Raw genomic sequence first — 170399 nt, 5'->3', positions numbered from 1 at the left:
GATCGGGATGCTCAGTCCCGACAACTTCGAGCAGTCACTCCAAGCGGCTGCCTGAACCCTCGTAAGCCCCTGTCCACCATTCGGGGTGAACCTCATTGCGCGGCCAGCCACGCATCGGTGCGGGTTTCCCGGAACATCGTGATGACAATCGGGAGGTGGTTGCCGCTGCGGGCCAGTCGGCGTTGCCGGAGAGCGGACACCCAAGAAATGACGATGGCGAGCAGGGACAGCGTCAAGGTCGCGAGGTTCAGCCACGGAGAACCGCTCACCCCGCCGATGCTACGAGGCCGCCACCCGGATCGGGTAGACCACGATACCGGCCGACCCATGACCGCCCCGCTATCCACACGACGGTCTGGGCGTAGCGGTCGGAGTCCGGGCTTCGCGGCCGGAACCGTGGCCACGTCGCTTAGGTGCCCGACGCAGATGCAGAATGTTCTCGACAGGGTCGCCGTGAGTAGCAATGTTGCGCCGAAGGCAAGGAACGCGATGGTCAGCAGTCAGACCTTGTCGACGAGGAGGCCGCCGCCGCGGTGGTGGTGGTGGTGGAAGACGAGCTCGGGGTAGGTCAGCTTCTCTGGGCGGCGGCCGGCGTCGTCGGTCGCTACTGTCCGCGCCCGGCGCAGCTGGGTTACGCGATCAGACCTCATCCGGTGGCGCCCAGCGTCTTCCGGGTGCCGGATGTGTCGCCGCTCAGCCTCCGCGTGTAGCGGGCCATCTCCGCCGGTGTGGACGAGATGCTTCACGGTAGCTGGGTGTCTGCGGGGGCGAGGAAGAACAGTTCGGGGTCTCCGTCGTCGAGGCCGTAGACGATTCCGGCCGATTGCCAGCCAAGGCGGGTGAGGAGCCTTTGCATGGGCTGGTTGGACAGGTTCGTGGAGGTGAACAGCTTGGGGGTGTTCCGGCGTTGTTGTGCGTCCAGCAGCAGGCGGGCGCCGACTCCGAGGCCGCGTGTGTTCTCGGCGACCATGAGCATCGTGACGAAGGCCTGGCCGAAGAAGGTGTACTCGGTGACGCAGTAGCCGGTCACCTGGCCCCGGGAGTGCGCGATCCGGGTGTCGGCGGTGGTCACCCAGTGCTGGATCTCGGCGTGCCTGCCGGAGTGCCCGGCCGCGGCCGCCGAGTCCGCCTGAGCCAGCAGGGGCACGTCTGCGGGGAGTGCATCCCGGATAGTGATACCCGGGACGGAGACGTGGTCGCTTTCCATGGCTGCGCTCATTTCCACCTCCGCGGGGGGCATCGCCCGCCGCTAATGATCATCGGTTCGACGGTAGCGGACGGCCCGGCGTTGGCAGTTTCCGCGACGTCGATGGTCATGACCGGCGACGCGCGGCCCTCAGGTCGCAACTCAGCCTGCCAGCATGTGGTTGCCGTGGGCGAGCATCCACGGACGACCTGGTCGTAGCCGTGGTGTGCGGGGTTTCGCGGCCAGATCCGGAGCCGCGCCGCTTAGGTGCCCGACGCAGACCGCGATGAGACCGTGATCGGTCGTCGGGCTACTACAGGTCCGGCGGTGGTCTTTCGAGAGACGCTGCGGCGCCCACTACGAGACCTGCAAGAGACCATGCGCACGGCGAGACCTACCGGAGCCCCGGAGAGGTCCTGACACAGCGCTGTCGTTGCTGCTGAAATCACACTGCACGCGAGGATTCAGTGTTGCGAACGCAGTGCCTTCGAGTACCGTGAAGATCAAGGCAGCGCACGGATTGCGCGGCCGATCCAGGCAGATGCCAGACCGCTTGAAGACCTTTTAGGTCTCGCGGGACGAGGGACGGACTCGGACGGGGCTCGCCGCGCTGGGCGCGGGAGGAACGAGACAACTCATCGACACGTGAGAGGTCTCCGATGTCCCTCCTGTCATCCCTCGTTCACGCGGCCGTGGTCGGCGCTGTCCTCCGTCAGTCCCTTCGGCGTCGCACTGTGGCGCTCCTGGTCGACTCCGATCGAACCTCGGCTGAGGTTCCCGGCTTCGTGTTCAGTGCGGTACCTCGTCCAGTGCCACGCTTCATCGTGCCTCCGCTGATCTTGCCTCGTCATCGGGCGCGCCCAGCCTTCGGAGCCCACGCGGCAGCGTCCGGGAGCTTCGGCGCCCCGTCGCGCGGCGGGGCGGGGCAGTCGTGACGGAGCTGCGGCTGGTGGACGGGAAGTGGCTCTCGACGGAGGCCGTGGCGGCGCTGTTGCATGTGGATCCGTCGACGGTGCGGCGGTGGCGGACGGCGAGGCCCTCTTTTGCTCCAGTCAAGTGCGCTTCGGGCGCCTGAAGATCAACTTGGTCCCCACGTGGTCCCCAAGCAAGCGCTTCGGTGTGCGCCGAAAAATTATCTTCGGTGCAACGAAAAAACCGCTTGACCAGGACCCTAGTCCCAAATCAAGCGGCTTTCGTTCCGGTCGGGCTGACAGGATTCGAACCTGCGACCCCTTGACCCCCAGTCAAGTGCGCTACCAAACTGCGCCACAGCCCGGACCCGCGCTCCGTGGAGTGCGATGTGAGTACTTTAGCGGGTCCCGAAGAGGGACTTGCAACCAGGGGTCACTGTGTGTCTGACCTGGGAAAACGGACCGTGAGGGCCGCCCTGCCGCAATCAGGCGGCCCTCACGGAGTCACTGTGGGTTGTCGGAGTGTGTGAGGGTCTGCCAGGAGACGAACAGGGCGTTGGTGCCCGCCGGGCGCTGGCGCAGGGTGAGTGCCTCGGTGTTGCCCATGGTGAGCCCGAGGCGGGTGTGGAGGTGGTTGTAGCCGACCTCGGTGACCGGGCCGAGGCCGAGCTTCAGGCTGCCGTCGCACAGCCACGACGGGACGGCCGCGCCCATCTGGTATTTCGCGTGGAAGCCGAGGCCTTCGCGGAGGCGGTCGGCGATCTCGGGGTAGAGGTCCTGGCCCTGAATGCGGGTCGTCTCGGCGAAGTTCGCGATGGCGGCGAGGCCGTAGCCGGTGTGGGTGAAGTCGCGGCAGGTCTCCTGTGAGAGGCCGTTGACGAACGTCGTCTGACCTTGCCAGTACTTCACGATCTTGTCGCGGGTGTCCAGGCCGCTGCCGGGCGCGGTCTTCGGGAGCGCGCCGTCGCTGGTCAGGTAGAGGTAGGCGGGGACGCGGGTGCGGAACTTCGTGACGGCCTTGTCGTAGCTCGCCTTGTCGTCGAGGAAGACGGCGATGCCGATCGCGGCCTCGGTCATGCTGAGTTCCCAGTTTCCGTTGCTGTGACTGCCGTTGATCACCTTGGGCAGGTACACGTTCCGGAGCATGGTGCCGAAGCGGCCGGAATTCGGCCAGCTCGTGTAGGTGTGCTTGATGATTTCCGCCGCGCGCGGCCATGAGGAGGCCGACCATGCCGATTGCAGGGGAGCGTTGCTGTTCGTGTGATCTTTCAGTACCGCGGACCAGGCGTCCATGATCTCGATCGCCTTGGTCGCGTATTTCGCGTCGCGGGTGATGTACCACGCGAGAGAAAGTGAGTACGCGGCGATCGCGTCTTGCCGTTCATCGGTACAGCCGATATTCGGTTTCGAATAGGGGCCGCATTCGACGACGGCGCGTGGTTTCGGTGATCGGGACAGTGAGGCGTACGGAGTCGACATCATCGCGTCGTAAGCCTGTTTCCAGGGTTGCGCGCCGGCCTGGACCTTGGTGCGCACGAAGTCCAGTTGCGGGCGGCTGACCAGCACGCCCGGGTGGGTGAAGGTGGAGGGCGCGGCCTGGGCGGGGACAAGGAAAAGGCCTAGTGCCAACGGAACGAGCGTGGTCAGGGTGAGCAGTTTCCTCGGTAGGGACATGGTTCTCCTCGGACGGGTGTGAGCCAGGTCACCGGCGGTGTGCGATTCAGTGTCATGGTCTGAACCAGTTGCGTCAAGACCTTAATTCGCCTCGAAAATAAAGAAATCCGTCTTTGTTCAGCCCGCTGAACGAATCACCGTCGCCAAGGGGCGACGAAGGCCGGGCTCCCGACCGGATAACTGCCGATCAGGCGCCAGGACGCGAGTTCGTAGGCTTGGATCATGTCATCGCTCTGCGACGCGACATAACAATGCTCGCCGACGACGGAGAAATGCCGCGGCCACCTGCCGGTCCCGTGGTCGGCGACGGCCTTCGGAAGGCCGCCGTCGAAAGTGAACTCCGTGATCGCCTCGGGGCCCCTGCTGGAGAGGTACAGCCGATCGTCGCGCAGCACCAGCTGACCTGGGAGGTTCTCGCCGCCGGGTGCGAGCGTGGCGGGGACGGAGTTCTCCACGGTGAACGTGCCCGGCGGCTCCTCGCGCACGGTCACCAGCGACGCGGCCAGTTCGCCGACGACGTACGCGTGGTTCGTTCCCGGTCGCCGGACCAGCTGGCGGGGGCCGGTCCCGGCGGGCAGCGCCGACACCGCCACGGGTATCAGTTCGCCTTCCTCGCCGAGGCGGTAGCTGCGGATCTCGTCGGCGCCGAGGTCGACCGCGCTGACCAGCGTGGCGGTCTCGTCGACCACGGCCATGTGCACGTGCGCCGCTTCCTGCCGCTCGGTGACAGGACCGGTGCCTTCGTGCTGGACGAGCGCCGTACGCACGGTGGGTACCCCGTCCGGGCCCAGTGCGAACGCCGCCAAACTGCCGCCGCTGTAGTTGGCGCACAGCAGGAACCGGCCGTCGGGGGTGACCGCCAGATGACACGGATCCGCCCCGCCGGTCGGGATCGAGTTCAAGGTCTCCAGGGTGCCGTCTTCGCCGACCGCCACGGCGGTGATCGCGCCTTCGGCCGTCTCGTTCACGGCGTAGAGCACGGGCAGCGTGGGGTGCGGGGTCAGCCAGCTCGGCGAGTCCAGTTCGAGCGAGCCCGCCGGGGTCAGCTCCCCGGTCCGCTCGTCGCGCCAGAAGGTGCCGATACCTTCGCCGTTGCCGTCGCTCGCGGCGGTGTAGGAGCCGACGATGAGCAGAGTCCGGTCGTCGTTCGCAGAAGTCACGAGGCACACTGTGCAGCAAGCCGAGGTGGAGGAGAATCCCTTTTGACCACATCCTGCGCGATCGTTTCGGGAGCGGCGACCGTCACCCGCCTCGCCGCGGCCGGGCACACTGTCGTCGGCGTGGACCTCACCGGGCAACCCGGACTGCGGCACAACGTCGTCGGTGACGTGTCCGATGAAGACACCTGGCGGCAGGCCGTCGCACTCGCCGAGAAGCTCTGTGGCAGGGGCGATGTCACCGGGACGCAGCCGTTGGTGGACGGCGGCTGGTCCGTGACCAAGGACTCGGTCCAGAAAGTCGTGAGTGGTAAGGACGGTTCTAACCGTCCTTACCACTCACGAGCATTTACTTCAGCGAGTTGTCCACTGTGGTCATGAGGGTTCCGGTGTCACCCGACATCTCCCATGCCATGACTCCGAGCAGTCCTCGGGTCTTGAGCCAGGCGACCTTCTGCTGGATGGACCAGGCGTCGTCGAAGGTCCACCATTGCCCGCCATTGCCCGTGTAGCACGCCGTGGCCACGGCCGCGGTGTCGTGCTGGACGGTGCAGTTCGGGACACTGGCCAAGAGATTCGCGTAGCCACGAGTACCTGCTTCCTCGGCGAACTGGCCTGGCGCGGCGCCGGTCGCGCTCTGCCATTCACCCTTCTTGCCGCCGTCCGCGACCCCTTGCCAGCCTCGCCCGTAGAAGGCGAGCCCGAGGGTCAGTTTCCGTGGATTGGCCCCGGCGTTGGTATAGGCGTTGATCGCCGCCTCCACGCTGAACTTGAACTTGTACGGATCGTCCGCGTCGGCGTAGAGGTTCCCTTGATGGCCGGTCATGTTCGGCTCCCACGAGTTGTCGCTGCCCGAGCCGTGGAAGTCGTAGCCCTGCACGTTGGCGACGTCGAGGTAGTCGAAGATCTTCGGGATCTCCCAGCCACCGCTCACCTTCGCCGGGTCGGCGGGGGTGAACGCCTGCAGTTCGTACCGCTTGCCGGTGGTCGCGCCGTAGGCGTCCATCTGCGTGCGGAACTCGGCCAGCAGGGCGGTCAGGTTCGTCTTGTCGTTGGCGCTCCAGTGGTTCCCGGGGTGCCCGTCGGGGCTGCCCGGCCACTCCCAGTCGATGTCGATGCCGTCGAAGATGCCCGCGGCCGTGCCCGGCCCGCCGGCTCCGCCGTATGCCTTGATGTTCCCCTTCAGGTAGGTGTCGATGCACGACGCGACGAACTTCTGCCGCGACGCGGCGGTGGCCGCGACGTCGGAGAAGTACTTCGAGTAGGTCCAGCCGCCCAAGGAGATGAGAACCTTCAGGTTCGGGTTCTTGACCTTGAGTTTCTTCAGCTGGTTGAAGTTGCCGCGCAACGTTTCCCAGCCGGTGTCGCCGACGCCGTCGACGGACTGGGAAGCGGACATCGGCCGTGAGTAGTCGGCTTCCGCGTCGCCCGCGCCGTCGCCCTGGCTCGGGTCCTGGGGATTGGACGTCGTTCCCTTGGTGACACCCGAAAGGCAGGTGTGGTTGACCGGGTCGATGTTCCCGAAGGCGTACAGCAGATGCGTCAGCTTGCTCGCGGAACCGTTGGTCACCAGGTTCTTGACGAAGAACTGGCGGCCGTAGATGCCCCACTGGACGAAGTAGCCGACCCGGGCGTACCCGTTCACGATGTCGCCGGTCCGAGCGCTGACGGCGGCGCTCGCCGCGGAGACGTTGTCGTACCCGTCACGGGCTTTGACCGTGAAGGTGTACGAAGTGGACGGTGAAAGCCCGGACACCGTCGCGGTCGTCCCCGTCACCGTGGTGGCGAGGTCCGTGCCGCGGTAGACGTCATAGGAGACGACGCCGGTGTTGTCCGTGGACGCGTTCCACGCCAGGGACACGGAACCCGAGGTGACCGCGGTCGAGCGGAGGTTCGACGGCGCGGTCGGCGCCTGGGTGTCGTCGCCCGGGTTGTTGGTGGTCACCGCCAGTGCCGCGGTGGGCGGGGACTTGGCGTCCTTCCGGTCCTTGGCGACGACGGTGAAGCTGTAGGCCGTGTTCGGCGTCAGCCCGGTGATCCGCGCTTCGGTGCCGGTGACCGAGGTCGCCAGTGTGGTGCCCTGGTAGACGTCGTAGCCGGTGACGGGCAGGGAACCCGGTGCCGAGGCGTTCCAGGCCAGCGCGGCGGTCGTGGTCGTCTTCGCCACGAGGCGCAGGTTGGCCGGGGTCGACGGCGGCATGTCGCCCGTGCCGTCACAGTTGGCGTCGTCGATCCGGCAGGTGGTCGGCGTGACCCCGGAACTGAGCTGGAACGACGGACTGTACGGATAGGTCGAACGGCCCGGCGCGAGCGATTTGATGTAGAACGCCGGGGTGAGGGTGACCTGGTTGCCCGCTTGGGACACCGTGGCGTGAGAGCCGCTGGTGGCGGTCACGCCGGCGGGGACGGTGAAGGTGATGGACCAGTCGGCGACGGTTTCGCTGCTGGGGTTGGTGACGGTGTACTCACCGGTGTTCCCGGCCAAGGTGAAGGCGGCGCGGAGGCGGCCCGCCGCCAGCGCCGGAGTACCTGCGGCTACGAGGAGCCCGGCGGCGAGGAGTGTCACGGTGAGTGCGCTGAGTAGTCGTTTTCTGGTGCGTCTCATGGCGGTTCTCTCCAAAAGAGGCGGCGAGACTGACCTGCTCGGAAATTGGCACGTGTGGTCTAGACCACAGATGAATGTAGCGCGGCACGCATAAAAGGTCTAGACCGATTCGTCGGTCGTGAACCCATTCGAGGCCGAATGCGGACAACAGGTGACACTGACGAATGGCGAAGGGCGGTTCATGAGCTCATCCGTAGCGGATCCCGGCGATCTGGAGGACGCGGAGTTGATCGAGAGGTCGATGACCAGCCCGGACTGGTTCTCCGCGATCTTCGACCGGCATGCCGCGCACATCCACCGCTACCTGGTCAGACGCATCGGGCCGGCCGCCGCCGAGGACGCGCTGGGGGAGGCGTTCCTGGTGGCCTTCCGCAAACGCGAGCGATACGACACCGAGCGCCGTGATGCCCGGCCGTGGCTCTACGGCATCGCGACGAATCTGGTGGCACAGCGGCGCCGTGACGAGGTCAAGGAGCTGAAACTACGCGAAGCCCTCGGCCCACCGCCCGACGAAGAAGGCCACGCCGAACGCGTCGCCGACCAGGTGACCGCGGAGGCGATGGGGAAACTGCTGGACTCCGCGCTGGCGGAATTGACCGACGGCGACCGGGACACGCTCACGCTGTTCGCGGGGGAATGCCTGAGCTACGAGGAGGTGGCCGCGGCGCTGGACATTCCGGTCGGCACTGTCCGCTCGCGGCTCAACCGAGCCCGCCGCAAAGTCCGCGAAGCGTTGGGGCGCCCGGACATCACTACTTCGAAGGAGATCGTCAACCATGGATGAGCTTCAGCTGATCGCCGAGCGGACCGGAACGGTGTCTCTCGCGGATTCCGGCGCGCTGGGCGGAGCCCGCGCACGATTGATGGCCGAAATCGCCGCCGCCGGAACGGAAAACGTGGCACCGCTGAGGAACCGGCGGCGCTGGGTCTGGACCGGAGTGGGCGCGGCGGGCCTGGCCGCGGCCATCACCGCCGTCGTGGCGCTCGCCCCGGCGGGCCTGGAACCGCCCACGGCCGCCGCGGATCCCGTGGCCGTGCTGCGTGGCGCCGCCGCGGCCGCGCTGAAGACGACGGACAAGCCACCGAAACCGGACCAGTTCGTCTACACGAAGACCAACCAGTCCGACGGCGTGCGGGAATCGTGGCTTTCGGCGGACGGCACCCACGACGGGTTGATCAAGATGGCGGACGGAAGTTTCTTCCCGCTTCCAGGCTGCCGGAACGGGCGCGCGCAGGCGTACAAGGGCGAAGAGCCGCTCAAGGGCGTCATGGAGCCGTGCACGCCGCGGCCCGGTTACCGGCCGGATCTCCCCTCCGACGTGGACGCGATGTTCGCCCACCTTAACGGCGACAACGCCGACCACAGCGGTGAAAAGGGCGATTACAACGCGATGGGCAAGGACGTCGTCGCGCTGGCGAACGAAAACTACCTTCCGCCCGCCGTCCGTGCGGCCCTGTACGGCGCGGCGGCCAAGGTGCCCGGCCTCCGCGCCGTCGACCACGTCAAGGACGCGGCGGGCAGGCCCGGGGTGGGCATCACCTGGCCGCTCAGGCCGGAGGACGACCCCAAGGTGGCGAAACCGACCATGATCGTCTTCGCCGCTGACACGTTCCTGTACCTGGGCGGGAATGGGACGGCGGTGACCGCGTCCGGGGTGGTGGACGCGGTCGGTCAGCGCCCGTAGCGGATCAGCGGCCGGTGAAGGTCGCCTTGCCGGGACCGTCGGCGAGGAACGACTTCACCGCGCCGCGCAGGTCCTCGGTGTCGAAGAGCCCGGCGGCGATCGTCGTGATGTGCTCGTTCGCCTCGGCGACGCCGCCGTGCTCGTAGTGTTCGAGGACCTTCTTGGTGGCCGCGTGCGCCCGGGTCGGCCCCTGCGCGAGGTCGTTCGTGAAAGCGCGGACGGCCTCGTCGAAGCCGTCCACCGGGAGCACGCGGTTCACCACGTTCCAGCGTTCGAGGGTCGCGGCGTCGTAGGTCGCGCCGGTCATCACGAACTCCTTCGCGCGGCCGACACCGGCCCGGGCGGCGAGCCGCTGCGTGCCGCCCATCGTCGGGGTCAGGCCGACGACCCGTTCGACCAGGCCGAACTTGGCCTTCTCGCTGGCGAGGATGAGGTCGCAGGCGACCGCGACCTCGAACGCCCAAGTCAGGCACAGGCCGTGCGCGGCGAACACGGTGGGGAACGGGAGAGCGGCGATCCGGTCGGGGATCGCCAGCATCTCGTCGAAGAGCACCTTGGCCTCAGCGGCGTTGGTCTGGGCGTCGAACAGGGAAACGTCGACGCCACCACTGACGATCTTTCCCTCGGCCCGGATCAGGGCCGCGCGCGGCGGCGCGGCCTCCAGCTCGCCGATCGCCTCGCCCAGTTCGTCCTGGAGTTCCGCCGTGTAGAGGTTCAGGGGCGGCGAAGCGATGGTCAGGATGGCGAGGCCGTCTTCACGGTCGAGGCGGATCGAGGTGGCCAAGGCGGGTTACCTCCCGGTAGATCGGTTTCCCGTGACCCTAGCCGGAGGTCGCCGAGAGTTCGTCCCATTGCGCCTGTGCTTCTGGTCGCCATTCGACGTGCTTGCGGTGGAAAAGGTCCGCCGCGCGCACGCCGCTCCAACCGTCGGGGAGAAGTTTCAGCGGAAGGCGAGGATCCAGGAACGGGAAGCTGCGCCATTCGTGGACGAGTTCGGTCTGCGCGCGCAGGACGCCGCGTTCGCCGGACGGGTGGGAACCGGTGAAGCGGTCGATGAAATCCTCGTAGCGGTCCTTGAGATCGGTGAGATCCCAGGACCGGGCGACCATCGTCTCCTGATCGCCGACATCACCATAAGCAGCGGAGAACGACATCGCCTGCGCGTCGAGGCCGAGTTCCTGCACTATCTGCTGCGCTTCCCGCTGGCGGCTGAGATCCGGGCTGACCCAGACGCCGGCGACAGGGGAGCCGAACCCCGCCCACGTCAGGCGCGTGCGCAGCCGGTGCCGGAGATCCCGCTTCGCTTCGGGGACCGACACGATCAACATCAGCCAGCGGCCGTCCCAGGCCTTTTCCTCGTTGCCGAAGGCGTATATCCGTTCAGCGCCTTCGGTCAGAAGCCGTCTGCCTGGTGGGGTGAGCGACCAGCGCACTCTTCGTCCGACGCGTTCGGAGACGACCCAGCCTTCCGCGGAGGACCGGGCCAGGGCCTGCCGTGCGGACTTCTCCTCGATGTCCAGCACTCGCAGCGCTTCGACCAGCGTCGACGTCCAGATCGATTGATCACGGGGCAGGACGTACTCGCCGAGGATCGTCATCAACAGCGACCGCGCGCTGGCATGACTGACTTCGCGCCGCCTGCTCAACGTCGGCCTACGGGTACCGCCTTTCTGCTGGTGGACGACGGGGACCGGGGTGGCGGAGTCCGCCATTTGCTGTCACCGACCTCAATACTCGGGGGGATTCGTTCGGGTCCAGAAGAACATCCAGGCTACCCACGTTCCGTGATCGCTTGGATACTTGCCACTCTTCCGAGGGACCACGAGCTGTTCAATCGGTCCCCGTAGACTTACCGATCTCATGAGCGCCACACTCGTTGCCAAAGATCTCGCCGCCGGCCACGGCGACCGTGTCCTGTTCTCCGGTCTCGACCTGGTCGTCGCCCCGGGCGAAGTGATCGGTCTCGTCGGCGTGAACGGGGCGGGCAAGTCGACCCTGCTGAAGACCCTCGGCGGCCTCGTGCCGCCGGAAGAGGGCAGCGTCCGGCTGAGCCCGCCGACGGCCACTGTCGGTCACCTCCCGCAGGAGCCGGAACGCCGGGAGGGCGAGTCCGTCCGTGCGTTCCTCTCGCGCCGCACCGGCGTCACCGCGGCCCAGGCCGCGCTCGACGCGGCCACCGAGGCGCTCACGGCGGGTGAACCCGGCTCGGACGACGCCTACGGTGTGGCGCTCGACCGCTGGCTCGCGCTCGGCGGGGCGGACCTGGACGACCGGGCGGGCGAGGTCGTCGCGGACCTCGGGCTCACGGTCAACCTCGACCAGCCGATGCTGTCACTGTCCGGCGGGCAGGCGGCCCGGGCGGGGATGGCCTCGCTGCTGCTGAGCCGGTACGACATCTTCCTGCTCGACGAGCCGACCAACGACCTCGACCTCGACGGCCTGGAGCGGCTCGAGCGGTTCGTGACCGGGCTGCGCGCCGGGACCGTGCTGGTCAGCCACGACAGGGAGTTCCTGGCCCGCACCGTGGACCGCGTCGTCGAACTCGACTACGCCCAGCAGCAGGTGCGGACCTACGGCGGCGGTTACGAGTCTTATCTGGAGGAGCGTGCCGTCGCACGGCGGCACGCCCGCGAGGAGTACGACGAGTACGCGAACACCAAGGCCTCTCTCGAATCCCGTGGCGCGATGCAGCGTTCGTGGATGGAGAAGGGCGTCAAGAACGCCCGGCGCAAGGTCACCGACAACGACAAGGTGGGCCGCAAGTTCCGGAGTGAGGCGACGGAGAAGCAGGCGTCCAAGGCCCGCCAGACCGACCGCATGATCGAACGGCTCGACGTCGTCGAGGAACCGCGCAAGGAATGGGAACTGCGGATGGAGATCGCCGCGGCGCCCCGGGCGGGAGCGGTCGTGGCGACCCTGCGTGGCGCGGTGGTGCGGCGGGGCGGGTTCACCCTCGGCCCGGTCGACCTGCAGATCGACTGGGCGGACAAGGTCGCGATCACCGGGGCCAACGGCGCCGGGAAGTCGACCCTGCTCGCCGCTCTGCTCGGCAGGGTCCCTGTCGACGAGGGCGCCGCGTCGCTCGGCTCCGGCGTCGTGGTCGGCGAGGTCGACCAGGCGCGGAAACTGTTCCTCGGCGACCTTCCGCTCGTCGAGGCCTTCGCCCGCGAGGTCCCGGAACTCGCCGACGCCGACGTGCGGACGCTGCTGGCCAAGTACGGCTTGAAGGCCGCGCACGTCCTGCGGTCGGCGGCCACGCTTTCGCCGGGGGAGCGGACCCGGTCGGCGCTGGCGCTGCTGCAGGCGCGCGGGGTGAACCTGCTGGTGCTCGACGAGCCGACGAACCACCTCGACCTGCCCGCGATCGAGCAGCTGGAGTCGGCGCTGTCGGAGTATCCGGGGACGCTGCTGCTGGTGACGCACGACCGGCGGATGCTGGACGCGGTGGCGACGACGCGGCGGCTGGAAGTGGCCGAAGGCAAGGTCACCGAGCTCTGAGCATTTCGTCCTCTGAATGCGGAGCCGCATTCAGAGGACGAAACGCGCCGGGTCAGCCCTTGGTGGCCCCGCCGGTCAGCCCCTTCACGAACTGCTTCTGCAACGCCAGGTAGAAGATCAGCACCGGCAGCGTCGCCAGGAACATCAGCGCGAACACGCTGCCGAGATCCGCCTGGTACTGGCCGATCGAGCGGTAGATGCCGGTGGTGATCGTGGTCCCCTGGCTCGGGCCGAGGATGATCAGCGGGTCGATGAAGTCGTTCCAGATCCACACGCCGAGGAAGATCAGCACGCTCGCCGTGGCCGGGCGCAGCAGCGGGAACACGATCCGCCAGAACACCTGCGCCCTGCTCGCTCCGTCGAGCAGGGCGGCCTCTTCGAGTTCCACCGGCACCCCGCGGATGAACCCGGTGAACACGAAGACACCGAACGGCACGTAATACCCGACGTTGAACAACACGAGGCCCTGCAGCGTCGCCATCAGCCCGGTCAGCCGCAGCACCTCGGTGACCGGGATCAGGATCACCTGCGGCGGGATCATCAAGCCCGCCAGCAGGATCAGCGCGAGCACCTTGGTCCATCGCTTGTCCGAGCGCGCCAGGTAGTGCCCGAGCATGGCCGAAAGCACCGTCAGCACGATGATCGACAGCAGCGTGACGAGCATGCTGTTGGCCAGGCTCACCCAGAACAGGTCGTCGGGGCGGGTGAGCACGGCGTGGATGTTGGTCAGCGTCGGGGGCAGCGGGATCGACGCCGGGTCCTGGGCGATCCGGTCGCCGGGTTTGAAGACGTTGACGAGCACGTAGTACAGCGGCACGAAGAAGATCGCGCTCACCAGGATCGCCGCGGCCGGGCGAAGCCACGAACCCCGCGGACTGTCCTTTGTGGTCACAGGTCGACCTCCCGCCGCCGCAGGAACCGCAGTACGATCGTGGTCAGCGTCGCCACGATCACCAGCATCACCACGGCCATCGCGGAGGCGTAGCCGACGTGGTTCGCGTCGAGGCCGGTGGCGAGGACGTCGAACGCGATGGTGGCGGTGGTTCCCGAACCCGGTCCGCCGTTGGTGACGACCTTGACGTGGTCGTAGGTCTTGAAAGCCGAGATCAGCAGGACGACGGTGTTGATCGTCAGCGACGGTGCGAGCAGCGGCCAGGTCACCGCGCGGAACCGCCGGACCGGTCCCGCACCGTCGATCTCCGCCGCCTCCAGCAGTTCGGCCGGGATCCCCTGCAGGCCCGCGAGGTACACGACCACGCAGAACCCCAGCATCTGCCAGCACACGATCGACGCGACCGAGTACAGCGCGAGGTCCGGGTCCGAAAGCCAGCCCGGCGGATGCTCGACGCCGAGCGCGCGGAGGACTTCGTTGATCGGGCCCCGGTCGTCGAGCAGTTTCGTCCAGATGATGCTGACCACGACCGAGCTGAGGATCACGGGCGTGAAGAACACGCTCCGCAAAGTGTTGTACAGCCAGCCCTTCCGGTCGAGCAGCAGCGCGACCCCGAGCCCGAGCACGTTCGGCACGACCACCACGATCACGGTCAGGATCGTCGTGACCCGGAGCGCGGTGAGGAACTGCTCGTCCTGGAAGAGGAGCTTGTAGTTCTCGAGACCCACGAACTCCGAGGGCGGGTTGAACGGGTTGTGGTTCGTCAGGCTGTAGCCGAAGCTGATGAGGATCGGCGCCATGACGAAGCAGAGATAGATGACGACGCCGGGTGCGCCGAACGAGGCGAAATGCCACACCCGCGGCAGGATCGGTTTTCTCGCCATCGTGGGGTCAGCGCGCCTTCGCCCACTCGGAGTCCAGGAACGCGCCCGCGTCGGCCACCGTTTTGCGGCCGGTGATGACGTCCTGCGCGGACTGGTAGACCTTGTCCTTCATCCCCGGCAGGAGCCCGTCGTCCGCGGTTTCCCAGCTGAAGGCGTTCACGACGGCGTTCTTCGCCACGGCTTCCTTGTAGAGTTCGTAGCCCGCCTTGAAGACCGGGCCGGCGTCGGACGGCGGCGTGTAGCCCTTGATCGCGGGGAACAGGCCGTCGGCCTTGACCGAGGCGTCGATCTGCTCCTTGTCGAGCTGGAACGCGAGCGCGAACTTCCTCGCCGCGTCGAGGTTCGGGGACTTGGCGTTCACGACGATGCCGCCGCCGGTGTAGGCGGGCACGACGAGTTTCCCGTCCTCGGAGGGGAAGTTGAAGACGCCGATCTCGAACGAAGGCTTCTTCGCGTCGGCGCTGGCGGCGAACCAGTTGCCCATCGGGTACATCGCGCCTTCGCCGTTGAGGAAGGCCGCTTCGGTCGCCGAGTAGTCCCGCGAGACCTGCGTCTTGTCGAGGTAGCCCTTGGCGACCAGATCGGCGAACTTGCCGAACGCCTGCTGGAACGCCGGGTCGGCGAACTTGACCTTGTCGGCCCGGCGCTGGGAGAGCCAGTCCGGGGTCTTGCCGTAGACCTCGACACTGACCAGGCCGTCCAGCAGCATCGCGGACGGGAACCCTTCCTTGCCACCGCCGATGGTGAACGGCGTGATGCCCTTCGCCTTCAGTTTCTCCGACGCGGCGAGGAGTTCGTTCCAGGTCGACGGCGCCGGCGCGATCCCGGCGTCGGCGAAGAGTTTCTTGTTGTAGTAGATCGGCGGGATGGTCTGGGTGTTGGCGGGCAGCTGGTGGTGCCCGCCCTTGATCGGGTTGGCGCCGGGGAACTGGAAGTCCTTGAGCTCCTCGGGCGTCCACGCGTAGAGGTTGCCCGATTCGGCGAACCCGGCCGAGTCGACGGCGATCGCGACGTCGGGGAACTGGCCGGACTGCAGGAGCTGCTTGGCGTAGCCGGTGCGGTCGGTCGAGGGGGCGACGAGCTTCTTCACGCTCAGGCCGGGATTCCGGTCCGTGACGCGTTTGATGGCGGAGTCCCAATAGGACGGTGGCAGGTTCGGCGTCTCGAACGTCAGGAAAGTGATCTCGTTGCCCGAGGCACTCGTCCCGCCGCCGACCGTGCAGCCGGTGAGGCTCGCGGCGACGAGTAGCGCCGCCCCCAACGCGAAGGACCTTCTCATGCCCCAGTCACCCTTCTCGCGGCGTCTCATAGACGACGGCATTCGATCGGATGTCTAGGGTGATGTCAAGCGGCCCGATCGCTCTTTGGTGGCCCGAGATGGGCAATACATCTGATCTATCGCCGCCGTCAGAGCTTGGTCAACCGGATCAGCGCGCTGGCGAAATCGCCGTCCGGCAGACCCGGGAACAGGCCGTGTGCCAGCAGCGCGGCGCCGTGCCACACCTTCCCGGTGCCCTCCTCGCGGTAGCGGGCGGCGGGATCGAGACCGTCGAGCCGGACCGGTCGTTCGTGGGTGTGGAAATGTGCCGCTTGCCGGAACACGAACACGACCGCGCGCCCGCCGTCGTCCGCCACGTACTGCAGCGCGGAGACGCCGTCGGTGGCAGGCGGCACCAGCCGGTGGAGCCTGCCGTGCTGGACGATCGGCCGGATCTCCTTGTACAGCGCGATCTGCTCGCTCGCGTAGCGGATGTCCTCCTCGGACCACTTGACGATGTCGCCGCCGATGCCGAGCACCCCCGCCATCGCGACGTGGAACCGGAAGCGCAGTGGGATGGACCGGCGGGTGACGAAATTGGGATCGTCGGTGACCCACGCCGCCATCGCGCGCGCCGGGTACACCTGGCCGTAGCCGTGCTGGATGACGAGCCTGTCGAGCGCGTCGGTGTTGTCGGAGGTCCAAACCTGGTCGGTCCTGGCCATGATCCCGAGGTCGATCCGCCCGCCCCCGCCGCTGCACGCCTCGATCCGCAACCCGGGGTGACCCGCGCGCAGGCGGTCCATGATCGCGTAGACCGCGTGGGTGTGCTCCACCCAAAGCCGGTCCGGGTCGCTGTCGGCGGGCCAGCCCGCTTCGCTGAACGGGCGGTTCATGTCCCATTTCAGGAAGTCGATCCCGTGCTCGCCGACGAGGGAGTCGAGCGTGTCGAACGCCCAGCGGGCGACGTCCGGGCGGGCGAAATTGAGCACCAGCTGCCGCCGCAACTCCGAGCGTGTCCGATGTGGATGGTGCAGGACCCAGTCCGGGTGGGCGCGGTAGAGGTCGCTGTCCGGATTGACCATCTCGGGCTCGACCCAGAGCCCGAACTTCATGCCGAGCCCGTGCACCTCGTCGACCAGCGGTTGGAGGCCGTCGGGGAACTTGTCACGGTTGACGTGCCAGTCCCCGAGTCCGGCGTGGTCGCCGTTGCGGGCGCCGAACCAGCCGTCGTCCATCACGAACAGTTCGACACCGAGCGCCGCCGCCTTTTCCGCCAGCTCGCGCTGCCCGGCCTCGGTGACGTCGAAACCCGTTGCCTCCCAAGAGTTGTAGAGCACCGGCCGGAGTTCGCCGGGATGGGGGAGGACGTGGGCGAGCGTGTACGCGTGCCAGGCGCGGCTCGCGGTGCCGAACCCGCCCTCGGTGTACAACCCGGCGAAGACCGGCGTGGTGAGCGTTTCGCCGGGGGCGAGCCGGGGGACGACACCGTCCTGGCCGAAGCCGCCGGTCACGGTGACACGGCCGGTGGACGAGCGGGTGGTGGTGATCCGCCACGAACCGCTCCACGCGAGTGCGGCGCTGTAGACCTCACCGTGCCGCTCGGTCGCTTCGCCGTCGTCGAGCATCACCCACGGATTGGCGTGATGGCCGGTGATGCCGCGCCTGCTGCCGAAGGTGGTTTCGCCGTGGGGGACAGGCTCACGGAGCAGTTGACTCTCGGCGGCCCAACGTCCCGTGACGTGGCTGACGCGGTAGTCGGGCCGGACCGGGACGACCCAGGTCGCCGAATCGGCGCGGATCACCTCGATCGGGTCGTCCGTCCCGTCGTGGGTGAGTTCGGTCCAGCGTTCGATGACGTCGGTGCCCGGTGGGACGCGGTAGCCGAGCGTGATCCGCAGGGGGTAGTGGCGATCGCGGAAGTGGACGCGCAGCTCGCCGCCGTCGGTGCCGTCTACGTCGTGGTCCAGGTACCGCCATTCGAGGGCGCGGGTCCCGTCGGCGAACCGGATCTGCAGCGCGGGGGTCCAGTGGCGGGTGCCGCCGTCGGCGGCGAGCTCGTCCAGGCCCTCGTTGGGATCGTTGAAGGCGTCCCAGCGTTCCTTGGTCCGGGGGAGGACGTCGGCGAGCTGGTCCGGGGTGAGCGCCGGGCCCCAGTAGACGTGGGAAGGCGTGTCGTCCTCGGCCAGCCTGAACGCGTAGCTCGTGGCTACCGTGCGGATGAGCCAGGAACGGGTGCTCTCGTCGAAAACGATCTCTGCCACGCCGCCATCCTGGCCCCGGACGGTGGCCGGTGCCAGGTGCCTCCCGCTCGGCGGTACATCCGTAACTCGCGTGTCTGAACCCGGAACTCGCGTGATTGGACCCGGAACTCGCGTGATTGGACCCGGAACTCGTGTGTGCGGCACCCAATCACGCGAGATCCGGGCCTGATCACGCGAGTCACGGGGACCGGTCAGCCGCCGACCTTCGCGATCGCCACGATGTTCTCCGGCCGCACTCGCACGATTACCTTCCCCGGCGACGTGGCGTAGGCCAGCCAGCCCTCCATCGCCTCCGGCCCGGCCTCCCCGAGGTATCGCTGCGCGATCAACGACGAACCCGCGCGGACCCCGTCGGGATCCGAAACGATCTCCGCGACACCCTCGACACTCACGAACGAGAACGGCGGACGCGGGTCGTCGGCGACCACCGAAACCCGGGGATTCTCCTTGAGCGCCTTGCCTTTGACGGTGTCGGCGCCCAGGTTGACCAGGATGTAGTCGCCATCGACGGCGAACCAGACCGGGACGGCGTGCGGCCTGCCGTCCGGGCGGACCGTCGCGAATACGGCGGTGCGGGTGCCTTCGGCGAGAAACGCGCGGCGCTGCTCGTCGGTCATCTTCTCCGGCATTACTTTCCCTCCAGGACGGCGTCCAGGCCGAAGGCCGGGAACAGGTGGCTGTCGAACGTGGTGAACTCTGCGGCCTTGCCGTCGACGACGCGGACGAGGTCGAGTTTGAAGGCGCGGAAGACGGTGTCGCCGGGGCGGCGCAGGTACGAGGCGAACGCGGGCATCCGGTTGGCGTCGACGGCGACGGCACGCCATTCGCCCATCTCCTCGGCGATCCGGCCGTGGCGGGCGAGGTGTTCGAGTCCGATGTAGCAGTTCGGCTCCGGCGGCATGGTGTGGCGGACGTCGTCGCGGACCAGGCTGCTCATGGTGCTGAAGTCACCGCTGTCGTGGGCCTCGATGAGTCGCCGCACCAGCGCGCGTTCCTCTTCGGACGGTGTCGCCGCAGACCACTCGCCGCGCTGCTGCGGGAGGCGTTCGCGCAGGGTCGCGCGGCCGCGCTGCAGGGCGCTGTTCGCGGCGGGGACCGAGAGGTCGAGCAGGGAGGCGGTTTCGGCGGCCTGCCAGCCGAGCACGTCGCGCAGGATCAGCACCGCGCGCTGCTGTGGCGGCAGCATCTGCAGGACCGCGAGGAAGGCGAGTTCGATGGTCTCCCTGGCGACGGCTAGCGCGTCCGGCTCGGCTTCGGACGGCGCGATCTCGTCCAGCAAGCGGTCCGGATACGGCTGGATCCAGGGGACTTCGGCGAACGAGCGCAGCGACGGCACCCGCCGCTCGTTCTTGCGGATCGCGTCGAGGCAGGCGTTGGTGGCGATCCGGTACAGCCAGGCGCGGAAGTTCCCACCGTCGAAGGTGTCCAGCCCGCGCCAGGCGTTGAGCAGCGCCTCCTGGACGACGTCTTCCGCCTCGTCGAACGAGCCGAGCATCCGGTAGCAGTGGACGTGCAGTTCCCGTCGGTGCCGTCCGGTGAGCGCGGCGAAGGCGGTTTCGTCTCCCGCCTTCGCCGCGGCGATCGTGTCTGTCATGGCGCCTCCCATCGAGTGTTCTTACCCGATGTAACGGCGCCCTTCGGCCGAACTCATCGGTCCCGCGATGACTTTTTTCGCGGGACGGTGAAACGGCAGGTCAGGGGCGGGTGGTGAGGTAGCCGCCCATGGTGCGGAAGTACTCCGTCGCGGCGAGTTCGGTGCCGTCCTCGGTCCGGACCCGCTCGATGACGAGCCCGTGCGAACGCCCTCGGCGCGCTTCGGGGCCGGCGACGATCACGACACCCTCGCCCTCACGGATGAAGATCCGGCCGGGGGTGCCCCCGTAGAGGCCCGTCGACACCGAGGAGCGGACGACGCGCAGCTGCTTCCCGCGGTGGTGGGTGAAGGCGTTGGGGTACGGGTCGGACTGCGCGCGCACCAGCCGCTCGATCTCCTCAGCCGGCCACGACCAGTCGATGAGGCTGTCCTCGAGGGCGCGCTTGTGGAAGAAGCTGGCCTTCGACCTGTCCTGTTTGACCGGCGTGAAGTTCCCCTTCGCGATCAGCTCGATGGCGTCGGTGGTGATCGGCGCGATGAGGTCGACCGTCCGGTGGAAGAGGTCGGTCGTCGTGTCTTTTGGTCCGACAGGGACGGACCGCTGCAGCACGACGTCGCCCGCGTCGAGGTCGGCGTCCATCATGTGGGCGGTGAGCCCCACTTCCGGCTCGCCGTTGATGAGCGCCCAGATCAGCGGCGAGAAACCGGCGTAGGCGGGCAGCAGCGAGTCGTGGACGTTCAGCGTGCCGTGGCGCGGCATCTCGAAGATCTCGGGCGGCAGCCAGGTGCGCCAGTTGTTGGCGACGATCAGGTCGAGATCGGCTTCCTTCAGCTCCGCCAGCAGTTCCGCGTCGTCGGGACGCTGACGCAGCAGGGTGCGGATCCCGTTGGCCTCGGCGAGATCCGCGACCGAGTCGGCCCAGATCTTCTCGTAGGCGTGGTCACTCTTCGGGTGGGTGACGACGAGGGCGACGTCGTGGCCCGCGTCGATCAAGGCCCGCAGGGTGCGGTGTCCCCAGGTCTGGTATCCGAACATGGCGACCCGCATGGGACCGGCCTCCTCCTGGTCGAGGGATGAACATCACCACTGAAAGTACTAGTTGAGCCTCACCTAACTTAGGTTAGGGTTCCCTGGTCTTTGTAACGAAGTACCGAGATGCGGCTGAGCCGCGCAAGGGGTTCAAGATGGCACGAGCAGTGGTCGGTGAACGGGTTCCGGTCTACGACGTGGTCGGGGTCGGGTTCGGTCCCTCGAACCTGGCGCTCGCCATCGCGGTCACCGAGCACAACGCCTCGCCCGGAGCCGAGACCGTCACCGCCCACTTCCTCGAGCGTCAGCCCCGTTTCGGCTGGCATCGCGGGATGCTGATCGACAGCGCCACCATGCAGGTGTCCTTCCTCAAGGACCTGGCGACGATGCGGAACCCGACGAGTTCGTTCAGCTTCCTGTCGTATCTGCACAGCAAGGACCGGCTGGTCGATTTCATCAACCACAAGAACCTGTTCCCGTTGCGGATCGAGTTCCACGACTACTTCGAATGGGCGGCGGAAAAGGTCGACGACCTGGTTTCCTATGGCACGGAAGTGCTTTCGGTCACGCCGGTCTTCGATGGCGACGAGATCGTGTTCTTCGACGTCCACGCTCGCACCGACGGCGAGCTGGTGAACCTGCGTGCCCGCAATCTGGTGATGGGCACCGGGTTGCGGCCGAACCTCCCCGAAGGTGTGACGCCGGGCACTCGGATCTGGCACAACAGCGAACTCCTGCACCGGGTCGAGGGCATGGCGGCCGAGGAACCGCGCCGGTTCGTCGTCGTCGGCGCCGGCCAAAGCGCGGCGGAGGTCAGCGCGCTGCTGCACGACCGCTTCCCCCGTGCCGAGGTGTGCGCGGTGTTCGCGCGGTACGGCTACAGCCCGGCCGACGACAGCGCGTTCGCCAACCGGATCTTCGACCCCGAGGCGGTCGGCCGGTTCTACGAGGCGCCGGAAGCGGTCAAGGACCGGCTGATGCGCTACCACGGCGCGACCAACTACTCGGCCGTCGACGTCGAGCTGATCGACGAGCTGTACCGGCGCATCTACCGCGAGAAGGTGCAGGGGATCGAGCGGCTGAAGCTGATCAACGTCTCCCGTCCCACCGAAGTCGTCGACACCGGTTCCGAGGTGCGGGTCACCATCGAGGCGCTGGAGACCGGGGAACGGACCCGGCTCGACGCCGATTTCGTCGTGTACGCCACCGGGTACAGCCCGGCGGACCCGACGCCGTTGCTCGGCGAGCTCGCCTCCGCCTGCACACGCGACGAAGAGGGCAGGCTCCGTGTCGAACGCGACTACCGGATCGTCACCGAACCGCCTCTGGACGGCGGGATCTACCTGCAGGGCGGCACCGAGCACACCCACGGCATCACGTCGTCGCTGCTGTCCAACACCGCCGTGCGGGTCGGCGAAATCCTCCAGTCCATTGTGGACCGGCGTGCGGCCGACGCGTCCCGGCCCGAGTACGCGGTGAGCGGCACCGGCCCCGCTTGACCCGCATACGACGTTTCGCGCTTTTGAACGGTGGAGGCAGATCCCGATGAACCGCGGCTTTCCCCTGACCCCGGCACAGAAGGGAATCTGGCTCGCTCAGCAGCTCGACCCGGCCGATCCGGTCTACACGATCGGCTGGGTCGCCGAGCTCCGCGGTGACCTCGACATCGCCCGGCTGGGTGACGCCGTTCGGAGGGCGGTCGCGGAGGCGGAGTGCCTGCACGTCACGGTCGGGCTGGAGGGCGAAACGCCGGTCCAGCGCCCGGTCACCCCGGGCGAGGTCGCCGTTCTCGACTTCACCGGCGAGCCGGATCCGGAGCGGGTGGCCGACGAGTGGGCGCGGGCCGAACTGGCCGTGGTGGCCGATCCCGCCCGTGGCCCGCTCACCGGGCACACCCTGCTGATCCTGGCCGGGGACCGGGTCCGCTGGTTCCAGCGCTACCACCACCTGGTGATGGACGCGCACGGGCAGGCCGTCCTGACCCGGCGTGCGGCGGCGCTCTATTCGGGCACTGCCGAGGAGGTCGCCTGGCCGCTTTCGGGGCTGGTCGAGGCCTCGGAGGACGGGCAAGCCGACCGCGACTACTGGCTGGGCGAGCTCGCGAGCAGGCCGAACCCGGTGCGGCTGCTCGGCCGCGCGTCGGCCGGCCCGATCCGGCTGCGGCGGCACTCGTGGGAACTGCCCGCGGCGGACGCCGGCCGCCTGCGGAAGTTCGCGTTCGACGCGGGAACGAGGCTGTCCCGCGTCGCGATCGCCGCCGTGGCGGCCTACGCGCACCGGGTGACCGGTGCCGAAGACCTCGTCCTCGGCCTGCCGGTCACCGCGCGCACCACCCGCGCCCTGCGCGAGCAGCCGGGCATGGTGTCCAACGTCCTGCCTGTGCGGCTGGAGGTCCGCCCCGAGACGACGCCGGCGCGGCTCGTCGCCCAGGTCGCGGAGAAGGTCTCCGCGCTGCTGGAACACAGCCGGTACCGCGGTGAGGACCTCGCGCGTGAACTCGGCGCGAGCGGCGGGGTGCACGAACTCGTCGGGCTGAGCGTGAACTACATGGCCGTGGACGGCGAACTCGCGTTCGGCGACGCGACCGCCACAGTGCACAACCTGGAACTCGGGCCGATCAGCGACGTCGCCATCGCCGTGTACGACGCCGGTGAGGGCCGGGGCCTCCGTTTCGACTTCGACGCGGACGCGGCTGTCTCCACCGACGACGAACTCGCCGAACACCGCCGCCGGTTCGCCGCGGTGCTGGACGCCCTGGTGAAGGGACCGGACCTGCCGCTGGCAGCGATCGACCTGCTCTCGGGCGAGGAACGGGCCCGGATACTGGCGCTCGGGACCGCGGTGGCGGATTCGCCCGAGGTGTCCTGGCCCGAGGCGTTCGACCGGATCGTGGCACGGAAACCGGACGCCGAGGCCGTCGTCTGCGAGGACGTCCGCCTGACCTACGCCGAGCTGGACGCCGCCGCCAACCGGCTCGCTCGTCTGCTGAAGCGGCGAGGCGTCGGTGACGAGGACGTCGTCGCCGTGGCGATGCCGCGCTCGGCCGATCTCGTGGTCGCGCTCCTCGGTGTCATGAAGGCCGGGGCCGCCTATCTGCCGCTCGACCTCGACCACCCCGAGGATCGTCTCGCGTACATGCTTTCCCACGCGGGCGCGGGAATCGTGGTGTCCACAAGGGAGGAATCGGCGCAGCTGCCGCCCGGGGTGGACGTCGAACGGGTTCTTCTGGACGATCCGGCCCTCGTCGCCGAACTCGCGGAACTCGACGCGTCCACTGTGGACGTCAGCGGGGTCGCGCTGAGCCAGGCCGCGTACGTCATCTACACGTCGGGTTCGACGGGCAAGCCGAAGGGCGTTGTCCTGTCCCACGACGGGATCGGCAGCCTGATCAGCACCGCGACCGAACGGATCGGCATCGCCGAGGACAGCCGGGTGGTCCAGTTCGCCTCGACCGGGTTCGACGTGACGGTCTGGGATCTGGTCATGTCACTGTGCGTCGGCGGAACGCTGATCGTGGTGCCGTCGCACCGCCGCGTCGCGGGTGTCGAACTGACCGGCTACATCGCCGACAACGCGGCGACGCACATGATCCTGCCGCCGTCGCTGGTCGCGGCGCTGCCGCCGGACTGTGAACTGCCGAAGGGCGCGGTGCTGATCGTCGGCACCGAGACCGTCCCGCCGGAACTGATCGCGCGCTGGGCCGAGGACCTGAAGGTCGTCGCCGCGTACGGGCTGACCGAGGCGACGGTGAACTCTACGCTGTGGGCGGCCGAGCCCGGCTGGACCGGGCCCATCCCGATCGGCAGGCCGGATCCGAACACGCGTTGCTACGTCCTCGACACGGCGCTGCGGCCGGTCCCGGTCGGCGTCGAAGGGGAGTTGTACGTCGGCGGCCGCGGTCTCGCGCGGGGCTACGCCGGACGTCCGGGGCTGTCAGCGGAACGTTTCGTCGCCGACCCCTTCACCGGCGGCGGCGAGCGGATGTACCGCACCGGTGACAGGGTCCGCTGGCGCGCGGACGGGAACCTCGACTTTCTCGGCCGCACCGATCACCAGGTGAAGATCCGCGGCTTCCGGATCGAACCGGGGGAGATCGAGTCCGCGCTCGCCGCGTACGCCGGGGTCGAGCGGATCGCCGTCGTCCCGCGCGAGGTCAAGCCGGGGGACCGGCGCCTGGTGGCGTACGTCGTCCTGGAGGCGGACGGATCGCCGTCGCTGCTGAAGGAGTTGCGCGCCCACGCGGAATCGGCGCTGCCGCACTACATGGTGCCGTCGGCGTTCGTGGCGCTCGACCGGCTGCCGATCATGCCGAACGGCAAACTGGACCGCACCTCCTTGCCCCTGCCCGATTTCGGCGCCGCCGCCACCGGCCACGCGCCGCGCACCGAGCGGGAACGGATCCTGTGCGACGTCGTCGCGGCCGTCCTCGGGCTGGCCTCGGCCGGTGCCGATGACGACTTCTTCACCCTCGGCGGCGACAGCATCCTCTCCATCCGGCTGGTACTCGGCGCGGCCGAACGGGGCCTCGCCATCACGCCACGCCAGGTGTTCCAGCATCGGACTCCCGAGGCTCTAGCCGCGTGCGCGGAGACCATCACCGCCAAGTCCACTGTGGACCAGCGGCCGCTGCTGGAGCTGACCGACGCCGAGCGTGCGTCGCTCGCCGAGTTCGCCGACGTCCTGCCCGTGACGCCGTTGCAGGAAGGGTTCTTCTTCCACGCGGAGTTCGAAGGTGGCCAGGCGGCGGACATCTACACCGTCCAGGAAGTGCTGGACCTCGAAGGCGAGGTCGACGCCGACGCGCTGCGCCGGTCCGCGCAGGCGCTGTTGGACCGGTACTCGTCGCTGCGGTCCGGTTTCCGGCAGCTCGACGGCGGACAGGTCGTCCAGACGGTGACCCGGCACGCCGAACTGCCCTGGCGTGAAGTGCCCGCCGAAGACGCCGCGGAAGCCTTCGAGGCCGATCGCGCGCGCCGGTTCGACTTCGCCCGGCCGCCCTTGCTGCGCGCGACTTTCGCCCGGCTCGGTGAGGATCGCGCCAAGCTGGCGCTCACGTTCCACCACATCATCGCCGACGGCTGGTCGGTCGTGGTGCTGCTCCGCGAACTGCTGGCGGGATACGCGGGAACGGACGCCCCGCTCCCGGAACCGGGCACTCGCGAGGACCACCTGCGACGGCTCGCGTCGCGTGATCACGAGGCTGCGCGGGAAGCTTGGCGGACCGCACTGTCCGGAGTGGACGAACCCACGCGGCTGATCGAGGGGCAGTCCACGGCGGGGAGGCGGCCGTCGCGAGTGCACCTGAACCTCGGCGAACGGGCCACGGCGGCGCTGTCCGCCATGGCCCGCGCACACGGTCTCACCCTCGGAACCGTTCTGCACGGCGCCTGGGGGCTACTCCTCGGCGGGCTCACCGGCCGTGACGACGTGCTGTTCGGCAGCACCGTCTCCGGCCGCGACACCGGTGCCGACGGCCTCGAATCGGCTGTCGGCCTGTACATCAACACGGTGCCTGTCCGGCTGCGCTGGTCCCCGTCCGAAACCGTCGCCGCCGTGCTGCGCCGCCTGCAGGACGAGCAGGCGGCCTTGCTGGACCACCAGCATCTCGGCCTCGGCGAACTGCAGCGCGTCGCCGGTGCCGGGCAGGAAGAACTGTTCGACACCCTTGTGGTCGTCGAGAACTTCCCGCGTGACGCGGAGCCGTCCGGGATCCTGCGGCTCACCGGCGTCGAGGTCACCGACGCGGTGCACTTCCCGGTCGCGATGATCGCGACCCCGGGCACGGACCTGGCGTTCAGCCTCAAGTTCGACGCCGCCCGGATCGACGCGGTCACGGCCGGGCACCTCGCGGAACGGTTCGCGCGGCTGCTGGAGACGCTGACCGCGAACCCCGGCCTGCCGGTCACCGCTGTCGACCTACTCTCGCCCGCCGAACGCGGCCGGCTGGCCGAACTCAACGCGACCGCGCATCCGGTGCCCGAGCGGACGCTGGCCGAGGCCTTCGCCGAGCAGGTCGCCAAGACCCCGTCCGCGACTGCGGTGGTGTTCAAGGACACCGAACTGTCCTATGTGGATCTCGACACCCGCGCGGAGCAGCTGGCCCGCAGGCTGCGTTCCCTGGGTGCCGGTCCTGACGAGATCGTGGCCGTCGCCGTGCCGAGGTCGGCCGAACTGATGGTCGCGCTCCTCGGTGTGCTCAAGGCCGGGGCCGCCTACCTGCCGATCGACCTCGACTATCCGGCCGAGCGGCTCGAATACATGCTCGCCGACTCCAGTGCGCGTCTCGTGGTCTCCGAACCCGGGACGGCGTCGCGGATCCCGGTTGTCGCCGGGCTGACCCAGGTCTCCGTGTCCGGCGAGTCCGTCGTCGAGGACGTCCAGGGCGCGGCCGCCGGGGCCGACAACACCGCTTACCTGATCTACACCTCCGGATCGACCGGGCGGCCGAAGGGCGTGGCCGTCACGCATCGCGCGATCGTCAACCGGCTCGCGTGGATGCAGCACGAGTATCGGCTCACCGAGTCGGATCGGGTGCTGCAGAAGACGCCGTCGAGCTTCGACGTGTCCGTGTGGGAGTTCTTCTGGGCGCTGTGCGAGGGTGCCGCGGTGGTGCTGGCCGAACCGGACGGCCACCGCGATCCGGCTTATCTCGCGCGGCTGATCCGGGAACGTGAGATCACCACCCTGCACTTCGTCCCGTCCATGCTCGCCGCGTTCCTCGGCAGCGAGGACGTCACCGAAGACCTGCGCTGGGCCCGGTCCCTGCGTCGGGTCTTCTCCAGTGGGGAGGCGCTGACCGGCGAGAACGCCGCGCGCTGGCGCTCGCTCACCGGTGTCCCGCTGCACAACCTCTACGGCCCCACCGAGGCGGCCGTGGACGTGACCTACTTCGCCGTCGATGGGACCGAAGGCGCAGCAGTCCCCATTGGACGTCCGGTGTGGAACACGCGGGTGCACGTCCTCGACGGCTGCCTCCGCCCGGTGCCCGACGGCGTGGCGGGAGAGCTGTATCTCGCGGGTGTCCAGCTTGCCCGTGGCTACCACGGACGGCCGGGCTTGACCGCCGAGCGCTTCGTCGCCGACCCGTTCGGCGAACCGGGACAGCGGCTGTACCGCACCGGCGACCTCGTCCGGCGCCGCGCCGACGGCGAGATCGAGTACCTCGGCCGCACCGACCGCCAGGTGAAGATCCGCGGCAACCGGATCGAACTCGGCGAGATCGAAGCCGTTCTCGCCGCACAGCCGGAGGTCACCGCCGCCACGGTCGTGGCGAAGGATGGCGTGCTCGTCGGCTATGTGGCCGGCGGCGCGGATCCGGAGCTGCTGCGAGCCGCGGTGAGTGAAGTGCTTCCGGCTCCGATGGTCCCGTCTTCGTTCGTCGTCCTCGACGAGTTCCCGTTGACGCCCAGCGGAAAGCTCGACGTCCGGGCACTGCCCGCGCCTGAAATCGGCCAGTATGTCGCTACGCCTGAGAATGACCAGGAACGCGCCCTCGCGCGGATCTTCGCGGACGTCCTCGGCCTGGACACGGTCGGCGCCCACGGCGATTTCTTCCTGCTGGGCGGCGACAGCATCTCGTCTATCGCCGTGTCGAGCCGTGCTCGGCGGGCGGGGTTCGAACTGAGCCCCAAGGACGTCTTCGAACTCCGGACCCCGGCCGCGCTCGCCGCCTCCGCGACGCCCGCCGAACCGGTGGCCGATACCGACGGCGTCGGCGCCCTCCCGCTCCTGCCCGAAGTGCTGCGGCTGCGGGAACTGGGCGACGCGATGCGCCCGGAGTCCGTGCTGCTGACCGTGCCTTCCGGGGCCGACGTCGAGACGCTCGCCGCGGCCCTGCAACTCGTGCTCGACCACCACGACGGCCTGCGGCTCGAACTGTCGCGGATCGCGTCGGTGCTGTGGTCGCTCGAAATCCGTCCACAAGGGAATCTGCAAGCTGCTGACCTGCTCCGTCACGCAACTGGATCTGTCGAAGACGAGTACCGGGACGCGGCAAACCGGTTGTCGGAGAACTTGCTGCAGGCTGTCTGGTTCGACGAACCGGGCCGCTTGCTCCTGGTCGCCCATCCGATCCTGCTGGACGCGCGGAGCTTGACGATCCTCTCCGCAGACCTCGCGATCGCCTGGGAAGCCGTGACCAGCGGCCACCCGCTGGTGTTCACGCCGGTGCGGACCTCATTGCGGACCATCGCGCGCCGGATCACCGAAACGGCGCAGGACCCCGCACTGCTCGGCGAAATCGAGCACTGGGCCGAGACCTTGGCACCCGGTGCTTTCGAGATCGCCGCTGATGGGGACGTCGCCGAACGCCGGATCACCCTGTCCATCGAGGACACCCGGAAGCTCGTCGCACTCCACGGCGATGTGACCGACGTCCTCCTGACGGCGCTGAAAACCGCCGTCGACGGCGAACTTCTCGTCGATCTCCATGGCCGGGTGGACGTTTCGGACACCATCGGCGCCCTGACGTCGGTCCGCCCGGTGCGGATCACCGCGACAGGCGAACCGCTCGCGATGCTCAAGGCCGTCAAAGAGACCGTCCGGAAGACGCCTGAGAGTTACGGCCCGCTGCGCTATCTCAACGCCCAGACCGGTCCGCTGCTCGCCGGGCTCGCGAAGCCGCGGATCGCTCTGCGCTACGACGGCCTGATCCCGGCAGCGCCGGGGGAGTGGCAGGTCGCCGGGCACGCGGCGACGCCGCCGTCCGGAGACCACGTCCTGCGGATCGGGGTCGCCTGCGAGGACACCGAGGACGGGCCGAGGCTGACGGCGACGTTCGCGGGCCCGGCAGGAGCGCTCGCCGAACGCTGGGCCGCGGCCTTACGCGAACTCGCTGCCGCGGACACGGGCGTGCCGCTGGGGCTCACGCCGTCCGACCTCGAACTCGTCTCCCTGACGCAGGAGGAGATCGCCCGCGTCGAGCGGTTCAGCCGGGCGCCGGTCGCCGACGTCTGGCCGCTGTCGCCACTGCAGGAAGGCCTGTTCTTCCACTCCAGCTACAACTCCGACCGGGTCGACATCTACACGATCCAGGAGGCGATCGACTTCGACCACCGCCTGGACGCCGGCCGGTTGCGGTCGGCGGTGTCCGCGCTGGTCCGCCGGATCCCCAGCCTCGGCGCCGGTTTCACCAGCGAGGGCCTGCGGGGGCCGGTCCAGTTCGTGGCGGCCGACGTCGAACCTCCGCTGTCCGAAGTGGATCTTTCGACGCTGCCCGAAGACGAGCAGCGGGCACGGCTCGACGAACTGATGGCCGAAGACCGCGCGACGCGGTTCGACCTCGGTGCCCCGCCGCTGTTCCGGCTGAAACTGGTCCGGCTCGGGCACGGGCGCGACCGTGTCGTGCTGAACCGGCACCTGCTGCTGTGGGACGGCTGGTCCGCCTGGCTGTTCATCGAGCAGCTGTTCGCGCTGTACGACCTCGGCGGGGACGACCGGACACTGCCCGCCGCTGGGTCCTATGTGGACTTCCTGCGCTGGCTGGACCGGCAGGATATCGAGGCCGCCACCGAAGCCTGGCGCGAGGCGCTGTCCGGGCTCGCGGAGCCGACCGTCATCGGGCCGGAAGGCAGGGATCTGGTCCCGGCCACCCCGGTCAACCTGGACACCGTCCTGCCCGGCGACCTCAGCGGCGCGCTGCGGGAACAGGCCCGGCGCCACGGCCTGACCGTCAACTCCGTGCTCAACGCCGCCTGGGGCCTGGTCCTCTCGACCATGACCGGACGGCACGACGTCGTGTTCGGCGCCGCTGTCGCGGGCAGGCCCGCCGCCGTGCCCGAGATCGAGAACACCATCGGCCTGTTCCTCAACACCGTGCCCACGCGGGTGCGGCTCGACGCGGCCGAGTCCGTCCTGGACCTGGTGCGGCGCCTGCAGTCCGAGCGGATGGACCTGACCCCGTACGAGTTCATGAGCCTCGGCGTCCTGCAACGGGAGGCCGGGCACCGGGTCCTGTTCGACACGCTCTTCGTGCTGCGCAACGCGGACGGTGACGAGCGCCGTGACGGCCTCCGCCACCGGCACGGCATCACCGACCTGCTCAACATCGACGCGACGCACTATCCGCTGACGCTGGTGGTGACGCCGGGCGAGGAAATCCGGGTCACGCTGTCCTACCGGGACGACGTGATCGACGCGGGCGAGGCCGGGTCGGTGCTGGGTCTGTTCACGTCGCTGGTCGGCCAGATCGTCGACGACCCGGCGAAACCGGTCGCCGCGCTCGCGACGGTGTCCACTGAGGACCGAGCCGCGCTGGAGGCGGGCTGGGCCGAGGCCGAGAACCCGGTCATCGAGGACACGATCGCGGACCTGCTCGCCGTCCAGGCGGAGCGGACCCCCGACGCGACGGCCTTGGTGTTCGGTGACGAACAGCTGACCTACGCCGAACTCGACGCGCGCATCAACCGGATGGCCCGGCTCCTGCTGGCGAAGGGGGCCGCGCCGGAACAGGTGATCGCGCTCGGCCTGCCGCGGTCGATCGACATGGTCGTCGCGCTGTTCGCCGTCCTGCGGACCGGCGCGGCGTATCTGCCGCTGGAACTCGACTACCCGGCCGACCGGCTCGCGGTGATGCTGGAAGACGCCGGGCCGTTGTGCTTGGTGTCCACAAAGGACGTCTCGGCGACGCTGCCCGACGCCACGCCGCGGGTGCTCGTCGACAACCATGAAGACAGGGCGTTCGACGACGGCCCGATCTCCGACGCCGAACGCCCGTTGTTCGCGCGAGGCCGCGCGGACCGCCTGGAGCACCCGGCGTACGTCATCTACACGTCGGGCTCGACGGGCAAGCCCAAGGGTGTCGTCACGCCGTACCGCGGCCTGACGAACATGCAGCTCAACCACCAGGGCGCGATCTTCGCCCCGGCCATCGCGGCGGCGGGCGGACGGCGGCTGCGGATCGCGCACACCGTGTCGTTCGCCTTCGACATGTCCTGGGAAGAGCTGCTGTGGCTCGTCGAGGGGCACGAGGTCCACGTCTGCGACGAGGAACTGCGCCGGGACGCGCGGGCGCTCGTGGCGTACTGCGACGAGCACGAGGTCGACGTCGTCAACGTGACGCCGACGTACGCCCACCTGTTGATCGAGGAAGGCCTGCTGGAGGGGCACCGGCCCGCGCTCGTCCTGCTCGGCGGCGAGGCGGTGTCGGAGTCGGTGTGGAACAGGCTGCGGGACACCGACGGCACCTACGGCTACAACCTGTACGGCCCCACCGAATACACGATCAACACCCTCGGCGGCGGCACGACCGACAGCGACACCCCGACCGTCGGCAAACCGATCTGGAACACCCGTGCCTACATCGTGGACGCCTGGCTCCGGCCGGTCCGCGACGGCGTCGCGGGTGAGCTCTACATCGCCGGTGAGGGGCTGGCCCGCGGCTACCTCGGCCGTCCCGGGCTGACCGCCGAACGGTTCGTCGCCGACCCGTTCGTCCCTGGGCATGGAAGCCGCATGTACCGCACCGGTGACCTGGTGCGCCGCCGCGCGGACGGGAACCTCGACTTCCTCGGCCGGACCGACGACCAGGTCAAGATCCGCGGCTACCGCGTCGAACTCGGCGAGATCGAGACCGCGCTCAGCCGGTACCCGGAGGTCGCGCAGGCCGCCGTCATCGCCCGGCCCGACCCGTCGGCACCCGGGCTGAAACGGCTCATCGGGTACGTCGTCCCGGCCGAACTGAGCGGGGACGCGCGGGCCGAGGCGGAAGCCGACCAGGTCGGCGAGTGGCAGCAGATCTACTCCGACGAGTACACCGAGATCCCGACGGCGTTGTTCACCGAGGACTTCGCGGGCTGGGACTCCAGCTACGACGGCGACCCGATCCCGCTGGAGCACATGCGGGAATGGCGGCAGGCGACCGTCGACAGGATCGCCGAACTGAAGCCGGAACGAGTGCTGGAGATCGGCGTCGGCACCGGTCTGCTGCTGGGGCAGATCGCGCCGCTGGCTCAGGAGTACTGGGGCACCGACCTCGCCGCCCCGGTGATCGCGAAGCTGAACCGCGAGCTGGAACGGGATCCGGCGCTGGCGGCCAAGGTGAACCTGCGTGCCCAGCCGGCGCACGTGTTCGACGGCCTGCCCGACGGCCGGTTCGACACCATCGTGATCAACTCCGTCATCCAGTACTTCCCGAGCGTCGACTACCTGACCGACGTCATCACGAAGGCGATCGGCCTGCTCGCGCCCGGCGGCGCGCTGTTCGTCGGCGACGTCCGGAACCTGCGGCTCGCCCGCGCCTTCCACACCGCGATCCAGCTCACCCGCGCCGACGCGACCTCCGACGTCGCCCAGGTACGGCGGGCGATCGAACGCGGGGCCGCGCTGGAGAAGGAACTCCTGATCGACCCGGACTACTTCACCGCGCTCGCGCGGCAGCTTCCGGAGGTCGCCGCGCAGGTCCGGATCAAACGGGCCCGGCTGCACAACGAGCTGAGCCGGTACCGCTACGACGCCGTCCTGGTGAAGGAGGCGGCCGACACCTTGTCGGTCGCGCAGGCGGCACGCTTCTCGTGGGACGAGGTCGGATCCCTCGCCGCGCTGGAGGAGCGGCTCACCGGGGCGGAAACGCTGCGCGTGAGCCGGATCCCGGACGCGCGGCAGACGCCGGAGGTCGAGGCGACACGAGCGCTGGACGCCGGTGCACCGCTGATCGACGTCCTGGACCTGTTCCGCGCCCCTGGCGGGATCGAGCCCGAGGACGTGCACGAACTCGGGGACCGGCTCGGCTTCCGGGTGTACTGCACCTGGTCGGCCGAGGGCGCTTTCGAGGCGCTGTTCGTCCACAAGGGACAGCCGGACGCGCTGATCACCGGGGTACACCAGCCGGTTTCGCTCGGCACCAACCTGGCCAAGTACGCCACGAGCCCGACGGCGGCCCGCGGCGGCGGCGAACTGGTGCAGCGCCTACGCGACAGGCTCAAGACGGAACTGCCGGACTACATGGTCCCGGCCGCGTTCGTCACGCTGGGCGCGCTGCCGCTGACCGACAACGGCAAGCTCAACACGCGGGCGCTGCCGGAGGCCGATCAGGCGGTGCGGCTCGCCGAAAGCCGTCCGGCCGAGACCGCCGCGGAGGAGACGCTGTGCGCGCTCTTCGCCGAGGTCCTCGGGGTGGACGGGGTCGGCGTCGAGGACAACTTCTTCGACCTCGGCGGCCATTCGCTGCTGGCCACCCGGCTCATCAGCCGGGCCCGGACCGAACTCGGCGCCGAACTGGCCATCCGTGACCTGTTCGAGGCGCCGACGGTCGCCGAGCTGGCTGCCCGCGCGGGCGGTGGCGAACCGGCGCGGCCCGCGGTGGTCCGCGTCGAGCGTCCTGAACGGATCCCGCTGTCGTCCGCCCAGCGCAGCCTCTGGCTCGTCGACCGGATGGAAGCGAACGCGGTCGCCTACAACTTCCCGCTGACCTTCCGGCTGCGGGGCGGCCTTGATCTCGGCTCTCTCCGACTGGCGCTCGGTGACGTCCTCGGCAGGCACGAGGTCCTGCGGACCGTCATCGCCGAGCACGACGGGGAGCCCTGTCAGCGCGTCCTCGACGCGCCGGAGATCCCGTTCATCGTCGAGGAGTGCGACGAGACGGGGCTGGACGCCCGGATCGCTGCGCTTTCCAGGACACCGTTCGACCTGGCGCGGGAGATTCCGGTCCGGCTGCGGGTGCTGCGGCTCGGCGACGACGACCAGGTGATCTCGCTGGTCCTGCACCACAGCGCGACCGACGAATGGTCCGACCGCCCGTTCCTGGGCGATCTGACCTCGGCGTATCAAGCGCGGCTCGCCGGTGAGAGTCCCGTGTGGACGGACTTGCCGGTGCAGTACGCCGACTTCGCTCTCTGGCAGAAAGACTTCCTCGACCAGCGCGGCGCCGCTCAGGTCGCGTTCTGGGCCGAGGCCTTGCGGGGCGCGCCGGACGAGCTGACGTTGCCGCTGGATCGCCCGCGTCCGCTCCGGCCGACCGGCAAGGGCGGGAAGGTGAAGTCCCGCCTCTCCGGCGAGCTGTCGTCCGCCGTCCGTGAACTGGCGGCGAGGGCGGGAGCGAGCCCGTTCATGGTGCTGCAGGCGGCGGTGGCCGCACTGCTGCACCGGACCGGGGCAGGCGACGACATCGCGCTGGGTGCCCCGATCGCGGGGCGCACCGACGCGGCGCTCGACGACCTCGTCGGGTTCTTCGTGAACACGCTGGTGCTGCGGACCGATCTCTCCGGCGACCCGACGTTCGCCGCGCTGCTCGACAGGGTGCGCGAGGCGGATCTCGCCGCCTTCTCACATGGTGACCTGCCGTTCGAACGCGTCGTCGAGGAGCTGAACCCGCCCCGCGTGCCGGGGCGCAACCCGCTGTTCCAGGTGATGGTGGGCTACCACCGGCAGAGCGGTGCCCACGACGTGCTCGGCCTGCCCGCCGAGTGGTTCGAGATGGACACCGGAATGGCGAAGTTCGACCTGCACTTCACGATGGTCGATGACGAGAACACCGCCACGCTGATGCTGGAGTACGCCGAGGATCTCGCTGACGAAGCGACGGCAGAGCGGTTGCTCAACCGGCTCACGGCCCTGCTGGAACAGGTCACCGCCGAACCCGACCGGCCGGCCGGCCTGCTCGACGTCCTCGTCGGTGACGAACTCGCGCGAGTGGCCGAGTGGAACCGCACGGCTCGTGAAGTCCCGGCCGGGACGTTGCCGGAGTTGTTCGAGGCTCAGGTCGCGCGGACGCCGGATGCTTCCGCTGTGGTGTTCGAGGGTTCCGAGCTTTCGTATGCCGAGTTCAACGTGCGGACGAATCAGCTGGCACGGTGGTTGGTCGGTCAAGGAGTGGGCGCGGAGTCCGTGGTGGCGGTGTCGCTGCCGCGATCGCTCGATCTGGTCGTCGCGCTCTACGCCGTCCACAAGGCAGGTGGCGCTTACCTGCCTGTCGACCGCGACTATCCGGCGGATCGCGTCGCTTTCATGCTCGAAGACGCCGCCCCTGCGGTCGTCCTCGACGAGTTGCCTGTTCTGGACGGCTTTTCCGGCGAGAATCTGGGCCGGGTGGTGGACTCGTCTTCTCCGGCGTACGTGATTTACACGTCCGGTTCGACTGGGCGTCCCAAGGGTGTCGTGGTGCCGCATGAGGGCATCGTGAACCGGTTGCTGTGGATGCAGGGCGAGTACGGTCTGACGGCCGATGATCGTGTTCTGCAGAAGACGCCGTCGAGTTTCGATGTGTCGGTGTGGGAGTTCTTCTGGCCGTTGATCACCGGTGCGACGCTGGTCGTCGCCAAGCCCGAGGGCCACAAGGATCCGGCGTACCTCGCCGAGCTGATCCGCACCGCCGGGATCACGACCGTCCACTTCGTCCCGTCGATGCTCGCGGCGTTCCTCCTCGAAGAGCCGCGATGGCACGCCGTCCGCCGGGTCCTGTGCAGTGGCGAGGCGCTGCCTTCGGAGCTGGCCGCCCGCGTGGACGTCCCGCTGTTCAACCTCTACGGCCCGACCGAAGCGTCCGTCGACGTGACGGCGTGGCAGGCCGGTGCCGAAACGACGCCGACTGTCCCGATCGGGCGCCCGGTGTGGAACACGCGGACCTACGTGCTGGACGCGCGGTTGAACCCGGTTCCGCCGGGTGTCCCCGGCGAGCTTTACCTTGCCGGTGCGCAGCTCGCCCGCGGATATTTGGCCCGGCCGGGGCTGACCGCCGAGCGCTTCGTCGCCGACCCGTTCGGTGAGGCGGGGGAGCGGATGTACCGGACCGGGGACCTAGCGCGCTGGTCGGACGACGGTGTCCTGGAGTTCCTCGGCCGTGTCGACGACCAGGTCAAGATCCGCGGGTTTCGGGTCGAACTCGGCGAGGTCGAAGCGGCCTTGGCGGCGTCGGCGTCCGTCACCCGTGCCGTGGTCGTCGCTCGTGAAGACCGGCTGGTGGCCTATGTCGTCGGTTCCGATGACGGACTGCGGGACGCGGTGGCCGCGAGGTTGCCCGAGCACATGGTGCCGTCCGCGATCGTCGTACTCGACGAGATCCCGCTGACCCCGAACGGCAAACTCGACCGGAAGTCCTTGCCCGCGCCCGAGTTCGCGACTGCCGAAGGCCGCGAGCCCCGGAACGCGCGGGAAGAAGCTCTGTGTGCGTTGTTCGCCGACGTGCTCGGCGTGGAGCGGGTCGGGATCGACGACGGCTTCTTCACCCTCGGCGGCCATTCGCTGCTGGTGATGCGCCTGGTCAGCCGGATCTCGGCGAGCCTGGACGCCACGGTGTCGGTCCGCGACGTCTTCGACGCCCCCACCGTCGCGGCGCTGGCGGAACGGCTCGCCGGACCGTCGGCCCACCCGGTCCCGATCGCCGGGAACCGGCCGGACGTGCTGCCGCTTTCGCCCGCGCAGCAACGCTTGTGGTTCCTCTACCGGCTCGAAGGCGTCACGCCCACCTACAACATCCCGCTCGCCTGGCGCCTGCACGGCGAGCTGGACGCGGACGCGTTGCGTGCGGCGGTCGGCGACGTCGTCGAGCGGCACGAAACGCTCCGGACCGTGTTCGCCGAGGAAGACGGCGTCGTCGCGCAGCGGATCCTCGCCGACGTGCGACCTGACGTCGTGTTCGCCGAGGCCGTGGATCTGCCGGCGCAGCTGTCCGCCGAGGCCGGTCGCGGGTTCGCCCTCGACGAGGAACTTCCGATCCGGGTCACGGTCTTCGCCGTGTCGCCGCGGGAACACGTCCTGCTGCTGGTGCTGCATCACGTGGCGACGGACGAGGGCTCACAGGGGCCGCTGATGGCCGACCTCGCCACAGCGTACGAGTCCCGCTTGTCAGGCATCGCTCCACAGTGGACTGAGTTGCCGGTCCAGTACGCGGACTACGCCTTGTGGCAACGGGAACTGCTCGGTTCGACGGCCTCCGGGCACCTCGAGTTCTGGCAGGAAGCGCTGGCGGGCCTGCCGGAGGAACTGGCACTGCCCTCGGACCGGCCGCGTCCGGCCGAGTCGAGTCACCGCGGTGGCCTCGTCACCTTCCCGATCGACGCCGCCCTCACCGAACGCCTGCGCGACGTCGCCCGCGAGCACGACGTCAGCATGTTCATGCTGGCCCAGGCCGCGGTCGCGGCGCTGCTGCACCGGCTCGGCGCCGGGGACGACATCCCGCTCGGCGCGCCGAGTTCCGGCCGCACCGACGAACGGCTGGAGCCGCTGGTCGGCTTCTTCGTGAACTCGCTCGTGCTGCGCACCGACCTGTCCGGCGACCCGGCGTTCGGTGACCTGCTCTCGCGGGTGCGCGCGACGGATCTGGCCGCCTTCGAACACCAGGACCTGCCGTTCGAGCGCCTGGTCGACGCGGTCAACCCGGAGCGCTCGCTGGCCCGGCACCCGTTGTTCCAGGTGATGGTGGTCTACCTGCCCGAATCCGGCGACGGGCTGACACTGCCCGGCCTTCGCGCGAATCGGGAGGACTTCGCGCAGGGCATCGCCAAGTTCGATCTCGAATTCGGGTTCCTGGAGAACACCGACGGCATCTCGGCCGCGATCGAATACAGCGCCGACCTGTTCGACCACACCACGGCCGAAGCGTTCGCGCGGCGCCTGGCCGCCGTCCTGGCGCAGGTGGCCGCTGATCCCACGATCCCGGTCGGCGCGCTCGACGTCCTCGACGAAGACGAGCGCTCGCTGCTCCGGCAGTGGAACGACACCGCGCACGACGTCCCGGCGGTGACGTTGCCGGAGTTGTTCGAGGCGCAGGTGGCGTGGACGCCGGATGCTCCTGCTGTGGTGTTCGAGGGCTTCGAGCTGTCGTATGCCGAGTTCAATGCGCGGGCGAATCAGGTGGCGCGGTGGCTGGTGGAGCAGGGGGTGGGTGCGGAGTCGGTGGTGGCGGTGTCGCTGCCGCGATCGCTCGATCTGGTCGTCGCGTTGTACGCGGTCCACAAGGTGGGCGCGGCGTATCTGCCGCTCGACACGGACTATCCGGCCGACAGGCTGGCTTTCATGCTCGAAGACGCCGCTCCTGTGGTCGTTCTCGACGAGTTGCCTGTTCTGGATGGTTACTCGGGCGAGAATCTGGGCCGGGTGGTAGATCCTTCTGCTCGGGCGTATGTGATCTACACGTCGGGTTCCACTGGGCGCCCCAAAGGTGTTGTGGTGCCGCATGAGGGCATCGTGAACCGGTTGCTGTGGATGCAGGGCGAGTACGGTCTGACGGCCGATGATCGTGTTCTGCAGAAGACGCCGTCGAGTTTCGATGTGTCGGTGTGGGAGTTCTTCTGGCCGCTGATCACCGGTGCGACGCTGGTGGTCGCGAAACCGGACGGTCACCGCGATCCCCGATACCTCGCGGAGCTGATCCGCGAGCAGCGGATCACGACGCTGCACTTCGTCCCGTCGATGCTGGAGGCGTTCCTCGCCGAAGAGCCGCGGTGGCACGATGTCCGCCGGGTTCTGTGCAGTGGCGAGGCGCTGCCGCCCGAGCTCGCCGCTCGTGTGGACGTCCCGCTGCACAACCTCTACGGGCCGACCGAGGCGTCGGTGGACGTGACCTCCTGGGCGGTCGTCGACGACACCGTCCCCATCGGACGTCCGGTGTGGAACACCCGCGTCCACGTGCTGGACGCCCGGCTCCGCCCGGTCCCGCCGGGTGTGGCGGGCGAGCTGTACCTGGCGGGAGCGCAACTCGCGCGCGGCTACCTCGGCCGGGCCGGGCTGACCGCCGAGCGGTTCGTGGCGAACCCGTTCGCCGCGGGGGAGCGGATGTACCGCACGGGCGACCTCGCGCGGTGGCGTGCCGACGGCGCGCTCGACTACCTCGGCCGCGCCGACGACCAGGTCAAACTGCGCGGGTTCCGGATCGAGCTGGGTGAGATCGAGTCCGTGCTGTCCGCGCGTGTGGTCTTGAGAGAAGGCAGGCTCGTCGCCTACCTGACCGGGGAGGTCGACGTCGAGGAAGCCCGGCGGCTGGCCGAAGCGGCTTTGCCGGAGTATATGGTGCCCTCGGCGTTCGTCGTACTGGACGCTTTCCCGTTGACACCCAACGGGAAGCTTGACCGCAAGGCGCTGCCCGCCCCGGACTTCGCCGTCGAGGTCTCCGGCGACGCCCCGCGGACACCGCGAGAAGAACTGCTCGCGTCACTCGTCGCCGATGTCCTCGGGCTGGAGAAGGTCGGCGTCCACGACGACTTCTTCCGCCTCGGCGGGGACAGCATCGTCGCGATGCAGTTGGTCGGCCGAGTGCGGAGCGCCGGGCTGCTGCTCAGCCCGCGCGACGTCTTCCGGCACCGGACCGTCGCGGCGCTGGCCGAGGTCAGCTCGGTGCGGCTCGACGCGCCCGCGCCGGCGAGCGGGAAGCCGTTGGTGGACCTCGACCCGGCCGAACGCGCGGAGATCCTCGACGTCGCACCGGACACGGCCGAAGTGTGGCCGCTGACGCCGTTGCAGGCGGGGTTGCTCTTCCACGCGACGATGGACGGCGACGGGCCCGACGTCTACACCGTCCAGGTGTCCTTCGATCTCGAAGGGTCGCTCGATCCGGCTCGCCTGCGCGATGCCGCTCAGGCACTCGTCGACCGGCATGCCGTCCTGCGCACCGGTTACCGCTACCTCGCTTCCGGCCGTCCGGTCGCGCTGGTGGCGCGTTCGGTCACGGTTCCCTGGCGCTTGGTGGCCTCGGCGGACGTCGTCGAGGCGGAGATGGCCCATGACCGGCGCCGGTTCGATCCGGCGGTCGCCCCGATGCTGCGTTTCCTGCTGGTGCCCCTGCCGGACGGACGGCACCGGCTGGTGTTCACCCACCAGCACGTCCTGCTCGACGGCTGGTCGGTGCCGCAGCTGTTCGCGGAGCTGTCCCAGCTGTACGCGGGCGCAGACCTGGCACCGGCGCGGCAGTACCGCGACCATCTCGGGTGGCTCGGTGCCCAGGATCGGGAGGCGGCGGACGCCGCTTGGCGGCAGGCGCTCGACGGGCTGACCGAGCCGACCCATCTCGTCCCACACGACCCGCAGCGGGTCCCGGCGCTGCCGGAGCGGTTGTCCCTGGAGCTGCCGGAGCAGGCGACGAGTGCGCTGGCCGCACTCGCGCGCTCGCGGGGGTTGACGCTGAACACCCTCGTCCAGACCGCGTGGAGCATCGTGCTCGGCAGGCTGACCGGCCGGTCGGACGTCGTGTTCGGCGCGACGGTCGCCGGGCGCCCGCCGGAGCTGGCCGGGGTCGAGCGGATGATCGGCCTGTTCATCAACACGATCCCGGTGCGGATCACGGTCGACCCCGCCGCGAAGCTGGGAGACCTGCTAGACCGGGTCCAGGACGAGCAGTCCGGCCTGCTCGTGCACCAGCACTTCGGGCTCGCCGACATCCAGCGCGGCGCCGGGCTGGGGGAGCTGTTCGACACGCTGATGGTGTTCGAGAGCTACCCGGGCGCGGACGAAGACGAGAACGGCGCCGGGCTGCGCGGGGAGATCGTGCGCCATGAGGACTCCACGCACTATCCGCTCACCTGGGCGGTGGAACCCGGCGCCCGGCTGAAGCTCACCGCCGAGTACCGGTCCGACCTGTTCGACGCGGGTCTGCCGGAACGGCTTCTTCCCGCGATGGAGCGGGTGCTCGCCGCGATGGTGTCCGATGTGGACATACTCGTCGGCAGAGTCGACATCCTGGCGGAAGCCGACCTCGACCTGATCGTGCGCGAGTGGAACGGGACGGTACTCACCGTCGAACCGTCCACTGTGGCCGGTCTGTTCGAGGATCAGGTCCGGCGTTCGCCCGGCGCGACGGCGGTGGTGTCCGGCGAGGTCACCTGGTCGTTCACCGAGCTGAACGAGCGCGCCAACCGGCTCGCCAGGGCGCTGGTCGCCCACGGCGTGGGTCCCGAGGACTTCGTCGCCTTGGCACTGCCGCGTTCGGCGGACGTGCTGCTGGCGATCCTCGCGGTCCACAAGGCGGGGGCGGCGTATCTGCCGCTCGACCCGGACTACCCGGCCGAGCGGCTGGCCGCGATGCTCGCCGACGCGCGGCCCAAGGTGCTCCTGACCGAGCCGGAACTGCTGGAATCGCTGCCCAGGACGGACATCGAGACGCTGGCGCTCTGCGCGCTGGTCACCGAGGACCGGCAGGCGCACGACCTCACCGATCGGGACCGGGTCCGCCCGCTCGGCCCGGAACATCCGGCGTATGTGATCTACACGTCGGGTTCGACGGGGACTCCGAAGGGGGTCGTCGTCCCGCATCGCGGTGTGGTGAACCTGTTCCACAGCCACCGTGCCACGTTGCACCGGCCCGCGGTCGAGGCCGCCGGCAAACCGCATCTGCGGGTGGGGCACGCGTGGTCGTTCTCCTTCGACGCCTCCTGGCAGCCGCAACTGTGGCTGCTCGACGGACACGCCGTGCACGTCGTGGACGAGCAGACCCGGCGCGATCCCGAACTCCTCGCCGCGATGATCGAACGGGACGGCTTCGACTTCATCGAGGTCACGCCGTCGTTCTTCGCGCAGATGGCCGAAGCGGGCCTGCTCGACGGCGACCGGTGCCCCCTGGCCGTGATCGGCGTCGGCGGCGAGGCGGTGCCCGAGAGTCTGTGGCACCGGCTGGCCACTTTGGACGGAACCGAAGCCTTCAACCTATACGGACCGACGGAATCCACAGTGGACGCCTTGGTCGCGCGGATCGGTGACAGCGAGAAGCCGCTGGTCGGCCGCCCGGTCGCGAACACCCGCGCCTACGTGCTGGACGCGGCGCTGCGGCCGGTGCCGCCCGGGGTCACCGGCGAGCTGTACCTCGCCGGTTCCGGCCTCGCCCGGGGCTACCTCGGGCGGGCCGCGCTGACGTCGGAGCGGTTCGTGGCGGATCCGTTCGGCCCGGCGGGAGCGCGGATGTACCGCACCGGCGACCTCGCCCGCTGGACCTCGGACGGACGGCTGGACTTCGGCGGGCGCGCCGACGACCAGGCGAAGATCCGCGGGTTCCGGGTCGAACCGGGGGAGGTCGAGGCCGTGCTCGAAAGGCACGGCGAGGTCGCGCAGGCCGTCGTCCTGGTGCGTGAGGACCGTCCGCGGGTCAAGCAGCTGGTGGCCTATGTGGTGTCCACTGTGGATCGGGCGGAACTGCGGCGGTTCGCGGCCGAGGCGCTGCCGGAGTACATGGTCCCGGCGGCCTTCGTCACACTCGACGCGCTTCCGGTGTTGTCCAACGGGAAGCTGGACCGCAAGGCGTTGCCCGCACCGGATTACGCCGAGCTGGTCAGTGGCCGGGCACCCGAGACGGAACGGGAAAAGGCGTTGTGCGCGCTCTTCGCGGAGGTGCTCGACGTGCCGGAACTCGGTGCCGACGACGACTTCTTCGCGCTCGGAGGGGACAGTATCGTCGCGATGCGGCTGGTCAGCCGGGCCCGCGCGGCCGGGCTGAAGATCACGCCGCACGAGGTGTTCGCGCGGCGTACGGTCGCGGGTCTGGCCGAGGTCGCCGAGAGCCTGGAGGACGACGGCACTGTCGCGCTCACACCGATCATGCACGCGCTCCGCGAACTCGGCGGGCCGATCGCCGGCTACCACCAGGCTGCGCTGGTGCAGACGCCGTCCGGGATGACCGGCGAGCAGCTGACGGCCGTGCTCGGCGCCGTCGTCGCCCGGCACGACATGCTTCGCGCGCGGCTCGACCGGTCGGTGGACGGCTGGGCGCTGCAGGTGCCCGGATCCGTCGACATCTACGTCGAACGTGTCGAGGCCGACGGCGATCTGCCAGCGCTGATCGCTCGGCACGCGGAGCCGACGCGGTCCCGCCTGGACCCGGACGCCGGTGTGATGCTGAGCGCGACCTGGTTCGACGCGGGAACGGCCGGCCCCGGCCGGTTACTGCTGATGATCCATCACCTGGCCGTCGACGGTGTCTCGTGGCGGATCCTGTTGCCGGATCTGGCTTCCGCGTGGGAGTCGGTCGCTCGCGACGAGGCGCCGGAACTGCCCCCGGTGCCGACCTCGTTCCGGCGGTGGTCGCGGAGCCTGTCCACTCAGGACCGTGGGGGTGAACTGGACCGGTGGAAGTCGGTGCTGGGCGGCGGCGATCCGATCCCGCTGGACCGGCCACTCGACCCGGCTCGCGACGTTCTGGGGACCGTGAGGAAGGTGTCGCTGACGCTGCCCGCCGAGCGGACGGCCCCGCTGCTGTCCCGCGTTCCGTCGGCGTTCCGGGCGACGGTCAACGACGTCCTGCTCACCGGCCTCGCGCTCGCCGTCGCCCGCTGGCGCCGGGACGAGGGACAAGCGGTGCTCGTCGACGTCGAGGGACACGGCCGCGAGGAGGAACTGGCCGGTGGCGCGGACCTTTCGCGGACGGTCGGCTGGTTCACCAGTGTCGTCCCGGTGTGCCTGGACCTGGGCGACCTCGATCTGGACGACGCGTTCGCGGGCGGAGCCGCCGCCGGTGCCGCGCTCGAGCGGGTCCGGACGCATCTCGGCGGGCTGCCGGACGGCGGGATCGGGCACGGTCTGCTCCGGTACCTCGATCCTCGGACCGGTCCTGAGCTGGCGAAGTTCGCGAAGCCGCAGATCGAGTTCAACTACCTCGGCCGGATCGGTGTCCCCGAAGCGACCGACTGGTCGTACGCGGCGGAAGCCGAAGCGGCCGAAATCGGGGCGGACGAGCGCATGCCGGCCTCGCACGCACTGACGATCAACGCGCTGACCGAGGACCACCCCGGTGGCCCCGAACTGGGCGCGGAGTGGTCCTGGCCGGAGGCCGTGCTGACCGAAGAGTCGGTGCGGGAACTGGCGGAAGGCTGGTTCGCCGCGCTCGACGCGCTCACCCGACGTGCTGAATCATCGGATACACCAAAGGAGAACAAGACATGACGAACCCGTTCGAGAACCCTGACGGTACGTACCTGGTGCTGGTCAACGACGAGGGTCAGCACAGCCTGTGGCCCGAGTTCGTCGAGGTCCCGGCGGGTTGGGCGAGGAAGTTCGGCCCGGCCTCGCGTCCGGAGTGCCTCGAGTACGTCGAGACCCACTGGACGGACCTGCGGCCCGCTTCGCTCGTCAAGGCCATGGAGTCCTGACCGGGTTTGGTCGGTCAAGTCCGTGAAGGCCTCTGGATCTCTCAAGGAAGCCTTCACGGACTTGCGCTGTTCAGATGCGCGACCGAATTCGGCCATAGAACGTGAGTAGCGTTCACGTTATGGATCGAAGAGCATTTATGGTGACCGCCGGTGGCGCGGCGGCAGGGGCGGCGATGCTGCCGGGGCAAGCGGAGGCACAGCCCCAGGCGCAGGCGAAGTGGGGTCCGCAGTGGCCGGTCGTCCGGTTCAACATCCTGAGCGACATCCAGGGTGACCTCACCGATTTCGGCAGCGCGCTCGACGATCTGCACGCGATCAACCCGGGCAGCGCGGGACTCGGTATCGCGGGTGACCTCACCCCGCGTGGCTACGACTTCGAGTACGCCCAGCTTCGCGAGACCTTCGACAAGCACCGGCATCCGCGCGAGATCGCCTGGGCCATCGGCAACCACGAGTTCTACGTCCCGAAATGGCGGGATCCCGACACACTCGCGCAGGAGACCTGGCCCAACAACACGACCGAGGATTCGCTCTTCCGGAGTTTCTACCGGTTCGCGGGCCGCAACACCGTCTACAACGAGACGTCGTTCGGCGGGGTTCCGGTGCTGTGCCTCGGAACCGAGCGCTACGCCAAGTATCACGACCCCAAGCTGTGGGACGAGGTCTGGATGAGCGACCGGCAGTTCACCTGGCTCGAACAGCGTCTCCGGTACTGGTCGATCCGGCGCAGCCCGGTGATGGTGCTGACCCACCACCCGCTGCCCAACACCGTTTCCGGGACGCACAACAAGCTCTACCGGTCCGACTACCTTCAGCCCGACAGGCTGCTCTCGATCCTCGGCCGCTACCGGGACGTGTTCCTGTTCTCCGGGCACACGCACTGGGACCTGAACCTGTCGGACTGGGTGGTCCGCCGGGTCGTCCCGGGCACCGGCAACCTCGAAGGGTTCACCGTGGTGAACACCGCCGCCGTCCAGGTCGGCTGGACCGACGACGGCAAGGGCGGGGAAGTGTCGCTCGGCGGCGCGTTCAACCAGGGGCTGCAGGTCGAGGTCTCGCCCGGTTCGGTGGTCATCAAGGCCCGCGACTTCACCACGAAGACGTGGCTCAAGCAGATCACCGTTCCGCTGCACGATTCCTGGGGATTCCCGCACTGAGATCGCGACGGCGGCGGTGAGGCGTCGGTACAGCGGGTCGTGAGTGGTAAGTGTCGTTCTAACGTCACTTGCCACTCACGACCCCCTCGACCGACGCCTCACCGCCGCGCCTCTCTCCTGCTGCGCGTGGCTCAGCCGGCCGGTTTGACCTCGGTCTTCGGGTCGCCGTCGACAGCGGCGGTCAGCTGCGGGACGATCCGGTCGAGCACGTACGGCAGGCTCAGCACGGTCACGAAGGAGACCGCACTGCCATAGGTGCCTTCGTTCTCGATGAAGACCTCGCGCTTTTCCTTCGCCACCTTCAGTCCGGTGTAGAGCGCGTCCTTGCCGAGGATCTCCGCCGCCTTGGCCGGGGTGTCGATCAGCCACACGAGCGCGTCGCGGTCGAGCAGGTCGGTGCGTTCCGCGCTGAGGCTCTTGCCGAACTTGTCGCCGATGGCGGCGTCGAGGTCGGCCGGCAGCTTGAAGCCGAGCGATTCGAGGATCCGCGAACGCGGGTCCTGGCTGCCGTAGACGAAGTAGCCCTCGTAGGTCGACGCCATCAGCGCCGACTTGCCCTCGAACTCCGGGTGCTCCTTGCGGACCTGGGCGAACTTGTCCTCGACGCCCTTGACCAGTTCGTTGGCCTTGGTCGCGCGCCCGACGGCCTGGCCGACCTTCTTGGTCGCCTCCTGCCACGGGATGCCGTAGTCGTTGTACTCCTTGGGCTGCGCGACGACCGGGACGCCGATCTGGGCCAGTTTGTCGTACTGCTCCTTGGTGAGCCCGGAGTACAGCGCGATGATCAGGTCCGGCTTCAGCGCGGCGATCTTCTCGTACTGCGGCCCGTCGACGTCCTTGAGGACCTCGGGCAGCGCGGCGCCGCCGAGCTTGTCGGTCGCCCACGGGGCGATGGTGCCGGGGAACTTGCCGAGCCACTCGGTGACCCCGACCGGGATCACGCCGAGGGCGAGCAGCGCGTCCTGCTCGGTCAGGCCGACCGTGACGACGCGCTTGGGCTCCTGGGTGATGGTGGTGCTGCCGTACTTGTGCTCGATCGTCGTCGGGAACGCGTTCGCGTCGACCGCCGAGCCCGCGGAGTTCTGCGCGGCCGGGGTGGCCGACTCGCCGCCTCCTCCGCACGCGGTGAGCGAGGCGGCCAGCACCAGGGTGGACGCCAGCACGCCGGCGGTCTTCAGGCGCCCTCGCACGGCGGAGAAAGTGGGGATTCGGGCCATCGTCCGTCCTTCTTGATCGGCGGTCCGGCACGCTGCCGGATTAATCGAGATTCAGGTTTGCCTAACCTAAGACGCCGAACGGCCGATTGCAACCGGCGCCGCTGCGTCCCGGATCACGTCCGTGAGCGGTTGTCCGACCAGGCCGCCCAAAGGGTGGCGTACCGGCCACCGGAGGCGACGAGTTCGTCGTGCGTCCCGCTCTCGACGACCACGCCCGCGTCGAGCACGACGACGCGATCCGAGGCCGCCGCCTGCGTCAGCCGGTGCGCGACGACGAGACCGGTCCGGCCTTCCAGCGCTGCGGCCGCGGCGGCTTCGAGGGTCTTCGCGCCCGCGCTCCCGGCTTCGGCGGTGGCCTCGTCGAGGATCGCGATCGGGGGATCCGCGAGGACCAGCCTGGCCAGCGCCAGCTGCTGGGACTGGGTGACCGTCAGCTGATGCCCGCCTTCGCCGACCACGGTCGCGAGCCCCTCGCCCAGCGCTTCCGCCCAGCCGCGCGCGCCGACCTTTTCCAGCGCCGCCAGCAGTTCCGTGTCGGACGCGCCGGGCCGGGCGAGCCGCAGGTCGTCCGACAGCGAACCGGCGAAGACGTGCACCTCCTGGCTGATCAGCGCGACAGCCTGCCGGGTCGCGGACGGCCCGAGTTCGTCGAGCGGCACCCCGCCGACGGAGATCGTTCCGGAGCCCGGCGCATGGATGCCGGCGATCAGCTTGGCCAGCGTCGTCTTCCCGGCGCCGCTCGCGCCGACCAGCGCGACCCGTTCGCCCGGGGAGAGGCTCAGGTCGACGTCGCGCAGTACCGGATGTCCGTCCACATAGGAGTGGGAGACCCCTGCCGCCTTCACCGAGGCGTCGACGGGTTTCGCGGGCCGCTCGGGCTCGTGCGGTGCGGGCAGGTCGGCGACCCCGATCAGCCGGGCGAGGCTGGCGGCGGCCGCCTGCGCGTCGTCCACCAGCGCCAGCGCGGTGTTGATCGGGCCGAACAGGCTGTGGAAGTACAGCGCCGCCGCCGTCGCCACGCCGACGGTCACCGCGTTGGCGCCCACCAGCAGGAACCCGGCCGCCAGCACGGCCGAGAGGCCGACGAACTCGGCGAGGTTGAGCCGGGCGAAGAACTTCGTCATCAGCCGGACACCGCGCAGCATCAGGTCCATCGCGCCCTCGGACCGCTGCCGGACCCGCTCCACGTGGGCGTCGGCGAGGCGGAAGGCGCGGACGGTCTTCGCGCCGCCGATCGTGTCGAGCAGTTGCTGCTGCTGCGAACCCGTCGCGATCCGCTGCTTCGCGTACAACGGGACGGCGTTGCGGACGTACCAGCGCACGGTGTGCAGCTGGATCGGTGTCGCCAGCAGCGCGGCCAGCAGGAACCGCCAGTCGAGGACGGCGAGGGCGACGAGGGTCAGCACGATGGTGAGCACCGAGCGGCCCAGTTCGGGCAAGGCGTCGCGGACCGCCCTCGCGACCACCGTGACGTCGTTGGTGACCCGGGCGGTCAGGTCGCCGGATCCCGCGCGTTCGACCTGGTCCAGCGGGAGGCTCAGCGCCCTGTCGACGAACCGTTCGCGCAGTTCCGCGAGCAGGGTTTCGCCGAGCCTCGCGGTCATCGAGACACCCAGCGCCGTCGCGATCGCCTGCGCGACGGCGACCAGGACCAGCCCTGCCACCGGGGTGGCCAGTTCGGTCGCGGGCCGTTTCTCGATGACGAGATCGACGATGTGGCCGAGCAGGCGGACGGTGAGCAGCCCGATCGCGGTCGCGCCGACGAGCGTCAGGAGCGCGCCCGCGGCACGGGCTTTCGACGTGCGGAGCAGTTCGCCGAGGACGGCGCGGATCCGCTTGCCGTCGGCGGTGGGGAGGAGTTCGCGGGTCATGACAGCACCGCCGCGCGGTAGTCGGCGCGATCGCGGGCGAGTTCGGCGTGGCCGCCCTCGCCGGTGACCCGGCCGCCGTCGAGGACGACGACGCGGTCGGTCACGGCGAGCAGGGCGGGACTCGTGGTCACCAGGATCGTGGTCCGTCCTTGTCGTAGCCGGGCGAGCCCGGTGGCGATCTTCGCCTCGGTCACCGTGTCCACCGCCGTCGTGGGGTCGTGGACGACGAGCACCGGCGCGTCCGCGGCGAGCGCGCGGGCGAGGGCGACGCGCTGCCGCTGGCCGCCGGAGAGGGAACGGCCGCGTTCGGTGACCACGGTCCCGGTGCCGTCCGGCAGTGCCGCCGCGACCTCGTCCGCCGCCGACGCGGCCAGCGCCTCGTCCAGGGCGGTACCCACGTTCTCGGCCAGCGTTCCTTCGAACAGATCCGCGTCGTGCGCGGCGACCAGGACGACTTCCCGCACCCGCTCGGGGTCCACAGTGGACAGATCGACGCCGTCGACGTGGACCTCGCCCTCGACGGGATCGCCCGCGCGGCCGAGGCAGTCGAGCAGGTCGGTCGCGGCGGCCGGATCGGCGGCGACGACGCCGACCAGCTGCCCGGCCGGGATGTCGAGGTCGACCCCGCGGAGGCTGCCGTACGAGACCCCGGTGAACCGGACGTTCCCGGTGGCGGGCGAGGGGAGTTCGCCGTCTCCCGGCTCGACCGCCGGCGGCGTGGTCAGCAGGCCGGCGACACGGGACGCCGACGCGCGGCCCTGCGCCAGCTCGCCGTTGACCCACGAGAAGATCAGGAACGGGGTGAGCAGGAACTGGGCGAGCCCCACGGCCGCGACGAGGTCGCCGACGCTGATCGAGCCCGAAGACGCGAGGTTTCCGCCGACGAGGGCGACGATCGCGATGAAGATCCCGGTCAGCGCGAGCACCGCGCCGTCGTGCCAGGCCTTGGCCCGCGCGGCGCGCAAGGTCGCCTTGAGCGAGTTCTGACTGGTGTCGCGATACCGGGCGACCGCGGCCGGTTCGGCGCCGATGCCCTTGAGCACCCGCAGGCCGGAGACCAGATCCGTGGCGACCCCCGAAGCGTGCGCGGAACGCTCCTGCTCGGCTTCGCTGCGGCGCTCCAGCGGCTTGCCGATGAGATGTGCGAGGTACAGCAGCGGCGGTGTGCCCAGGAGGACGAGGAGACCCAGCGGCATCGAGATGCGCAGCAGGGCGACGGCGCTGACCAGCACACCGGCGAGCGCGGCGATCCCGAACGGCAGCGCCGCGTTCACGACCCCGACCCGCTGCGCGTCACTGGTGCCGATGTTGACCAGCTCACCGGCCAACTTGCCGTTTTCGGCGCCGCCGCCGGGATGCAGGACGCGCCTGCTGATCGCGAGACGGAGGTCGTGCGCCGCCCGGAGCGAGGCGCCCTCGGCCGCCCGCGCGGCGAACCGGTAGCTGTAGGACAGTCCCGCGAAGACCACGCCGAGCACGGCGAGCCAGAGCACGAGCGTGCCGACCGAGCCGCCGCCGACGGCCTGGTCGATCACCACGCCGATGATCACCGGGACGAGTGCTTCACCGCCCTGATGCGCGGCGGCGAGGACGGAAGCGAGCGTGACCTGGCGTCGCTGTCCGGAAATCGCCTGGCGCAGGACGCTCCGGCTGGTGGTGGCCGTTGCGGGCACCGGCGCCTCCGATCGTTCGGGGTAGGTAAGGCTAGTCTAAGTTGATAGCTCGTTGAGGTGAACTCCGGCGCCTCATTCACAAGGAGGGCCCCGTGGTCGTCACCGAACGCGCGCCCGCCGCGGCGTCCCCGGCCGGCGCGGCGGCACGGACGTTCCGTGCCGGGGGCCTGGTGCTCGGCCTCGCCCTGCTGGCGCTCGTGTTCCTGCTCAGCATCTGGGTGGGGTCGAAGAGCATCCCGTTCACCTCCACCTGGTCGGTGCTGTGGCACAACGACGGCTCGACCGAAGCGGTGATCATCCACGACCTCCGCATCCCGCGGACCCTGCTGGGAGTCGTCGTCGGCGCGGCGCTCGGCCTCGCGGGCGCGGTGATGCAGGCACTCACCCGGAACCCGCTCGCCGATCCCGGTCTGCTCGGGGTCAACACCGGCGCCGCGGCCGCGGTCGTTTCGGGTATCGCGTTCGTCGGTGTCACCGGAGTGCTCGGCTACATCTGGTTCGCCTTCGCCGGGGCGGCGGTCGCCTCGGTCCTGGTGTACGTCCTCGGCTCGGCGGGTCGCAGCGCCACACCGGACCGGCTCGTGCTCGCCGGTTCGGCCGTCATGGCCGTGCTCCAGGCGTACATCGTCGGGGTGCTGCTGCTGATGCCCGAGACGTTCAACCAGTTCCGGTTCTGGAACGTCGGCTCGCTCAGCGGCCGGAAATGGGACGTGTTCTGGCAGATCTCGCCGTTCGTCGTGATCGGCATGATCATCGCGCTGCTGCTGGCCCGGCCGCTCAACGTGCTCGCGCTCGGCGACCAGACCGGCAAGGCGCTCGGCGCCCACGTGGGCCGCACCCGGGTGCTGGGCGCGATCGTGGTGACCCTGCTCTGCGGCGCGGGCACTGCGGCGATCGGCCCGGTCCTGTTCCTCGGGCTCGCCGTGCCGCACGCCGCGCGCCTGCTGGTCGGCCCGGATCAGCGCTGGGTCCTGCCGTACTCGATGCTGCTCGCGCCGATCGCGCTGATCGGCGCCGACGTCGTCGGCCGCGTGCTGAACCCGCCGGAGGAACTACAGGCGGGCATCGTCGTCGCGTTCCTCGGGGCACCGGTGTTCATCGCGCTGTGCCGCCGCAGGAAGCTGGCCCGGCTGTGACACCAGGCAAGGGGACCGCGATCAAGGAGCGCCCACCGATGAGCACCCGTGTCCTGCGCACCCCGGGCGGCGTGCTGTCCCTGCGTGTCACCCCGCGGGCGGCGATCGTCGTCGCGGTGCTGGCCGTCGCCGTGTTCTTCCTCGGCGCTGTCAGCATGACCACCGGCGACTACCCACTGAGCGTCGGCGAAGTCATCCAGACGTTGTTCGGTTTCGGAGACCGGAGCACCGAGTTCATCGTGACCACGCTGCGCCTGCCACGGCTGCTGACCGCGCTGCTGGTCGGCGGCGCGCTCGCGGTCAGCGGCGCGATCCTGCAGAGCCTGTCCGGGAACCCCTTGGGCAGCCCCGACTTCATCGGGTTCACCGAGGGCGCGGCCGCCGGCGCGCTGCTGACGATCATCGTCGTGCACGGCGGGATGCTCCAGGTCTCGTTCGGCGCGCTCGTCGGCGGCATCGTGACAGCGGCGCTGATCGCACTGCTCGCGTTCAAGGGCGGAGTGCACACCTTCCGGCTGATCCTCGTCGGGATCGGCGTCAACGCGATGCTCATCGCGTTCAACTCGTACCTGATCACCCGGGCCGCCCAGCAGGACGGCCTGGCGGCGCAGGCCTGGCTGGTCGGCGGTCTCAACGGGCGCGGCTGGGAGCACGTCGTCCCGGTCGCGATCGCCATCGCCGTCCTGGTTCCGCCCGCCTTCGTCTACGGCAGGAGGCTTTCCCTGCTGGAGATGGGCGACGACTCGGCCATGGGGCTCGGCGTGCCGGTCCAGCGGAGCCGGATCGTGCTCCTCGGCGTCAGCGTCGGGCTGTGTTCGATCGCGACGGCGGCCGCCGGGCCGATCGCGTTCCTCGCCCTCGCCGCGCCTCAGCTGGCGAAACGGCTCACCCGGTCTTCGGGACCCGGACTCGCCGCTGCCGCGCTGATGGGCATGCTCTTGCTGGTGGTGAGCGATCTGGTCACCCAGCAGTTCTTGGCCGGTCTGCCGGTCGGTCTCGTGACCGGGGCCATCGGCGGGCTGTACCTGGCCTGGCTGCTGGTGTCCCGGCGCGGGGTCAGCCGGGCTGCGCGCTGACCGGCTCGATCGGGGTGGGCTCGCCGAAGCGGGCCAGCGCCAGCGCCGCCGAAACCGCGAGCGCGAAACCGACCACCGCCACGGCCGCGAACCCTGGCCGCGTGGTGTCGCCCAGCACGACGACCCCGATCAGGGAGGGGAAGACGGTCTCGCCGATCACCATCATCGCGGTCGAGGTGGTGACACTGCCGCGCTGCAGCGCGGTGGCGTAGAACAACATCGCCAGCGCGCCCGCCACGCCGAGGGTGTACGTGGCCGGGTCGGTCAGCAGGTCCAGCGGGGCGAGGCTGGTGAGCACGCGGCCGGAAAGGGCGACCACACCGAAGCACAGGCCGGCGATCAAGCCCAGCGCCGGTGTCCGGATGCGCCGCGACGCGCGGCCGGCGAACATCCCGGCCGTGCCGAGCACGACGACCGCGCCGATCAGCACGAGCCGGAAACCCAGTCCGGTCGCGTCCGAGCCCTCGCTCTCCGCCGACATCCCGAGCAGCGCGAGCCCGGCGCAGACGACCGCGACCGCCGTCCACTCGCGACGTCCCAGCCGGACGCCGAGCACCCGCGCCGCGACCGCGGTCACGGCGAGGCTCGCCGCCAGCGCTGCCTGGACCACGAACAGCGGAAGTACGCGCAGAGCGGCGAGCTGGGCGACGAACCCGACGACGTCCAGCGCCAGGCCCGCGACGAACTTCCACTGCCGCAGCACCCGTACGAGGAGCCGGGGATCGACGCGGTCTTCGGCGCCTGAAGTCGCCTTCGCCGCGATTGCTTGCATCACCGAAGCGACGCCGTACGAACAGGCCGCGAAGAGCGCGCAAATCAGTCCCCACCACATGAAGCGGCAGCCTAGTCCTGTCCGATGTGTAGAGTAGCCGCATGTCGAACACGAGTTCGAGTGCCGTCGAGTCGGTGGCCCGGACCTGGCCGGACGGGATCGCCGAGGACGAAGCCGGGATCCAGTGGGACTTCCTGCGCTTCCTTCGCGCCACCGCGGTGAACAAGGTCGCCGGGCTGACCAGGGATCAGGCGGCCGCGACACCGCTGCCTGCGTCCCCGCGGATGAGCGCGCTGGGGGTGCTCAAACATCTGACCGCGGTCGAGCGCTGGTGGCTCTCGATCGAAGCGGGCGGCGCCGAGCTGCCGTCGCTGTGGGAAGGCTCACCGGATCCGAGCTGGGATCTGGCCGAGGACGACGACCCGCGCTCGGTCGTCGAGGCCTACCGCGCGGAGTGGGCGCTCGCGGAGTCGTCGCTGGCCGGGGTCTCGCCGGACGATCGCGCGCGCCGGTCGGGGAAGTTCACCGTCCGATGGGTCCTCGCGCACGTGCTCCAGGAGACCGCGCGGCACGCCGGGCACCTGGACATCCTTCGGGAGCTGGCCGACGGAACCACGGGCGAATAGGGCCGTAAGGTGTCCGCATGGCTGACAGGCTGTACTTCCGGCAGTTGCTCGCGGGCCGTGACTTCGCGGTGGGGGATCCCGTCGCGACGCAGATGGTCAACTTCGCCTATCTGATCGGCGACAGGGAGACGAACGAGGCGGTCATCGTGGACCCGGCGTACGCCGTCGGCGATCTGCTCGACCTCCTGGAAGCGGACGGCATGCGGCTCACCGGTGTCCTCGCCACGCACCACCACCCCGACCACGTCGGCGGCGAGATGATGGGCTTCTCGCTGCCGGGGATCGCGGAACTGCTGGAACGCGAGCAGGTGCCGATCCACGTCAACAGCGCCGAGGCCGAGTGGGTCCGCCGGATCACCGGCGTCTCCGAAACCGACCTGCGCTCGCACGAGCACGACGACGTCCTCGAGGTCGGCGCGGTGCCGATCCGGCTGCTGCACACGCCTGGCCACACTCCGGGCAGTCAGTGCTTCCTGGTCGACGGACGCCTCGTCTCGGGCGACACGCTGTTCCTCGAAGGCTGCGGCCGGACCGATTTCCCCGGCGGCGACGTGGAAGCGATCTACCGGAGCCTGCAGTGGCTGGCCGGGCTGGACGGGGATCCGGTCGTCTACCCGGGACACCAGTACTCGGCCGAGCCGTCGGCGAACCTCTCGCGGGTGAAGGACACGAACTTCGTGTTCCAGCCGAAGTCTCTGGACGAATGGCGGCTGATGTTCGGCGGCTGATGTTCGGCGGCTGGGCCCCGCTTTTGGTCTCGTGAGTGGCAAGGACGGTTCTAACCGTCGTTACCGCTCACGAGGCTTTCGCTCGCCTGCGTCCCCGCGACCCCGACGCGCTCGCATTCAGTCGACCAAATGCTGCGGGTGCCTCGTGAGTGGCACGACCTTCACCGTCGATCTGGGCGCTCACCAGGGTCGTCAGCCTCGCGCAGGTCGGCGGCAGGTAGGCAAAGACCCTTACCAGCGTCCAGATCGCGGGACGCGAAGCCAGCCGATTGACCGGACCCGCCGAGAAGCCGAAGCTCGGACCCGTGACGCTCAAGCTGCATTGGTTCCTGCCCACCACCGGCGACGGCCGGACGATCGTCGAGCACTTCCACGCCAGCCGCGCCGCCGGAGCGTCCGCCGCGCGCGAGCCGAGCCTCGACTACCTCGCCCAGGTCGCCCGCGCCGCCGAGGCCAACGGCTTCGAAGGGGTCCTGACGCCGACCGGGACCTGGTGTGAGGACGCCTGGCTGACGACAGCGGCACTGATCCGGGAGACGCGAAGCCTCAAGTTCCTGGTCGCGTTCCGGCCAGGGACGGTCTCGCCGACGCTGGCCGCGCAGATGGCCGGAACGTTCCAGCGCCTCTCGCAGGGGCGTGTCCTGCTCAACGTCGTCACCGGCGGCGACGCGGTCGAGCAGCGCCGGTTCGGCGACTGGCACGATCACGACCAGCGCTACGCCCGCACCGGTGAATTCCTCGAGATCGTGCGCGGGGTGTGGAGCGGCAAGCCGTTCGACTACGACGGCGAACATCTCAAGGTCGAGGGCGCGACCACCCGCGCGGCGCCCGATCCGGTGCCGCCGATCTACTTCGGCGGCTCGTCTCCGGCGGCGTTGCCGATCGCGGCGAAGCACGCCGACGTCTACCTGACCTGGGGTGAGCCGCCCGCGCAGGTCGCCGAGAAAATCGCCAAGGTTCGCGAGCTCGCCGAGGAACAGGGCCGGAAGATCCGCTTCGGGATCCGGCTGCACACCCTTTCCCGTGACACGTCGGCGGAAGCCTGGGCGGAGGCGGGAAAACTGCTGGACGCGGTCGATCCCGAGCGGATCGCGCACACCCAGAAACAGTTGTCCGCCAGTGAATCCGTGGGTCAGCAGCGGATGGCGGCGCTGCACGGCGGGAAGACCGACGGCGGCGTCCGCGGACTGGAGATCCATCCGAACCTGTGGGCAGGCATCGGCCTGGTGCGTGGCGGCGCGGGCACGGCGCTGGTCGGCAGTCACCGCGAGGTCGCCGACCTCATCGAGGAGTACCACTCGCACGGCATCGACGAGTTCGTCCTCTCCGGATACCCGCATCTGGAGGAGGCGTACTGGTTCGGCGAAGGTGTCCGGCCGGAGCTGATCCGCCGAGGACTGCTGGCCTAGCAGGTCTTTCGCCGCCTACGAAGGCGAAACGCCGAAGCACTCGCCCGACGCACCAGGAGACTCTGGGCTTGACTTTGCCAGTGATTTCAGTCAAGACTGAAATCACTGGCAAAGTTCTACTGGGAGGGTGACGACGATGGATCGGTCTCCAGAAAAGGTGATGTTCAGCAGCCTCGGCACCTCGTGTGCCGGCGACCTCTACTTGCCGGAGACGGACGGCCCGGTGCCCGGCTTGGTGCTGGGGCACAGCGGGGTGATGGTCAAGGAGGCGTTGGCCGTGTTCGCGGGCTACTTCGTGCGCGCCGGGTTCGCCGTGCTGGCGATCGACTACCGCACTGTCGGTGCCAGCGAAGGGGAACCGCGAGGTCAGGACCATCCGCTACGGCAGGCGGAGGACTTCCGCAGCGCTGTTTCGTACCTGAGCAGCCGTCCGGAGGTGGACGCGGCGCGGATCGGCTTGTGGGGTGTGAGCGTCGGGGGATCGGTCGCGGTGCAGGCCGCTGTGCTCGACAGGCGCGTGAACTGCGTCGTGGTGCAGAGCCCCAGCGTGTGGAACGGGTGGCGGTATCTGGAGCGCCTGGTCGGACACGCCGGTGTGCACGCGCTGCGCGCACGGCTGGACGAAGATTGGCAGCGCCGGTACGAGGGCGAGCCCAGCGCCCGGGTGCCGCACCTGAGCCTGGACGGGGAGTCCGTCCGGGACGCGCCGGATCTGGCCGCGAAGATGTTTCCCTCCTACCGCAACGAAAAGACGCTCGACTCCACCGAGCATCTGCTCACTTTCGCCCCGGAAGACCTCATCCACCGGTTGGCTCCGACTCCGCTGTTGATGATCGCCAACGGCGGCTGGGACCCGTACCACCTGCTCGAGGAGGCGCAGAGCGCGTACGCCAAGGCGGGTGAACCGAAGCGGCTGGAGGTGCTGCCCTACGACGTCCTCGGGCTCTACACCGGCCCGGGTCTCGACGAGGCGATGGCGCTGGCCGTGGACTGGTTCGACCGCTACCTGCGCGAGGCCCCGGCCGTCGCCGTCACCCCGACACCCACCGCGGAGTCGGTGGCCGCCATGACACAGTGACAGCCCCGAGAAGTCAGCCGAGGAGGACGGGCGATGTCCGAAAAGGACAAGCAGGACGAGGTGCTGAAGTGGGTCGAGCGAGTGGCCACGTTCTGCGTGGAGGAATGGGCGCTCCCGCCGATCACCGGGCGCATCCTCGGCCTGCTGATGATCTGTGACCCGCCCGAGCGCTCCGCCGGCCAGATCGCCGAGACGATCCAGGCCAGTCGCGCCTCGCTGACCTCGAACATGCGCTTCCTCACCACCATCGGCCTGGTCCGCAAGGTTCGCGTTCCGGGTGACCGCACCACGTACTACCGCGTCGAGGACGACGCCTGGCACAAGGTGATCCAGCGCAAACTCGACAGCCTCGGCGCCTTCGGTGACATCGCCGACGAGGGGATGAAACTCGCCGGCGGCCGGGGGCCGCACACCGAACGCATCCACGCCGCGCAGGAGGCCTTGACCTGGCTTCGCGACATCGCGGCTCGCAATCCACCCAAAACTTAGGGACTTCTCGTGCACCGTCTGCGACTCGACCTGGATCCGCTCCGGGAAACGCTGCTGCTCACTCTCCAGGCGAAGGCCCTGGACGCCAAGCTGCCCGACCCGATCCTCGGCGACACCCACTCCGTCGACATCGCCGAGGAGATCGACTACGACTTCGCCAAACTCAAACTCAAGCCCAGTCTTGTCTGCGGCACAGCCTTGCGCGCCAAGAAGCTCGACGAGGCTGTCCGGGCGTTCGTCGCCGACCATCCCGACGCCGTCGTGCTCGACCTCGGCTGCGGACTCGACACTCGTGTCCTCCGCTGTGACCCACCCGCCGGTGTCGACTGGTACGACGTCGACTTCCCCGACATCGTCGACCTGCGGCCCCGGTTCGTTCCCGGCCGGTCCCGGTGCATCGGCGCCGATCTGACCGAAGGAGGCTGGCTCGACCCGCTGCCGCGCGACCGGCCGGCCATGATCGTCGCCGAGGGCCTGCTGCCGTTCTTGCCCGGTGACACCTTCCAGCGGATGATCCGGGACCTGACCGCGCATTTCGCCACCGGCGAGCTCGCCATCAACGGCTACACGCGTTTCGCCGCCTGGTCGATGAAATACCATCCGACGATCAAGGCGATCGGCATCAGCGCCGCCCAGGGTTTCGACGACCCGCATGTCCCCGAGACCTGGAACGCCGGTTTGGTCATGGTGGAGGAGCAACTGATCGTGGGTGCGCCGGAAGTCGCTCACTTTCCTCAGCCGCTGCGTGCGGTGACCCGGCTCATGAGCCACAGCACGGCTTTGTCCCGGCAGGGCACCCGGGTACTCCGCTACCGATTTTCTTGATGGGCGTGGAATCCGCCGTCTAGGCCGGATCCTGGCCCACGTGTGCCAGCCGCCTGACGACGTCGACCTGTGCGGGGTTGTAGAGGTCGTTGATCGCGGCCGCGATCGTGTGCGTGGCGAAGCGTTCGCTTTCGGCGGTGCCGGCTTTGAGGTCGGCGATCCCCGGATTCGCCGCGCGGACCTCGCGGACGTGGGGAGTCATCCGCCGGGCCAGGTCTTCGCACGTGGCTTCGTCGGCGTCCGGAGGGAGGTTGTCGAACTCGGCGAGGGTGGGGTCCGAAAGGTGATTCTCCAGGACTTCCTTGTACGCCTTGAGCCCCTCGGGACTGAGCACCCGGCTCATGACCAGGATGAAGGAGCGGTCGGCGTCGGTGAGGTTCGCGTCGGCGGCCGCTTCGGCCAGTTGGGGCGGCAGCTCGGTCGGGGCGGACCGCCGCAGGATCAGGCCCAGTTCGACGCGCACCCGCTGCAGCCGCTCGATGGTCGCGGCCACCTCGGCGTCCAAGCGCCGCAGCGCCTCCTCGGGATGCTCGTCGGTGTCGCCCATCTCCGAGATCTGCGTCAGGGAGAAGCCGAGCTCGGTCAACCGCTTGATCTTCAGCAGGCGCACCAGATGGGCGACGCCGTACTGCTTGTAGCCGTTGGCCCGGCGCTCGGGTTCGGCCAGCAGCCCGATCTCGTGATAGTGCCGTACCGTCCGCAGGCTCGTGCCCGCGAGGTCGGCGAGCTGACGGGTGCTCCAGGCCACGGCTGACCCCCTCCTCGGTCTCTTGGTCCTGTTCAGGACAAACCATGCCGTAGCGGCATGGTCAAGTGCTGTGGCGCCGGTCACACGCCCCTTGAGTGTGCCGTTACGGCCGAGTGTCCGCTGGTCCCACGCCGACAGAGGGGACGATCATGGCCTTGCCCGAGACCATCACCGTGGAGGAGTTCTTCGAACCGCCACGACGTACCCGCGCGACCATCTCACCGGACGGAACCAGGATCGCCTGCCTCGCGCCCTGGAAGGACCGGCTGAACCTCTGGGTCCGTGCCGCCGAAGTGTTCCTCGCGCGGCACCTGGCCGAGGGGAGCGCGGCATGAGCGGGGAACGGAAGCCGACCGCGCTGGAGCAGATGGGCGGTCCGGTCGGGCTGGCCTACACCGGTGTGCCCATCGTGGTCTTCGTCGTGGTCAACAGCGTTTTCGGTCTCGCGGCGGGGATCTGGAGCGCGATCGGGGTGGCCGTGGCGATCAGTGTGCTGCGGCTGGTGCGCAAGGAACCGGTCATGCCCGCCATCTCGGGTCTGTCCGGGGTCGGGGTCGCGGCGTTCATCGCCTATCGCACCGGCTCCGCCAAGGGTTTCTTCCTGATCGGCATCTGGTCGAGCCTGGTCATCGGCGGAGTACTGCTCCTGTCGGTCCTCGTCCGCCGGCCACTGGTCGGGGTCGTGGTGAACCTGGCGAGCGGCAAGGGGAACGCCTGGCACGAAGACCGGAAGTCGGTGCACGCCTACGACATCGCCACTCTCACCCTGGTGGCCGTCTTCGCCGCCCGGTTCGTCGTGCAGCGCTGGCTCTACGACGAGGACAACACGGGCTGGCTCGCCTTCGCGAAGCTGGCCATGGGGTACCCGCTGCTCGCACTGGCGCTCCTGGTGGTCCTCTGGGCGGTCCGCCGGTCGACGAAAAGGCTCAAGGCCCTAGTCCCAGCGTTGTGAGGCGTACACGACGACGTTGTCCCGATAGGACCGTTTCGCCGAGTCGAAGCTTCCGCCGCAGGTGATCAACCGGAGCGCGCTTCCCGGCGCCGGCCCGTAGACGGCTCCCGTCGGGAACTCGTTCTTCGGGTAGCGCTGGACGGAGTCGACCCGGAACACGACGTCGACGCCATCGGACCGCGCGACCCGCACCTCGTCGCCGGACCGCAGTTCGCGCAGCCGGTAGAACGGCGCGGGTCCGGAACGAGAGTCGACGTGCGCGGCCAGGACGGCGGGGCCGGGATCGCCCGGCACCGGACCGCCCTGGTACCAGCCGACGTCGGAGAACCGCTCGGGCGCCCGGAGTTCACCCGCCGCGCCGAGCGCGAGCGGAATCAGGCCCGCCTGGTCGAAACCGATCGCCGGGATGGTCAGCCGGACAGGCGACACTTCGGGTTTGGCGGGGAGCGGGACCGGGCCCGACACGGTCGGTGCGACCGCTCCCGCCGGGACAGGAGGAGCCGGGACGGGAGCACAAGCGGCAAGTGCGATAAGTCCTAAAAGGACAAAAGTGGCACGCTCAGCGATCATGCGCCGGACGTCGCCTGCTCACCAGGACCGCGATCAGGACCAGCACGGGCAGAGCGGCGAAAGGCCACCACGGCACCGAATCCGGGCCGGTCCCACCGCCACCGGTCTCGACGCCGAGCTTCGGCGGGTCCGGCAGGGTGGCGCCGTCGGCGATCGCCTCGGTCTTCAATCCGGTGCCGTTCTCGGTCACCAGCAGGCTGGTCGTCGACCCGGCTTTGATGTCGACCGCGGACTCGGCGGTCGTGCTGCCGGAGGTCAGCTTCAGCGACCAGCGTCCTTCGGGAAGGTCGGTGTACGGCGTCGTGGAGCCGTACGCGGCGCCGTTCACCACCGACTTGCCGTCCTGTCCGGTGACGCTCACGGGCGTCAGCGCGGCCGACCCCTGGACGACGCGCACCCGTCCGCTGCCCGCCGCGGGCGCGGTCAGGTCGTCCTGCACCAGATTGCCCTGCAAACCTCCACCGGGCGCGTTCGCGAACACCAGCAGGGAGTACGCGCTCGCCTCCTTGATCTCGATCGTCGCGCTCAGCGCGGGTGGCGAGGACGAGGCCGCGTCGGCGGGCCGCATCGAAACCGTGTACGCGCCGGGAGCCACCGAGGAGTACTGCGTCACCGCGCCGTAGCCCGCCTTGCGGATGACGACCTTCTCGGGTTTGCCGAAGGCCGCGAAGTAGACGTCGACCGGCGGGACCTTGGGGGAGAGGTGCCCGACGCGGATCCATCCGACGCCGGGACCGGGAGCGGCGTGGGCCGGGAGCGACGAACCGCAGAGCAGCACCAGGGCAGCGGCGAGCACGCCGGCGGGTCTCAGCAAGGCCTTGAGAGGACGCATGGCGGGGCCCTTTCTTGCCGGGGGATCAGGGTGACGAGAACGGCGTGAGCAGTCCGGACGGTGGGAACAACGGGTACGTCACGAGCACCCCGCCCGGCACGTGCGTGACGGACGCGGGCTGGAACGTGGCGCGCTGGCCGGTGTAGAAGTCGGCGATGGCGGCTTCGTCGTTACCGGAGACGACCAGTCGGCGTAATGGCTGATCCGCGGCGGCTTCGCTTGGCGCGGAAGGAAAATCGACCAGCCGGACCGGATGGAGGGTGGCGAGCGCGGCGAGGGTGGCGATCAGCCGGGGATCGACGTCGCCCGCGTTCAGAGCCTCACGGGTGCGCCCTTCGCACTGAATTTGCGACGACGCCGCCAATGCCGCACCGGCGCGTGAGCGCGCTCCGGATTCCTCGGTCTCGGCGGGCGGGTCCTCGGTTTCACCGAAACGGGAGATGGTGACGGTGCCGAAAACGGCGACCTTCGTGGCACCGGTGAGCCTCGCCGAGGCGGCGGGGAAACGCGTCTGGGCACGCTGCCCGGACGCGGTCAGCACGGCCCAGTCCGGGGCGGCGCAGGAGACCGCACAGGAGCCGATCGGGATCAGGGAACCGGTCGGCCAGCCGTCCGCGGCGAGCTCGGTCCAGCTCGCGTCGTCGACCAGGACGACAGCACCGGAAGCGTTGTCCTGCAACCATTTCCGCGCTTGGGTGAGCGTGGCCTCGGTGGTGGAACCAGGTCCCAGCCTGCCGAAGCCGTGCACCCAGCCCGCCGCGGAGACGAAGGTCAGCACCGTGGCCAGCACGAGGGCCGACGTGGGGTGCCGCGTCGGGACCAGGCGATGGCCCGCGGGTGGTCTGCCCGCCACGACCGTGGCCGCGACCTCGGCGACGAGCAGCGGTGTCAGCGGGATCAGGAGCGCGAGGGGGAGCTCGACGGGGATCGCGGGGACGGCGAGGACCGCGGCGATCAGCAGCGCGGACACGGCCAGCGGCCGCGTGCGGGGCAGGATCATCCCGGCGACGATCGCGACCATCGACAGTACGACGAGTACCGGGTCCAGCGAGACCCAGGTGGCGATGCCCGGTGGCCCCGGTTCGGGCAGTTCCGGGCGTAGCGCGGGGCCCGCCGGGCCGAAGGCGATCCCGAGACCGAGCGTGACCACCACGGCGGCGAACGCGACGCGAGATGCCTCCCGGCGCCGGACGAGCAGCCAGCCCGCCGCGGGCAGCGCCAGCAAGGCCAGCGGTGAGGTGAGGACAGCCGCGAGAAGGCACACCGCGGCGAGGACGTCGTGCCACGGCCGCGCTCGTGCGCGAGGGGTGGCGACGAGGACCAGCGCCGCCAGGACCCAGGCGACCGCGAGGTGCTCGACGATCGCCACCCGCTGCAGCCCGATCGCGAGCGGCGAGACAGCCATCAGCACGACGGCCGTGGTCGCCGCCCAGAACGGCAGGCCCAGCCGCCGCGCGAGGAGCCACAACAGGACCGCGCACACCACCGCGGCGAGCACCATCGTCTCGCGGACCGCCGTGACCGGCACGGTGTTGCGGTCGAACGCCCGCGAGATCAGCGCGTACCCGGCGAGCTGCGCCCAGCCGAACGGCGACGTCCCGGTGTCACCGGTGTCGGTGAAGGAAGTGAGGTGGCTCAGGGCGAAGACGTGCGCGACGGTCGCCGGCTCGGTGCTGGGAGACGGCGTCTGCGAGAGCAGGTTGAGCACCCGCGCGCCGCCGGTGAGCACGAGGAGCGTGAGGACGACGTCGATCGACAACAGGCGGACCACGGCCGTCCCGATCAGGCGACGGCCGTCGTCGCTGAGGGGGACCCTGCCCGGTGGCGCGTCCCCCCAGTGCTGGGCCACTCGCGAAGCGTAGCCCCGAAAATTCGGCGTGACCACGGCCGAAATGACGAAAGTCTTTTGATCTTCCGAAATCGCGTCCCGAATTCGCCGGGAATTTCTTACAGGGTACGAGAGAGCGCCAAGGCGGCCGTCCGGACGGCGGGCGCGACACGGTTGGTGTGCATGCGATTCGCCCAGCCGGAGATCGACAAAGCCGCGACCGCGACACCTTGCGAGTCGAGCAGCGGGCTCGCGGCGCAGACGACGCCGACGCCGGATTCTTCCCGCTCCAGCGCGATTCCTTCGTCGCGGACCTTGGCGAGCTGACGGCGCAACAGGCCGGCGGCGGTGATCGTCCGGACGCTGACCCTGGGCAATCCGGCGTCGATCACTTGGGTCACTACGGATTCCGGGGAAAACGCGAGAATGGCTTTCCCGACTCCGGTGGCGTGCGCGGGAAAACGCCCGCCGATCCGGGACGGGAGTGACGGCGCGTCGGGTCCTCGCAGGATGTCGAGATAGACGACCTCGGTGCCTTCCAATACCGCGAGATGGACGGTGTTCCGGGTCGCCTCGCGGAGATCGGCGAGATACGGACGCGCCGCCTCGACCAGTCCGCGGCGCCGCACCGCCAGTTGGCCGATCTCGAACAACTTCAGCCCGAGCCGGAGCGTCGCGCCCTCGCGTTCGAGCAGTCCGGTGGCGACCAGGTGCCCGGTGAGCCGGTGGACGGTCGACTTCGCCAGCCCGGTCCGCCGCGCCAGTTCGGAAACGCCGAGCGCGTCGTCGCCGGGACGGAAGGCGGAGAGCAGCGCCGAGATCCGGGCGGCGACGAGGCCGTCCGCTCCGGTTCGTTCCGGGTCGTCGTTCCGCCCAGCGGCACGCATGGGTTGAGTGTGCCCTATCCGAACGGGGAGCGTCACCTGACATGGCGCAACGGAAAGCGGTGGCCGCGATCGTCGGTCCCGGGAACATCGGAACCGACCTGCTCGCGAAGCTGAGGCGCAGCGAGCACGTCGAGGTGCGGTACATGGTCGGCGTGGACCCGGACTCGGACGGTTTGGCCAAGGCGGCCGAACTGGGCCTGGAGACCTCCGCCGGCGGGGTCGACTGGCTGTTGTCCCACGACGAGCTGCCGGACCTGGTCTTCGAGGCGACCTCGGCGAAGGCGCATCTGGCGAACGCACCGCGCTACGCCGCCGCCGGGATCCGCGCGATCGATCTGACCCCGGCCGCGGTCGGCCCGTTCACCTGCCCCGCGGTCGGCCTGCCGGAGCGGCTGGACGTGCCGAACGTCAACCTCATCACCTGCGGCGGCCAGGCCACGATCCCGATCGTGCACTCGGTGTCCCGCGTGACGCCTGTGCCGTACGCCGAGATCGTCGCGTCGGTCTCGTCGCGCTCGGCCGGGCCCGGCACCCGGGCGAACATCGACGAGTTCACCGCGACGACGGCGCGCGGGATCGAACTCGTCGGGGGAGCGAGCCGCGGCAAGGCGATCATCATCATCAACCCCGTCGAGCCGCCGATGATCATGCGCGACACGGTGTTCTGCGCGATCGACCCGGACGCGGACTTCGACGCGGTGAGCGAATCCGTCCACCGGATGGTCGAGACCGTCCAGGGCTACGTGCCGGGCTACCGGCTCAAAGCGGATCCGCAGTACGACCCGCCCCGGCCGGGCTGGAGCGGGCAGGCGCGGGTCGCGGTGTTCCTGGAGGTCGCCGGGAACGGGGACTTCCTGCCGAAGTACGCCGGGAACCTCGACATCATGACGGCCGCGGCCGCCCGCGTCGGCGACCTGCTGGCGACCCAGGAGGTGGCGGCGTGAAGTGGGACGAGATCGACCGTGAGGTCCGGCTGGTCGACACCAGCCTGCGCGACGGCAGCCACGCCATGGCGCACCAGTTCACCGAGCAGAACGTGCGCGACACCGTCCGGGCGCTCGACGACGGCGGCGTCTCGCTGATCGAGGTCAGCCACGGAGACGGGCTCGGCGGCTCGACGTTCAACTACGGGTTCTCCCTGGTCGACGAGCGGAAACTGATCACCGCGGCGGTCGACGAGGCACGCCGCGCGAAGATCGCGGTGCTGCTCCTGCCGGGCCTCGGCACGGTCGGCGACCTGCGGGTGGCGGCCGATCTCGGCGCGGGCGCGGTCCGGATCGCGACCCACTGCACCGAGGCCGACGTCTCCGTCCAGCACTTCGGCGCGGCGCGGGAGCTCGGGCTGGAGACGGTCGGTTTCCTGATGCTGTCCCATATGTCCACGCCAGAGGCGCTGGCGAAGCAGGGCCGGATCATGGTCGACGCCGGATGCCAGTGCGTGTACGTCGTCGACTCGGCCGGAGCGTTGATCCTGGAGGACGCGGGTGACCGCGTCGCCGCGCTGGTGGCGGAATTCGGTGACGAGGCGCAGGTCGGCTACCACGGGCACCAGAACCTGAGCTTCGGCGTCGCGAACTCGGTGGTCGCCTACCGGGCCGGTGCCCGGCAGATCGACGGTTCGCTCGTGGCGCTCGGCGCCGGCGCGGGCAACTCGCCGACCGAGGTCCTCGCGGCGACGTTCGAACGGCTCGGGATCCGCACCGGCGTCGACAAGGACGTGCTGATGGACGCGGCCGAGAACGTCGTGAAGCCCTACATCACGCGGCTGCCGGTGATGGACCGGTCGTCGATCGTGCAGGGCTTCGCGGGGGTGTACTCGAGCTTCCTGCTGCACGCGGAGCGCGCCGCCGAGCGATACGACGTCCCGGCGCACGAAATCCTCTACCGCGTCGGCGCCGCGAAATACGTGGGCGGGCAGGAGGACATGATCATCGACATCGCGCTGCAGCTGGTCGCCGAGCGGGCTCAGGCCTGACGGTCCGCGCCGAGGACGAGGCGGACGCAGTGGTCGATCAGGCGCTCGCGGCTCACCTTGAGCGAGCCGTCGAGGTAGGCGATGAACACGTTGCTCAGCGCGCCGACCAGTCCGATCGAGGTCATCTGCCGTTCCGCCGCGTCGCCGTGGGACAACTGCCCGCTGACCAGTTCGGCGAAGGAGGGGAGGAGCGCGATCCCGCGGGTGGTCAGCGCGGGATCGGTGATCGGCGCGAGCAGGAGCACACGGCCTTTGCGCGGGTCGTCGAGCATCAATCCGACGAAGGCGCGGACGGCGGCCTTCGCCCGCTCGGCGGGTTCGGCCGTGTCGCTGACGGCGTCGACCAGAGCTTGGCGGGCCTGCTCGCCGATGTGCTCGTAGACCGCGACGACCAGTTCCTCGCGGTCGGTGAAACTCTCGTAGAAGTACCGCTCGGTCAGCTTGGCGTGACGGCACACCGCGCGGACGCTCACCCCGGCGCTGCCCTGGGTGCCGAGCAGGTCGAGTCCCGCCTCGACGAGCTGTTCCCGTCGCGCGGCCTTGCGGTCGTCCAGGGTCGTGCCTGCCCAGCTCCGGCCGGCCATGATCGGCTCCTCGTCCTGAATGCGACAGTTGACTACGGTTGTTGTCAACTTTAACCTGACAACAGTTGTGGTCAATTTAACCAGCTCAGTGAGGAGACCGGGGATGACACAGCCGCGGCCGCTCGGACCGGATTCGCTGACCTGGAAGTACTTCGGCGACTGGCGTGGGCTGCTCATCGCGCTCTGGGCCGGCTCCATGCAGAACATGCACCCTGAACTGGGTGCGGGCGTCGAGGAACACTCGCGGTTCTTCGAGGAGCGCTGGCAGCGGCTGTTCCGCTCGCTGTACCCGATCGGGGGAGTCATCTACGACGGCCCGCGCGCCCAGCAGACAGCGCTCGAAGTGCGCGGCTACCACGATCGGATCAAGGGCATCGACAAACACGGGCGGCGCTATCACGCGCTCAACCCGGACACCTTCTACTGGGCGCACTCGACGTTCTTCATGAGCGCCATCCTCATCGCCGACAACTTCGTCGGCGGGATCGGCGAGGCCGAGAAGCGGAAACTGTTCGACGAGCACGTGCAGTGGTACGAGATGTACGGCATGAGCATGCGCCCGGTGCCGGAGTCGTGGGAGGACTTCCAGCTGTACTGGAAGCGCATGTGCGAGGACGTCTTGGAGGACAACAAGGCCACGCGCGACGTCCTCGACATCAAGGATCTCCCGAAGCCTCATTTCCTGCCGTGGCTGCCGGACTTCGCTTGGAAGCTCGTGCGCGGGCAGGTGGCGCGGAACTTCGTCTGGCTGACCGTCGGGTTGTACGACCCGCCGATCCGCGAACGGCTCGGCTACACCTGGACCGAACGTGACGAGCGGCGGCACCGGCGGACCGGGAAACTGATCAACGCGGCGTTCAGCCTGGTCCCGCGAGACCGTCGCTACCATCCTCGCGCCAGGGCGGGCTGGCGTCGTGAGCGTGGCGAACTGGCCGCGGACGCGCCGTTGGTCGAGACTCCGGCGAGGAACCTTCCGCCGCTTTCGGAGCGGGGCAAACCCGAGCACTACTCACCGAACGTCTGACGAGGAGCCTCGATGAAGCTTGGTTACCACCTCGGTTACTGGTCGGCCGGTCCGCCCGAGGGCGCGCTGGACGCGGTCTTGCGCGCCGAAGAACTCGGCTTCGATTCCGTGTGGACCGCCGAGGGCTACGGTTCGGACGCGTTCACCCCGCTCGCCTGGTGGGGCGCGTCGACGAGCCGGATCAAGCTCGGCACCAACATCGTCCAGATGTCGGCGCGGACCCCGACCGCGACAGCCATGCACGCGCTGACCCTGGACCACCTGTCCGGCGGCCGCTTCGTGCTCGGGCTCGGCGCGTCCGGGCCGCAGGTGGTCGAGGGCTGGTACGGGCAGCCGTATCCGAAGCCGCTGGCCCGCACCCGCGAGTACGTCGACATCGTGCGGAAGGTCGTCGCGCGTGAGGCGCCGGTGACCCACGACGGGCAGCATTTCCAGCTGCCGCTGCAAGGCGGGACGGGACTGGGGAAGGCGCTGAAGTCCACAGTGCACCCGTTCCGCAAGGAGATCCCGATCTTCCTCGCCGCCGAGGGGCCGAAGAACGTGGCGCTGTCGGCGGAGATCTGCGACGGCTGGCTGCCGCTGTTCTTCTCGCCCAAGAGCGACGCTTTCTATCGGACGGCGCTACAAGAGGGCTTCTCGCGCCCCGGCGCCAGGCGCGGCTTCGGCGACTTCGAGGTCGCCGCGTCCGTCCCGGTGCTCGTCCACGACGACGTCGAGGAGGCCGCGAGCTGGATCAAACCGTCGCTGGCGCTCTACATCGGCGGCATGGGCGCGAAATCGGTCAACTTCCACCACGACGTCTTCGCCCGGATGGGGTACGAGGACGTCGCCGACAAGGTCCAGGAGCTGTACCTGGCCGGCCGCAAGGACGAGGCGACCGCCGCGATCCCGACGTCGCTGGTCGAGGACACCTCGCTGATCGGGCCGGCGGAGAAGATCCGCGACGAACTCGACGCGTGGGACGAGACCGTCGTGACCACGCTGCTCCTGCGGGGCGACGCCGCGACGCTCACGAAGGTCGCGGAGACGCTTTCGTAGCTGGAGCAGCCGAGAGCCCGCCGGTGTCATGAAAGGGTCGTTCAGGACATATTTCGTCCTGAACGACCCTTTCATGACATTTCCGGCTCGTGCGGCCCGAGCCTTTCGCGGGTTGCGAGGGTGAGGCCCATCACGTAGCGTCCCGGCCACGAACATGAAGTCGGTTCATGTTCGTGGCCGGGAGGTGCGACTCATGACGGTGAGCCGGAGGCGGGTTCTCGCAGGTGCGGCGGCTTTGCCGGTCGTGGCAGGCGTGCTCGGCGCCCAGCACGCGCAGGCGGAAACCGGCTCGCAGCAGGGTTTCCGGGTCGGCGCGGGTATCTCCGACGTCACCGGCCCGGCCGCCGAGAACGGCATGATGGGCTACTCCATGCCGCAGCAGCAGACCGCCGGCATCCACCTCCGCACCCGGGCACGGGCCTTCGTGGTCGACGACGGCGTCAAGCGGATCGCCTTCGTCACCGCCGACCTCGGCGCCCTGTTCCAGTCCGTCCACCAGGGCGTCCTGCGCAAGCTCCAAGCCGCGTACGGCGATCTCTACACCGAGCAGAACGTGCTCCTCAACGCCACGCACACCCACTCCGCGTGCGGCGGCGATTCCCACTACGCCGCCTACGATCTGGCGATCCTCGGGTTTCAGCAGGAGGTCTACGACGCCGTCGTCGGCGGGATCTTCGAGGCCATCAGCCGGGCGCACGCGAACCTCGCGCCCGGGTCGATCCGGCTCGGCCGTGCGGAGCTGACCAAGGCGAGCGTCAACCGTTCTCGCAAGGCTTTCGACCTGAACCCGCAGGCCGACAAGGACCATTTCCCGCAGGCGATCGACCCGGCCGTCACGGTGCTTCGGTTCAGCCAGAACGGCGTCGACGTCGGCGCGATCAGCTGGTTCGCCACGCACGGGACGTCGATGAGCAACGGCAACCACCTGATCAGCGGCGACAACAAGGGTTACGCCGCCTACGAGTGGGAGCACGACCACGCCGGCGTGCGCTACCTCGACGGGAATCCGCGGTTCGTCGCCGCATTCCCGCAGACCAACACCGGCGACATGAGCCCGAACCTGAATCTCTCGCCGGGAACGCCGGAGACGGAGTTCGAGAACACCCGCACCATCGGCGACCTCCAGTTCCGCGCGGCGAAGAGCGCCTTCGACGCGGCCGCCGAAGCCGTGACAGGCGGCGTCGACCACCGGATGTGTTACGTGGACATGTCCGACGTCGCGGTCGACGCGAAGTACACGCCGAACGGACGGCCGCAGCACACCTGCACCGCCGCGATCGGGGTGTCGATGCTGGCGGGCAGCCGCGAGGACGGCCCCGGCTTGCCGCTCCCGGAAGGCGTGAAGAACCCGTTCATCGACTGGCTCGGCGGCATCGACGCGCCGATCCCGCAGGCGCTCGCCGACGCGCAGGCGCCGAAGGTGGTCGCCGTCCCGTTCGGAGCGATGAAGCCGTACCCGTGGACACCTGAGGTCCTGCCGCTTCAGATCGTCCGGATCGGACAGCTGCACCTCGTGGCCGTACCCGCCGAGCTGACGATCGTCTCCGGGCTGCGCCTGCGCCGGACCGTCGCCGCCGAACTCGGCGTGCCGCTGGAGAACGTGCTCGTCCAGGGCTACTCCAACGCCTACAGCCAGTACGTCACCACGCCCGAGGAGTACGACTCGCAGCAGTACGAAGGCGCGTCGACGCTGTACGGCCGGTACACGCTTCCGGCCTACCAGCAGGAATTCGCCAAACTCGCGGCCGCGATGAAGGCAGGCCGGACTGTCCCGCACGGTCCGACGCCACGGGACCTGCGCGGCAAGCTGATCAACTTCCAGCCCGGGGTCGTCTTCGACAGCGCGCCCGCGTTCAAGAACTTCGGCGACGTCTTGGCCGACGCGAAGAGCACCTACGCGCGCGGCGAACAGGTCGCGGTCGAGTTCGTCACCGGGCATCCGAAGAACGACCTCCGCCGCGGCGGCACGTTCCTGGAGATCCAGCGGCTCGTCGACGGCAAGTGGGTACGCCACGCCGACGACGGCGACTGGGACACCAAGTACCACTGGGCACGGACCTTCGTCGCCGAATCGAAAGCCGTCGTCCACTGGAAGGTCCCCGCGAACGCCCCCATCGGCAAATACCGCGTGGTCCACTTCGGCAACTGGAAGAACGGCTGGAACGGGGCGATCTCCGCCTTCAGCGGTACCTCGCGGACGTTCGTCGTCTCCTGACACCGGAAGGGTCTTTCGTGCGGAAACTCGCCGTGCTCGCCATCGCCGCCGCGATGTTCGCCGGAACCGCCGTCCCCGCCCAGGCCGCGGTCTCGGTGAAGGTCATGGCGTTCAACATCTGGCAGCTGCCCTGGATCGCCAGCCCGAACACCTCGGACAAGCAGGCCAGGGCCCGTGCCGCGGAGGACGTCATCCGCGCGAACGACGCCGACGTCGTCGTCCTGGACGAGGCTTTCAGCGCCCAGGCGGAGGAAATGCGGACCCGGCTGAAAGACGTCTGGCCGTACCAGACGCCGCTCGTCGGCCAGTACTGCAAGACGTCACCGGGCTGGACCACGGTGAACGGGAACTGCTCGAATTCGCCGATCGTGGTCAACGGCGGGGTCACCGTGCTGAGCAAGGCGCCGGTGACCGAGCAGCACCAACTGGTCTTCCGCAACTCCTACTCGGGCACCGCGGACTACCTGTCCAACAAGGGCGCCGCGCTCGCCCGGCTGGTCGTGAACGGGAAACCGCTCTGGATCGCGGGCACCCACATGCAGGCCGACGAGGGGCCGGAGACGCTGCCGAAGGCGCACGACATCCGGATGGCGCAGCTCGGCGAGATCCGTGACCTGGTCACGAAATACGCGCCGCCCGCCGAGCCGGTCGTCATCGCCGGTGACCTGAACATCGAGTACTGGGCCGGGCAAGCGCGCAAGGACTCCCTCGGCCGGACCCAGGTTCAGCAGGGCGAAGCCTTCCTCGGCGGCGTCCTCCGCACGACCGGCGAAGGCGCGTACACCTTCGACGCGGCGACGAACCCGAACGCCGCGAAGTCCGTTCCGGCGACCTATCGTGACTCGCTGGACTACGTCGGAGCCGTGCGCGCGGGCGGGCGTCCACTCGCCGCTGTCGGCCCGGTACAGCTCGTGCGTTACGACGGTGGCACGATTCCTTCCGACCACTACCCGGTGGTGGCCAAGATCCAATACTGAGGCCTTCATCGGGAGAATCGCCTCGAGGAGGATCATGGCATCGCTGCCAGCACGGACGAGGTACCGCTACTCGCTCGGCTCGTTCGTCACCGGCCCCTTCGGCACGGTCCCCGGCCTGCTCCTCCTGAAGTACCTCACCGACACGATGGGCGTCGCGGCGGGCGTGGCCGGCTTGATCGTGTTCGTTCCCAAGGCATGGGACGTGCTGTTCAACCCGATCGCGGGCAGGCTGTCGGACGCGGACATGGTCCGCACCGGCAGCCGGCGCCGGTTCCTGCTCTTCGGCGGCATCGGTGTCTCGATCCTCTTCGCGGCCCTGTTCGCGCACCCGGGCTTCGGCGGCCCGGTGCCCGACGCGATCTACGTCGTCGTCATCTTCCTGTTGTGCGCCACCGCGTACGCGTTCTTCCAGGTGCCGTTCAACGCGCTGCCCGCCGAGCTGACCGACTCCGCCGACGAACGCACGAAGCTGACCAGCATCCGGATCGGCTTCCTCGCGGTCGCCATCCTGATCTGCGGCGGCGGGGCCCCGGCGATCACCGAATTCGTCGGCGGGATCGCGGGCTACCGCGTCATGGGCGTGTTCATCGCCGTGATCATCCTGCTGGCGACACTCGGTGTGTACTTCGGCCTGAAGGACGCTCCGGTCGGCGCACTGCGGCCGAACACGGTGAGCCCGCGCGAACTGCTTCGGACGCTCGCCCAATGGCGGCCGTTCCGTTGGCTGCTCGGGGTCTACTTCGTGCAGGCGCTCGGCATCGGCACGGTGCTCGCCGCGATCCCGTTCTTCGCCGAACGGATCCTCGGCAGCTCCGGCTACTCGACGCTCCTGTTCGTCGGCTTCGTCGGCCCGGCGCTGCTGACCATGCCGCTGTGGCCCAAACTCGGTGCGAGTGTGGGGAAGCTGGTCGGGTTCCGGCTCGCCACCGCCGCGTTCGGCATCGGCCTGTTCGGCCTGCTGGGCGCCAAAGTGTTCTCGCTCCCCGTCACGATGGTGTTCGTCGCCTTCTGCGGCGTCGGCTACGCGGGGATCTCGGTGTTCCCGCTGGCGATCCTGCCGGATCTGATCAGCGACGAGGAGGAGCGGACCGGCGAGACCAGGGCCGGTGTCGCCGCCGGTGTCTGGACGGCGTCGGAGACGCTGGGCCTCGCGCTCGGCCCGGGGATCTGGGGTCTGGTGCTGCAGTTCGGTGGCTACCAGTCCAGTCTCGGCCCGGGCGCCGCGCAGCCGGACAGCGCGCTCACGGCGATCCTGCTCGGCGCGTCGATCCTCCCGGCGGTGCTGATCCTGTTCGGGATCCCGCTGCTGCGGAAGTCGGTACTGGAGCGCCGGTCATGACCGCCGAGGACGTCCTGGCGGAGCTGCGGGAACTGCGCGCGGGGGACCTGCCGACGCACGGCGGCCGGACGCTCGCCTACGTCTACGACAGCGGTCTGTCCGAAGTGGACGAACTGGGCGCGGCCGCGCACGCGCTGGCGTCGTCGGCCAACGGCCTCGACCCGACGGCGTTCCCCAGCCTGCTGAGGATGGAGAACGATCTCGTCGGCACCGCCGCGCGCCTGCTGGGCGGGACAGCGGAGACGGTCGGTTCGGTGACCTCGGGCGGCACGGAGTCGTGCATGCTCGCCGTCCTGGCCGCCCGCGACGCGCGTCCCGAAGTGGCTTCGCCGAACATCGTGCTGCCCACGACCGCGCACGCCGCGTTCCACAAGGCGGCGCATTTCTTCGGTGTCCGCGCGGTCGCGGTGCCGGTCGACCCGGTGACCTTCCGCGCCGTTCCCGAGGCGATGGCCGCCGCAGTCGACGACAGCACTGTGCTCGTCGTGGCGAGCGCGCCGTCGTACGCCCACGGCGTCCTCGACCCGATCGCGGAGATCGCGGCGCTGCTGGACGGGGTCCGGTTCCATGTGGACGCCTGCATCGGCGGCTGGGTGCTGCCGTACCTGGGGCTCGGCCCGTTCGGCTTCGACGTTCCCGGCGTCACCAGTGTCTCGGTGGATCTGCACAAGTACGCCTACTGCCCGAAAGGCGTGTCGGTTCTCCTGCACGCCGACGCGGGGTTGCGGCGCTCGCAGTACTTCGCCAGCGCGGACTGGCCCGGCTACACGATGCTGAACACCACGCTGCAGAGCACGCGGTCCGGCGGCCCGCTCGCCGCGGCGTGGGCGGTCGTGCGTCATGTCGGCGACGAAGGCTACGTGAAGCTGGCCGCGGCCGCCCGCGAGGCGGCGGTGGCGATCCGCGCCGGTGTCGAGGCGATCGACGGACTGCGCGTCCTCGGCGACCCGGTGTCGACCCTGCTCGCGTTCACTGTGGACGCCGACGCCGGATTCGACCTGTTCACCGTCGCGGACGAGATGCGTGAACGCGGGTGGTACGTCCAGCCGCAGTTCGCCCACGAGTCGTCGCCCGCGAACCTGCACCTGACCGTGACGGCCGCGAATCGGGGGAGTGAGAAGGAGTTCCTGACCGATCTCGCGGCTTCCGTCGTCGCCGCCCGCGAGTCCGGCCCGGTCGTCATCGATCCGCAGGTGGCGGAGTTCGTCGCCGCGCTGGATCCGGCGACCTTGACGCCGGAGCAGTTCGCGGGGCTGCTGGCGGCCGCCGGTCTCGGTGGCGACACCGGCCTGCCCACCCGGATGGCGGAGATCAACGCCCTGCTGGCCACCGCGCCGGGCCCGTTGCGGGAGCGGCTCCTGCTGGAGTTCCTGGGCGCGCTGTACACGGCTTCCTGACCCGGCCTTGACGCAATCAGTCGGTTGCTATACAAAGTTATAGCAACCGATTGATTGCTACTTGAGGAGCATGTCATGGGATTCCCCGACCGCATCGAACGCACCGTCGAGATCGCCCATCCGCCCGCGAAGGTCTGGTCCGCGCTGACCACCGCAGAGGGGCTCGGCGCCTGGTTCGGGAACGAGGCGAGCATCGACCTGCGGCCCGGCGGGGCCGCCGAGATGAGCTGGGAAGGGCACAAGGCGAACATGCGCGTCGAGCGCATCGAGGAGCCGGAGATCTTCGGGTTCACCTGGCAGATCTACGGCCTGCCCGAGGACGACCCTCGCCGCACCTACGTCGAGTTCACGCTCGCGGCGGCCGGCGCGGGAACGCGGCTCACTGTCGTCGAGACGGGCTTCTCGCAGCTTCCGGACGACGCCCACAGTGTCGCGTTCGAAGGGAACACGAAGGGGTGGGCGGCCGAGCTGGGCGAACTGATCGAATACCTCGATGCCGCCTGACATCGAAGCGATCGCCGAACAGGTCTTCGTCGCACTGGCCGACCCGAGCAGGCGGAGCATCCTCGCCTCCCTGGCCTCGGGCGGCCCCGCCACGGCGACCGATCTGGCCGACCGGCTGCCCATCACGCGGCAGGCCATCGCCAAACATCTCGCGCTGCTCACCGACGCCGGGCTGGTGACCCCGGAGCAGGGGGAGCGGCGCCGCGTCCGCTACGCGCTGAGCTCGGCCCCGATGCGGGTCGCCCAGCAGTTCCTCGCCGCGCTCGCCCGCGATTGGGACGGGCCGCTCGCGGCTCTGAAAGACCATCTGGAGGGATCAGCATGAGCTTCACGACGAGTTTCACCGTGGACCAGAAGCCGCAACAGGTCTTCGACGCCTTCACCGACGTCCGGAGGTGGTGGTCGGAGGAGATCGAGCACACCGGCGACGAGTTCGAGTACCACAACGAGGAGATCCATCGCTGCCGGATGCGGATCACGGAGTCGGTGCCGGGCCGCAAGGTCTCATGGCTGGTCCTCGAGAACCACTTCGACTTCATCAGCGACGAGACCGAATGGGTCGGCACCACGATCACGTTCGAGATCGGCGAGAAGGACGGCAAGACCGAAGCGCACTTCACCCACCACGGACTGGTCCCGGAGTACGAATGTTTCGAGGTCTGCCGCAAGGCGTGGACCTTCTACGTCGGCACCAGCCTCCGGGACCTGATCACCACCGGTGAGGGGCAGCCGAATCGGCGAAGCGTCCTGCCCTCGGAGGCCGCGTGATGAACACGGTCTCCCCGGCCGAATGGGAAGAGGCGCGGCTTCGCCTGCTGGTGAAGGAAAAGGAGCTCACCCGTGCCCGTGACGCCCTCGCGGCCGAGCGGCGGCGGATGCCTTGGGTCGAGGTCAACAAGCCCTACGAGTTCGATGGCCCGTCCGGGACGATGAGCCTGCTCGACCTGTTCGAGGGGCGCCGCCAGCTGATCGTCTACCGGGCCTTCTTCGATCCCGGCGTCGAAGGCTTTCCCGACCACGCCTGTAAAGGCTGCTCGCTGGTGGCCGATCAGGTCGCGCACGTCGCGCATCTGAACGCTCGCGACACCACGTTGGCCTTCGCCTCGCGAGGCACGCAACCGGACATCGCGCGGATGAAGGCGCGGATGGGCTGGACGATGCCGTGGTACACGATCACCGGCGATTTCGACGTCGACCACGGTGTCGGTGAATGGCACGGCACCAACGCCTTCATCCGCGAAGGTGACCAGGTGTTCCGGACGTACTTCATCAAGGATCGCGGCGACGAGGTCATGGGCGGCACGTGGAGCTACCTCGACATCACCGCGCTGGGGCGGCAGGAGGAGTGGGAAGACTCGCCGGAGGGGTATCCGCAGAGCCCGCCTTACGAGTGGTGGAACTGGCACGACTCGTACGAGGATTCCGCTTCGTCGGGCGGAGGGTGCTGCTCGGGATCGTGAGCCTGGGTTAGGGTCCGGCCGGTGGAGAGTTTGTTTCTGACCCGGGTGCTGGACGCGCTGCGTTCGGGCGGCGAAGAGGTGCTGTTCGTCCAGGACGGTGTTGAGACTGGTTACGGGCAGGCGTTCGAACTGCTACGCCGGCTGTACGCGGGACTGCCGGAAGGCGGGGTGGTCGCCATCGACGCCGGTAACCGGCCTGAAACCATCCTCCTGCAGATTGCCGCCCAACTACGGGGTTCGACGGTTCTGCTCGTCGCCGCGTCGGCGAGTTCGCCGGATCGCCTCGCCGCGGTCGAGATGGCCGGTGTCACCACCCTGGTGGCAGAGAACCCGGAGGACTGGCCTGACGGCGACGCGAGGGTGACCACGCTCGGCGAACTGGTGGACCGCGACGGTACCGACCCGGCGGGGCTGCCGGGGTCGGTCGCCGTCGTCTTTCCCTCCGGTGGCACCACCGGAACGCCGAAACTCATCCGGCACAGCGGGATCTACGACGGGATGGCCCATATCTTCGCGCCGGATCCGGCGGGGCCGGGACGCACCCTGCTGATCGCGCCGATGACCCATATGACCGGCAACGCCACCGTGCTGGGGGCGATCCTGCGGCGGGAAAGCGTGGTGCTGTCGCGGGGCTTCGACGCGGGCGCCGTGCTGGACGCGATCGCGGAACACCGGATCACCACGTTGTCGCTCACGCCGGCGCGGCTGGCCGCGGTGCTCGATCATCCGGCCATGACATCGTGCGACGTCAGCAGTGTGCGCGGGCTTTCGCTGGGTGCCGCCCCGCTTTCGCCGCGGCGGCTGGCGCAGGCGCTCGACGTGTTCGGGCCCGTGGTCGGGCAGGGATACGGGCTCACGGAGGCGCCGATGATCGCGAGCATCTCCGCGGCGGAACTCGACGGCCGGCCGGAGCGGCTCGAGTCCGTGGGCCGGATCGTCCCGGGTATGGAGGCGCGGATCGACGACGGGGAGGTCCTGGTGCGCGGACTGTCCATGATGGACGGCTACCACGGGGCGGAGCCGATCGGGGACGGCTGGCTGCGGACCGGTGATCTCGGTCGGTTCGACCACGAAGGCTATCTCTACCTCCTGGACCGGGCGAACGACGTCATCATCACCGGCGAGCACGGCACCAAGGTGCACTCGACCGTGGTCGAGAACGCGCTCGCCCGGCATCCGCTGATCCGTGCCGTGGCCGTGTTCGGTGTGCCGGGCGACGACGGCGAGCTGGTCCACGCCGTGGTGGTCCCGGTCGCGTCAGGAGCGCTGTCGGCCGACGAAGTCCGGGCACACGTCAGGGAGTTCTTCGGGCGGGAGCATTTCGTACCGTCCGATGTGGACTTCACCGAGGCGCTGCCCCTGACGGCGATCGGCAAGGTCGACAAGCGGGCGCTCCGGGCGCCGTTCTGGGCCGGGCACCGTCGCCACATCGCCTGAACCAGTACGTGAAGTCAGTGAGCGTGCACCGCTTCCCACTCCGGAAACGGATCCGCACCGGCGAAACCGCTCGCCAGACAAGCCCGAAGCGAGTCCACCAGCGCGTCCTTCTCCAGTCCCACCCCGATGAACACGAGTTCCTGCCGCGGCGCCTCCTCGACACCCTGCGGCTCGAACCGCGCGACCGACCCGGCCTGCGACCACAGCCCGGTCACCCCAGGCCGCGAAGTCAGCGAGAAGAACCCCTTCGACCGCAGCACCGTCCCGAACTCCCCGGAATCGAGCCTGCCGAGGAAGTCCCACAGCCGCTCCGGATCGAAAGCGAGCGACGCGCGGAAGACCACGCTGGAGATCCCGTACTCCTCCGTCTCCGGCACGTGATCGCCGTTGAGCTCGGCCACCCACCCGGGTGCCTCTTGCGCCCGTTCGACGTCGTAGCGCCCGGTGCCGAGCAGCCGGTCGAGAGGAGCTTGACCGTGTGTCGAGACGAGTACCTCCGCGGCCGGGTTGAGCCGCCGCAGCACCGCCGTCAGGCGTTCAAGGGAGCTGGCCGGGACCAGGTCCGTCTTGTTCAGCAAGAGGACGTCCGCGAATTCGATCTGGTCCATCAGCAGGTCGCTGACCGTCCGCTCGTCGCCGTCGTACTGGTCCAGCCCGCGTTCGGTCAGCGCGTCCCCGGCCGCGAGTTCCCGCTCGAAGTTCACCGCGTCGACCACGGTCACCATCGTGTCGAGCCGCGCGGAGTCCAGGAAAGAGAACGTCGCCGCGACGGGCATCGGCTCGGAGATCCCGCTCGATTCGATGAGCAGGTAGTCGAACCGGCCGTCCGCGCAGAGCCGCGACACCTCTTCCAGCAGGTCGTCGCGCAGGGTGCAGCAGATGCATCCGTTGGTCATCTCGACGAGCCGCTCCTCGGTGCGGGACAGGCTGTTCCCGTCCCGCACCAGCGCGGCGTCGATGTTGACCTCGCTCATGTCGTTCACGATCACCGCCACCCGCAGCCCGTCGCGGTTGGCGAGGACGTGGTTGAGCACGGTCGTCTTACCCGCGCCGAGGAACCCGGACAGCACCGTGACCGGCGTCGTCACTCTCCACCCTGATGGCCGTGCTCATTAAAGAAGTGCTTCATCAGCCTGCGCGGCACGAGTTTCGTCTCGCCGTTCACCTTGATCGGCACCAGATCCGGCACGGCCGCCTTCCACTGCGACCGCCGGGACCGGGTGTTGCTGCGCGACATCTTCCGCTTCGGGACGGCCATTACTTCGAACCTCCCCGGCGGCCGTAGCGGCGGTGGAACTTCTCGACCTGGCCCGCGCTGTCCATGATCCGCTGGTTGCCGGTCCAGAACGGGTGCGACCACGAGCTGATCTCGACGTTCACCACCGGATAGGTGTTGCCGTCGCTCCACTCGATGGTCTGCTCCGACGTCGCGGTGGACCGCGTCAGGAAGGCGTCCCCGGTGGAGAGGTCCTTGAACACCACGGGGTGGTAGTCGGGGTGGATTCCGGGTTTCACTGGGTTTCGTCCTTTCGGTTCGACGCGTTCGCGTCGTGCTTCTCGGGGTCGGTTTCCGTGTCTTCACACGGTTCTTCGTGCCACTCGCCGAACGGATCCGGGTAGCGGAGCCATTCCTGTTCACCGGCGGCGAGTTCCTCCTCGGTCAGCAGGGCCCCGTTCAGGGCGGCCTCGATCTCGTCGGGCGTGGCCTGATCGGTGACGACGACCAGTTCTTGCGCGCGGTCGCCGAACAACGGGTCCCAGCGCAGGGAGGCGAGCGTGCGGCGCTCGGGGGAGACGTCGGCCCAGTCCGGCCCGTCGGGGGCGGCGAGCCACGCCCCGGCGTGCCCGACACCGAGACCGCCACCCGCGGACTCGATCCACAGAGCCATGTCCGGCTGGCTCGCCACCCACAGCCGTCCCCGGGTGCGGACGACACCGTCGAGCAGGACGTCGATCGCGTCGTGGAGCCGCTCGGGGTGGAACGGGCGCTGCGAGGTGAAGGTGAGCAGCCCGATGCCGCAATCGGTGTGCAACGGCGGTTGGCCGCGCAGCAGCGGTCCGTGCATGTCGGTGACCTCGCCGCGCCGGGCGTCGGCCGGGACTGTGTCGAGGACGGTCGTCCCGTCCACCGCGGACAGTTCGACGCGGGGGATCGAGGGCGCGACCCGGTCGAGCACCGCGGACGCCTTCGCCGCGGACCAGGCATCCGTCGCCGAGCCGGCGAGGACGAGCAGGTCGGCGAACTCGACCTGGGACAACGCGACCTGGGCGACCGTGCGCTCGTCCTCGGGGCTGGCCCGCAGGTCCCGTTCGGCGAGGGTGTCGTCGCCGGTGCTGTGGGCCAGCCAGTTCGCGCAGTCGACGACGGTCATCACGGCCTGCAGGTCGACGTCCTCGATCACCGGCCGCTCGCTGACGAGGACGTGGTGCAGCGCCCAGCTGACCGGCTCGGGCTCCATGGCCTCGTCGAGCCGCACCACGATGCGCCGCACCTGCGGCATCTGGGAGAGCTTGCGCAGCAGCGGCAGGAGGTCTTCGCGCAGCGTGCAGGAGACACAGCCGTGCGCGAGTTCGAGGACCGTCAGCTGGTCGCGGTCGCCGAGCCGGATCCGTCGCCTGACCACGCCGGAGTGAATCTCCCGCAGGTCGTGGTGCACGACGACGGTGCCGGCCTCGGCCGTGCGCAGCCGCTCGGCGAGGTCGGCGTTCGGTCCCGGTGCGAGGCCACTGATCAGGACGAGGGGCACGCGCGGGTTTTCGGTCACTGAAGCTCCGGGGCGTCGATTTCGGGCTGGTTCGGCTGTGTACAGTAAATGAAAACGACAACCAATATCAACTCGGGAGGGTGTATGTCCGCCGTGTGCCAGGTCACCGGCCGCAAACCGGGCTACGGGAAGCAGGTGTCGCATTCGCATCGGCGCACGTCCCGGCGCTGGGAGCCGAACCTGCAGGCCAAGCGGTACTTCGTGCCGAGCGAAGGGCGCTGGGTCCGGCTGCGGGTCTCGGTGAAGGGCATGAAGACCATCGACAAGCGGGGGATCGAGGCCGTCGTGGCCGAACTCCGCGCGAAAGGGGTGAAGCTCTGATGGCCAGGAGCACCGACATCCGGCCGGTCATCAAGCTCCGCTCGACGGCGGGCACCGGCTACACCTACGTCACGAAGAAGAACCGCCGGAACGACCCGGACCGCATGGTGCTGCGCAAGTACGACCCGGTCGCGCGCAAGCACGTCGAGTTCAAGGAGGAGCGCTGATGGCCAAGAAGTCCAAGATCGCCAAGAACGACCAGCGCAAGGTGGTCGCCGCCCGCTACGTCGAACGACGGCGTGCGCTGAAGGCCGTCATCGCCTCGCCGTCCGCGTCGCCCGAGGAGAAGGGGGCGGCTGTTTCGGCCCTGCAGGCGATGCCGCGGGACGCCAGCGCGACCCGGATCCGCAACCGTGACACCGCCGACGGCCGCCCGCGCGGCTACCTGCGGAAATTCGGACTCTCCCGGGTCCGGATGCGGCAGCTGGCGCACAACGGCGAACTGCCCGGCGTCACGAAGTCGAGTTGGTGAGCGCGATGGCCAAGCCGAGCCGGGACCGCCCCGTCAAGCGCAAGACGAACCTGTTGCACGCCAACAAGATCACCGAGGTCGACTGGAAGGACGCGGACCTGCTGCGGAAGTTCATCTCCGACCGCGGCAAGATCCGCGCCCGCCGGGTCACCGGGCTGACGCCCCAGCAGCAGAAGCAGGTCGCCACGGCGATCAAGAACGCCCGTGAGATGGCGTTGCTGCCCTATCCCCACGCGGGCCGCTGACACCGCCGGTCCGGGCGGTGCGACACGCCGCCCGGACCGCGGTCCCTGTGGAAGAATCGGTCCCATGACGGAGAACCCCGGACAGGCCGAGGAATTCGATCCCGAACTGCTGGAGCTGTGGGCGAAGGTGTTCGGCTTCGCCCGATCGGGGTCGACGGCGGAGATCATCGCCTACGTCGACGCTGGTGTTTCGGCGAACCTGACCAACGACAGGGGCGACACGCTGGTCATGCTCGCGGCCTACCACGGTCACGCGGAGACCGTCACGGCGCTGCTCGAACGCGGCGCCGATCCGAACCGCGAGAACGACCGTGGTCAGAGCCCCCTCGCGGGCGCTGTCTTCAAGAACGAGCCCGACGTCGTGAAGGCGCTCCTCAAGGGCGGCGCGGACGCGACGGCGGGGGAGCCGTCGGCGATCGACGCGGCCAGGATGTTCGGCAACACCGAACTGCTGGCGTTGCTCCAGGGCTGAGGTAGTTCTCACTCGGATCGCGGTCCGGGCCACTGAATCCTTACACTGCCCCGCATGGATGACCCGCATTACCTCTCCGGCCTCGACCTGGCCGGCCGTCGTGTCGTGATGATCGGTGGCGGGTCGGTCGCCCAGCGCCGCCTGCCGCGGCTGATCGGCGCCGGCGCGCGGGTCGAACTGGTCTCGCCGCACACCACGCCGTCGGTGAGCGCCATGGCCGACGCCGGGGAGATCGTCTGGCACGAACGCCGCTACGCCGAGGGCGACCTCACCGACGCCTGGTACGCGCTGGCGTGCTCGAACGATCCCGAAGTCAACGCCGCCGTCTGCGCCGAGGCCGAGCGCGCTCGGGTGTTCTGCGTCCGCGCCGACGACGGAGACCTCGGCAGCGCCGTCACCCCGGCCTCCGGCAGGCACGGCGGACTGCTGGTCGGTGTCCTCTCCGGCGGCGAGCCGCTGCGTTCGGCCACCGTCCGGGACAGCATCCTCGACGGCCTCCGCGCCGGGACAGTCGCCGACGGCCGCGTCCCGGACGCCCGCGACGAACTGCCCGGCGTCGCCCTGGTGGGCGGTGGCCCCGGTGACCCGGAACTGATCACCGTCCGCGGCCGCCGTCTCCTCGCCAGGGCCGACGTCGTCGTCGCCGACAGGCTGGCCCCGCGCGAACTGCTCGACGAACTCTCGCCCCACGTCGAGATCGTCGACGCCGCGAAGATCCCGTACGGCCGCGCCGCCAGCCAGGAAGTGATCAACTCCACCCTGATCGACCGGGCCAAGGCGGGCAAGTTCGTCGTGCGGCTCAAGGGTGGCGACCCGTACCTCTTCGGCAGGGGCTTCGAGGAGGTCCTGGCCTGCGCCGAAGCCGGCATCCCGGTGACGATGGTCCCCGGCATCACGAGCGCGTTCTCCGTGCCCGCCGCCGCGGACGTCCCGGTGACCCATCGAGGTGTCGCCCACGAGGTAGTGGTGGTGTCCGGCCACGTCGCGCCGGACGACGAGAAGTCGCTGGTGGACTGGGATCTGCTGGCGAAGATGCGCGGCACGATCGTGCTGATGATGGGCGTCGAGCGCCTTCCGCTGTTCACCAAGGCGCTTCTGTCGGGGCGGCCGGGGGACACGCCGGTGGCGATCGTCGAGGACGGCACCATGCGCACGCAGCGGGTTCTTCGCTCTACTTTGGACAGTGTGGTCGAGGACGCCGCCGCGGCCGGGGTGCGCCCTCCCGCGGTGATCGTCTTCGGCCCGGTGGCGGGGCTGGCTCAGCCCTCGTGGTCACTGTCCGAGACGTAGCACCCGGGCGCGCGCCGGGTCAGCGGTCGTGACAGCGCGCCGCGAAGCCGGCGATGGCGTCGGTCAGGCGGCTCGGGTCGAAGCGCAGTTCGACCGGGCTGCGGGCCTGGACGAACTCGGCCGCCGGCATGTCCGCGGCCAGGGTGTCGGCGTCGCCGAAGGGGTGGATCGGGTCGCCCTCGTGCCCGATGACCAGGGCCGGGGTCTCGATCTTCCGCCGGATCGACTTGGGCGGCGCGATCCGGCCGAAGAGCACGCCGTGCAGGAGCGCCGCCATCGGCGCGGGCTGCTGGGACAGCGTGTCGGTGACGACGTCGACCCACTGGTTGCCGTGCGGGACGAGCTTCGCCGCCAGCGCCACCCCCTGCACGGTCACCGGCAGGAACCGGGCGGCCATGAGCAGCGGCGCGAAGGTGATCAGCCCGGCGACGATCGCGTTGTCCAGCACCGGCATCTCGACGACCAGGCCGAGCGCGCGTTCCGGCGCGGAGACGCCCACTTCGAGCGCGACGTTGGCGCCCAGCGACGTCCCGCCGATGACGGCGGCGTCGACGTCCAGATGGTCGAGCAGCGCGACTGTCTGCTCCGCGAACGCGGGCATCGAGTACAGCCACGAGTCGGTGGGCCGGTCGGAGTCGCCGTGCCCGAGCAGGTCGAGGGTCACGGCCCGGAAGCCTGCCCGGGCCAGCCTGCGGGCGAGCGGGGCGTGCATCCGCCTGGTCAGCATGATGCCGTGGGTGAGTACGACCACCCGGTCGCCGGAGCCGAACTCGGTGTAGGCGAGCCGGTGACCCTCATGGGTGAAGGACCCCGAAAGCTCGATCGGCCGGGAGGATCGCTCCCGCCGCCGCCCCGGGATGAGTGCGGGCAGGTCGGCGACCGCGATGGCACTGCTGGCCGGGCTCATATCCCACCGTCCTTCGTCGATCGTCGGTACTCGCCGGTAGTACTCGCTGGTACCAGGAAAGCATCTCAGGTGTGGCCGGGCACAGTGGCCGTTGGCAGCCTGTCAATCACATGAGTCAAGATGACCTCATGACCGCTACAGCTGACAGTCTTCCCGATCTCGTTTCGCTCAAGGTGGAGGTCGACGGGCACGTCGCCGAAGTGACGCTGCTCGGTCCGTCCAAGGGCAACGCGATGGGCCCCGATTTCTGGCGTGAGCTGCCGATCGTCTTCCGTGCGCTCGACGCGGACCCGCAGGTCAGGGCGGTCGTGCTGACCGGGAGCGGCAAGCACTTCTCCTACGGGCTGGATCTGCCCGCGATGATGCCCAGCTGGGGCGAAATGCTCGGCGGCGACGCGCTCGCGGGCCCGCGGACGAAGTTCCTCGACGAGCTCAAGACCCTCCAGGCGAGCGTGTCCTCGGTCGCGGAATGCCGCAAACCGGTCATCGCGGCGATTTCCGGCTGGTGCATCGGCGGTGGCGTCGACGTGATCGCGGCCGCGGACATCCGCCTCGCGAGCGCCGACGCGAAGTTCAGCGTCCGCGAGGTCAAGGTCGCGATCGTGGCCGACCTCGGCAGCCTGCAGCGGCTCGCGCCGATCATCGGCGAAGGGCACCTGCGGGAGCTGGCCTACACCGGCAAGGACATCGACGCCGCCCGCGCGGAGAAGATCGGCCTGGTCAACGACGTCTACGCGGATCAGGACACCGTCCTCGCCGAGGCGCGCAAGATGGCGGGGGAGATCGCCACCAACCCGCCGCTGGTCGTGCACGGCACCAAGAACGTCCTGTCGGCCAACACCGAACGCCAGGTCGCGGAGGGCCTGCGCTACGTCTCGGCCTGGAACGCGGCGTTCCTGCCCAGCAAGGACCTCGGCGAGGCCGTGCAGTCCTTCCTCGAGCGGCGCGCGCCCGAGTTCAAGGGAGAGTAGAAAGAACCGGCGGCCAACCAGCGGACCAGGAGGACGATCGTGAGCGCTTCGGAGGCATACCGCACGTTCCGCGAGGCACGGGACTATCTGCAGGCCCATCGCGAGGACTACGAGACCGCCTATCGGGACTTCACCTGGCCGCGGCCCACCGAGTTCAACTGGGCCCTGGACTGGTTCGACGTCGTCGCCGCCGACCCGGCCAATCAGGACCGGTACGCGCTGTGGATCGTCGAAGAGGACGGCATCGAGAACCGCTGGACCTATCCGGAGATGGCGCGCCGGTCCGATCAGGTCGCGAACTGGCTGCGCTCGCTCGGTGTCGCGAGGGGCGACAGGCTGATCCTGATGCTGGGGAACCAGGGCGAGCTGTGGCAGACGATCCTCGCCGCGATCAAACTGGGCGCGGTCATCATCCCGGCCTCGACCCTGCTCGGCCCGGCGGACCTCACCGACCGGGTCGAGCGGGGCGCGGCGAAACACGTGGTGATCCGCTCCGTCGACGCGCACAAGTTCGAGAACGTCGAGGGTGACTACACCCGGATCGCCGTGGGTGAACAGGTCGAAGGCTGGCGGTCCTTCGTGGACGCCTACGAGGAAGCGGACACTTTCACGCCCGACGGCCCGACGCCGTCGGAAGACCCGCTCTTGCTGTACTTCACCTCGGGCACCACCGCGAAGCCGAAACTGGTGCAGCACACGCAGGTCTCGTACCCCGTCGGCCATCTGTCCACGATGTACTGGATCGGCCTCGAACCGGGCGATGTCCACCTCAACATCTCCTCGCCGGGCTGGGCGAAACACGCGTGGAGCAACGTTTTCGCGCCGTGGAACGCCGAAGCGACAGTGTTCCTCTTCAACTACGCGCGTTTCGACGCGGTTTCCTTGATGGCGCAGATGGAACGGTGCGGCATCACCAGTTTCTGCGCTCCGCCGACGGTGTGGCGGATGCTCATCCAGGCGGATCTGACCGTGCTGAAGACGCCGCCGTCCAAGGTGGTCGGCGCGGGCGAACCGCTCAACCCCGAAGTGATCGACCAGGTCGAAAAGGCTTGGGGCGTCACGATTCGCGACGGTTTCGGGCAGACCGAGAGCAGCGTCCAGATCGCCAACACTCCCGGACAGGACGTCGTGCCGGGCTCGATGGGCCGTCCGCTGCCCGGCTTCACCGTCGCGCTCGTGGACCCCGTCACCGGCGAGCGCGCGCAGGAGGGCGAGATCTGCCTCGACCTCGACAAACGACCGGTCGGGCTGATGACCGGGTACGCGGACGACGACGAGCGTTCCGCGGCAGCCTTCGCGAACGGTTTCTACCACACCGGGGACGTCGGCTCGATCGACGAACGCGGCTACATCACCTACGTGGGCCGGACGGACGACGTCTTCAAGGCGTCGGACTACCGGATCTCGCCCTTCGAACTGGAAAGTGTCCTGCTGGAACACGACGCCGTCGCAGAAGCGGCCGTCGTTCCCGCGCCCGATCCGATCCGGCTCGCCGTGCCGAAGGCGTACGTCGTCCTCACGAACGGGCATGAGCCCACGGCCGACACCGCGGTGTCCATTCTGGCCTTCTGCCGGGAGCATTTGGCGCCGTACAAGCGAATCCGGCGGCTGGAGTTCACGGAACTGCCGAAGACGATCTCCGGCAAGATCCGGCGCGTCGAACTGCGAGGACGCGAGAACGACGCCGCGGAGCGGCCGGCAGGGGAGTTCCGCGAGGAGGACTTCCCGCAACTGAAGGCCTGACACCCTGTCCTGCCACGCCGCACTCACGTGATCAGAGCCGGAACTCGCGTGCTTGAACACGGAACTCGCGTGATCAGAGCCGTAACTCACGAGATCCGTCCCTGATCACGCGAGTTACGTCTCCAATCACGCGAGATCGCCGTCTGATCACGCGTGACGGCATAGCCGAAGCAGACCTGTGGGTCGAACGACCCACAGTGCGGTAGCAGGAACCGGGTTAGCATCTCGGGCAGTGAATCGTTGACAACCCGTGGGGGTCACGGGTCTCACCTTCCCTGCTTTGAAAGGTGTTCCTGTCATGCGCATTCGTTTCCTCCTGCCGATGCTCGCCCTCGTGGCCGGGCTCGGTACCGCGGTGGCCACCCCGGCCGCCGCCGATCCGGGCCCGGTGACGGCGGGCGACATGTCCGTCGCCGACGCCTGTTACTCCTGGGGACGCACGTTGTCCGAGGGCGCGTCCGGTGAGGACGTCCGGCAACTACAGATCCGGGTCGCCGGTTATCCCGGTTACGGTGGCGTGCTCGCCATCGACGGCCAGTTCGGCGCGGGCACCAAGGCCGCGGTCACCCGCTTCCAGCAGGCGTACGGGCTGGGCGCGGACGGCGTCGCCGGATCGGCCACGTTCACGAAGATCTACGCGTTGCAGGACAACGACTGCTCGCCGGTCAACTTCACCTTCGCCGAACTGAACCGGTGCAACTCCGACTGGTCGGGCGGCAACGTCTCACCCGCGACGGCGAAGGCCAACGCGCTGGTGTCGATGTGGAAGCTGCAGGCGATGCGGCACGCCATGGGTGACCGGCCGATCACCGTGAACGGCGGCTTCCGCAGCGTCGCCTGCAACAACGCGGTCGGCGGAGCGGCCGCCAGCCGTCACCTCTACGGCGACGCGGTCGACCTCGGGGCGGGCTCGCAGGGTTTCTGCGGGCTGGCGCAGCAGGCCCGTAACCACGGGTTCAGTGAGATCCTCGGGCCGGGCTACCCCGGCCACAGCGATCACACGCACGTCGCCCACCGGGCCAACCGGTTCTGGTCGGCGTCCTCCTGCGGGATCTGACCGGCGTCATTCCCAGCGCCACAACGACGGCGGCCGTCCTCCCTTGGGGAGGGCGGCCGCGTGTTCGGTGGTGCGCCGCAACCCGGGGACCCGCTCCATGGTCCGGCCCAGATTGGCCGGATAGGGGCGGTCCCCGGTCAGCGCTTCGGTCGCGTCCAAGGCCTGTGCCGTGGTGAAGATCGGGCCCAGCAGCCCGGCGGTGAAGGCGACGTCCCGCCACAGTTTGTCGGCCAGCAGCGGACGGCAGTCCGCGACGATCCGGTCGTGGTCGAAAGCCAGCGGAGGAACCTCGGCCAACGGCGTCCACACCACGTTCCCCGGATCGTCGAGCGCGGGGGACGTGGTGGCCCACAAGGCGACCGACAGCGTCGGGCCCCGGGGATCACGGTTCGGCTCGTCGAAGGTGGCGAGCTGTCCCGTCGCCGAGAGCGCGTCCGGCGGGAGCCCGAGTTTGGCGACCGCCGCCCGCCCGGCCGCGTCCCGCAGCCGCTCCCCGAGCCCGAGCAGCACCCCGGGCAGGGCGAGTTCCCCCGCGAACGGCTCGGCGGCTCGCGGCGCGATTCCCAGCAGCACTGTCCTGGTGTCAGGGTCGAACCGCACCACGAGCACGTCCACGGACACCGGCGTCGACTCGATCACGCGTTGATTGTCGACCTTGCCTCAGCGACCCGGTAACCGGCCCTGTCCGGGCCGTACCCGGCGACGGCCACTGGCAGCCGTGCGCTGAACCACGCCAGCGGATCCGAGAGTTCGACGGCGGGGGAGCCGTCGCCGGGCACGACCTTCAGCCCGGTCGCGTCGAGGTGGGTCACCGCGAGCGCGTCCACGCCGTCGCAGGCCGCGATCGCGTAGTCCAGCAGTGCCGCGTCGAGATGGCCCGCCCGCCACGCGCCTTGGAACTCGCCGGTTCCGTTGTGCGCCTCGGGAAAGCGGGCGAGCACGGCGGCGGACTCGGTGGGCAGCGGCCCCGCGCCGTGCCGGGTGAGATAGGTCCGCGTGACACCCACGACCGTGTGCGGGCGCCCGCCCAGCAGCTCGCGGGCGTTGTGCGGGGTGGTGGTGGACCAGGTCGTGTGCGGATGGAACCCGTGGTGTTGGTCGAGGAGAACCCCCTGCGCTCCCTCGAAAACCAGCCTTCCGGCATCCGCGAGCCGTCCCGTTTCGGCCCCGTCGGTGATCCGCACCGCGTCCGCGAAATCGCGGTACAGCGCCACCAGTTCGTCCACGCTGTGCGACGGCGTGGCGAGCGGCGCGTAGAACCGCGCGAGCGCGTCCAGTTTGCGCCGCAGCACCGACGGCCGGGCGCAGTCGGCGACCGTGGGCGCTTCCCCCGGCGTCCCGATCACCTCCTGGTTCTCCACCACCTCGCCCGGCACGGCCCCGGGCAGCAGCGAATACCAGACGGTCTCGCCGATGCCCTTCCCGCAGGAGCCGTGCCGGTTCGCGCCGCGGGCCTCCTCCCTCGCCCGGTTGGCGTGGATATGGAACGGGGTCGTGAGGAGGGCTTGACCGTCCACACTCAGCAGCGACAGCGGATTCCGGACGCCGACGGCTTCGAGCCGCCGGGCTTCCGAGGCCAGCGCGAACGGCTCGACCAGTACGAACCGTGAAAGGTGGGTGGGCACGCCGGCGAACGTGCCCGCCCCGAACTGGCTGAAGGTGTGGTGCCGCCCGTCCGCGACGACGTTGTGCGCGGCCTGCGCGCCCCCGTTGAAGCGGACGACGGCGGTGGTGGGCCCGGCGGCGCAGAGCGCGTCGACCACGGCTCCCTTGCCTTCGTCGCCGAAGCCGAGCCCGACCACCACCACGTGCCCGGCAAGCGGACTCATCGCAGCACCACGTCGCTCGGGCCGCCTGGCTCCGGGATCGCCGAGGTGACGACAGACTTGGTGCCCAGTTTCGCCAGCGCCTTGCCGACAGCCTTGCTCTCGGCGACCGAGCCGACGTCCGCGAGATCGGCGAGCGCCCGGTCGACGTCGACGACCCGTTCCTCCAGCCCGATCGTGGCCGCGATCAGTTCGCACACCGCGCCGGGGTCGTCGAGTTTGAGGAAGTTCTGGCCGAGCAGGCCGCTCCAGTGCTCGCCGATCTCCGGGTCGTTGTAGTACGAAGACTGGTTCGGCAGCACGAAGTAGACGTGCCACTTGCGGGCCAGCTCCCGGTACACCGACGCGGGATCGATGTCTTCCCGGACGTCGTCGCCGAGCACCCGGCGGATGTGGCGGGCCTCCAGCGCCGGCTTGTTCAGCTCGTCACCGATGAGGAACAGATAGCCCTTGCGGCCGCGGTTCCGCCACGCGTCGGTGACCACGTGCCGGGCCATGAAGTAGGCGGCCAGCTCGTAGGACTCGCTCTTCTGCCCGCCGCCACCGCCTTCGAGGAAGATCGTGCGCAGCTGCTCGTCCATCCGGTTGTCCGACTCGAACTGCCCGATCTGCAACGGGACCCGGTCGCTGTCGGCGTCGCCGATCGCGCCGAACAGCACCTGTGGGTCGGCGAGATAGCCCCGGCGCTTCAGCAGGCCGTGCAGTTTTCCGAGCTTGCCCTGCATGATCCGCGGTACCCGGCGCATCGAGCCGGTGACGTCGAACAGCACCGCGATCGGCGTCGAATCGGTGTGGTCGGCCGAATCCCGGCATTCCCGGACGGCGTTCTTCGGATCGAGCGCGGCCGCGGCCTTCCAATCCTTCGCGGGTTTGGCGCGTAGGTCGGCGCTGTAGCCGAAATCGTCCTCGCCCTTGGCCGCGCGGAAGGTCTTCGCGGCGGCGTAGGCGTTGTCGTCCCAGTGTCCGTGTCCCATGGTCAGGCTCCTGTCTCGGGGATGGTGAAGGGGCGGAAGGTGCGGGGTCCGTACAGCTCGCCGAGCAGGTCGTCGTACTCGTCGAGCAGATCGACTGCGTCGGGTCGCTGTGCCGGGTCTTCTTGCGTGCACCACGTGGCGAACGCGCGTTGGCGGGTTTCCGCGGGCGACAGCAGGGAAAGCATCAGTTCGTGAAGCATGTGGACGTCGGTGGCCGTGGTCATCGGCTGTCCTTTGCGTACTTCGGGCGGGTATCGGAGGGAGTTGTCCGCCGCCAGCGGAAGCGCCCCGTCTTCGACCGCGAAGGACCAGCCGATCAGGACGATCCCGTGCCGTCCGGGGTGGACGAGCACGTTGTCCGCGGTGAGATGGCCGTGGACGACGCCCGCGCGGTGCGCGCCCGCCACGGCGCGCAGCAGGCGCCGGTGCATCCAGGCGTAGTCGCGGCCGTCGAGCCCGCCCGGGAAGGCCTTCGCGATGTCGGCGAGGGTGACGAACCCGTCGACGAGCGGATCGAGGACGCTGAACGCCCGGTCGCCCCGCGCCACCGGACCCGAAGTGTCGAGCAGCCGCGGGTAGTAGGGACGCAGCCAGCGGTGCCGTTCGGTGAACCCGTCGAGCGTGCGCAACGCCGCCCACTCGGCGTGGATCAGCGGGTTGAGCGCCGGGTCGCGGACGAGTTTGACCAGGTGAGGGCCGGTGGTGCGGTAGGTCGTCGCGACACTGCCCACCGCGTGCGGGGCGGTGAGGGTGTAGGCCGACGTCGCCGTCGTGACGGTCTGGCGCTGCGCGCGTTTCCAGTCGGAGTGAAGACGGTTGAGGGTGGCGGCCGCCCGGTGGGCGCGGGGGTCGCCGGGGTTGCGGTCGGGATGGAGCGCGGCCGCCAGATCGCGGTAACGGTGGTGGGCGAACAGAGTGGCCGCATCGATCGAACTCTCGATCATCGTCACGGCGTCGTCCCTGGTGAGCATAGTTTGAGTCTAGAGGACTCTTACCTTGGCCCGCAAGGGGGCCCCTGGTGGTCGAGGAGGACGAAATGACCGCGGAAATGGTGGGCGTAGGTACAAATCCCGTGCCGTCGGACCCGTCGAAGAATAGACTGGATCGGTCGGACAAGGGGGTGTCGATGACTTTTCAGGAAGTGTCTCGAAAAGGCAGGACGCGGCCGGAAACGGTGGCCGTTCTGGTCGTGCTCGGAATCGTCCTGGGATTCATCGCGGCTTTCGCCGGACGGTGGGCCGCCGAGGGGCTGGCCGATTCTTACGACGTGCGCGCGGTGGTTTCCGTGTCGGACTCCACGACAACCGAAGGGCAGAACGGTCCGCACACCACCTACGAGACCCTGGCGATCACCGAGGACGGCCGCGCGATCGAACTGCCGACGGATCGGACGTTCGGCCTCGCGGAGCCTGTGGTCGCGAAGCTCTCCTCGGTGACGGACCGGGTGTTGTCCGTGCGCGGGGCCACCGCGGTCGTGGAGGCCCATCACCCGTGGGAGAAGACCACGGCGATGTCGATCGGCGGAGCGCTCTTGATCGCCGGGGCCGTCCTGGCGTTCTCGGTCGTGAGGCCGGTGACCGCGCGGAAGGCACTGTCGTTCCTGGCAGGCTTCGTCTTCGCCGCGTATGTCGTGCTGGCGCCACTCGGTTTCGGCGGGACGGCGTACCGCGACGCGGCCGATCCCGTCCCGAACCTGTGGGAACACCGCCGCGAGGCGTGGGGGCCGCCGCCGGTGATCGGCAAGGGGCAGACCGCCGTGTCCGGCGAGTCGGCCGTGCGTGTCGTCGACAGCCTGCCGAAACCGCCCGAAGGGGCCGAGGCGTGGCTGAGCGGGTTCCACGTCCTCACCTTGCGAGTCGAGGCGTCCCGCCTGGGTGACACGGCGCTGGAGCTGTCGGCCGACGAGCACGGCTCTCCGCGACGGGCCGAGGGCTGCGCGGGCGCTCCTGGCGCTTTCGACGGAACCGCGGGTCTCGTCTGTTTCGTGGTCCCGGCCGGATATCTGCCGAAGTACCTGGTTGTCGGAAAACTCGATCGGGAAGCCTTGCTGACGCTTCAGTGATCCGAGGAAAGGAACTCAGTGCCGGACGAACCGCGGAATTCCAGAATTCTTTTCCGAGTGCTGTTGGCCGGGATCCCGTACGTCTTCCTGGTGTGTGTCACCTGGGGAGATTTCGGTGATTACGTGAGTGAACTGAACACCGGCGAGGAAGTCACCGTCACCGAGATCTCGGGGTGCGCCGAGGGAGGAGCGCCGATGAGCGGGGTGATTCCCTACTGCTCGGGGGAGTGGCGGTTCGACGACGGGCGCACCGGTCGCGGGAGCATCAAGGGTGACAAGGCCGAGGAGGGCGACAAGATCTTCGCCGGCGATGGATTCGTCTATCGGTCGAGGTCGTCACTGATCTGGAGCGTGTCGGTGGTCGGGTTCTTCGGCCTTGCCCTGCTGGGGATGGCGATCGGCCTCGGCGTCCTGTACCGGCTGGACACGGTCCGGCGGCGTCGGAAGAAGTGACGCCGCCGGGTGCCCGTCAGAGCCGGGTCGCTTCGATCTGCCGCTCGTCCTCGGTGGAACAGCTCGTCACCGGATCGTTCGGCCCGCTCCCGCAGGTCCAGGAACCGATCACCACCGGCCCGGGGCCCTGCGGCGAAGCGGCTTCGGCGGGCGTCAGCTTGGTGAAGTAGTCCGTGAGCACCTGGGTCGCTTCGGCGCACTCGGTCTTTCCGTGCGCGACGACCTTGTTCTTCGAACCCTGGGGCCCGGCCACCTCGCCACAGGGTGTTCCGGCGGCGGCGGCCGGCGCGGCCGCGGGGGAGGACGGCGGCGGCGCGGCCGCGGGAGCGGGATCGGCGCCACAGCCGCTCAGCAGGACGACGGCGAGCGCGGCGGGAACTACGGCGAGGCTCTTCATGGGCCCTTCTTCTCGGGGATGGTTCATTCGACGGGGACGACGGCGGCGAACACGTTCTGCTCGCCCTTGCTGCAACTGGTGCCGCCTTGCGCGGCGGGGGCGCCGGAGACGCACAGCCAGCCGTCGACGGTCTCGCTGACCGGCTCGTCCGAGCCCGCGGACTGGCGTCCGGCGATCCTCTTGTGGAACGAGCCGACGATGCCGGTCGCGTCCGCACAGGAGACCCCGGGCCCGTTGAGCACCTGAAGGGTCAGCCCGCTCGCCGCGGTGACCGTGCCGCATGAACCCTGTACCGGTTCAGCCGGCTTCGGCTTGGGGGCGGGATTCGGGGCGACGGACGAACTCGGCGCGGTCTGGGACGGGATCGGCGGTAGCGACGGGCTGGTCACGACCGAAGAGGGAACAGGCGGCGAGGACGGCGTCGAGGTGACAGGCGGTGGCGGAGCTTCGCCCGAACAGGCGGCGAGCGTTCCGGCGACGGCGCAGGCCGCGAAGAGGCGCCGCCAGGTTCCCGTGGTCGTCGAGACGGGCAAGGCGATCCTTTCGTCGGCCGGTCGTGGCCGGCCCATTCTGACCCGGCCGGGCCCGATGCCGTGGCATTGAGCCACGTTCGATTCGCGGGAGGTTATCGCGCCGACGACGCGGCGGTACGCGAGGACCGCCCAAGTACTGTCCATTGTGGACAATTAACATGCCGTTCACGGCGTGACAACACCCTGCTGTCGTCGCGAACCGATCGGACGAATCCGGCCCGGAACCGTTAACACGCGGGCCCGTTCTGCCGAAAACAAAGGTAGCGCTCCGGCGTGTCCCAGTCCCCGTCACCGAAACCGTGAGAGCGATGAAGACCGACGAACAGACCGATCCCGCGTCACCCCAGGCCACCGCACCGGCGAACACGGAGCTGCCACCGACGGCACCGTGCACCGTCGTCTGGTGCGGCGGCCGCCCGTACGTCCTCGAGAGCTCCGCCGGCCACACCCGCTGGATGGGCACCGACCACCGAGGCAGGCCCGTGGCGCTGACCAGCGCGGACCTGCAACGCCGCGGCTGGACCCACACCCGGGCCAGCTGACGCGGGAGGACCTGCCGCCGCTGGATAGGCTGAGCGGGTGAGTACGCCCCCCGAACCGAGCGTGACCAGCGAAGAGCCTTCTTTGCTGCGGCAGGCCCTGAACGTCCCCAACATGCTTTCGATCCTCCGGCTCGCCGGGGTGCCGGTCTTCCTCTGGCTGCTGCTCGGCCCGAAGGAGGACGGCTGGGCGCTCGCGCTGCTCGTGTTCAGCGCGCTCACCGACTGGCTCGACGGCAAACTCGCCCGCTGGCTCAACCAGATGTCGCGGCTCGGCCAGCTGCTCGACCCCGCCGCCGACCGGCTCTACATCCTCGCGACGCTCATCGCGTTCCTCATCCGCGACATCGTCCCGTGGTGGGTGGTGGTCCCGCTGGTCGTGCGCGAGGCCGTACTGGGCGTCTGCGTGCTGGTGCTCCGCCACCGCGGGTTCGCCCCGCCGGAGGTCACCTACATCGGCAAGGGCGCAACCTTCGTGCTGATGTACGCCTTCCCGTTCCTGCTGGTCACCCAGGGCGGCTCCGACATCGCGGCCATCGCCCGGCCGATCGGGTACGCGTTCACGGCGTGGGGCGCCGTCCTGTACGTCTATTCGGGCGTGCTGTACGTCGTCCAGACGACCCGGGCACTGCGAACGGCCGATCCGGCGGGCTCACGGGAGGCGCCGGGCGCGTGACCCGGCGGGATGCGAAACTGCGCGCGTCGGTTTCGAGCGAGAGCATCGGAAAGGGGAGCGGCGTTGTCCACTCCAGAAGAACTGCGCTACACCGAGGAACACGAGTGGGTCTCCGTCCGTGACGGAGGGCTCGTGCGCGTGGGCATCACGGAGTACGCCCAGGACCAGCTCGGTGACGTGGTGTTCGTCGAACTGCCCGAGGTCGGCAAGCAGGTCGGCTCGGGCGACGCGTTCGGCGAGGTCGAGTCGACCAAGAGCGTTTCGGAGCTGTTCGCCCCGCTCGACGGCGAGGTGGTCGCGGTCAACGACGCGGTGACCGACTCACCCGAGCTGATCAACAGCGACCCCTACGGCGAGGGCTGGCTGATCGAACTCCGTCTCGACGACGCGAGCTCGGTCGAATCCCTGCTCGAGGCGGAGGCGTACCAGGCGCTGATCAAGGAATAGCCGCAGGCCGCGGCCCTCCGGGAAGAGTAGGGGGAGCCGCGGGCCGGAGTTTCGATCAGGCACGGTACGTTTGACCTCCACACGTTCTTGAGTAGTGGCAACACACATGCGTTAGGAGAGCTCAGGTGAGCACGAACGACGGGCCCGGCGTTCCCCCGGAGCAGTCTCCGGAGCGGACTTCTGTCTTCCGGGCCGACTTCCTGGCCGACGTCGAAGGCACTGAGGCTCCTCCGGCTGCCGAGGCCCCCGTCCAGGGTGTGGACGCGCTTCCCGCGGGTTCCGCGCTGCTGGTCGTCAAGCGCGGCCCGAACGCGGGTTCGCGCTTCCTGCTGGACCGCGACACCACCAGTGCGGGACGGCACCCGGACAGCGACATCTTCCTCGACGACGTCACGGTTTCCCGGCGGCACGCCGAGTTCCGCCGTGAGGGTGGCGAGTTCGTCGTCATCGACGTCGGCAGCCTCAACGGCACCTACGTCAACCGCGAGCCGGTCGACCAGGCCGTCCTCGCCGGTGGCGACGAGGTGCAGATCGGCAAGTTCCGCCTGGTCTTCCTGACCGGCCCGGGTTCCGGGGGCCAGGGGGCACGGTGACGGCGGCCGGGCGGCCTGATCGGGATGCGTCGCAGCGCGATGGGTTGAGCATCGGGGCCGTGCTGGCACAGCTGCGCGGCGACTTTCCCGATGTCACCATCTCCAAGATCCGGTTCCTCGAGGCGGAGGGTCTGGTCCAACCGGGCCGGACCCCGTCCGGGTACCGGCAGTTCGCTCCGGCGGACGTGGAGCGGTTGCGGTTCGTCCTGTCCGCCCAGCGGGATCACTACCTTCCGTTGAAGGTCATCAAGGAACAGCTGGACGCGGCGGATCAGGGCGCCGCGCCTTCGGCGGAACTGCCCAAGCCGCCGCGGAAACTCGTTTCGCTCGAAGCTCCCGGGGAAAACGGCGGACTGCCGTCCCCCGGGGACTTCGAGACCGATCGCGAGATCAGGCTGACCGAGGAAGATCTGCTCCGCCAGGCCGGCATCGACGCCGCCACCCTGGCTGAGCTGCGGCAATACGGTCTCGTCCGCCCAGGAGCGGCGGGTTTCTTCGATCCCGACGCGGTCCTCGTGGCGAAGACCGTGAAAGCGATGACCGAATTCGGTATAGAGCCGAGACATCTGCGTGCCTTCCGGGCCGCGGCCGACCGCGAGGTCGGCCTGCTGGAGCAGATCGTGACCCCGGTGTATCGGCATCGTGACGAGGACGCCCAGGCGAGGGGCGACGAGGTCGTCCGAGAGCTAGCCGCACTGACCGTGGCGTTACATACGCTCTTGGTGAAGGCCGGAATACGGGCTGTCACGGGCGGTTGAGTGGTTCCGGGGACGGGGAACCGTCGTGAGGCCACTTGTCAATGACTGAATGTTCGGCATCCAATGCCGTACCGTGGAGTTGGGTTTGCCGCGGGCGAACCGAGAATGTCGGAGACAGCGAGCACAGCGCTCGGAAGACGGGTAGCGTCGGGACTGCCGTCGCTTGGTCGTCGAGACAAGCGTTGCGGCCCGTGCGCACGAGAGGGAGGCGAAGCCCGATGAGCGAGATGCGCGTCGTCGGCGTGCGGGTGGAGCTACCCGCGAATCAGCCGATCTTGTTGCTGCGGGAAACCGAAGGCGAGCGTTACCTGCCGATCTGGATCGGCTCGGTCGAGGCCACCGCCATCGCCTTGGAGCAGCAGGGAGTCCGCCCGGCCCGTCCGCTCACCCATGACCTGCTCAAGGAGGTCATCGGGGCGCTGGGCCGCGAGCTGGAACAGGTCGTCATCACCGATCTGAAGGAAGGCACGTTCTTCGCGGAGCTGGTCTTCGACGGGGACATCCGGGTTTCGGCACGGCCGAGCGATTCGGTGGCGCTGGCGCTGCGGGTGGGGGTGCCGATCCACGCCGTCGACGCGGTGCTGGAGGAAGCGGGCCTCATCATCCCCGACGAGCAGGAGGACGAGGTCGAGAAGTTCCGCGAGTTCCTCGACTCCGTCTCGCCCGAGGACTTCCGCGGCGCGGACACCTGATCACATCCTGAGATCTTGAACGAAGGGGCGGCGCCGGTGGCGCCGCCCCTTCTTCTTGCGTGTGGTGATGCTTCGGCCGGGTGCGCGGCGAGGGTGTCTTGGGTGCCTGCCGGGTTCTGGCTGCGGCTGCTCGCCGGTCCGGTCCGTGAAGGCCTCCTTCCCTCGGCTGAGCCGAGGAAACTCGACCTTCACACCTTCCCTAAGTACGTGAAGGACCCCTTCATTGCGCCTAGCGCAATGAAGGGGTCCTTCACGTATCTCAAGCGGGGCAAGGGCTCGGAACCGAGGCGGTCCAGGTGGTCGTGAGTGTCTTGGGTCGTTAGAACGACACAAAACACTCACGACTGCCCCCAGCGAATCCGGGCCCTCAGGCCGCGGTCGCCTTGACGAACAGATCCGCCAGTTCCCGCCCGTACCGCTCCAAGTCCACCTTCGGGTCCGCCGCGAACCTCGCGGCGACACCGTCGACGGCCTGCGCGATCGACAGCGCCATCACGTCGGCCGCGAAGCCGCCGAAAGAGCCGTCCTGCTGCCCCTGCCGGAGCTGGCGTTCGAGCCGCCCGGTCCGGAACTCCTCGACCATCGGCGCCGACATGAACCAGCCCTCGGCGTCCGAGCCGCTCGAGCCCATCTCGACCATGACCCGCACCAGTTCCGGGTACGAGCCGAGGAACGCGATCTCCGACTCGATGTAGCCGCGCAGGAGCCCGGCCCGGTCGGTCGTGCCCTGGATCCGCTCCTCGAGGAACTTGTCCTTCATCCCGGTCGCGGTGGTGACCACGGCCTGCATCAGGCCGGCCTTGTTGGTGAAGTGGTACGAGATGATCCGGGTGCTGGACAGTCCGGCCCGCTCCTTGATCTTCGCGAACGACGTCTTGTGGTAGCCGAGGTCGGAGATCGTCGCGATCGTGGCGCCGACGATCTGGGCCCGCCGTGCGGCTTCGGTGACCGACAGCCCCAGCTCCGCCTGGACCTCTTGCATGGCACTTTGGGTGGAGGGATTTACTTGCATGAGTAAAAAATAACACGACCGAGTAAAAGCGGCAAGCGCGCGGCCGAACGGGGGACTGGCCCTGGTAAGCCTCAAGAAGAGCTTGAGGTCGACCGCGCGTCGCGTTGACCGCTTTGCCGGACGCGCTTACCGTCAATGGAGGTAAATCGCCAAGGTGTGATTCGGATGTCTGGGGCATTCGTCTTGACGGTTGACTCCGGTGCGGACTCACGTGGGTCCGCGCGGCTTTGTTCGCCGGCCGCCAGGTCGGGCGAGGGGAGGCATGGCGTGGTCGAGGCTGGTAGCCCTCAAGAGCCGCTCGTTCCGGTCGCTGACGGCGAGCAGGGCGAGCTGTTCCCAGACTCTTCCCTCCCGGACGAACTCGTCGGCTACCGCGGTCCCGCCGCCTGTCAGATCGCCGGGATCACCTACCGGCAGCTCGACTACTGGGCCCGGACGAAGCTGGTCGCGCCGAGCATCCGCACGGCGCACGGTTCCGGTTCGCAGCGGCTCTACTCGTTCAAGGACATCCTCGTCCTGAAAGTCGTCAAGCGCCTGCTGGACACTGGCGTCTCCCTGCAGAACATCCGCGTCGCCGTCGACCATCTGCGGCTGCGCGGAGTCCGCGATCTCGCCAGGGTCACCCTGTTCTCCGACGGCACCACCGTCTACGAGTGCACCTCGCCCGAAGAGATCGTCGATTTACTCCAGGGCGGACAGGGCGTTTTCGGCATCGCGGTCAGCGGGGCGATGCAGGAGATCAGCGGCACCATCCACGAGTTCCAGGCCGAGCGGGCCGACGGCGGAGTGATCGAGACCGTCACGCCGGACGAGCTCACGCAGCGCCGTAACGCACGTCGCACCGGCTGATCATGAAGCCGCGTGAGCGGCAGGGTAGGCTCACTTCCGCGGTCGACGAATCCGCGCGGGAGAGACCGAGTCGATAACCGTTGAGCTCGGCGCCGAAGGAGCAAGTCCTCCCCGGAACCTCTCAGGCACCCTGGACCGCGCGGACGAGACGCCTCTGGAAAGTGGTTCGCCAGGTCACAGCCTGGCGGCCCCGCCGACGGTGCAAGCCCGGCTCAACACTCGGGCGAAACTCTCAGGCGCCCCTTCGGGGGTACGGACAGAGTGGGGAGGGCCAGGACAAGCCGTCCCGGCCCCACCCCCGCGTCTTGGGAGGTCCCCGATGGAGCCCGTGTCACTGGCCGCTCTCGAAACCGGAACTCCCTTCGCGGACCGGCATATCGGCCCCGGTGCCGAAGAGCTCGCGCGCATCCTCGACGTCGTCGGCGTCGCCTCTCTCGACGAGCTCGCCGAGCGGGCCGTCCCCGCGTCGCTGCGGGAATCGGCGACACCGCCGGAGCTGCCGCCGCCCGCCACCGAGACGGGCGCGCTCGCCGAACTCCGCGCCCTGGCCGCGCGCAACCGGCCGATGGTCCAGATGATCGGCCTCGGCTACCACGACACCGTGACCCCGCCGGTGATCCGCCGCAACGTGCTGGAGAGCCCGGCCTGGTACACCGCGTACACGCCGTATCAGCCGGAGATCTCGCAAGGCCGGCTCGAAGCGCTGCTCAACTTCCAGACCATGGTCGCCGACCTGACCGGCCTGCCGATCGCCAACGCGTCGATGCTGGACGAGGCGACCGCGGCGGCGGAGGCGATGACGCTGGTCCGCCGCGCGGGCAAGGCGAAATCGAACCGGTTCGTCGTCGACGAGGACACCCTGCCCCAGACGATCGAGGTCCTGCGCACCCGCGCCGAGCCGCTCGGGATCGAGCTGGTGACCGCGGACCTTTCCCAGGGCATCACCGGCCTCGGCCTCGGCGGCGACTTCTTCGGGGTGCTGCTGTCGTATCCGGGCGCTTCGGGTGCCGTCCGCGAGTGGGACCACACCATCGCCGAGGCCAAGACACTGGGCGCGGCCGTGGTGATGGCCGCGGACCCGCTGGCCCTGACGCTGCTGCGGTCGCCGGGCGAGCTCGGTGCCGACGTCGCGATCGGGTCGACGCAGCGGTTCGGTGTCCCGATGGGCTTCGGTGGCCCGCACGCGGCATATCTCGCCGTCCGGCAGGGCCTCGAACGGCAGCTGCCGGGGCGGCTGGTGGGCGTGTCGAAGGACGCCGACGGCGCGCCCGCGTACCGGCTCGCGCTCCAGACCCGCGAGCAGCACATCCGCCGCGAGAAGGCGACGAGCAACATCTGCACCGCTCAGGTGCTCTTGGCGGTGATCGCGTCGATGTACGCGGTGTACCACGGTCCTGAAGGCTTGCGCGCGATCGCGAACCGCGCGCACCGGATGGCGACCGTGCTCGCGGCGGGGCTCGCCGAAAGCGGTGTCGACGTCGTGCACTGCGAGTTCTTCGACACCGTCATGGTTTCCGTCCCCGGCCGGGCGGCAGGGGTCGTCGGCACGGCTCGGGAACTCGGGGTCAACCTCCGGCTCGTGGACGCCGACCACGTCGCCGTCGCCTGTGACGAGACGACGACCCGCGAGCATCTTTCCCTGGTGTGGAAGGCGTTCGGGGTCGCGGTGTCCGATGTGGACTCCCTCGACGCGGACACCGCCGACGGCTTCCCGCCGGATCTGCGCCGCACCAGCGACTACCTGACGCATCCCGTGTTCCACGCGCACCGTTCGGAGACGGCGTTGCTGCGGTATCTGAGGGCGTTGTCCGACAAGGACGTCGCACTCGACAGGAGCATGATCCCGCTGGGCTCGTGCACGATGAAACTCAACGCCACGGCCGAAATGGAGCCGATCACCTGGCCCGAGTTCGCCGGTCTGCATCCGTTCGCACCCGCCGAAGACGCGGCCGGACTGCTCACCATCGTGAAGGACCTGGAGCGGTGGCTCGCCGGCATCACCGGCTACGACGCGGTTTCCCTGCAACCGAACGCCGGAAGCCAGGGCGAGTTCGCGGGCCTGCTGGCGATCCGGGCCTACCATCGCGAACGCGGGAACGCGGCGCGTGACGTCTGCCTGATCCCGTCGAGCGCGCACGGGACGAACGCGGCCAGCGCGGTCATGGCGGGTATGCGGGTGGTCGTCGTGAAATGCGACGACGAGGGCAACATCGACCTCGGCCATCTCAAGTCCACTGTGGACGAGCACGCGGCCGATCTGGCCGCGATCATGATCACCTATCCCTCGACGCACGGCGTCTACGAGGACACCGTCCGCGAGGTCTGCGCGCTGGTGCACGACGCGGGCGGCCAGGTGTACGTCGACGGGGCCAATCTGAACGCCCTGATCGGCGTGGCGCAGTACGGCAGGTTCGGTGCCGACGTCTCCCATCTCAACCTGCACAAGACCTTCTGCATTCCGCACGGCGGCGGTGGACCCGGCATCGGGCCGATCGGCGTCCGCGCGCACCTGGCGCCGTACCTGCCGAACCACCCGCTGCAGCCGGACGCCGGCCCGGCCACCGGCGTGGGCCCGATCAGCGCCGCGCCGTGGGGGAGCGCGTCGATCCTGCCGATCTCCTGGGCCTACGTCCGGATGATGGGCGCAGAGGGCCTGAGGCGCGCGACGCTGACCGCGGTCGCGAACGCCAACTACGTCGCCAAGCGGCTCGCGGAGCACTACCCGGTGCTGTACTCCGGGCACGACGGCCTGGTCGCGCACGAGTGCATCCTCGACCTCCGCGCGCTCACCAAACGGACCGGTGTCACCGTCGACGACGTCGCCAAGCGGTTGGCCGACTACGGCCTCCACGCGCCGACGATGTCCTTCCCGGTCGCGGGAACCCTCATGGTCGAGCCCACTGAGAGCGAGGACCTCGGCGAACTCGACCGGTTCTGCGACGCGATGATCGCGATCCGCGGCGAGATCGAGAAGGTCGCCGTGGGGGAGTGGCCGGTGGAGACAAGCCCGCTGCGGAACTCGCCGCATACCGCCCGCTGCCTCGTGGGTGAGTGGGATCGCCCGTACAGCAGGGAGATCGCGGTCTTCCCCGCCGGTATCGGGGCGGCGAAGATCTGGCCTCCGGTGCGGCGGATCGACGGGGCCGCGGGTGACCGCAACCTCGTCTGCTCCTGCCCGCCGCCGGAGGCCTTCGCCTGAGCCTCAGCCGGGCATCTTGTCGAGAAAGCCCAGCACCTGCTTGATCCGCCCGTCCTCGACGGTGATGACGTCGAAGCCGATCGCCATCGGCTCTTCCATGCCCTCCGGGCCGAAGTGCCACTGGAACCGCGCGATGTCGTGGTGCGCGTCGGGGGCCGCGGGGAGGCTGAACTTCAGCCCTCCGAGCTGGGCCTGTGCTCCGGCGACCATGCCGTCGACACCGTCGTGGCCGGTGACGGCGTTGAGCGGGTCGGTGTAAGTGGCGTCCTCGGTGAACACTTCGGTGATGAGCGCGCGGCGCTTGTCTGCGTCGGTCTCGTTCCACACGGCGATGTACTGCTCGGCGACGCGCTGGATGTCCGACATGGTGTCTCCTCGTTCTGGTGGTGGGTAACCGATGCCGCAACTCTGTCGGGCGGAGGTGAGGCTCGTCGATTACGCGTGAGGTAATGGCGGCGCGACGGACGTGGCCGTAGGTTCGTGATCGTGACAACCACAGTGACCGCGAGCCGCGCGGGCCGACCTGTCGGCGAACTCCTGCGGGAATGGCGCGATCGCCGCCGGATCAGCCAGCTCGACCTCGCCATCTCCGCGGAGATCTCCACCCGGCACCTGAGCTTCGTGGAGACCGGCCGGTCCAAGCCCAGCCGCGACATGGTGCTGCGGCTCGGCGAACACCTGGAGGTGCCCTTGCGGGAACGCAATCAACTGCTCCTGGCGGCGGGCTACGCGCCCGCGTACGCCGAAAGCGGCCTCGGCGCCCCAGAGATGGCGGCGGTCCGCCAGGCGGTCCGCCAACTGCTGACCAGTCACGAGCCGTACCCGGCCGCCGTCGTCGATCGCTCGTGGAATCTGGTCGACGCCAACGAGAGCGTCTTGATCATGACCCACCTGGTCTCGCCCGCCCTCATGACACCGCCGGTCAATGTCCTGAAGCTGACACTGCATCCCGAGGGAATGGCGCCGCATGTGCTGAACCTGGGGGAGTGGCGCGCCCATCTGCTCGGCAGGCTGCGGCGGCAGGTGGCCCAGACCGCCGATCCGGTGCTGACCGAACTGCTTGAGGAGCTGGTCACCTACCCGTGCGCGGATCCCGTCCCCGAGGTGGAGGTCCCCGGACCGGGCGACATCTTCGTTCCGTTGCGGTTGCGGCACAAGGGCGTCGATCTCACGTTCTTCAGCACGGTCTCCACGTTCGGGACGCCGTTGGACATCACGGTCGCCGAGCTGGTGATCGAGTCGTTCTTCCCGGCCGACACGGCCACGGCGGAGTACTTGCGCGCCTACGCGGCGCGCGGGGTGGAATGATGCGGGGCAAGAAGCCCTGCCGCAGACCCCAGTGAGGATTCCGCTTCCATGGCCGTGCCTTCCGTCGTCCTGAACAACGAGGTAGCCATCCCCCAACTCGGTTTCGGCGTCTGGCAGGTGCCCGCGGGCGACACGGCCAAGGTCGTCCGGACAGCCATCGAGGCCGGGTACCGCAGCATCGACACCGCCGCGTCGTACCGGAACGAAGCCGGTGTCGGCGAGGCGATCCGCTCGGCGGGTGTGCCCCGCGACGAGCTGTTCATCACCACGAAGCTGCCGAATCCGGGCCACGGGTACGACGAGGCGCTCCGTGCGTTCGATGCGAGTCTCGCGGCGCTCGGCCTGGACCGCGTCGACCTTTACCTGATCCACTGGCCGATGCCGACACGCGGCAAATATGTCGAAACCTGGCGGGCACTGGAAAAGCTCTACGCGGACGGCCGGGTGCGGGCCATCGGGGTGTCGAACTTCCATGTCCCGCATCTGCGGCGGCTGTTCGGCGAAACCGGGATCGTGCCCGCGGTCAACCAGGTCGAGCTGCACCCTCGGCTCCAGCAGAAGGCGCTGCGGGAGTTCCACGCCGCGCACGGCATCGTCACCGAGGCGTGGAGCCCGCTGGCGCAGGGTTCCCTGCTCTCGGACGCGACGTTGACCGCGCTCGCGGCCAAGTACGGCAAGAGTCCCGCTCAGCTGGTGCTGCGCTGGCATCTGCAGCTCGGCACGGTGGCCATCCCGAAATCCGTGACCCCGTCCCGGATCCGCGAGAACTTCGACGTCTTCGACTTCGAGCTGGCCGACGACGATCTCGCGGCCCTCGCCGATTTCGACGACGGGACCCGCACCGGCCCCGACCCGGACACCTTCGACCTGGTCTGAGCCGGATGTCATGAAAGGGCCCCTCCCCGCGACGGGAAGGGGCCCTTCAGGCGAAACTCAGGTGGCCTTGATGCCCGCGGCGGCGAAGTCGGCCTGCTGGGCGGGCTGCTGCAGGAACTGCCGGAACGTCTGCGAGGCACGCATCTGGACTTCGTCGATGCTCTTGCCTGCGAGCCCGACGAGCGGGTAGTCGGCCGAACGCGCCGTCGCGACCGACTGGGCGGGCGAACCGACCAGTTCGGGCTTGGCGGTGTTCAGCTCGGTCACCCAGTAGGAGGACTCGGGGATCCAGGCGGCGGGAAGGCCGCCGATGGAATCCAGGTTCGTCCTGCCGACGAGACCGTCGAGCACGGCCGCGGAGGGCAGGGCGTCGATCTGGATGACCACGCAGTGATCGCGGACCACGGTCGCGGCGTTGTTCCACCGCTCGGCCGCCGCCCGGACCGGCTTCTCGATGCTGGGGGTGACGACTACTCGCATCGGGGTGTCGCCGGCGACGCAGGCCTTGGCCTGGGCCTCGGCGCGGGTGCTCAGCTCCCCGTCCGCCCAGTTCCAGCCGAAGACGCCGATGGCGATCAGCGCGACCAGGACCACAGCGGCGATGGGCCACACGGCGACCTTGCGCCGCGGTGCCTTCTTCCCGACGATCCGGTGCGAACCGGTCGCCTCACCGCGCCCCTCGAGCCGCTTCGGCGGGTCGAGGGGATGCGGCACCGGCTCCTCGGCCACGCTGTGTCGCCCCATCGTTGTCCTTTCGAAACGTGCGCGCTCGCGCTGCGTATGCAATCAAACCGTTATCACTCTAACAGGGGAAGATGTTACGGGGAATGCGACGACTCACAGTTGTTTTCTGCGTGTCGCGGGAACTTTCCTTAACCCGCCCAGGAGCCGTTGGCAATGCGCTATCAGGTGCTCACGCAGCGGCGCGGCCCGGTGGGCGAAACCAGCCTGCGCGCGAGCGTACTCGGCCCTGCCTTCCGGGCTCTCGATCCGCACGGGCGAGTACCCGAACGAGGCGAGGTCGTACGGGCTGGCCCGCATGTCGAGCTCCCGGATGTCCGCCGCCAGCTCGAAGCAGTCCCCGACCAGCTCGGCGGGGACGAACGGGTCGAGTTTGTACGCCCACTTGAACAAGTCCATGTTGGCGTGGAGGCAGCCCGGCTGCTCGAACTCGATCTGGTTCTCCCGCTCCGGTCGCAGCGTGTTGCGCGGCCGGGCGGGCTCGGTGAAGAACCGAAAAGCGTCGAAATGTCCGCACCGGATCTCCAGCGACTCGACGACGCCGTCCGTTCCGGTCGAACCGAGCCGGAGCGGAAGTTGTGAGTGACGTACCTCATTCGCGGATTCCCGGTAAACCATTGCCCATTCGTGAAGCCCGAAACAACTGAGCCTCGGCGCGCGGGACGCTGTCGCGGAAAGCAGCCCGAGGACGAATTCGGCGGTCCTGGCCCGGCCCTCGGTGAAGCCCGCCGGATCCAGCATGACTCCGTCCGGCGTGTCGAGGTAGCCCTTCCGCTCCAGGAACCGGCGTGCGGACGGGCCTTCGAGCGCGACGTCCGGCCCCGGCTGCCAGCGTTCGACGTGCCCGGGCCGGTGCGAGTAGTAGGAGAAGAGGAAATCGAGCACCGGATGCTTCTCGCCCCGCGAGCGGCGCCGCTGGTGCGGCGTTGTCCAGCGCCGCATCCTCGTCACGTGGTCGTCCTCCCGAGCCCGCCAGGCGGACTCGGGAAGGACGATCAGGCCGGTCATGACATGACGTGGGTACCGTCGCGGACAGTTCCCACGTATTCCTCGACGAGGTCCTCCAGCGCGACGACGCCGACGGCGGTCCCCGCCGGGCTGAGCGCCCGCGCCAGGTGACTGCCTTCCTTGCGCATCGCCGACAACGCCTCGTCCAGCCGGGCGTCGGCGTGCAGTTCGGTCAGCGCCCGGGTCTTGTCCGACGGCACCACGGTCGTCGGATCCTCGCCCACGAGGTCGAGGATGTCCTTGACGTGGATGTAGCCGGTCAGTGTCCCGTCGTCGGTGCACACCGGGAAGCGGGAGAACCCGGTCGAGGACACCGCGCGCTCGACGTCGCCCAGTGTGGGCGAGCAGGGCAGCGTGGTCAGCTGCGCCGTCGGGACCAGGACGTCGGCCACCGTCTTCTCCACCGACGACAGCGTCTTGCTCAGCCGCTGGTGTTCGGAGTGCTCCAGCAGCCCCTCGCGCCGCGACTCGCTGAGCAGTTCGGCGAGCTCCTCGGAGGTGTAGGCGGTTTCGAGCTCGTCCTTCGGCTCGACCTTGAACACCCGCAGCAGCGAGTTCGCCACGAAGTTCAGCAGCCAGATGAACGGGTTGGCGACCTTCACCCAGGCCACGTGCACCGGGACCAGCCACAGGGCCAGCCGCTCCGGCTCGGCGATCGCGAGGTTCTTCGGCACCATCTCGCCGATGAGGACGTGCAGGATGGTGATGAAGGCCAGCGCGATCGCGAACGAGATCGGATGCAGCAGGACTTCGGGAATCCCGAACAGCTCGAAGAAACCGGCCAGCCGATGCGCGATGGCGGGCTCACCCAGCCGTCCGAGCAGCAGTGAACAGATGGTGATGCCGAGCTGCGCGCCCGCGAGCATCAGCGAGACGTTCCTGCTCGCGTTGATCACGATCTTGGCGCGGGTCTTTCCCTGCTCCAGCAAGGCTTCCAGCCTGTCGCGCCGGGAAGAGATCAGCGCGAACTCCGCGCCGACGAAGAACGCGTTGGCCAGCAGCAGGACCACGACGAGGAAGATGTTGAACCAGTCGCTCATCGGGCGGGCTCCTGCTCGGCGGGTGCGGGGCTTTCCTCGACCCGGTGCACTTCGACCTCGGAGATCCTCAGCCGGTCCATGGTGGTCACCGTGAGCCGCCAGCCGTCGAGGTCGGTGGCGTCACCGGGGGAGGGGATCCGGCCGAGCCGCTCGAGGATCAGCCCGGCGATGGTCTCGTAGTCGCCGTCGGGCATCCGGAACCCGGTCTCGTCGGTCACCTCGTCGGCGCGAAGCTGCCCGGACACGAGCCAGTTTTCGGCGCCGACCTGCTGGGAGGAGGGCGCTTCCCGCCCGTCGTGCTCGTCGCGGACGTCGCCGATGATCTCCTCGACGACGTCCTCCAGGGTCACCAGTCCCGCGGTGCCGCCGTATTCGTCGACGACGATCGCGAGCTGGAACCGGGAGTCGCGCAGCCGGTTGAGCAGTGAGTCGCCCGGCAGCGATTCGGGCACGGTCGGGATCGGCCGCATGACCGAGCCGATCCGCACCGTGGCGCGCTGCGCGGACGGGACGGTGAACGCCTGCTTGATGTGCACCGCGCCCTGCACGTCGTCGAGGTCCTCGGTGTAGACCGGGAAACGCGAAAAGCCGGTGCGGCGCGAGATCTCGATGAGGTCGTTGATCGTGTCGTCCACGGTCAGCGATTCGAGCTGGACGCGCGGGGTCATCAGCTCTTCGGCCGTCCGCTCGCCGAAGCGCAGCGACTTGTCCAGCAGTTCGGCCGTCGACGTGTCGAGGGTGCCGCTTTCGGCACTGGAGCGCACGATCGAGCCGAGTTCCTGCGGCGACCGGGCGGACCGCAGCTCTTCCTGCGGTTCGACGCCGAACTTGCGGACCAGGAAGTTGGCGCTGTTGTTCATCAGGGTGATGAGCCAGCGGAACAGTGACGAGAACCGCGAGTGGTATCCCGCCACGGCGCGCGCGGTCTGCAGCGGCCGGGCGATCGCGAGGTTCTTCGGCATCATCTCGCCGAGGATCATCGACAGCGACGTCGCCAGGATCAGCGCGACAGCCAGTGACACGCCGTTCGCGACGCCTTCGGAGAATCCGACGGCGGTGAACAGCGGGTGCAGCAGGTCGCCGATCACCGGTTCCGCGAGGTAACCGGTGATCAGGGTGGTGATGGTGATCGCCACCTGGGCGCCGGAGAGCTGGAACGAGAGGGTGCGGTGCGCCTTCTGCACGGTGTGCGCGCGACGGTCGCCGACCTGGCGGACGTTCGCGTCGACCGTGCTGCGCTCGAGCGCGGTGAGGGAGAACTCAGCGGCTACGGCGAGGCCGGTACCCACGGTCAGCAGGAGGAACAGGAGAATGCCGAGAACGGCGAGCAGGATTTCCATCATTTCCTGCCGGCGGGGACGGGATCGGCAAGAAGGTCCGCGGAACAGCCGGGTTTGCCACCCGGCTCGATACTGTCACCAGGTGACTGCGCGTCGCGCACGAAAAGAGTCACTCCTCAATCGGGATCAACAGACACCGCCGCTGTACTGCGGCGATAGGACAATCTTAACGTGTTCCCCCGGCCGCGTGGGCGCGGTGCCGCCGCACGCTCTCCTCGACCAGGTCGAGGACGGGACCGAGATCGTCACCGGGCTGGCCCATCGCGAGGTGGGAGACGAGTCCTTCGAGGACCAGTTCGAGGTACGCGGTCAGGACGTCCACGTCGACGTCGTCACGCAGGATCCCGGCGTCGCGCTGCCGCAGCAGACGGCGGCGGGTCGCGGCGGTCAGCTGGTGGGATCGCTCGGCCCAGCGGGCGCGGAACTCGGGGTCGGTGCGCAGCCGCCGGGAGACCTCCAGCCGCGTGCCGAGCCAGTCGGCGGGGTGCTCGCTGCGGTTCGACAGCAGTTCGCGCATCACCTGGACGAGACCCTGCTCGGCGACGATGTCGGCCATGCGGACCGCGTCGTCCTCTGCCAACGCCAGGAAAAGGGACTCCTTGTCGCGGAAATGGTGGAAGATCGCGCCGCGGGAAAGGCCGGTGGCTTCCTCCAGCCGCCTGACGGTGGCACCCTCGTAGCCATAGCGTGCGAAGCACACGCGGGAGCCGTCGAGGATCTGGCGCCGGCGTGCGTCGAGGTGATCCTGGCTGACCCGTGGCATCCTGGAATCCTGTCACCGAAGACCGGGTTAATGCAATCCGTACGTACGTACTGTGATCAGTTCGCGGGATGATTGGTCCATCCGGGAACCGGAAGGTTCCGAAACACGTCCGATCACTCGGCCGGATCGGCTGACACGCAGTCCGCCGCTTGGCTACTCTTTGTCCATCACGGTGAGTGAGTGCTGAGGGGAAGGTGCGGGCGTGAACATCATCGACGACGCCGCGAGCGCGATCAAGGCCGTCTGGGGCGACCTGACCACGCCGAAGGAACCGACCGTTTACGGCGGTGGGGGCGGCGGTGGTGGCGGGTTCGAGATGAGTCCAGAGGAGCTGAAGACCGTCATCGGGCTCTGGGAAGACGAACTGAAGAAGGTCGCCAAAGACGGTGACAAGATCGAGCTCATCATGCAGGACCTGATGCCGCCGGGTCAGGACGAAGCCAGCTCCAGCTACGTGAACTCCGGTATCGACTCGCTGCTGTCCCTGCAGAAGCAGAACGACTCGATGAAGGCCTACATCGAGGGCTACATCGCCAAGCTCGAAGTCGCCCGTTCGAAGACCATGGCGACCGACGCGGCCAACACCATGCGCACGACCTGAGGATGCCGAACGTGTTGAGGAATCGCGCCGCGGTGGCGGCGCTCATGCTCGTTTCCGTCGCGGTCGCCGGTTGCACGGGGGAGAACCCTGGCACGCCGACGCCGACCCCGGGAACGTCGGCATCGTCGGGTTCGTCCGCCGCGCCGGAGGACCCGAACGTCCCGAAGGTGGCGGTTCCGCTGGACGCCTCGGCGTACGTCGGTGATGTGTGCAAGCTGCTTCCCGCGGCCATGACCGCGGAATTGGGGCTCGAGCCTGGCGAGTCGAGCGGCGACAACGACACCAGCAACCCTGACTGCAGTTGGCGGATGCCAGGCAAGGCCGACGAACTGCATCTCATCCTCGGCAGCGGTAACCGTGAAAAGGGCATGGGCGGTCTGGCAGGTCTGCACAAGGCGAAGAAATCCGGGCAGTTGCGGTTCCTGGAGCCCGGCCCCGAGGTCGACGGCTATCCGACCGTCTATTTCGGACTGCAGGACCGGCGGGCGAGCGGAAACTGCGACCTCGCGGTCGGCGTCGCCGACGATCTGTCGGTCAGTGTGCATGCCGGGAGCTGGGACAACGAACAACAAGCCTGCGGGAACGCGAAGAAGGCCGTGTCGGCCATAATCAAGACACTCAAGGGGGCATGAGGGTGGACGGCAAACAGATCTACGAGAACTTCACCCAGGGCGACACCCGCAACCTGCGCAGCGCGGCCGAGCGCGTCGCGGAACTCTCGGACGCCTACGTCGAGCGCGGTATGGCGATCAAGGGTCTGCAGTCGCGGATGACGGCGTCCTGGACCGGGTCCGCGGCCGACGCGGCGAACGCCGGCGCGGGCCCACTGGAGCAGGCCTTCAAGGAGACTGCGGATCCGCTGTTCACCACGAGGGACTCTGTCTCCGTGCAGGCCGACAGCTTCGACGATTCGGGGTCGTCCGTCGTCCCCGTGCCGCCGAAGCCGGACAAGCCCAACCCCTGGAGCACCGGCCTGAAGGGCGCGATCCCGATCGCCGGGCCGTTCATGGTCAACAACGACATCAAGAACTACCAAGAAGGCGTCGCGAAGCACGAGGCGGCGAACCAGAACAACGTCCGCGTGATGGACCAGTACGACTCGGTCACCACCAGCACGAGTTCCAGCCTGCCGACCGACTACGGCGTGCTGAAGAACGACGGTGCGAACGTCAGCGTCAAGGTCGGTGGCGGTCCGCCGCCGATCCACCCGCCGATCCTGCCGCCGGTCATCCCGGTGAAGCCGGGCCGGAACGGTGGCGGGGACGACAACGACGGCACCGACACCAGCGGTACGGACGACAACGGCACCGACCGGAACCAGAACAAGCCGGGCGGCGACCACAACCAGACCAAGCCGGGCTCGACCGATGATCGTCCGGTCAACCCGAAGGACCGGCCGAATCCCCCGGACATCACCACGCCCACGAGGAAACCGGGCCCGGGGGACACGACGCTCCCGTCCGGCGGCGGACGCGGCAGGACCGGCGGGGGGACCACGGAGATCCCGGGCCGGACCCCCGGACGCGGCACCGGCGACCTGGACAACGTCATCGGCCTGCCGAACAGCACCGGTCAGAACTACGGCCCCGGTGGCGGCGGGCCCAACCAGCCCGGCGGTGGCGGGGGACGCAACGTTCCCGGGCCCAACACCGCCGCGGGCAGGCTTCTCGGCGGCGAAGGCGGTCCCGGTGGTCGCGCGGGCGGTCCCGGTGGAACCGGTTCCGGCGGTCTTGGCGGCGGCAGGGGCTCCGGCATGGGTGGCCTCGGCGGCGGCATGGGCGGTGCCGACCATCTGGCCGGTGGCCGTGGCGCGGGAGGTCGCGGCGGCGGCCAGATGGGCCCGATGGGTGCGGGCGGCAGGCGCGCCGAGGGTGACGAGGACGACGAGCATCAGCGTCCCGACTACCTCATCGAGGCCGACCCTGACGCGATCTTCGGCACCGACCAGCGGACCAGCCCGCCGGTCATCGGCGAGTAGCGGATGACCGTCAGAACAGGCCGGGTGGACGTCCCGGTCGAAGCCTTGGCGGTGCTCGCCGAACGCGAACGCGTCGGCGACCTGCACATCACGCTGCGTCCCGAACCGCGCTGGCTGTCCAGGACGGCCCGCGCGGAGGCGGACAAGCGAGTGGAAGCCGCGTTGGCGCAAGCCGGGCTGCTGGACTCGAGCGGCCGCGCGTCGGTCGACTTCCTCGACTGGCTCCCGGTGCTCACGAAACCGGCCATCGAGTACTACGGCTGGGTGAACACCGGGGGTGAGACGTACGGCCTTCTCGCCGCCTCCCTGGGGCTGCAGGCGGTGCTCGCGGTGTCGTCCGGCGACTGGGTCGGGCTGCAGGAGATCGACCGCCGGCGGCTGCCCGAGACACTGATCGAGCAACTGCCGCCCGTTCCCGCGGGCGGTGGCAGGCTGCGCACGATCCGCGCGTACGAACTCGAAGAGGCGGCTCGGCGCGGCCCGGACACGCATTCGTTACCGCCGGTGATCGCCGACATCGTCAGCCTCGTGCAGCGGCCGGTCGAGGGTAGCGGTGAGCTCTACGTCGGCAAGCGGGACGAAGTCGGCAGGCACGTGGCCGTCGAGGATCCGCTCCACTTCGCCGACACCGACTGGGGCCGGTACCTCAGCTACACGACCGGGCAAGGTCACGACGCGGTGGTCCACATCGGACCCGCCGGGCAGGGGGAGCTGGCAGACGCGCTTCGGCACGTGTCCAGCACCTTGGGCAGCTAGGTCGTCACCACGGGAAGTCCGCCTGGACGGCGGCCGAGATCGGCCTGAGGTCGGTGACCAGACGGTCGAGATCGCCGGCGTCCAGGGCGCCGTACGGCGCTTCCGCGAGCCTGTCGGTCATCGCCTCGACGCGTTCCTTCGCGGCCCGTCCGGCGGCGGTGAGCCAGCCGTCGCTCCCGATGAGGCCGCGGTCGCGCATGCCGTCGATGACGGAGGTCAGCTGCGCGGCGGGAAGATGGCTGACCCTGCCGAACTCGTGCGCGGGCATGTCGATGGACAGGGCGTGGAGGACGTGGGCCTCGGTCCCGCCGATGCCCTCGGCCAGCAAAGCGACGATGTGGCCGTCGCCGCGGTGCTCGCGGAGCAGGGTGGCGGCGTGCCACAGCCGGGCCAGGGGCTCCTGCGGTACCGGGAGCGTGCGGAGGGCGGCGTAGAGAGCGCGTCCCTCCACCGGTGCGCTGATGCCTGCCTTCAGCAGGAGATCGGCGGCGTGCTCGACACCGGGGGCGTCGGCGAGGTCACCGAGGATCCGCCGTAGCCCCGCGACGCATCCCCGTTCGCGGGCGGCCAGCGCCGCCTCTGGCGTGGTCAGCTCCCAGACCTTCGGGATGTGCCGGGCCACCTCGCCCGGGGCGAAGTTGTAGAAGACCGCGTGGACCACCTCGGCAGGCACCGACCGGCCGAACGGCGCGGCCCGTCCGGCGAAGTAGGCGTCCCACTGGTTGCGCAGCCCGAGCGCGATCAGGGCCTGGTCCGACTCGTCGGCGAGGTAGGGCACCAGACCGATGGGCTCGATCAGTTCGTACATGCGGCGGGCGACGGGTTCCTGGTGAGACATCTGATCCCCTGTGGCTCTTGGCGGCGCCCTTCGTGGCGGCCGCTCACCCCCTCCACGAACGGCTCAGGCCGGATCCGACACTCGAGCCTCAAGATCTTTTCGAGAGGTCCAGGTCGTGAGCGGCGATTCGTGGTCTAACGGGGTAGGGCCAACGTGGCGTGCCGTCGAGGTGTGCGCCGAATGTGGCGTTGGGGACGGTGAGTGTCCCCAATGCCACATCGGGGGCATCTGGGGTTCGGTGACTCGATGTCGTGTCGTGAAGGGAACCTTCCCCGCTAGTGAGGCGACGAAAGTCCCGAATCGCCACTCACGACCAACCCGGCCTGCCGCACGAGAAAATCCTGCGCGACGAGGCACCCTCCGGGGCTATTGTGACAGCGCTGTTGTATTTCTGGCGGGTCTGGGAGGACGAGAACGTGACACGGCTGTATCCGGAAATCGAACCGCACGACCACGGGATGCTCGACGTCGGCGACGGGCACCTCGTGTACTGGGAGGTCTGCGGGAACCCCGACGGCAAACCCGCCGTCACGCTGCACGGCGGCCCGGGCACCGGCTGCAGCACGGGCCTGCGCCGCTACTTCGACCCGGCCAAGTACCGGGTGGTGCTGTTCGACCAGCGAGGCTGCGGCCGGAGCACGCCGCACGCGGGGGAGCCCGAGGCCGACCTCTCGGCCAACACCACCGACCACCTGATCGCCGACATGGAGCGGCTTCGCGAGCATCTGGGCATCGAGAAGTGGCTGCTCTTCGGCGGCTCCTGGGGCTCGGCGCTCGCGCTGGTCTATGCCGAGCGGCATCCGGACCGGGTCTCGGAGATGGTCCTGATGGGCTTGGCCACCGGCCGACGGAGCGAGACGGACCTGCTCACCCGCGGTCTCGGCGGTGTTTTCCCCGAGGCCTGGGCCAAGTTCCGCGAAGGCGTTCCCGAAGAGGATCGCGACGGCGATCTGGCGGCGGCGTATCTCAAGCTGCTCATGGATCCGGACCCGGCGGTGCACGAGAAAGCGGCCGCGGACTGGTGTGCCTGGGAGGACGCGATCATCCCGACTTCACCGCCGTACAAGAGCTTCGAGACGGCGAAGTTCCGGCTCGCCTTCGCCAGGCTCGTCACGCACTACTGGAGCCAGGGGTCCTTTTTGGACGAAGGCGTCGTCCTGCGGGAGGCCAAGACGCTGGCCCATATCCCGGCCGTACTCGCCGAAGGCTGCCTCGACCTGAATCATCTGATCGGTACCCCGTGGGAGCTGGCGCACGCCTGGCCGGGCAGCGAACTGGTCATCATCGACGAGGTCGGCCACAGCACCCAGGACGAGCCGATGCGCGAAGTTCTCATCGGCGCTACGGACCGCTTCGCCTCCTGACGCACCGAACGCCCGTGGAAGGTGTGACAAGGGAAGATTTCGGACGTTGAACGTCCGAAATCTTCCCCGCTCGGCTGTCACGCGCGAACTGTCAGGGAATCACCAGCACGGGGGCGGTTTCCGGGGTAGTGGCCGCGTCCGAACGGGTGGTTTCGGCGAGCCGCAGGCCCGTGGTGCGGGGTGCGATTCGGTCGAGGTTCCACGAGCTCAGCAGCAGCGCCACCTTCGCCCGCATCTCGGTCCGCAGCCGCAGGAACGAGTCGGCGGGATCGGCGCCGACCTCGCCGAGCAGGAGCCACCAGGCCCACGCGGCCGCGCCGGCGTTGGCGACGAAGTCCGGGATCACCGGGATGCCACGTGCGGCCAGGCCCGCTTCGGCGTCCGGGGTGGTCGCCGCGTTGGCCGCCTCGATGACGACCTTCGCCTTGACCACGCCCTGGTTCCCGGCGCGTAGCGCGTAGGAGATCGCCGCCGGGACGAAGATGTCGGCGTCCGTCGCGACGATCTCGTCGCGGGGGAGCAACTGGACATCCGACGGCAGCCTGCTCCGGTCGATTTCGCCGTACTCGTCGCGCAGGTCCAGCAGCGCGGGGATGTCGAGGCCTTCCGGCCGGTACAGCGTCCCGGCGGCGTCGGCGACCGCGACGACGGTCATTCCGGCTTCGTGCAGGTACCAGGCCGCGCCGCCGCCCATCGTGCCGATGCCCTGGATGGCGACCGTGGTCTTCTCGACCGGCCATTCCCACGCGTCGGCGACGCCGAGACAGGCTTGTGCGACGCCGTAGCCGCCGACGACGTCGCCGAGCAGGAGCCCGCCGGGGACCGGGGTGCTCAACCCTGCCTGAACGCGGCGAAGGGTGTGTGCCGGATCGGCCGAACGGCGGATGGCGGCGTGGTACGACTGATCGAGCCCCAGTTTCGCGAACACCTCGTCGATCAGGTGCTGCGGCACACCGAGATCCTCGGCGGTCACCCAGTGGTTGTCGATCCACGGTCGCAGGAACGCGCAGAACCGTTCCAGCACACCGAAAGCGCGTTCGTCCTTCGGGTCGAAGTCGATGCCGCCCTTGGCCCCGCCGACAGGCAGGCCGAAGGTCGCGGTCTTGTTCGCCATCCCCCTCGCCAGGTCCTCGACCTCCGTCATCGTGCAGCCCGCGCGCATCCGGGTCCCGCCTGTCGCGATGCCGGAAACCAGGCTGTGCACTACGAGAAAGCCGGTGGCACCGGTGACGGCGTCGGTCCAGATGAGCCTCATCAGCGGTTCGGCGTTCCTCGCGGCCATGTGGCCACCTCCTTCGGGATCCGGGGTCGTGCTGCGCCACTTCCGAGGGTGCGCCCGGGCGGGTGCGGACGTCCATTTACCGAATCTGAACGATGATGTGCAGAAAAACTGGTGTAACGCCGCCCGACGCGTCGTCCGGCACCCGCCACCTCGCCCGATTACGTTGGGGGCATGGAGCTTTCGTTGCACCGCCTGCGGATGCTCCGCGAGCTGAGCAGGCGCGGCACCGTCACGGCGGCCGCGGCATCGCTGCATTACACCGCTTCGGCGGTTTCGCAGCAGCTGGCTCAGTTGGAGCGGGACGTGGGTGCGAAGCTGTTCGAACGGTTCGGAAGACGGGTACAGCTGACCGAACTGGGGCTGCTGCTCACCGAGCACGCCGAGGAGATCCTGGGGTCGGTCGAGCGGGCGACACTGGCACTGGAGGAGGCGCAGGAGACCGTCTCGGTCCGGCTCATGGCCGGGGTGTGGGCGTCGGTCGCTTCGGGGCTGCTGCCGCCCGCGCTGGCCGCGCTGGCTGGCGCGCATCCGGGGATCCAGGTCCGGACCCGCGAGCTGGCACCCGAGGACACCGCCGACGCCGTCCGTGACGGCGAACTGGACCTGTCGTTCGTGATCGACTATTCCGACGCGCCGATGCCGTGGGACGCCGGGCTGGAGCGCGCGGTGATCGCGGTCGAACGGCTGCACGCCGCGGTGCCCGCCGGTGCCGTTCCCTCGGGCAGCGCGTCCCTGCCCGAACTGGCCGAGCATCCCTGGATCCTCGCCAGCCCGAAGAGTCACTTCGGCCGCGCGGTGCGCACGGCGTGTCACCGGCACGGGTTCGAGCCCAAGATCAACCACGAGGTCGAGGAGCAGTCGACGGCGATGGCGATGGTCCGGGCCGGGCTCGGGGTGACCCTCGTCTCGGATCTCGGACTGGGTCTCCGGCCGCCGGGGATCGACGTCGTCGCGTTGACCACACCGTTGCTTCGAACGGTTTCGATCGCCTATCGCAGGACCACGTCGCGGCGGCCGGCCCTGCAGCTGGTGATCGGGGCGGTCCGTGACGCGGCCGCGGCGCTGGGCCTGGGCACCGAGCCCGCTTTGCCCTGATTCGTCCCGTCCTAAAAGGTGGTCCGCGAATCCTGCCCGGCAAGAACGCACCTGAATTTGTCGGACCCCGCGTGTAGCGTCCGAAGTCAAGGTTTCTCAGTTATCGGACAACCTACTGGACGGCGGAAAGATGACTACTGTTCATGATTTCCCCGAGAAGTCCGGGAGCGCGTCGAACGCGACGGCGAAGGTCCTCTCGGACCGCGCCGAGGGCGAGGCGTATGTGGCTTCCGTGTGCTTCAAGCACGGGCCACCGAGACTCCTCGGCGTAGAGCTGGAATTCACCGTGCACTACGCCGACGAGCCCGCCCGGCCTCTCGACCCCGACGATCTCGCCACCGCGCTCGGCCCGCACACCCCGCGGACACTGCGCCCCGACAGCCCCGCCCTCCCGCTTCCGGCAGGTTCACCACTGAGCCTCGAGCCCGGATGTCAGGTGGAGATCTCCGCTCAACCACAGACCACGCTGCGCCACCTGGACACCGTCGTCTCGGCCGATCTGGCCCACCTCGAAACCCTTCTCACCGCCCGAGGCCTGTACCTGGGTGACACCGGGATAGACAGGCATCGTGCTCCCGCCCGCAAACTGGGCACACCTCGTTACGCCGCGATGGAGCGCCGCTTCGCCCCGATGGGCGACGGCGGCGCGACGATGATGTGCAGTACCGCGGGCCTGCAGGTCTGTGTGGACACCGGCGAGGCCGATGATCTCGCCGACCGCTGGGCCGCGGTCCACGCGCTCGGTCCGCCCCTGCTGGCCACCTTCGCCAACTCCCGGGTCCACGCCGGACGGGACACCGGCCACGCGTCCGCGCGCTGGCTGGCCGTGATGGACACCGAAAGGGTCCGCACCCGGTCGGCGGAACCGTCCGGCGATCCGGCGGGGGAGTGGGCGCGCAGGATCCTGGACACCCCGCTGATGGTCCTTCCCGGCCGCGACGGCCGCTGGGACGCGCCCGATTCCCTGACCTTCGCCGACTGGATCGACGGACGGGGAGAGAGCGCCGGACTCGGCAAGCCGACCGAGGACGATCTGGCCTATCACCTGACGACCTTCTTCACCCCGGTCCGTCCACAGGGGTACCTGGAGATCCGGTACCTGGACGCCCAGCCCGCGGCCAGGTGGCTGCACCCGGTGGCCCTGCTGGCCGCGCTGCTCGCACGCCCGTCCACAGTGGACAAGGTGCTCGAACTGTGCGAGCCGGTCCTGGGCAGATGGGAGTGCGCGGCCCGGTTCGGCCTGGCCGACAGGGCGATCGCCACCGTCGCGAGCGAGGTGGTGGACCTCGGCTGTGCCGAACTCGGCATGACCGGTCTGCCGCCGGAGACCATCACCGAGATCAGCGAGGGCGTGCAGTCCCTCGTGCGCGGTTCGAGGAGCACCCAGTCATGAGCGTGGAAAGCACCGAGATCAACCCGCTTCGCGCGCTGAGCCCGCAAGACCTGCGGGCTCACGCGGCCGAGGCGCTCACCAGGGCCCGCGAGCGCAGTGTCGCGCTCACCGCCGTCGACGACGAAGAGCTGGTCCGCCAGCACTCGAAACTGATGTCGCCGCTGGTCTGGGACCTCGCGCACATCGGCAGCCAGGAGGAGCTCTGGCTGGTGCGCGACGTCGGCGGACGCGAGGCGCTCCGGCCGGACATCGACGACATCTACGACGCGTTCCAGCACGCCCGCGCGGACCGTCCGGAGCTGCCGTTGCTCGGCCCGGAGGAGACGCGCAAGTACGTCCGCGAGGTCCGGGAGAAGTCCTTCGACATCCTGGAAAACGTTCCGCTGCAAGGCAGGCGGCTCACCGAGGACGCCTTCGCCTTCGGCATGATCACCCAGCACGAGCAGCAGCACGACGAGACCATGCTGGCCACCCACCAGCTCCGCAGGGGCGATCCGGTGCTGCACGCGCCCGCCCCGCCGCCGCGATCCGGGCGGCTGCCCGCGGAGGTGTTCGTGCCCGGCGGTGCCTTCACCATGGGTACCTCCGCCGAGCCGTGGGCGCTCGACAACGAGCGGCCTGCGCACGAGGTCGCGGTGGAGGCGTTCTTCATCGACACCACACCGGTCACCTGCGGGGCCTATGCCGAGTTCCTCGACTCCGGGGGTTACGAAGACCCGAAGTGGTGGAGTGAGCGCGGCTGGGCGTACCGCAGCGAGCACGGCATCCACGCGCCGCGCTTCTGGAAACGGGAGCAGGACGGCTGGTGGCGGACGCGGTTCGGCGTCTACGAAAAGGTGCCCGCCCTGGAGCCGGTGGTCCACGTTTCCTTTCACGAAGCGGAGGCGTACGCCGCATGGGCAGGCCGGCGCTTGCCGACCGAACGTGAGTGGGAGAAGGCCGCCCGCTTCGACCCGGCGACCGGCCGTTCGCGACGGTTCCCCTGGGGCGACGAGGAACCCGCCCCCGAGCACGCCAACCTCGGGCAGCGGCACCTGCGGCCCGCGGAGGTCGGCGCGTACCCGGCGGGCGCCTCACCACTGGGTGTGCACCAGCTGATCGGCGACGTCTGGGAGTGGACCAGCAGCGGATTCGAGGCGTATCCGGGGTTCGCCGCGTTCCCGTACAAGGAGTACTCGGAGGTGTTCTTCGGCGGGGACTACCGGATCCTGCGCGGTGGCTCGTTCGGCACGGACGCGGCGGCCATCCGTGGCACGTTCCGCAACTGGGACCATCCGATCCGACGGCAGATCTTCTCCGGGTTCCGCTGTGCCCGGGACGTGCGACCGAGCGAGGTGGCCTGAGCGGCATGTGCCGTCACCTCGCGTATCTCGGCGAGCCGCGTTCACCCGCCGAGACGGTTTTTCACGCCCCTCATTCGCTGCTCGTGCAGTCCTACGCCCCGGCAGACATGCGGGGCGGCGGTTCGGTCAACGCGGACGGGTACGGCCTCGGCTGGTACACCGAGGCCCCCGATCCGCTGCGGCTGCGCCGGTCCGCTCCTTTGTGGACGGACGGGGACCTGCCCGCGCTCGCCGGGTCGGTGCGGTCGCACGCCTTCATGGCGGCGGTCCGGAACGGCACGACGGGGATGCCGGTGGTCGAGGCGGCGAACGCGCCGTTCACCGGCGGCGGCTACCTCTTCAGCCACAATGGAGTGGTGAAGGGCTGGCCGGATTCGATGGCCGAACTCGCCGCGAAACTGCCGATCACCCGCCTTCTGACGCTGGAGGCGACCACGGACTCGGCGCTGCTGTGGGCTTTGCTGCGTGAGCGGCTCGAAGCGGGCGAAGACCCGCTCGCGGCCGTCACATGGCTGACCGGAGTGGTCGAGGAGGCGGGGCCGGGTTCACGGCTCAACCTCCTGCTGACCGACGGCCGGACGCTCATCGGCACGGCGTGGACGCATTCCCTGTCCTATCGGGACACCGGCGGAGGTGTGCTCGTCGCGTCGGAACCGTGCGACGACAACCCCGGCTGGATCCCTGTTCCCGACCACCACGCCGTCCGGGTCACCGGCGAAGGCGTGCGAATCCTTCCCCTCGAAGCCGATCGGAGCCCTGAGGCACGATGACCGAAGTGGACCTCGACGTACATCACAGCGAGTCGGACATCACCGAGCAACTGCGCTCGGACGTCCGCGCCGGCCTGGAAGCGGACCAGAAGTGGTTGTCGCCCAAATGGTTCTACGACGCGCGCGGCAGCGAACTGTTCGAGAAGATCACCGCACTTCCCGAGTACTACCCGACCCGCAGCGAACGGGAGGTGCTCGCCGAGCGCGGCGGCGAGATAGCGGAAAGCTCCGGCGCGCACACCCTGGTCGAGCTCGGCTCCGGGTCCAGTGAGAAGACCCGCCTCCTCCTCGACGCGCTGACGAAACACGGCACGTTGAAGGAGTTCGTGCCGCTCGACGTCTCCGAAACCGCGCTGGCCGAAGCCGCCGAAGCCATCACGGCCGACTACCCGTCACTCGAAGTCCGCGGTGTGGTCGGCGACTTCACCCGGCATCTCGACCTCCTCCCGGGCGACCGGCCGCGGCTGGTGGTCTTCCTCGGTGGCACGATCGGCAACTTCCTCCCCGCCGACCGTGCCACCTTCCTGCGCTCGGTCCGCGATGTGCTCGACGAGGGGGAGTGGCTTCTCCTCGGGACGGACCTGGTGAAGGACCGGGAAACGCTGGAGCGTGCCTATGACGACGCGGACGGGGTCACCGCCGAGTTCAACCGCAACATGCTCCACGTGATCAACAACGGCCTCGGCGCGAACTTCGATCCGGCCGCCTTCGACCATGTCTCGTATTGGGACGAGGAGAACGAATGGATCGAAATGCGTCTGCGCGCGCGTGAGGCTTTGACCGTCGACATCCCGGGCGCCGATCTGCGGGTGAAGTTCGCCGAGGGCGAATACGTGCGCACCGAGATCTCCGCGAAGTTCCGGCGGGAGGGAATCGCCGCCGAACTGGCCGATGCCGGATTCGCGGTGGAGAAATGGTGGACGGACTCGGAATCACGCTTCGGGGTGAGCCTGGCAAGATCTGTCCGTGACTAACCCTCTCACCTTGCTCGCTCGCGCGCTCGGCACGAAACCGTGGCTCATGGGGCTCGCGGGCGGGATCATCTGGGCGGACAAGAAACTCCACCGCCTGTTCAAGGGGAAGGTGAGCCTGGTCGCGCTGGCCGGGCTCCCTTCCCTGCGGCTGACCACGACAGGCCGTAAGAGCGGTCTGCCCCGTAGTACCAACCTTTTGTACTTCCCGCACGATGGGGACTTCGTGCTCGTCGGCTCCAATTGGGGGAGGCCGAACGATCCCGCGTGGACACACAACCTGCGTTCGCAGCCCGACGCGGTCGTCGCGCTGGCGGGCAAGGAGATCCCGGTCAGGGCCAGGGAACTCCTCGGCGAAGAGTACGAAGCGATGTGGAAACTGCTGCTGGACTTCTGGCCCGGCTACTCCATGGAGGAGCAAGCCGCTCGCCGTGTGTTACCGATCTTCGAGTTAAAGACAACCACTCGATAGGTTCGTACCATCCTTTCGGCCGGTGACTGGGTTACCGGCTTGTGCGAGGCTCGCTTGGTGTTACGCGCCGTGACGTCGACGGCGCACCGTGCGACGTGGTCCGACACGTCGCAAGCCGAGGGAGGAGTCGTTTTGCCGAGATCCACAAGGAGGCCGGTGCGCGGTTTCGCACTGGTAGGGGCACTCGTGGCCGGCGCCGCGTTGACCGGCGCGTCCGGGACGGCCGTCGCCGCCCAGGACGCCGGGACGTCCGCCGCCCAGGTCGGCGTGACCGCGCCGGTGACCTGGGGTGCCTGCACGGCGGACCAGGTCCGCGGTGTTCCAGCAGATCAGGTCAAGTTCTACAGCTGCGCGCGGTACCGCGTACCGATCGACCACGACAACGCGGCGCTCGGCACCATCGACATCGCGATGCTGAAGCGGGCGGCGAAGACGCCCGACAAGAAGGTCGGTTCGCTGTTCCTCAACCCGGGCGGCCCCGGCGGCTCCGGATTCCGGATGCCGATCGGTGCGGCGAACTACTTCCAGCCGCAGGTGCTGGACCGCTTCGACCTGATCGGGTTCGACCCGCGCGGGGTCGGTGCCAGCAACCCGCTCAAATGCTTCACCACGCAGGAGGACGCGAACGACGTCTTCGCCGCGCAGATCCCCGTGCCGCTGTCGCGGCAGGAGATCTCCGGCACGCTGGCGTCGTACCGCGACTACGGCCAGTTCTGCAAGAACAACGCCGGTGGCCTGCTGAACCACATGTCCACCAAGGACGTCGTGCGTGACCTCGACAAGATGCGGGCGGCCGTCGGCGACCAGAAGCTGACCTTCGTCGGCTTCTCGTACGGGACCCTGATCGGGTCGACGTACACGTCGATGTTCCCGAAGCAGAGCCGGGCCATCGTCATCGACGGCAACGTCGACCCGGCGCTGCGCACCAGCGACGGCGTGCAGTACGACCGTGAGCGGGCACGCGGGTTCGAGATCTCGCTGGACGGTTTCCTGCGCAAGTGCGCGCAGGTCGGGCCGAAGTGCTCCTTCAGTTCGGGCACGCCGCGAGAGAAGTTCGACGAGATCCGCGAGTACCTGCGCCAGCAGCCGATCAAGCTGCCGGACGGGAGCAGCTACGACATCAACGCGTTCACCAGCACGGTCTCGGGTGTGCTGTACTCGCCGACGTCGTTCCCGCCGCTGGCCGACGACCTGCAGGCGCTGTACAACGTCGTCCACCCGCCGTCGGCGCAGACGCAGACGGCCCAGGCCGTCGAGCTGAAGGTGCTGCGGTCGGGAGCGAACGGGCGCGCGGACGCGGACCCGGACAGCCCGTACACCGGTGACGACTCCTACTTCGCCGTGAACTGCTCGGACAAGAAGATCACGGTCAAGCAGGAGAAGGTGCCGGAGATCGCCGCGAAGTGGGAGAAGGAATCGCCCACTTTCGGTCGCTACCAGGCATTCTCGGACGTGGCGGGCTGCCCCGTGTGGCCCGCGAAGAAGCCGGACGTCTACCGCGGCCCGTGGCAGGCCAAGACCGACACCCCGGTGCTGGTCGTCGGCAACTACTACGACCCGGCGACCCAGTACCTGTTCGCGAAGCGGATGGCCGACGAGCTGGGCAACGCCCGGCTGCTCTCGGTCGACGCCTTCGGGCACTGCATCCTGGGTGACTCGCTCGGGGTGGACAAGGTGACGGCCGACTACCTGATCGACCTGAAGATCCCGGCCAACGGCCAGGTGTTCCAGCCGAACGTCCAGCCGTTCGAAACCACTGCCTGAAACCTGGGCTCGTGAACACGAAGGCCACCGTCGCGACGGTGGCCTTCGTGGCCTTCGTGGCGTTCGGGGACCGGTCCCGGGCGCCCTGCCCTAGGTTTCCGGGCGGGGAGGCTGGATGAAGCGGGGCGAGCTTCTCGCTCCGGTTGTCCGGGTGGGTAACCAGGGCACCGGCCGAGACCGTCGGTGCCCTGGCCCCGCCGATCTCAGACGTTGACGCTCGCGTGGGCGTCCAAGCCGTAGTTCGTGGCGTACGCGTTTTCGACACCGACCAGCAGGTCGACGATCTCGAAGTACCGGTCCCAGAACGGCGTCTCGCGCAGTGCCTCGATGAGCAGCTGGTACGAGTGGTGGTCCTCGGCCTCCCAGACCCACACGTCGGTCACGCGCGCGGAGTAGAACTCGGTGTCGAAGAACCGGGACCGGACTCCCTTCACCTTGCTCTCGATCGCCGGGAGGACTTCGGTGGTGAAGGCCTCCACCCGCTGCTCGACGGTGAGGCCGAGCCATTCGGGTGTGGTCTTCACCAGGATGAAAGCGGTCACTTCGGACATGGTGTTCCTTCCTTTCAGGCGTAGGCGCCGGCTTCGATGTCCTCGGCCAGGGTCGGTCCGAAGGGGGCCCACTTGAGGAGTTCGCGGGTGTGCTCACTCGACGCGGACATGTCCAGCCCGAAGAACCGGCCGACGAAGCCGAAGTGCTCGGCGCCGTTCTCCGGCGCGACAGACACCACGGGGACGTCGAGCATCCGTCCGACGGCTTCGGCGATTTCCTTTGTCGTGACGGCTTCTTCGGCGACAGCGTGGAGCAGCGAGCCGGTGGGCGCGCCCTCCAGCCCCAGCCGGACGAGCCGGGCCGCGTCGGTGCGGTGCACCGCGGCCCAGGCGTTGGTGCCGTCGCCGAGGTAGCCGGAGACGCCGTGCTTGCGGGCGGCCGCGACGAGCCCCGAGACGAAGCCGTGGTCGCCGACGCCGTGGACAGAGGGCGCGAACCGGGCACTGATCACCCGCATGCCCTTCTCGGCGTACTCGAGGGCGAGGTTCTCGGCGCCACCGCGATGAGAGTCGGGGCCGACAGCGGGGGAGAGGTCGGTTTCGACGGCGGGACGCCCGGTGACGAGGGTCGAAAGCCCCGCGGCGAGAACGAAGGCCCGGCCCGTCCCGGTCAGCGCGTCGGCGAAGGTCTGGACGGCGGCTCGCTCGGCACGGTTGGACTCGGCGGGGTTGCCCCAGTCGTGCTTGTTCGCCAGGTGGATGACGGCTTCGGCCTCGTCGGCGCCCGCGCGGAGACCGTCGAGGTCGTCCAGGTCGCCGCGGCGGACCCGGGCCCCCTTCCGCTCCAGCGTGGCGGCGGAGGCGTCCGAGCGGGCGAGGCCGGTGACCTCGTGGCCGGCGTCGAGCAACTCGTCCACGACGGCCGAGCCGATCCAGCCGGTCGCTCCGGTGACGAATACGTGCATGGGATTGCTCCTTCTACTTGGTGTTGCGGGAAAGGCGTGATTGCAGGACGACGAGCGCCCCGAGGACGAGCACACTCACGCCGATCACCCGCAGGGCCGTGCTCGTACTGGTGACGAACGCGGAAATCACTTCGGGGGCGCGGCCCGGCGCGGTGGCGAGGGCCTGCGCCACGGTGTGCGGATCGTGCTCCGCACGGAGGTCGGGCGGCAGCGCGGCGACGAACTGTCCGGTGAGGACGGTGCCGATGACCGCGACGCCGAGCGCGCTGCCGAACTCGCGGGTGGTGGCTTGCAGCCCGGCGCCGACACCGGCCTGAGCAGGCGGCAGCGAACCGGAGATCGCGGCGGACAGCGTCGGAAGGGCCAGCGTGACACCGATGCCGGTCACCACGAGCCAGGCCGCGTAGACGGGGTACGGCGTCGAGGCGTCGTTTGTGGACAGTCCGACGAGGCCGCAGCCGCAGAAGACGAACGCGATGGCGACGGTGGCGTCGACGCCGATGCGCTGGACGAGCTTGCCCACCTTCCGCGCGCCGAGGATGACCGGCACGGTCAGCGGGATGATCCCCAGCCCGGTCAGCAGCACACTGAATCCCTTGCCGTACTGCAGGAAGGACGCGTTGACGTAGAACAGCGCGAACATCCCGAAGAAGATCGCGGTCATGCCGAGACAGGCACTGCGCAGCGCGGGCACGCGGAACAACCGGGGATCGAGCAGCGGATGCTCGGCCTTCAGTTCCACGAACGTCCACAGGGCGAACAGCACGACCGAACCGGCGAACCCGGTCAGGACGATGGGGCTGCCCCAACCCTTTTCGGGGCCTTCGACGATGCCGACCAGCAACGCGACCGACGCGCCGACGAGCAGGACGGCGCCGAGCGGGCCGATCGGCCGGTCGTGCCGCGGGGACACCGGCGCGATCCGGGCGACGAGCGCGGCGAGCACCAGGGAGAGCGGGACAGCGGCCGCGAACAGCCAGCGCCACGACCCGCCGGACAGCACCGCGCCGCCGCCGACGTTCCCGACGACACCGCCGATCCCGGTCATAGACGCCCAGGTCGCGATGGTCATGCCCTTGCGTTCGGCGGGCACTGCGTGCAGCAGGACGGCGAGCGTGTTGGGTAGCACGGCGGCGGCGCCGACCCCGGTGATCGCCCGGCCCGCCAGCAGGACCGGCACGTTCGGCGCGACCGTCGACAGCAGCGCGCCGGCCGCGAACAACGCCAGGCCGGCGAGCAGGACACCCTTGCGGCCGAAGCGATCGCCCGCGGCGCCGCCGGGGATCACGAGACAGGCGAAGAAGACGACGTAGGTGTCGACGATCCAGATCAGCGCCGACGCGGACGGGTGGAGGTCGCTCGCGGCCAGCATCGGGACAGCGAGGTTGATCGCGGCGACCATCCCGACCACGAGCACGACACAGGCGCACATGACGGCCAGCAGGCCGGTTCGCGAGGCCGGACGGCTCGCCGCGGCTGCGGCGTCGTCACGGATGTGAAGTCGGAGTGGCATGTCCGCAAAGCTATTGACCAGCATGGTCTTCGTGCCACGCAACTTTGGCAAAGAGTAGTTGCGTACCATGCAACTATGGCCGATCAGCTGGACCTGAACCTTCTACGGGTGTTCGACGCGTTGCTGCGGGAGGGCAGCGTGACGGCGGCCGCCGAGCGACTGCACCTGTCGATCCCGGCGGCGAGCCGGGCGCTGGGCAGGCTGCGGCGGGCGATGGGGGACCCGATCCTGGTGCGTGCCGGCCGCGGGATGGTGCCGACGCCGTTCGCGCTCCGGACCGTGCCGCGCGTGCGGTCGCTGCTGGACGAGGCGTCCGCCCTGATCAGCGCCGACCGTGACCTGGCGATCGGCGACCTCGAACGCACCTTCACCATCCGCATCAACGACGGTGTCGCCGCGACACTCACGACCGCGGCCGTCGAGGCGACCGCCGCCGTCGCGCCGGGTGTGGTCCTGCGTTTCGTGGCCGAAGGCAGCGAGAGCACCGAAGCGCTACGGGACGGCTCGGTGGATCTGGACATCGGCGCCGGTGACGTCACCGCGCCCGACATCCGTGCGATGCCGCTGTACCGCGAACGAGTGGTCGGGATCGCCAGGGCGGACGGCCCGCTCGGCGGCACACGGCACCCGACGCTGGCTCAGCTTTGCCGGTATCCGCACGTTTCCGCCTCCCGGCGCGGCAGGGGAAGGGGACCGCTCGACGACGTGCTCGAAGCGGCCGGTCTCCAGCGCCGGGTCGCGGCGGTCGTCCCCACGTCCGCCGTCGCCGCGTTCCTCGTGTCGTCGAGCGACTACGTCGGACTCGTGCCGTCTCGGCTCGCCGAGCAGTACGGCCGGTCGCTCGGCCTTCGCTGGTTCCCGATCCCCGCGGACCTCCCGGAGATCGAAGTCTGCCTGCTCTGGCACGCGCGTCTCGACGCCGATCCGGCCCAGCGCTGGCTGCGCGAAACGATCCGCGACGCGCTCGGGTCCCTGTGAGCCCGTCCACGCGAGGGGTGGCCGGACGGCGGTCCGGTGGTACAGTCCCGAAGGTTGATCAGCACCGATCGAGCAAGAAAGCGAGGTGAGCGGCACATGCCGGAAGACAGTTCTGGATCGACCGGAAGCGGTCGCCGTTCACCCGTGTGCGCGGTGCGCTGACCCTTTCCGGTCTCCTTCCCCTGTCTGGCTTTGTGTACGCACGCCAGAAAAGAGCCGGAATCATGAACACCTTCGAAATGCTGCTCAGGGTCGGCACCGGCGTCGGCCTCGGCGCCGTCATCGGCATCGAGCGCCAGTACCGCGCCCGGATGGCCGGACTCCGCACCAACGCCCTCGTCGCCGTCGGCGCCACCCTCTTCGTCCTGTTGTCCGCCCACGGTTTCGGCGGGCTGAACACCAGTGGCGACGCCGACCCGACGCGGGTCGCCGCCCAGATCGTCTCCGGCATCGGCTTCCTCGGCGCCGGGGTGATCCTGCGGGACGGGCTGAACGTCCGCGGGCTCAACACCGCCGCCACGCTGTGGTGCTCGGCGGCCGTCGGATCCCTTGCGGGAGCGGGACTTTACGTCGTCGCGCTCGCCGGGACCGTGGTCATCGTCGGGGTCAACGTGCTGTTGCGCCCGCTCGGCCGCGTCGTCGACCGCCGCCCGGAGAACCGGGAAGAGTGCTCGGAGCAGGAAGAGCCCGAGGGGGCTTAGCAGTCCAGGAAGTCCAGCAATATCCGCGAAAACATGCCGGGCTGCTCCAGGTTGACCATGTGCGCGACCCCGGGAACGACGAGTTTTCGGGCGTCGCGTGCCTCGGTTTCGATCCGGTCGGCGATGGCGAGGATGTCCGAGGAATCCAGATCGCCCACCAGCGTCAAGGTGCGCGGCGTCAGCTCGCCGACGCGTTCGATGGCCCGCAGTTCGTCCATCAGCATGAAGCCGCTGCCGCGGTGCCGGGTGATCGTCTGCGTGTACATCTCCTGGCACCGCCGCCGGACGTCCTGGTCGACGACTCCCGGGGCACGGTGCGGACCGTCCACCCACATCCGCAGGATGCATTCGATGGCGGCGGGGAGATCGCCCCTGGCGCCCGCTTCTTCGAGCTTCTTGTTCTGCTCCAGGACAAAGGGATCCTTGGTCACCATGGCGCTGAGCCCGGTGGCCACGAGGACGAGGTTCTCGACCAGGTCCGGGTGGGTCAGCGCGAAGTCGGCCGCGATCCGCCCGCCGCCGGACAGCCCGACCAGCGAGGCGCGGGGGAGTGACAGCGCGCTCATCAGCTCGCGGAGATCGTCGTAGTGCCTGAACCGCTCTGTCGGCGTGGACGAGTCGCCGTGCCCGCGCGCGTCGTACCGGATGGCGGTGTGACGCTGTTCGAGCGCCGTCATCTCGGCGTCCCACATCCGCGAGTCGAGCATCCCGCCGTGTAGCAGGACGACGGGGTCACCCTCGCCCCGGATCTCGTACGCGAGCTCGCCGTTCTCGACCTGAATCCGACCGTGGGCCATATGTCCACGCTACCGAAAACGCACGAAGGCCCCTTTCCCCAAAGTGCGGGGAAAGGGGCCGACTTGGGCGTTATCTACGCCTGGGTCATCTTCCGCAGGACGTACTGCAGGATGCCGCCGTTGCGGTAGTAGTCCGCCTCACCCGGGGTGTCGATGCGGACGTCCGCGTCGAACTCCACCTTGGTGCCGTCGGTCTTCGTCGCGGTGACGTGGACCGTGCGCGGGGTTTCGCCGTCGTTCAGCTTCGTGATGCCCGAGATGTCGAACGTCTCGGTGCCGTCGAGGCCGAGCGACGAGGCCGACTCGCCCGCCGGGAACTGCAGCGGGATGACACCCATGCCGATCAGGTTCGACCGGTGGATGCGCTCGAACGACTCGGTGATCACCGCGCGCACGCCCAGGAGCGAGGTGCCCTTGGCCGCCCAGTCACGCGACGAACCGGAGCCGTACTCCTTGCCGCCCAGGACGACCAGCGGGATGTCCTGCGCCGCGTAGTTCTGCGCCGCGTCGTAGATGAACGACTGCGGGGCGTCGTCCTGGGTGAAGTCGCGGGTGTAGCCGCCCTGCACGTCGTCCAGCAGCTGGTTGCGCAGCCGGATGTTCGCGAAGGTGCCGCGGATCATGACCTCGTGGTTACCGCGACGCGAGCCGTAGGAGTTGAAGTCCTTCTTCTCCACACCGTGCTCGGTCAGGTACTGCGCGGCCGGGGTACCCGGCTTGATCGCGCCGGCGGGGGAGATGTGGTCGGTGGTGACCGAGTCGCCCAGCTTCGCCAGCACGCGCGCTCCGGCGATGTCGGTGACCGCCGACGGCTCCGCCTTCATGCCCTCGAAGTACGGGGGCTTCCGGACGTAGGTGGACTTCGCGTCCCAGTCGAAGGTCTTGCCCTCGGGGGTCGGCAGCGACTTCCACCGCTCGCCACCGTCGAAGACGTCGGCGTAGTCCTTGGTGAACATCTCCTGCGTGATCGCGTAGTCGATGGTCTCCTGGATTTCCGTGGCCGAGGGCCAGATGTCCTTCAGGAAGACGTCGTTGCCTTCGGTGTCCTGGCCGAGTGGCTGGTTCTCGAAGTCGAAGTCCATCGTGCCGGCGAGCGCGTACGCGATGACCAGCGGCGGCGACGCGAGGTAGTTCATCTTCACGTCGGGGTTGATGCGGCCTTCGAAGTTCCGGTTGCCCGAGAGCACCGAAACCGCGGTGAGGTCGTTCTCCTGAATCGCCGCGGAGATCTCGTCCGACAGCGGGCCCGAGTTACCGATGCAGGTGGTGCAGCCGTAGCCGACCAGGTGGTAGCCCAGCTTCTCCAGGTACGGCCACAGGTTGGCCTTGGTGTAGTAGTCCGTGACGACCTGCGAACCCGGCGCCATCGAGGTCTTGACCCACGGCTTGACCGCGAGACCCTTGTCGACCGCGTTCCGCGCGAGCAGCGCCGCGCCGAGCATGACCGACGGGTTGGAGGTGTTGGTGCAGGAGGTGATCGAGGCGATCACCACGGCGCCGTGGTCGAGGATGAACTCGCCGCGGTCGGACGTGCTGACCTTGACCGGGTTGGTCGGGCGGCCGCTGTGGCCGTTCGCCGCCGACTGGACCTCGACCGCGTCCTCGTCCTTGAAAGAGAGGGCGGCGGGGTCGCTGGCCGGGAAGGTCTCCTCGACGCTCTCGTCCACGTTGGTGTGCGGGACCTGCTCGCCACCGACGTAGTCGTGGATCGACTTGCGGAACGAGTTCTTCGCGTCGGTGAGCTCGATGCGGTCCTGCGGGCGCTTCGGGCCGGCGATCGACGGGACGACCGTCGAGAGGTCCAGCTCGATGTACTCGGAGAACTCCGGCTCGTGCGACGGGTCGTGCCAGAGGCCCTGCTCCTTGGCGTACGCCTCGACGAGCGCGACCTGCTCCTCGGAGCGGCCGGTGAGCTTGAGGTAGCGGACGGTCTCCTCGTCGATCGGGAAGATCGCCGCGGTGGAGCCGAACTCCGGGCTCATGTTGCCGATGGTGGCGCGGTTGGCCAGCGGCACCGCGCCGACGCTCTCGCCGTAGAACTCGACGAACTTGCTGACCACACCGTGCTTGCGCAGCATCTCGGTGATGGTGAGCACGACGTCGGTGGCGGTGACGCCGGTCGGGATCTCGCCGGTGAGCTTGAAGCCCACGACGCGCGGGATGAGCATGGAGACGGGCTGGCCCAGCATGGCCGCCTCGGCCTCGATGCCGCCGACGCCCCAGCCCAGCACGCCAAGGCCGTTGACCATGGTGGTGTGCGAGTCGGTGCCGACGCAGGAGTCGGGGTACGCCTGGCCGTTGCGGGACATGACCGTGCGCGCGAGGTGCTCGATGTTGACCTGGTGCACGATGCCGGTGCCCGGCGGGACGACCTTGAACTCGTCGAAGGCGCCCTGGCCCCAGCGCAGGAACTGGTAGCGCTCGCGGTTGCGCTCGTACTCGATCTCGACGTTGCGCTCGAAGGCGTCGGCGCGGCCGAAGACGTCGATGATGACCGAGTGGTCGATGACCAGCTCGGCGGGCGCCAGCGGGTTGACCTTGTCCGGGTCACCGCCGAGGTCGGTGACGGCCTCGCGCATGGTGGCGAGGTCGACGACGCAGGGCACGCCGGTGAAGTCCTGCATGATCACGCGGGCCGGCGTGAACTGGATCTCGATCGACGGGTCCGCACTGGCGTCCCAGTTGCCGAGCGCGCGGATGTGGTCGGCGGTGATGTTCGCGCCGTCTTCGGTCCGCAGCAGGTTCTCGAGCAGGATCTTCAGGCTGTAGGGAAGGCGCTGGGAGCCCTCGACCTTGTTCAGGCGGAAGACCTCGTAGGAGGCGTCGCCGACCTTCAGCGTGTCTTTGGCGCCGAAGCTGTCCTTGCTGGCAGGTGCTGTCACTTCTTACTCCAGTGGCGGGTCAGTTCGGTGTGTTCTCCTGGCCGTTCGGGTCGGCCCGGAGCGAGTGTTGCGCACCCCCACCGTAAGTCCGGACCCGGGATGGCACACCTCGTTCGTCCTCTCAAACAGTACGCCTGTACTTTTTGGCTGGCAAGCCGACACGCGGGTAGGGAACATCTCACCGACCTGCGTCCATTCGAGTGACGAAACGTTCGTCTGTTCGTCCCCCGTTGAGGGGAAATGGTGCCTACGGTGTGTAAGTTCCTGGTGGTGCTTCTGGTAATGCTGTGACAGCAGTGGCACAGTGAGGCCGTTGTTTCAAGATCAGGAGGTGGGTGGATCGTGCGTGGTGAAACCGGGTCTGGGGCCGGTGCCCGCCGTGGCACGACCATCGGCGCGCTGGGGATCGCCCTGTTGCTCGGGGTGACTGGTACCGCCATCGCGGTACCGCCGCCCCCGCCGAACCCCAGCGACTCCGAAATCAACTCCAGCAAGGCCGACGCCAACGCCAAGGCGGGCGACGTCGGCAAGCTCACGAACCAGCTGGCCCAGGCCGAGTCGAAGCTCGCCCAGCTCAACGACGACGTCGAGCTGAAGATGGAAGAGGCCAACAAGGCGAGGGTCGACGCCGACACCGCGCAGGACGAAGCCGCGCAGGCGGACCGCGAAGCGCAGTCCGCGCGCACCGAATCCGACGCCGCGCAGGCGACCATCGACAAGGCCCGCGCCGACCTCGACAAGTTCGCCGCCGCCAGTTTCCAGCAGGGCAGCACCATCGGTTCGGTGTCGGCGTACATCACCGCAGACAGTCCCAAGGAGCTGCTCGGCCGCGCCCAGCTGCTCGACGCGGTCGGCGGCAGCAGGCTGAACGCGCTCGACACGATGAAGCGCGCGCAGACGGAGAAGTCCAACAAGGACGCGACGGCGCGCAAGAAGCTGGAGATCGCGCAGGAGCGCAAGCGCGCGGCCGAAGCGGCCAAACACGAGGCCGACAACGCACAGAGCGCCGCGCAGCACGCGCAGGACACGCAGTCGACGCAGAACGAGAAGCTCGAAGCCGACAAGACGAGCGTCGAGAAGCAGCTCTTCGAAGCGCAGCAGAAGGTCAGCGGGCTGCAGGGGCAGCGGCAGCGCTACGAGGACTGGAAGGCGCAGAAGGCCCGCGAGGACGAGGAGCGTGCTCGTCAGGCCGCTCTCGCCGCGTCGAGGCCCAGCCAAGGCGGCGGTGGCCGTCCGTCGAGTGGCAGGCCGGTCCAGTCGGCTCCCGCCGGGGCGAGTGTCGAAGCGGCCGTCCAGCGGGCGTTGTCGCAGCTGGGACTCCCGTACGCGTGGGGCGGCGGCAACACCTCCGGTCCGACGCGCGGTATCCGGGACGGCGGCACGGCCGACCGGTACGGCGACTACATGAAGATCGGCTTCGACTGCTCGGGCCTGATGATCTACGCGTTCGCCGGGGTGCGGGCGCTTCCGCACTACAGCGGATACCAGTACAACGCCGGGCGAAGGGTGCCGCTTTCGCAGATGCGCCGCGGCGACATGCTCTTCTGGGGCGGCGGCGGAGGCATCCACCACGTCGCGATGTACCTCGGGAACGGGCAGATGGTCGAAGCGCCGCAGTCGGGCCTGCGGGTCCGGGTCGCGCCGGTGCGCTACGGCGGCATCATGCCGTACGCGGCCCGCTTGATCGGCTAGGCGTGGCGTACGCGGGGATCGTGCTGGCGGGCGGTGCCGCGCGCCGCCTGTCCGGTGTGGACAAACCCGCGCTCCCCGTTGGCGGGAAGCCGTTGCTGACCAGGGCTCTGGCCGCCCTGGTGGACGCCGACCCGGTGATCGTGGTCGGCCCTGGACGGCCCGGTTTCGGCGACGTGCTGTGGACACGGGAGTCTTCGCCCGGAGCGGGTCCGGTGGCCGCGCTGGCGGCCGGTCTCGCGTTGGTGCGCACGGAGATCGTCGTCGTGCTGGCCGGGGATCTCGCCGGAGTCCGGTCGTCCACTGTGGATCGGTTGGTGACTTCGCTCGGCGCCGCTTCGGGGGCAGTGCTGCTCGACGCCTCAGGGGAGCGGCAGTGGCTCCTCGGTGCCTGGCGGGTGGAAGCGCTGCGCGCGGCCTTGCCGGAGACGGTCGAGAACGCCTCGCTGCGGCGGACCTTGGGCGGGCTGGAGATCGTCGATGTACCCGAAGAGCCAGGGGAGAGCGACGACATCGACACGCCGGAGGACCTCGACCGCTGGTCGTGAGAGCCCCTTCACAGCCGTCATACCGCTGATCGGGTTGGCTACCTTCACGAACGGCTGTGCCACCGACCACTACGGTCACATCCGGACGGAACAACGCAAGCGGGGAACACAGGAGGCACGAGTGACCGAGCCCGGCTACGCCGACGGCGCGCAGCAGCAGCCCGGAACGCCGGCGCGGGACGCCCAGTTGCTGGAGCGGACCGTGTTCGAGGTCAAACGGATCATCGTCGGCCAGGACAGGCTGGTCGAGCGGATGCTGGTCGGCCTGCTGGCCAGGGGACACCTCCTGCTCGAAGGCGTGCCCGGCGTCGCGAAGACCCTCGCCGTCGAGACCTTCGCGCGAGTGGTCGGCGGCTCGTTCTCGCGCGTGCAGTTCACCCCGGACCTGGTCCCCGCCGACATCCTCGGCACCCGGATCTACCGCCAGGGCGCCGAGCGGTTCGACGTCGAACTCGGCCCGGTCGTGGCGAACTTCGTGCTCGCCGACGAGATCAACCGCGCGCCCGCGAAGGTGCAGTCGGCGATGCTCGAGGTGATGGCCGAGCGGCACGTGTCGATCGGCGGCCAGACCTTCTCGATGCCCGACCCGTTCCTCGTGCTCGCCACGCAGAACCCGATCGAGAACGAGGGCGTGTACCCGCTGCCCGAGGCGCAGCGCGACCGGTTCCTGTTCAAGATCGTCGTCGAGTACCCGACCGCCGAGGAAGAGCGGGAGATCATCTACCGGATGGGCGTCACCCCGCCCACCCCGCAAGAGGTGCTGAGCCCGAGCGAGCTGGTCCGGCTGCAGAACGTCGCTTCGCAGGTCTTCGTGCACCACGCGCTGGTCGACTACGTCGTCCGCCTCGTGCTCACCACCCGTACGCCGAACGACCACGGCCTCGCCGACGTCGCGGGCTGGGTGTCCTACGGTGCCTCTCCGCGTGCCAGCCTCGGCATCATCGCCGCTTCGCGGGCGCTGGCGCTGGTCCGCGGCCGGGACTACGTGCTGCCGCAGGACGTCGTCGACGTCGTCCCCGACGTGCTGCGCCACCGGCTCGTGCTGTCCTACGACGCGCTGGCCGACGGCGTCCCCATCGACCACATCATCACGCGGGTGCTGCAGACCGTGCCCCTGCCGCAGGTCTCGGCCCGTCCTCAGGGCGGCGCCGCGCAGGGTGTCCCGGCCGGTGCGCCGGTCAGGTAGGGAATCCGCGTGAAGAACGAGAAGGGCGAACGTCCTTCCTGGGCACCGCCGGTACTGCGCGGGGAGCGGATGGAGGCGGGCCTGCGCACGCTCGAACTCGACGTGCGCCGCCGCCTCGACGGTCTGCTGCAGGGAAACCATCTCGGCCTCGTGCCGGGGCCGGGTTCGGAGCCAGGGGAGGCCCGGCCGTACCAGCCCGGTGACGACGTCCGCCGGATGGACTGGGCGGTCACCGCGCGGACGACCAGTCCGCACATCCGGGAGACCGTCGCCGACCGTGAGCTGGAGACGTGGCTGGTGGCGGACGTGTCCGCGAGCCTCGACTTCGGCACGGCGCTATGCGAGAAGCGTGACCTGGTCGTCTGCGCGACAGCCGCGGTCGCCCATCTGACCGGCGGCGGTGGCAACCGGATCGGCGCGCTCGTCTCCAACGGGGCGGGCAGCATCACGCGGATTCCGGCGCGTGGCGGGCTCCCGCACGCGCGAGGGCTGGTCCGCAAGCTCGCCGAGACCCCGCGTGCCGAGGAAGGTGTCCGCGGGGACCTCGCCGCGGCGCTGGAAAAACTGCGCCGTCCGCCCCGCCGTCGCGGGCTCGCCGTCGTGATCTCCGACTTCCTCGGTGACACCGAATGGCAGCGCCCGTTGCGCGCGCTCGGCGGGCACCACGACCTCATCGCCATCGAAGTCCTCGACCCGCGCGACATCGACCTGCCCGACGTGGGCACCGTCGTGCTGGCCGACCCGGAGACAGGGAAACAGCGCGAAGTGCACGCTTCGGCCTTGCTGCGCAAGGAATTCGGCGCCGCGGCGCACGCTCACCGGCAGGAGGTCGCGGCCGCGCTGCGCCGGGCCGGTGCCGCGCATCTGGTGCTGCGCACCGATTCGGACTGGATCGCGGACATGGTCCGGTTCGTGGTGGCCCGCAAGCGCCGCTGGTCCGGTGGTGTCGCGTGAGCCTCACCGGATTCGCCTCGCCGTGGTGGTTCCTGCTGCTGCTGGCGGTCGCCGCGGTGGCCGTGGGCTACGTGCTTTCCCAGCGTGCGCGGCGCAAGCGCACCCTGCGGTTCGCCAACCTGGAACTGCTGGAGAAGGTCGCGCCGAAGAGCCAGGGATGGGTGCGGCACGTGCCCGCCATCCTGATCGTGCTCTCGCTTCTGGTGCTCACCGTCGCGCTCGCCGGGCCGACGGCCGAGCAGAAGGTGCCGCGCAACCGGGCCACCGTGATGCTGGTGATCGACACCTCGCTGTCGATGGAGGCGACCGACGTCGCCCCGACCCGGCTGAAAGCGGCTCAGGAGTCGGCGCGTTCGTTCGCGCAGAACATGACGCCGGGGGTCAACCTCGGGCTGATCTCCTTCGCGGGGACGGCGACCGTGCTGGTCGCGCCGACCACCGATCGCGGCGGTGTGGTGAAGGCGATCGACAACCTGAAGCTGGCGCAGTCGACGGCTACCGGCGAAGGGATCTTCGCCGCGTTGCAGTCGATCGAGAGCTTCTCGGCGATCGTCGGCGGCGCGGAAGGCCCGCCCCCCGCACGGATCGTCCTGATGAGCGACGGCAAGCAGACCGTCCCGGACGACCTGTACGCACCGCGAGGCGGCTACACGGCAGCGCAGGCGGCGAAGCAGGCCCAGGTGCCGATCTCGTCGATCTCGTTCGGGACCACGCACGGCTCGGTCGACATCGACGGCAAGCCCCAGGACGTGAAGGTCGACGACGAATCGCTGGAGGAGATCGCCCGGCTTTCCGGTGGCGACTTCTACAAGGCGGCCAGCGCGGACGAGCTGAAACGCGTGTACGACGACCTCGGCGAGCAGATCGGATATGAGCTGAAGGACGCCGACGCGAGCCGTCCCTGGGTCATCCTCGGGACTCTGGTGCTGATGATCGGCGCCGCCGCTTCGCTCTTCCTGGGGCAACGCCTGCCGTAGCGGGTTCGGCTACCGGATGAGCACCGCGCTCCCGGTGGCCGGCCAGCGCACCGCGTGCACCTGCCCGGCGCTGTTGTCGGACGAGCCGACGATGTCACCGAGGGCGTTGATGCCGTTGGCCTTGGTCCGGTGTCCGCCGGGCAGCGAAGGCAGTTCGGTCACCGTTCCGTCCGGGGTCCAGCGCAGCGCCTGTCCCGGGGCTCCGGCGACGCCGAATTCGTACGAGCCCGACACGACCCCGGCGTCGCTGATCCCGGTCGCCTCGCCACGCGAGGTGCCTTCGGGGAGGGACAGCTTGCTGATCCGGCCGTCGGGGCTCCACCGGACCGGGTGCTCCCCGGAATAGCCGACGACGTCGCCACGATCGTTGAGCGCGACGGCACGGGTGTGCTCCTCGCCGGGCAAGCCCGGCAGTTCGGTCACCGTTCCGTCCGGATCCCAGCGGACCACGTGGTCGGTGGTCTCGTTGCGGATTCCGGAACTTCCGATGATCACCCCGCGGTTGTTGATCGCCTTCGCGGCGCCACCGACGTGGCCGGGCAGGAGGGGCAAGAGGCTCGGCGTCCCGTCCGCGGCCCACCGCGTCGGCTGTGAGCTGCCGCGCCGGGAGCTCGCGCTGCCGACGATCACACCGCTGTCGTTGATCCCCGAAGCGCGTGAGCGGTGCGTGTGGAACTCCGGCTCCTTGAGGGCCGTCATGGTTCCGTCCCGGTCCCAGCGGATCGCGCGGTCCTTGTTCAGCTTCTTGTTGTCGGTACCCACGATGACGCCGTGAGCGTTGATGGCGTCGGCCTCCAGGGTGTTCGAGCCGGGGGAGAGGTCGGTGAGGACACCGCCCGGTGTCCAGGTGACGGGGTGCGTCATGCCCTCCGGCGGGAGGGACTGGCCGATGGCCTGTCCGTGGACGTTGATCGCGAAGGCCTCCGCGCGGTCGCCCCCGGGGAACGAACGGCTCAGATCGATGGCCTTGTCCGGTGCCGTCCACTGCGCGGCGTGCCGCCCACGCGCGGAGGTTCGTTCGGATTCGCCGACCACGATGCCGCGGGCGTTGATCGCCGCACCTGTGCTCTGGTCGTGTCCTGGCAGGCTGCCGAGGTCGGTGACGGTGCCTCGGGCGTCCCACACGACGGCGGTGTGGTGACCACTTCCGATGCTGGAGTGACCGGTGACGACGCCGGAGTCGTTGATCGCCTCGGCGCTGCCCCCTGGGTGCTCGGGGTGGAGGTAGGGCAGGGGCGTGGCGGTGCCGTTCACGGCCCAGCGCACGGGGTGGGCGCCGGAGCTTCCGACGACGACACCGGCGTTGTTGACGCCTTCGGCCGAACCGCGGTCGTCACCAGGCAGCGGGGCCAGCTTGACCACCGTGCCGTCGGGGTTCCAGCGCACGGCCTGGGTCCCGGAGGTCCCGACGACCACGCCCGCGTCGTTGATCGCCGCGGCCGAGGATCGGGAGTCCCCTGGCGCCAGTGCGAGCAACGTCATGACGCCTTTCGCGTCCCACCGCGCCGCGCGCTCGACAGGCGGGCTGCCGATCGCGACGGTGCCGGCCACGACTCCGCCGGTGTTGACTGCGGTGGCCTCCGAGTGCCCGTAGCGATCGGGAGTGCTCAACTCGGTGAAGGAACCGTCCGGATGCCAGAGCACGGGCCGCCGGACGGACAGGTCGTCATAGGCCGAACCGGCGATGAACCCCTTCGCGTTGATCGCCCGCGCTTCCGTCATGCGGTGCGTGCTCGGCACCGCGAGCGGGACCACCGCGCCGTCGGCGTTCCAGCGTGTGGCGATCGCCCCGCCGGCGGCGGTGCTGTGGACGCCGGCCATGGTGCCGGTGTCGTTGATCCCGGTGACGCGGCTGTCGCTGTCGACGGGGAACGTGCCGAGATCGACGACCGGCACCGGGTCACCCGCCGCCTCCTGCGCGCCGCCGAGTAAAAGGACCGAGATCAACCCGCACAGCAAGAACTTTCCCCGCGCCACGTGAACCCCTCCCGATTCGCCCGAGTCGGAGTATGGCGAAACGCGGGCAGTGCCGGGAACCGCTGATCGGACGCGGGCACACTCGTCCGCCCGTACTTCGTTCGAGTTCTCACAAATCCTTTGTGGAGATAGGAAACCGTCGATCCACAAAGGATCAGGGAGCGGCGAAACCGTTCTGCCGCCAAGCCTCGTAGACGCTGATCGCCGCGGTGTTCGACAGGTTCAGCGAACGGCTCGACGGCAGCATCGGCAGCCGCACCCGATCGGTCACCTGCGGGGACTCCTGGATCTCACGAGGCAACCCCGCCGACTCCGGTCCGAACATCAGCACGTCCCCGGGCTCGTACGCGACGTCGGTGTGCAGCCGCGTCGCCGAGGCGCTGAACGCGAAGACCCGGGCGGGCAGCAGGGCCGTCCACGCCGCGTCGAGATCCGCGTGGACGTGGACGCGCGCGAGGTCGTGGTAGTCGAGCCCGGCACGCCGCAGCTGCTTGTCCTCCAGTGTGAAACCGAGCGGTTCCACCAGATGGAGTTCACAGCCGGTGTTCGCGGTCAAGCGGATCGCGTTACCCGTGTTGGGCGGGATTTCGGGGCGGTAGAACAGGATGCGGAACACGAGGGTTGATCGTCTTTCGTTCACGGGCGGTTCGCCTGAGCGCGGCCGGGCGGCCATCAAGCCGGACAAGCATGAGGCCCGCCCGTGACCATCCCACCACAGGAGGGCTTCATGCCTTCGCTCCCTCACCCCCTGTCGCGGCGTCGCTTCCTCGGATACGGCTCCGCCGGCGCGGCCGCCGTCCTGCTGGGGACCGGTGCCTGGAACGCCGCCGGTGCGATGCCGCTCGCTAGCGGTGCCGGAAACCCGTTCACCCTCGGCGTCGCGTCGGGTGACCCGCTGCCCGGCGGCGTCGTGCTCTGGACCAGGCTCGCGCCGAAGCCCTACGAGGCCGACGGCTTCGGCGGCATGCCGCCGAAGCCGGTCCGCGTCGAGTACGAAGTCTCGCTCGACGAGCGTTTCCGCGCCGTGATCCGCCGCGGCTCCGCGGTCGCCACGCCCGAACTCGGCCACACCGTGCACCCCGAGATCCACGGGCTCGCGCCGGACCACGAGTACTTCTACCGCTTCCGCACCGGCGGCGTGATCTCGCCGGTCGGCCGCACCCGGACGGCGCCCGTCGCGTGGTCTTCGCCGCGTGAGCTGAACTTCGCGTTCGCGTCCTGCCAGAACTGGGAGGCGGGGCACTTCACCGCGTACGACCACATGGCGGCCGAGGACCTCGACCTGGTCGTGCACCTGGGCGACTACCTCTACGAAAGCGGCGTCACGGGCGTCGGCCGCGGGACACCGGTGGGGCCGCAGTTCAAGGGCGAGACCTTCGACCTGGCCCGCTACCGGCTGCAGTACGCGCTCTACAAGTCCGAGGCGCCGCTGATGGCCGCGCACGCCGCCTTCCCGTGGATCCACGTCAACGACGACCACGAGGTGGAGAACAACTGGGCGGGCGACCACTCCCAGGCCGACAACGAGCCCGACCAGGACCCGGTGGTGTTCCGCCAGCGCCGTGCCCAGGCCTTCCAGGCGATGTACGAGCACCTGCCGTACCGCATCGCCCAGCTGCCGAAGGGGCCGGACGCGCGGCTTCACCGCCGCCTGAGCTACGGCACTCTCGCCGACTTCACCATGCTCGACACCCGCCAGTACCGCGACGACCAGCCCTGTGGCGACGGTCAGTCGGCGAACTGCACCGAGCGGTTCGACGAGGAGCGCACCCTGCTCGGCTCGGAACAGCGGAAGTGGCTGCTCGACGGCTTCTCCCGGTCCCACGCGCGGTGGCAGATCCTGGGCAACCAGGCACCGATGGGCCAGACCGACACCGACGCGGGCGAACCGACGAACGTGTACCTCGACCCGTGGGACGGCTACGTCGCCGACCGCGACCGGGTGCTCGCCGCGGCGCAGGACCGGGGCGTGCGGAACCTGGTGGTCATCACCGGCGACAGGCACCAGAACTACGCCTGGGACCTCAAACGGAACTTCGGCGACCCGGGTTCGCCCACCGTCGCGAGCGAGTTCGTCGGGACGTCGATCACCAGCGGCGGCAACGGCGCCGACATGACACCCGCGGGGGAGAACCTGCTGAAGGCCAACCCGCACATGAAGTTCTTCAACAACCAGCGCGGGTACGTCCGGGTCAACGTCAACCGGCACCGCTGGCGGAGCGACTTCCGGGTGGTCCCGTTTGTGAACACCCCCGGCGCGCCGATCAGCACGCGGGCCAGCTACGTCGTCGAAGACCGGCGCCCCGGCGTTCAGTCCGCCTGAGCGGGCAGGAAGGCGGCGTACTCCTCGCGTACCGACGCGGGCGGCGCCGCCTTCTTGAGCGTCGCCGGATCGACGAAGACGTAGCGGGTCTTCACTTCCGTGCACACGTCGCCGTCACGGATGATCTCGAAGTCGACGATGAGCGACGTGGTGCCGAGGTGGTTCAGGAACACGGCCACGACCAGTTCGTCGTCGTAGCGGCAAGGCGCACGGTAGCGGAGGTTCGACTCGGCGACGACGACGTCCACCCCGCGGGCCAGCGCCGCCTCATGGGAACCGAAGAGCGCTCTCTCCACCTCGAACATGGCCATGTCGACGTAGGCGAGGTAGTTCGCGTTGAACACGATGCCCTGTCCGTCGCACTCGTGGTAGCGCACGCGCAGCGGCATCTCGACGATCGGTTTCCGTGGCTCGGTCACGTTTTCCAACCTACTTGAGGGGCCCTTCCCCGGGCTGGGGAAGGGCCCCTCACCAGGCTCAGTCGATGAAGTCGATGTTCGGATAGCGCGGCGACTCACCGTCGAACAGCCGCCGGTCACGGCCCTTCAGGTGCAGATCGAAGAACGCCCCGATGTAGTCCCGTTGTGCGGTCAGCGACCGCTTCGGGTCGATGGTGCCGATGGCCGCCTTCCGCTTCTCCGGTGTCACCAGCGCGCCGAGCTGCGGCACGACGATCTGCAGATCGCTGTAGGCCATATGCGTGGTGCCGCCGCTCAGGAGCAGGTCCCGCTTCCAGCCTCGCTGGTTGGCCCAGAAGTCCGCCCAGCTGCGGTCGAATTCGGGCTGACGGTGCGTGTGCGCGAGCGGCTTCCCGTCCGGGCCGATACCCTCGGCGCCCATCAGCATGAACGGCCGGTCCAGGCCGCGTTTCGTGACTTCGCCCGGGATGTAGGCACTGCCAGGGGGAAAGCCGAACGCCGTCGCCATCGAGCCGTCCAGATTGATCCCGGCGTCGACCCGCCGGTCGTGGACCATCGTCTCGCCGGCGGTGAACCCGCCGTAGGAATGTCCGTAAGCACCGACCTTGGACAGATCGAGCGACCAGCCGAGCCCACGGGGCAGCCGTCGCTTCTCCGCGTCGGGGTTCTCGCCCCGGGTGATCCTGGTGAGCTGGTCGAGGACGAACCGGCTGTCGCCGACCCGCACGTCGAGCGCCTTCTTCATGAACTCGGGACCCTCGCCCGGCGGAAGCGCCTTTTCGAGCCGGCCGCCGGGGAACTCGACGGCCATGCTCTCGAAGGTGTGCGAGAGCGAGACCACCACGTAGCCGCGGCTCGCCAGGTCGTCGACGATCGCCGAGTACGTCTCCCGAGGTGCACCGAAGCCGGGAGAGAAGAGCACGACCGGCTTCGGTGCGCCCGGCGCGACCGGGACGCCGATCTCGGCCCGTCGCTTCGCCGAGGCCCAGTCGATGGAACCGACCGGGATATCGAGGTCGTTCTTGTCCGCCATGGACTGGTCGACGACGGCGCTCATGCCGGGCGTGAGCCACGGTGCCCGCGGCCCGTCGGCGAACCGGTCCGCCGGATAGGTGACGGTGACCATGACCTCCCGGCGCTGCTCCGGCTTCCACGGATCCGGGCGGGAGCTGTCGACGAGGTGGAGGTCGGTGGTGCCGAGGTCGTAGTGGCCGGTGAGGGCCGGTGCGGTGAGCTTGGCCTGGTCGGCCGCGGCGGCGGGGGCCGCCGTGGCGAGGCCGCCCGCGAGCGCGAGGCCCGCGAGCAGCGCCGAACCCCGCACCACCCTGGTGTGTCTGGATGACACTGCTGGAGTCCTTCCGGATCGGGGCGGCCGGGTGGGCCGCCTGTTTCCGACCTTGGCAGCGCTTCCGCGCTACGCGCATCAATCTGAAGATTGAGCCGGGCTCACCCGTGAAGGGCACGGTAGGCGGACGCGGCTCCGGGATGCAGCGGTACCTGTCCGGTCCCGATCAGTGTCCGGACGTCGAGGAACTGCGTCCCGACGGCGGGGGCCGGGACGAGATCGGCGGCGTGCCCGGCCAGTACCCGTGCGACGGCGGCCGCGGCGTCGTCAGGCAGGGAGGGCGCCGCCAGCAGCAGGTTCGCGACGCCGATCGTCCGCAGTTCGCCGACTCCCTGATAGGCCTGGGCCGGGACGTGGACCTGGTCGTACACCGGGCCGTAGCCCGCGCGCAGGGCGGGAAGGTGGGTGTCGAGGGGGAGGAGCGTGATCGGGGTGGTCCGGTTCAGTTCGGTGAGCGCGGGCGTGGGGATCCCGCCGGACCAGAACAGCGCGTCGACCTCGTGCGCCACCAGCGCGTTGATCGCCTCCCCGAGCAGGAGGTTCTTCGCGTGCACCGGGATTTCCGCGCGGGCGAACAGCCGGGTGCTGAACACCGCGACGCCGGATCCGTTCGCGCCCATCGCCACCGGCCGCCCGGCCAGGTCGGCGAGCGACCGCACGCGGCCGTCCGCGCGGACCACGGCCTGGTGGTAGTTCTCGTAGACGCGGCCGATGGCCGAGAACGAGATCGGCACGGAGAACGGCTCGGCCCCGGTGAAGGCGGACTCGGCGACGTCGCCGAGGACGAGCCCGAGATCGGCTCGGCCGTCCCGCAGCCGCCGCAGGTTCTCGACACTGGCCTCGGTCGCGACGGCCGTCGCGCGCAGCCGCGGTTCCATCCGGTTCAGCTGCTGGGCCAGCAGCTCCGCGAAGGCGAGATAGAAACCGCCGCTCTCGCCCGCCGCGATGACGATCTCACGTTCGGGGCCCTGGTAGCCCGCCGTCGAACAGCCCGCGAGCGTGGCGAGCCCGGCGAGTAGCGCGGTACGCCTGGTGACGGTCATGGTGTGTCCCCTGACGCGAGCGGGAGTTCGACGCGGACTTCGAGTCCGTGCGGTGCAGCCTCGCGCAGTTCGAGCTTCCCGCCCCGGGCGAGTACGTGCTGGCTCGCGATCGCGAGCCCGAGTCCCGTCCCGCGCGGCGCGCCGTCGCCTCCGGCACGCCAGAACCGTTCGGTCGCGCGTTCCCGGTCCTCTGTGGACAGACCAGGACCGTTGTCTGCCACGAAGACCGTGGCTGTCGTGCCGCCGGTTTCGTAGCCGGTGGTGATGGTGGCGCCCTGACCGGCGTAGTGCACCGCGTTGTCCAGCAGGACATCGAGCACTTGGGCCAGCTCGCTTTCCGAGCACCGCACGGGCACCGGTTCGTCGTGGCCCTCCGACGCCGCGAGGTGGACTCCCGCGTCGTCGGCCGAGGGACGCCACGCGTCGACCCGTTCGGCCAGCACCGCCGGGAGGTCGCAGGGTTCGTCGCCGGATTCGCCCGCGGCGAGCCGGGTCGCGGCGCTTTCGGCGAGTGCCAGTGCGAGCAACCCGTCGAGCAGGGACTCCAGGCGTTCGACCTCCGCTACTGCCGCCCGGTACGCCCGCTGGCCGTCGCCGTCGACCTGCGCGGCCAGGGAATCCACCCGCAACCGCAAGGCCGCCATGGGATTGCGCAGCTGGTGCGACGCGTCGCCGACGAGCCGGCGCTGCTGTTCGGACGCCTCGACGACGGCGTCGGACATCCGGTTGAAGGACGTCGCGAGCGAGCGCAGCTCGCGGGGCCCAGCCCGGTCCGGAACTTGCGCGCGATGTCCCTCGGTCACCGCCTGCACGCCGGTCTCCAGTTCGTGCAGCGGCCGCACCATCCAGCGCGCCAGCAGGACCGCGAGCAGCACGAACACCGCCGCGACCAGCACCGCGCCCGCCACGATCGCCGCCCAGCGGGCGGTGACGTCGGCCGCCGCCGTCGTGACCGAAGCCCGCAGCACGACGACCCCGGCCACCCGGGTGCCGGTGCCGACAGGACGGGCGAAGTAGACCGGATCCGTCGACCACGGGCTCAGCTGTTCGGGTCCTTTGGCGGGCTGGTTGCGCAGCGCGGACTCGACGAGCGAACGCACGACGGGCTCCGCGGCCGTCATTCCGCCGGTTTCGACCAATGGCATCCCGCGTGCGTCGACCACCACGACGGCTTCGCTGTATAACGACGAATACCGCGCGGCGTCGACGGTCAACGTGGTCGGGTCATCGGCGTCGACGGCCTGCTGGGCGAGGACGACGAACCGGTCGACGTCGGCGTTGCGGGCGATGACCAGCTGCTGGGTCCGCTGCGCGGCGGTCGATCCGAACAGTGGGATCGCGAACGCGGCGACCACGGTCAGCGCGAGCGCGACGAGGACGACCAGCAGCCGGGTGCGCACCGGTCAGTCCCGGCCGAGGCGGTAGCCGAAACCCCGGATCGTGGTCAGCAGCCCCGGCCTGTCGAGTTTCGCGCGCAGCTGGGTCAGGTGCACGTCGAGCGAACGGGAGACGGCGAGATACGCGTCGCCCCAGACCTCGTCCATCAGCTGCTGGCGGCTCACCGCGGTGCCCGGGCGGGTGGCGAGCACGGCCAGCACGGCGAATTCCTTCGCGGTGAGCCCGATGTCGGTCCCGGCCACGAGCACCCGCCGTGCGCCGAGGTCGATCTCGACGTCGTCGACGCGGACGACGCCGTCCTGAGGCGCCGCGGAGACGGCGGCGCGCCGGACGACCGCGTCCATCCTGGCCAGCAGTTCGGCGAGGCGGACCGGTTTGGTCAGGTAGTCGTCCGCGCCCAGCCGCAGCCCGCGGACCACGGTGCGCTCGTCCCCGCTCGCGGTGAGGACGAGCACCGGCACCGGTGACACCTGGCGAACCTTCCTGAGCACGTCGAGCCCGTGCATGTCGGGCAGGTTCAGATCCAGCAGGATCACGTCGGCCTCGCGATGCCTGTGCAGCCCGTCGCTGCCCCGGAGCACATGGGAGACGGTGTGGCCGCGCGTTTGCAGCGCTTCGGCGATCGCGTCGGCGACACCGGTGTCGTCCTCGACGAGCAGCACCCGCACGGCCACACCTTCCCGCCTAGCCTTCGCGGCCGGACACCGGCTCGGACTGCTTCTTCTTGTCGAGCTCGGAGGTCTTCGACGTTTCCCGCATTGTGCCGTACACGATGAGCGACACCAGGACACAGCCCGCGACGTAGTAGAAGAACACCGATTCGTGGCCCGCTCCCTTCAGCGCCTGCGCGATCAGCTCGGCGGTGCCGCCGAAGATCGCCACGGTCAGCGCGTAGGGGAGACCGACACCGATCGCGCGGATCTTCGTCGGGAACAGCTCGGCCTTCACGATCGCGTTGATCGAGGTGTATCCGGTGACGATCACCAGCCCGGCCAGCATCAGCAGGAACGCGAGCACGGGCTCCTTCGTCCCGCCCATCAGCGTCATGATCGGGACGGTCAGCAGCGTGCCGGCGATCCCGAAGACCATCAGCAGCGGACGGCGGCCGATGCGGTCGGACAGTTTGCCCGCGAACGGCTGCAGGATCGCGGCGACGAGGATCGCGCAGAACAGGATCAGCGTGACCGTCCGGCGCGGGATGCCCGCGGTGTTCTCCATGAACTTCTGGCTGTAGGTGGCGAAGGTGTAGAACGACACCGTGCCGCCGAGGGTGAGGCCGACGACCAGCGCGATCTCCTTGGGGTACTTGGCCAGCGCGCGCAGCGTGCCCTTGTCGCCCGCGTCCTTGCCGGTGCCGGACGTCTTGGCCTCCTCGAAGCTGGCCGACTCGTCCATCCCGCGGCGCAGGATCATCACCACGACCGCGGCGAGCGCGCCGACGACGAACGCGATCCGCCAGCCCCACGAGGTCAGCTGCTGCTCGGTGAGGATGGCCTGCAGCAGTAGCTGGAGGCCGAGCGCCAGCAGCTGGCCGCCGTACAGCGTCACGTACTGGAAGCTGGAGTAGAACCCGCGTTTGCCGGGGGTGGCGACCTCGGACAGGTAGGTCGCGGAGGTCGAATACTCGCCACCGACCGACAGGCCCTGGATGAGCCGGGCCACCAGCAGCAGGATCGGCGCGGCGATCCCGATCGTGGCGTAGGTCGGGGTCAGCGCGATCATCAGCGACCCGGCCGCCATCAACGTGACGGAAAGCACGAGTGCGCTTCGTCGCCCGAACCGGTCGGCGAACCGGCCCAGCATCCAGCCGCCGAGTGGCCGCATGAGGAATCCGACGGCGAACACCGCCGCCGTGCCGAGGAAGGCCGCCGTCGTGTCCTTGGTGGGGAAGAAGGACTTGGCGAAGTACGTGGTGAAGGCGGCGTAGGCGTACCAGTCGTACCACTCGACCAGGTTGCCGATGGAGCCGCGCAGCACGTTGCCGACGACTCGCCTCTCGCTTACGGGCGGCGACGCTTCACCGATCCGGGTTGTCATCTTTGACCTCCTGTGTTCCGGCTCACGGTGAACAATCCGTGACGGCAGGGCAAGGTTTCGGCCCGGTTCCTAACATCCGCTTAGGACGGTCGCGGTTACCCGGAGGTAGGGGTGGCGCGGCTCCGGCGGGTCCCGGGTGAGCCGATAGCCTCAGTGCGGTCACGGACGAAGACGAGGCGAGGAGAGCTGAAGTGGGACGGTCGGTACTGGTCACCGGCGGCAACCGCGGCATCGGTTTGGCGATCGCGAAGGACCTCGCGGCGCAGGGACACAAGGTCGCGATCACGCACCGCGGTTCCGGAGCGCCCGAAGGCCTCTTCGGGGTGGAGGCCGACGTCACCGACGCCGAGCAGATCGACGCCGCCTTCAAGCTCGTCGAGGAGCACCAGGGCCCTGTCGAGGTCCTCGTCGCGAACGCCGGCATGACCGATGACACCCTGCTCATGCGCATGAGCGAGGAGCAGTTCACCCGCGTGGTGGACGCCAACCTCACCGGCGCCTACCGGGTCGCCAAGCGCGCCTCCCGCGGCATGCTCCGCGGCAAGTGGGGCCGCTACATCTTCATCTCGTCCGTCGTCGGGCTCACCGGGTCGGCCGGTCAGGTCAACTACGCGGCGAGCAAGGCCGGTCTCGTCGGTCTCGCCCGTTCGCTCGCGCGTGAGCTGGGCTCCCGCAACATCACCTCGAACGTCATCGCGCCGGGCTTCGTCGCCACGGACATGACCGACGAACTCGGCGAGGACCGCAAGAAGGAGATCCTCGCCCAGGTCCCCTCCGGCCGGTACGCCGAGCCGTCGGAGATCGCCGCCGCCGTCCGCTACCTCGCCTCCGAAGAGGCCGGCTACGTCAACGGCGCGGTGCTGCCTGTCGACGGCGGCCTCGGCATGGGCCACTGACTTCCCCGTTTTCCCGTACTGATCGAAACCACTCCGGACTGGAGGTCCCGTGCCAGGACTGCTCGAAGGCAAGCGCCTGCTGATCACCGGCGTCATCACCGACGCCTCGCTCGCGTTCCACGCGGCCAAGATCGCGCAGCAGGAGGGCGCGAAGGTCGTGCTCACCGGCTTCGGCAGGCTGTCGCTCGTCGAGCGCATCGCCAAGCGTCTCCCCGAAGAGGCGCCGGTGCTGGAGCTGGACGTCACCAACCAGGAACACCTCGACTCGCTCGCCGACCGCGTCCGTGAGCACGTCGACGGGCTCGACGGCGTGCTGCACTCGATCGGGTTCGCCCCGCAGTCCTGCCTCGGCGCGCCGTTCCTGGACGCGCCCAGCGAGGACGTGAAGGTGGCCGTCGACGTCTCGGCGTACTCCTTCAAGTCCCTTGCCGTCGCGACCCTGCCGCTGCTCTCACCCGGCTCGTCGATCGTCGGCATGGACTTCGACGCGCGCGTCGCGTGGCCCGTCTACAACTGGATGGGCGTGGCGAAGGCCGCGCTGGAGTCGGTGAACCGCTACCTGGCGCGCGACCTCGGCCCGAAGGGCATCCGGGTCAACCTGGTCAGCGCCGGTCCGATGAAGACCATGGCGGCGAAGTCGATCCCCGGTTTCTCCGAGCTGGAAGAGGGCTGGGGCGACCGCGCGCCGCTCGGCTGGGACAGCTCCGACCCGGACCCGACGGCGAAGTCCGTCTGCGCCGTGCTGTCGGACTGGCTGCCCGCCACGACCGGCTCGATGATCATGGTCGACGGCGGAGTGCACGCCCTCGGCATCTAGTTTCGTAAGCACGTGAAGGCCCTTCTTCCCTCGGCCCAGCCGAAGGAAGGGGGCCTCACGCGTGTCAGGCGGGCAGGCGGCGGTGAGCGGTGGGCTGGGTTGGTCGTGAGTGGCAAGTGTCGTTCTAACCCCACTTACCACTCACGACCACCTGGACCGAACGGCCATCGCCGCGCGGACACGCGGCCTAGCCGACCTCTCGACGCGTCAGGGGAGGACGGCGTTGGCGACGTTCCAGGAGTCCTCGAGCAGCAGGTACTTGGTGATCAGGCCGTCGTCGTTCACCTCGAACTCGATGGTGAACGCGGTCTCGATGACCTTGCCGGTGCTGCGGATGGTCGAACGGAGACGGCCGATCGCGACCGCGTGCGGCCCGTCGGCGAGCACGCGTTCGACGTCGAACCGGTCCTTGATGAGGCCCTTGTCGAGCAAGTCGTAGAACTCGCGGATCTCCGCCGGGTTGCGGCGCGGGCCGATCCACGGGACCAGCTCCGTCGCGCCGGGGATGTCCCAGGCGACGTTGTCGGCGAAGAGTTCCGAGGCGCCGTCAGTATCCCCTGTGGACATTCGACGGAAGAACTCGTCGAGAGTCGTTCGGGTTCGGTCGGACATGATTCTCCTTACTGGGTAACAGGTTCACGAAGCAAGCGGGTGTCGTCGGTGCGCTGGACACCGGCGGCGAAGGTGAGCGCGAGCACGGTGGCGGCCCCGAGTCCGACGCTCACCCACGCGACGCTGGGATAGCCGAGACCGGCGTCGATCGACTCGCCGCCGAGCCAGGGACCGACGGTGTTGCCGACGTTGAAGGCGGCGGTCGTGCTCGCGCCGACGAGCGTGGGCGCGTTGCCCGCCACGGCGAAGGCGCGGACGTTCAGGGCCGGATTGATCCCGAATCCGGCGACGCCGAACAGGAACACGGCGAAGATCGCGACCGGCGTCGCCGGGCCGGAGAGCGCGAGCAGCACCAGGGCGAGCAAGGCGACGGCGAGGCCTCCGTAGAGGGTGGCGAAGGGCTTCGCGTCGGCGAGCCGCCCGCCGACCGTGATACCGACCAGTGCGCCGAGCCCGAACAGCGACAGCACTCCGGGCACCCAGCTTTCCGGCAGCCCGGCGACTTCGGTCAGCAACGGGGCGAGGTAGCTGAAGGTCGCGAAGATCATCGCCTGCGCGAGCGCGATCACGCCCAGCGCCAGCCAGAACCGGCCCCCGCGGTAGAGCCGCAGTTCGGTCGCGACATCCGTTTTCGCGCTGCCGTCCTGGGTTTCCGGGACGAAGGCGAAGACACCGACCAACGCGATGACGGTCAGCACCGTGACCGCCCAGAAGGCCGCCCGCCAGCCCGCGTGCTGGCCGAGGAAGGTCCCGGCGGGCACCCCGGCGATGTTCGCGACGGTGAGCCCGCCGACCAGGATGGCCATCGCGCGGCCACGGCGTTCCACCGGGACCAGTGCGACGGCGGTGGCCGCCGAGACCGCCCAGAACCCGGCGCAGGCGACGGCACTGACGACGCGGGTCGCGAAGAGCAGGGCGTACCCGGACCCCAGCGCGCCGACGACGTGCGAGATCCCGAAAACGACGAGCAGGGTCATCAGGGTGGCGCGCCTTGGCACCCTCAGCGTCGCGATCGCGAGCAGGGGAGCGCCGACCACCATGCCGATCGCGAAGGCCGAGATGAGCAGCCCGGCCTCCGGGATGCCGACGTTCAGGTCGGCCGCCATCCCCGGCAGCAGGCCGGTGATCATGAACTCGGACGTGCCGAGCGCGAACACGCTCAGTCCGAGTACGCAGACTGCCAAAGGCACGGGGCTTCCTTCCGGTTTTGTATTGATCGGTCCAAAATGTGGGCAGCGTTGCGCACAGGGCTTTCTTCGGTCTACTTCGCGGCGATCGCGTTCAACGCGATGTCGGCGACGGCCGTCATGGCCGCTTGCCGGGCGCCGCGGCGGGACATCAGCCGGAGGCCGGCGACGGTGCTGTGCGCGAACTCGGCGATGTCGCCGGGCTCGCGGGCGCTGTCGATCGTCCCGTCGAGCTGTCCTTCCCTGGCGCAGGCCGCGAGAAGGGTGAGGTGCCGTGCGGTGTCGGCACCGATCCGTGCCTTGATCTCGGGGTCGCGGCCGCCGAATTCGGCGACGGTGTTGACCACGAGGCAGCCCCGGCCGCGGTGGGCGACTTCCTCGTCGATCGTGTACGAGAACAGGGCGCCGAACCGCTCGAGCCCGGTTCCGGAATCCTCCAGCAAGGCCGTTCTGGCCACGATTCCGCGCTCGGCGTAGTGGTCGAGCGCGCGCATGAACAGTTCGTGCTTGCTGGTGAAGGTGTTGTAGATGCTGCTGCGGCCCAGGCCGGTGGCTTCGCAAAGAGCCTGTGTCGATGTGCCCTCGTAGCCGCGATCCCAGAACGCGTCCATGGCGCGCCCGACCGCGGCGCGCTCGTCGAATTCCTTCGGCCTGGCCATGGAAGTGACCGTACCAGGTTTTGGATCGGTCGGTTCAAAACGGGCCGGGTCAGCGTGCGGGGCGCCACAACGGCAAGATGACAGGGTGGGTTACGACGCGCTGCTTTGGCTTTCGTTCGGTGGTCCCGAGGGACCCGACGAGGTGATGCCGTTCCTGGAGAACGTCACGCGGGGACGAGGGGTCCCACGGGAACGGCTGCTCGAGGTCTCGGAGCACTACCAGCACTTCGGCGGGGTCTCCCCGATCAACCGCCTGAACCGGGACGCGATCTCCGCGGTGGAGAAGCAACTCGCGTCCGCCGGGATCGACCTGCCCGTCCACTTCGGCAACCGCAACTGGCGGCCGATGGTCGAAGACACCCTCGCCGAGATCACCAAGGCGGGTGCTCGGCGCGTCCTGGTCTTCCCGACGAGCGCGTACGGCGGCTACTCGGCCTGCCGTCAGTACGACGAGGACATCGAGCGCGCCCGCGCGGCCGTCGGCGACAGTGCGCCGGAACTGGTGAAGCTGCGGCAGTTCTTCGACCACCCGCTGTTCGTCGCGGCCGTCGCCGACGCCGTCCGTGCCGCGCACGCGGAACTCGGGAACGCCCCCGGAACCCGGACGGTCTTCTGCGCCCACTCGGTGCCCGAGTCCGCCGACACCGCCTCCGGGCCGCCCTCGGAAGGCGGCCGCCGCTACTCGCGCCAGATCGCCGAAGCCGCCCGCCTCGTCGCGGCCGAAGCGGGGATCGAGACCTACGACGTCGTCTGGCAGTCGCGCTCCGGCCCGCCCCAGGTGCCGTGGCTGGAACCGGACATCGTCGACCACATCGACGCGCTGCACGCGGAAGGCGTCACCTCGGTGGTCGTCTGCCCGGTGGGTTTCGTGTCCGACCACCTCGAGGTGATCTGGGACCTCGACAACGAGGCCGCCGAGCGGGCCGCGGAGCACGGCATGGGCTTCGCGCGGGCCGCGACGCCGGACACCGACCCGCGGTTCGCCGAACTCGTCGTCGAGCTGATCCGGGAGCACACCGAAGGGGTGCCGGCGCGGAAGCTGTCGCCGTTCACCGCTGCCGGGTGCACGGTCAACGGGGCGCCTTGCGCGGTGGGATGCTGCGAGCCCGCCAAGAGGCCGGCGCGCCCGTAAGCTTTCGGGCCTCGTGAGTGGCGGGCTGGGGTTGCTCGCCGGTCCGTGAAGGCCTCCTTGCCTACCTTCAGGGCAGGGAAGGAGGCCTTCACTACCTTCCCCAAGTACGTGAAGGACCCCTTCACTGCGCCAGGCGCAATGAAGGGGTCCTTCACGTACCGCAGGCGACCAGGGCGGCGGCACCGAGTGGGTCCAGGTGGTCGTGAGTGACGATTCGGGTTCTAACCCGAATCGCCACTCACGAGGTCTCTGCAGCGGACGCCACTGCCCGCCCACTCGACGCAGCCGCCTTACCTCGGCGCGGCGGTGATCCTCGACAGGTGCAGGTCGATCAGGGCGATGGCCTCGTCGCCGGTCTGGTAGCCCAAAAGCACCGCGTCACCCAGCCCGGACACCAAAGCCAGAAGCAGGACCGCTTCGGCGGGCGGGTCGACAGTGGCCACGAGATCGCCGTCGTTCCGGGAGGCGGCGAGCATGGCCGCCACTACGTCGCGAAGCTGGCCGTGGCCGGTCCGGAAGTGGCCGGCGATCTCCGGGTCCTTGAGTGCGCGCACCAGGAAGGCGTTGGCGACGAGCGCGTCGTCACGGGCGGCGTCGTCCAGGGGGAGCAGGGCGACGAGCAGGTCCCGGACAGCGGGTTCGCCGTCCGGCTGGGCGGCGGCGATGCGCTCTTCGATGCCTCCCCGCAGCGTCGTCGCCGCGTGCCGCAGCATGTCGTCCCTCGACGCGAAGTAGTGCTGGACGAACCCTTTCGAGATGCCGGCCTCGGCCGCGACCTCGTTCAGGCTGACCCCTTCGAGTCCCCGTTCGGCCGCGATGCGGCGGACGGCCGCGGCGATCTGCTGCCGCCGGTGCTCGTGATCGACGCGTTTGGGCACCCGCTCCTCCTTTTGGCAGTCCGATCGGATTGCCAACTTCTCACCAACTGCTTTACAATCCGATCGTACCGTAAAAAGGGGAGGGTAAATGAAGGTGGGCGGGTTCGCCTCGTCGGAGGCGCGAGCCGAGTACGAGGTCGTCTACGAACGCGGTCTGGCGGCCTTGCCGTCGCCGGCCGGGATTCACGACATCCAGACCGCGTTCGGGGTGGCGCGCGTGTACCGGTTCGGGCGGCCCGGCGGACCGCCGGTCGTGCTGCTGCCCGGGCGGGCGGGGACCGCGGTGATGTGGGCACCCAATCTCGAGGCACTGCTCCCGCACGGCGAGGTCCACGCGGTGGACCTCATCGGCGAACCCGGCCGCAGTGAACAGACCATCCCCATCCGCGACGGCGCGGATCAAGCCGCCTGGCTGAGCACTGTGCTCACGGAACTCGGCCTGGCGGAAGCGCACCTGGTGGGGTACTCGTTCGGCGGCTGGCTCGCGGCCAACTTCGCCGCGCGGGCGCCGGACAGGCTGAGGTCGCTCACCCTGATCGATCCGGTGCTGACGTTCGGCGGACTGACCGCGGGATTGGTCGTCCGTGCCACGCTCAGCGCGGTTCCCGGCGTCAGCCGATGGGCTCGCCCGTCGTTCCTCCGCTGGATCTCCGGCGGCACGGAAGTCGATGCCGCGGATCCGGTCGCGCGGGTGATCGACGAAGGGATGCGGACCTACCGCATCGCCCTGCCCACGCCCAGGTTGATCACCGACGCACAGCTGACCTCGCTGCGGATGCCCGTGCTGGCCCTGGTGGCCGGGCGCAGCGTCATCCACCATCCGGAACGCGCGGCCGCGCGCGCCCGAAAGCTCCTGCCGCAGGGACAGGTCGAACTGTGGCCGTCGGCGACCCACGCCATCGCGGGCGAAGCGGCGGCTGAGGTGAACGCGCGGATCTTGGCCTTCTTGGCCGACTGCGACGCGAAGACGCGACCGTGACGGCGCGCGGCGGGAACCCGGCACTTTCCTTGCTGCTCTGGGACGTCGCGCTCCCGTTGACCGCCTATTACGGGCTCCGGCTCGCCGGGCAGAGCGAACAGGTTTCGTTGCTGGCGGGAGCGGTGGTGGCCGCGGCCCGGATCGCCTGGGTCGCCGTTCGCGAGAGGTCCTTCGACGGCTTCGCCGCGTTGCTGGCCGGAGTACTCGGAGTCGGGCTCGTGCTCTCGCTGGTCACCGGTGACCCGAAATTCTTGTTGCTGAAGGAATCCTTCGGCACCGCGACCGCCGCGATCGTGCTGCTGGCGAGCTGTTTCAGTCGCACGCCCCTGGTGCTCGTCGCCGTGCGTGCCGGCTCCGGTGCGGCCAAACGCGCCGAGATCGACAGGCTCGGCGACGAGGTGCCCGGTTTCCGGCGGGCCTTCACCCGGATGTCGGCGGTGTGGGGAGTGGCCCTGCTTGTGGAGGCCGTGGTCCGGGTCCCGTTGGTCTACGCCTTGCCGGCCGACGTGATGAGCGGGCTCAGCGTGGTCCTGCTCCTCGCCGTCATCGGCGGGCTGTCCCTGTGGTCCGTCCGGTTTGCCGGGAAAGTCCTGAAAACGCCCGCCGTGGCCGCTTGACCAGCGCCGGCTACGGGTGCCTGTCCGCCTGCTCCGCGAACACCCGCACCGCTTCGTTGATCGCCGCGCAGCGCGCGTTGCGGACGGCCTCGGTCAGCGGCCGCAACGCCTCCGACCGCTGGAGCGCGGCCGACGAGGAAAGCGCGCCGCCCGGATCGTCGGACTCGGCGATGGCGAGGATCGCCGCGATCTCCTCGGCCCGCTGAAGCACCCGCAGCGACCGGCCGGGCATCCCGGCAGGCCAGGGCGCGTCGGTGGCCGACCGCAGCCGCGCCGAAAGTTCCGCTCGCACCCCTGGCCGCTCACTGGCGACGTCCAGTGTCTGCAGCGCGCCGGCACTCGCGCGGATCGCGTCGGTCAGGCCGTGCTCGGCCTCGCCCAGCGGGCGGTACTCGAGGACGCCCGGCATGGGCACCGAGTACACGGTCCACCGCATCAGGCCTTCGGCGATCGCCTCGGGGATCACGCCGTAACCGAGGTCGGGCAGCACGGCGGCCTCACCGGTCCGCAGCGCGGCCTCGGTGAACGGCCCGCCACCACCCAGCCCGCGGACGTCACCGGGCACCGGGAGCAGCATTTGCATGCTCTTCGCCCCCTGGGCGCGCAGGGCGAGCAGCAGCTGGACCGGGGTCGCGGCCCGGTTGAACGCGAGCGGCAGGTCGAACGCCTCGGCGGCCGCGGCGTCCGCGGCGACGAAGTCGTGGGCTTCGCCCCAGACCTGAAGGGCGTCAAGGACGTCGTCGGAGGCGGCGGCTCCGTTCAGCCACGCCGAAGACCAGACCGCGAGGGTCGCACTAGGACGGCACACCGGAGTGATTTTAGTCGTGCTTCGAAGTGCGTGGGCCGCCCATCCCCGCCAGCGGACCGAGCAGCCCTCCCTCGCTCGGTTGATCCAGAGCTGGAGTTGCTTCACGTCGACAGGGGCCACGATCGCGACGTAGCGTCGAACGGGTGAACGATGTTCCCGCAAATCTGCCCCGGACCGCCGGGGACCTTCGCGCGGCGGGCCACCTGCCGCGTTCGATCAAACAAGAGCTGCACGACAACCTTCTCGTCAAGCTTCGCACCGGCGAAGACGCCTGGCCCGGCATCGTCGGCTTCTCGCGCACTGTCCTGCCGCAGCTGGAACGCGCGCTGCTGGCCGGGCACGACGTCGTCCTCCTCGGTGAACGCGGCCAGGGCAAGACCCGGCTGCTGCGTACCCTCGCGGGACTCCTCGACGAATGGACGCCCGTCATCGAGGGTGCCGAACTGGCCGAGCACCCGCTCGACCCGATCACCCCGGAATCGCGCCGTCGCGCCGCCGAACTCGGCGACGCCCTGCCGGTGACCTGGCGGCACCGCGACGAGCGCTACACGGAAAAGCTGGCCACACCGGACACTTCGGTCGGTGACCTGATCGGCGACGTCGACCCGGTGAAGGTCGCCGAAGGCCGCAGCCTCGGCGATCCCGAGACCATCCACTTCGGACTCGTCCCGCGCGCCCACCGCGGCATCGTGGCGATCAACGAACTGCCGGACCTCGCCGAGCGCATCCAGGTCGCGCTGCTGAACGTGATGGAGGAACGCGACATCCAGGTGCGCGGGTACACGCTGCGCCTGCCGCTGGACGTGCTGCTGGTGTCGACGGCCAACCCGGAGGACTACACCAACCGCGGTCGCATCATCACCCCGCTCAAGGACCGGTTCGGCGCGGAGATCCGCACGCACTACCCGCTCGACGTCGACGCGGAGATCGCGGTCGTCCGACAGGAGGCGCATCTGGTCGCCGAGGTCGGCGAGCCGCTGCTGGAGGTGCTCGCCCGGTTCGTGCGGAACCTGCGCGAGTCGCCGGTCATCGACCAGCGGTCCGGTGTCTCGGCCCGGTTCGCCGTCGCGGCCGCGGAAACGGTCGGCGCGGCGGCACTGCGCCGGTCCGCGCTCACCGGCGAGGAGCCCGCCGTGGCGCGCCCTGTCGACCTCGATGCCGTGCCGGCCGTCCTGCGAGGCAAGCTCGAATTCGAGCCGGGGGAGGAGGGCCGCGAGACCGAGCATCTCGTGCACCTGCTGCGCCGGGCGGTCGCGGAGACGGCCCGTTCGCGGTTCGCCGGTTTGGACCTCCTGCCGCTGGCCGACGCCGTCGAGTCCGGCCACCTGGTGGCCACCGGGGAACGCGTACCCGCCAAGGACGTCCTCGCCGCACTGCCGGAACTGCCCGTGCTCCACGACGTCGCCGCCCGTGCCGGAGTGAGCCCGGACGAACCGGCGGGCCGGATCGCGGCGGCGGTCGAACTGGCGCTGGAATCCCTCTTCCTGTCGAGGAAACTCGCGAAGGACTCCGACGACACGACGACCGTCTACGGCCGATGAGCACCGTCCCCGAGGGCTACTCGTACGGGCCGTGGCACGACGGTCCGGACCCGCTGGCACCGCCCGCCGACCTGCGGGACGCGCTCGACGAGATCGGCCGCGACGTGATGGCGGGCGCTTCTCCCCGGTCCGCGCTGGAAGAGCTGCTGCGGCGCGGGACACCGCGCACCGCCGGGCTCGACGAGCTGACCAGGCGGCTCTGGCAGCGCCGTTCGGAGATCCAGCGGCGGCACCGGCTGGACGGGACGCTCCAGGAGGTCCAGCGGCTGTTGGACGAGGCGCTGGAGGCCGAGCGGCGCGAGCTGTTCCCGGATCCGGACGACGACGCCCGCTTCCGCGAGGCCCAGCTGGACGCGCTCCCGCCGGGGACCGCGGCCGCCGTGCGTGAACTCGCCCTGTACGACTGGCGTTCCGCGCAGGGCCGGGAGAACTACGGGAAGATCCGTGACCTGCTCGGCCGAGAGCTGCTGGATTCCCGCTTCGAGGGGATGAAGGAAGCACTCCGGAACGCCGGGCCGGAAGAGGCCGAGCGGGCCAACCGGATGCTCGCCGACCTCAACGACCTCCTGGCCGCGCACGCACAGGGACGAGAGGACGTCCCCGAGCGGTTCGCGGAGTTCATGCGCGAGCACGGCGAGTTCTTTCCGGAGAACCCGAAGAACGTCGAGGAGCTGATCGACGTCCTCGCCGCTCGTGCCGCGGCCGCGCAGCGGATGCTCAACTCGATGACCCCGGAACAGCGGGCCGAACTGGCCGAGCTGTCCCAGCAGGCGTTCGGCGATCCCCGGCTCGCGCAGCAACTGTCCACTTTGGATGCCCAGCTCCGTGCCCTGCGGCCCGGCGAGGACTGGACGTCTTCGGAACGGTTCCGGGGCGACGATCCGCTCGGCCTCGGCGAGGGCGCGCGGGCGATGTCCGATCTGGCCGAACTGGACGCGCTGGCCGAACAGCTCGGCCAGTCCTACCCCGGCGCGAGGCTGGAGGACATCGACGTCGACGCGCTGACGAGACAGCTCGGACCGGACGCCGGCGTCGACGCGCGGAGACTGTCCGAACTGGAACGCGAGCTCCGCCGCCAAGGCCTGTTCGAGCGGGCTCCGGATGGCACGCTTCGGTTGTCTCCCAAGGCCTTGCGGAGGCTGGGGGAGACGGCACTCGCCGACGTCGTGAACGCGATGCGGGGCAAGGCGGGGCAGCGGGAGACCGAGTCCGCCGGGGCCGCGGGCGAGCCGACCGGCGCGACCAGGCCGTGGCGGTTCGGGGACATGCAGCCGTGGGACGTCTCCAGGACGGTCCGCAACTCCGTCCTGCGTTCGGTTTCGGTGGGCGAGCGGTCCGTCCGGATGGACGTCTCCGACGTCGAGGTGATCGAGACCGAGCACCGGTCGCGTGCGGCGGTGGCGTTGCTCGTGGACACCTCGTGGTCGATGGTGCAGGAGGGCCGCTGGCTGCCGATGAAGCGGACGGCGCTCGCGCTGCACCAGCTGATCAGCACGCGGTTCCGCAACGACGCCTTGCAGCTGATCACCTTCGGCCGCTACGCGACGTCGGTCGAACTGGCCGAGCTGGTCGGCTTGGAAGGTGCCTGGGAGCAGGGCACCAACGCGCACCACGCCCTCCTGCTGGCCGGACGGCATCTGCGGCGGCATCCCGACGCGCAGCCGGTGATCTTGATGGTCACCGACGGTGAGCCGACAGCGCATCTGGAACCCGACGGCACGGCGGAGTTCGACTATCCGCCCCAGCCGAGGACACTGCTCAAGACACTGTCCGAAGTGGACCGCATGGCGAAGCTGGGCGCGTCGGTGACGGTGTTCAGGCTCGGGGACGACCCGCGCCTGACGGAGTTCGTCGACCTCATCGCGCGCCGCTCGGGCGGCCGGGTCGTCGCTCCCGACCTCGACGGGCTCGGCGCCGCCGTGGTCGGCGACTACCTGCGGACCAGGAAGCGGTAGCTCAGCGGCCGGTCACCTTGATCCTGGCGCCCCGCGCCGGTTCCAGGGTGATCGGCCGCGACCGGATCCGCTCCGGCCGCGCGTGTTCCGGGGCGACGGTGAACCGGCCGAACAGCTCCCGCAGCACGATCGAGGCCTCCATCAGGGAGAACCCGGCGCCGAGGCAGCGGCGTGCACCGCCGCCGAAGGGCAGCCAGCTGCCTGGCGGGGGCGAGCCTTCGAGGAAGCGCCGCGGACGGAACCGGCGAGGATCGGGGTGCCGGCCGTCGTCGGCGTGGACGACGATGATCGACGGCATGACGTCGAATCCGGCCGGGATCCGGTAGCCGCCGATCTCGACGTCCTCGGTCAGTCGCCGGACGACCTCGCCGATCACCGGGCGCAGCCGCATCGCCTCCTTGACCACCGCTTCGAGTGCTCTTTCGTCGCCGTCGTCCGCCGCACGCGTGGTGAACGCCGCCTGCTCGGGGTCGCGGGCGAGCTCGTGCAACGCCCAGGCGAGCGCGGTCGCGGTGGTCTCGTGCCCGGCGAGCAGCAGCGTGACCAGCTGATCGCGGAGCTCGACGTCGCTCAGTTCGTCCCCGTCGGCGGGCACGGTGAGGAGCCGGGACAGGACGTCGGTGCGCTGGTCGAGGTCGGTGGCCCGGCGCCGTTCGGCGATCTCGGCGTAGAGCAGTTCATCGACCCGGGCCTGATGTTCCGCGTAGGTGCGCCAGGGCCGGTAGCGCTGTAAGCGCGGGTTCTGCCAGCCGATCACCTGGACCAGGCCGATCTCCACCAGATGCCCGATCAACCGCCGGAGTTCGTCGAGCCGCGGCCCTTCGGCGACACCGAACACCACACGCAGGATGATCTCCAGCGTCAGTGCGCGCATGCGGTCGTGCGAGCCGAAGGCCCGGTTCTGCGGCCAGCGGTCCAGCTCGGCCCTGGTCAGCTCGGTGATCATGTCGCGATAGCCGCGCAGCGCCGCGCCGTTGAACGCGGGCATCAGCAGTTTCCGCGTGCGCAGATGCCGGTCCTCGTCGGTGACCAGGATGGAATGGTCGCCCATCACCGGCTTCAGGATGATGTTGCCTTCGCCCGCGTGGAACGTCGTGACCGGGCCGGAGAACACGGTTTTGATGTCCTCGAGATCGGTGAGCATGACGATGTCGCGGTGCGGCGCGAACCTCATCCGGACGACGGATCCGTAGCGGCGCTTGAGCAGCGGGAGCACGTGATGCCGGAGATTGCCGACGACGAGGGTCTGGACGAGGCCGGGCAGCGGCGGCCCGGGTGGAAGTGCGGCCGACACGGTGGTTCCAGCTGTCCCCATCCTTCGTTTCTACGCGCGGTGCGGGAAGGAGTCCACCTACGCTGAACCGATGGGGTATCCGGTGGGAAGGGTCGCGGCGCTGTCGGGGGTCACCGTGCGCACGCTGCATCACTACGACGAGATCGGCCTGCTGTCACCGAGCGGGCGGACGGCCGCCGGGTACCGCAGCTACAGCGACGACGACCTCGACCGCTTGCAGCGCGTCCTGTTCTACCGAGAACTCGGGTTCGACCTGGAGACGATCGCGAAGGTCGTCGACGACGCGGGAGTGGACGCGCTGGAGCACCTGCGGCGTCAGCGGGCGCTGCTCGTGGAGCGGGTCGGTGAGCTGACGCGAATGGTCGAATCCGTCGACAGGGTGATCGCGGCGAAGCAGGTCGGCGGCGCGTTGACGCCGGAAGAGCGGTTCGAGGTCTTCGGCGAGTTCCGTGAACCGGAGGGCTACGCGGAGGAGGCCGTCCGACGGTGGGGCGAGACCTCGCAGTGGCGTGCGGCGGCCGTGCCACGGTCCAAGGAGGAATGGATCGAGGCGGAGGAGGCCCGGCAGGACTGGGTCCGGCGACTGCTCGACGTCGTCGACTCCGGCGCGCCCGCCGACAGCCCCGCGGCGATGGACCTCGCCGAGGAGCACCGCCGAATGCTCGCGGCGTTCATGGGGGACTGTGACCACACCATGCACCGTGGGCTCGCGGGGCTCTACGCGACCGAGCGGGTCCAGCTCGGCTTCCTGGTGCGTGAGCCGGACCAACGGCCGGGCCTCGGCGAGTACATCCGGGACGCCGTCCAAGCCAACGCCGACAGGGCCGGGAAATAGCGACTTCGGTTACTCCGGCCGTGTTCGTCTCCCACCGGACGGGAACGGCGCGGCGGCTCCGCTTACAGTCGGGGTATGCAGACTTGGTCATCGGTCGACGTGCCCCGCATCCCCGGCACCCCCCGTCCGCTGCGGCTCCACGACACCGCGACGGGACAGATCCGTCCCACGGCGCCCGGGTCCACCGCCCGGATGTACGTCTGCGGCATCACGCCGTACGACGCGACCCATCTGGGACACGCCGCCACGTACCTGACATTCGACCTGGTGAACCGCCTGTGGCGGGACGCCGGGCACGACGTCCACTACGTGCAGAACGTGACGGACATCGACGAGCCGCTGCTGGAGCGCGCCGAGCGGGACAAGGACGACTGGATCGTCCTCGGCATGCGGGAGACGGCGCTGTTCCGCGAGGACATGACCGCGCTGCGGGTGCTGCCGCCGCGGCAGTTCGTCGGGGCCGTGGAGAGCATCCCGGAGATCGTCGAGGTCATCGCCAAGCTGCTGGCGAACGGCAGCGCGTACCGCGCGGACGACGCGGAGTACCCGGACATCTACTTCGACCACAACGCGACCGGGCATTTCGGTTCCGAGTCGAACTACGACGCCGAGACCATGGCCAAGTTCTTCGCCGAACGCGGCGGCGACCCGGATCGTGAAGGCAAGCAGCACCCGCTCGACGCGCTGCTGTGGCGGATGGCGCGGCCCGGCGAACCGTCGTGGGAGTCCGAACTGGGCGCCGGGCGGCCCGGCTGGCACATCGAGTGCAGCGCGATCGCGGTCAACCGCCTCGGTCTCGGCTTCGACGTCCAAGGCGGCGGCTCGGACCTGATCTTCCCGCACCACGAGTACAGCGCCGCGCACGCGGAGGCCGTCGCGGGGGACCGGCCGTTCGCGCGGCACTACGTTCACGCCGGGATGATCGGCCTCGACGGCGAGAAGATGTCGAAGTCGCGCGGGAACCTCGTGTTCGTCTCGCGGCTGCGCGCCGACAAGGTCGACCCGGGCGTCATCCGGCTCGCGCTGTTCGCCGGCCACTACCGCGAGGACCGGCCGTGGACCGCGCAGCTGCACGCGGACGCCGAAGACCGCCTCGCACGCTGGCGCGACGCCGTCTCCCTCGGCACCGGTCCGGCCGCCGAGGACACCGTCGCGCGCCTGCGTGACCACCTCACCGACGACCTCGACACGCCCAAGGCGATCGCGGCCGTCGACGCGTGGGCGGAGCAGGCCCTGAACCGCTCCGGCACCGACCCCGCGGCCCCCGGTCTGATCCGGAACGCTGTCGACGCGCTGCTCGGCATCGAGCTCTGAGAAACGTCATGAAAGGGGCGTTCAGGACGAAATTGGTCCTGAACGCCCCTTTCATGACACTCGTATAACGCCCTATGCGGCGACGCGGCCGTCCTCCAGCCGTAGGTGGTCACCAACCCAATCCCGCCGCAGCCACCGATCATGCGAAGCGATGACGACGGCGCCGGGCGCGGACTCGAGCGCGGCGAACAACTCCTCGGCCAAGGTGAGCGAGATGTGGTTCGTCGGCTCGTCCAGCAGGAGCACCTCGGGCGGGTCGGCGATCAGCAACGCCAGCGCGAGCCGCCGCCGTTGCCCGACCGACAGCGCGGCCACCCGGGTCCCGAGATCACGCGGAGCCAGCAGCCCCAGGCCGCGCAACGGGGGAGCGCCCTCGCCAAGGGCTTCGGCGTAGGTCCGCTGCGCGGTCTTTTCCGGCTCGGCGAACGCGACATCCTGGGCCAGCATGCCGATCCGCACCCCGCGTCCGGAAAGGACGGTCCCGGAGTCCGGCGCCAGCGAGCCGGCCAGGACCGACAGCAACGTCGACTTCCCGGCCCCGTTCCCGCCGGTGATCAGGAGCCTCGACGTCGTCGTGATGTCGAGCGTCGCCAGCCGCAGCCGCCCGGCGATCTCGAGGTCCCGCACCGAAATCGCCGTCTTGCCCTCGCCGGGTTCGCCGGTCAGCCCGCCCTGGAACCGCAGGGGCGTGGGTGGTTTCCGCACCTGGTCGCGTTCCAGTTCGTCCAGCCGCAGTTGCGCGTTGCGGACCCGGCGTGAGATCTGCTTCTGCACCCTCCCGGTCTTGAAGTCGTAGAGCATCTTGGCGTTGTCGCGCTGAGGCCGGTTGTGTGCGACGTTGCGCGCGGTGACGGCCACCGATTCGCGCAGTTCCTTGAGTTCGTCCTGCTCCTCGGCGTAGCGCTGTTCCCAGCGCGCACGCTCGGCCCGTTTCTGGTCGAGGTAGTCGGAATACGTGCCGCCGTACCGGGTCGGGCCGCCCAGTGCCGGGTCGAGGTCGACGATGTCGGTGCACACCGCGTCGAGGAACACGCGATCGTGCGACGACAGCACGAGGACACCGGTCAGTGAAGCGAGATGGTGCTCCAGGAACTCCATCGCGGTGTCGTCGAGGTGGTTCGTCGGCTCGTCCAGGACGAGCGTGCCCGGCCGCCGGATCAGCAACGCGGCGAGGCCGAGGCGCGACCGTTGCCCGCCCGAGAGCGTGCCCAGTTCGCGCGCCGGGTCGATCCCGGCGAGCCCGAGACCGGCGCAGACGACCTCGGCGCGCCGGTCGGCGTCCCAGAGGTCGTGCGCCTGGGCCCATTCGAGCACGGTGCCGTACTCGTCGAGGACCGCCGTGTCGTCAGGGCGTTCGGTGAGCGCTTCGGTCAGTTCGTCGAGTCTCGCCGACGCTTGCCGTATCTCGGCGAGCGCGTCGTCGATGACGTCGGAGAACCGCGTCGTCAGCGGGAAGGGCAGCTCCTGCAAGAGGAATCCGAGGTCGTCGCCCCGCAGTACCTCACCCCCGTCGGGCTCTTCGACCCCGGCCAGCAACCTCAGGAGCGTGGACTTGCCGACGCCGTTCTCGCCGACCAGGCCGAGCCGCTGCCCGGCCGAAGCGGTCAGGTTCACGCCGTCGAGCACGACGCGGGCACCGTAGGAGTGGACGAGGTCCTTGGCGATCAGGGAAAGAGACATACGACATCACCGCGTTTTCTTCGAACATGAGGGATCCCCGCCGGGCCACGTCGCTTACGGGAGCAGTGCTCGACCGAAGCGGCCTCGGGACGGGGAAGGTGCGATGTCAGTTGTCCATGATGCGAGCAGTCTAACGCAACACCCGTAGCGTTAGTCAACCCCCTCTTCGAGCGAACCGGATCGCAGCCTGGAGGCCTCCTGTTCGGCGAAGGCGCGCCCGTCGGTCAAGACGCCGAGAAGTGCGGCGAGCTGACGCCGGTCGAGCCTGGCGAGACGGTCGCCGAAGAACCGGGCCACGGGGGAGTAGAGGTCGGCCACGTCGTCCAGTCGATCGGGGAGCGGGCGGACCACGAGCCGTCGGCGGTCGGTGGGATCGGGGACGCGCTCGACGAGGCGCTGTGCCTCCATCCGGTCGAGCATCCGGGTCACCGCCCCGGTGGTCATGCCGAGAGCGCGTGCCAACTGGGTCGGCGAGGTCGCGGCGCCGCTGATGACGAGCTGGAGCCCGTGCAGTTCGGTGGCGCTGATCCCGAGCCGGTCCGCCATGGCCGTCTGGAACAGGACGGTCGCGCTGACGAACCGGGGGATCTCCAGGGCGGCAGCTGTGGCGAGTTCTCGCTGGTCAGGCATATGCGTTCCCGAGGCAGTAGTTGAACCGTGCAGTTACTGCGGCAGGCAGCAACTGTCCCGGCAAGGGTATCGGTGCCGCTTGACATCGCCGCGGCCGCCTGCAACTCTGAAAGAGAACTTTCGAAAGATATCTTTCAGATTGGATCAAGGCGATGACCGGGTTGCCGCCGCGCAAGCGGATCGAAGACGTCGAGCTGATGCGGGCGCTGGCGCATCCGCTGCGGTCGGCGCTGGTGGACCACCTGATGGCGGTCGGCCCGCGGACCGCGAGCGAGTGCGCGGCCTCGGTCGGCTCGACCGCCTCGAACTGCAGCTGGCATCTGCGTCAGCTGGCCCAGCACGGCCTCGTGGAACGGGTCGAGGGGGAGGACGGGCGAGAGCGGCCCTGGCGGGCCTGCCAGGTCGGCATCGAGTTCGGTGACGACCCGGAGCTGCGCGGGGCGCAGCTGGCGGTCGTGGGCACCGCCCTGGCGCGCGAGAAGGAGCTGATCGAGCGCTATCTCGACACCGCCGACCAGCTCGACAAGGAGTGGCGGGACGCGTCCGGGATCAGCACGTACTCGCTGCGGGTGACCGCGGCCGAGCTGGACGAACTGGTCCGCCGGATCGACGCGCTCGTGCGGCCCTATGTCAGCGCGATCCGCGAAGACGCCCCTCACGAGGCCATACCGGTCCACCTGGGACTGCGGGCGTTCCCGCGCATCGACGCGGAAGGGAAACCGAGCACATGAGACCGTTGAGGGAACCCGCCTTCGCGCGGCTGTGGATCGCCGCCTTCTTCTCCGAGACCGCCGAGTGGATGCTGCAGATCGCGCTGCCGGTGTTCGTCTTCAAGGCGACCGGGTCCGCGGCCACCACGGCGATGAGCATCGTCCTCGGCCTGCTGCCCGCGGTGCTGCTCAGCCCGGTCGCCGGCGTGATCGCGGACCGCTGGAACCGGCGGCTGGTGCTGTGCGTGGTGTGCGCCGGGCAGGCGTTCGTGGCGCTGCCGCTGCTGTTCGTCGCCTCTGGCGGCCCGGTGTCCGTGGTCTACGGGGTCATGGCCGCACAGGCGGGGCTGGCGTCGTTGTTCGAGCCCGCCCGCAACGCACTCGTGCCGGAACTGATCGCCCCGGACGAGCTGATCGGCGCCAACGGCCTCATGAGCATCAACGGCAGCGTCGCGCGCCTCGCCGGTGGCTGGGCAGGCGGCCTCCTGCTCGGGTTCGGTGGCCTGGGCTGGGTCGTGGTGGCCTATCTCGCCGTACTGGTGATCGGTTCGGTCCTGCTGTCGCGCCCGTTCCGACGGGCCGCCGCGCCGATCGCGGCGGGTCCGCACGAGCCGGTGATGCGCGCCTGGCTCGACGGGCTTCGCGAGATCGGCCGCGAAGGGCGTCTGCGGCTGGCCGGCGTCGTCGTGGTGCTGACGTCACTGGCACAGGGCATGTTCCTGGTGCTGTTCGTGGTCTTCGTGCTCGACATCCTCGACGGCACCGAAGGCGACGTCGGTCTGCTTCGCGGTGTCCAGGCACTCGGCGGACTGGCCGCGGGATTCGCCGTCGCCACCGTCGCCCGCAAGGTCGCGCCCACCGCTCTGCTCGGCTGGGGCGGGCTCGCGCTCGGCCTGCTGTCGGCGGTGATCTGGAACCTGCCCGCGCTGACCGCCTCCCTGGGTGTCTTCATCGGACTCTTCGGGCTGGTCGGCGCTCCCGGGGTGCTGGCGGGGTCCGGGTTGCTCTCCCTGGTCCAGACGACGGTGTCGCCCGAGCGGTCCGGCCGCGTCCTGAGCACCTTGTTCGCCGGGACGGCGGGATTCACCGCGCTGGGCGCGTTGCTGGCAGGCGGGCTGGTGAACGTGCTGGGCAGCGGTGTCCTGCTGAACGTCCAAGCGGGTTTGCACGTCGCCTCGGCGTTGATTGTCCTGGGCGTGTCGGCGTCGGGCCGGTTACGCGACGATGCGGTTTTGGCGGTTCCCCGGTCCGGGTGAAGCTACGGTGGAGGAGTGCCGCATCTCTTCGCCACCAGCGACCTCCACGTCACCCACGAGGGCAACGCCCCGATCGTCGACGAGGTCGTCCCCCGGACCCCCGACGACTGGCTGCTCGTGGCCGGTGACGTCGCCGAACGCGCCGAATCCGTGATCGGGGTGCTCAAGACCTTGCGTGAACGCTTCGCGAAGGTCGTCTGGGTACCCGGCAACCACGAGCTGTGGACCACCCAGAAGGACGAATGTCAGCTGCGGGGCCAGGCGCGCTACGAGCATCTGGTCGAGCGATGCCGGGAGATCGACGTGCTCACCCCGGAGGACCCGTACCCGGTGTGGGAACACCAGGAAAAGCCGCTGACGATCGCCCCGTTGTTCGTTCTGTACGACTACAGCTGGCGGACGCCCTCGGCCGAGGGGCTGCCGTTGACGGCGGCCGTCGACCAGGCACGCGAGGCGGGCGTGCTGTGCACGGACGAGTTCTTCCTGCATCCCGATCCGTACCCCAGCAGGCAGGCCTGGTGCGCCGACAGGGTGAAGATCAGCACGGAGCGGCTGGAGGCGATCCCGGAGGACCACGGGACGATCCTGATGTCGCACTGGCCGCTGCACCGCCACCCGACCGCGCCGCTGTATTACCCGGAGTTCGCGCTGTGGTGCGGGACGACCGAGACCGAGGACTGGCACCGCCGGTTCCGGGCGGAGGTCGCCGTCTACGGGCACCTGCACATCCCGCGTTCCACCGAGGCGGACGGCGTGCGGTTCGAAGAGGTTTCGCTCGGCTACCCGCGTGAGTGGCGGAAGCGGGCGCGGGGACCCATCCCGCTGCGGCGCATCTTCTAGGGCCTCGTGAGTGGTGGGGGCGGGTTTTAAACTACGAAACAAAAAACAACCCCGTGGCCCCCCACAGCGCGGCCCCCCGGGGGCCCGGAATAAAATGAAGTAACCCAAAATTAGCCCATCGA

150 protein-coding genes, 1 tRNA gene and 1 riboswitch are annotated in these 170399 nt (G+C 69.3%); of the genes, 84 read left to right on the top strand and 67 right to left on the bottom strand.

Annotation, left to right across the window (positions count from 1 at the left end):
* Positions 1-92: 92 nt before the first annotated feature.
* The 7 genes from ACZ6YV_RS32460 to ACZ6YV_RS32430 form a co-directional block, all read right to left on the bottom strand.
* Entirely contained in the window at positions 93-269 is a 177-nt protein-coding gene (locus tag ACZ6YV_RS32460; protein ID WP_465513242.1) for a hypothetical protein, read from the bottom strand.
* A gap of 231 nt (positions 270-500) precedes the next feature.
* Positions 501-650, bottom strand: a complete 150-nt coding sequence (locus tag ACZ6YV_RS32455) for a hypothetical protein (protein WP_465513241.1) — start codon at positions 648-650, stop codon at positions 501-503.
* Positions 651-742: 92 nt separating this feature from the next.
* On the bottom strand, positions 743-1219 hold the full coding sequence (locus ACZ6YV_RS32450) for a GNAT family N-acetyltransferase (protein WP_465513240.1): 477 nt from the start codon (positions 1217-1219) through the stop codon (positions 743-745).
* Between the two features lie 1169 nt (positions 1220-2388).
* Positions 2389-2462: transfer RNA gene (locus ACZ6YV_RS32445), tRNA-Pro, on the bottom strand.
* 139 nt (positions 2463-2601) lie between these two features.
* Positions 2602-3771: an alginate lyase family protein gene (locus tag ACZ6YV_RS32440; protein WP_465513239.1), complete on the bottom strand. Its 1170-nt coding sequence runs from the start codon at positions 3769-3771 to the stop codon at positions 2602-2604.
* Between the two features lie 134 nt (positions 3772-3905).
* Positions 3906-4931, bottom strand: coding sequence for a lactonase family protein (locus tag ACZ6YV_RS32435; protein ID WP_465513238.1), 1026 nt, complete (start codon positions 4929-4931; stop codon positions 3906-3908).
* A 346-nt stretch (positions 4932-5277) separates the two neighbouring features.
* Entirely contained in the window at positions 5278-7494 is a 2217-nt protein-coding gene (locus ACZ6YV_RS32430; protein ID WP_465513246.1) for a glycosyl hydrolase family 18 protein, read from the bottom strand.
* A 220-nt stretch (positions 7495-7714) separates the two neighbouring features.
* On the opposite strand from ACZ6YV_RS32430, the gene ACZ6YV_RS32425 reads away from it, so the two are divergent.
* Together ACZ6YV_RS32425 and ACZ6YV_RS32420 are read left to right on the top strand one after the other, a co-directional pair.
* On the top strand, positions 7715-8317 hold the full coding sequence (locus tag ACZ6YV_RS32425) for an RNA polymerase sigma factor (RefSeq protein ID WP_465513237.1): 603 nt from the start codon (positions 7715-7717) through the stop codon (positions 8315-8317).
* A complete protein-coding gene (locus tag ACZ6YV_RS32420; RefSeq protein WP_465513236.1) occupies positions 8310-9218 on the top strand; it encodes a CU044_5270 family protein in 909 nt (302 codons plus the stop codon). Before ACZ6YV_RS32425 ends, ACZ6YV_RS32420 begins: the two co-directional genes overlap by 8 nt.
* Before the next feature lie 4 nt (positions 9219-9222).
* Here ACZ6YV_RS32420 and ACZ6YV_RS32415 read toward each other — a convergent pair whose 3' ends face one another.
* Both ACZ6YV_RS32415 and ACZ6YV_RS32410 read right to left on the bottom strand, forming a co-directional pair.
* Positions 9223-10002: an enoyl-CoA hydratase/isomerase family protein gene (locus ACZ6YV_RS32415; protein WP_465513235.1), complete on the bottom strand. Its 780-nt coding sequence runs from the start codon at positions 10000-10002 to the stop codon at positions 9223-9225.
* A gap of 37 nt (positions 10003-10039) precedes the next feature.
* Complete coding sequence (locus tag ACZ6YV_RS32410) at positions 10040-10930, bottom strand: PaaX family transcriptional regulator (protein ID WP_465513234.1); 891 nt, start codon at positions 10928-10930, stop codon at positions 10040-10042.
* Between the two features lie 148 nt (positions 10931-11078).
* On the opposite strand from ACZ6YV_RS32410, the gene ACZ6YV_RS32405 reads away from it, so the two are divergent.
* A complete protein-coding gene (locus ACZ6YV_RS32405; RefSeq protein ID WP_465513233.1) occupies positions 11079-12716 on the top strand; it encodes an ABC-F family ATP-binding cassette domain-containing protein in 1638 nt (545 codons plus the stop codon).
* A gap of 52 nt (positions 12717-12768) precedes the next feature.
* On the opposite strand, the gene ACZ6YV_RS32400 is transcribed toward ACZ6YV_RS32405, so the two are convergent.
* The 7 genes from ACZ6YV_RS32400 to ACZ6YV_RS32370 all read right to left on the bottom strand — a co-directional run bounded on the left by ACZ6YV_RS32400 (position 12769) and on the right by ACZ6YV_RS32370 (position 20656).
* Positions 12769-13608 (bottom strand): carbohydrate ABC transporter permease, encoded by an 840-nt coding sequence (locus ACZ6YV_RS32400; RefSeq protein WP_465513232.1) that lies wholly within the window; start codon positions 13606-13608, stop codon positions 12769-12771.
* Positions 13605-14492: a carbohydrate ABC transporter permease gene (locus tag ACZ6YV_RS32395; RefSeq protein WP_465513231.1), complete on the bottom strand. Its 888-nt coding sequence runs from the start codon at positions 14490-14492 to the stop codon at positions 13605-13607. Before ACZ6YV_RS32395 ends, ACZ6YV_RS32400 begins: the two co-directional genes overlap by 4 nt.
* A 7-nt stretch (positions 14493-14499) precedes the next feature.
* On the bottom strand, positions 14500-15771 hold the full coding sequence (locus tag ACZ6YV_RS32390; RefSeq protein ID WP_465513230.1) for an ABC transporter substrate-binding protein: 1272 nt from the start codon (positions 15769-15771) through the stop codon (positions 14500-14502).
* 128 nt (positions 15772-15899) lie between these two features.
* Complete coding sequence (locus ACZ6YV_RS32385; RefSeq protein WP_465513229.1) at positions 15900-18014, bottom strand: alpha-galactosidase; 2115 nt, start codon at positions 18012-18014, stop codon at positions 15900-15902.
* 191 nt (positions 18015-18205) lie between these two features.
* Positions 18206-18643 carry a PPOX class F420-dependent oxidoreductase gene (locus ACZ6YV_RS32380; RefSeq protein ID WP_465513228.1) on the bottom strand — a complete coding sequence of 146 codons (438 nt, stop codon included), beginning with the start codon at positions 18641-18643 and terminating at the stop codon, positions 18206-18208.
* Positions 18643-19608, bottom strand: coding sequence for an RNA polymerase subunit sigma-70 (locus ACZ6YV_RS32375; protein WP_465513227.1), 966 nt, complete (start codon positions 19606-19608; stop codon positions 18643-18645). The genes ACZ6YV_RS32380 and ACZ6YV_RS32375 overlap by 1 nt, the downstream gene beginning before the upstream one ends.
* 100 nt (positions 19609-19708) lie before the next feature.
* On the bottom strand, positions 19709-20656 hold the full coding sequence (locus ACZ6YV_RS32370; RefSeq protein WP_465513226.1) for a methionyl-tRNA formyltransferase: 948 nt from the start codon (positions 20654-20656) through the stop codon (positions 19709-19711).
* Between the two features lie 137 nt (positions 20657-20793).
* On the opposite strand from ACZ6YV_RS32370, the gene ACZ6YV_RS32365 reads away from it, so the two are divergent.
* From ACZ6YV_RS32365 to ACZ6YV_RS32350, 4 genes are all read left to right on the top strand, one after another.
* A complete protein-coding gene (locus tag ACZ6YV_RS32365; RefSeq protein WP_465513225.1) occupies positions 20794-22137 on the top strand; it encodes a lysine N(6)-hydroxylase/L-ornithine N(5)-oxygenase family protein in 1344 nt (447 codons plus the stop codon).
* Between the two features lie 46 nt (positions 22138-22183).
* Entirely contained in the window at positions 22184-44428 is a 22245-nt protein-coding gene (locus ACZ6YV_RS32360; protein WP_465513224.1) for a non-ribosomal peptide synthase/polyketide synthase, read from the top strand.
* The gene (locus ACZ6YV_RS32355) at positions 44425-44634 is read left to right on the top strand and encodes an MbtH family protein (protein WP_465513223.1); all 210 of its coding nucleotides are present in this window, start codon (positions 44425-44427) and stop codon (positions 44632-44634) included. Before ACZ6YV_RS32360 ends, ACZ6YV_RS32355 begins: the two co-directional genes overlap by 4 nt.
* Positions 44635-44753: 119 nt before the next feature.
* Entirely contained in the window at positions 44754-45791 is a 1038-nt protein-coding gene (locus tag ACZ6YV_RS32350) for a metallophosphoesterase family protein (protein ID WP_465513222.1), read from the top strand.
* Between the two features lie 131 nt (positions 45792-45922).
* Here the strand turns inward: ACZ6YV_RS32350 and ACZ6YV_RS32345 are convergent, their stop codons facing one another.
* The 3 genes from ACZ6YV_RS32345 to ACZ6YV_RS32335 form a co-directional block, all read right to left on the bottom strand.
* Positions 45923-47008, bottom strand: a complete 1086-nt coding sequence (locus tag ACZ6YV_RS32345; RefSeq protein WP_465513221.1) for an iron-siderophore ABC transporter substrate-binding protein — start codon at positions 47006-47008, stop codon at positions 45923-45925.
* 113 nt (positions 47009-47121) lie between these two features.
* Positions 47122-48879 (bottom strand): ABC transporter ATP-binding protein, encoded by a 1758-nt coding sequence (locus tag ACZ6YV_RS32340; RefSeq protein WP_465513220.1) that lies wholly within the window; start codon positions 48877-48879, stop codon positions 47122-47124.
* Positions 48876-50552, bottom strand: a complete 1677-nt coding sequence (locus ACZ6YV_RS32335; protein WP_465513219.1) for an ABC transporter ATP-binding protein — start codon at positions 50550-50552, stop codon at positions 48876-48878. Before ACZ6YV_RS32335 ends, ACZ6YV_RS32340 begins: the two co-directional genes overlap by 4 nt.
* A 92-nt stretch (positions 50553-50644) precedes the next feature.
* Between ACZ6YV_RS32335 and ACZ6YV_RS32330 the strand changes: the two genes are divergently transcribed.
* Together ACZ6YV_RS32330 and ACZ6YV_RS32325 are read left to right on the top strand one after the other, a co-directional pair.
* Positions 50645-51688 carry a FecCD family ABC transporter permease gene (locus tag ACZ6YV_RS32330; RefSeq protein WP_465513218.1) on the top strand — a complete coding sequence of 348 codons (1044 nt, stop codon included), beginning with the start codon at positions 50645-50647 and terminating at the stop codon, positions 51686-51688.
* A gap of 38 nt (positions 51689-51726) precedes the next feature.
* Positions 51727-52764 carry a FecCD family ABC transporter permease gene (locus ACZ6YV_RS32325; protein WP_465513217.1) on the top strand — a complete coding sequence of 346 codons (1038 nt, stop codon included), beginning with the start codon at positions 51727-51729 and terminating at the stop codon, positions 52762-52764.
* Here ACZ6YV_RS32325 and ACZ6YV_RS32320 read toward each other — a convergent pair.
* Positions 52745-53596, bottom strand: coding sequence for a DMT family transporter (locus ACZ6YV_RS32320; RefSeq protein ID WP_465513216.1), 852 nt, complete (start codon positions 53594-53596; stop codon positions 52745-52747). The two genes, ACZ6YV_RS32325 and ACZ6YV_RS32320, sit on opposite strands and share 20 nt — an antisense overlap.
* 41 nt (positions 53597-53637) lie before the next feature.
* Between ACZ6YV_RS32320 and ACZ6YV_RS32315 the strand changes: the two genes are divergently transcribed.
* The 6 genes from ACZ6YV_RS32315 (at position 53638) to ACZ6YV_RS32290 (ending at position 58691) form a co-directional block, all read left to right on the top strand.
* Positions 53638-54162 carry a DinB family protein gene (locus ACZ6YV_RS32315; protein WP_465513215.1) on the top strand — a complete coding sequence of 175 codons (525 nt, stop codon included), beginning with the start codon at positions 53638-53640 and terminating at the stop codon, positions 54160-54162.
* A gap of 17 nt (positions 54163-54179) precedes the next feature.
* Positions 54180-54890, top strand: coding sequence for an MBL fold metallo-hydrolase (locus ACZ6YV_RS32310; RefSeq protein WP_465513214.1), 711 nt, complete (start codon positions 54180-54182; stop codon positions 54888-54890).
* A 305-nt stretch (positions 54891-55195) separates the two neighbouring features.
* Positions 55196-56299 (top strand): LLM class flavin-dependent oxidoreductase, encoded by a 1104-nt coding sequence (locus ACZ6YV_RS32305; protein ID WP_465513213.1) that lies wholly within the window; start codon positions 55196-55198, stop codon positions 56297-56299.
* A gap of 136 nt (positions 56300-56435) precedes the next feature.
* Positions 56436-57377, top strand: a complete 942-nt coding sequence (locus ACZ6YV_RS32300; RefSeq protein WP_465513212.1) for an alpha/beta hydrolase — start codon at positions 56436-56438, stop codon at positions 57375-57377.
* Between the two features lie 33 nt (positions 57378-57410).
* Positions 57411-57866 carry a GbsR/MarR family transcriptional regulator gene (locus tag ACZ6YV_RS32295; RefSeq protein WP_465513211.1) on the top strand — a complete coding sequence of 152 codons (456 nt, stop codon included), beginning with the start codon at positions 57411-57413 and terminating at the stop codon, positions 57864-57866.
* 9 nt (positions 57867-57875) lie between these two features.
* Positions 57876-58691 (top strand): class I SAM-dependent methyltransferase, encoded by an 816-nt coding sequence (locus tag ACZ6YV_RS32290; protein WP_465513210.1) that lies wholly within the window; start codon positions 57876-57878, stop codon positions 58689-58691.
* A 19-nt stretch (positions 58692-58710) separates the two neighbouring features.
* Here the strand turns inward: ACZ6YV_RS32290 and ACZ6YV_RS32285 are convergent, their stop codons facing one another.
* On the bottom strand, positions 58711-59439 hold the full coding sequence (locus tag ACZ6YV_RS32285; protein ID WP_465513209.1) for a MerR family transcriptional regulator: 729 nt from the start codon (positions 59437-59439) through the stop codon (positions 58711-58713).
* Positions 59440-59588: 149 nt separating this feature from the next.
* On the opposite strand from ACZ6YV_RS32285, the gene ACZ6YV_RS32280 reads away from it, so the two are divergent.
* Positions 59589-59774 carry a hypothetical protein gene (locus ACZ6YV_RS32280; RefSeq protein WP_465513208.1) on the top strand — a complete coding sequence of 62 codons (186 nt, stop codon included), beginning with the start codon at positions 59589-59591 and terminating at the stop codon, positions 59772-59774.
* On the top strand, positions 59771-60391 hold the full coding sequence (locus ACZ6YV_RS32275; RefSeq protein WP_465513207.1) for a DUF3159 domain-containing protein: 621 nt from the start codon (positions 59771-59773) through the stop codon (positions 60389-60391). The genes ACZ6YV_RS32280 and ACZ6YV_RS32275 overlap by 4 nt, the downstream gene beginning before the upstream one ends.
* Here the strand turns inward: ACZ6YV_RS32275 and ACZ6YV_RS32270 are convergent.
* The 4 genes from ACZ6YV_RS32270 to ACZ6YV_RS32255 all read right to left on the bottom strand — a co-directional run bounded on the left by ACZ6YV_RS32270 (position 60374) and on the right by ACZ6YV_RS32255 (position 64508).
* Complete coding sequence (locus tag ACZ6YV_RS32270; RefSeq protein ID WP_465513206.1) at positions 60374-60856, bottom strand: class F sortase; 483 nt, start codon at positions 60854-60856, stop codon at positions 60374-60376. The genes ACZ6YV_RS32275 and ACZ6YV_RS32270 overlap by 18 nt on opposite strands.
* Before the next feature lie 94 nt (positions 60857-60950).
* Positions 60951-61793 carry a DUF4397 domain-containing protein gene (locus ACZ6YV_RS32265; RefSeq protein ID WP_465513205.1) on the bottom strand — a complete coding sequence of 281 codons (843 nt, stop codon included), beginning with the start codon at positions 61791-61793 and terminating at the stop codon, positions 60951-60953.
* A gap of 25 nt (positions 61794-61818) precedes the next feature.
* Positions 61819-63642, bottom strand: a complete 1824-nt coding sequence (locus tag ACZ6YV_RS32260; RefSeq protein ID WP_465513204.1) for a glycosyl transferase — start codon at positions 63640-63642, stop codon at positions 61819-61821.
* A 98-nt stretch (positions 63643-63740) separates the two neighbouring features.
* A complete protein-coding gene (locus tag ACZ6YV_RS32255) occupies positions 63741-64508 on the bottom strand; it encodes an IclR family transcriptional regulator (protein WP_378236917.1) in 768 nt (255 codons plus the stop codon).
* 41 nt (positions 64509-64549) lie between these two features.
* On the opposite strand from ACZ6YV_RS32255, the gene ACZ6YV_RS32250 reads away from it, so the two are divergent.
* A complete protein-coding gene (locus ACZ6YV_RS32250; protein ID WP_465513203.1) occupies positions 64550-65452 on the top strand; it encodes an acetaldehyde dehydrogenase (acetylating) in 903 nt (300 codons plus the stop codon).
* On the top strand, positions 65449-66483 hold the full coding sequence (gene dmpG, locus ACZ6YV_RS32245) for a 4-hydroxy-2-oxovalerate aldolase (RefSeq protein ID WP_465513202.1): 1035 nt from the start codon (positions 65449-65451) through the stop codon (positions 66481-66483). Before ACZ6YV_RS32250 ends, dmpG begins: the two co-directional genes overlap by 4 nt.
* Here dmpG and ACZ6YV_RS32240 read toward each other — a convergent pair.
* Positions 66474-67067 (bottom strand): TetR/AcrR family transcriptional regulator, encoded by a 594-nt coding sequence (locus ACZ6YV_RS32240; RefSeq protein ID WP_465513201.1) that lies wholly within the window; start codon positions 67065-67067, stop codon positions 66474-66476. The genes dmpG and ACZ6YV_RS32240 overlap by 10 nt on opposite strands.
* 103 nt (positions 67068-67170) lie before the next feature.
* Between ACZ6YV_RS32240 and ACZ6YV_RS32235 the strand changes: the two genes are divergently transcribed.
* From ACZ6YV_RS32235 to ACZ6YV_RS32185, 11 genes are all read left to right on the top strand, one after another.
* Positions 67171-68091: an oxygenase MpaB family protein gene (locus ACZ6YV_RS32235; protein ID WP_465513200.1), complete on the top strand. Its 921-nt coding sequence runs from the start codon at positions 67171-67173 to the stop codon at positions 68089-68091.
* Between the two features lie 12 nt (positions 68092-68103).
* A complete protein-coding gene (locus tag ACZ6YV_RS32230) occupies positions 68104-69129 on the top strand; it encodes an LLM class F420-dependent oxidoreductase (RefSeq protein WP_465513199.1) in 1026 nt (341 codons plus the stop codon).
* A gap of 193 nt (positions 69130-69322) precedes the next feature.
* Positions 69323-71344, top strand: coding sequence for a neutral/alkaline ceramidase (locus ACZ6YV_RS32225; protein ID WP_465513198.1), 2022 nt, complete (start codon positions 69323-69325; stop codon positions 71342-71344).
* A 17-nt stretch (positions 71345-71361) separates the two neighbouring features.
* Positions 71362-72321, top strand: coding sequence for a sphingomyelin phosphodiesterase (locus tag ACZ6YV_RS32220; protein WP_465513197.1), 960 nt, complete (start codon positions 71362-71364; stop codon positions 72319-72321).
* Positions 72322-72355: 34 nt separating this feature from the next.
* Positions 72356-73660 carry an MFS transporter gene (locus tag ACZ6YV_RS32215; protein ID WP_465513196.1) on the top strand — a complete coding sequence of 435 codons (1305 nt, stop codon included), beginning with the start codon at positions 72356-72358 and terminating at the stop codon, positions 73658-73660.
* Positions 73657-75057, top strand: a complete 1401-nt coding sequence (locus ACZ6YV_RS32210) for a pyridoxal phosphate-dependent decarboxylase family protein (RefSeq protein ID WP_465513195.1) — start codon at positions 73657-73659, stop codon at positions 75055-75057. Before ACZ6YV_RS32215 ends, ACZ6YV_RS32210 begins: the two co-directional genes overlap by 4 nt.
* Before the next feature lie 75 nt (positions 75058-75132).
* A complete protein-coding gene (locus ACZ6YV_RS32205; RefSeq protein ID WP_465513194.1) occupies positions 75133-75561 on the top strand; it encodes an SRPBCC domain-containing protein in 429 nt (142 codons plus the stop codon).
* Positions 75551-75886, top strand: a complete 336-nt coding sequence (locus ACZ6YV_RS32200) for an ArsR/SmtB family transcription factor (protein WP_465513193.1) — start codon at positions 75551-75553, stop codon at positions 75884-75886. The genes ACZ6YV_RS32205 and ACZ6YV_RS32200 overlap by 11 nt, the downstream gene beginning before the upstream one ends.
* Positions 75883-76329 carry an SRPBCC family protein gene (locus ACZ6YV_RS32195; RefSeq protein ID WP_465513192.1) on the top strand — a complete coding sequence of 149 codons (447 nt, stop codon included), beginning with the start codon at positions 75883-75885 and terminating at the stop codon, positions 76327-76329. Before ACZ6YV_RS32200 ends, ACZ6YV_RS32195 begins: the two co-directional genes overlap by 4 nt.
* Positions 76329-77021 (top strand): DUF899 domain-containing protein, encoded by a 693-nt coding sequence (locus ACZ6YV_RS32190; protein WP_465513191.1) that lies wholly within the window; start codon positions 76329-76331, stop codon positions 77019-77021. Before ACZ6YV_RS32195 ends, ACZ6YV_RS32190 begins: the two co-directional genes overlap by 1 nt.
* 21 nt (positions 77022-77042) lie before the next feature.
* Positions 77043-78458, top strand: a complete 1416-nt coding sequence (locus ACZ6YV_RS32185; RefSeq protein ID WP_465513190.1) for an AMP-binding protein — start codon at positions 77043-77045, stop codon at positions 78456-78458.
* A gap of 14 nt (positions 78459-78472) precedes the next feature.
* Here ACZ6YV_RS32185 and ACZ6YV_RS32180 read toward each other — a convergent pair whose 3' ends face one another.
* From ACZ6YV_RS32180 to mrf, 4 genes are read right to left on the bottom strand one after another with little or no spacing between them, the layout of a single operon-like run.
* Positions 78473-79546, bottom strand: a complete 1074-nt coding sequence (locus ACZ6YV_RS32180) for a GTP-binding protein (protein ID WP_465513189.1) — start codon at positions 79544-79546, stop codon at positions 78473-78475.
* Positions 79543-79716, bottom strand: a complete 174-nt coding sequence (gene rpmF / locus ACZ6YV_RS32175) for a 50S ribosomal protein L32 (protein ID WP_465513188.1) — start codon at positions 79714-79716, stop codon at positions 79543-79545. The genes ACZ6YV_RS32180 and rpmF overlap by 4 nt, the downstream gene beginning before the upstream one ends.
* Positions 79716-79973, bottom strand: a complete 258-nt coding sequence (locus ACZ6YV_RS32170) for a type B 50S ribosomal protein L31 (protein ID WP_020635049.1) — start codon at positions 79971-79973, stop codon at positions 79716-79718. The genes rpmF and ACZ6YV_RS32170 overlap by 1 nt, the downstream gene beginning before the upstream one ends.
* The gene (gene mrf / locus ACZ6YV_RS32165; protein WP_465513187.1) at positions 79970-81223 is read right to left on the bottom strand and encodes a ribosome hibernation factor-recruiting GTPase MRF; all 1254 of its coding nucleotides are present in this window, start codon (positions 81221-81223) and stop codon (positions 79970-79972) included. The genes ACZ6YV_RS32170 and mrf overlap by 4 nt, the downstream gene beginning before the upstream one ends.
* 84 nt (positions 81224-81307) lie before the next feature.
* Between mrf and rpmB the strand changes: the two genes are divergently transcribed.
* The 6 genes from rpmB to cobA all read left to right on the top strand — a co-directional run bounded on the left by rpmB (position 81308) and on the right by cobA (position 84023).
* Positions 81308-81544: a 50S ribosomal protein L28 gene (gene rpmB / locus ACZ6YV_RS32160; protein ID WP_005149951.1), complete on the top strand. Its 237-nt coding sequence runs from the start codon at positions 81308-81310 to the stop codon at positions 81542-81544.
* Entirely contained in the window at positions 81544-81711 is a 168-nt protein-coding gene (gene rpmG / locus ACZ6YV_RS32155; RefSeq protein WP_378236899.1) for a 50S ribosomal protein L33, read from the top strand. The genes rpmB and rpmG overlap by 1 nt, the downstream gene beginning before the upstream one ends.
* Positions 81711-82016, top strand: a complete 306-nt coding sequence (gene rpsN, locus ACZ6YV_RS32150; protein WP_465513186.1) for a 30S ribosomal protein S14 — start codon at positions 81711-81713, stop codon at positions 82014-82016. The genes rpmG and rpsN overlap by 1 nt, the downstream gene beginning before the upstream one ends.
* A complete protein-coding gene (rpsR, locus tag ACZ6YV_RS32145) occupies positions 82013-82261 on the top strand; it encodes a 30S ribosomal protein S18 (RefSeq protein ID WP_465513185.1) in 249 nt (82 codons plus the stop codon). The genes rpsN and rpsR overlap by 4 nt, the downstream gene beginning before the upstream one ends.
* Before the next feature lie 64 nt (positions 82262-82325).
* Positions 82326-82733 (top strand): ankyrin repeat domain-containing protein, encoded by a 408-nt coding sequence (locus tag ACZ6YV_RS32140; RefSeq protein WP_378236896.1) that lies wholly within the window; start codon positions 82326-82328, stop codon positions 82731-82733.
* A gap of 54 nt (positions 82734-82787) precedes the next feature.
* Positions 82788-84023: a uroporphyrinogen-III C-methyltransferase gene (cobA, locus tag ACZ6YV_RS32135; protein WP_465513184.1), complete on the top strand. Its 1236-nt coding sequence runs from the start codon at positions 82788-82790 to the stop codon at positions 84021-84023.
* Between the two features lie 19 nt (positions 84024-84042).
* Here cobA and ACZ6YV_RS32130 read toward each other — a convergent pair whose 3' ends face one another.
* Positions 84043-84930, bottom strand: coding sequence for an alpha/beta fold hydrolase (locus ACZ6YV_RS32130; RefSeq protein WP_465513183.1), 888 nt, complete (start codon positions 84928-84930; stop codon positions 84043-84045).
* Between the two features lie 128 nt (positions 84931-85058).
* Here ACZ6YV_RS32130 and ACZ6YV_RS32125 point away from each other — a divergent pair, with 128 nt between their 5' ends.
* From ACZ6YV_RS32125 to ACZ6YV_RS32115, 3 genes are all read left to right on the top strand, one after another.
* The gene (locus ACZ6YV_RS32125; protein ID WP_465513182.1) at positions 85059-85901 is read left to right on the top strand and encodes a crotonase/enoyl-CoA hydratase family protein; all 843 of its coding nucleotides are present in this window, start codon (positions 85059-85061) and stop codon (positions 85899-85901) included.
* A 39-nt stretch (positions 85902-85940) separates the two neighbouring features.
* Entirely contained in the window at positions 85941-87644 is a 1704-nt protein-coding gene (locus tag ACZ6YV_RS32120; protein WP_465513181.1) for an AMP-binding protein, read from the top strand.
* A gap of 298 nt (positions 87645-87942) precedes the next feature.
* Complete coding sequence (locus ACZ6YV_RS32115; protein WP_465513180.1) at positions 87943-88701, top strand: D-Ala-D-Ala carboxypeptidase family metallohydrolase; 759 nt, start codon at positions 87943-87945, stop codon at positions 88699-88701.
* A 6-nt stretch (positions 88702-88707) separates the two neighbouring features.
* On the opposite strand, the gene ACZ6YV_RS32110 is transcribed toward ACZ6YV_RS32115, so the two are convergent.
* From ACZ6YV_RS32110 to ACZ6YV_RS32095, 4 genes are read right to left on the bottom strand one after another with little or no spacing between them, the layout of a single operon-like run.
* Entirely contained in the window at positions 88708-89340 is a 633-nt protein-coding gene (locus ACZ6YV_RS32110; RefSeq protein WP_465513179.1) for an NUDIX domain-containing protein, read from the bottom strand.
* Positions 89337-90530 (bottom strand): adenylosuccinate synthetase, encoded by a 1194-nt coding sequence (locus tag ACZ6YV_RS32105; protein ID WP_465513178.1) that lies wholly within the window; start codon positions 90528-90530, stop codon positions 89337-89339. Before ACZ6YV_RS32105 ends, ACZ6YV_RS32110 begins: the two co-directional genes overlap by 4 nt.
* The gene (locus ACZ6YV_RS32100; protein ID WP_465513177.1) at positions 90527-91501 is read right to left on the bottom strand and encodes a hypothetical protein; all 975 of its coding nucleotides are present in this window, start codon (positions 91499-91501) and stop codon (positions 90527-90529) included. The genes ACZ6YV_RS32105 and ACZ6YV_RS32100 overlap by 4 nt, the downstream gene beginning before the upstream one ends.
* A 2-nt stretch (positions 91502-91503) precedes the next feature.
* Positions 91504-92472: an adenylate cyclase gene (locus tag ACZ6YV_RS32095; RefSeq protein ID WP_465513176.1), complete on the bottom strand. Its 969-nt coding sequence runs from the start codon at positions 92470-92472 to the stop codon at positions 91504-91506.
* A 155-nt stretch (positions 92473-92627) separates the two neighbouring features.
* Here ACZ6YV_RS32095 and ACZ6YV_RS32090 point away from each other — a divergent pair, with 155 nt between their 5' ends.
* A complete protein-coding gene (locus ACZ6YV_RS32090) occupies positions 92628-93563 on the top strand; it encodes a hypothetical protein (RefSeq protein WP_465513175.1) in 936 nt (311 codons plus the stop codon).
* Positions 93564-93686: 123 nt separating this feature from the next.
* Positions 93687-94016 (top strand): hypothetical protein, encoded by a 330-nt coding sequence (locus ACZ6YV_RS32085; RefSeq protein ID WP_465513174.1) that lies wholly within the window; start codon positions 93687-93689, stop codon positions 94014-94016.
* Between the two features lie 16 nt (positions 94017-94032).
* Here the strand turns inward: ACZ6YV_RS32085 and ACZ6YV_RS32080 are convergent, their stop codons facing one another.
* Both ACZ6YV_RS32080 and ACZ6YV_RS32075 read right to left on the bottom strand, forming a co-directional pair.
* Complete coding sequence (locus ACZ6YV_RS32080; protein ID WP_465513173.1) at positions 94033-94413, bottom strand: hypothetical protein; 381 nt, start codon at positions 94411-94413, stop codon at positions 94033-94035.
* 23 nt (positions 94414-94436) lie between these two features.
* Positions 94437-94655 carry a hypothetical protein gene (locus tag ACZ6YV_RS32075; RefSeq protein ID WP_244199987.1) on the bottom strand — a complete coding sequence of 73 codons (219 nt, stop codon included), beginning with the start codon at positions 94653-94655 and terminating at the stop codon, positions 94437-94439.
* Positions 94656-94680: 25 nt separating this feature from the next.
* On the opposite strand from ACZ6YV_RS32075, the gene ACZ6YV_RS32070 reads away from it, so the two are divergent.
* The 7 genes from ACZ6YV_RS32070 to ACZ6YV_RS32040 all read left to right on the top strand — a co-directional run bounded on the left by ACZ6YV_RS32070 (position 94681) and on the right by ACZ6YV_RS32040 (position 98651).
* Positions 94681-95016, top strand: a complete 336-nt coding sequence (locus ACZ6YV_RS32070; RefSeq protein ID WP_465513172.1) for a hypothetical protein — start codon at positions 94681-94683, stop codon at positions 95014-95016.
* Positions 95017-95254: 238 nt separating this feature from the next.
* Positions 95255-95488, top strand: coding sequence for a hypothetical protein (locus ACZ6YV_RS32065; protein ID WP_005150017.1), 234 nt, complete (start codon positions 95255-95257; stop codon positions 95486-95488).
* 37 nt (positions 95489-95525) lie between these two features.
* Positions 95526-96161, top strand: a complete 636-nt coding sequence (locus ACZ6YV_RS32060) for a CDP-alcohol phosphatidyltransferase family protein (protein ID WP_465513171.1) — start codon at positions 95526-95528, stop codon at positions 96159-96161.
* Positions 96162-96224: 63 nt separating this feature from the next.
* Positions 96225-96608 carry a glycine cleavage system protein GcvH gene (gcvH, locus tag ACZ6YV_RS32055; protein ID WP_378236880.1) on the top strand — a complete coding sequence of 128 codons (384 nt, stop codon included), beginning with the start codon at positions 96225-96227 and terminating at the stop codon, positions 96606-96608.
* Between the two features lie 125 nt (positions 96609-96733).
* Positions 96734-97201, top strand: a complete 468-nt coding sequence (garA, locus tag ACZ6YV_RS32050) for a glycogen accumulation regulator GarA (RefSeq protein ID WP_016334077.1) — start codon at positions 96734-96736, stop codon at positions 97199-97201.
* A complete protein-coding gene (ftsR, locus tag ACZ6YV_RS32045) occupies positions 97198-97959 on the top strand; it encodes a transcriptional regulator FtsR (protein WP_378236879.1) in 762 nt (253 codons plus the stop codon). Before garA ends, ftsR begins: the two co-directional genes overlap by 4 nt.
* Before the next feature lie 218 nt (positions 97960-98177).
* Positions 98178-98651 carry a bifunctional nuclease family protein gene (locus ACZ6YV_RS32040; RefSeq protein ID WP_005150031.1) on the top strand — a complete coding sequence of 158 codons (474 nt, stop codon included), beginning with the start codon at positions 98178-98180 and terminating at the stop codon, positions 98649-98651.
* A 367-nt stretch (positions 98652-99018) separates the two neighbouring features.
* Here the strand turns inward: ACZ6YV_RS32040 and ACZ6YV_RS32035 are convergent, their stop codons facing one another.
* A complete protein-coding gene (locus ACZ6YV_RS32035) occupies positions 99019-99633 on the bottom strand; it encodes a TetR/AcrR family transcriptional regulator (RefSeq protein WP_465513170.1) in 615 nt (204 codons plus the stop codon).
* Between the two features lie 297 nt (positions 99634-99930).
* Between ACZ6YV_RS32035 and ACZ6YV_RS32030 the strand changes: the two genes are divergently transcribed.
* Together ACZ6YV_RS32030 and gcvP are read left to right on the top strand one after the other, a co-directional pair.
* Positions 99931-100512, top strand: coding sequence for a MerR family transcriptional regulator (locus ACZ6YV_RS32030; RefSeq protein ID WP_125794182.1), 582 nt, complete (start codon positions 99931-99933; stop codon positions 100510-100512).
* Between the two features lie 46 nt (positions 100513-100558).
* A riboswitch (glycine riboswitch) is annotated at positions 100559-100660 on the top strand.
* 171 nt (positions 100661-100831) lie between these two features.
* Positions 100832-103711, top strand: a complete 2880-nt coding sequence (gene gcvP, locus ACZ6YV_RS32025) for an aminomethyl-transferring glycine dehydrogenase (RefSeq protein WP_465513169.1) — start codon at positions 100832-100834, stop codon at positions 103709-103711.
* A 3-nt stretch (positions 103712-103714) separates the two neighbouring features.
* Here gcvP and ACZ6YV_RS32020 read toward each other — a convergent pair whose 3' ends face one another.
* The gene (locus ACZ6YV_RS32020) at positions 103715-104077 is read right to left on the bottom strand and encodes a nuclear transport factor 2 family protein (RefSeq protein ID WP_465513168.1); all 363 of its coding nucleotides are present in this window, start codon (positions 104075-104077) and stop codon (positions 103715-103717) included.
* A 114-nt stretch (positions 104078-104191) separates the two neighbouring features.
* Here ACZ6YV_RS32020 and ACZ6YV_RS32015 point away from each other — a divergent pair, with 114 nt between their 5' ends.
* Together ACZ6YV_RS32015 and ACZ6YV_RS32010 are read left to right on the top strand one after the other, a co-directional pair.
* The gene (locus ACZ6YV_RS32015) at positions 104192-105019 is read left to right on the top strand and encodes a helix-turn-helix domain-containing protein (RefSeq protein ID WP_465513167.1); all 828 of its coding nucleotides are present in this window, start codon (positions 104192-104194) and stop codon (positions 105017-105019) included.
* 48 nt (positions 105020-105067) lie between these two features.
* The gene (locus ACZ6YV_RS32010) at positions 105068-105895 is read left to right on the top strand and encodes an aldo/keto reductase (protein WP_378236873.1); all 828 of its coding nucleotides are present in this window, start codon (positions 105068-105070) and stop codon (positions 105893-105895) included.
* Between the two features lie 57 nt (positions 105896-105952).
* Here ACZ6YV_RS32010 and ACZ6YV_RS32005 read toward each other — a convergent pair whose 3' ends face one another.
* The 5 genes from ACZ6YV_RS32005 to ACZ6YV_RS31985 form a co-directional block, all read right to left on the bottom strand.
* Positions 105953-106639, bottom strand: coding sequence for a hypothetical protein (locus ACZ6YV_RS32005; RefSeq protein WP_465513166.1), 687 nt, complete (start codon positions 106637-106639; stop codon positions 105953-105955).
* 93 nt (positions 106640-106732) lie between these two features.
* Positions 106733-107644 carry a 3-methyladenine DNA glycosylase gene (locus ACZ6YV_RS32000; protein ID WP_465513165.1) on the bottom strand — a complete coding sequence of 304 codons (912 nt, stop codon included), beginning with the start codon at positions 107642-107644 and terminating at the stop codon, positions 106733-106735.
* Positions 107641-108684, bottom strand: a complete 1044-nt coding sequence (locus tag ACZ6YV_RS31995) for a hemolysin family protein (protein ID WP_378236870.1) — start codon at positions 108682-108684, stop codon at positions 107641-107643. The genes ACZ6YV_RS32000 and ACZ6YV_RS31995 overlap by 4 nt, the downstream gene beginning before the upstream one ends.
* Positions 108681-110027 carry a hemolysin family protein gene (locus tag ACZ6YV_RS31990; protein WP_465513164.1) on the bottom strand — a complete coding sequence of 449 codons (1347 nt, stop codon included), beginning with the start codon at positions 110025-110027 and terminating at the stop codon, positions 108681-108683. The genes ACZ6YV_RS31995 and ACZ6YV_RS31990 overlap by 4 nt, the downstream gene beginning before the upstream one ends.
* A 163-nt stretch (positions 110028-110190) precedes the next feature.
* The gene (locus tag ACZ6YV_RS31985) at positions 110191-110787 is read right to left on the bottom strand and encodes a TetR/AcrR family transcriptional regulator (RefSeq protein WP_005150059.1); all 597 of its coding nucleotides are present in this window, start codon (positions 110785-110787) and stop codon (positions 110191-110193) included.
* A 202-nt stretch (positions 110788-110989) separates the two neighbouring features.
* On the opposite strand from ACZ6YV_RS31985, the gene ACZ6YV_RS31980 reads away from it, so the two are divergent.
* Genes ACZ6YV_RS31980 through ACZ6YV_RS31965 form a run of 4 tightly spaced genes read left to right on the top strand, consistent with a single transcriptional unit; the run spans position 110990 to position 114122 of the window.
* Positions 110990-111388 carry a hypothetical protein gene (locus ACZ6YV_RS31980; RefSeq protein ID WP_465513163.1) on the top strand — a complete coding sequence of 133 codons (399 nt, stop codon included), beginning with the start codon at positions 110990-110992 and terminating at the stop codon, positions 111386-111388.
* A 2-nt stretch (positions 111389-111390) separates the two neighbouring features.
* Positions 111391-112020: a DUF3558 domain-containing protein gene (locus ACZ6YV_RS31975; RefSeq protein WP_465513162.1), complete on the top strand. Its 630-nt coding sequence runs from the start codon at positions 111391-111393 to the stop codon at positions 112018-112020.
* Positions 112017-113366, top strand: a complete 1350-nt coding sequence (locus ACZ6YV_RS31970) for a hypothetical protein (protein ID WP_465513161.1) — start codon at positions 112017-112019, stop codon at positions 113364-113366. The genes ACZ6YV_RS31975 and ACZ6YV_RS31970 overlap by 4 nt, the downstream gene beginning before the upstream one ends.
* Positions 113367-113390: 24 nt before the next feature.
* A complete protein-coding gene (locus ACZ6YV_RS31965; protein WP_465513245.1) occupies positions 113391-114122 on the top strand; it encodes an ESX secretion-associated protein EspG in 732 nt (243 codons plus the stop codon).
* Positions 114123-114126: 4 nt separating this feature from the next.
* Here ACZ6YV_RS31965 and ACZ6YV_RS31960 read toward each other — a convergent pair whose 3' ends face one another.
* Positions 114127-114960: an SCO6745 family protein gene (locus ACZ6YV_RS31960; RefSeq protein WP_465513160.1), complete on the bottom strand. Its 834-nt coding sequence runs from the start codon at positions 114958-114960 to the stop codon at positions 114127-114129.
* Positions 114961-115331: 371 nt separating this feature from the next.
* Here ACZ6YV_RS31960 and pip point away from each other — a divergent pair, with 371 nt between their 5' ends.
* On the top strand, positions 115332-116324 hold the full coding sequence (gene pip, locus ACZ6YV_RS31955; RefSeq protein WP_465513159.1) for a prolyl aminopeptidase: 993 nt from the start codon (positions 115332-115334) through the stop codon (positions 116322-116324).
* 91 nt (positions 116325-116415) lie between these two features.
* Here pip and ACZ6YV_RS31950 read toward each other — a convergent pair whose 3' ends face one another.
* On the bottom strand, positions 116416-117606 hold the full coding sequence (locus ACZ6YV_RS31950; RefSeq protein WP_465513158.1) for a Glu/Leu/Phe/Val dehydrogenase dimerization domain-containing protein: 1191 nt from the start codon (positions 117604-117606) through the stop codon (positions 116416-116418).
* 171 nt (positions 117607-117777) lie between these two features.
* On the opposite strand from ACZ6YV_RS31950, the gene ACZ6YV_RS31945 reads away from it, so the two are divergent.
* From ACZ6YV_RS31945 to ACZ6YV_RS31915, 7 genes are all read left to right on the top strand, one after another.
* A complete protein-coding gene (locus ACZ6YV_RS31945) occupies positions 117778-118701 on the top strand; it encodes a LysR family transcriptional regulator (RefSeq protein ID WP_378243695.1) in 924 nt (307 codons plus the stop codon).
* Between the two features lie 130 nt (positions 118702-118831).
* Positions 118832-120094, top strand: coding sequence for a glutamate-cysteine ligase family protein (locus ACZ6YV_RS31940; protein ID WP_465513157.1), 1263 nt, complete (start codon positions 118832-118834; stop codon positions 120092-120094).
* Complete coding sequence (egtB, locus tag ACZ6YV_RS31935; protein ID WP_465513156.1) at positions 120091-121437, top strand: ergothioneine biosynthesis protein EgtB; 1347 nt, start codon at positions 120091-120093, stop codon at positions 121435-121437. Before ACZ6YV_RS31940 ends, egtB begins: the two co-directional genes overlap by 4 nt.
* 5 nt (positions 121438-121442) lie before the next feature.
* The gene (egtC, locus tag ACZ6YV_RS31930) at positions 121443-122207 is read left to right on the top strand and encodes an ergothioneine biosynthesis protein EgtC (protein ID WP_465513155.1); all 765 of its coding nucleotides are present in this window, start codon (positions 121443-121445) and stop codon (positions 122205-122207) included.
* Entirely contained in the window at positions 122204-123181 is a 978-nt protein-coding gene (gene egtD, locus ACZ6YV_RS31925; RefSeq protein WP_465513154.1) for an L-histidine N(alpha)-methyltransferase, read from the top strand. The genes egtC and egtD overlap by 4 nt, the downstream gene beginning before the upstream one ends.
* Positions 123182-123227: 46 nt before the next feature.
* On the top strand, positions 123228-123650 hold the full coding sequence (locus tag ACZ6YV_RS31920; RefSeq protein ID WP_465513244.1) for a nitroreductase family deazaflavin-dependent oxidoreductase: 423 nt from the start codon (positions 123228-123230) through the stop codon (positions 123648-123650).
* Positions 123651-123806: 156 nt separating this feature from the next.
* On the top strand, positions 123807-125414 hold the full coding sequence (locus ACZ6YV_RS31915) for an alpha/beta hydrolase (protein WP_465513153.1): 1608 nt from the start codon (positions 123807-123809) through the stop codon (positions 125412-125414).
* A 203-nt stretch (positions 125415-125617) separates the two neighbouring features.
* On the opposite strand, the gene ACZ6YV_RS31910 is transcribed toward ACZ6YV_RS31915, so the two are convergent.
* The 3 genes from ACZ6YV_RS31910 to ACZ6YV_RS31900 are packed head-to-tail and all read right to left on the bottom strand — an operon-like array spanning position 125618 to position 128302.
* Entirely contained in the window at positions 125618-125965 is a 348-nt protein-coding gene (locus ACZ6YV_RS31910; protein ID WP_465513152.1) for a darcynin family protein, read from the bottom strand.
* 14 nt (positions 125966-125979) lie between these two features.
* Complete coding sequence (locus ACZ6YV_RS31905; RefSeq protein WP_465513151.1) at positions 125980-126870, bottom strand: SDR family oxidoreductase; 891 nt, start codon at positions 126868-126870, stop codon at positions 125980-125982.
* A 13-nt stretch (positions 126871-126883) separates the two neighbouring features.
* Positions 126884-128302, bottom strand: coding sequence for an MFS transporter (locus ACZ6YV_RS31900; protein WP_465513243.1), 1419 nt, complete (start codon positions 128300-128302; stop codon positions 126884-126886).
* A gap of 156 nt (positions 128303-128458) precedes the next feature.
* Here ACZ6YV_RS31900 and ACZ6YV_RS31895 point away from each other — a divergent pair, with 156 nt between their 5' ends.
* Complete coding sequence (locus ACZ6YV_RS31895) at positions 128459-129361, top strand: LysR family transcriptional regulator (protein WP_465513150.1); 903 nt, start codon at positions 128459-128461, stop codon at positions 129359-129361.
* Between the two features lie 224 nt (positions 129362-129585).
* Positions 129586-130062, top strand: coding sequence for an MgtC/SapB family protein (locus ACZ6YV_RS31890; protein ID WP_465513149.1), 477 nt, complete (start codon positions 129586-129588; stop codon positions 130060-130062).
* Here ACZ6YV_RS31890 and ACZ6YV_RS31885 read toward each other — a convergent pair.
* A complete protein-coding gene (locus ACZ6YV_RS31885) occupies positions 130059-130859 on the bottom strand; it encodes an alpha/beta fold hydrolase (RefSeq protein WP_465513148.1) in 801 nt (266 codons plus the stop codon). The two genes, ACZ6YV_RS31890 and ACZ6YV_RS31885, sit on opposite strands and share 4 nt — an antisense overlap.
* A 74-nt stretch (positions 130860-130933) precedes the next feature.
* On the bottom strand, positions 130934-133741 hold the full coding sequence (acnA, locus tag ACZ6YV_RS31880; protein ID WP_465513147.1) for an aconitate hydratase AcnA: 2808 nt from the start codon (positions 133739-133741) through the stop codon (positions 130934-130936).
* Between the two features lie 342 nt (positions 133742-134083).
* Between acnA and ACZ6YV_RS31875 the strand changes: the two genes are divergently transcribed.
* The 5 genes from ACZ6YV_RS31875 to ACZ6YV_RS31855 all read left to right on the top strand — a co-directional run bounded on the left by ACZ6YV_RS31875 (position 134084) and on the right by ACZ6YV_RS31855 (position 139095).
* On the top strand, positions 134084-135433 hold the full coding sequence (locus ACZ6YV_RS31875; protein ID WP_465513146.1) for an NlpC/P60 family protein: 1350 nt from the start codon (positions 134084-134086) through the stop codon (positions 135431-135433).
* A 2-nt stretch (positions 135434-135435) separates the two neighbouring features.
* On the top strand, positions 135436-135978 hold the full coding sequence (gene mobA / locus ACZ6YV_RS31870) for a molybdenum cofactor guanylyltransferase (RefSeq protein WP_465513145.1): 543 nt from the start codon (positions 135436-135438) through the stop codon (positions 135976-135978).
* Positions 135979-136099: 121 nt separating this feature from the next.
* Positions 136100-137164, top strand: a complete 1065-nt coding sequence (locus ACZ6YV_RS31865) for an AAA family ATPase (RefSeq protein ID WP_465513144.1) — start codon at positions 136100-136102, stop codon at positions 137162-137164.
* A gap of 69 nt (positions 137165-137233) precedes the next feature.
* Complete coding sequence (locus tag ACZ6YV_RS31860) at positions 137234-138118, top strand: DUF58 domain-containing protein (protein ID WP_221473007.1); 885 nt, start codon at positions 137234-137236, stop codon at positions 138116-138118.
* Positions 138115-139095, top strand: a complete 981-nt coding sequence (locus ACZ6YV_RS31855) for a VWA domain-containing protein (RefSeq protein ID WP_410650489.1) — start codon at positions 138115-138117, stop codon at positions 139093-139095. Before ACZ6YV_RS31860 ends, ACZ6YV_RS31855 begins: the two co-directional genes overlap by 4 nt.
* Before the next feature lie 9 nt (positions 139096-139104).
* Here the strand turns inward: ACZ6YV_RS31855 and ACZ6YV_RS31850 are convergent, their stop codons facing one another.
* Positions 139105-141072 carry a hypothetical protein gene (locus ACZ6YV_RS31850; protein ID WP_465513143.1) on the bottom strand — a complete coding sequence of 656 codons (1968 nt, stop codon included), beginning with the start codon at positions 141070-141072 and terminating at the stop codon, positions 139105-139107.
* 154 nt (positions 141073-141226) lie between these two features.
* Positions 141227-141688: a tRNA (cytidine(34)-2'-O)-methyltransferase gene (locus ACZ6YV_RS31845; RefSeq protein ID WP_465513142.1), complete on the bottom strand. Its 462-nt coding sequence runs from the start codon at positions 141686-141688 to the stop codon at positions 141227-141229.
* 111 nt (positions 141689-141799) lie between these two features.
* On the opposite strand from ACZ6YV_RS31845, the gene ACZ6YV_RS31840 reads away from it, so the two are divergent.
* The gene (locus ACZ6YV_RS31840; RefSeq protein ID WP_465513141.1) at positions 141800-143395 is read left to right on the top strand and encodes an alkaline phosphatase D family protein; all 1596 of its coding nucleotides are present in this window, start codon (positions 141800-141802) and stop codon (positions 143393-143395) included.
* Here ACZ6YV_RS31840 and ACZ6YV_RS31835 read toward each other — a convergent pair.
* The 6 genes from ACZ6YV_RS31835 to ACZ6YV_RS31810 form a co-directional block, all read right to left on the bottom strand.
* The gene (locus ACZ6YV_RS31835) at positions 143383-143814 is read right to left on the bottom strand and encodes an acyl-CoA thioesterase (RefSeq protein WP_465513140.1); all 432 of its coding nucleotides are present in this window, start codon (positions 143812-143814) and stop codon (positions 143383-143385) included. The two genes, ACZ6YV_RS31840 and ACZ6YV_RS31835, sit on opposite strands and share 13 nt — an antisense overlap.
* 58 nt (positions 143815-143872) lie before the next feature.
* On the bottom strand, positions 143873-145159 hold the full coding sequence (locus tag ACZ6YV_RS31830) for an alpha/beta hydrolase family protein (RefSeq protein ID WP_465513139.1): 1287 nt from the start codon (positions 145157-145159) through the stop codon (positions 143873-143875).
* Positions 145160-145260: 101 nt separating this feature from the next.
* A complete protein-coding gene (locus ACZ6YV_RS31825) occupies positions 145261-146202 on the bottom strand; it encodes a TAXI family TRAP transporter solute-binding subunit (RefSeq protein ID WP_465513138.1) in 942 nt (313 codons plus the stop codon).
* Positions 146199-147602, bottom strand: coding sequence for a sensor histidine kinase (locus ACZ6YV_RS31820; protein WP_465513137.1), 1404 nt, complete (start codon positions 147600-147602; stop codon positions 146199-146201). Before ACZ6YV_RS31820 ends, ACZ6YV_RS31825 begins: the two co-directional genes overlap by 4 nt.
* 3 nt (positions 147603-147605) lie before the next feature.
* Complete coding sequence (locus ACZ6YV_RS31815) at positions 147606-148268, bottom strand: response regulator transcription factor (protein WP_465513136.1); 663 nt, start codon at positions 148266-148268, stop codon at positions 147606-147608.
* A 16-nt stretch (positions 148269-148284) separates the two neighbouring features.
* Positions 148285-149637, bottom strand: a complete 1353-nt coding sequence (locus tag ACZ6YV_RS31810) for an MFS transporter (RefSeq protein WP_465513135.1) — start codon at positions 149635-149637, stop codon at positions 148285-148287.
* 191 nt (positions 149638-149828) lie between these two features.
* Here ACZ6YV_RS31810 and fabG point away from each other — a divergent pair, with 191 nt between their 5' ends.
* Both fabG and fabI read left to right on the top strand, forming a co-directional pair.
* Positions 149829-150533, top strand: coding sequence for a 3-oxoacyl-ACP reductase FabG (fabG, locus tag ACZ6YV_RS31805; protein ID WP_465513134.1), 705 nt, complete (start codon positions 149829-149831; stop codon positions 150531-150533).
* Positions 150534-150582: 49 nt separating this feature from the next.
* Complete coding sequence (gene fabI, locus ACZ6YV_RS31800) at positions 150583-151350, top strand: enoyl-ACP reductase FabI (RefSeq protein ID WP_465513133.1); 768 nt, start codon at positions 150583-150585, stop codon at positions 151348-151350.
* A 207-nt stretch (positions 151351-151557) separates the two neighbouring features.
* Here fabI and ACZ6YV_RS31795 read toward each other — a convergent pair whose 3' ends face one another.
* From ACZ6YV_RS31795 to ACZ6YV_RS31785, 3 genes are all read right to left on the bottom strand, one after another.
* A complete protein-coding gene (locus tag ACZ6YV_RS31795) occupies positions 151558-151962 on the bottom strand; it encodes a nuclear transport factor 2 family protein (RefSeq protein ID WP_465513132.1) in 405 nt (134 codons plus the stop codon).
* Positions 151963-151970: 8 nt separating this feature from the next.
* Positions 151971-153152: a Cmx/CmrA family chloramphenicol efflux MFS transporter gene (locus ACZ6YV_RS31790; RefSeq protein ID WP_465513131.1), complete on the bottom strand. Its 1182-nt coding sequence runs from the start codon at positions 153150-153152 to the stop codon at positions 151971-151973.
* 71 nt (positions 153153-153223) lie between these two features.
* Positions 153224-153808 (bottom strand): TetR/AcrR family transcriptional regulator, encoded by a 585-nt coding sequence (locus tag ACZ6YV_RS31785; RefSeq protein WP_465513130.1) that lies wholly within the window; start codon positions 153806-153808, stop codon positions 153224-153226.
* Positions 153809-153893: 85 nt separating this feature from the next.
* Between ACZ6YV_RS31785 and ACZ6YV_RS31780 the strand changes: the two genes are divergently transcribed.
* A complete protein-coding gene (locus ACZ6YV_RS31780) occupies positions 153894-154940 on the top strand; it encodes a ferrochelatase (protein WP_465513129.1) in 1047 nt (348 codons plus the stop codon).
* 290 nt (positions 154941-155230) lie between these two features.
* Here the strand turns inward: ACZ6YV_RS31780 and ACZ6YV_RS31775 are convergent, their stop codons facing one another.
* Complete coding sequence (locus ACZ6YV_RS31775; protein WP_465513128.1) at positions 155231-155818, bottom strand: TetR/AcrR family transcriptional regulator; 588 nt, start codon at positions 155816-155818, stop codon at positions 155231-155233.
* A gap of 88 nt (positions 155819-155906) precedes the next feature.
* Here ACZ6YV_RS31775 and ACZ6YV_RS31770 point away from each other — a divergent pair, with 88 nt between their 5' ends.
* Together ACZ6YV_RS31770 and ACZ6YV_RS31765 are read left to right on the top strand one after the other, a co-directional pair.
* Positions 155907-156797: an alpha/beta fold hydrolase gene (locus ACZ6YV_RS31770; RefSeq protein ID WP_465513127.1), complete on the top strand. Its 891-nt coding sequence runs from the start codon at positions 155907-155909 to the stop codon at positions 156795-156797.
* Positions 156794-157414 carry a VC0807 family protein gene (locus ACZ6YV_RS31765; RefSeq protein ID WP_465513126.1) on the top strand — a complete coding sequence of 207 codons (621 nt, stop codon included), beginning with the start codon at positions 156794-156796 and terminating at the stop codon, positions 157412-157414. Before ACZ6YV_RS31770 ends, ACZ6YV_RS31765 begins: the two co-directional genes overlap by 4 nt.
* A gap of 10 nt (positions 157415-157424) precedes the next feature.
* Here ACZ6YV_RS31765 and ACZ6YV_RS31760 read toward each other — a convergent pair whose 3' ends face one another.
* Complete coding sequence (locus ACZ6YV_RS31760; RefSeq protein WP_465513125.1) at positions 157425-158222, bottom strand: hypothetical protein; 798 nt, start codon at positions 158220-158222, stop codon at positions 157425-157427.
* 143 nt (positions 158223-158365) lie between these two features.
* Between ACZ6YV_RS31760 and ACZ6YV_RS31755 the strand changes: the two genes are divergently transcribed.
* Positions 158366-159763: a sigma 54-interacting transcriptional regulator gene (locus ACZ6YV_RS31755; protein ID WP_465513124.1), complete on the top strand. Its 1398-nt coding sequence runs from the start codon at positions 158366-158368 to the stop codon at positions 159761-159763.
* Positions 159760-161718 (top strand): vWA domain-containing protein, encoded by a 1959-nt coding sequence (locus ACZ6YV_RS31750; protein WP_465513123.1) that lies wholly within the window; start codon positions 159760-159762, stop codon positions 161716-161718. Before ACZ6YV_RS31755 ends, ACZ6YV_RS31750 begins: the two co-directional genes overlap by 4 nt.
* Position 161719: 1 nt before the next feature.
* Here ACZ6YV_RS31750 and ACZ6YV_RS31745 read toward each other — a convergent pair whose 3' ends face one another.
* Positions 161720-163033: a cytochrome P450 gene (locus ACZ6YV_RS31745; protein WP_465513122.1), complete on the bottom strand. Its 1314-nt coding sequence runs from the start codon at positions 163031-163033 to the stop codon at positions 161720-161722.
* A gap of 49 nt (positions 163034-163082) precedes the next feature.
* Between ACZ6YV_RS31745 and ACZ6YV_RS31740 the strand changes: the two genes are divergently transcribed.
* Positions 163083-163847, top strand: coding sequence for a MerR family transcriptional regulator (locus ACZ6YV_RS31740; RefSeq protein WP_465513121.1), 765 nt, complete (start codon positions 163083-163085; stop codon positions 163845-163847).
* A gap of 75 nt (positions 163848-163922) precedes the next feature.
* The gene (gene mshC / locus ACZ6YV_RS31735) at positions 163923-165161 is read left to right on the top strand and encodes a cysteine--1-D-myo-inosityl 2-amino-2-deoxy-alpha-D-glucopyranoside ligase (protein ID WP_465513120.1); all 1239 of its coding nucleotides are present in this window, start codon (positions 163923-163925) and stop codon (positions 165159-165161) included.
* Positions 165162-165233: 72 nt separating this feature from the next.
* On the opposite strand, the gene ACZ6YV_RS31730 is transcribed toward mshC, so the two are convergent.
* Both ACZ6YV_RS31730 and ACZ6YV_RS31725 read right to left on the bottom strand, forming a co-directional pair.
* Positions 165234-166841, bottom strand: a complete 1608-nt coding sequence (locus tag ACZ6YV_RS31730) for an ABC-F family ATP-binding cassette domain-containing protein (RefSeq protein WP_465513119.1) — start codon at positions 166839-166841, stop codon at positions 165234-165236.
* Between the two features lie 150 nt (positions 166842-166991).
* Positions 166992-167471 (bottom strand): MarR family winged helix-turn-helix transcriptional regulator, encoded by a 480-nt coding sequence (locus tag ACZ6YV_RS31725; protein ID WP_465513118.1) that lies wholly within the window; start codon positions 167469-167471, stop codon positions 166992-166994.
* A gap of 152 nt (positions 167472-167623) precedes the next feature.
* On the opposite strand from ACZ6YV_RS31725, the gene ACZ6YV_RS31720 reads away from it, so the two are divergent.
* From ACZ6YV_RS31720 to ACZ6YV_RS31710, 3 genes are read left to right on the top strand one after another with little or no spacing between them, the layout of a single operon-like run.
* Positions 167624-168202, top strand: coding sequence for a helix-turn-helix domain-containing protein (locus tag ACZ6YV_RS31720; RefSeq protein WP_465513117.1), 579 nt, complete (start codon positions 167624-167626; stop codon positions 168200-168202).
* Positions 168199-169437, top strand: coding sequence for an MFS transporter (locus ACZ6YV_RS31715; protein WP_465513116.1), 1239 nt, complete (start codon positions 168199-168201; stop codon positions 169435-169437). Before ACZ6YV_RS31720 ends, ACZ6YV_RS31715 begins: the two co-directional genes overlap by 4 nt.
* A gap of 15 nt (positions 169438-169452) precedes the next feature.
* A complete protein-coding gene (locus ACZ6YV_RS31710; RefSeq protein ID WP_465513115.1) occupies positions 169453-170277 on the top strand; it encodes a metallophosphoesterase family protein in 825 nt (274 codons plus the stop codon).
* Positions 170278-170399 lie beyond the last annotated feature (122 nt).

Source organism: Amycolatopsis sp. NPDC102522 (assembly GCF_055584485.1).
Note: the sequence above shows the minus strand (reverse complement) of the source record. Positions and strands in the feature narration are given on the sequence as shown.

What these genes read in the sequence shown, in the direction of transcription:
- ACZ6YV_RS32455 (WP_465513241.1), bottom strand. Translation starts at nt 650, where the DNA reads ATGAGGTCTGATCGCGTAACCCAGCTGCGCCGGGCGCGGACAGTAGCG.
- ACZ6YV_RS32450 (WP_465513240.1), bottom strand. Translation starts at nt 1,219, where the DNA reads ATGAGCGCAGCCATGGAAAGCGACCACGTCTCCGTCCCGGGTATCACT.
- ACZ6YV_RS32440 (WP_465513239.1), bottom strand. Translation starts at nt 3,771, where the DNA reads ATGTCCCTACCGAGGAAACTGCTCACCCTGACCACGCTCGTTCCGTTG.
- ACZ6YV_RS32425 (WP_465513237.1), top strand. Translation starts at nt 7,715, where the DNA reads ATGAGCTCATCCGTAGCGGATCCCGGCGATCTGGAGGACGCGGAGTTG.
- ACZ6YV_RS32420 (WP_465513236.1), top strand. Translation starts at nt 8,310, where the DNA reads ATGGATGAGCTTCAGCTGATCGCCGAGCGGACCGGAACGGTGTCTCTC.
- ACZ6YV_RS32410 (WP_465513234.1), bottom strand. Translation starts at nt 10,930, where the DNA reads ATGGCGGACTCCGCCACCCCGGTCCCCGTCGTCCACCAGCAGAAAGGC.
- ACZ6YV_RS32405 (WP_465513233.1), top strand. Translation starts at nt 11,079, where the DNA reads ATGAGCGCCACACTCGTTGCCAAAGATCTCGCCGCCGGCCACGGCGAC.
- ACZ6YV_RS32395 (WP_465513231.1), bottom strand. Translation starts at nt 14,492, where the DNA reads ATGGCGAGAAAACCGATCCTGCCGCGGGTGTGGCATTTCGCCTCGTTC.
- ACZ6YV_RS32390 (WP_465513230.1), bottom strand. Translation starts at nt 15,771, where the DNA reads ATGAGAAGGTCCTTCGCGTTGGGGGCGGCGCTACTCGTCGCCGCGAGC.
- ACZ6YV_RS32380 (WP_465513228.1), bottom strand. Translation starts at nt 18,643, where the DNA reads ATGCCGGAGAAGATGACCGACGAGCAGCGCCGCGCGTTTCTCGCCGAA.
- ACZ6YV_RS32375 (WP_465513227.1), bottom strand. Translation starts at nt 19,608, where the DNA reads ATGACAGACACGATCGCCGCGGCGAAGGCGGGAGACGAAACCGCCTTC.
- ACZ6YV_RS32370 (WP_465513226.1), bottom strand. Translation starts at nt 20,656, where the DNA reads ATGCGGGTCGCCATGTTCGGATACCAGACCTGGGGACACCGCACCCTG.
- ACZ6YV_RS32365 (WP_465513225.1), top strand. Translation starts at nt 20,794, where the DNA reads ATGGCACGAGCAGTGGTCGGTGAACGGGTTCCGGTCTACGACGTGGTC.
- ACZ6YV_RS32360 (WP_465513224.1), top strand. Translation starts at nt 22,184, where the DNA reads ATGAACCGCGGCTTTCCCCTGACCCCGGCACAGAAGGGAATCTGGCTC.
- ACZ6YV_RS32355 (WP_465513223.1), top strand. Translation starts at nt 44,425, where the DNA reads ATGACGAACCCGTTCGAGAACCCTGACGGTACGTACCTGGTGCTGGTC.
- ACZ6YV_RS32350 (WP_465513222.1), top strand. Translation starts at nt 44,754, where the DNA reads ATGGATCGAAGAGCATTTATGGTGACCGCCGGTGGCGCGGCGGCAGGG.
- ACZ6YV_RS32345 (WP_465513221.1), bottom strand. Translation starts at nt 47,008, where the DNA reads ATGGCCCGAATCCCCACTTTCTCCGCCGTGCGAGGGCGCCTGAAGACC.
- ACZ6YV_RS32340 (WP_465513220.1), bottom strand. Translation starts at nt 48,879, where the DNA reads ATGACCCGCGAACTCCTCCCCACCGCCGACGGCAAGCGGATCCGCGCC.
- ACZ6YV_RS32325 (WP_465513217.1), top strand. Translation starts at nt 51,727, where the DNA reads ATGAGCACCCGTGTCCTGCGCACCCCGGGCGGCGTGCTGTCCCTGCGT.
- ACZ6YV_RS32320 (WP_465513216.1), bottom strand. Translation starts at nt 53,596, where the DNA reads ATGTGGTGGGGACTGATTTGCGCGCTCTTCGCGGCCTGTTCGTACGGC.
- ACZ6YV_RS32315 (WP_465513215.1), top strand. Translation starts at nt 53,638, where the DNA reads ATGTCGAACACGAGTTCGAGTGCCGTCGAGTCGGTGGCCCGGACCTGG.
- ACZ6YV_RS32310 (WP_465513214.1), top strand. Translation starts at nt 54,180, where the DNA reads ATGGCTGACAGGCTGTACTTCCGGCAGTTGCTCGCGGGCCGTGACTTC.
- ACZ6YV_RS32300 (WP_465513212.1), top strand. Translation starts at nt 56,436, where the DNA reads ATGGATCGGTCTCCAGAAAAGGTGATGTTCAGCAGCCTCGGCACCTCG.
- ACZ6YV_RS32295 (WP_465513211.1), top strand. Translation starts at nt 57,411, where the DNA reads ATGTCCGAAAAGGACAAGCAGGACGAGGTGCTGAAGTGGGTCGAGCGA.
- ACZ6YV_RS32280 (WP_465513208.1), top strand. Translation starts at nt 59,589, where the DNA reads ATGGCCTTGCCCGAGACCATCACCGTGGAGGAGTTCTTCGAACCGCCA.
- ACZ6YV_RS32275 (WP_465513207.1), top strand. Translation starts at nt 59,771, where the DNA reads ATGAGCGGGGAACGGAAGCCGACCGCGCTGGAGCAGATGGGCGGTCCG.
- ACZ6YV_RS32265 (WP_465513205.1), bottom strand. Translation starts at nt 61,793, where the DNA reads ATGCGTCCTCTCAAGGCCTTGCTGAGACCCGCCGGCGTGCTCGCCGCT.
- ACZ6YV_RS32255 (WP_378236917.1), bottom strand. Translation starts at nt 64,508, where the DNA reads ATGCGTGCCGCTGGGCGGAACGACGACCCGGAACGAACCGGAGCGGAC.
- ACZ6YV_RS32250 (WP_465513203.1), top strand. Translation starts at nt 64,550, where the DNA reads ATGGCGCAACGGAAAGCGGTGGCCGCGATCGTCGGTCCCGGGAACATC.
- ACZ6YV_RS32240 (WP_465513201.1), bottom strand. Translation starts at nt 67,067, where the DNA reads ATGGCCGGCCGGAGCTGGGCAGGCACGACCCTGGACGACCGCAAGGCC.
- ACZ6YV_RS32235 (WP_465513200.1), top strand. Translation starts at nt 67,171, where the DNA reads ATGACACAGCCGCGGCCGCTCGGACCGGATTCGCTGACCTGGAAGTAC.
- ACZ6YV_RS32230 (WP_465513199.1), top strand. Translation starts at nt 68,104, where the DNA reads ATGAAGCTTGGTTACCACCTCGGTTACTGGTCGGCCGGTCCGCCCGAG.
- ACZ6YV_RS32225 (WP_465513198.1), top strand. Translation starts at nt 69,323, where the DNA reads ATGACGGTGAGCCGGAGGCGGGTTCTCGCAGGTGCGGCGGCTTTGCCG.
- ACZ6YV_RS32215 (WP_465513196.1), top strand. Translation starts at nt 72,356, where the DNA reads ATGGCATCGCTGCCAGCACGGACGAGGTACCGCTACTCGCTCGGCTCG.
- ACZ6YV_RS32210 (WP_465513195.1), top strand. Translation starts at nt 73,657, where the DNA reads ATGACCGCCGAGGACGTCCTGGCGGAGCTGCGGGAACTGCGCGCGGGG.
- ACZ6YV_RS32205 (WP_465513194.1), top strand. Translation starts at nt 75,133, where the DNA reads ATGGGATTCCCCGACCGCATCGAACGCACCGTCGAGATCGCCCATCCG.
- ACZ6YV_RS32200 (WP_465513193.1), top strand. Translation starts at nt 75,551, where the DNA reads ATGCCGCCTGACATCGAAGCGATCGCCGAACAGGTCTTCGTCGCACTG.
- ACZ6YV_RS32195 (WP_465513192.1), top strand. Translation starts at nt 75,883, where the DNA reads ATGAGCTTCACGACGAGTTTCACCGTGGACCAGAAGCCGCAACAGGTC.
- ACZ6YV_RS32190 (WP_465513191.1), top strand. Translation starts at nt 76,329, where the DNA reads ATGAACACGGTCTCCCCGGCCGAATGGGAAGAGGCGCGGCTTCGCCTG.
- rpmF (WP_465513188.1), bottom strand. Translation starts at nt 79,716, where the DNA reads ATGGCCGTCCCGAAGCGGAAGATGTCGCGCAGCAACACCCGGTCCCGG.
- rpmB (WP_005149951.1), top strand. Translation starts at nt 81,308, where the DNA reads ATGTCCGCCGTGTGCCAGGTCACCGGCCGCAAACCGGGCTACGGGAAG.
- rpmG (WP_378236899.1), top strand. Translation starts at nt 81,544, where the DNA reads ATGGCCAGGAGCACCGACATCCGGCCGGTCATCAAGCTCCGCTCGACG.
- rpsN (WP_465513186.1), top strand. Translation starts at nt 81,711, where the DNA reads ATGGCCAAGAAGTCCAAGATCGCCAAGAACGACCAGCGCAAGGTGGTC.
- ACZ6YV_RS32140 (WP_378236896.1), top strand. Translation starts at nt 82,326, where the DNA reads ATGACGGAGAACCCCGGACAGGCCGAGGAATTCGATCCCGAACTGCTG.
- cobA (WP_465513184.1), top strand. Translation starts at nt 82,788, where the DNA reads ATGGATGACCCGCATTACCTCTCCGGCCTCGACCTGGCCGGCCGTCGT.
- ACZ6YV_RS32130 (WP_465513183.1), bottom strand. Translation starts at nt 84,930, where the DNA reads ATGAGCCCGGCCAGCAGTGCCATCGCGGTCGCCGACCTGCCCGCACTC.
- ACZ6YV_RS32125 (WP_465513182.1), top strand. Translation starts at nt 85,059, where the DNA reads ATGACCGCTACAGCTGACAGTCTTCCCGATCTCGTTTCGCTCAAGGTG.
- ACZ6YV_RS32115 (WP_465513180.1), top strand. Translation starts at nt 87,943, where the DNA reads ATGCGCATTCGTTTCCTCCTGCCGATGCTCGCCCTCGTGGCCGGGCTC.
- ACZ6YV_RS32105 (WP_465513178.1), bottom strand. Translation starts at nt 90,530, where the DNA reads ATGAGTCCGCTTGCCGGGCACGTGGTGGTGGTCGGGCTCGGCTTCGGC.
- ACZ6YV_RS32100 (WP_465513177.1), bottom strand. Translation starts at nt 91,501, where the DNA reads ATGGGACACGGACACTGGGACGACAACGCCTACGCCGCCGCGAAGACC.
- ACZ6YV_RS32095 (WP_465513176.1), bottom strand. Translation starts at nt 92,472, where the DNA reads ATGCTCACCAGGGACGACGCCGTGACGATGATCGAGAGTTCGATCGAT.
- ACZ6YV_RS32090 (WP_465513175.1), top strand. Translation starts at nt 92,628, where the DNA reads ATGACTTTTCAGGAAGTGTCTCGAAAAGGCAGGACGCGGCCGGAAACG.
- ACZ6YV_RS32080 (WP_465513173.1), bottom strand. Translation starts at nt 94,413, where the DNA reads ATGAAGAGCCTCGCCGTAGTTCCCGCCGCGCTCGCCGTCGTCCTGCTG.
- ACZ6YV_RS32065 (WP_005150017.1), top strand. Translation starts at nt 95,255, where the DNA reads ATGAAGACCGACGAACAGACCGATCCCGCGTCACCCCAGGCCACCGCA.
- ACZ6YV_RS32040 (WP_005150031.1), top strand. Translation starts at nt 98,178, where the DNA reads ATGAGCGAGATGCGCGTCGTCGGCGTGCGGGTGGAGCTACCCGCGAAT.
- ACZ6YV_RS32035 (WP_465513170.1), bottom strand. Translation starts at nt 99,633, where the DNA reads ATGCAAGAGGTCCAGGCGGAGCTGGGGCTGTCGGTCACCGAAGCCGCA.
- gcvP (WP_465513169.1), top strand. Translation starts at nt 100,832, where the DNA reads ATGGAGCCCGTGTCACTGGCCGCTCTCGAAACCGGAACTCCCTTCGCG.
- ACZ6YV_RS32020 (WP_465513168.1), bottom strand. Translation starts at nt 104,077, where the DNA reads ATGTCGGACATCCAGCGCGTCGCCGAGCAGTACATCGCCGTGTGGAAC.
- ACZ6YV_RS32010 (WP_378236873.1), top strand. Translation starts at nt 105,068, where the DNA reads ATGGCCGTGCCTTCCGTCGTCCTGAACAACGAGGTAGCCATCCCCCAA.
- ACZ6YV_RS32005 (WP_465513166.1), bottom strand. Translation starts at nt 106,639, where the DNA reads ATGGGGCGACACAGCGTGGCCGAGGAGCCGGTGCCGCATCCCCTCGAC.
- ACZ6YV_RS32000 (WP_465513165.1), bottom strand. Translation starts at nt 107,644, where the DNA reads ATGACCGGCCTGATCGTCCTTCCCGAGTCCGCCTGGCGGGCTCGGGAG.
- ACZ6YV_RS31995 (WP_378236870.1), bottom strand. Translation starts at nt 108,684, where the DNA reads ATGAGCGACTGGTTCAACATCTTCCTCGTCGTGGTCCTGCTGCTGGCC.
- ACZ6YV_RS31990 (WP_465513164.1), bottom strand. Translation starts at nt 110,027, where the DNA reads ATGATGGAAATCCTGCTCGCCGTTCTCGGCATTCTCCTGTTCCTCCTG.
- ACZ6YV_RS31985 (WP_005150059.1), bottom strand. Translation starts at nt 110,787, where the DNA reads ATGCCACGGGTCAGCCAGGATCACCTCGACGCACGCCGGCGCCAGATC.
- ACZ6YV_RS31975 (WP_465513162.1), top strand. Translation starts at nt 111,391, where the DNA reads ATGCCGAACGTGTTGAGGAATCGCGCCGCGGTGGCGGCGCTCATGCTC.
- ACZ6YV_RS31970 (WP_465513161.1), top strand. Translation starts at nt 112,017, where the DNA reads ATGAGGGTGGACGGCAAACAGATCTACGAGAACTTCACCCAGGGCGAC.
- ACZ6YV_RS31960 (WP_465513160.1), bottom strand. Translation starts at nt 114,960, where the DNA reads ATGTCTCACCAGGAACCCGTCGCCCGCCGCATGTACGAACTGATCGAG.
- ACZ6YV_RS31950 (WP_465513158.1), bottom strand. Translation starts at nt 117,606, where the DNA reads ATGGCCGCGAGGAACGCCGAACCGCTGATGAGGCTCATCTGGACCGAC.
- ACZ6YV_RS31945 (WP_378243695.1), top strand. Translation starts at nt 117,778, where the DNA reads ATGGAGCTTTCGTTGCACCGCCTGCGGATGCTCCGCGAGCTGAGCAGG.
- ACZ6YV_RS31940 (WP_465513157.1), top strand. Translation starts at nt 118,832, where the DNA reads ATGACTACTGTTCATGATTTCCCCGAGAAGTCCGGGAGCGCGTCGAAC.
- egtB (WP_465513156.1), top strand. Translation starts at nt 120,091, where the DNA reads ATGAGCGTGGAAAGCACCGAGATCAACCCGCTTCGCGCGCTGAGCCCG.
- egtC (WP_465513155.1), top strand. Translation starts at nt 121,443, where the DNA reads ATGTGCCGTCACCTCGCGTATCTCGGCGAGCCGCGTTCACCCGCCGAG.
- egtD (WP_465513154.1), top strand. Translation starts at nt 122,204, where the DNA reads ATGACCGAAGTGGACCTCGACGTACATCACAGCGAGTCGGACATCACC.
- ACZ6YV_RS31920 (WP_465513244.1), top strand. Translation starts at nt 123,228, where the DNA reads ATGGGGCTCGCGGGCGGGATCATCTGGGCGGACAAGAAACTCCACCGC.
- ACZ6YV_RS31910 (WP_465513152.1), bottom strand. Translation starts at nt 125,965, where the DNA reads ATGTCCGAAGTGACCGCTTTCATCCTGGTGAAGACCACACCCGAATGG.
- ACZ6YV_RS31905 (WP_465513151.1), bottom strand. Translation starts at nt 126,870, where the DNA reads ATGCACGTATTCGTCACCGGAGCGACCGGCTGGATCGGCTCGGCCGTC.
- ACZ6YV_RS31900 (WP_465513243.1), bottom strand. Translation starts at nt 128,302, where the DNA reads ATGTGCGCCTGTGTCGTGCTCGTGGTCGGGATGGTCGCCGCGATCAAC.
- ACZ6YV_RS31895 (WP_465513150.1), top strand. Translation starts at nt 128,459, where the DNA reads ATGGCCGATCAGCTGGACCTGAACCTTCTACGGGTGTTCGACGCGTTG.
- ACZ6YV_RS31890 (WP_465513149.1), top strand. Translation starts at nt 129,586, where the DNA reads ATGAACACCTTCGAAATGCTGCTCAGGGTCGGCACCGGCGTCGGCCTC.
- ACZ6YV_RS31885 (WP_465513148.1), bottom strand. Translation starts at nt 130,859, where the DNA reads ATGGCCCACGGTCGGATTCAGGTCGAGAACGGCGAGCTCGCGTACGAG.
- ACZ6YV_RS31860 (WP_221473007.1), top strand. Translation starts at nt 137,234, where the DNA reads ATGGAGGCGGGCCTGCGCACGCTCGAACTCGACGTGCGCCGCCGCCTC.
- ACZ6YV_RS31840 (WP_465513141.1), top strand. Translation starts at nt 141,800, where the DNA reads ATGCCTTCGCTCCCTCACCCCCTGTCGCGGCGTCGCTTCCTCGGATAC.
- ACZ6YV_RS31825 (WP_465513138.1), bottom strand. Translation starts at nt 146,202, where the DNA reads ATGACCGTCACCAGGCGTACCGCGCTACTCGCCGGGCTCGCCACGCTC.
- ACZ6YV_RS31810 (WP_465513135.1), bottom strand. Translation starts at nt 149,637, where the DNA reads ATGACAACCCGGATCGGTGAAGCGTCGCCGCCCGTAAGCGAGAGGCGA.
- ACZ6YV_RS31795 (WP_465513132.1), bottom strand. Translation starts at nt 151,962, where the DNA reads ATGTCCGACCGAACCCGAACGACTCTCGACGAGTTCTTCCGTCGAATG.
- ACZ6YV_RS31785 (WP_465513130.1), bottom strand. Translation starts at nt 153,808, where the DNA reads ATGGCCAGGCCGAAGGAATTCGACGAGCGCGCCGCGGTCGGGCGCGCC.
- ACZ6YV_RS31770 (WP_465513127.1), top strand. Translation starts at nt 155,907, where the DNA reads ATGAAGGTGGGCGGGTTCGCCTCGTCGGAGGCGCGAGCCGAGTACGAG.
- ACZ6YV_RS31750 (WP_465513123.1), top strand. Translation starts at nt 159,760, where the DNA reads ATGAGCACCGTCCCCGAGGGCTACTCGTACGGGCCGTGGCACGACGGT.
- ACZ6YV_RS31745 (WP_465513122.1), bottom strand. Translation starts at nt 163,033, where the DNA reads ATGGGGACAGCTGGAACCACCGTGTCGGCCGCACTTCCACCCGGGCCG.
- ACZ6YV_RS31740 (WP_465513121.1), top strand. Translation starts at nt 163,083, where the DNA reads ATGGGGTATCCGGTGGGAAGGGTCGCGGCGCTGTCGGGGGTCACCGTG.
- mshC (WP_465513120.1), top strand. Translation starts at nt 163,923, where the DNA reads ATGCAGACTTGGTCATCGGTCGACGTGCCCCGCATCCCCGGCACCCCC.
- ACZ6YV_RS31730 (WP_465513119.1), bottom strand. Translation starts at nt 166,841, where the DNA reads ATGTCTCTTTCCCTGATCGCCAAGGACCTCGTCCACTCCTACGGTGCC.
- ACZ6YV_RS31725 (WP_465513118.1), bottom strand. Translation starts at nt 167,471, where the DNA reads ATGCCTGACCAGCGAGAACTCGCCACAGCTGCCGCCCTGGAGATCCCC.
- ACZ6YV_RS31720 (WP_465513117.1), top strand. Translation starts at nt 167,624, where the DNA reads ATGACCGGGTTGCCGCCGCGCAAGCGGATCGAAGACGTCGAGCTGATG.
- ACZ6YV_RS31715 (WP_465513116.1), top strand. Translation starts at nt 168,199, where the DNA reads ATGAGACCGTTGAGGGAACCCGCCTTCGCGCGGCTGTGGATCGCCGCC.